This window comes from Winogradskyella arenosi (assembly GCF_003337305.1).
In the GTDB taxonomy this organism is placed as follows: Bacteria; Bacteroidota; Bacteroidia; order Flavobacteriales; family Flavobacteriaceae; genus Winogradskyella; species Winogradskyella arenosi.
In genome coordinates this window covers 115,344-346,029 of the sequence record NZ_QPJO01000002.1, presented here as the reverse complement: position 1 = coordinate 346,029, position 230,686 = coordinate 115,344, and the positions used below count along the sequence as shown (strand labels likewise).

At 35.9% G+C, this 230,686-nt stretch carries 171 protein-coding genes and 1 other RNA gene (2 of these 172 only partly in view); 113 read left to right on the top strand and 59 right to left on the bottom strand.

From position 1 onward, the window contains the following. The 4 genes from mutL to DFQ08_RS06185 form a co-directional block, all read right to left on the bottom strand. A protein-coding gene (gene mutL, locus DFQ08_RS06205) for a DNA mismatch repair endonuclease MutL (protein ID WP_114308948.1) crosses the window boundary here: on the bottom strand, nucleotides 1-1,567 show its 5' portion. It extends 323 nt beyond the left edge of the window; only the first 1,567 of its 1,890 coding nucleotides appear in the window; the start codon lies at nucleotides 1,565-1,567; the stop codon falls past the left edge of the window. Next, nucleotides 1,567-1,875: a hypothetical protein gene (locus DFQ08_RS06200; protein ID WP_114309685.1), complete on the bottom strand. Its 309-nt coding sequence runs from the start codon at nucleotides 1,873-1,875 to the stop codon at nucleotides 1,567-1,569. Before DFQ08_RS06200 ends, mutL begins: the two co-directional genes overlap by 1 nt. A 418-nt stretch (nucleotides 1,876-2,293) precedes the next feature. Then, nucleotides 2,294-2,803, bottom strand: a complete 510-nt coding sequence (gene ribH, locus DFQ08_RS06190; protein ID WP_114308946.1) for a 6,7-dimethyl-8-ribityllumazine synthase — start codon at nucleotides 2,801-2,803, stop codon at nucleotides 2,294-2,296. 3 nt (nucleotides 2,804-2,806) lie between these two features. Further along, a complete protein-coding gene (locus DFQ08_RS06185; protein ID WP_114308945.1) occupies nucleotides 2,807-3,580 on the bottom strand; it encodes a tetratricopeptide repeat protein in 774 nt (257 codons plus the stop codon). 139 nt (nucleotides 3,581-3,719) lie between these two features. Between DFQ08_RS06185 and recF the strand changes: the two genes are divergently transcribed. The 12 genes from recF to DFQ08_RS06130 all read left to right on the top strand — a co-directional run bounded on the left by recF (nucleotide 3,720) and on the right by DFQ08_RS06130 (nucleotide 13,140). Next, the gene (gene recF / locus DFQ08_RS06180; protein ID WP_114308944.1) at nucleotides 3,720-4,799 is read left to right on the top strand and encodes a DNA replication/repair protein RecF; all 1,080 of its coding nucleotides are present in this window, start codon (nucleotides 3,720-3,722) and stop codon (nucleotides 4,797-4,799) included. Continuing rightward, a complete protein-coding gene (locus DFQ08_RS06175) occupies nucleotides 4,796-5,242 on the top strand; it encodes a lipocalin-like domain-containing protein (protein WP_114308943.1) in 447 nt (148 codons plus the stop codon). The genes recF and DFQ08_RS06175 overlap by 4 nt, the downstream gene beginning before the upstream one ends. A 23-nt stretch (nucleotides 5,243-5,265) precedes the next feature. Then, nucleotides 5,266-5,562: a DUF721 domain-containing protein gene (locus tag DFQ08_RS06170; RefSeq protein WP_114308942.1), complete on the top strand. Its 297-nt coding sequence runs from the start codon at nucleotides 5,266-5,268 to the stop codon at nucleotides 5,560-5,562. A gap of 375 nt (nucleotides 5,563-5,937) precedes the next feature. Further along, the gene (locus DFQ08_RS06165) at nucleotides 5,938-8,349 is read left to right on the top strand and encodes a penicillin acylase family protein (RefSeq protein ID WP_114308941.1); all 2,412 of its coding nucleotides are present in this window, start codon (nucleotides 5,938-5,940) and stop codon (nucleotides 8,347-8,349) included. After that, nucleotides 8,349-8,702, top strand: coding sequence for a hypothetical protein (locus tag DFQ08_RS06160; RefSeq protein WP_114308940.1), 354 nt, complete (start codon nucleotides 8,349-8,351; stop codon nucleotides 8,700-8,702). The genes DFQ08_RS06165 and DFQ08_RS06160 overlap by 1 nt, the downstream gene beginning before the upstream one ends. A gap of 424 nt (nucleotides 8,703-9,126) precedes the next feature. Continuing rightward, nucleotides 9,127-9,297: a hypothetical protein gene (locus DFQ08_RS16125; RefSeq protein ID WP_181858368.1), complete on the top strand. Its 171-nt coding sequence runs from the start codon at nucleotides 9,127-9,129 to the stop codon at nucleotides 9,295-9,297. A gap of 20 nt (nucleotides 9,298-9,317) precedes the next feature. Further along, nucleotides 9,318-9,941, top strand: a complete 624-nt coding sequence (locus tag DFQ08_RS06155) for a tetratricopeptide repeat protein (protein ID WP_114308939.1) — start codon at nucleotides 9,318-9,320, stop codon at nucleotides 9,939-9,941. Nucleotides 9,942-9,947: 6 nt separating this feature from the next. Further along, nucleotides 9,948-11,300: a histidine kinase gene (locus tag DFQ08_RS06150; protein WP_114308938.1), complete on the top strand. Its 1,353-nt coding sequence runs from the start codon at nucleotides 9,948-9,950 to the stop codon at nucleotides 11,298-11,300. Between the two features lie 7 nt (nucleotides 11,301-11,307). Then, nucleotides 11,308-11,628: a 2TM domain-containing protein gene (locus tag DFQ08_RS06145; RefSeq protein ID WP_114308937.1), complete on the top strand. Its 321-nt coding sequence runs from the start codon at nucleotides 11,308-11,310 to the stop codon at nucleotides 11,626-11,628. 11 nt (nucleotides 11,629-11,639) lie between these two features. Further along, entirely contained in the window at nucleotides 11,640-11,984 is a 345-nt protein-coding gene (locus tag DFQ08_RS06140) for a 2TM domain-containing protein (protein WP_114308936.1), read from the top strand. A 39-nt stretch (nucleotides 11,985-12,023) separates the two neighbouring features. Next, the gene (locus DFQ08_RS06135) at nucleotides 12,024-12,338 is read left to right on the top strand and encodes a 2TM domain-containing protein (protein WP_114308935.1); all 315 of its coding nucleotides are present in this window, start codon (nucleotides 12,024-12,026) and stop codon (nucleotides 12,336-12,338) included. A gap of 46 nt (nucleotides 12,339-12,384) precedes the next feature. After that, a complete protein-coding gene (locus DFQ08_RS06130; protein WP_114308934.1) occupies nucleotides 12,385-13,140 on the top strand; it encodes a LytR/AlgR family response regulator transcription factor in 756 nt (251 codons plus the stop codon). A gap of 1 nt (nucleotide 13,141) precedes the next feature. On the opposite strand, the gene DFQ08_RS06125 is transcribed toward DFQ08_RS06130, so the two are convergent. Continuing rightward, nucleotides 13,142-14,317, bottom strand: a complete 1,176-nt coding sequence (locus DFQ08_RS06125; protein WP_114308933.1) for an LETM1-related biofilm-associated protein — start codon at nucleotides 14,315-14,317, stop codon at nucleotides 13,142-13,144. A gap of 150 nt (nucleotides 14,318-14,467) precedes the next feature. Between DFQ08_RS06125 and DFQ08_RS06120 the strand changes: the two genes are divergently transcribed. The 4 genes from DFQ08_RS06120 (at nucleotide 14,468) to DFQ08_RS06105 (ending at nucleotide 19,407) form a co-directional block, all read left to right on the top strand. After that, nucleotides 14,468-15,121 carry a DUF4331 family protein gene (locus tag DFQ08_RS06120; RefSeq protein ID WP_114308932.1) on the top strand — a complete coding sequence of 218 codons (654 nt, stop codon included), beginning with the start codon at nucleotides 14,468-14,470 and terminating at the stop codon, nucleotides 15,119-15,121. Nucleotides 15,122-15,214: 93 nt separating this feature from the next. Continuing rightward, nucleotides 15,215-15,790 carry a DUF4331 family protein gene (locus DFQ08_RS06115; RefSeq protein WP_114308931.1) on the top strand — a complete coding sequence of 192 codons (576 nt, stop codon included), beginning with the start codon at nucleotides 15,215-15,217 and terminating at the stop codon, nucleotides 15,788-15,790. 99 nt (nucleotides 15,791-15,889) lie between these two features. Beyond that, on the top strand, nucleotides 15,890-17,167 hold the full coding sequence (locus tag DFQ08_RS06110) for a tetratricopeptide repeat protein (RefSeq protein ID WP_114308930.1): 1,278 nt from the start codon (nucleotides 15,890-15,892) through the stop codon (nucleotides 17,165-17,167). Between the two features lie 20 nt (nucleotides 17,168-17,187). Beyond that, entirely contained in the window at nucleotides 17,188-19,407 is a 2,220-nt protein-coding gene (locus tag DFQ08_RS06105; protein ID WP_114308929.1) for a TonB-dependent receptor, read from the top strand. 256 nt (nucleotides 19,408-19,663) lie between these two features. On the opposite strand, the gene DFQ08_RS06100 is transcribed toward DFQ08_RS06105, so the two are convergent. After that, nucleotides 19,664-20,083: a nucleoside-diphosphate kinase gene (locus DFQ08_RS06100; RefSeq protein ID WP_114308928.1), complete on the bottom strand. Its 420-nt coding sequence runs from the start codon at nucleotides 20,081-20,083 to the stop codon at nucleotides 19,664-19,666. Between the two features lie 297 nt (nucleotides 20,084-20,380). Between DFQ08_RS06100 and DFQ08_RS06095 the strand changes: the two genes are divergently transcribed. Genes DFQ08_RS06095 through DFQ08_RS06085 form a run of 3 tightly spaced genes read left to right on the top strand, consistent with a single transcriptional unit; the run spans nucleotide 20,381 to nucleotide 23,182 of the window. Beyond that, the gene (locus tag DFQ08_RS06095; protein ID WP_114308927.1) at nucleotides 20,381-21,400 is read left to right on the top strand and encodes a DHH family phosphoesterase; all 1,020 of its coding nucleotides are present in this window, start codon (nucleotides 20,381-20,383) and stop codon (nucleotides 21,398-21,400) included. Nucleotides 21,401-21,435: 35 nt separating this feature from the next. Then, nucleotides 21,436-21,969 carry a gliding motility-associated peptidyl-prolyl isomerase GldI gene (gene gldI / locus DFQ08_RS06090; RefSeq protein ID WP_114308926.1) on the top strand — a complete coding sequence of 178 codons (534 nt, stop codon included), beginning with the start codon at nucleotides 21,436-21,438 and terminating at the stop codon, nucleotides 21,967-21,969. Continuing rightward, the gene (locus DFQ08_RS06085; RefSeq protein ID WP_114308925.1) at nucleotides 21,962-23,182 is read left to right on the top strand and encodes a peptidylprolyl isomerase; all 1,221 of its coding nucleotides are present in this window, start codon (nucleotides 21,962-21,964) and stop codon (nucleotides 23,180-23,182) included. The genes gldI and DFQ08_RS06085 overlap by 8 nt, the downstream gene beginning before the upstream one ends. Nucleotides 23,183-23,266: 84 nt before the next feature. On the opposite strand, the gene DFQ08_RS06080 is transcribed toward DFQ08_RS06085, so the two are convergent. Continuing rightward, nucleotides 23,267-24,730 (bottom strand): aminoacyl-histidine dipeptidase, encoded by a 1,464-nt coding sequence (locus DFQ08_RS06080; RefSeq protein ID WP_114308924.1) that lies wholly within the window; start codon nucleotides 24,728-24,730, stop codon nucleotides 23,267-23,269. 117 nt (nucleotides 24,731-24,847) lie between these two features. Here DFQ08_RS06080 and DFQ08_RS06075 point away from each other — a divergent pair, with 117 nt between their 5' ends. The 3 genes from DFQ08_RS06075 (at nucleotide 24,848) to DFQ08_RS06065 (ending at nucleotide 30,387) form a co-directional block, all read left to right on the top strand. Then, nucleotides 24,848-25,918, top strand: coding sequence for a DUF3810 domain-containing protein (locus DFQ08_RS06075; RefSeq protein ID WP_317048377.1), 1,071 nt, complete (start codon nucleotides 24,848-24,850; stop codon nucleotides 25,916-25,918). A gap of 168 nt (nucleotides 25,919-26,086) precedes the next feature. Next, a complete protein-coding gene (locus DFQ08_RS06070; protein ID WP_245935389.1) occupies nucleotides 26,087-29,062 on the top strand; it encodes an amidohydrolase family protein in 2,976 nt (991 codons plus the stop codon). Nucleotides 29,063-29,076: 14 nt separating this feature from the next. Then, on the top strand, nucleotides 29,077-30,387 hold the full coding sequence (locus DFQ08_RS06065) for an amidohydrolase family protein (RefSeq protein ID WP_114308921.1): 1,311 nt from the start codon (nucleotides 29,077-29,079) through the stop codon (nucleotides 30,385-30,387). A gap of 138 nt (nucleotides 30,388-30,525) precedes the next feature. On the opposite strand, the gene DFQ08_RS06060 is transcribed toward DFQ08_RS06065, so the two are convergent. Next, the gene (locus DFQ08_RS06060; protein WP_114308920.1) at nucleotides 30,526-31,332 is read right to left on the bottom strand and encodes a DUF6503 family protein; all 807 of its coding nucleotides are present in this window, start codon (nucleotides 31,330-31,332) and stop codon (nucleotides 30,526-30,528) included. Nucleotides 31,333-31,434: 102 nt separating this feature from the next. Further along, on the bottom strand, nucleotides 31,435-33,870 hold the full coding sequence (locus tag DFQ08_RS06055) for a T9SS type A sorting domain-containing protein (protein WP_114308919.1): 2,436 nt from the start codon (nucleotides 33,868-33,870) through the stop codon (nucleotides 31,435-31,437). A 47-nt stretch (nucleotides 33,871-33,917) separates the two neighbouring features. On the opposite strand from DFQ08_RS06055, the gene DFQ08_RS06050 reads away from it, so the two are divergent. The 18 genes from DFQ08_RS06050 (at nucleotide 33,918) to DFQ08_RS05965 (ending at nucleotide 58,388) form a co-directional block, all read left to right on the top strand. Beyond that, on the top strand, nucleotides 33,918-34,715 hold the full coding sequence (locus DFQ08_RS06050; protein WP_114308918.1) for a TrmH family RNA methyltransferase: 798 nt from the start codon (nucleotides 33,918-33,920) through the stop codon (nucleotides 34,713-34,715). A gap of 142 nt (nucleotides 34,716-34,857) precedes the next feature. Then, nucleotides 34,858-36,090 (top strand): M48 family metallopeptidase, encoded by a 1,233-nt coding sequence (locus DFQ08_RS06045; protein WP_114308917.1) that lies wholly within the window; start codon nucleotides 34,858-34,860, stop codon nucleotides 36,088-36,090. A 70-nt stretch (nucleotides 36,091-36,160) separates the two neighbouring features. Then, nucleotides 36,161-36,880 (top strand): 3-ketoacyl-ACP reductase, encoded by a 720-nt coding sequence (locus DFQ08_RS06040; protein WP_114308916.1) that lies wholly within the window; start codon nucleotides 36,161-36,163, stop codon nucleotides 36,878-36,880. Between the two features lie 441 nt (nucleotides 36,881-37,321). Beyond that, on the top strand, nucleotides 37,322-37,924 hold the full coding sequence (locus tag DFQ08_RS06035) for a TetR/AcrR family transcriptional regulator (RefSeq protein WP_114308915.1): 603 nt from the start codon (nucleotides 37,322-37,324) through the stop codon (nucleotides 37,922-37,924). Nucleotides 37,925-37,930: 6 nt separating this feature from the next. Continuing rightward, nucleotides 37,931-38,977 (top strand): efflux RND transporter periplasmic adaptor subunit, encoded by a 1,047-nt coding sequence (locus DFQ08_RS06030; protein WP_114308914.1) that lies wholly within the window; start codon nucleotides 37,931-37,933, stop codon nucleotides 38,975-38,977. A gap of 3 nt (nucleotides 38,978-38,980) precedes the next feature. Beyond that, nucleotides 38,981-42,085, top strand: coding sequence for an efflux RND transporter permease subunit (locus DFQ08_RS06025; RefSeq protein ID WP_114308913.1), 3,105 nt, complete (start codon nucleotides 38,981-38,983; stop codon nucleotides 42,083-42,085). Between the two features lie 4 nt (nucleotides 42,086-42,089). Then, nucleotides 42,090-43,418, top strand: a complete 1,329-nt coding sequence (locus DFQ08_RS06020) for a TolC family protein (RefSeq protein ID WP_245935388.1) — start codon at nucleotides 42,090-42,092, stop codon at nucleotides 43,416-43,418. A gap of 303 nt (nucleotides 43,419-43,721) precedes the next feature. After that, nucleotides 43,722-45,929 carry a RelA/SpoT family protein gene (locus DFQ08_RS06015; RefSeq protein ID WP_114308912.1) on the top strand — a complete coding sequence of 736 codons (2,208 nt, stop codon included), beginning with the start codon at nucleotides 43,722-43,724 and terminating at the stop codon, nucleotides 45,927-45,929. A gap of 102 nt (nucleotides 45,930-46,031) precedes the next feature. Continuing rightward, nucleotides 46,032-46,484 carry a Fur family transcriptional regulator gene (locus DFQ08_RS06010; RefSeq protein WP_114308911.1) on the top strand — a complete coding sequence of 151 codons (453 nt, stop codon included), beginning with the start codon at nucleotides 46,032-46,034 and terminating at the stop codon, nucleotides 46,482-46,484. An 11-nt stretch (nucleotides 46,485-46,495) separates the two neighbouring features. Beyond that, nucleotides 46,496-47,776: an adenylosuccinate synthase gene (locus tag DFQ08_RS06005; RefSeq protein WP_114308910.1), complete on the top strand. Its 1,281-nt coding sequence runs from the start codon at nucleotides 46,496-46,498 to the stop codon at nucleotides 47,774-47,776. 201 nt (nucleotides 47,777-47,977) lie between these two features. After that, complete coding sequence (locus tag DFQ08_RS06000) at nucleotides 47,978-49,774, top strand: OstA-like protein (protein WP_245935387.1); 1,797 nt, start codon at nucleotides 47,978-47,980, stop codon at nucleotides 49,772-49,774. After that, entirely contained in the window at nucleotides 49,775-50,950 is a 1,176-nt protein-coding gene (locus DFQ08_RS05995) for an aspartate aminotransferase family protein (protein ID WP_114308908.1), read from the top strand. A 160-nt stretch (nucleotides 50,951-51,110) separates the two neighbouring features. Next, entirely contained in the window at nucleotides 51,111-52,517 is a 1,407-nt protein-coding gene (locus DFQ08_RS05990) for a tetratricopeptide repeat protein (protein WP_114308907.1), read from the top strand. A 42-nt stretch (nucleotides 52,518-52,559) separates the two neighbouring features. Continuing rightward, nucleotides 52,560-53,528, top strand: a complete 969-nt coding sequence (locus DFQ08_RS05985) for a DUF368 domain-containing protein (protein WP_114308906.1) — start codon at nucleotides 52,560-52,562, stop codon at nucleotides 53,526-53,528. Continuing rightward, on the top strand, nucleotides 53,528-54,550 hold the full coding sequence (locus DFQ08_RS05980; protein ID WP_114308905.1) for a DUF368 domain-containing protein: 1,023 nt from the start codon (nucleotides 53,528-53,530) through the stop codon (nucleotides 54,548-54,550). The genes DFQ08_RS05985 and DFQ08_RS05980 overlap by 1 nt, the downstream gene beginning before the upstream one ends. Then, a complete protein-coding gene (locus DFQ08_RS05975; RefSeq protein WP_114308904.1) occupies nucleotides 54,516-55,280 on the top strand; it encodes a shikimate dehydrogenase family protein in 765 nt (254 codons plus the stop codon). Before DFQ08_RS05980 ends, DFQ08_RS05975 begins: the two co-directional genes overlap by 35 nt. 81 nt (nucleotides 55,281-55,361) lie before the next feature. Further along, entirely contained in the window at nucleotides 55,362-57,335 is a 1,974-nt protein-coding gene (locus DFQ08_RS05970) for a DUF349 domain-containing protein (protein WP_114308903.1), read from the top strand. 177 nt (nucleotides 57,336-57,512) lie between these two features. After that, nucleotides 57,513-58,388 carry a T9SS type A sorting domain-containing protein gene (locus DFQ08_RS05965; RefSeq protein ID WP_114308902.1) on the top strand — a complete coding sequence of 292 codons (876 nt, stop codon included), beginning with the start codon at nucleotides 57,513-57,515 and terminating at the stop codon, nucleotides 58,386-58,388. Nucleotides 58,389-58,801: 413 nt separating this feature from the next. On the opposite strand, the gene mazG is transcribed toward DFQ08_RS05965, so the two are convergent. The 4 genes from mazG to ruvX all read right to left on the bottom strand — a co-directional run bounded on the left by mazG (nucleotide 58,802) and on the right by ruvX (nucleotide 61,164). Next, nucleotides 58,802-59,575, bottom strand: a complete 774-nt coding sequence (gene mazG / locus DFQ08_RS05960; protein WP_114308901.1) for a nucleoside triphosphate pyrophosphohydrolase — start codon at nucleotides 59,573-59,575, stop codon at nucleotides 58,802-58,804. A 2-nt stretch (nucleotides 59,576-59,577) separates the two neighbouring features. Continuing rightward, the gene (locus tag DFQ08_RS05955) at nucleotides 59,578-60,006 is read right to left on the bottom strand and encodes a DUF5606 family protein (protein WP_114308900.1); all 429 of its coding nucleotides are present in this window, start codon (nucleotides 60,004-60,006) and stop codon (nucleotides 59,578-59,580) included. Nucleotides 60,007-60,016: 10 nt separating this feature from the next. After that, the gene (def, locus tag DFQ08_RS05950) at nucleotides 60,017-60,607 is read right to left on the bottom strand and encodes a peptide deformylase (RefSeq protein ID WP_114308899.1); all 591 of its coding nucleotides are present in this window, start codon (nucleotides 60,605-60,607) and stop codon (nucleotides 60,017-60,019) included. A 146-nt stretch (nucleotides 60,608-60,753) separates the two neighbouring features. After that, complete coding sequence (ruvX, locus tag DFQ08_RS05945) at nucleotides 60,754-61,164, bottom strand: Holliday junction resolvase RuvX (RefSeq protein WP_114308898.1); 411 nt, start codon at nucleotides 61,162-61,164, stop codon at nucleotides 60,754-60,756. A gap of 262 nt (nucleotides 61,165-61,426) precedes the next feature. Here ruvX and DFQ08_RS05940 point away from each other — a divergent pair, with 262 nt between their 5' ends. Continuing rightward, entirely contained in the window at nucleotides 61,427-62,242 is an 816-nt protein-coding gene (locus DFQ08_RS05940) for a 2,3,4,5-tetrahydropyridine-2,6-dicarboxylate N-succinyltransferase (RefSeq protein ID WP_114308897.1), read from the top strand. Between the two features lie 83 nt (nucleotides 62,243-62,325). Beyond that, nucleotides 62,326-63,387, top strand: a complete 1,062-nt coding sequence (locus tag DFQ08_RS05935; RefSeq protein ID WP_114308896.1) for a glycosyltransferase family 9 protein — start codon at nucleotides 62,326-62,328, stop codon at nucleotides 63,385-63,387. Between the two features lie 2 nt (nucleotides 63,388-63,389). On the opposite strand, the gene DFQ08_RS05930 is transcribed toward DFQ08_RS05935, so the two are convergent. Both DFQ08_RS05930 and DFQ08_RS05925 read right to left on the bottom strand, forming a co-directional pair. Continuing rightward, entirely contained in the window at nucleotides 63,390-64,211 is an 822-nt protein-coding gene (locus tag DFQ08_RS05930) for a glycosyltransferase family 2 protein (protein ID WP_114308895.1), read from the bottom strand. Between the two features lie 4 nt (nucleotides 64,212-64,215). Beyond that, complete coding sequence (locus DFQ08_RS05925) at nucleotides 64,216-65,037, bottom strand: glycosyltransferase family 2 protein (protein ID WP_114308894.1); 822 nt, start codon at nucleotides 65,035-65,037, stop codon at nucleotides 64,216-64,218. A 40-nt stretch (nucleotides 65,038-65,077) separates the two neighbouring features. Between DFQ08_RS05925 and DFQ08_RS05920 the strand changes: the two genes are divergently transcribed. Further along, a complete protein-coding gene (locus tag DFQ08_RS05920) occupies nucleotides 65,078-65,836 on the top strand; it encodes a glycosyltransferase family 2 protein (protein WP_114309683.1) in 759 nt (252 codons plus the stop codon). Here the strand turns inward: DFQ08_RS05920 and DFQ08_RS05915 are convergent. Continuing rightward, nucleotides 65,833-66,660 carry a lipopolysaccharide kinase InaA family protein gene (locus DFQ08_RS05915; RefSeq protein ID WP_245935385.1) on the bottom strand — a complete coding sequence of 276 codons (828 nt, stop codon included), beginning with the start codon at nucleotides 66,658-66,660 and terminating at the stop codon, nucleotides 65,833-65,835. The genes DFQ08_RS05920 and DFQ08_RS05915 overlap by 4 nt on opposite strands. A gap of 78 nt (nucleotides 66,661-66,738) precedes the next feature. On the opposite strand from DFQ08_RS05915, the gene DFQ08_RS05910 reads away from it, so the two are divergent. From DFQ08_RS05910 to DFQ08_RS05875, 8 genes are all read left to right on the top strand, one after another. Continuing rightward, nucleotides 66,739-67,590 carry a glycosyltransferase gene (locus tag DFQ08_RS05910; RefSeq protein WP_114308892.1) on the top strand — a complete coding sequence of 284 codons (852 nt, stop codon included), beginning with the start codon at nucleotides 66,739-66,741 and terminating at the stop codon, nucleotides 67,588-67,590. Nucleotides 67,591-67,647: 57 nt separating this feature from the next. Further along, nucleotides 67,648-68,757, top strand: coding sequence for a glycosyltransferase family 4 protein (locus tag DFQ08_RS05905; protein ID WP_114308891.1), 1,110 nt, complete (start codon nucleotides 67,648-67,650; stop codon nucleotides 68,755-68,757). A 2-nt stretch (nucleotides 68,758-68,759) separates the two neighbouring features. Beyond that, nucleotides 68,760-69,734, top strand: a complete 975-nt coding sequence (locus tag DFQ08_RS05900; RefSeq protein WP_114308890.1) for a hypothetical protein — start codon at nucleotides 68,760-68,762, stop codon at nucleotides 69,732-69,734. A gap of 81 nt (nucleotides 69,735-69,815) precedes the next feature. Beyond that, nucleotides 69,816-71,030, top strand: coding sequence for a UDP-N-acetylglucosamine 4,6-dehydratase (locus DFQ08_RS05895; RefSeq protein WP_114308889.1), 1,215 nt, complete (start codon nucleotides 69,816-69,818; stop codon nucleotides 71,028-71,030). After that, on the top strand, nucleotides 71,031-71,738 hold the full coding sequence (locus tag DFQ08_RS05890; protein WP_114308888.1) for a sugar phosphate nucleotidyltransferase: 708 nt from the start codon (nucleotides 71,031-71,033) through the stop codon (nucleotides 71,736-71,738). Nucleotides 71,739-71,909: 171 nt separating this feature from the next. After that, the gene (locus DFQ08_RS05885; protein WP_114308887.1) at nucleotides 71,910-73,325 is read left to right on the top strand and encodes a CCA tRNA nucleotidyltransferase; all 1,416 of its coding nucleotides are present in this window, start codon (nucleotides 71,910-71,912) and stop codon (nucleotides 73,323-73,325) included. 31 nt (nucleotides 73,326-73,356) lie between these two features. Further along, the gene (locus DFQ08_RS05880; RefSeq protein WP_114308886.1) at nucleotides 73,357-74,382 is read left to right on the top strand and encodes a COX15/CtaA family protein; all 1,026 of its coding nucleotides are present in this window, start codon (nucleotides 73,357-73,359) and stop codon (nucleotides 74,380-74,382) included. Nucleotides 74,383-74,537: 155 nt separating this feature from the next. Further along, nucleotides 74,538-75,056, top strand: coding sequence for an IS1096 element passenger TnpR family protein (locus DFQ08_RS05875; protein WP_114308885.1), 519 nt, complete (start codon nucleotides 74,538-74,540; stop codon nucleotides 75,054-75,056). A gap of 108 nt (nucleotides 75,057-75,164) precedes the next feature. Here the strand turns inward: DFQ08_RS05875 and DFQ08_RS05870 are convergent, their stop codons facing one another. Then, complete coding sequence (locus tag DFQ08_RS05870; protein ID WP_114308884.1) at nucleotides 75,165-76,229, bottom strand: hypothetical protein; 1,065 nt, start codon at nucleotides 76,227-76,229, stop codon at nucleotides 75,165-75,167. 179 nt (nucleotides 76,230-76,408) lie between these two features. Here DFQ08_RS05870 and DFQ08_RS05865 point away from each other — a divergent pair, with 179 nt between their 5' ends. The 8 genes from DFQ08_RS05865 (at nucleotide 76,409) to DFQ08_RS05830 (ending at nucleotide 102,207) form a co-directional block, all read left to right on the top strand. Further along, nucleotides 76,409-77,305, top strand: coding sequence for an ABC transporter ATP-binding protein (locus tag DFQ08_RS05865; RefSeq protein WP_114308883.1), 897 nt, complete (start codon nucleotides 76,409-76,411; stop codon nucleotides 77,303-77,305). Nucleotides 77,306-77,366: 61 nt separating this feature from the next. After that, nucleotides 77,367-78,191 (top strand): ABC transporter permease, encoded by an 825-nt coding sequence (locus DFQ08_RS05860; protein WP_114308882.1) that lies wholly within the window; start codon nucleotides 77,367-77,369, stop codon nucleotides 78,189-78,191. 107 nt (nucleotides 78,192-78,298) lie between these two features. Continuing rightward, nucleotides 78,299-81,736 carry a T9SS type B sorting domain-containing protein gene (locus DFQ08_RS05855; RefSeq protein ID WP_114308881.1) on the top strand — a complete coding sequence of 1,146 codons (3,438 nt, stop codon included), beginning with the start codon at nucleotides 78,299-78,301 and terminating at the stop codon, nucleotides 81,734-81,736. After that, nucleotides 81,733-84,195 carry a T9SS type B sorting domain-containing protein gene (locus tag DFQ08_RS05850; RefSeq protein WP_114308880.1) on the top strand — a complete coding sequence of 821 codons (2,463 nt, stop codon included), beginning with the start codon at nucleotides 81,733-81,735 and terminating at the stop codon, nucleotides 84,193-84,195. The genes DFQ08_RS05855 and DFQ08_RS05850 overlap by 4 nt, the downstream gene beginning before the upstream one ends. A 36-nt stretch (nucleotides 84,196-84,231) precedes the next feature. Beyond that, entirely contained in the window at nucleotides 84,232-86,013 is a 1,782-nt protein-coding gene (locus DFQ08_RS05845) for a gliding motility-associated C-terminal domain-containing protein (RefSeq protein ID WP_245935384.1), read from the top strand. A 452-nt stretch (nucleotides 86,014-86,465) separates the two neighbouring features. Further along, nucleotides 86,466-91,310 carry a T9SS type B sorting domain-containing protein gene (locus tag DFQ08_RS05840; RefSeq protein ID WP_114308878.1) on the top strand — a complete coding sequence of 1,615 codons (4,845 nt, stop codon included), beginning with the start codon at nucleotides 86,466-86,468 and terminating at the stop codon, nucleotides 91,308-91,310. A 225-nt stretch (nucleotides 91,311-91,535) separates the two neighbouring features. Next, nucleotides 91,536-96,380 carry a T9SS type B sorting domain-containing protein gene (locus tag DFQ08_RS05835; RefSeq protein WP_114308877.1) on the top strand — a complete coding sequence of 1,615 codons (4,845 nt, stop codon included), beginning with the start codon at nucleotides 91,536-91,538 and terminating at the stop codon, nucleotides 96,378-96,380. A 142-nt stretch (nucleotides 96,381-96,522) separates the two neighbouring features. Further along, nucleotides 96,523-102,207: a T9SS type B sorting domain-containing protein gene (locus DFQ08_RS05830; protein WP_114308876.1), complete on the top strand. Its 5,685-nt coding sequence runs from the start codon at nucleotides 96,523-96,525 to the stop codon at nucleotides 102,205-102,207. A 10-nt stretch (nucleotides 102,208-102,217) separates the two neighbouring features. Here DFQ08_RS05830 and DFQ08_RS05825 read toward each other — a convergent pair whose 3' ends face one another. Then, the gene (locus tag DFQ08_RS05825; protein ID WP_114308875.1) at nucleotides 102,218-104,572 is read right to left on the bottom strand and encodes a T9SS type B sorting domain-containing protein; all 2,355 of its coding nucleotides are present in this window, start codon (nucleotides 104,570-104,572) and stop codon (nucleotides 102,218-102,220) included. A 259-nt stretch (nucleotides 104,573-104,831) separates the two neighbouring features. On the opposite strand from DFQ08_RS05825, the gene DFQ08_RS05820 reads away from it, so the two are divergent. The 3 genes from DFQ08_RS05820 to uvrB all read left to right on the top strand — a co-directional run bounded on the left by DFQ08_RS05820 (nucleotide 104,832) and on the right by uvrB (nucleotide 111,531). Next, nucleotides 104,832-106,916: a T9SS type B sorting domain-containing protein gene (locus DFQ08_RS05820; protein ID WP_114308874.1), complete on the top strand. Its 2,085-nt coding sequence runs from the start codon at nucleotides 104,832-104,834 to the stop codon at nucleotides 106,914-106,916. A 34-nt stretch (nucleotides 106,917-106,950) separates the two neighbouring features. Next, complete coding sequence (locus DFQ08_RS05815) at nucleotides 106,951-109,440, top strand: T9SS type B sorting domain-containing protein (RefSeq protein ID WP_114308873.1); 2,490 nt, start codon at nucleotides 106,951-106,953, stop codon at nucleotides 109,438-109,440. Between the two features lie 90 nt (nucleotides 109,441-109,530). Continuing rightward, on the top strand, nucleotides 109,531-111,531 hold the full coding sequence (gene uvrB / locus DFQ08_RS05810; protein WP_114308872.1) for an excinuclease ABC subunit UvrB: 2,001 nt from the start codon (nucleotides 109,531-109,533) through the stop codon (nucleotides 111,529-111,531). Between the two features lie 68 nt (nucleotides 111,532-111,599). Here uvrB and DFQ08_RS05805 read toward each other — a convergent pair whose 3' ends face one another. After that, on the bottom strand, nucleotides 111,600-112,001 hold the full coding sequence (locus DFQ08_RS05805; protein ID WP_114308871.1) for a TerB family tellurite resistance protein: 402 nt from the start codon (nucleotides 111,999-112,001) through the stop codon (nucleotides 111,600-111,602). Nucleotides 112,002-112,146: 145 nt separating this feature from the next. On the opposite strand from DFQ08_RS05805, the gene DFQ08_RS05800 reads away from it, so the two are divergent. Then, nucleotides 112,147-112,944, top strand: coding sequence for an alpha/beta hydrolase (locus DFQ08_RS05800; protein WP_317048374.1), 798 nt, complete (start codon nucleotides 112,147-112,149; stop codon nucleotides 112,942-112,944). 124 nt (nucleotides 112,945-113,068) lie between these two features. Further along, nucleotides 113,069-113,317, top strand: a complete 249-nt coding sequence (locus tag DFQ08_RS05795; RefSeq protein WP_114309682.1) for a DUF1456 family protein — start codon at nucleotides 113,069-113,071, stop codon at nucleotides 113,315-113,317. A gap of 74 nt (nucleotides 113,318-113,391) precedes the next feature. On the opposite strand, the gene sucC is transcribed toward DFQ08_RS05795, so the two are convergent. Continuing rightward, nucleotides 113,392-114,582 carry an ADP-forming succinate--CoA ligase subunit beta gene (gene sucC / locus DFQ08_RS05790; protein ID WP_114308869.1) on the bottom strand — a complete coding sequence of 397 codons (1,191 nt, stop codon included), beginning with the start codon at nucleotides 114,580-114,582 and terminating at the stop codon, nucleotides 113,392-113,394. A gap of 139 nt (nucleotides 114,583-114,721) precedes the next feature. Then, entirely contained in the window at nucleotides 114,722-115,378 is a 657-nt protein-coding gene (locus DFQ08_RS05785; RefSeq protein ID WP_114308868.1) for a hypothetical protein, read from the bottom strand. 122 nt (nucleotides 115,379-115,500) lie between these two features. Between DFQ08_RS05785 and lysA the strand changes: the two genes are divergently transcribed. Together lysA and DFQ08_RS05775 are read left to right on the top strand one after the other, a co-directional pair. Further along, complete coding sequence (gene lysA, locus DFQ08_RS05780; protein WP_114308867.1) at nucleotides 115,501-116,706, top strand: diaminopimelate decarboxylase; 1,206 nt, start codon at nucleotides 115,501-115,503, stop codon at nucleotides 116,704-116,706. Between the two features lie 91 nt (nucleotides 116,707-116,797). Further along, complete coding sequence (locus tag DFQ08_RS05775) at nucleotides 116,798-117,835, top strand: AI-2E family transporter (RefSeq protein ID WP_114308866.1); 1,038 nt, start codon at nucleotides 116,798-116,800, stop codon at nucleotides 117,833-117,835. 103 nt (nucleotides 117,836-117,938) lie between these two features. On the opposite strand, the gene DFQ08_RS05770 is transcribed toward DFQ08_RS05775, so the two are convergent. From DFQ08_RS05770 to DFQ08_RS05735, 8 genes are all read right to left on the bottom strand, one after another. Then, nucleotides 117,939-118,817 carry a PPK2 family polyphosphate kinase gene (locus DFQ08_RS05770; protein ID WP_114308865.1) on the bottom strand — a complete coding sequence of 293 codons (879 nt, stop codon included), beginning with the start codon at nucleotides 118,815-118,817 and terminating at the stop codon, nucleotides 117,939-117,941. Nucleotides 118,818-119,052: 235 nt separating this feature from the next. Then, a complete protein-coding gene (locus tag DFQ08_RS05765) occupies nucleotides 119,053-120,216 on the bottom strand; it encodes a sigma-54-dependent transcriptional regulator (RefSeq protein WP_114308864.1) in 1,164 nt (387 codons plus the stop codon). A gap of 1 nt (nucleotide 120,217) precedes the next feature. Next, nucleotides 120,218-121,102 carry a DUF6268 family outer membrane beta-barrel protein gene (locus tag DFQ08_RS05760; protein ID WP_245935383.1) on the bottom strand — a complete coding sequence of 295 codons (885 nt, stop codon included), beginning with the start codon at nucleotides 121,100-121,102 and terminating at the stop codon, nucleotides 120,218-120,220. A gap of 14 nt (nucleotides 121,103-121,116) precedes the next feature. Then, nucleotides 121,117-122,004 (bottom strand): mechanosensitive ion channel family protein, encoded by an 888-nt coding sequence (locus DFQ08_RS05755; RefSeq protein ID WP_114308863.1) that lies wholly within the window; start codon nucleotides 122,002-122,004, stop codon nucleotides 121,117-121,119. A 4-nt stretch (nucleotides 122,005-122,008) separates the two neighbouring features. After that, the gene (locus DFQ08_RS05750; RefSeq protein WP_114308862.1) at nucleotides 122,009-123,322 is read right to left on the bottom strand and encodes an ABC transporter permease; all 1,314 of its coding nucleotides are present in this window, start codon (nucleotides 123,320-123,322) and stop codon (nucleotides 122,009-122,011) included. A gap of 2 nt (nucleotides 123,323-123,324) precedes the next feature. After that, entirely contained in the window at nucleotides 123,325-124,251 is a 927-nt protein-coding gene (locus DFQ08_RS05745) for an ABC transporter ATP-binding protein (RefSeq protein WP_114308861.1), read from the bottom strand. A gap of 308 nt (nucleotides 124,252-124,559) precedes the next feature. Beyond that, nucleotides 124,560-125,684 carry a molecular chaperone DnaJ gene (dnaJ, locus tag DFQ08_RS05740; RefSeq protein ID WP_114308860.1) on the bottom strand — a complete coding sequence of 375 codons (1,125 nt, stop codon included), beginning with the start codon at nucleotides 125,682-125,684 and terminating at the stop codon, nucleotides 124,560-124,562. A gap of 55 nt (nucleotides 125,685-125,739) precedes the next feature. Further along, nucleotides 125,740-126,294: a nucleotide exchange factor GrpE gene (locus DFQ08_RS05735; RefSeq protein ID WP_114308859.1), complete on the bottom strand. Its 555-nt coding sequence runs from the start codon at nucleotides 126,292-126,294 to the stop codon at nucleotides 125,740-125,742. Between the two features lie 150 nt (nucleotides 126,295-126,444). Here DFQ08_RS05735 and DFQ08_RS05730 point away from each other — a divergent pair, with 150 nt between their 5' ends. Then, entirely contained in the window at nucleotides 126,445-127,104 is a 660-nt protein-coding gene (locus DFQ08_RS05730; protein ID WP_114308858.1) for a YceI family protein, read from the top strand. A 420-nt stretch (nucleotides 127,105-127,524) separates the two neighbouring features. Here DFQ08_RS05730 and DFQ08_RS05725 read toward each other — a convergent pair whose 3' ends face one another. The 4 genes from DFQ08_RS05725 to DFQ08_RS05710 all read right to left on the bottom strand — a co-directional run bounded on the left by DFQ08_RS05725 (nucleotide 127,525) and on the right by DFQ08_RS05710 (nucleotide 131,488). Continuing rightward, nucleotides 127,525-128,847, bottom strand: coding sequence for a DUF5723 family protein (locus DFQ08_RS05725; RefSeq protein WP_114308857.1), 1,323 nt, complete (start codon nucleotides 128,845-128,847; stop codon nucleotides 127,525-127,527). Between the two features lie 151 nt (nucleotides 128,848-128,998). After that, the gene (locus DFQ08_RS05720) at nucleotides 128,999-129,625 is read right to left on the bottom strand and encodes a response regulator transcription factor (protein WP_114308856.1); all 627 of its coding nucleotides are present in this window, start codon (nucleotides 129,623-129,625) and stop codon (nucleotides 128,999-129,001) included. Further along, the gene (locus tag DFQ08_RS05715; protein ID WP_147269448.1) at nucleotides 129,622-130,047 is read right to left on the bottom strand and encodes a sensor histidine kinase; all 426 of its coding nucleotides are present in this window, start codon (nucleotides 130,045-130,047) and stop codon (nucleotides 129,622-129,624) included. The genes DFQ08_RS05720 and DFQ08_RS05715 overlap by 4 nt, the downstream gene beginning before the upstream one ends. Nucleotides 130,048-130,060: 13 nt before the next feature. Beyond that, nucleotides 130,061-131,488: an ATP-binding protein gene (locus tag DFQ08_RS05710; protein WP_114308854.1), complete on the bottom strand. Its 1,428-nt coding sequence runs from the start codon at nucleotides 131,486-131,488 to the stop codon at nucleotides 130,061-130,063. A 238-nt stretch (nucleotides 131,489-131,726) separates the two neighbouring features. Here DFQ08_RS05710 and DFQ08_RS16405 point away from each other — a divergent pair, with 238 nt between their 5' ends. Then, nucleotides 131,727-131,894 carry a hypothetical protein gene (locus tag DFQ08_RS16405; protein WP_181858367.1) on the top strand — a complete coding sequence of 56 codons (168 nt, stop codon included), beginning with the start codon at nucleotides 131,727-131,729 and terminating at the stop codon, nucleotides 131,892-131,894. Between the two features lie 85 nt (nucleotides 131,895-131,979). Beyond that, nucleotides 131,980-132,366, top strand: a complete 387-nt coding sequence (locus tag DFQ08_RS05700) for a pyrophosphohydrolase domain-containing protein (RefSeq protein WP_114308852.1) — start codon at nucleotides 131,980-131,982, stop codon at nucleotides 132,364-132,366. Between the two features lie 52 nt (nucleotides 132,367-132,418). On the opposite strand, the gene DFQ08_RS05695 is transcribed toward DFQ08_RS05700, so the two are convergent. Then, entirely contained in the window at nucleotides 132,419-133,486 is a 1,068-nt protein-coding gene (locus DFQ08_RS05695) for a branched-chain amino acid aminotransferase (RefSeq protein WP_114308851.1), read from the bottom strand. Between the two features lie 117 nt (nucleotides 133,487-133,603). On the opposite strand from DFQ08_RS05695, the gene DFQ08_RS05690 reads away from it, so the two are divergent. The 4 genes from DFQ08_RS05690 to DFQ08_RS05675 all read left to right on the top strand — a co-directional run bounded on the left by DFQ08_RS05690 (nucleotide 133,604) and on the right by DFQ08_RS05675 (nucleotide 136,302). After that, the gene (locus DFQ08_RS05690) at nucleotides 133,604-134,110 is read left to right on the top strand and encodes a DUF4920 domain-containing protein (protein WP_114308850.1); all 507 of its coding nucleotides are present in this window, start codon (nucleotides 133,604-133,606) and stop codon (nucleotides 134,108-134,110) included. Continuing rightward, on the top strand, nucleotides 134,088-134,546 hold the full coding sequence (locus DFQ08_RS05685) for a hypothetical protein (RefSeq protein WP_114308849.1): 459 nt from the start codon (nucleotides 134,088-134,090) through the stop codon (nucleotides 134,544-134,546). The genes DFQ08_RS05690 and DFQ08_RS05685 overlap by 23 nt, the downstream gene beginning before the upstream one ends. A gap of 3 nt (nucleotides 134,547-134,549) precedes the next feature. Then, a complete protein-coding gene (gene mnmD, locus DFQ08_RS05680) occupies nucleotides 134,550-135,242 on the top strand; it encodes a tRNA (5-methylaminomethyl-2-thiouridine)(34)-methyltransferase MnmD (protein ID WP_114308848.1) in 693 nt (230 codons plus the stop codon). 154 nt (nucleotides 135,243-135,396) lie between these two features. Next, the gene (locus DFQ08_RS05675) at nucleotides 135,397-136,302 is read left to right on the top strand and encodes a TIGR01777 family oxidoreductase (protein ID WP_114308847.1); all 906 of its coding nucleotides are present in this window, start codon (nucleotides 135,397-135,399) and stop codon (nucleotides 136,300-136,302) included. Nucleotides 136,303-136,348: 46 nt separating this feature from the next. On the opposite strand, the gene DFQ08_RS05670 is transcribed toward DFQ08_RS05675, so the two are convergent. Next, entirely contained in the window at nucleotides 136,349-137,233 is an 885-nt protein-coding gene (locus tag DFQ08_RS05670) for a LysR family transcriptional regulator (protein ID WP_114309680.1), read from the bottom strand. 105 nt (nucleotides 137,234-137,338) lie between these two features. Between DFQ08_RS05670 and DFQ08_RS05665 the strand changes: the two genes are divergently transcribed. Beyond that, nucleotides 137,339-137,962 carry a LysE family translocator gene (locus DFQ08_RS05665; protein ID WP_114308846.1) on the top strand — a complete coding sequence of 208 codons (624 nt, stop codon included), beginning with the start codon at nucleotides 137,339-137,341 and terminating at the stop codon, nucleotides 137,960-137,962. Nucleotides 137,963-138,081: 119 nt separating this feature from the next. Here DFQ08_RS05665 and DFQ08_RS05660 read toward each other — a convergent pair whose 3' ends face one another. Next, on the bottom strand, nucleotides 138,082-138,480 hold the full coding sequence (locus DFQ08_RS05660) for a DoxX family protein (protein ID WP_114308845.1): 399 nt from the start codon (nucleotides 138,478-138,480) through the stop codon (nucleotides 138,082-138,084). A gap of 371 nt (nucleotides 138,481-138,851) precedes the next feature. Next, nucleotides 138,852-140,897 (bottom strand): dipeptidyl-peptidase 3 family protein, encoded by a 2,046-nt coding sequence (locus tag DFQ08_RS05655; protein WP_114309679.1) that lies wholly within the window; start codon nucleotides 140,895-140,897, stop codon nucleotides 138,852-138,854. A 93-nt stretch (nucleotides 140,898-140,990) separates the two neighbouring features. Between DFQ08_RS05655 and DFQ08_RS05650 the strand changes: the two genes are divergently transcribed. Both DFQ08_RS05650 and crcB read left to right on the top strand, forming a co-directional pair. After that, entirely contained in the window at nucleotides 140,991-142,010 is a 1,020-nt protein-coding gene (locus DFQ08_RS05650; RefSeq protein ID WP_114308844.1) for an SRPBCC family protein, read from the top strand. A gap of 42 nt (nucleotides 142,011-142,052) precedes the next feature. After that, nucleotides 142,053-142,418, top strand: coding sequence for a fluoride efflux transporter CrcB (gene crcB, locus DFQ08_RS05645; protein WP_114308843.1), 366 nt, complete (start codon nucleotides 142,053-142,055; stop codon nucleotides 142,416-142,418). A 107-nt stretch (nucleotides 142,419-142,525) separates the two neighbouring features. Here the strand turns inward: crcB and DFQ08_RS05640 are convergent, their stop codons facing one another. The 3 genes from DFQ08_RS05640 to DFQ08_RS05630 form a co-directional block, all read right to left on the bottom strand. Next, nucleotides 142,526-142,894, bottom strand: coding sequence for a DUF1801 domain-containing protein (locus DFQ08_RS05640; RefSeq protein ID WP_114309678.1), 369 nt, complete (start codon nucleotides 142,892-142,894; stop codon nucleotides 142,526-142,528). A 128-nt stretch (nucleotides 142,895-143,022) separates the two neighbouring features. Then, nucleotides 143,023-145,572, bottom strand: a complete 2,550-nt coding sequence (locus DFQ08_RS05635; protein WP_114308842.1) for an adenosylcobalamin-dependent ribonucleoside-diphosphate reductase — start codon at nucleotides 145,570-145,572, stop codon at nucleotides 143,023-143,025. A 113-nt stretch (nucleotides 145,573-145,685) separates the two neighbouring features. Then, nucleotides 145,686-146,039 (bottom strand): hypothetical protein, encoded by a 354-nt coding sequence (locus DFQ08_RS05630; protein ID WP_114308841.1) that lies wholly within the window; start codon nucleotides 146,037-146,039, stop codon nucleotides 145,686-145,688. Nucleotides 146,040-146,147: 108 nt separating this feature from the next. Between DFQ08_RS05630 and DFQ08_RS05625 the strand changes: the two genes are divergently transcribed. From DFQ08_RS05625 to DFQ08_RS16400, 5 genes are all read left to right on the top strand, one after another. Next, nucleotides 146,148-146,756 carry a hypothetical protein gene (locus DFQ08_RS05625; RefSeq protein ID WP_114309677.1) on the top strand — a complete coding sequence of 203 codons (609 nt, stop codon included), beginning with the start codon at nucleotides 146,148-146,150 and terminating at the stop codon, nucleotides 146,754-146,756. Nucleotides 146,757-146,910: 154 nt separating this feature from the next. After that, entirely contained in the window at nucleotides 146,911-147,204 is a 294-nt protein-coding gene (locus DFQ08_RS05620) for a winged helix-turn-helix domain-containing protein (protein ID WP_114308840.1), read from the top strand. A gap of 80 nt (nucleotides 147,205-147,284) precedes the next feature. Then, nucleotides 147,285-148,676, top strand: coding sequence for a cell envelope integrity protein CreD (gene creD, locus DFQ08_RS05615; protein ID WP_114308839.1), 1,392 nt, complete (start codon nucleotides 147,285-147,287; stop codon nucleotides 148,674-148,676). A 64-nt stretch (nucleotides 148,677-148,740) separates the two neighbouring features. Beyond that, nucleotides 148,741-149,124 (top strand): ribosomal maturation YjgA family protein, encoded by a 384-nt coding sequence (locus DFQ08_RS05610; RefSeq protein ID WP_114308838.1) that lies wholly within the window; start codon nucleotides 148,741-148,743, stop codon nucleotides 149,122-149,124. A gap of 228 nt (nucleotides 149,125-149,352) precedes the next feature. After that, nucleotides 149,353-149,829: a DUF1361 domain-containing protein gene (locus DFQ08_RS16400; protein WP_394347175.1), complete on the top strand. Its 477-nt coding sequence runs from the start codon at nucleotides 149,353-149,355 to the stop codon at nucleotides 149,827-149,829. Nucleotides 149,830-149,869: 40 nt separating this feature from the next. Here DFQ08_RS16400 and DFQ08_RS05600 read toward each other — a convergent pair whose 3' ends face one another. After that, on the bottom strand, nucleotides 149,870-151,075 hold the full coding sequence (locus DFQ08_RS05600) for an NAD(P)-dependent oxidoreductase (protein ID WP_114308836.1): 1,206 nt from the start codon (nucleotides 151,073-151,075) through the stop codon (nucleotides 149,870-149,872). A 375-nt stretch (nucleotides 151,076-151,450) separates the two neighbouring features. On the opposite strand from DFQ08_RS05600, the gene ssrA reads away from it, so the two are divergent. The 3 genes from ssrA to DFQ08_RS05585 all read left to right on the top strand — a co-directional run bounded on the left by ssrA (nucleotide 151,451) and on the right by DFQ08_RS05585 (nucleotide 156,023). Continuing rightward, nucleotides 151,451-151,847: a transfer-messenger RNA gene (gene ssrA, locus DFQ08_RS05595) on the top strand. Nucleotides 151,848-152,171: 324 nt separating this feature from the next. Then, complete coding sequence (locus tag DFQ08_RS05590) at nucleotides 152,172-154,724, top strand: T9SS type A sorting domain-containing protein (protein ID WP_114308835.1); 2,553 nt, start codon at nucleotides 152,172-152,174, stop codon at nucleotides 154,722-154,724. A gap of 198 nt (nucleotides 154,725-154,922) precedes the next feature. Beyond that, nucleotides 154,923-156,023: a formylglycine-generating enzyme family protein gene (locus DFQ08_RS05585; protein ID WP_245935382.1), complete on the top strand. Its 1,101-nt coding sequence runs from the start codon at nucleotides 154,923-154,925 to the stop codon at nucleotides 156,021-156,023. Between the two features lie 158 nt (nucleotides 156,024-156,181). On the opposite strand, the gene DFQ08_RS05580 is transcribed toward DFQ08_RS05585, so the two are convergent. The 6 genes from DFQ08_RS05580 to DFQ08_RS05555 form a co-directional block, all read right to left on the bottom strand. Continuing rightward, the gene (locus DFQ08_RS05580) at nucleotides 156,182-158,020 is read right to left on the bottom strand and encodes an arylsulfatase (RefSeq protein ID WP_245935381.1); all 1,839 of its coding nucleotides are present in this window, start codon (nucleotides 158,018-158,020) and stop codon (nucleotides 156,182-156,184) included. A 59-nt stretch (nucleotides 158,021-158,079) separates the two neighbouring features. Next, nucleotides 158,080-159,528 carry a sulfatase family protein gene (locus DFQ08_RS05575; RefSeq protein ID WP_114308833.1) on the bottom strand — a complete coding sequence of 483 codons (1,449 nt, stop codon included), beginning with the start codon at nucleotides 159,526-159,528 and terminating at the stop codon, nucleotides 158,080-158,082. Next, on the bottom strand, nucleotides 159,494-161,035 hold the full coding sequence (locus DFQ08_RS05570) for a sulfatase family protein (RefSeq protein ID WP_114308832.1): 1,542 nt from the start codon (nucleotides 161,033-161,035) through the stop codon (nucleotides 159,494-159,496). The genes DFQ08_RS05575 and DFQ08_RS05570 overlap by 35 nt, the downstream gene beginning before the upstream one ends. A gap of 4 nt (nucleotides 161,036-161,039) precedes the next feature. Then, nucleotides 161,040-162,194 carry a putative glycoside hydrolase gene (locus DFQ08_RS05565; protein WP_114308831.1) on the bottom strand — a complete coding sequence of 385 codons (1,155 nt, stop codon included), beginning with the start codon at nucleotides 162,192-162,194 and terminating at the stop codon, nucleotides 161,040-161,042. A 10-nt stretch (nucleotides 162,195-162,204) separates the two neighbouring features. Further along, nucleotides 162,205-164,001, bottom strand: a complete 1,797-nt coding sequence (locus tag DFQ08_RS05560; RefSeq protein ID WP_220235576.1) for an alpha-L-fucosidase — start codon at nucleotides 163,999-164,001, stop codon at nucleotides 162,205-162,207. Between the two features lie 117 nt (nucleotides 164,002-164,118). Then, a complete protein-coding gene (locus tag DFQ08_RS05555; RefSeq protein WP_114308830.1) occupies nucleotides 164,119-167,241 on the bottom strand; it encodes a TonB-dependent receptor in 3,123 nt (1,040 codons plus the stop codon). 215 nt (nucleotides 167,242-167,456) lie between these two features. Here DFQ08_RS05555 and DFQ08_RS05550 point away from each other — a divergent pair, with 215 nt between their 5' ends. The 19 genes from DFQ08_RS05550 (at nucleotide 167,457) to DFQ08_RS05460 (ending at nucleotide 197,823) form a co-directional block, all read left to right on the top strand. Next, nucleotides 167,457-168,980, top strand: coding sequence for an alpha-L-fucosidase (locus tag DFQ08_RS05550; RefSeq protein WP_114308829.1), 1,524 nt, complete (start codon nucleotides 167,457-167,459; stop codon nucleotides 168,978-168,980). Between the two features lie 23 nt (nucleotides 168,981-169,003). Then, a complete protein-coding gene (locus tag DFQ08_RS05545; RefSeq protein WP_114308828.1) occupies nucleotides 169,004-170,191 on the top strand; it encodes a putative glycoside hydrolase in 1,188 nt (395 codons plus the stop codon). Between the two features lie 28 nt (nucleotides 170,192-170,219). Continuing rightward, nucleotides 170,220-172,079, top strand: a complete 1,860-nt coding sequence (locus DFQ08_RS05540; protein ID WP_114308827.1) for a sulfatase — start codon at nucleotides 170,220-170,222, stop codon at nucleotides 172,077-172,079. Nucleotides 172,080-172,109: 30 nt separating this feature from the next. Beyond that, nucleotides 172,110-173,993: a sulfatase gene (locus tag DFQ08_RS05535; RefSeq protein WP_114308826.1), complete on the top strand. Its 1,884-nt coding sequence runs from the start codon at nucleotides 172,110-172,112 to the stop codon at nucleotides 173,991-173,993. A 191-nt stretch (nucleotides 173,994-174,184) separates the two neighbouring features. Then, nucleotides 174,185-175,363, top strand: a complete 1,179-nt coding sequence (locus tag DFQ08_RS05530) for a DUF6786 family protein (RefSeq protein WP_114308825.1) — start codon at nucleotides 174,185-174,187, stop codon at nucleotides 175,361-175,363. Next, complete coding sequence (locus DFQ08_RS05525) at nucleotides 175,360-176,970, top strand: sulfatase family protein (RefSeq protein WP_114308824.1); 1,611 nt, start codon at nucleotides 175,360-175,362, stop codon at nucleotides 176,968-176,970. The genes DFQ08_RS05530 and DFQ08_RS05525 overlap by 4 nt, the downstream gene beginning before the upstream one ends. A 7-nt stretch (nucleotides 176,971-176,977) precedes the next feature. Beyond that, nucleotides 176,978-178,411, top strand: a complete 1,434-nt coding sequence (locus DFQ08_RS05520; RefSeq protein WP_114308823.1) for a sulfatase-like hydrolase/transferase — start codon at nucleotides 176,978-176,980, stop codon at nucleotides 178,409-178,411. 9 nt (nucleotides 178,412-178,420) lie between these two features. Next, a complete protein-coding gene (locus tag DFQ08_RS05515) occupies nucleotides 178,421-179,551 on the top strand; it encodes an alpha/beta hydrolase (RefSeq protein ID WP_114308822.1) in 1,131 nt (376 codons plus the stop codon). Between the two features lie 56 nt (nucleotides 179,552-179,607). Next, nucleotides 179,608-181,110, top strand: coding sequence for a sulfatase family protein (locus DFQ08_RS05510; protein ID WP_114308821.1), 1,503 nt, complete (start codon nucleotides 179,608-179,610; stop codon nucleotides 181,108-181,110). Nucleotides 181,111-181,123: 13 nt separating this feature from the next. Beyond that, on the top strand, nucleotides 181,124-182,320 hold the full coding sequence (locus tag DFQ08_RS05505; RefSeq protein ID WP_114309674.1) for a putative glycoside hydrolase: 1,197 nt from the start codon (nucleotides 181,124-181,126) through the stop codon (nucleotides 182,318-182,320). A 43-nt stretch (nucleotides 182,321-182,363) separates the two neighbouring features. Next, complete coding sequence (locus tag DFQ08_RS05500; RefSeq protein WP_114308820.1) at nucleotides 182,364-182,876, top strand: alpha/beta hydrolase; 513 nt, start codon at nucleotides 182,364-182,366, stop codon at nucleotides 182,874-182,876. Continuing rightward, nucleotides 182,848-183,138, top strand: a complete 291-nt coding sequence (locus DFQ08_RS05495; RefSeq protein ID WP_114308819.1) for a prolyl oligopeptidase family serine peptidase — start codon at nucleotides 182,848-182,850, stop codon at nucleotides 183,136-183,138. The genes DFQ08_RS05500 and DFQ08_RS05495 overlap by 29 nt, the downstream gene beginning before the upstream one ends. A gap of 163 nt (nucleotides 183,139-183,301) precedes the next feature. Beyond that, nucleotides 183,302-185,620: a glycosyl hydrolase family 95 catalytic domain-containing protein gene (locus DFQ08_RS05490; RefSeq protein ID WP_147269447.1), complete on the top strand. Its 2,319-nt coding sequence runs from the start codon at nucleotides 183,302-183,304 to the stop codon at nucleotides 185,618-185,620. 96 nt (nucleotides 185,621-185,716) lie between these two features. Beyond that, a complete protein-coding gene (locus DFQ08_RS05485) occupies nucleotides 185,717-187,237 on the top strand; it encodes a sulfatase-like hydrolase/transferase (protein ID WP_114308817.1) in 1,521 nt (506 codons plus the stop codon). 230 nt (nucleotides 187,238-187,467) lie between these two features. Continuing rightward, the gene (locus DFQ08_RS05480; protein WP_114308816.1) at nucleotides 187,468-189,123 is read left to right on the top strand and encodes a hypothetical protein; all 1,656 of its coding nucleotides are present in this window, start codon (nucleotides 187,468-187,470) and stop codon (nucleotides 189,121-189,123) included. 388 nt (nucleotides 189,124-189,511) lie between these two features. Further along, nucleotides 189,512-191,476 (top strand): T9SS type A sorting domain-containing protein, encoded by a 1,965-nt coding sequence (locus DFQ08_RS05475; protein WP_114308815.1) that lies wholly within the window; start codon nucleotides 189,512-189,514, stop codon nucleotides 191,474-191,476. 48 nt (nucleotides 191,477-191,524) lie between these two features. Next, nucleotides 191,525-193,093, top strand: a complete 1,569-nt coding sequence (locus DFQ08_RS05470) for a sulfatase family protein (RefSeq protein WP_114308814.1) — start codon at nucleotides 191,525-191,527, stop codon at nucleotides 193,091-193,093. A gap of 42 nt (nucleotides 193,094-193,135) precedes the next feature. After that, complete coding sequence (locus tag DFQ08_RS05465) at nucleotides 193,136-194,995, top strand: sulfatase (protein WP_114308813.1); 1,860 nt, start codon at nucleotides 193,136-193,138, stop codon at nucleotides 194,993-194,995. A gap of 251 nt (nucleotides 194,996-195,246) precedes the next feature. Next, the gene (locus tag DFQ08_RS05460; protein ID WP_181858365.1) at nucleotides 195,247-197,823 is read left to right on the top strand and encodes a sulfatase-like hydrolase/transferase; all 2,577 of its coding nucleotides are present in this window, start codon (nucleotides 195,247-195,249) and stop codon (nucleotides 197,821-197,823) included. 266 nt (nucleotides 197,824-198,089) lie between these two features. Here DFQ08_RS05460 and DFQ08_RS05455 read toward each other — a convergent pair whose 3' ends face one another. From DFQ08_RS05455 to DFQ08_RS05440, 4 genes are all read right to left on the bottom strand, one after another. Then, the gene (locus DFQ08_RS05455) at nucleotides 198,090-200,804 is read right to left on the bottom strand and encodes an outer membrane beta-barrel protein (protein ID WP_114308811.1); all 2,715 of its coding nucleotides are present in this window, start codon (nucleotides 200,802-200,804) and stop codon (nucleotides 198,090-198,092) included. 215 nt (nucleotides 200,805-201,019) lie between these two features. Next, a complete protein-coding gene (locus DFQ08_RS05450; RefSeq protein ID WP_114308810.1) occupies nucleotides 201,020-201,799 on the bottom strand; it encodes a T9SS type A sorting domain-containing protein in 780 nt (259 codons plus the stop codon). A 309-nt stretch (nucleotides 201,800-202,108) separates the two neighbouring features. Further along, on the bottom strand, nucleotides 202,109-202,918 hold the full coding sequence (locus DFQ08_RS05445) for a T9SS type A sorting domain-containing protein (protein ID WP_114308809.1): 810 nt from the start codon (nucleotides 202,916-202,918) through the stop codon (nucleotides 202,109-202,111). Between the two features lie 174 nt (nucleotides 202,919-203,092). After that, complete coding sequence (locus DFQ08_RS05440) at nucleotides 203,093-204,931, bottom strand: sulfatase (protein ID WP_220235575.1); 1,839 nt, start codon at nucleotides 204,929-204,931, stop codon at nucleotides 203,093-203,095. Nucleotides 204,932-205,479: 548 nt separating this feature from the next. On the opposite strand from DFQ08_RS05440, the gene DFQ08_RS05435 reads away from it, so the two are divergent. Further along, entirely contained in the window at nucleotides 205,480-207,372 is a 1,893-nt protein-coding gene (locus DFQ08_RS05435) for a hypothetical protein (protein WP_114308807.1), read from the top strand. Nucleotides 207,373-207,483: 111 nt separating this feature from the next. On the opposite strand, the gene DFQ08_RS05430 is transcribed toward DFQ08_RS05435, so the two are convergent. The 6 genes from DFQ08_RS05430 to rhaD all read right to left on the bottom strand — a co-directional run bounded on the left by DFQ08_RS05430 (nucleotide 207,484) and on the right by rhaD (nucleotide 218,062). After that, nucleotides 207,484-208,674: a carboxypeptidase-like regulatory domain-containing protein gene (locus tag DFQ08_RS05430; protein ID WP_114308806.1), complete on the bottom strand. Its 1,191-nt coding sequence runs from the start codon at nucleotides 208,672-208,674 to the stop codon at nucleotides 207,484-207,486. Between the two features lie 516 nt (nucleotides 208,675-209,190). Next, nucleotides 209,191-209,547: a hypothetical protein gene (locus tag DFQ08_RS05425; protein ID WP_114308805.1), complete on the bottom strand. Its 357-nt coding sequence runs from the start codon at nucleotides 209,545-209,547 to the stop codon at nucleotides 209,191-209,193. Nucleotides 209,548-209,652: 105 nt separating this feature from the next. Then, a complete protein-coding gene (locus DFQ08_RS05420; protein ID WP_114308804.1) occupies nucleotides 209,653-213,783 on the bottom strand; it encodes a hybrid sensor histidine kinase/response regulator transcription factor in 4,131 nt (1,376 codons plus the stop codon). A gap of 269 nt (nucleotides 213,784-214,052) precedes the next feature. After that, nucleotides 214,053-215,363, bottom strand: coding sequence for an FGGY family carbohydrate kinase (locus tag DFQ08_RS05415; RefSeq protein WP_114308803.1), 1,311 nt, complete (start codon nucleotides 215,361-215,363; stop codon nucleotides 214,053-214,055). A gap of 69 nt (nucleotides 215,364-215,432) precedes the next feature. After that, on the bottom strand, nucleotides 215,433-217,220 hold the full coding sequence (locus DFQ08_RS05410; RefSeq protein ID WP_114308802.1) for an L-fucose isomerase: 1,788 nt from the start codon (nucleotides 217,218-217,220) through the stop codon (nucleotides 215,433-215,435). A gap of 47 nt (nucleotides 217,221-217,267) precedes the next feature. Next, nucleotides 217,268-218,062 carry a rhamnulose-1-phosphate aldolase gene (rhaD, locus tag DFQ08_RS05405; RefSeq protein WP_114308801.1) on the bottom strand — a complete coding sequence of 265 codons (795 nt, stop codon included), beginning with the start codon at nucleotides 218,060-218,062 and terminating at the stop codon, nucleotides 217,268-217,270. A 192-nt stretch (nucleotides 218,063-218,254) separates the two neighbouring features. Here rhaD and DFQ08_RS05400 point away from each other — a divergent pair, with 192 nt between their 5' ends. The 6 genes from DFQ08_RS05400 to DFQ08_RS05375 all read left to right on the top strand — a co-directional run bounded on the left by DFQ08_RS05400 (nucleotide 218,255) and on the right by DFQ08_RS05375 (nucleotide 225,819). Continuing rightward, nucleotides 218,255-219,154 (top strand): AraC family transcriptional regulator, encoded by a 900-nt coding sequence (locus DFQ08_RS05400; RefSeq protein ID WP_114308800.1) that lies wholly within the window; start codon nucleotides 218,255-218,257, stop codon nucleotides 219,152-219,154. A gap of 394 nt (nucleotides 219,155-219,548) precedes the next feature. Then, entirely contained in the window at nucleotides 219,549-220,988 is a 1,440-nt protein-coding gene (gene aldA, locus DFQ08_RS05395) for an aldehyde dehydrogenase (RefSeq protein ID WP_114308799.1), read from the top strand. Between the two features lie 91 nt (nucleotides 220,989-221,079). Then, the gene (fucP, locus tag DFQ08_RS05390; RefSeq protein WP_114308798.1) at nucleotides 221,080-222,378 is read left to right on the top strand and encodes an L-fucose:H+ symporter permease; all 1,299 of its coding nucleotides are present in this window, start codon (nucleotides 221,080-221,082) and stop codon (nucleotides 222,376-222,378) included. 32 nt (nucleotides 222,379-222,410) lie between these two features. Continuing rightward, a complete protein-coding gene (locus DFQ08_RS05385) occupies nucleotides 222,411-223,562 on the top strand; it encodes an alpha-hydroxy acid oxidase (RefSeq protein ID WP_114308797.1) in 1,152 nt (383 codons plus the stop codon). Nucleotides 223,563-224,083: 521 nt separating this feature from the next. After that, entirely contained in the window at nucleotides 224,084-224,914 is an 831-nt protein-coding gene (locus DFQ08_RS05380) for a universal stress protein (protein ID WP_114308796.1), read from the top strand. Between the two features lie 65 nt (nucleotides 224,915-224,979). After that, the gene (locus DFQ08_RS05375) at nucleotides 224,980-225,819 is read left to right on the top strand and encodes a universal stress protein (RefSeq protein WP_114308795.1); all 840 of its coding nucleotides are present in this window, start codon (nucleotides 224,980-224,982) and stop codon (nucleotides 225,817-225,819) included. 84 nt (nucleotides 225,820-225,903) lie between these two features. Here the strand turns inward: DFQ08_RS05375 and DFQ08_RS05370 are convergent, their stop codons facing one another. Continuing rightward, nucleotides 225,904-226,332: an FKBP-type peptidyl-prolyl cis-trans isomerase gene (locus DFQ08_RS05370; protein ID WP_114309673.1), complete on the bottom strand. Its 429-nt coding sequence runs from the start codon at nucleotides 226,330-226,332 to the stop codon at nucleotides 225,904-225,906. Nucleotides 226,333-226,564: 232 nt separating this feature from the next. On the opposite strand from DFQ08_RS05370, the gene msrB reads away from it, so the two are divergent. Genes msrB through DFQ08_RS05355 form a run of 3 tightly spaced genes read left to right on the top strand, consistent with a single transcriptional unit; the run spans nucleotide 226,565 to nucleotide 228,585 of the window. Continuing rightward, the gene (gene msrB, locus DFQ08_RS05365) at nucleotides 226,565-227,020 is read left to right on the top strand and encodes a peptide-methionine (R)-S-oxide reductase MsrB (RefSeq protein ID WP_114308794.1); all 456 of its coding nucleotides are present in this window, start codon (nucleotides 226,565-226,567) and stop codon (nucleotides 227,018-227,020) included. Beyond that, on the top strand, nucleotides 227,017-227,568 hold the full coding sequence (gene msrA / locus DFQ08_RS05360; protein WP_114308793.1) for a peptide-methionine (S)-S-oxide reductase MsrA: 552 nt from the start codon (nucleotides 227,017-227,019) through the stop codon (nucleotides 227,566-227,568). The genes msrB and msrA overlap by 4 nt, the downstream gene beginning before the upstream one ends. Before the next feature lie 60 nt (nucleotides 227,569-227,628). Further along, nucleotides 227,629-228,585 carry an aldo/keto reductase gene (locus DFQ08_RS05355; protein WP_114308792.1) on the top strand — a complete coding sequence of 319 codons (957 nt, stop codon included), beginning with the start codon at nucleotides 227,629-227,631 and terminating at the stop codon, nucleotides 228,583-228,585. A gap of 3 nt (nucleotides 228,586-228,588) precedes the next feature. On the opposite strand, the gene DFQ08_RS05350 is transcribed toward DFQ08_RS05355, so the two are convergent. Then, nucleotides 228,589-230,686, bottom strand: partial view of a protein-disulfide reductase DsbD family protein gene (locus DFQ08_RS05350; protein ID WP_245935380.1) — the 3' portion only. It continues 302 nt past the right edge of the window; the window shows 2,098 of its 2,400 coding nt (coding positions 303-2,400); its start codon lies off the right edge, out of view; the stop codon is at nucleotides 228,589-228,591.

Here is a 230,686-nt window from a genome sequence, read left to right as displayed (position 1 = left end):
CAAAACCTGTATGTTCTAATTCCGATTGTAAGCCTTCAATAATACCAATTTCATTAGGTGTGAAATGCAATTCTAAAGGAAACAGTAATTGTTGACTTGTTGCTTCCTTTATGGTAATATGCCTTAAAAAGTTTTCATATAAAATACGTTGATGCGCTCTATTCTGATCTATAATAAGCATCCCCGATTTTAAAGTACTCACCACATATTTTTGTTGTAACTGAAAGGTAGACTTTCGGGTTTCTATAGCGGCCTCGTCAAAAATGGAACTATCTTTGGCTTCACTTTCAAAAGTCATTTGGCTAAATTCAGAATCCGAGTTATTACTCTTAGATTCTAAACCAACATATAAACTCTCCCAAGAATTTCCTGACCCTGAGGATTTAAATCCGGTCTGCGAATGCTTTGTCGTCACTACCGATTTCCCAGAAAAAGGTGACACCGGTATCTTTTCTTGTGCAAAAGGATTAAAAGTTCGATCGACTTCAATAGCCGGTGTTTCTACAGGTTTGTCCTTATAATCGTATGGGGTATTAAAGTGATTTGCCTGATCGTCAAAATCTAAAATTGGCGCAATATTAAATTGCCCTAAACTGTGCTTTACCGCCGATCTTAAGATGGCATAAAGCGTATGTTCATCATCAAATTTGATTTCGGTCTTAGTGGGGTGAATATTAATATCAATACTTTTCGGATCTACCGTAAGATTCAGAAAATAAATAGGATGATAACTATCTTTTAACAAACCATCATAGGCCGAGTTAATCGCATGATTTAAATACGGACTTTTAATAAAACGTTGGTTGACAAAAAAGAATTGTTCCGACTTGGTCTTCTTAGAAAATTCGGGTTTCCCAACAAAGCCTGATATTTTTAATACTTCGGTTTCTTCTTCAACAGGAACCAATTTCTCATTGGTTCTGGTGCCAAAAATATGCACCACACGTTGCCTATAATTTTCTTGTGGTACATTAAAAATGTCACTGCCATTATGGTAAAATGAAAATGCAATATTAGGATGTGCCAAAGCAACACGATGAAATTCGTCTGTAATATGACGTAATTCTACAGAATCTGATTTCAAGAAATTACGACGAGCAGGGATATTAAAAAACAAATGCTTTACAGACACCGAAGTTCCTGTTGGTGTTACGGTAACCTCTTGACTTTTTACTACACTGCCTTCAATCTCAATTGCGGTCCCTAAATCGTCTTCCTCTTGTTTGGTTTTCAATTCTACATGAGCAATCGCTGCAATACTTGCTAAAGCCTCGCCTCTGAACCCTTTGGTATTCAGTAAAAATAAATCTTCAGCAGATTTAATTTTAGACGTCGCATGGCGCTCAAAACTTAATCGAGCATCTGTAACACTCATTCCTTTGCCATTATCAATGACCTGAACAAGCGTTTTACCCGCATCTTTAATAATGAGTTTTATTTCGGTAGCATTAGCATCAATAGCATTTTCTAGTAATTCCTTAACTACAGAAGCTGGACGTTGTACCACCTCACCTGCTGCAATTTGATTAGCAACATGGTCTGGTAAAAGCTGAATAATATCTGACATTAGCGATTGGTGAAGAATATGGATAAGTCAAAGTCGATGATAAACAAAAAGATTAAGACAAAAACCGCAATTAAAATTAAGATTGTTCTATTAAACCCAGTAGTGTTATTACGATTCCTTAGCTTAATTCTATTATCATGCCACTGCCCTGAAAAATCGTTTTTATTGTACGTTTCGGCATAGGCATCAAACTTAGAAGCATATTGGGTGCCTTCTACACCATCTTTACCTTCGTAATATCTCGGTGTATAGTTGAACCTTTTATTTCTAGGCAGTCTTTTTATTAAAGTGAATTTTATTGGTCCCATAATATCTTTATTTAATATATCCGTCAAGGACATAAATTAAAACAAGAATTAAAACTAATATAATAATTAAGGCGGGTAACGACGTTAAAACACTTCCACGATGTTTGTTACTACTATTAGCTTCATTCCATAAGGTTTCGAAGTCGTCTTTCGACTTGCTTTTATCGGAATCCTGAAGTTGAGATTTGTATGTAAAACGTTTATTTTTTCTCTGCTTAAACAACTACCTCTTAATTTAACTTGATGAATCTCAAAAGTACTGAAAATACAAGGAAAAATTCCTTAAGGATACCTTAAAATTATCAACAAAAAGGATGCCACGCCTGTGTTGGCAGTTGAGTAAAACCAAATAATCCACATCATATGTCATAGGATATGGATTATTTTAAAGTTTTAAAGCTTATAAATAGCGCTAATTCTATAAGGCTGAATCTTTTCGGAGAACTGCCATTTTTATCGCTGCAATGGCCGCTTCGGTACCTTTGTTTCCGTGAATACCTCCAGAGCGATCTAAAGATTGCTGTTTGTTATTGTCAGTAAGCACACAAAAGATAACAGGAATGTCACCTTGTACATTAAGATCTTTGATACCTTGTGTAACGCCTTCGCATACAAAATCGAAATGTTTGGTTTCGCCTTGAATTACACAACCAATAACAATAATAGCATCTAGCATTCCAGATTCAGCGTAGATACTTTTACTCATACGTGCTGCACCGTAAGTTAGCTCAAAAGCTCCTGGCACATTCCAACGTACTATATTTTCTTTTACCGCACCACAGTCTATTAAGGCATCGAATGCGCCTTGCCATAAACCTTCGGTGATTTCATCGTTCCATTCTGAAACAACAATCCCAAACCGAAAATCTTTCGCGTTTGGGATTGTTGCTTTATCGTATGCCGATAAATTATGATTTGCCGTTGCCATATCTTACAAGCTTGCTTCTACTTTTCCTATTAAAACATCTACATTCTTCGCTTCAGTAGACGTAGAATAATCCGTTTTAATACGCTTTAAATATGTTAAAGCCTTGTCATTTTCACCTAAAGTGATAGCCACTTTAGCAGCTTTCATTAAGTACATAGGTGTCGTAAAATTGTTATCGTTAGCTTTAAATGCATCTTCATAGTACCCTAAAGCATCTGAAGGTTGCTCTAATTGCATAAAAGCGTCTCCAATACCACCTTTAGCAATAGGACTTAACATTTTATCATCGCTAGAAAAATCACTTAAATACGTAATCGCATTTTGGTAATCTTTTAAGTTTAAGTAAGCCATACCAGCGTAGTAGTTTGCTAAGTTCGCCGCAGGACTTCCGCTATACTCACTTGCAATATCTAACATTCCGTATTTACCTTCGCCACCTTCTAAAGCCATTCTGTAAAGTGAATCTGAAGACACACCAGAAACAGCATCGTCAAAATACTTTTTAGCGGTGTACATTTCATTCATAGCTTCACGCTCTTGTGGTTCTGCCACAAGTTTGTTATACCCTAAGTATCCTAAAACGACTACAGCAATAGCCCCTACAATACCTAAAATATATTTTTGGTTTGCTACGGCCCACTCTTCAGTTCTAGAAGCGCCTTCATCTAAAGTATTAAATACTTCAGCAGTTGTAGAGTTACTATCATCGATAATCTCTTCCTGCTCTTTCTCTTTTTTCGTTTTCGGTTTGTAGCCTCTTTTCTTATACGTTGCCATAATGTGTCATTTTGTGCGTGCGCAAAAATAAAATTTTTATTGGGATTTAAAAGCCTATTTATTTGTTATTTTTGAATAATTAATAACTCGCTCAAATGTGCCTTTACAGCAGTAAATACAGGCCTAACGTTACCTTTTCATGAATCTAAACTCACTATCTTTAGTTAATTACAAAAATTTTGAAAGTCAGGTTTTCGATTTCGACGCCAAAATAAATTGCTTCGTTGGTGCCAATGGCATCGGAAAAACAAACGCATTAGATGCTATTTATCATTTAGCCTTCGGAAAAAGTTACTTTAATCCTATTGCGGTTCAAAATATCAACCACAATGCTGAGTTTTTTGTTGTCGATGGAAATTTTACTAAAAATGACCGTCCTGAAAAAATTATAGTCTCTTTAAAACGCGGCCAAAAAAAGGTCATTAAACGAAACGCTAAAGCTTATGACAAATTTAGCGAGCATATTGGTTTTATTCCTTTAGTTATTATATCGCCTGCCGATCGTGACCTTATTATAGAAGGAAGTGACACCCGACGAAAATTTATTGATAGTGTCATCTCTCAAAGTGATAAATATTATTTATTAGAACTTATTAATTATAATAAGGTCTTAAGTCAACGAAATGCTTTATTAAAATATTTCGCCCTTAATAATACCTTTAATGCAGATACCTTGGCCGTGTATAACGAACAACTTCACAGCTATGGTACAGAAATATTTAAAAAACGAGATGCTTTTTTAAAGACCTTCATCCCTATCTTTAAAGCACGCTACGAAGCCATTAGTCAAAGTAAAGAAGCCATTGACCTTAAATATAAAAGTGATTTGTTTGATAGTGAATTAATCGATTTACTACATAAAAACATTAATAAAGATAAAGCCCTTCAATACACTAGCGTGGGGACGCATAAAGACGATATGGTATTTTTAATTGACGATTTTCCTATTAAGAAATTTGGAAGTCAAGGGCAACAAAAATCCTTTTTAATCGCTTTAAAATTAGCGCAATTCGATTTTATAAAACAACAAAGTGGTGTATCGCCCATCTTACTCTTAGATGATATCTTTGATAAACTCGATGAAAACAGAGTCGCACAGATTATTAACCTCGTTGATGATGATCACTTTGGGCAAATTTTTATCAGTGACACCCATGCTGAACGTACCGAAAATGTGATAAAACAAACCCACCAATCGTATAAAATGTTTAAATTATGAAAACCTATTTTTGGCTCCTATGCCTCATTCTATGCAGTTGTTCTAAACACCCCGAAGCTCACATAGCGCATTTACAAGGTTATTGGGAAATTGAAGAGGTCACCTTAGCAGACGGAAGCAAAAAGACTTATCCTTATAATGAAACCATAGATTTTATTAGTGTTAATGACAGTTTAAAAGGCTTTAGAAAAAAACTTAAACCCGGTTTAAATGACACGTATTACACTTCTGCAGACGCAGAACGTATTGAGTTACGTATTGAGAATGATGAATTAAACATCTACTACACCACCCCTTATGCGCAATGGAAAGAAACCATTTTAGAGGCCAGCTCGGAGCAACTAAAAATTATAAATGAAGATGAAAACGTATATTTGTATAAACGTTATACTCCTATTCGTTTAGATTTGAAAGAAGACAACGCTGACGCATTACAAAATTGACCCTAACGCAATAGCAAAATACCATGGCAAAACGCAATAACGACAACCAATCCATACAAGATATTTTAAAGGAATTTGTTGAAACCAATAATTTACAATCGGGATTAGATAAGGTGGATGTCCGAGAAGCTTGGACAAAACTTATGGGAAATGGTGTTAACAATTACACCACAGCCATTGAACTTAAAAATGGAACGCTCTACGTACAACTTAGTTCTAGCGTGCTACGTGAAGAACTTAGCTACGGAAGGGAGAAAATTGTAAAAATGCTTAACGAATCCCTCCGCAAAGACGTGGTTAAAAAATTGGTTTTACGCTAAATTATGGCCTAAACTCGGACCAATATATCCAATTCTAAAACTCTAAGTCCTCATTTCGTACCAATCACCCCTAGTTGTAGGGCTCATTCCTTCTATTAAAATTCTTTTTAGCACTTAGCGTAAGTCTTTAATTTTAAATTAATTCAGACTTTATAACTCTAAAATTTATCGGTTAGTAAATTTTCATTCCCTTTGATACACAGGTTTGTTTTATCTTGTATTTAAGGGAGCTCAGCGTGGATCAATTTGAACTTTTAGCTTGATTTTTGAAGTCCATAAACCCCATTCAAAGTTTTATAAATTTTGAGTCTTCACTTAGAGCCTTATCAAATTGCCTATAAATTCCTTATTTTTAAGTTCTCTATATTATTATTTATGAACGCTATTAAACTAATTGCTTCCTTTCTACTAATGCTTTCTGTAGGCTATGGATTAAACGTTAAATTTGGATCTGTACCTCCAATCGGAAAATTTCTCAATCCTTACACCGGTATTTGGCAAAATGAAACGGATGAAACCACCACAGGCACCCTTAGTATTCCAAATCTCAAAGACAAGGTCACCGTACACTATGATGCTCAACTTATTCCTCATGTTTTTGCTCAAAATGAAAACGATTTATACCGTGCTCAAGGTTATCTTACCGCCAAGCACCGCTTATGGCAGATGGAATTTCAAACTTTTGCCGCTTCTGGGCGTCTATCCGAAATTATAGGAGAAGCTGCTTTAAATTATGACCGACAAGAACGAAGACGCGGTATGGTTTATGGCGCGGAACAAACCCTAAAAAAAATGAGCGAAGACCCAACAACTTTAGCTCAGGTTCAGGCCTATGCCGATGGCGTAAACAGCTATATAGCGCACTTAAAACCTGAAGATTATCCAGTAGAATACAAGTTATTGGATTACCAGCCTGAAGCTTGGACTCCTAAAAAAACAGCCTTACTATTAATGTATATGACTAAAATGTTGGCGGGTGGTGATAATGATATGGAAAACACAAATGCCTTACGTTTGTTTGGCAAGGCCCGTTTTGATTTATTATTTCCTGATTTTTATAACTATACAGAACCTATTATTCCTAAAGATCACGACTGGAGTTTTATTAACGTCCTGCAGACGCCACATCCTAATACCGAACCTGTTTTAGAAGCCGTTGCTGAAACCATTACCAAGCCCGACCCCAATTACGGGAGTAATAACTGGGCGGTATCTAAAGAAAAATCAGCTACAGGACATGCTATCTTAGCCAATGATCCCCATCTCGGTTTAAACTTACCCAATATTTGGTTTGTTATGCAATTAAGCACACCAAATCATAATGTTTTTGGTGCTACGCTTCCCGGAGCTTTAGGCATAATTTCTGGTTTTAACGAACATATTTCTTGGGGAGAAACCAACGCCACACGCGATGTTATTGATTGGTATAAAATTGAATTTAATACCAACCGCACGCATTACAAATACAACAAAGAATGGAAGCCTCTAAAAAAACGTGTAGAACACATTAAAATTAGAGGCCAAGAAGCCTACCGCGATACCGTGTTGTATACGCATCATGGTCCTGTGGTTTACGATAAAAATTTTAAATCGGACAATAATTTATCGGGCTATGCCATGCAGTGGACAGGTTTTATCCCTGGAAATGGACAAAAAACATTTACCGAAATGAATAAAGCCAAAAATTATGACGATTACAAAAAGGCGCTAAAACATTGGGTGGCCCCAGCACAGAATTTTGTTTTTGCCTCTACAGAAGGTGATATTGCCCTATGGGTTCAAGGTCAATTTCCTAACAAATGGGAAGGTCAAGGTAAATTTGTAATGGACGGAAGCCAACCCGAAAACGATTGGCAAAGTTTTATCCCTCAAAAATTCAATGCCCACGTAAAAAATCCGAAGCGAGGATTTGTAAGTTCTGCCAACCAAACCCCAGTAGATGAAGCCTACCCGTTCTACGTTTTTAATGACGGTTATGAAACCTACCGCAATCGGGTGATTAACAATTACTTTAACTCTAAAGCGCAATTTAGCGTTGATGATTTTAAGGATCTACAGAACAATAATTATAACTTAAAAGCATCAGAACTGATGCCTTATATGCTGTCTCTCATGGACACCACTCGTTTTAATTCAGACGAAAAAGAAATTTACCAATTGGCTAAACATTGGGATTATAATAATGCTATGGATGAATTTGGCCCGAGTATTTGGAAAGCTTGGTGGGATGTACTCTACGACATGGTTTGGGATGAATTTGAGGTTGAAAATATGGCCCTAACCACACCATTTACTTACCAAACCATTGCGCTTTTAAAAAACAATGGGGATGATGATTTTATGGACCTTATAAACACGCCTGAAAAAGAAACGGCTAAAGATTTGTTCCGTTTAAGTTTTAGTGAAGCCGTTAAAAACCTCAATACCTGGAAGACAAAACACGGCAGCCTTAAATGGGTAAATTACAAGGGCACTTTTGCTGGACATCTATTACAAGCACTTCCGGCATTTTCCAGATTTAATATTCCTATTGGTGGCGGAAAAAACATTGTCAATGCGACCGCTGAAAACTGGGGACCGTCTTGGCGGATGATTGTAGAAATGACTTCGCCTCCTACCGCCTTAGGCATTTACCCTGGTGGGCAATCGGGTAATCCTGGTAGCCAGTTTTATGATAATTTTATTGACAAATGGGCCGCAGGAGACTATTACCAACTTCATTTTTTACCCAACGATACGGCTACAAAAGCCATTATTGGAACTCAAACTTTAACACCTCTAAAATAATGCGTCATAACCTACTCCATTTTAGTATTACAATTGTATTAGCTTTTTTATTCGCTTTATTTTTGCCTTGGTGGTCTGTAATGCTTGCGGCTATCGGAGCTGCCTTCCTTGTTCCGCTAAAAAAAGCAACTGTATTCTTTATCCCTTTCTTAGGCATCTTTTTATTATGGTTTCTTTGGAGTTATTATTTAAGCGCTTCCAACAACTTTATCATGGCAAAACGCATTGCCGTCTTACTTCCTTTAGAGGGGAATCCATATCTGCTTATGGTGGTTACAGGAATAATAGGCGGGTTAGCAGCGGGAATTGCTGGTATTTTTGGAACACAATTGCGAAGACTGATTAAAGAATAAGCATGAGCCCCTTAGCGATACATTCATCTTTTATATGCTAAGCGAACTCACTTTCAGTATAAATCATTTCAACAAAGGGACAACTTTGAGACTTTTTGAGGTTTGTAAGACTTTATTCTCTATTTGCATTCAAGGAGTTTTGCTTCATACATAATCCGTAGCGATTTAGGGCAGTCTACCATTCCCTATTTATCCTTTATACGGCCCATAAACAGAAGCCTTATTAGGTTAACATCATCAATGGAACTTCAAAAAGCACATCAAATTTAAAGGCAGTTTAGAGATTTTCTTCAGACTAAAACTCGCCTTTTTTTATTCGCTTATAACAAGATTACAATTCATCATTAAAAATTGACACTTCGGTATATCGCTTTATTTAATTCCGACCTATCTCTAGATATTTGCTTTATACAAAATCGCATATATGATGATTACACTTTCAAAACTTATAATTCTTATAGCCATTAGTATTGCAGACCACACCTTAAAACCGGTAAGTACTGTAGCTGAACAGCCTCTCAAGCATTATCAAAATACATCTATAAATAATAATAATAATAATAAACAGACGTATCATTTTGAAAACAATTTATAACCCTTAAAACCCAATACAGCATGAAAAATTTAATCCTTCTCTTAGTCGTCGCCATTAGCACAGTAACTCATGCACAATCTAATTTTGAAACCAGTATGACTAAAGCCTTTGAACTTTGGAAAATTGGAAAAACAGATGAGGCCGAAAATAGATTTGAACGAATTGCACAAGCCGAACCCCAAGAATGGCTACCGCATTATTACATTGCCCAAATAAACAGTCTTAAAAGCTGGACTGAAAAAGACGCTGTGGTATTAAAAGCGCAATTAGATAAAGCTCAAAAGCACTTAGATCTAGCACAGGCCATTAGCGAGAACAACCCAGAACTCCTTATTATGCAAGCTCAGGTTTTAACCAATTGGGTGGTTTATGACGGTATGACTTATGGCATGAAATACAGTGCTCAAATTAACAGCCTATACCATGACGCTTATACTCTAGACCCTACAAACCCAAGAGCGGCCTTTTGCAAAGCCGATTGGGCTATGGGAAGCGCTAAATATTTTGGAAAAGATACCGCTCCATATTGTGAAGACATTGAAACCGCATTAAATCTTTTTGATACCTTTAACCCAAAGAGTGCCATACATCCTAACTGGGGTAAAGAACGCGCACTTAGGGTTGCTAAACAATGTAAATCTTAATACACTATGATAAAGTCTTTAAAAAAAATTATACTCACGTTTCTAATAGGTACAGCCGTTTATCTTATAGGCAATCTATTATCTAATGGGTTTGACTATAAAAAGGTCAGTGATTTTTTTACCGACTTTGGGTTCTACCAATTATATGCCTTTGCTTTAGGCTATACTAACATGGGGTTTTTCGATTATATGGAAAAACAAAAGTGGGAAAATAACGACATATTAAAACGTATTATCTACGGGATTATAGGATCTACCGTCCTAACCTTAATCGTGCTATTTACCCTTCGGTTATTTATTTCCACGGTGATTTACAACATGGCTATAACAACATTTTTTGAAAGAGAATCATGGCAAGGTTACTCATTTGGCTTATGGATTACTTTAACCATCGTTACCATATTTCATGTTATTTATTTTTATAATCGCTACCAGAAAAATAAAATTAAAGAGCAAAAGGTTATTGCCGGAACCGCTAGTGCAAAATTTGACGCTTTAAAAAATCAGTTAGATCCTCATTTTTTGTTTAACAGTTTAAATGTACTTACGAGCTTAATTGAAGAAAATCCTGTAAATGCCCAAAAATTCACCACCTCTTTATCTAAAGTTTATCGCTATGTCTTAGAGCAAAAAAACAAAGAATTGGTTACCGTAGATGAGGAGCTAAATTTTGCAAGAACTTATATGTCACTCTTAAAAATGCGCTTTGAAGATAGTATCATTTTTGAGATCCCAGATAAAGCCACAAATCCAGAAAGTAAGGTGGTACCGCTTGCCTTACAGTTACTTTTAGAAAATGCTGTAAAACATAATATGGTCACATCTACCAAGCCATTACATATAATTATATATGAAGACAATAACCACTTAGTAGTGATGAACAACTTACAACCCAAGCAGATTATTAAAAAAAGTAGCGGGGTTGGCTTAGAAAACATAAAACAACGGTATGCTTTGCTTACCAACAGAAAAATACAAATTAACCAAAGAGAGAACGACTTTTTAGTTGCGCTCCCTATGCTAACAAAACAAATTTCAATGATTAGAACGATAGAAAAATCAGAAGCCCGACTTAATAACGATTACGTAAAAGCCAGAAAGCGTGTAGAAGAACTTAAAGCCTTTTATTACAGCCTAATTTCTTACTGTGTGGTCATTCCTTTTTTAATTTTTATTTGGTACCGTTACTCCTATTTTACCATACAATGGTTTTGGTTTCCCATGCTAGGTTGGGGCTTAGCCCTAAGCTTACAAGCCTATAAAGTCTTTGTCAATCATAAAGCCTTTGGATCGGATTGGGAAGCCCGAAAAATTGAAGAATACATGCGAAAAGAAAAAGACACGAAACGTTATAATTAATAAAACGATGAAACCACATTATTCTAACAACGCGTATCAAAGAGCAAAATCTAAAGTGGAAAAATTAAAAGATTTCTACACCCACCTCTGTGTTTTTGTTGTGATAAACACCGTTATTTCTGCCGTAAAAATCATAAATAACCTGAACAACGGTGAAACTTTTTGGGAAGCTTTAATAGATTTTTCAACACTCATTACTTGGATGGTTTGGGGTGTAGCTCTTGTACTCCATGCCCTATCTGCGTTTGAAATCCTTGTGTTCTTTGGCGCCGAATGGAGAGCTAAAAAAATTGAAGAGTTCATGAAAGATGAATTACAAAACCCTTAAATTCTAGTCTTATGAAAAAATATTCTATAGAACCGTATGACAACCCGAAAACGAATACCGACTTCAAAAAAGAGGAAGCCTATTTAAGGGCGAAGAAAAAAGTAGATGCTATCGTTGGTTTTTACTGGCACGCCGTAAGCTATGTTGTTGTGAACATCTTTTTAATTGTACTGATTGGTATAAACTCGAGTGAAGGGTTTAGCACTTTTGGCACCTACGCCACAGCGTTTTTCTGGGGAATTGGTCTTCTTTTTCATTTCTTGGGGGTTTTTGGTTCCGATTTCTTATTCGGAAAAAATTGGGAAAAAAGTAAAATCGAAAAGTATATGAAGAATGAAGAGCAACATTGGGAATAATCTCGCCAATCAACAGTGAACACCTTAAATTAAAACAGCATGTCAACTCAGGATCAAGATAAACTTGAAAAAGCAAAAGCACAGCTTCGTAAAGTTAAAATATTTTATATTCACCTCATTGGATATTGTATTGTAATAGGACTACTTTTATACAATTTGTACATTGTAGCAGGTCCTTATAAAAATAATATTATCAGCCTTAACCTCAGCGTTATGGTGGCGTGGACCGTTTTTATTATTGTTCACGGCTTAACTGTTTTTAAAAAACGTTCTATTTTTAAAAAAAATTGGGAAGATCGCAAAAGAGAACAGTATTTGGAGCAAGAAAAAGAAGAACACACCTTTTGGGAATAATGCCCCCCTTAATGAAGCACATTGTTTAAAACTACAGCAAAATCTTATGAATGTAATTATTATTGAAGACGAAAAACCATCAGCTAGACGTTTACAGCGTCAATTAAACAGCTTAGAAATTCATGCAGAAACGCTATTGCATTCTGTTGAAGAAGCTATAGATTGGTTTAACAATAACCCGCATCCCGACTTGATATTTTTAGACATACAGCTCAGTGACGGTTTATCTTTTGAAATCTTTGAAGCCGTAGAAATTAAATCGGCAGTAATTTTTACCACGGCTTATGATGAATATGCTCTAAAAGCCTTCAAACTGAATAGTATTGACTATTTACTAAAACCTATAGATGATGATGATTTAGCCCAAGCGGTTGAAAAATACAGCGTAAGATTACCGAAAAAACAAGCCGTAACCCTTGACTTTAACGATATTAAAAACCTATTGGTCAACCCCATTGAACGCGATTATAAAAAACGGTTCTCGGTTAAAGTCGGGCAACATTTAAAACTTATTAATATTGAAGATATAGAATGTATCTACAGCGAAAATAAAGGGACCTACGCCTACACCAATACAGGCAGAAATTACCTCTTAGATACGACTTTAGATCAATTAGAAAACGACTTAGAACCCGATATTTTCTTTAGAACCAGTCGTAAATTCTATATTAATATCAATGCGATAAAAGATATTATAAGCTACACCAACTCTAGACTACAAATTAAATTGCAGCACTATAAAGACCAAGAGATCATTGTAGCCCGAGAACGTGTTAAGGATTTTAAAAATTGGTTAGAATAGATTATGGCTTATCCTCAATGCGATTATCATCAAAGGCCGAAGGCAATAATTTAGGAATAAATTTTATAAATAAAGGCAGCAATAACATCCCTCCGGGCAACATAAAAATGGCCAAACTCGGTATAGACTTAAAGATATCCATAAGTTGGGTTTGTATTTTTTTTTGCTCTTCGTCTGTGAGGTTTCGTTGAGTAGACTGTGTCAGTAAATACAGGGCTTCTTTACTCTCAGACAACTCCTTAATTAAGCGTTTACTATTGCGATGTATTAATTTAGCCACCACCTTAGTACTGTTATCATAAAAACTTTGAGCTAAATTTTTAGAACTTAAAAAGGCTACTTCATGCTTATGTTCATCATAAAACAGATTGATATCTGTAATAGATTTTAAAATAATGCTAGCATCTATATTTAAATCGGCTTTTAGTTGTTTTAAAAAGGCCTGTTCTTCATCATCAATAACTTTATCCGTCCATGAAGCCATACAGACCAAGTCTACAACATATAACTTTTCTAAAGGCGTATAAATACTAGCAATAGCATCCTTGTAATTTAAAACTTCAGCATTTTTATGCCTTATAGAACTTTCAAATAAACGAATAAGGTTATTATCATATTCCGATTTTTCAGACTTATTTTCAATAACCGAAAATACAATCGTTTCTAGAGCAAATTCTAAACGCGTCACATAAGATCTAATCGCATTCGGTTCTTTTAAAAAACGTTGATAACCTAATACATCAACAAACAAAAGGGCATTAATTAAGAAATAATTAAAACTTTTTGAAATAAAATTATCATCAATATGAATGCGCTTATGAATGATTTTTTCAAGCAAACTATCGGGCGATTTGTCACTAAATAAATCTTCAAAAAACGACCGTTTCTGATCACTAATAGTTTTGTAATACCGTATAAGACTTTCGGTAAAACCTTCATCTGTTCGCGCCTTACTGAAAACAAAATAAAAGGTTAATAACAGATTAATTTTACAACGCTCCTCCTCACTGAGATCAAAGGGTTTCACAATATTTAATACAATTTTAATATTGCTTCCGTAAATAAATCCTGCTTGTTTTAAGTCCCCATAGAACACCTTATCCTCGGTCTCAGAATACATGGTTTCAGACACCTCATTAAGTAATTTCTTTATCCAGCCATTTGCTGATGGGTTCATAACATCCAGTTTATAGAATTCAAAGTTAATTCATTATAACGAAATAGCCCATGTTTTTTTCATTAACAAAATTTTAACAAAACCGGCATTTACATTTTTGCGTAGGTAGTGCAGAGACAAAAATAAATAATTAACTAAATCTCAAAAATGATGAAAAAAACAAAAATTTTAATCGCCACAGCGGTATTGAGTATCGCCACATTTGTAGCCATCGCAGCAGATCATATAGATGCTCCTGCCGTTCAAGGTGGAACAAGTGACATTACCGACTTTTATGCCTTTAGAGGTGAAGAAACTTCCAATTTAGTATTAATAGCTAATGTGCAAGGTTTACTAACACCTAACGCGACAAGCAGTGCTACGTTTGATGAAAACGTTTTATTGGAATTTAATATTGATACCGATGATGACAATGTTGAAGATTTAGTGATCCAAGCCACACCAAGAGATGGTAAAATGTATTTCTTTGGACCAACAGCACCAGCGCAAACTGGACTTAATAGTACTATTGTTTCAACCTCATCAAATGCTGCTGTTGTAGATATTACCAGCTACGGAGCGTCAGCAATTGTTGAAGAATTTGGGGGTATGAAGTTTTTCGCAGGCCCTAGAGATGATCCTTTCTTTTTCGATTTTAACACCTACACAGAAATCATCGCTGGAAATGCTTCAGGCTTTAACAATCCTGGAGATGATACTTTTGCCGGAACCAACGTATTGTCTGTTGTGGTAGAAGTTCCAAAATCAATGATTGGCGGTTCAGGTACCATTAAAACTTGGGTAGAATCTAAAAGAAAACAATAAACCCCATTGGCTTTCCACTAAGAAATCACTTTAAAAAGTGAATCTTATCCTTAGACGATAAAGCACTATAAACACATTTAAAAATATACAATTATGAAATTCAATACGATAAAATTATTAAGCCTTGCCATTGCAGTCTCTTTAGTAGCCGTAAACTGTAGCGACGATGACGACAATACAACTGCACCAACAGAAATTAATTTCTCTGGAACTTACATGCAAGAAGATCAAATGGGTAGACCAGCGATTAATACGGTCTTTGTAAACGACGGTATGAAAGATACGTTTAACACGACCGTTCCTTCTGAAATGGGAGCTGCATTTCAAGCTGCATTTCAAGCTAAATTAGAAGCCTTGAGTCCTGCTTACGATCCAGCCTCACCAGAAGATGCCAATGCTTTAGGATTTACAGCCGAACAATTTACAGGCGTTTTAGCTACTGATGTTCTCACGGTATCCTTAGATGCTCCAACCACCTTTTTTGATGGTACTAATATCCTAACTGGTAGAAACCTTACCGACGATGTTATTGACGTGGAGTTAATCTTAATTTTTGGTGGTGAAGATGGTTTAACCAACCCAGAATACCCAGGGTTAACAAGCGATAATGTTGCCGCTAACGACAAAACGTTTTTAACGTCTTTCCCTTACCTCGCTTCGCCTTGGTAAATCTTTAAATACAAAAGCTAAAATGAGATTTTACTTTCTCATTTTAGCTTATTTCTAATTAAAAACCACATCAAAACAGCAACTCAAAAAACAACTATTATGCAACTTAAACATATCCTTCCCCTATTCATAATTGCTTCTTTATGGAGCTGTGATTCAAAAACGGTCGCCAAATCCTCAGATTATAACACCTACCTCAACACGGCTATAACTGCTGAAGACCTTCAAGACGATATTGATTTTTGGACCCTAAAAATTAAAAATAGCAGTAGCCCTTATGCCTATTTTATCAGTAGAGCCCAAGCCAAAACCAAGGTGTTTAATAGCACCGGAAACATTAACTATCTAATTGATGCTGAAAATGACCTGCTCAAAGCTAAGGCTATAGTTAAAGATTCGGACGCCGGACTTTTAAGACAAATCGCCAGTAATTATATTTCGCAACATCGTTTTAAGGAGGCCTTAGTCTTATTAAAACAAGCCGAAAAAAATGGCGAAAAATTAAATAGCACTAAGAAAATGCTTTTTGATGTGCATTTAGAATTAGGAAATTATATCTACGCCGAAGCCTACCTTAACGACATAAAAAACGAGGCAAGCTTTGATTACCTTCTCCGTTTGTCTAAACTAGAAGATCACAAGGGCAACCTTGACACAGCCATAGAACATATGGAAGAAGCAACCGCTATTGCAGAAGCTTCAAATTTAAAAAACCTTAAACTCTGGTCGTATACCAATAGCGCGGACTTTTACGGGCATGCCGGAAATATTAACAAATCGTACACCTATTACTTAAAAGCTTTGGCCTTAGACCCCAATAATGCCTATGCAAAAAAAGGCATTGCTTGGATCGCTTATGCTAATGATAATAACCCTGATGAGGCCCTAAGAATTCTCAACCATATTACCACATACTATAACGCTCCAGATTACGACCTATTTAAAGCTGAAATCGCCGAATATAAGCATAACGATTCACTAAAAACCAAACACTTAAACCACTACCTCGCTGCTATTGACAATAAGTTGTACGGCGAAATGTATAATAAATATAATGTGCTCTTGTTTTCTGAAGATTTAGAGAATCCTGATCGGGCTTTAGAATTAGCCAAACGCGAAATAGAAAACAGAGCCACTCCCCAATCTTACGACTTACTAGCTTGGAGTTATTATAAACAAGGACAGGTCGCTAAAGCGGAAGCTATTATGGATGAATTTGTTGTTGGAAAAACCTTTGAACCTGCCGTATTATATCACATTGCAGAAATCTACAAAGCTTCCGGAAACACAGATAAAATCTTACCTTTGAAGACTGAATTATTAGCAAGTCTCTATGAATTAGGACCGCTGATGAAACAAAAAATCAATCAATTATAGTAACCACCTCAAAATCAAGCATGAAACATTATTTTATTCTTATTGCACTCTGTTGTTTTCTATTTGTCACGCAGGCCCAAAATCAGAAAGGTCTTATCGTCAATGAACTTAACCAACCTTTAGAAGCCGCTTATATTTATAACCAAAGCTCAGAAAGCCATGCGCATTCTTCAGAAAATGGCGTATTTATAATTAAACATACTAAACCAGGTGATTCCTTAAGAATTGGGTTGCTCGGTTACAAAACAAAATTTATAACACTAGAAGCAGTAGCAACACTTAAAATCGTTTTAGAAGAAAAAGCGTTTCAGTTAGATGAGATGCTCATTTCTGAAGAGTTAAATACCGTGAGTACGATTTCCCGATTAGATTTAGACATCACTCCGGTGAATTCTTCACAAGAAGTCTTAAGGAAAGTTCCTGGCTTATTTATAGGTCAGCACGCCGGTGGCGGAAAAGCTGAACAGTTATTTTTACGAGGCTTCGATATAGATCACGGTACCGATGTCTCTATTTCAGTAGATGGGATGCCTGTAAATATGGTGTCTCACGCCCATGGGCAAGGTTACAGTGACCTGCATTTTGTAATCCCAGAAACGGTCAATAAAATTGACTTCGGAAAAGGGGCTTATTATGCTAAAGAAGGTGATTTTAACACCGCAGGTTATGTAAATTTCAGCACTAAAGATTACCTAAAAACTAGTAAAATTTCATTCTCTGTCGGACAGTTTAATAGCTTAAGAACCGTAGGTTTATTCGATTTACTAGAAGACACAAAGAACCAAAACGCTTATGTTGCCTTAGAATACATTAGTACCGATGGACCTTTTGAATCGCCTCAAAATTTTAACCGTCTTAACCTCTTCGGAAAATACGTTCACTTTTCTCCAGAAAATGATAAGTTAACCTTAACTGCTTCGCATTTTACAAGCCGTTGGGACGCTTCAGGGCAAATTCCACAACGTGAAGTCGATAACGGTAATATTTCTAGATTTGGAGCGATTGACGATACCGAAGGCGGTGAAACCCAACGTACCAATCTTAATGCTAGCTTTGATAAGTACATTTCAGATCATACCTCTATAAGTACTAATGCATTCTATTCGCATTACGCTTTTGAACTCTATTCAAACTTCACCTTTTTCTTAGAAGACCCTGTTAATGGTGATCAAATCTTTCAAAAAGAAGATCGAAATATCTTTGGTGTCAATACCGCTATAACCCATAACACCAATCTTGGAGACACGGAATTAATCCTGACCTCTGGCTTAGGCTTAAGACATGACATCTCTGACGATGTAGAACTTTCAAGAACATTAAACAGAAGTACCACCTTAGAGCGTATTCAGTTTGGTGACATTAACCAAACTAATATTAATGCTTTTGTAGATGCGACTTTTGATTTTGGAAAATTTAAAATTGCCCCAGCCTTACGTTTCGATTATTTCAAATTTATGTATAACGATGCTTTACAAACAAATTATGAAACCCTATCGGAAACAAAAACCTTATTAAGTCCTAAATTAAATTTCTACTATACCGTACAAGATAATTTACAGTTATACCTTAAGTCTGGCTTAGGATTTCACTCCAACGACACTAGAGTTGTAGTGGCTAATGGTGGAGAAGATATTTTACCACGCTCTCATGGTGCAGATTTAGGAACCATCTGGAAACCCTTTCCAAAATTAGTGGTTAACTCAGCATTATGGTATCTCTTTTTAGAACAAGAATTTGTGTACGTGGGCGATGCCGGAATTGTAGAGCCTAGCGGAAAAACGCGTCGTTTAGGTGTGGATTTAGGCTTACGTTATCAACTTAACGATTGGTTATTCTTAGATACGGATGCAACCTACACCCATGCGAGAAGCATTGAAGAAGCAGACGGTGAAGATTACATTCCTCTAGCGCCAGATTTCACGTTAGTAGGAGGTCTTGCTGTGGATGATTACAAAGGCTTTTCAGGAGGTTTACGTTTTAGATATTTAGATGATAGAGCGGCTAATGAAGACAATTCTATTGTTGCTGAAGGCTATATGGTGACCGATTTTAACGCGAATTACACCATTAATAATGTCACCTTCGGAATTGCCATAGAAAACCTATTTGATGTGGAGTGGAATGAAACGCAGTTTGCCACCGAATCTCGTTTGCAAAACGAAGCACAATCTGTTGAAGAAATCCATTTTACACCAGGAACTCCGTTATTTCTTAAAGGGACAGTAAGTTACCGTTTTTAAAACCTTTCAACCTTAGTGTGGGGAAGCAGACTAAGTTATGTTGAAAGAAAACTGACAGAGAAGATTAATTTTTGTTTAAGATTAATCAGATCATGAAATCTTCATGATGTTTTTGAGTTTTTTTGTTGGTGAAGCACCTGTTTGAAAAAGCAGGTGTTTTTTTTATATCGTATTTTAACAAGGCCACCCCTTAAAATTGGGACAAAAAAAGACCATCTCTTAAAGACGGTCTTTTTTTTTATGGGATGTATAATGCTTAAAACATATCTCTACCTGCAAAATGGAAAGCGCTTTCAATAGCTGCATTCTCATCGCTATCACTTCCATGAACAGCGTTTTCACCGATAGAAGCGGCATATAACTTACGGATTGTTCCTTCTGCTGCATCTGCAGGGTTAGTTGCTCCGATTAAAGTTCTAAAGTCTTCAACAGCATTTTCTTTTTCTAAAACAGCTGCAACGATAGGGCCACGAGTCATATATTCTACTAATTCACCAAAAAATGGCCTTTCGTTATGAATTGCGTAAAATTCCTCAGCGTCAGCCTTAGTCATTTGCGTTAATTTCATTGCTACGATTCTAAATCCTGAAGCTGAAATTTTTTCTAATATTGCGCCAATGTGTCCTTTTTCAACAGCATCAGGCTTTAGCATTGTAAATGTTCTGTTAGTTGCCATGTATCTTTTTTAAATTTGCTGCAAAAGTAATGTATTTCTCTAACAAATCAAGGCCTGTTTTTATTAAATTATTGTTACTAAAATAGGCTCTAAAGCCTTTCGGTCTAGAATCCTTGCCTTAAATCCATGAATGGCCTTTCCCCTATTTTGCGGCCTTTCTCAGAATAATTCAAACAGACATTACCATTTTATAAAAAAAATGAATAGGTTAGACCTTTCAATTCATTTCAAAACAATGTCTTAATTTCGTTATAAAACCCTCAATCAAAATATCTAAAAAACGTATCTTCGCCTACTATGACAAAAACAGAAATTTCAGATTTAAAAGACCTACTCAGTAGTCCTAAAGCTATTGTAATTGTACCCCATAGAAATCCCGATGGCGATGCTATGGGGTCTACACTAGCACTTTACCATTATTTAAAACAACACCACCATAAGGTTACAGTTATTGCTCCTAATGACTATCCTGATTTTATAAAATGGTTACCCGGAGATGATACCGTTTTAAAACACGAAACACAACCGCAAGTTTGTAACGCGCTGTTACAAGAAGCTGAGCTTATATTTACTTTAGACTTTAATGCCTTTCACCGTACAGGACCATTGATGGCTGAAGCTTTAGAAAAAGCGACCGCTACCATGATAATGATAGATCATCACCAACAACCTGACGACTATGCTACCTATATGTATTCAGATGTAAGCATGTCTTCTACCTGTGAGATGGTTTACAATTTTATAGAAATGCTAGATGATTTGGCATGTATCACCGCAGATATTGCCACCTGTTTATATTTAGGTATTATGACCGATACGGGATCTTTCCGTTTTCCGGCAACAACCAATAGAACGCATGAAGTAATAGGACAACTTATTGCTAAAGGCGCCAACAATTCTCAAATTCATAATAATACCTTCGATACCAACAGCTATAGCCGCTTACAACTCTTAGGGAGAGCTTTACAAAATTTAAAGGTGATTCCAGAATTAAGAACGGCCTATATAACGTTAACCCAAGCGGAACTCGATGCCTTTAATTATAAAAAAGGTGATACTGAAGGTTTTGTAAACTACGCCCTATCGCTTAAAGGTATTATTTTTGCGGCTATCTTTATTGAAAGTCAGCAAGATAAGATTATAAAGATCTCTTTACGTAGTAAGGGTGATTTTTCTGTGAATACCTTTTCACGAACCCATTTTAACGGTGGCGGACATACAAATGCCGCTGGCGGACGTAGCGAAACGGATATGGAAACTACGGTAAATAATTTTATTAGTATATTACCACAGTATAAAGATGAATTGTCCCAATAAACCCATCTTCACACGTGAAAATAAAAACGTATAACATGAAAACCCTGCCTCTTTTAGCCGTAGTGCTGCTTGCATGTTTAAGCTGTAAAGGCCCTGAGCCCCGCTTACCAGAATCCGTTCAATCGGGCTCCTTTTTAAAGGCCTCTGTAGAACGCAGTAAAAAACTGAATGCCTTAGAGCACAAGCAAATTTCAAAACTTATAAAAAATAATCCCGATAAAGACTATATCGCTTCTGAAAGCGGTTTTTGGTACCACTACAATCATAAGATTGAAAGCGATACCATTCAACCTACTTTTGGTGATGTGGTTACCTTTAATTTTGATGTGTCTAATTTAGAAGGTGAAGAAATTTACGCGAACACTTCTAAAACCTATACGATGGACAAGGAAGAATTATTCACCGGATTACGAGAAGGTTTAAAACTTTTAAAACCCTCAGAAACAGCTACCTTTATATTTCCATCGCAAAAAGCGTTTGGATATTATGGAGATGACTATAAAATAGGAACTAATATTCCGTTAATTTGCAAAGTAACTTTAAACACTATAACCCAAAAAAATGATTAAAAAAGCACTTACTGTATTTGTTGTATTATTAGTATTGGTCAATATTTCTTGCCAAGAGCGTTATGCCGACCTAGGAGATGGTATTTATGCCGAGTTTATAACCAATAAAGACACCATGGTGGCAAAATTGTTTTACGATCAAGCCCCAGTAACGGTGGCTAATTTTGTAGCCTTAGCAGAAGGAAATCATCCTTTAGTAAAAGAAGAATTCCAAGGAAAACCGTATTACGACGGATTAACTTTTCACCGTGTAATGAATGATTTTATGATTCAAGGTGGAGATCCAACAGGAACAGGTTCTGGAGATCCAGGATACAAATTTGAAGATGAATTAGTAAAAGATCTTAAGCATAACAAACCAGGAATATTATCTATGGCTAATCCAGGCGTTAATGCTAACGGGAGTCAATTTTTTATTACTGAAAAAGCAACACCTTGGTTAGACGGCTACGATGCTAACGGTAATTTAAAAGACTGTTCTAACCCTAGAGTTTATTGTCATGCGGTCTTCGGAGAATTGGTAAAAGGACTTAATGTTTTAGATACCATCTCTAATGTAAAAGTACAACGTGGAACTAACAAACCTTTAGAAGATGTTGTTATTGAAAAATTGAACATCATTAGAATAGGAACAGCGGCGAAAAAGTTTGATGCTCCTAAAGTTTTCACAGAAGAATTACCAAAAATTAAGGAACGTGCTGAAGCAGCAAAATTAGAAGCTGAAAAGAAAGCCGAAGAAGCTAAAATAGCTGCTAAAGCTAAAGCTGATGCAGCCAAAGTTGAATTCTTAAAAAAGAATGAAGAATTAGACGGTAGAAAAATAGAATCGCCAACAGGAATGGCTATGATCTTTTTAGATGAAGGTAATGGCGTAAAACCAAACTCAACACAGCGTGTTAATATTGATTGTGCTGGTTATTTAGAAAACGGTGAATTATTCTGGACCACTTGGAAAGAAGTCGCTGAGAAAAACGGTAAATATGACGAAAGACAAGATAAAGCCGGTCGTTACAAACCTTTTGATATGCCTTATAACGAAACCGCTACCTTAATTGCAGGTTTTAGAGAAGCTATGTTAAATATGAAAATCGGTGATAAAGCCAGAGTTTTTATTCCTTATTATTTAGGTTACGGAGAGCGTGGAAATCCTCCTGTAATTCCTGCAAGTGCCAACTTAATTTTTGATATTGAATTGGTAAGTATTAAGAAGTAATCTTAAGACTTCAACTCATAAAAAAAGCAGCTGTTTAATTACAGCTGCTTTTTTATTTTATCATCGCTTCGTCTTTTAGACGTCCTAAGCTTTAGGAATATGTTGTAAAATTTCTAAAACAAAATTCCAATACTTCTGTGCTGAAGAAATTTGAGCACGTTCATCTGGTGAGTGTGCCCCTTTAATATTAGGACCAAAACTAATCATATCCATCTCTGGGTAATTGGTACCTAAAATCCCACATTCTAATCCGGCGTGGCAAGCAGCAACATGAGGTTTTTCACCATTATTTAAACGCTCATAGATAGGTACCATGACCTTTAAAATGGCAGAATCCATATTAGGCGCCCAACCTGGGTAGTCACCAGAAAATTCAACTTCACATCCGGTTAATTCAAAGGTAGCACGTAACATATTGGCTAAATCCTCTTTTGTACTGTCTACAGAACTACGCGTTAAACAACCAATTTTAACAGCACCATCTTTTATAATAACACGAGCAATATTATTAGAAGTTTCAACTAAACCTTCAATATCTGGACTCATTCTATAAACACCGTTATGCGCAGCATACAACGCTCTCGTTAAGCCTTCTTGCACACCTAAATCCATTATTTTTTCAGGAGTTTCGGTTTTAGAAACAAGCACTTCTAAATCTGGCTCCATGGTTTTAAACTCAAACTTTAAAGCCTCTGCTTTAGCCGCCATTTCAGTTTCAAATAACGCTTCATGTATAGCATCAATTGCAACAATAGCATTACTTTCTCTAGGAATCGCGTTTCTTAAGCTTCCACCGTCAATTTCAGAAATACGCAAACCGTAATTTTCAAAACCATCAAATAATAAACGGTTCATGAGTTTATTTGCATTTCCTAATCCTTCATGAATTTGCATCCCAGAGTGTCCACCTTGTAAACCTTTAACGGTAATGGTATACCCTATCTTAAATTCTGGAGTTCCTTCTTCTTCATAAGTACGTGTAGCCGTAACATCAACACCACCAGCACAGCCTACACCAATCTCATCATCTTCTTCTGTGTCTAAATTTAAAAGAATTTCACCTTGAAGTAATCCTCCTTTTAAACCTTGAGCACCGGTCATTCCAGTTTCTTCATCAATAGTAAACAAAGCTTCTAATGCCGGATGCGCAATGCTATCACTTTCTAAAATAGCCATAATTGTTGCTACACCTAGACCATTATCTGCACCAAGGGTTGTCCCTTTAGCTTTAACCCAGTCCCCTTCTACAAACATTTCAATTCCTTGCTCATCAAAATTGAAAACGGTATCGTTATTTTTTTGATGCACCATATCTAAGTGCGATTGCATTACAATGGCTTTACGATCTTCCATTCCTTTGGTGGCTGGCTTACGGATAATCACATTACCAACCTCATCTTCAATCGTTTCTAAACCTAAACCTTCTCCAAAGTCCTTCATAAATTTAATAACGCGCTCTTCCTTTTTTGAAGGTCTCGGTACCGCATTTAAATCCGCAAACTTATTCCACAATGCTTTTGGCTCTAAGGCTCTTATTTCTGAACTCATAAATCTTATTTTTAGATGCACAAAGGTACAAAATACGTTTGGCTCTTCTAAGGCGAATTCCAACTTGTTTCTATACCTAAAAACAAGAAGAAAATACAATGTTTTTTCTATTTTTGAATGATGCAAAAACACCTAAAACTCATTCTCGTTCTATTTTTTGGACTTCAGTTGCTTTTTTTATCGCAGTTGAAACATTTTCCCGAATTTGTAGAACAATTTTACAGTAACGGTATCTATGTGTATTGTGCCAAAGCCATGCGCTATGCTTTTGGTTGGGCTCCTTTTTCTATTGGAGATCTCTTTTACACCCTGGCAAGTATCGCCATTATAAGATGGCTCATTAAAAACCGTAAAAAACCTTTTACAGCCACAAAAACATGGCTTTTAGATATTGGTGCCACGCTCTCACTGGTGTATTTTGCTTTTCATTGTTTTTGGGGGTTTAACTATTACCGTCAACCATTATACAAATCTTTAGAACTTAACCCCGAATATAGTACGGAACAATTACTGGCGTTTACGGAACGCTTAATCCAGAAATCAAATGGTATTCATACCCAATTAGTTAACAATGATACTTTAAAAATTGAGATGCCTTATTCCAAACCTAAAATTTTAAATAAGGTTAAAGATGGGTATCAAAATTTAGCTCAAGACTATCCACAACTTAACTATGAGCCCGTTAGCATTAAAAAATCAATTTACAGTTTACCTTTAACCTACATGGGGTTTTCGGGCTACTTAAATCCTCTTACTAATGAAGCTCAAGTAAACGGTTTAATTCCGACTTACAAATACCCTACTACTTCATGCCATGAAGCCGCACATCAATTAGGTTTTGCCGCTGAGAATGAAGCCAACTTTATTGGCAGTTTAGCCGCCATACATAACGACGACCTCTATTTTAAATATTCCGGCTATACCTTCGCGCTTAGGTATTGTTTAGCTGAAATTTTTAAAAGGAATCCGGATCGTTACAATAGCCTACTCCCTACTTTACATCCAGGAATACTTAAAAACTATCAAGAAACCCAAACATTCTGGAGGTCTTACGAAAACCCTATTGAACCCATTTTTGAATCGACTTTTGATAATTTTTTAAAGGCCAATAACCAATCTGATGGTATGAAAAGCTATAGTTACGTTGTAGCCTTATTGGTTAACTATTACGAGAATAGAACTTTATAAGTTTTTATCTGTCACGTTTTATTACAGAATTCTCTAAGAGCCTAAAGTTTAAACCACAGGCTTCTCATGACGTTCTAGACCATGCTAAAAACGTTAAAAAATTCAAATTTAAAGCCCTAAAGCGGTTTAATTCCTATATTTAAAATTCTAACTAAACCAATTCAGTATATGATTAAAGTACATTTACGGCTGCTCATTTTTATGTGCAGTTTTTCATTATTTGCACAAGATTACTTTCCGAGTAATACAGGCGTTATTGCACATAACACCAATTACACGGCTTTTACAAATGCCACAATTCACGTCTCACCAACTGAAGTTTTAGACCAGGCCACGCTTTTAATAAAAGATGGAAAAGTGGTAAAAGTTGGAACCTCAGTAAAACTTCCCAACAACACCACTAAGGTTGATCTTTCTGGCAAAACAATCTATCCTTCTTTTATAGATCTGTACACGACATTTGGTATTGAAAAGCCTAAACGCGGTGGTGATGGTCCACAATATGGCCCGAGTAGAAGTGGCTTTTATTGGAATGACCATATTATGCCAGAGCAAGATGTTATGAGTCAATTTAAATACGATGAAAAATCGGCTTCAGAACTGCACCAATTAGGATTTGGCGTCGTTAATACGCATATCCCCGATGGTGTAGTCCGCGGGACAGGTGCTTTAATTGCCTTAAATAATAATGCCGATAATGCCATGCGTATTGTAGATGGAAAAATCTCCCAGCACTTATCCTTTTCAAAAAGTGTAAAATCGAGACAACGATACCCGTCTTCCATCATGGGAAGTATGGCCTTACTGCGCCAGATGTACCTTGACGCTAAATGGTATGCTGATGGCCATATAGAAACTAAAGATCTATCCTTAGAGGCTTTAAATAAAAACAAAAACTTACTACAAATTTTTGACGCCGGCAGTAGAGCGAATCTTATGCGTGCCGATAAAGTAGGCGATGCTTTTAACGTTCAATATACCATTCTTGGTGGTGGTGATGAATATGAACGTATTAACGAGGTAAAACAAACCAATGCGACTATCATTTTACCCATAGATTTTCAATTGGCCTATGATGTTGAAGATCCTTTTTACGCCAACACCTTATCTTTAAGCGCTATGCGTTCTTGGAATCAAGAGCCACACAATCCAAGGTTATTAGCCGAAAACGGCATAAACTTTGCCTTAACGACCCACGGTTTAAAATCAAAGAAAACCTTTACGTCTAACCTACAAAAAGCTATTGAAAACGGACTTTCTAAACAAAAAGCGCTAGAAGCTTTAACCACTATTCCTGCAGCCCTTATGGGAAAATCTGACGTATTAGGAAGCTTAAAAACCGGAAGCTACGCCAACTTTCTAATTACAAATGGTGATATTTTTGATAAGAAGACCGTGCTATACGAAAACTGGGTACAAGGCACTCCACACATTATTAATAACAAACATATTACCAATATTGATGGGCAGTACACCTTTAATCTCGCTGGAGAAACCTATCAACTAACGCTTTCGGAAAGCACTAAAAAGCCCAAAGCTAAAGTGGAACTTAAGGATAAAAGCCTAGGCGCTAAAATAAGTTATAAAGCCGATTGGATTAACCTTACCTTTAAAACGACCGACACTACAGCTAATACCTTTATTAGAGTGGTGGCTAATACCGCCAACTCTAAAACCTTAAATGGTAAAGCCATCTTAGCGAATGGTATTGCCCTACCTTTTGTTGCAGAACAAACTCCAAAAGAAGAAACCGCTAATACCGAAGCAGAAAAAGACGAGGAACGTGCTGCAAAGGCACCGTTTATGAGCCCTATCACCTATCCTAATTTGGCCTATGGTTTTACTAAAAAACCAAAATCCGAAACTCTATTATTTAAAAATGCTACAGTTTGGACCAATGAAAAAGATGGTATTTTAGAACATACAGACGTTTTAATTAAAGACGGAAAAATTTCTAAAATCGGGAAAAATTTAAGTCATAATAAGGCGCGTGTTATCGATGCTACAGGCAAACACCTTACCGCCGGTATTATTGATGAGCATTCGCATATTGCAGCCGCTTCTATAAATGAAGGAGGCCAAAATTCTTCTGCTGAAGTGACTATTGAAGATGTTATTGATGATGAAGCCATAGACATTTATAGAAATTTAGCCGGTGGTGTGACTTCTATTCAAATTTTACATGGTTCGGCTAACCCAATTGGGGGACGCTCTGCAATTATTAAATTAAAATGGGGGGAAGCTGCCGAAGATCTTATTTATGACGATGCTCCTAAATTCATCAAATTTGCTTTAGGTGAAAATGTAAAACAATCTCGAAGCCGAACAAATACGCGCTTTCCACAATCTCGAATGGGTGTAGAACAAGTTTTTGTCGATTATTTTACGAGAGCTAAAGCTTACGATGCTTTAAAGAAAAGTGGTCAACCTTACCGAAAAGATATTGAAATGGAAACGCTTGCCGAAATTTTAAACGGGGAACGTTTTATCTCTTGTCATTCTTATGTACAGAGTGAAATTAACATGTTAATGAAAGTCGCTGAGCAATTCGACTTTACAATTAATACGTTTACCCATATTCTTGAAGGTTATAAAGTTGCTGATAAAATGAAAGCACACGGTGTTGGTGGTTCTACATTTAGCGATTGGTGGGCTTACAAATATGAAGTGAATGACGCCATTCCGTATAATGCCGCTATTATGCACAATGCTGGTGTTACTGTAGCTATAAATAGTGATGATGCAGAAATGTCTCGTCGTTTAAATCAAGAGGCTGCTAAATCGGTAAAGTATGGTGGAATTAGTGAAGAAGAGGCTTGGAAATTTGTAACCTCAAATCCTGCCAAACTGTTACATTTAGATGATAAAGTAGGAAGCCTTAAAGTGGGGAAAGATGCCGATGTAGTTTTATGGACCGATCACCCTCTTTCTATTTACGCTAAAGCCGAAAAAACGATTATTGAAGGGGTTACTTATTTTGATTTAGCCCGCGATAAACAATTACAAGAGGCTATAAAAACAGAAAAGAGTGAACTTATTAATTTAATGCTTCAAGATAAAAACAAAGGCTTAAAAACACAGCCGGTAAAAAGGAAAGAAGATAAATTAATGCATTGTGACACTATGGATGCTCACGTTCACTAAAAAAACGAAATAACATGAAAAATAAATATAACATCAACCTGCTTCTGTTTTTGCTGTGTATCACTTTAGGTTTTGCACAACAAACACCCGCACCGAAGCAAACCAAAGATTTTGCTATTGTAGGCGCTACAGCTCATATAGGAAATGGAAACATCATAGAAAACAGTGTCATCGTTGTGAGCAATGGCAAGATTACCACAATCGGACCCGAAGCCTCAACACCACTTACCAAACAAGCTATAGACATCATAGAGGCCAAAGGCAAACATGTATATCCTGGTTTTATTGTAGCCAATGGTACATTAGGCTTGGTAGAAGTTGATGCCGTAAAGGCCTCTGACGACCTGTCTGAATTAGGGACTTACAACCCTCATATTAGAAGTATTATTGCTTATAATACAGAATCTAAAGTCATTGAATCTATGCGCCCTAATGGAGTGCTCCTTGGACAAGTCGTTCCACGTGGAGGACGTATTTCAGGAACCTCATCGGTGGTACAATACGACGCTTGGAATTGGGAGGATGCCGTGATAAAAATGGATGATGGTATTCATGTAAACTGGCCAAGTAGTTTTAGACGTGGCCGCTGGTGGTTGGGTGAAGACCCGGGTTTAAAACCGAATAAAGAGTACAACAAACAAGTGAAAGAACTCTCGAATTATTTTAACGAATCTAAAAGTTACAACAACGGAGATTCCAAAGAACTACACTTACCTTTTGAAGCCTTAGCAGGATTATTTGACGGATCTAAACACCTTTATATTAATGCCGATAATGAAAAAGGAATTACTGATGCTGTAAATTTCGCCAAAGCACAAGAGGTTGAAAAACTCACGATTGTAGGCGGTTATGAAGCTGGAAAAGTGGCAAACTTTTTAAAACAGAATGATGTTTCTGTATTCTTAAGACGCATCCACTCAAGACCCGAACTAGAAGATGATGATTACGACCAATCATATAAATTGGCGAAACAACTTGTAGACGCCGGTGTTTTAGTAGCCTTAGAACCAAGTGGACAAATGGAACGTATGAATTCTCGTAACCTTCCATTTTATGCGGGTACAACAGTTGCTCATGGCTTAACGAAAGCGCAAGCCTTACAGCTTATAACATTAAATCCGGCTAAAATATTAGGTATTGACAAGGCTTACGGAAGTCTTGAAGTTGGCAAAAGTGCAACCCTTTTTATTAGTGAAGGAGATGCCTTAGATATGCGAACTAATATCTTAACACATGCCTTTATTGACGGAAGACGCTTAAGTTTAGAAACTCATCAAACAGAACTTTGGAGACGTTACTCTAAGAAACTTAACCAAGCCGATTAATTACACCCCTAGAGTCCCCTCGAGGGGACCATCTATAGAGATTGATATGAAACCTAAATAAAAAAAGCGAGCCAAATGGCTCGCTTTTTTTATGTCATTCAGAATGAAGTAAAGAACCTCATCTGTAATTTATATCGATTACTCTATCACTCTTGCACCTTCAGGCTGTGTAAATAATGTAGACTCTAGAGCTTTTTCAGAAATAACAACATCTGTAAAAGCAACGGTATTTCGTTTTTCGGTTGGCGTATTATCTTCATATTTATACCAATCAATACTTTGAGGCACCAACAAACCATTCACCGTTTGCCAATTGTTATATCTTATAAAGTGAAAATCTGGACTACCTTCTTCTTTTCCAAACGTAACGGTGTACGCCAACCATTGCATCTGTCCTGTTTCTGCATCATAGAAAATCTTATATTGATCGTTTGACGAATCACCAATTCCTGCTTCGTAAGAAATTAAGATCCCTGGATAGGTTTTTCCTTCAAACTCTAAAGCCTCAGTTTCGCTGTAATGAATACCATTATCACCTAAAACAAATGGCATGGCGTAGAAATAAAACATCAAACCTTTATAAAATTTTGGCTTCCCTTTAAATTCTTTACCATCTTTTTCATTAACCCATAATGTTTCACCATCAAAACCTTGAGTATAACTTGGCGTCTCTATACGCTCTGCTCTTGTGATAAGATTTTCTGTGATCACTTCTTTTCCTGTAGGTTTTTCAATAGAAAAAGAAAGGGTTTGCATTTTATTCCAAGCGTCAATACTTCCGTGCGCATTAAACACTTTAGTAATCGATTCTGGATAAATACTTGTGATCACTGTTTCAGTAGCGAAGTCTTCAACTTCTACAACAGTTGTTGTTTCAGGTTTTGTTTCATTTTTACAAGCTACACTAACGACAGCTAAAAGGAATACGTAAATTATTTTTTTCATAATATGGTTTTAAGTTAGCGTCTTGGACGAAGGCTACATAAAGACATTACAAAAAAGCTTTAGAAATAATCTGAAGCTTTTCTTTTAAAATTTGAAATACATTTAATTTACTATCAACTTTTCAATTGTTGCCGCATTATTAATAGTCAGCTTTACAAAATACAAGCCGCTTTCTAGGCTTGAAATGTCTAATGTTGAAGATTGCCCTAGGAGTGTTATGTCTTTCAAAATTGTCTTTCCTTGAATATCGATGATATTTATTTTTCCGGTTTCTAAATTAGAAGTTGTGAGCTGAATGCTGACTGTATTCTTTGCTGGATTAGGGAAAAGTTTAAAATTTACAACACTATAATCATCAACGCCTAAAGCGACATCATTTTCAAGATAATCTGGAATACCATTCGTATTGGTATCATCATCGGTTGGATCTCCGTTATTATTATAATCTTCATCTACAGTAAGAATACCATCGCCATCATCGTCGTCGTCTAAATAGTTTTCAATGTCGTCACCATCGGTATCCACAAATGGATGTATTGCATTTCGACCTAATTCAATACTAATTTCAATAATAGTATCTACACCGTCTCCATCATCATCGTCATCTAAATAGTTGGGAATGTCATCCCCATCCGTATCATCATCTTCTAGATTACCGTTTTCATTAATATCTTCATCGGCATCAATAACACCGTCACTGTCTGTGTCTGTACAAACCATTTCCTCTACGTTAATCATAGTAGAAACTGTTCCACACCCAGAAAAAGCAACAACCGTTATATAATAAAAACCAGGTTCTGATACCGTTAGAGACGATTGCGTTTCACCTGGTATAGGACCATTATCAGTTGCCCATTGAAAACTATAATCTGAAGCATTTAAACCCGTATCTATAGTTACAGACTCGCCAATACAAAAACTATAACTATCATCTATATTTAAAAATGGTAAAGGATTAACCTGTAAAGTAACATCTGTTGTCGCATAGCATAAGGAAGAATCAATTCCTGATCCATTTTCAGTGTTATTATCTACTCTTACATAAATAACTTGTGGGTTAACAACATTACTATATAAGATAGGTAAAGGATTAATACCAAAATTAGCGTCTATTTCAGTGGCATAATAAGTTACTATATAATCCGTAGGATTTTGCCCATCTAATACCTGAGCATCTTGTGTCGTTAAGTCAAATTGAATACTATCATTAGTTGGGTCACCATCGGTTTCCATATTATCATCACATTGCTCGTAGATAATGGTTTCAAAATCTGAATTTGCCTGAGCTGCTTCGTTTACCTCAATATTAAAACTTTGCGTACTTATTGAACAACCTGTACTAGTATTAGTAATCGTTACAAATATTTGTTGTGGGTTAGTAAGATTAGTGTATGGACTTAGCAATGCATTTGTACCTGATTCTGCATCTGCAATGGTCATATAATAATTTACATCAAACTGTGAAGAATCTTGGCCATTTAATACTTCTACATCTTTTAGTGCTAGATTAAAATTAGCAAATCCATCGGTATATAATTCACATAGAATAAAGTCATTTATTGCAACGACTTCCGGTAATGAATATACAGTAATATCAAAATCCACAACAGCAAAACAGCCAGTGGTATTCCTTTCCATTCTTGCATAAATAGTTTGAGTAGAAACTGTATTGGTAAATTGCGTTGGATCCGAAATACTATTTGAGCCAGATAAAGCATTGTTCTCACTTGTATAATAGGTCACAGTATGACCTACATCACCATTTATAATCCATATTTCGTTCTCCGTGAGGTCAAATGTTTCTATCCCATCTCCAGGATTGGTTTCGTCGCACATTACTAAATCTGGCAATAACTCACTTGGAGTTGGTGATGGATTTGGGAAAACACGTATGGTTAATGTGGTAAAATTTATGCACCCCGTATTAGTATCAGTCACTACAACAAATAATGTTTGTGGATTAGCTGGCGATCCATTTACTGAGTTATTAGTATATACCGTTGGGTTAGCAATAGCATTCGTTTGTGCTTGTGCATCTGCATTAGTTTCATAATAATCTACTGACCAGTCCGCATTACCACCTGTAATTTCAGCATCTTTTACAGTTAAGTCAAATACAGTGATTCCATCACCTGGTACTTCTCCTATATCATCACATAAATTTAATGAAGTTGGTTGTATGGCTTGCGGAAAAGGATTTATAATTAGATTAACCAGCGTTGTATCAAAATTCCCCGTCACGCTATCTTCTAATCTTATATAAATAGTTTGTAACCATGGCGTAATATTGCCATATGGAATAGGAAGTGCATTAATGCCATTATTAGCATCACTTAAGGTTACATGATAAGAAAGAACAAAACCTGTTGGGTCTTGACTATCTAAAACTTGAGCATCTAAAATTGTTAAATCGAACTGAGAAAACCCATCATTATCATCATCGCAAACCACTAAGTCGCTCGGTTGATTCGCCACCTGAGCAAATGAAATTGTGTTGATTGTTAAGAATAGGAAAAGGTAAAGTAGTTTTTGCTTCATAATAGGTTAAATTTGTATATCTCAAATATAGATTAAATAATATAATAATGGCTAAATCCATATCTAGCGTTCAAAATCCATTGATAAAACAACTTGTTCTGCTCAAAGAAAAATCGCGGCAACGAAAAAAATCTGGGCAGTTTTTAATAGAAGGCAAACGTGAATTATCGCTAGCAATTAAAGGCGGTTACAGCATTGAAAGTTTATTGTTTTTTCCAGATTTGTTTTCTGAAAGCGAAGCCAAAGCTATGAGTAGTTATGATGTTGAGATTATTGAAATTTCAAAAGAGGTATTTCAAAAATTAGCCCATAGAGATACTACCGAAGGTGTAATTGCCGTTGTAAACACCAAAAAGCATACGCTTGACCATTTAAAACTCACCTCTAAAAACCCATTAATTTTAGTAGCTGAAGCTCCTGAAAAACCTGGAAATATTGGTGCTTTATTACGTACGGCTGATGCTGCAAATGTAGATGCTGTGATTATTGCTAATCCTAAGTCTGACTTATACAATCCAAATATTATTCGCTCTAGTGTTGGTTGTGTGTTTACGACTGAAATTGCCATGGCCAGTTCTGAGGAGGCAATTGCTTTTCTTAAAAGATACAATTTCAATATCTATTCTGCCATTTTACAAGAATCAAAACCTTACCATACGCAAGATTACACCTTACCAACCGCTGTTGTTGTAGGGACAGAAGCGACAGGCCTAACCCAAGAATGGCGAGACGCAGCTACACAAAACATTAGCATCCCAATGCAAGGCGTTATTGACTCCATGAATGTTTCTGTAGCAGCGGGGATTCTTATTTTTGAAGCTAAACGACAACGCGATTTTAAATAACTAAATGTCGTCAGTTCGAGTGATTTTCGAGGAACGAAAAAAATGGTATCGAGAATACGCGTTACAACGAAACTTCTCGATACAAAATTTCCAAAAAAAGAAATTTCACTCGAAGTGACAAAAACAAACATAAAACATCATAATGACAGCAAATACGCTCTTCTATATCATCCTGACTATTATCGTTATCAATTTTATCATTGACAAAGTCCTCGATGCTATAAATGCGAAGCATTACAACGATCCTATTCCTGAAGTCTTAAGCGATGTATATGATGAAGCCGCATATAAAAAATCGCAAGCGTATAAAACTGTCAATTATAAATTCGGGATTGGGACCTCGCTCTTTTCATTCGTACTCACTTTAGGCTTTTTATTTTTAGATGGCTTTGAGTATGTCGATAACATAGCCCGAAGCTTTTCTGACCAACCTATTGTTATCGCCTTAATTTTCTTCGGAATTATTATGATAGCGAGCGATATTATAACCACTCCTTTTAGTTATTACAAAACCTTTGTTATTGAAGAAAAATTTGGATTTAATAAGACTTCTAGAAAAACCTTTGTCCTGGATAAGCTAAAAGGATTACTAATGATGGCGCTTCTTGGTGGTGGAATTATAGCCCTTATCGTTTGGTTTTACCAAATTACAGGACATCAATTTTGGCTCTATGCCTGGGGACTTGTTACAATCTTTACCGTATTTATGAATATGTTTTACTCCAAACTTATTGTCCCATTATTCAATAAGCAAACGCCCTTGGAGGATGGCGATTTGCGGACTAAGATTTCAGCCTATGCCAACTCTGTAGGTTTTAATCTCGATAAAATTTTTATTATCGATGGCTCTAAACGCAGTACCAAGGCCAATGCTTATTTTTCGGGATTTGGCAGTGAAAAACGTGTCACACTTTACGATACTTTAGTTAACGATTTAGACGAAGAAGAAATCGTGGCGGTTTTAGCACACGAAGTGGGCCACTACAAAAAGAAACATATCATTTTCAACTTAACAACCTCTATCCTACTTACAGGATTAACACTCTTTATCCTTTCCGTATTTGTTTCAAATCCACTATTATCCCATGCTATTGGTGTAGAAACACCAAGTTTTCATGTTGGGCTCATCGCTTTTGGATTGTTATACGCTCCTATTTCAGAACTTACCGGACTTATTATGAATTATACCTCTAGAGTTTTTGAATACCAAGCAGATGATTATGCTAAAAACACTTATAAAGCAGCTCCTTTAATTAGCGCCTTAAAAAAAATGTCTAAAAATAGTCTTAGTAATTTAACACCGCATAAAGCCTATGTATTTATGCATTATTCACATCCTACACTCTTAGAACGTGTTAATAATTTAAGGTCGTAAATTCACAAAACTATAACAACATTCCGTAACATTTTTTCCTAATTTTGAATAACCAAAAAGAATTACAACTATGACCGATTTAAAAAATAGAAAAGCATTAATTACAGGAGGCGGAAGAGGTCTTGGAAAAGCAACCGCAATTGCCTTTGCGAAAGAAGGTATTGATATTGCTATTACCGGTAGAAATGAAGCCGTTTTAAAAACTACTGTTGAAGAACTTAAAGCATTTGGTGTAAACGCCACTTATGCTGTATTTGATGTAAGCAACTACGAGGAAGTTAAAACAAGCATTAAAACTGTTGTGGAAACTTTAGGAACCATTGATATCTTAGTTAACAATGCTGGGATTGCAGCCTTCGGAACCTTAAACGATATGGAGGTTGAACAATGGAACCAAATTATACAAACCAATGTTATGGGGATGTATTATGTAACCAAAGAAGTTTTACCACATTTAATTGCTAAAAATGAAGGCGATATCATTAACGTTTCTTCTACGGCAGGATTAAACGGTAATGCAACCACTTCTGCTTATTCTGCGTCTAAGTTTGCCGTTATTGGGATGTCTCAATCCTTAATGAAGGAAGTTAGAAAAAACAATATTAGAGTTTGTACTTTAACGCCTAGTACTATCGCTTCAGATATGTCTATAGAATTAGGTATTGCAAATAAAGATTCTGAAGATCGTGTATTACAGCCTGAAGATTTTGCTGAATTAATTATATCAGGATTAAAATTACCACGTCGTGCTATGATGGCCAATGCCTCTTTATGGTCTACGAATCCTTAAGACTTTTTTTACATAACAACTTCAGAAAACCTGCATGTATTGCGGGTTTTGTTGTATTTATAGGTGTAATACCCCCTCGTAACTCCTTAAAAAAGGAAGCGTCTTTAGGGTTTCATTTATAAATCTGAATTCGCCATTAAAACTGGTCTTGCTTGAAAACATAAGCGATCACTCCCCCTTATGTTTACACCAAATTCTATTCAATTTATAAAAAGGATGCCTTCACCAAAACTTCTAGCATAGATACCCGCACATTACTAGTATTGACATTTAGAGTCCTTAGATTTAAATCCGTCATAAAGCTAACGCGAAGCTCAACAAGCTTTTAACCCCACTGATATTAGTTGACCTATGGTTTAAGTTTATGTTAAAAAAAATTTTCCTGCTTTAATTTTAGACATTTTTTATAATTTTGTCGAAAAACAAACAAATAGCAAAGAAATGTCGAATTCTAGCAAAGACGAATTTGTGAAAAACCAAATCATTGAAGCGGCTAAAACTGTCTTTAAGACCTACGGTTATAATAAAGCGAATATGGGACTTATAGCAGAAGCTAGCGGAAAAGGGAGAAGCACCCTTTATTATTATTACAAAAACAAAGAGGATGTTTTTAAAGCTTTTATGTTTGACTTTCACAAACCACTTATCACTAATTGCGAATTAAAGCTCTCAGACCAAAACACAATAGATAAAAATCTGTCTATTTACGCCAAGGAGAATATAATTCACTTAGAAAACGCATTAGAAACCTATAAAATCATCCTCAATGATTTAAAACAAGGTGAAGATTTTATTTCTTCCATAGTGGTTAAACTACGTGAGCAAGACATAGACATAATAAAAGACTGTCTTACATGGGCTATTCAAAACAAAGAAATAGAAACCCTCGATAAGGAACATATCAATTTCTTAGCCACCATTATTGTCAATACTATTGATAACACTAAAAAGGAATTTTTCATTTATGAAACCTTTAAAGGCGACATACTTACTAAAATAAACTGGATTAATAATCTTCTCATCAAATCCTTAAAAACCAAATAAACAAAAATGATGAATAAACATTTTTTATACAGCATTCTCTTAGGGCTGATTATAGTTTCTTGTGGAGAAAAGAAAACAGAGAAATCAATTACCCCTATTGCCGTCAAGGTTTTAAATATCACACAAAATAATGGTGTTGATGGTCGGTCAGAAAAATTCCCAGGGATTATTAAACCTATTAAAACTACAAATATTAGTTTTCAAGTGGCCGGAGATATTACAGAATTACCGGTTAGTTTGGGCGATTATGTAAAAAAAGGACAGCTTATCGCGGCTATAGATCCTTCTCTATACCAAGCACAGTTTAACGCTAACAAAGCACAGGTCAATCTTGCTAAAGAAAATTTTGAAAGAATAAATAATGTGTTTCAAAAAGGGAGTATTGCGGAAATAAGAATGCTTGAAGCAAAATCGAATTACGAACAAGCCCAATCGGCCTTAAATGCGGCGAGCAAAAATTTAAACCATACCAACTTAACGGCACCTTTTAACGGGTACATTAGCCATAAATTTATGGAATCTGGCCATGTGGCTTCTCCAGGAATGCCGGTTGTAGAATTGATAGATTTAAGTAACGTACAGGCCATCATTTCATTATCAGACCAAGAAGTCAATCACTATAAAACAGGTAGCGAAGCTAGTATTTACGTTCCCACTTTAAACCAAACATTTTCTGGAACCTTAACCGAAATCGCCGTACAATCTGAAAGTCGAACTCCTGTTTATACCGCTAAAATAACTGTAAATAATCCTGACTTCCTTTTAAAACCAGGAATGACCTGTACTAATGTTATAGAAAACACTGCAAACAAAGCCACAACACAGAATTTTAAACTTCCTGTAGATGTGGTTTCCTTAACCAACGAAGGGCAAAACTTTGTATATGTTGTAAATACCAAAAATAATAAGGCACAACGCAAAATAGTAGAAATTGGTAAACTTTATAACGATGGTATTGAAATAAAAAGCGGCCTTACTAAGGGCGATAAAGTCATTATTTCTGGTTATCACAAATTAACCAACAATACACCCGTTAAAATTTTAATGCAATAAAACATGAAACAGAAAGGTTCACTTATTGAATGGGGAATGAAAAACACCGCCTTCCCTGTAGCGCTCGCTGTGGTGTTTTTTTGTATTGGTATTCTAGGCCTCGTTAACATGTCTAGGAACGAGTTTCCAGATTTCACCATACGTACGGGTCTTGTGGTAGGTGTTTATCCTGGCGCAAGTGCAGAAGAAGTTGAAGCGCAACTTACCTCAAAATTAGAAGAATATTTATTTAGCTTTAATGAAATAGACAAAGCAAAAACGTACTCGTATTCGCAAGAAGGGATGAGTTATGTTTATGTTGAAATTGCAAGTCGAATTGATAAAGATGAAACACAACAATTCTGGAACAGATTAAAAAACGATTTATTTGTTTTTCAGCAAACATCCTTGCCACCAGAAGTTAGAGGTGTTATAGTAAATAGCGATTTTGGAAACACTGCTGCCATGATTTTAACGGTAGAGTCTAAAGACAGACCGTATAAAGATTTACAACTGCATGCCGAAGAAATTATAGACGATTTACGTGGCATAGAAGAAATGGCTAAAATCAGCTATTCCGGAAGTATAAATGAAGAAATCGCAGTCTACGTAGACCAAAACAAACTCGCTGAATATGCCATAAGTCCAGGCATGTTAATGCAAAGTTTAAATGCCCAAGGTGCTATTAATGCTGCAGGCGATTTAGAATCGGAAACCATAGATTATCCTATTCATATTAATCCTTCATTTAATAATATTGCAGATATTTCCCAACATATTATTAGGTCAGATGGCAACGGAAACGTGATTCGTGTTAGCGATATTGCTGAAGTAAAGCGCGAGTATAACGACCCAGATTCTTACATTCGAAGTAATGGCACTAGAAGTATTATCATTACTTTAGAAATGGCCAAAGGCAACAATATTGTTCAGTTCGGCGACGAAATTGAAGAACATATAGCACAATTAAAAGAAAACTTACCACAAGACATTAACATCAATGTTATTGCGGACCAACCGGAAGCTGTAAATCATTCGATAGCGCATTTTATGAAAGAGTTTGGCTATGCTCTTATGGGCGTTATATTGGTATGTATGTTGTTACTACCGTTCCGTGTAGCGTCACTAGCTGCAGCAACTATTCCTATTACCATTGCCTCTACGTTGGCCGTGATGTATTTATTAAACATGGAGTTAAACACGGTAACGCTAGCTGCTTTAATTGTGGTTTTAGGTATTGTGGTAGACGACCCTATTGTGGTGATTGACAATTATATTGAAAAACTAGACGAAGGTAAATCCCGCTGGAAAGCCGCTTTAGAAAGTGCCACGGAATTATTTCCGTCTGTATTCACCGCTACCCTAGCGATTTCGGCCACCTTTTTCCCACTGATGTTTTTTATGAGTGGTACAGCAAAAGACTTTTTAAGTACGTTTCCATGGACTATATCTATAGCCTTATTCTTATCGTTAACCATTTCTGTTTTGTTGGTACCGCATCTAAACACGGTTTTTATTAAAAAAGGACTTCAATCAGGTAAAAAAGAAGGGGAAGAACACAAAAAATCGATGCTAGACCGCATTCAAAACTTCTTTAACAACAGCGTAAACAGCGCTATGAAACATTACCGTATTACAGTTATAGCCGGTGTGACTTCTATTGTTTTAGGTTTATTTTTATTTTCAAATGTTAGTCAGGAGTTATTCCCAATAGTAGAAAGAAATCAATTTGCAGTAGAAGTTAATCTAAACAAATCGAGCAATTTAGAAGAAACCGCTAAGGTTGTCAACGAATTTGAAAAGATCTTAGCAAATGATGACCGCGTGGTCAACTACACCAGTTTTATCGGCGAAAGTTCCCCAAGATTCCACATGGTTTACGCGCCTAATTTACCGACAAAAAACTATGCACAAATTCTAGTAACAACCACTTCTGATGATGCCACCGAAGACGTATTAAGAGATTACGACCAAAAATACGCCAACCTGTTTCCGAATGCGTATTTACGAATGAAGCAATTAAACATGGTGGGGAAACCTGCACCTATAGAAATTAAATTATATGGTGATAATATTGCTGAAATTAAAGCCTATGGCGATTCTATTATAAACTTAGCCCGACAAACTCCACAAACCATTTGGTCTAGAACAGATTTTGGCGAGGTTTATAACAAAGTTGGTATTAAACTAAAAGAACAACAACTGGCCCAAGCGGGTTTAACTAAGCAAGATGTTGCCAACACCATTGCAATGCATACTGAGGGCTTATTGGCCACACAAATTTATGATGCCAATTATGCCATAAACGTAAAAGTAAAGTCTAATACGGATAAAACCGAAACCATATCGGCACTCAACCAACTTTCCATAATTGTACCGTCTACAGGCAAAAACATTCCTTTAAATCAAGTAGCAGAAATTAAAGCCAATTGGGGACAAGAGCGTATTGTTAGGCAAAACGGTATGCGTTGTTTAACCGTAAGAGTCGATATTGAAAAAGGAGCAGTTGCCAATGTTGTTTTAGAAAAAATTAAACCAAAATTAGAAGAGCTCCATATACCCGAACACATTAAGGTAGATTATGGTGGTGAGTTTGAAATGGCTCAGGAAAACCTTTTACCTATGGGAATTTCTTTATTAGTCAGTGTTGTTTTAATTGTGTTGATTCTTATTTGGCATTTTAAATCGTTTAAGCATGCGGTTTTAAGCTTTATAACTATGCCCTTAAGTATTTTAGGTGCGGCACTTGGACTTCTTTTAATGCAATATCCATTTGGATTTACATCGTTCTTAGGCATTTTAGCCCTATGTGGAATTGTAGTAAGAAATGGTATTATTTTAATAGACTATGCCGATGAGCTTCATCGCCACCATGGTAAAACATTTAGAGAAGCTGCCATTTTATCGGCAGAGCGTAGAATGCGTCCTATATTTTTAACTTCGGCTGCAGCAGCTGTAGGGGTCACACCAATGATTATTAGTCGCTCTAGTCTTTGGGGACCTTTGGGTACCGTAATTGCATTTGGATTACTAGTTTCAATGGTATTAACCCTTTATGTCTTACCGATTTTGTATTGGTTATTTTTTAGAGCAGACGAAGACAAAACAGAACAAGATCAAAACATTTAAAATCATGATGAACACCTATAAATCAGCATATTTCACAGCGAGCTTTTTTCTTATTTTCTTGTTGAGCATCACCACTACAAATGCACAAGAAAAAGAATTAAAATTAGAGGATTTAAAAAAGAAAGCGCTTCAATATAGCAGAAGTATTAAAAATGATTCGCTTTTAATAAAAAGAGCCGAATTTGTAAAACAAGAAGCGTTTCACAACTATTTTCCAGAAGTATCCGCAAGCGCCTTTGCCGTTCAGGCATTTGATTATTTGGTTCCCGAAATTCCAACTTATTTACCAAATGGCATAGAAAATTTATATGCCGTAAGTGCTACAGCAACACAAGCGGTTTATGCTGGTGGAAAAGTTAGAATTGGTAACGCGCTTGCCGAATTACAACTGGAAGCCAGAAAAATTGGTCATGAAACAGCCGTTGATTCCGTTATGCTTACTACCGAATTAAAATTTTGGCAACTAATACAAATACAAGAGCAACAAAAAGTACTCACTGCCGGAAAAACCTATGTCAATGAACTTTTAAAACAGCAACAAGATTTATTAGACGCAGGACTCATTTCCAAAAGTCAACTGTTACAAGTAAAGGTTGAAAAAAGTAATATTCTGGCGAACGAACTAGAACTTTCTAATTTAAGAAAAATTGCACTTTTAGATTTAGCACTGTATGTTGGCATGCCATTCGATACCACAATGGTGGCTACGAGTACGATAACGAAAGACAATTTTTCGGCTTCAATTTTAAGCGACAATTTAAATATAGATTTAGCAGGCAACAACCTCTATCAGTTATCAGAAAAGCAAGTGAATGCTGCACAATTAGAAGTAAAAAACGAAAAATCTAATTTATTACCGCAAGTTGCAGTAGGTATTAATGCTGCAAAAGTGGGCACCTTTAACAATGCTTTTAACATGGATTTTCAACCTATTGCTTTTGGAACGGTATCCATTCCTATTTCGGCATTTTGGGGCAAAGAAAAAAAACGAATTCACCAAAAAGAAGTGGATTTAAAAATTGCTAAAAATAATTTATTAGATGTAGAAGACCAATTAACCAAATACATAACTAAAAATTGGTACGATTTGCAAACCGCCAATAAACGTATCCTGGTTGCTACAGATAAGCTCGATTTTGCTACCGAAAATTTAGAAGCCCAACGCGATAACTACAACAACGGTTTAAATAATTTATCGGATTTATTAGACGCCAGACAAGCTAAAGAAGAAGCTGAAGCCGGTTTAGTAAATGCCATTGCCAACTTTAAACAAAAAGAAGCCACCTATTTATACAGTATTAATCAAATAGAGATTCCGGCTTTAGACAAATAACAAAGCTAAAAACAAGACAAAGGCTATAACACCGTATTACTTTCACGGTTTTATAGCCTTTTTTATTTTTTAAAATCTTCATAAAAAACTGTCATAGTTCTAATCAACCCGTAAAACCTATATAAATGCTAAAACGGCACATCAACACATTAGACAATTAGATCATTATGAATAAATTAGGTTATGCCTTTAAATATTGAATTTATAAAATATAAATCCTAAAACCTTCATCTTAAAAAAACTTCACTAATTCTCTAAAAAAACACATTGTTTATATCATAGACTTTGTTTATTTTAGTTCTTATGACAGATGAAGCTATAGAAAAAGAGAATAAAGCGATCGCCAAAGCGTACAAAGATTTACTCAAAGTCAGTTATCAGACCTTAACCGATGACGACAAAAAGTTAATACGTCACGCGTTTGATGTGGCCGTCGATGCCCATAAAGACCAACGTCGTAAATCTGGGGAAGCTTATATTTTCCACCCTATTGCCGTAGCACGTATTGTAGCTAAGGAAATTGGGATGGACGCCACTTCTATTGCCGCTGCCTTACTTCACGATGTTGTAGAAGACAACCCAGAATACACCATCGACGATATGGAGCAACTCTTTGGAGAAACAGTTGCTAGGATTGTTGATGGACTTACCAAAATATCATCGTTAAGAAAAGACATGGATGTGTCTTTACAAGCGGAAAATTTCAGGAAGATGTTGTTAACACTGAATGATGACGTTAGGGTTATTATTATAAAAATCGCAGACCGTTTGCACAACATGCAAACCATGGATTCTATGCGGTCGGATAAACAAGTTAAAATTGCTTCTGAAACACTTTATATCTATGCCCCATTGGCGCATAGAATTGGGCTTTACAATATTAAAACAGAACTTGAAGATTTAGGTTTAAAATATACTGAGCCTGAAGTTTACAACGACATCCTCGGAAAAATTGAAGATAGTAAGGAAGACCAAGACGCCTATATCAAAGCCTTTTCTAAGGTTATTGAAGACTCCTTAAATACTGAAGGTCTTCATTACGAGATTAAAGGACGCCCTAAATCGATTTTCAGCATAAGACGTAAAATGCTTAAACAAGGCGTGTCTTTTGATGAAGTCTATGATAAGTTTGCCGTTCGAATTATCTATAAATCGGATCTGGCCAATGAAAAGTTCTTGGCATGGAAAATCTATTCTATCGTTACCGATCACTTTACCCCCAACCCTATTCGATTACGAGATTGGATTTCCTCTCCTAAATCTACAGGATATGAAGCCTTACACATTACCGTTGTAGGTCCTAAAAGTCGTTGGGTAGAAGTACAAATCCGTAGCGAGCGGATGAATGAAATTGCAGAAAAAGGTTATGCTGCTCATTATAAATATAAAAATGCTGATGCTAAGGAGGACAACTTAGACATTTGGATTAATAGATTGCAAGAAGCTTTAGAGAACAATGAAGGCGATGCTGTAGATTTTGTAGAACAATTTAAGCTCAACCTTTATTCTAAAGAAATATTTGTTTTCTCCCCTAAGGGCGATTTAAAATCCTTACCTAAAGGCGCAACACCACTCGATTTTGCTTTTGGTATTCATACCGAAGTCGGACTAAGAACACGTGGTGCTAAGGTTAACGGTAAATTAGTGCCCTTAAGTCATGAATTGCAAAGTGGCGATCGGGTAGAAATAATGACCTCTGATAATGCTAAACCTAATGTAAACTGGTTAGATTACGCCACAACGGCCCGTGCAAGAACCAAAATTAAATCCGCATTAAAAGAAGATACCAAGCTCATTGCAGAAGAAGGAAAAGAAATTTTAAGACGAAAATTAAAACAACTTAAAATTAATCTTAATGAAAACTCGGTTAATGAATTAGTAAGCTACTTTAAGCTCAACACTTCTTTAGATTTATTTTATCGTGTAGGTATTGGCACCATAGACAACCCTAAACTAAAGGCTTTTGCTGCCTCTAGAAGCAGTTCTTTTGTTAGTTATTTTAAAAATAAAATATACAAACCTAACGTACCTAAGGATATTCATAAGGAAGAAATTACCTCTAAATACGATATGCTCGTATTTGGTAAAGAGGAGGAGAAATTGAATTATACCTTAGCCAATTGTTGTAATCCAATTCCAGGAGATAAAGTGTTTGGGTTCCTTACCATTAATGATGGTTTAAAGGTTCATAAAACCAATTGTCCTAACGCCCTAAGTTTACAATCTAATTACGCCTACAGAATTATGCAGGCCAAATGGATTGATTCTTCTCAGCAAGTGTACACCTCACAAATCATTTTATCGGGTATTGATAATATGGGATTGGTGAATGAAATTACAAGGCTCATTTCAGAAAATATGCATGTTAATATGAAGAGTATAAGCTTTTCTAGTGATGACGGAATCTTTACAGGAAAGATCACGGTACAGGTTAAAAATCAGACCATGCTTAAAAAATTAATTCATAATCTTAAAAAAATAAACGGAATTGACAAAGTCACCCGCGTTTAAATTATTATCAATTTTTAATTTAAACTTGTTCATTTCTTTCATTTTTATCCTGGAATTTATAATTCATTTCCTATAAAATTTGTGTAAATTTGCCCCTTAATTATGAATGCAACCACAGAAGAAAACAACCAGGAAATTGTAAAACGTGTATTTACACAATTCCTTGAAGATAAAGGTCATAGAAAAACACCTGAGCGTTATGCTATACTTCAGGAAATTTATGATAACAAAGAACATTTTGATATTGAATCTTTATATATCAAAATGAAGAACAAAAACTATCGTGTCAGTAGGGCAACCCTCTACAATACTATAGAATTACTTTTAGAATGTGCCTTAGTCAGAAAACACCAATTCGGAAAAAGTCAGGCACATTATGAAAAATCGTATTTTGATAAAAATCACGATCACGTAATTCTTACCGATACTGGCGAAGTCATAGAATTCTGTGACCCTCGCATTCAATCCATTAAGAAAACCATCGAAGAGGTTTTTGATATTCAGATAACAAATCATTCATTATATTTTTACGGAAATCGTAAAAAAGAAGACTAACTCAATTTAAAATGGCAGTAGATTTACTACTTGGATTACAGTGGGGAGATGAAGGCAAAGGAAAGATTGTCGATGTATTTACCTCTAATTACGACATAATTGCACGCTTTCAAGGTGGGCCAAACGCAGGACACACTTTAGTGTTTAATGGCAAAAAACATGTTTTACATACTATTCCATCTGGTATTTTTCATGAAGATAAAGTCAACCTCGTTGGTAATGGTGTTGTTATAGACCCCGTAATTTTCAAGAAAGAACTAGATAAACTTAACGAACAAAACGTAGATTATAAAAAATCACTTTGTATTTCTCGTAAAGCGCATATCATTTTACCAACACACCGTTTATTAGATGCGGCAAGCGAAGCCTCTAAAGGAAAAGCTAAAATTGGATCAACATTGAAAGGTATTGGCCCAACATACATGGATAAAACCGGAAGAAACGGAATTCGTGTTGGTGATATTGAATTAGCAGATTGGAAAGACAAATACAGAGCCCTAGCAGATAAGCACGAGGCGATGATTGCGTTTTACAATGCCGATATAGAATACGATCTTAAAGAATTAGAAGCTGATTTCTTTGAAGCTATAGAGACTTTAAAATCTTTAACCTTTATTGATTCTGAAGAATACATCCACCAAGCACAACAATCTAATAAAACGATTTTAGCTGAAGGTGCTCAGGGATCTTTATTAGATATTGACTTCGGAACCTATCCGTTTGTAACCTCCTCTAATACTACCGCTGCCGGAGCTTGTACAGGTTTAGGTGTGGCTCCAAATCAAATTGGTGAAGTTTTTGGAATCTTTAAAGCGTATACAACACGTGTAGGATCAGGACCTTTCCCAACAGAATTATTTGATGAAGTTGGAGAAACAATGGGCCGTGTTGGTGCAGAATTTGGTGCAACTACCGGACGTTCTAGACGTTGTGGATGGTTAGATCTTGTAGCATTACGTTACGCTTGTCAGATTAATGGCGTTACCCAACTTATTATGATGAAAGGTGATGTACTTTCTGGTTTTGAAACTTTAAAAGTATGTACCGCATACAATTATAAAGGTGAAACCATCACGCATTTACCATACAATATAGAAGCAGAAAATGTATCTCCTGTCTATACTGAATTAAAAGGATGGGAAGCTGATTTAACAGGAATGACTGAAGCTTCAGAATTACCTGAAAACTTAAATAAGTATATTGAATTTCTAGAAGAAGAACTTCAACTTCCTATTACAATTGTTTCTGTAGGACCAGACCGTAAGCAAACTATTATACGCAAAACGGTTTAATACAGTAATTTTTTAAGTATTGGTTTTTTTGTAAAATAGCCACTAAGCCCTACAACGTTTAGTAGAAACTATTTTATAGGAAAACCAATATTTTTATCTAGCTAACAAGCTGCTAGACACTCACCTCTGTTTATAAAAAAACGTTAACACGTACAGAAGCCATTCTAATAAGTGTTATTTTGTCGAAAAAAAAATAGGCCTTTGAAACGTTTTAAAAATTTATTAGTTCTCATTTGTTTTGCCATTACCTTCTTGGGGTTTGCTCAAGAAAAAAATCATATCACCATTAAATATGCCGGTCAATTATTTACCGACCCCGATATAGAAGCTGGTGCTAAGGTCTTTTTAAGAGACAAGTCGAAACAGGTACACTTTATCCACGAAGGCATTAATATGTGGTGTGATAAAGCCATATACTATGAAGATCAAGATTTTATCGAAGCCTATAGTAATGTGGTAATGAAACAAGGCGACACCATAAATATGGTGGCCAAATATGTGGAGTATAGCGGCATATCACAATTGGCCTTTGCCAGTGGTGACGTGGTACTGACGGAGCCACAGTCAACCTTAAAAACAGATACGCTTCATTTTGATAGAATAAAACAACAAGCCTATTACAATACCGGAGGTACGGTAGTCAGAGATACTTCAGGAACTATTACCAGTCAAATTGGGCGTTATTATATGAACGCCAGCAAGTATCAATTTGTAAAAGATGTGGTCCTTGTAAACCCAGAATACACTTTAAATACGGAACGTCTAGATTTCTTTACAGAAAATGGACACGCTTACCTCTTTGGCCCTTCAACCATTGTAGGCGAAACAAGCACCGTGTACTGCGAACGTGGGTTTTACGACACCAATAATGATGTCGGCCATTTTCAACGTCGTGCTAAAATAGACTACGACCAAAGAACTGTAGAAGGCGATAGTCTCTATTTTGATCGGAAGAAAAATTTTGCCTCTGCAAGTAATAATATTACCGTTACAGACACCATTAATAATAGTATTGTAAAAGGGCATTATGCGGAGGTCTGGCGCGCTCAAGATTCCATGTATATTACAAAACGTGCTTTGGCTATTACGGTACAAGAAAAGGATTCCATCTATATGCATGCCGATACTTTAATGGTCACCGGGAAGCCTGAACACCGCATTACACGCGCTTATAATAATGCTCGAATTTATAAGAGTGATTTAGCCGGAAAATCCGATTCTATTCATGTTGATCATAAATTAGGATTAACCCAAATGATTAACCTCAGTCGTTTTAACTCTGATGATACTTTTGCCATGCAACGTAAACCTGTGCTTTGGAACATTGGAAACCAAATGACAGGAGACACTATTCACCTTATTTCCAATCCTAAAACCGAGCAATTAGACTCTCTTAAGGTATTTGAAAACGCCTTTTTAATTAATAAAGACACCATTAGCCCTGATGCTTTTAACCAAATAAAAGGGCAACGCTTAATTGGCTTATTTAAAAATAACGAGCTCTATAATGTAGATGTTATTAAAAATGCGGAAACTATTCGGTATTTAAGAAATGACGATACCGAACTGATAGGCATTCAAAAATCAAAATCAGGAAGCATCAATGTTAAAATCATGGATCAAGCCATAGAAGAGGTCCGATTTTTAAATCAGATTGATGGTAATATTTTTCCAGATTCTGAATTTCCCAAAAGTGGAAGAAAATTTAGAGGTTTTGACTGGCGTGGTGAAGAACAACCCCTATCGGTTGAAGATCTATTTAAAGACGATCCCCCTTTAGAACTTCCTATTATTAAAGGACTTGAAGACTATGTGCCACCTGAAGAATTTATAGATGACGCGGTGACTGAACGTATTGAAGAGGCCGGGAAAGAAACCCCACAAAAAGCCAATAAAGCTGCACGAAATTTACCAAAGTCAACAAACGTAACCCCTTTAAAATCGCCGTCTAAAACTCCAACACCACTAAAAAGTACAACGATAAAATCGGAGAAGTAATTGAAAGAAGCATTTTTTAAATATCAAGCACAAACCACACCCCATCCCCTAGCGATGGAGATTAGTCATGCCCAAGGGTCATATATCTATGACACCAACGATAAGGCTTATCTCGATTTTGTTGCGGGTGTATCGGCCTGCAGTTTAGGACATTCGCACCCTAAAGTAGTTGCCGCTATAAAAAATCAAGTGGACCAATATTTACATGTTATGGTGTACGGGGAATACATCCAAACGCCTGCTGTAGCTTTATCGCAATATCTAGCAGCGCACTTACCTGCTCCGTTAGAGGTTACTTATTTGGTTAATTCTGGAACGGAAGCTATAGAAGGGAGCATTAAGTTAGCACGCCGTTTTACCGGACGTTCAGAAATTATTTCGGCTCACCAGGCCTATCATGGGAATACTATGGGGTCGCTAAGTCTTATGGATTATGAAGAACGCAAAACACCCTTTTTGCCCTTAATTCCAGATATTAAACATATTCATTACAACCTTGAGGACGATTTAAACAAAATTACTACAGCAACAGCCGCAGTTATTTTAGAAACCATACAAGGTGGCGCAGGTTTTATAGAACCCACTGACAATTACCTCGCTAAAGTTCAACAGCGCTGTAATGCTGTTGGCGCCCTTTTAATTCTCGATGAAATTCAACCCGGAATTGGACGAACAGGTAAACTCTTCGGTTTTGAACATTACAATTGCCAACCCGATATTGTGGTTACCGGTAAAGGTTTAGGTGGAGGCTTGCCCATAGGTGCTTTTACCGCTTCTAAAACCATGATGGACAGCTTAAGCGACAATCCAAAACTTGGTCATATTACCACCTTTGGAGGCAACCCTGTAATTGCCGCTGCCGCATTAGCGACCTTAAAAGAAATTACCGAATCTAATTTAATGGCAGAAGCCTTAGAAAAAGAAAAACTTATAAGACAACACCTTCAACATAAACATATTAAAGAGATCCGAGGACGTGGATTAATGTTAGCTGCAATCACCGAAAATGCAGACATTACCAATACGGTTATTCTTCAAGCGCAGGAGCAAGGATTAATACTATTTTGGTTACTTTTTGAACCAAGAGCTATAAGAATTACCCCTCCATTAACCATTTCTAATGCCGAAATCATTAAAGGATGCCTATTAATAACCTCAATTTTAGATCAAATTTAAAGCTTAAAAACAGGCCTTAACCCACTAATTACAAAGCCTTAAAGCACAATACACGCCACACTATTAGAATGTTAATTAATTTGTTAAGAACATTCATCAGAAAATGAAGCCGGCGTAAACTATAGCTGTATTTTTATTTCAGTGATTTATTAAACCATATATGCAATATAGTCAAGAAGACGAAAATTTCCCTCTTACTCGATTTGAATCGATGTTAAAGACAAATCATATTTTGTTCTTTGACTCTAACGAGTTCGAGAATATCATCCACCATTACTTAGAAAATGGTAAGATTTCACTAGCTAAACGCGCCATTAAATTAGGTTTAGAGCAGCACCCTAGCTCGGTAAACCTAAAATTATTTCAAGTAGAACTTTTCATTTTAGAAAATAAATTTGACGAGGCTGATGAGCTCTTAGATCATCTTCATAATTTAGAACCTACAAACGAAGAAATCTTTATACAAAAAGCTAATGTGCTCTCTAAACAAGATCAACATCAAAAAGCCATTAACACCTTACTTATTGCCATAGATCTGTCTAAAACACCTGAGGACGATGCCGATTTGTACGCTCTCGTTGGAATGGAATATCTGTTTTTAGACCAGTTTGAAAATGCCATTATCTTTTTTAAAAAATGTTTAGAAAACGATTCTACAGACTATTCTGCCTTACATAATATTGTGTATTGCTACGATTTTTTAGATCAGCATGTAGAAGCTATAGAATACCTTAACGAATATCTTAATACCAACCCGTATTGCGAAGTAGCTTGGCATCAACTTGGCCGACAGTATTACACCATAAAAGACTATGTAAAAGCTGGGGCTGCATTTGATTTTGCTATTATTTCTGATGATACTTTTGTTGGCGCCTATATTGAAAAAGGTAAGGTTTTAGAGAAACTTAAGGAGTACGAAGAGGCCATTGAAAATTACCGAATAACACTTGCTTTAGAGGACCCAACGTCTTTTGCACTGCTGCGAATAGGCGAATGTTACGCCAAATTAAATGAAGATGATTTAGCCATCCAATTTTTCAAACAAACCATTAATGAAGATCCTTTATTAGACAAAGGTTGGATTGCAATTTCTAAATTCTATATGAAACGGCTTAACTACCAAAAAGCATTACATTACATTGATAAAGCCATTGTTATAGATGGTAATAATGTAGCCTTTTGGAAATTATACGCTACAGTAAACAAACGTTTAAATCATCTTGAAGAAGCTGAACGCGGCTACAAAAAAGCTTTAGATTTAGGCAATTTTGAATTGAATACTTGGCTTAATAGAGCCGATGTTCTCACCACTTTAGGCGACTATAAAGCGGCCATATTAAATCTTCTTCAGGGTTCAGAGTTTTATCCAGAAAATGCTGAAGTCGAATACCGATTGGCGGGATTATATTTTACGGTACATCAATTTGAAGAAGGGCGTTTTCATTTAAAAAACGCTACAGAACTCAATATTGATTATCATTTTATTATCTCAGAATTATTTCCAAAACTTATAGAGCGCCCAATGATACAATCTATAATTTCAGACGCTAAAAAGACTTCTAACTAAAAGAAAATAATCATACCTTAGCAGTTCATATTTAATAGTGGAATGCAGAGAAGATTTTTAGATTATTTAGTCATTACTTTTAAAGGTATTGCTATGGGAGCGGCAGATGTCGTTCCTGGCGTATCCGGAGGAACCATAGCGTTTATATCAGGTATTTATGAAGAACTCATAGAAAGTATTGACAAAGTAAATCTCGGACTCTTTAAAACTTGGAAACAAGAAGGCTTTAAGGCCGCTTGGAATTCCTTTAATGGTTCGTTTTTAATGGCGCTTTTCTCAGGAATTGCCATTAGTATTTTATCCTTAGCCAAAATCATCAAATGGCTATTACACAACGAACCTGTTTTACTTTGGTCCTTCTTTTTTGGTCTTGTACTTGCCAGTATTCTTTATATCGCAAAACAAATAAAAGGTTGGTCTGTAAAATTAGTGCTCGCCATAATCATCACCTCTGTTTTATCTTATTACATCACTTTAGCAGAACCTTTTGCTTCACCAGATAGTCCTTTTTACCTTTTATTTTGTGGTTTTATTGCCATCATAGCCATGATACTACCTGGCGTTTCAGGAGCGTTTATTCTTCTTATTTTAGGTGCTTATCAAACGGCTATAGACACCATTAATAATCTAAGAGACGGACTTCTTACAGGAAATATGGAACTCTTTAAAGATGCCTTTATCAACTTTATCCTCTTAGCTGTTGGCGCTGTCGTTGGACTTAAAGTATTTTCAAAAGCATTAAATTGGATGTTTAAACATCATAAAAATCTTACCCTAGCCATCTTAACAGGCTTTATGATTGGGTCTTTAAATAAACTTTGGCCTTGGAAACAAGTCTTAAAAACACGTGTTAATTCGGAAGGCGAGATCGTAACACTATTAGATAAAAGTATTCTTCCTAACGCCTATGAAGGCGATAGTCAACTCTTAATGGCCACCCTATTTATTATCTTTGGTTTTGCCCTCATCCTTATTTTAGAAGGTTTAGGTAAACAAAAAAATAAGGTGTAATGCAAAGTACCAGAACCCTTACAGATCGCATTTTTTTGGTCATTAAAGGTTTGGCCATGGGTGCGGCAAATAAAGTCCCTGGTGTTTCTGGTGGCGTCGTTGCTTTTGTCGCCGGATTTTATGAAGAGTTTATTTATTCCCTACAACGGGTTAATAAAAAGGCTTTTAAACTCCTTATTAACTTTAGATTTAAAAGCTTCTATCAATACATCAATGGTAAATTCTTAAGCTTACTGTTCTTAGGAATGATTGTAAGTTACTTCAGTGTTTCTAAACTATTAGATTACCTTATTGTCCATCATGAACTTTATGTGTGGAGTACGTTCTTCGGAATGATTTTAGGTTCCATTTATTACCTTAGTAAGGATTTTAAAAAATGGAACAAAACCACCATAACTGCCCTTATCCTTGGGGTCATCGCCGGGGTTAGCATCAGTTTTTTAGACCCTGCACGAGAGAACGACAACCTTTGGTTTGTTTTTTTCTGCGGTATTATCAGTGTCTCAGGGATGACCTTACCTGGCTTTTCAGGTTCATTTATACTTATTCTTTTGGGCAATTATGTCTTACTATTGGTAGATTCCGTTAATGCCCTATACGATACCATCATAGAAATGGTTCAAGGTAATTTTGAGTTTATAAACAATCCGCTTCGCATTAAAATGTTACAAGTTTTAAGTGTTTTTACTTTAGGATCCGTTACCGGCTTAGTGACCTTTTCGCACATTCTTAACTACATTTTAAAACATTATAAGTTTATAACTTTAGCCACCATAATGGGATTTATTATTGGATCTCTAGGTGTTGTTTGGCCATGGAAAGCTACGATTTACAAAACGGCAGCTGACGGCTCGGTACGTTTAGATTCCGCTGGAAGACAAATTATTAGTAATTACCGTCGTTATTTCCCGGAACTGAACAGTGAAACTTATATTGCAATTGCTTATATTGCTCTAGGAATCCTTATAGTTTTAGGATTAGAATGGTATGGAAAACACACAAGACAACATCACAGCGCTTAAATTTGGACTTTTAGGTAGAGATATCTCCTACTCCTTTTCGAGAGGGTATTTTGCTGAAAAATTTAAAACCGAAAATTTACCCCACAGCTATGTCAATTTTGATTTACCCAATATTGACGCCTTTAAGAGCGTTATAGCCAATACTCCAAATATCAAAGGCATAAATGTTACGATACCTTATAAGGAAGAAGTGATGCCCTTATTGGACGACTTAAACCAAACTGCAAAAAAAATAGGCGCTGTTAATACCATTAAAATTACAAAAGCACATAAACTTGTGGGGTATAACACCGATTATTATGGCTTTAAAAATTCATTAGAACCGCATTTAAAACCACACCACACCCAAGCGATCATCTTAGGGACTGGAGGGGCTTCCAAAGCCATCGCCTATGCTTTAGAGCAATTAAACATCGCCTATAGTTATGTATCCAGGACTCAAAAAGAAGGGGTTCGTTACACCTATGACAATCTTACGGAAGCCATACTTGATCAACATAAAATTATAATTAACTGTACGCCTATTGGTACATTTCCTAACGTAGAGCAATGTCCTAAGCTACCTTATGAGGGACTTACAGAAGAGCATATCTTATACGATTTAATTTACAATCCTGTGCAAACCAAATTCTTAACCTTCGGAAAACAGAAAGGGGCCACCACAATTAATGGATCTGAAATGCTAAGGTTACAAGCCGAGAAATCATGGGAAATCTGGAATATGGAATAATACATAACCTACACAGCATTTCCTTTGTAATTAGGCTGTGAGTTAGTATCTTTAACATCTTATTTATAAATAAATTGACACATGTCTGAGAATGATAACCTGCAAGAAGCAGATGGAAAAAACGAAGTAGAATCAATTGAAACTGCTCCAACAACACCAACGGAAACTAAAACAGAAGCACCAGCTCCAGTTGAAAATACCGCTACGGTAACTGAGACTGAAACTTCTAATACCACGTCTGAAGCTGCGGCTCCTAAAGACGATCTAGTGGACGAAATAGAAGCTTCTAATGCAGAAGACGCCGAAGACGAATCTAATGCAGAGCGTCATGAGGTCGAAGAAAAAGACTATCACGCCATGTCAATGGACGAGTTGGTTGCTGAAACAAGTCGACTTTTAGAAAATCATAAAGTTCAGACGATATCCAAACATATCAATGAAATAAAAGCTGAATTTAATGCAAAATTTAGCGAACTTCTTGAAGAGAAAAAAGAAGAATTCATTGAAGATGGTGGTAATGAAATTGACTTTTATTACACCAACGATACCAAAAAGAAATTTAGCGAACTTTATAAAACTTATAAGCAGAACATCAATGCTTATTATAAAGAACGCGAGCAAAATCTTCAGCATAACCTTGAAAACCGCTTGCAAATCATTGAAGACATCAAAGGTTTACTTAGTGTTGAAGAGAATATGGGAAGCACCTATAAGACCTTTAAAGATCTTCAAGAGAAATGGAGAAATGCAGGTCCAATTCCAAGAGATAAATACAACAATGCTTGGAACAGCTACCACCACCATGTAGAGCGTTTTTACGATTTCTTACATCTCAACAATGATTTAAGAGACATGGACTTTAAGCATAACTATGATCAGAAATTAAAGATTATTGAGCGTGCTGAAGAATTAGCTGAAGACGACAATACCAACCGCTCTTTTAGAGAATTACAGGTGTTACATAAGCTATGGAAAGAAGAATTGGGTCCTGTAGGCAAAGAACACCGTGAAGAAATTTGGGAACGTTTTAGTCAGGCGACCAAAGCTATTCATGACAAGCGCCAGGCTTACTTTGCAGATATGGATAAAGCTCATGAAAAAAACCTTGAGCGTAAAGAAGAAATCATTGCACAGATTGTTGCCATTTCAGAAAAGAAAAGTACCTCTCATAGTGCTTGGCAAAATAACATAAAGGAAATCGAAACCTTACGTGATGCCTTCTTTAAAGCCGGTAAAGTACCTTTAAAAGTAAACGAAAGTACTTGGGCTAAATTTAAAAGTGCCGTTAGAACTTTTAACAGAGGAAAAAACAGCTTTTATAAAGCCTTAAAGAAAGATCAGTACGATAATCTTCAGAAGAAAAAAGATTTAATTGAAATTGCAGAAACCCATAAAGACAGTGACGATTTTGCAAAGGTGACGCCATTAATGAAGAAAATTCAGAATGAATGGAAAACCATTGGTCATGTGCCAAGACGTGATAGCGATAAAGTATGGAAACAGTTTAAAAAAGCGTGTAACCATTATTTTGATAGAATGCACGCCGAACGCAAAGCAAAAGACCAACACCTATTTGAGGCTTTTGATAAAAAGGTAAAACTTTTAGAAGCGCTAAAAACCTTAGAACTGACTGAAGATCCCAAGGCCGATATAAAAACCTTACAAGACAAAATTGCCGAATGGAAAACCATTGGATATGTGCCACAAAACAAACGTTATATTGATGGTAAATTTTATAAAGCCATTGATGATGCCTTTGATAAAGTGAAGATGGATAAATCTAAAGTTGAAATGATTAAGTTTGAAAGTAAACTTGAAAATTTAGCTGATCCTGAGGATACAAGATTATTAGATAACGAACAAAATTTTATCAGAAAAAGAATTGATGAAATTAAATCTGAAATCAATCAATTAGAAAACAACTTACAGTTTTTCTCTAATGTAAAATCAGATAATCCACTTGTAAAAGAAGTGCATAAAAATATCGCTAAGCATAAAGCAGATTTAGAGACTTGGAAAACAAAATTAACCAAGGTTCGAGAAATGTATAGCTAAATAATTTATATAACTCATCAACTATGGGCTTATGACCAATGTTTAATTGACTCGTAAGCCCATTTTTTTTTGTAATAACAGCATAAGCCCAATTTCAATCTAAGCCCTAATAGAAAAATTAGTCTTTTACGACACCTATCAATATTAATCCACAATCACTTTAAACACTCTATTATTATGAGAAAACTTTTACCTTTTTTACTTTTATGTTTACCTACTATTCTTGTATCGCAAGTTGTATTAAATCAAGTTGATGACTTTGAAGATTATACAATGCGCAATTGGACCAAATCTAACACCATCCCAAATGAAAATATTTATGATGGTGGCCCTTTAGGTGATGGCGATAATTTTTTACGTGTCACTTCTACCGGTTCTGGATCAGGTCTTGAATTAATGACAAAAAACAATGCACAATGGAGAGGGAATTACTATCAAGGGAATCTATCTAGCCGTGTAAAATATGTCTCTATGGATGTTAGAAATTCAGGGAGCAATGTTATTTTTCTAAGGCTATCTTTCCAAACCGACTACGGACTTATTTACCAATGTAGCACCACCAATGCCATTGCTGTATTACCAAACGAAGGTTGGAAACGCATTTCCTTTTCTATACTCGATGAAAACATTACAGCGCTTTCAGATCCCTTTAATTATGCGGTTACTTTTGGTAGTGGAAGTCAAGGTGTAGAAGAAATGCGAATTTTACATAGTAGTGTTCCGTCTTGGGAATCTGAGCCTATAGAAGCCATCTTGGATATCGATAACATTATGGCTGAAAGTCAAACCTTAAGTACAGAAACTATTGCTATAACACCGGAATTAAAAGTATTTCCTAATCCAAGCAGCAAAACCATTACCGTTATTAGTAATGAAAATATTACGGAAGCTATTAGCTATAACATTATAGATACCTTAGGACGAATTGTAAAGGAAGGTAAGTCTAAATTAAATCAGGAGATCAATATTCAAGATCTTACAGCGGGTAATTATATTGTTGAAATTAAAGATGCGGATGGAGGAATCTTAAGAAAAAAAATAATTAAAAATTAAGTCCTACCATTAACATTTTATTCCTAGGTCTACTCAAATAGACTCTAGCCTAAACATATCAAAACCCATCTGTCTCCACAGATGGGTTTTGCCCTAACTAAACTAAATTAACCTTAATTATAACCGCTTAAAATAATAATTAAGATCTCCTACTAAGAGTATAAAAACGTATTAGGTTTTTATATAAAGTATTTACGTACAATATTTAGTTTTGGATGTTTCGTGTTGAAAAAAAATTATTTTTTTTTAATCCTGCCGATCTACAAAGGGCGTAGAACATAAAACAAGAAGGAAAGACACAACCATATAACCCATAAAAAAAGATTTAGGAAGTCCCATTTGATAAGAAAATTAAGATTTTGGATTGTTAATTATAGACGCGACAAGCCTAAAGCAAAAATTAGGTCTATACTTTAGAGCGATTTTGCCTCTTCCCAAAAGACGTCCATCTCTGATAGCGTCATATCTTTTAGTGATTTATTTAAAGATTTCGCTTTGCTTTCTAGATACTGAAAGCGTTTAATAAACTTTTTGTTGGTACGCTCTAAGGCATTTTCAGGACTAATATTAAGAAAACGTGCGTAATTAATCATAGAAAACATGACGTCACCAAATTCGCTTTCAATAGCATCTTGGTCACCTTTTTCAATTTCAACGCGCAATTCTTCTAGCTCCTCCTCTACTTTCTCATAAACTTGTTCCGGAGTTTCCCAATCAAAACCGACACCCGCTACTTTTTCTTGTATACGGCTCGCTTTTACCATGGCTGGCAAACTTCTTGGTACGCCTTCTAAAACACTCGTTTTCCCCTCTTTTAACTTGAGTTGTTCCCAATTCCGCTTCACTTCAGCTTCATCTTTAACAACAACATCACCGTAGATATGAGGATGGCGATCTATAAGTTTATCGCAGATGCTATGACACACATCTGCGATATTAAAGGTTTTTGTTTCACTCGCAATTTTAGAGTAAAATACGATATGAAGTAACACATCCCCCAATTCCTTTTTAACCTCTTCAAGATCTTGATCTAGAATGGCATCGCCTAACTCATAAACTTCTTCAATCGTTAAATGACGTAAGGTCTCCATGGTCTGTTTTTTATCCCAAGGACATTGCTCACGCAACTCGTCCATGATAATTAACAAACGCTCAAAGGCTTTTAATTGGGCTGCTTTATTAGACATCTTTATTCTTCTTCAGAAACGTCTTCAGTTTCTTTTACCGCTTCTAAATCTCCTAAAAGATCATTTTTTTGAAGTAAATTATACCACTGTATCACTTTTTTAATATCTGAAGGATATACACGGTCTTCATCATAATCTGGTAACACTTCAAAGAAAAATTCTTCTAAAGCATCTTTACCGTCTTTATGACTAATTTTTGTTGGTTCACCGTTTTCTTTCTCTTTAATTTTTCTAAGCACCTCTCTTAAAGGCACTTCTTCTGCTAAAGTATAAATAGCGATTTCACTAAGAATACTAATATTACTGTGTGCTCCCACAGTAATACGCTTGTTATCTACTAAAGATTCTACAACAGCACCAGTTCTTGTCTGTGCTACAATTTGGTATAAACCAGGTTTCCCTGATATGGATAAAATTTTGTCTAAACTCATATATATGTTATTAGCGTTTTTTGCTCATCGCAGGAAAACGCATTCTATAATCTATTTTTATCTTTCCTTTTGAAATGTTAGTCAGCTTTCCTTTAATCAATCGTTTTTTAAACGACGATAATTTATCTGTAAATAAAATTCCATCAATATGATCGTATTCATGCTGAATAACTCTAGCAATTAAGCCATCATATTCTTCCACATGGGTATCAAAATTTTCATCTTGATATTGAATTTTAATCTTTGGCTTTCTAAAAACGTCTTCTCTTACGTCTGGAATACTTAAACAACCTTCATTAAACGCCCATTCATCACCTTCTTCCTCTAAAATTTGAGCATTGATAAAGGTTTTCTTAAACGTCTTCATTTGTTCGCTTTCTGCTTCAGAAAGATCTTCATCATCTGCAAAAGGGCTTGTATCTACAAGAAATAAACGAATAGGCAAACCTATTTGAGGTGCCGCTAAACCAACACCGTACGCTCCATACATGGTTTCGTACATATTGTCTATAAGCTCATTTAATTTCGGATAATCTTTGTCAATTTCCTTAGCCTTCTTCTTTAAAACAGCATCGCCGTAGGCTACGATAGGTAAAATCATAATTCATTTATTTTCGGGTGCAAAAGTACCAAATTCTATGCTAATATTTCAAAATTCAAAACACTAAATTCTAAGGCCCTTCTTGTGTTCCTCTAAAGCTTAGCGCTATACCCTTTAATTTGTTCAGGTAGGCTTTCCTCCTATTCTTACAAACTAGAGAGGTAACTTTGAAGAATTAGTGTCGCACTTATTTCATCAACTAAAGCCTTGTTTTTGCGTTGCTTTTTCTTTAAACCACTATCTATCATGGTCTGAAAAGCCATTTTTGAAGTAAAACGTTCATCGACTCTAACGATAGGCATTTCCGGAGCAAGTTTCACCAATTCCTTTAAAAATTTCTGAATATACACTTCACTTTCAGAGGCTGTATTATCCATTTGCTTAGGAAGACCTACTACAATGGTCTCAACATTTTCTGACGCTAGATAGGTTTTAATATACGCTAAAAGGGCTTTTGTCTCTACTGTTGTAAGTCCAGATGCTATAATTTTCATTTCATCTGTAACGGCTAATCCCGTTCGTTTTGTACCGTAATCGATGGCTAAAATTCGTCCCATAAGGCAAAGATAAGGCAAACACACAGCTTAACATTAATTTGATTTCAATAAAAAACGCTTTCTGGTGAGAAAGCGTTTTTAAACAATCAATATAACTAATTCGGTAATGTAGTAATCCCCTCAAAAAACTCATTACTGTACTAACTACTCTTAAGACCCCACTTAATTTGAAGGGTCACATATTATTTCATATTTTTTTCAAAAAGTATTTTAGCTTCAACCGAGATAGAATTATCTTTGAGCCCTTAAAGACATTAATACGATGAAAGAACTACAAACAGTAATAGAAAATGCTTGGAATGATCGTTCTCTTTTAACAGAAGACGCTACCATAGATGCGATAAGAAATGTAATAGACCTTATTGACGCCGGAACCTTACGTGTTGCAGAACCAACTGCAGATGGATGGCAAGTTAATGAATGGGTAAAAAAAGCCGTGGTTTTATACTTCCCAATTCAGAAAATGGAAACTTTTGAAGTGGGTGTATTTGAATATCACGATAAAATTCCACTAAAACGTGGTTATGCTGAAAAAGGAATTAGAGTTGTACCTCATGCAGTTGCAAGACACGGTGCTTATATTTCTTCAGGAACCATATTAATGCCAAGTTATGTAAATATTGGTGCTTATGTAGACGAAGGAACTATGGTAGATACTTGGGCCACTGTTGGAAGCTGTGCACAGATTGGAAAAAATGTTCACTTGTCTGGTGGTGTTGGAATTGGTGGGGTTTTAGAACCTTTACAAGCGGCTCCTGTAATTATTGAAGACGGTGCCTTTATCGGTTCTAGATGTATTGTTGTTGAAGGCGTACGTGTAGAAAAAGAAGCTGTTTTAGGGGCTAATGTTGTATTAACAATGAGTACTAAAATTATTGATGTTACTGGTGATGAGCCTGTTGAAACTAAAGGTGTTGTTCCTGCACGTTCTGTAGTTATTCCTGGTAGTTATACTAAGAAATTTGCGGCTGGTGAATACCAAGTTCCATGTGCTTTAATTATAGGAAAACGTAAAGAGAGTACGAATAAGAAGACCTCTTTAAATGATGCATTACGTGAGTATGACGTAGCGGTATAACCCCTTCCTATTAAAAACGAATTCCAATCCAACTGCAACTTCATCTTATGAGATTTGCAGTTGGTTTTTTTTTAACTTAGCGTATGAAAATATTAATTGTTCAGCAAAAAATGATTGGTGATGTGTTGGCTACAAGCATTTTATTTGAAGCCTTAAAACAACGCTACCCAGAATCGGAGTTACACTATATTATTAATACCCATACGTTTCCGGTAGTTGAAAACAATCCTTTTATTGATCATTTTCATTTTTTTACGCCAGAGCACGAACAAAGTAAAATTCAGCTTTTAAAATTTGTTAAAGCTTTAAGGACTGAACAATTTGACGTGGTTATCGATGTTTATATTAAACTATCGAGTAAACTGATCACCATATTCTCTCAGGCTAAAACTAAAATCTCTATTGATAAAGGAAAAAAATCTTTTATCTACACCCATACTTTTAAGAATAAAGACCAGGCCGCTACAAATGCCGGATTAGCCATTGAAAACCGTTTACAGCTTTTAAAACCATTAGACATTGATCCGCTTAAAATTGTAAAACCTAAAATCTACCTTACCGAGGAAGAGAAACTTAAGGCGAAACAATTTTTAGAAACGCATCAGATTTCTTTAGATAAGCCTTTATATATGATTGGTGTTTTAGGCAGCGGACCAACTAAAACCTACCCTTTTGAGTATATGGCAAAAGTGATTGACCGTCTTGTTGTAGAACAGCCAGAGAGTCAAATTTTGTTTAACTACATCCCCAAACAAGAGACAGAGGCCAAAGCTATTTTAGACTTATGCTCCGCAGAAACTAAAAAACGCATTTATTTTAAGATCTTTGGAAAAAGCTTAAGAGATTTCCTCGCTATTACGGCTCATTGTGATGCCTTAATTGGCAATGAAGGAGGTGCTATTAATATGGCAAAAGCTTTAAATATCCCCACCTTCACCATCTTTTCTCCATGGATAAAAAAAGAAGCTTGGAATATGTTTGACGACGGAAAAAACCATGTTTCCGTACACCTTAAAGACTATAAGGCCGCACCGTATTCAGAAATTAAACACCCTAAAGTCTTAAAATCTAAAGCGGCTGCGTTGTATTTAGAATTTCAACCTACTTATTTTGAAGCGGCGTTAAAAACATTTTTAAAACGCTAAGATTAGGCTTTTTTAATCCCGTAGTCCGTCCATTTTAGGTTTTCACTTTTTGTCGTGGCTCTTATGGCTAAATTTTTATCGATAGAATCTTGTGTTTTATAACCTCTAGGATGATCTAGATGTAAGCAAACCGCACTATACCTAATTTGTTTAGATTTAACGCCATAATTAAACAAACGTTCTCCTAGTTCGCGGTCTTGTCCGCCATATTGCATACGTTCATCAAAACCATTAATCGCTAAGATATCAGCTTTCCAACCTGAGGCATTATGCCCATTCCAACTGGCATTTGTAGGTGTTACTGCATTTAAAATTTGTTCCTTTAAACCAGAAGCCGTGAGTTTATTATTTTTAAAAGAGGACTTTAATCCCTTGGATTTTAACCAAGCCAATTGAAAACAATCTTGACTTAAAATATCAGCTTTAGTGATGCTTTCTGAAATAGCCATAGGCAGCATAAAATAACCTCCTGATAAGAAATAGCCCTTTTCTCGTTTGGCCATATGCACAGCAACATAATCTGCCCTGGCCATACAATCGCCATCACTCATTAAGATATAATCAGCGTTACAAGCTAATATTGCTTTATTCAGAATTTGAGATTTCTGAAAACCATTATCCTCATGCCATACATGATGAATAGGGTAACTCACTAAACTTTTCATTTTTTCAATTAAATCGAAAGTAGGCTGTTTAGAGCCATCATCTGCAATCACCATTTCAAAATTCTTGAAGGTTTGCGCTTCATAACTCCACATCACTTTTTCTAGCCATGCTTCTGAATTATAGGTACTTATGATAATTGAAATTTCTGGATTTTGCATGCTTTTATTGTTTAATCCCGTAAGGCGACCATGTCTTTTTTTTACGTTTTGTCTCTGTCCTTATAGCTTCATTTAAAGCTCTTGCTTTATCCGTTTTATAAGGTCTTTCGTGATGCAAATGTACGCAAATAGTACTGTAACGAACTTGCATAAATTTAATACCGTTATTCATCATGCGCTCGCCCACTTCCCGATCTAAGCCGCCATATTGCATCCGTTCATCAAAACCATTAACGTCTACGATGGCCTTTTTATAGCACGAGACATTCATACCATCAAACGTGGCTTTAGTCGGCGTAATCCAATTTAAAATTTGGGATTTCGTTTTAGACCTCGTTAATTTATTCAACTTAAAACTTGAAGGTTGCCCCTTTGCGATGAGCCAATCTTTTTCAAAACATTTCTGTTCGGAAATCACAGTGGTATTAATATGACTTGTAATAGAATCTGCCATTTTAAAATAACCGCCAGAAAGAGCACCATTCTTTTGCCTTAAGCCCAAATGGGTTTCCACAAAATCTTTTCGCGCTAAACAATCTCCATCTGTAAAAATGAGATATTCTGAATTTGAAGCCACGATCGCTTTATTCAGAATTCTTGTTTTCTGAAAGCCTTGATCTTCTTGCCAAACGTGACTAATTTTAAGGTTTGAGGTTGAAGCAAACTGCTCTATAACGGCTTTGGTACGTGCATCAGATCCATCATCGGCAATAATAATCTCAAAATTTTGCTCGGTTTGAAGGGTGTAACTGTGCAGTACCCAACCCAACCATGAGGGTTTGTTGTAGGTACTAATGATTACCGAGGCTTTTGGATTAGATTGCATAGCACAAAAATACTATTTTTACAGTTGTAAAATCATTACTATGCTTAAACTATCGGGGGTAATAATAACTTTTAATGAGGAAAAGAACATTGAAAAATGTTTAAGCTCCTTGAGCAAAGTTGTGGATGAAATTGTGGTTGTAGATTCATTTTCAACCGATAACACCAAAACCATTTGTCAGAAATTCAACGTGCATTTTATAGAGCAAGAATTCCTTGGTTATATTGAGCAGAAAAATTTTGCATTGGCTCAAGCTAAATATGATCATATAGTGGCTTTAGATGGTGATGAAGCTTTATCTGAACCTCTTCAAAAATCAATTTTAGCACTGAAATCTAACTGGGTTTATGAAGGCTATTACGCCAATCGGTTAAACAAATTAGGCGAACAATGGATAAAACACACCACCTGGTATCCCGATAAAAAATTACGCATATTTGACAGAAGAAAGGCAAAATGGACCGGGACGAATCCGCACGATAGAATTCGTTTACTCGATGGAACAATGAAAACCGGATTTTTAAAAGGAGATATTCTGCACACCAATTACCAAACGTATTCTGAGCATAACCAGCAAATTGAAAAATTTACCACTATTGCTGCTGAGGCTTATTTTAAAAAAGGTAAAAAGGCTTCATTATTCAAAATTATCATCAATCCTACTTGGGCCTTTTTTCAATCTTATATTATAAAATTAGGCTTCTTAGACGGTTTTAATGGCTTTTATATTTCTGTACAAACCGCCAATATCCGTTTTTTAAAGTATGCTAAACTGAGAGAGCTGCAAAAAAAGGCTTAGCGTTTTTTCTTTCTCCAGAAAAAATATTTTTTCTTAAAAGCTTCTTTTTTCTTAAAACTCGATGAAAACTTTTGTGAAAAGAAATACATTCTTTCTTTCACTTCCTCATGTGGTTTTCCAATAAGCTTCGCATATTCATCACTGATAATGTCTAGCATATAGTCTTTAGGAGACAAACGTGCAAAATTAGCCAAACGCTCATCATAACTCAAGGTTTTAAAATCCATACGGTTAAGATCCACCAAATAGAATTTGTAGTCCTCCCCTGACTTTGTAATCAAGGTGTTTCCTGGGGAATGATCTAAAAAGTGAATCCCACTCTCATGCAAATGGTAGGTAAACTGTGTAAACTGCCTTAAAATATTATCATAATCCTCGCATTCCGGCTCGTCAATTAATTTCCTAATGGTGAAATCGTAATCCAATTGTTTACTAATATAGTAGCTACTTCCAAAGGTAAATGCCGATTTAAACTCTACAAAGGCTTCTGGTGTTGGCGTTAAAACTCCGGAGTTCAGCAAACGTTGTGCATATAAAAATGACCGCTCTGCTTTACTTTTTCTAAAAAAACGGTACACTATTTTATTCACCAAATTTGGCACCTTAAACTCCTTAATGTTATAGCGTTCCCCATTAATCGTTACTATTTTTATAACATTACGGTAGCCATTACCAATCATTTCACCTTGCTGATCAAAGTTATTAATGGTGTGCATTAACTGTTCTTTAGTTAATGATGAATTGTTATGGATTTCCACGGTTACAGACATATCTACAAATAGTAATATTAGACTGCAAAAGTAGGTATTTAATTCTTTGGACAAAAGGTTAAAACGACGGACAATAATTGACAAAAGACTTCCATTTATTTCTGTAAATTTGTCAACAACTAATACCTATCAATGTTTAAACATTACCTCATAACGCGTTTTAATCTCAAGAATAAAAATTGGGACGTCACTAAGAACAACGAATCTTTACTAACTAGAGACTGGATGACGCACAGAATACAGCTTTTTAGCAATTTCTGCTTGCCTTCTGTCGCTAGTCAAACAAACACAAATTTTCAGTGGTTGTTGTATTTTGATGCTACTACAGATGCTGATTTTAAAACCGAATTAGAAGCCCTTTTAAAGCCCTATCCGCATTTTAAGGCTTTCTATATTGACGGTATGGAGGCTTTTCATCCTGCTATAAAATCTTATATTTCTGAAGATAGTAAAGGGAGTTCGCATATTATAACATCGCGTATAGATAATGACGACTGTATTCATAAAGACTATATCGCCACCATACAAAAGCAGTTTCAGTCGCAAGATTTTATGGCCATTGATATTCTTAAAGGCTATTCTTTACAAGTGTCACCAGAAATTATGTTAGGAAAAAAGGAACATATCTTTAATCCTTTTATCAGTCTTATTGAAAAAAATGAGGCGCCTAAAACGGTTTGGTTTAGCGACCACAATATGTGGAAAAAAGAATCGCGACGCATTGAAATTGCCAATCAACGCTTATGGATGTCTATCATTCATGAAAAAAATAAAGTTAATGAGTTTGACGGCTATGATCAGGTGTCTTGGGATGCTATAAAAACAGACTTTGTAGTTTCTGACACTATCGATAAGAAGGTGACTAAACAGATTATTCCGCATAAAGCTTGGCGATCATTAAGTTTAAAAAACAAACTTTATGTAAACTACGTTTTAATGAGTAAGAAATTAAAAAAAGCTATTGGTCTCTATAAAATTAAATAAGGTTTTAAGCCTTACATTTACATCAATCTAAACAATCACAATCAAATTACCTTTTACATGCGACTAATACAATTCACAGCCTCAAATGGTTGGCGCGGACACGAGCAAAAAATCATTTATTTATACGAAGCTTTTAAAGCGGAGGGTTATGTTGAAGACCAGTGGATTGTATGTCCTATAGATTCTGAATTATACCGTATTGCCACGGATAAAGGCATGCAAGTTATTCCGTTTGAATACAAATCGGAATACAGTTTATCTTACGCCAAAGCCTTTAAAAAACTAGCCAAAGAAAAGAAAGCCAGTGTTGTTTTTATTCATAGTAGTAAAGCCCACACTTTAGCGGTTTTATCGCATTTTATTTATGGTATGAAAGTACCGTTAGTGCTTTGCAGAACACTTATAAAACGTGTAGACACTAACTTTTTTAGAAAGTGGAAATACAACTACAAAGGCATTAAAAAAATTATATGTGTATCGCAACCTGTTGTAGAATCTTTAAAATTTGCCGTAAAAGACCACAGTAGATTTACCGTTATAGGCAGTGTTACGGATATTAATAAGTTTCAGAAACAAGAAGCCACAGGTCTGCTACACAAAGAATTTAATATTCCTGAAGACTATAAATTAATAGGAAATATTGCTGAATTTACAGGCTTTAAAGACCATTATACTTGGGTAGATACGGTTGCTATTTTAGTAAAAGAAAATAAGTTTAAAGCCAAATATATTCTTGTTGGCAAAGGCAGTATGGAACAAGACATTCGCAATTATGTGGAAGAAAAAGGCCTTACAGAACACATTATCTTTACCGGTTTTAGACGTGATGTTCCTGAACTCTTACCAGAATTAGATTTATTTCTTTTCACCTCCAATAACGAACCAACAGGTGGTGTCCTCTTAGAATCTTACGCTTGTAAGGTTCCTATTGTGGCTGCTGATGCTGGTGGTATTTCTGAAGTTGTGGTTAATGGAGAAACTGGCCTCTTGGCAGAAGTTGGTAATGCTACAGATTTTGCTAAAAAGGTAAACTTGTTAATAAGCGATGAAGAGCTTCAAGAAAAATTTACACGCAATGGCTACCAATACCTTTTAGATCATTTCACAAAATCGGTTATAGCTAAAAAAATGTTTGATGAACTCGCTAAGCATGAACTTAAACATTAATTATGACTAAAAAAAAATCTAAAAAAATTCTGTTCATAACTTTTGACTTAAGTGGTTATTACGATTGTATTTTAGACGAATTAAAAATGCAATATACCGACGTTGATTTTTATAATTTAGCAGATTACAAAAACGTCCCCTATGTTAATTTGAATCAAAGATTAAAATCTTTTTATTACAAAAAAGTCAAAAAATTAAAACTTAAAAACTTTTACAAATACAACCCTATAATTCAGGAAATTGCTAATAAAAAATATGATCTTACGCTAATTGTTAGACCTGATTTATTTTTTGATAGTCAATTAAAAGTTCTAAGAAAAAATAGCACTACTCTATTAGCATATTACCACGATTCTATTAATAATATCTCTCGAAAAAAAGATGTTATTCATTTTTTTGACAAAGTGTATTCTTATGAAAAAATAGACGTTAAAAATTACAACTTAAATTTCATTCCTAACTTCATTTATATAAAGAAAAACGATAAAAAAAAGAACTTTACAAAGCCTTCTTTTTTCACTATTATATCAAAAGATTATAGATTTAACAGCTTACTAAAAGTAGCTTCCTATTTAAAAAACAAAAATTACGATTATAAATTTTTAGTACATTCTAATAAAAAGCAACCCGTTAATGACATTATCGATTTTATTCAGGAACGGAAAAATAATGATCAAGTATTAGAATATATTAATCAACATAGTATCATTGTAGATATTCATAAATTTAACATTCAAGACGGACTTACTTTTAGGGTATTTGAAAGTATTTTTCTTGAAAAAAAATTGATCACTTCCAATTCTGATATTAAAAATTACAATTTCTATAATCCTAATAATATATTTATTATTGAAGATTTTGACGCAATAGATATTCCGGAAACCTTTATTTCTTCACCTTATGAAAAAATACCAAATAAAATTTATCATAAATATCATTATTCCTATTGGCTTAAAACCATTCTAGGAACATTTTAAAACAATACAGACATATCTTATCTTTACACTGCTATAAATACCATTGTTCTATTTTAACAAAACCGAGGCTTCAACAACTTTATGAATTATAATCAAGCCAACAAAAGCAACATATTAAACCTCATCGGAAGAGATAAGGCGTTGTTTAAATCGGACCTGGCTACTTACCAAGAAGAATTACACCGTATAATTTCTAAGTCTAGATTCCTTGTCCTTGGCGGTGCAGGAACCATAGGGCAGGCGGTGGTTAAAGCCCTTTTTGAAGGACAAGCTCAAAAACTTCACGTTGTAGATCTTAGTGAAAATAACTTGGTAGAATTAGTTAGAGACCTAAGAAGTTCTTTTGGTTATATAGATGGTGATTTTAAAACCTATGCTTTAGATATTGGCTCTATAGCTTATGATGCTTTTATGGCTTCAGATGGTAATTACGACTATGTTCTTAACCTAGCAGCCTTAAAACATGTACGTAGTGAGGAAGACCCGTTTACCTTAATGCGAATGCTCGAGGTGAATATTGAAAACACTGTAAAAACCATTGATCAATCCATTGCACATGGCGTAAAAAAATATTTTTCGGTTTCCACGGATAAGGCTACAGCGCCTATTAATATGATGGGAGCCTCAAAATGTATTATGGAACTGTTTTTAGTTGAAAAAAGTAAAGCCATTAACATTTCTACCGCACGTTTTGCTAATGTTGCCTTTTCTGATGGCTCTTTACTCCACGGTTTTGAACAACGCATAAAGAAACAGCAACCTCTAGTGGCACCGAACGACGTACAACGCTATTTTATTAGCCCGGAAGAATCAGGGCAACTCTGCTTATTGTCTTGCCTTCTCGGCGACCAGAATGAGTTGTTCTTTCCGCAATTACATCAGAATTTAAAGCTTACACGCTTTTCCGATATTGCCGTTAACTACATAAAGCATTTAGGATACACACCTTATTTATGTCATAACGAAAACGAAGCGAGAACCTTAGCCAAAACCTTACCGGCATCGGGCCAATGGCCGTATTTACTAACGAAAAGCAATACCACAGGCGAAAAAGCCGAAGAAGCCTTTTTTACAGCTCAAGAAACCGTAGACTTAGAACGCTTTACCTCCATTGGCGTCATCAAACAAAAATCGGAAGACAGCTTGTCAAATCAGCTACAAGATTTCACAGAAAGCCTACAACAACTTAAAGCTGCTAAATCGTGGACAAAGCCCGATTTAATCGCTTTAGTCCATAAAATTTTACCGAACTTTAACCACGAGGAAAAAGGAAACTATTTAGATCATAAAATGTAAATGACAAATCCTAAAGTGAATGCGGTAATCATGGCTGGTGGAAAAGGAGAACGCTTGTTACCCCTTACAAAACAGACGCCCAAACCCTTATTACAAGTCGGTAACAAAGCTATCATTGAATACAATATAGAACTGCTTTCCGCCTTGGGCATTAAGCAAATTCATATCTCCATCAATTATTTAGGCGAAAAAATTATGGAGCATCTTAAAGCTTATCCCAAAAAGGACCTCGATTTTAAATATATTAAGGAATCTAAGGCTTTAGGCACCATTGGAGCCTTACAGTTAAAAAATAGCTTTCAACACGACTATATCGTAGTCATGAATGCCGATCTTCTTACCAACGTAGACCTCAACACTATTATTAAGGAGTTTAGTCAAAGTAATGACGACGCACTTATTGTTACAATTCCTTACGAAGTAAAAGTATCTCATGGCGTGGTTGAAACTAAGGGCAAGTATGTGGCCACTCTAAAAGAAAAACCCTCCTACACCCACTATTCCAACGCCGGCATCTATATCTTTAAAAAGGAGTGTTTAAATTATATTCCAGAAAATCAATTTTTCAATGCTACGGACCTTATCAATACGCTATTAGATAAGGGCAAAAAAATTATCAATTATCCGGTGTCCTCATTTTGGTTAGATATTGGTACACCTCAAGATTATCAAAAGGCTCAAGAGGCAATTATAGAGCTTAATCTCTAAAAGTTTCAAATTTGAAATCTTAGAGGTTCCACTTCAAAATAGATTTAATAAAGAAACATTAAAAAGGGACTCATTCATTTTAAAAGAATGCCTTGGTGTCGTATCTTTGCACAGCTAAAATTACAGTAACTTTTCATTATATTTTAAAGGGGCTGGATGTTCAATTACCTTATGAATCATAAACAAGCATTAAAACACCCTATATTTCAATATATCACTCAATCTTCTAAAGAATTACAGATAGACAGCTACGTTATTGGTGGCTTTGTACGTGACTATCTTTTAGAGCGTGGTGATGCTAAAGACATTGATGTTGTTGCTGTTGGAAGTGGCATTGAACTTGCAAAACAAGTGGCCAAAAACCTACCAACACAACCTAAAGTTCAGGTTTTTAAAACCTACGGAACAGCGATGTTACGTTACGACGATATTGAAATTGAATTTGTTGGTGCCCGTAAAGAAAGTTACACAGAAGACAGTAGAAATCCTATTGTTGAAAATGGGACCCTTGAAGACGATCAAAATCGACGCGACTTCACCATAAACGCCTTAGCCCTAAGCTTGAATGACGATAGCTTTGGCGAACTTTTAGATCCGTTTAATGGATTAGACGATTTAGATCAGGGAATTATTAAAACACCTTTAAATCCTGATATCACGTATAGCGACGATCCGTTGCGTATGATGCGGGCTATCCGTTTTGCTACGCAACTCAACTTTAAAATTGAAGCGACTTCTCTTAAAGCCATTGCGGAAAACAAAGACCGTATAAAAATCATTACTAAAGAACGTATTGTTGTAGAACTTCATAAAATTCTAGAAAGCAAAACGCCATCTATTGGTTTTATACATTTAGAACAAACCGGACTTTTACAATACATCTTGCCTGAGTTAACAGCGCTAAAAGGTATTGACGAAATTGAAGGTCAACGTCATAAAGATAATTTTTACCACACCTTAGAGGTCGTAGATAATATTGCCAGAACCACGGATAACCTTTGGTTACGTTGGGCCGCTTTATTGCACGATATAGGAAAAGCCCCAACGAAAAAATTTCATAAAAAAATAGGCTGGACTTTTCACGCTCATGAATTTGTAGGGTCTAAAATGGTGTATAAACTTTTTAAGCGTTTAAAAATGCCACTGAATGATAAGATGAAATTTGTTCAGAAAATGGTCTTTATGAGTTCTAGACCTATTGTATTGGCCTCTGAAGTTACGGACTCTGCCGTACGACGTTTAGTTTTTGATGCCGGTGACCACGTGGAAGATTTAATGACGCTTTGTGAAGCAGACATTACCACCAAGAACCCAAAGAAATTTAAAAAGTATCATAATAATTTTCAAAAAGTACGCGATAAAATTGTTGAAGTTGAAGAACGTGATCACGTTAGAAATTTCCAACCTCCTGTATCTGGCGAAGAAATTATGGCCACCTTCAACCTAAAACCTTCTCGAGAAATTGGTATGATTAAAGAAGCCATAAAAGAAGCGATTTTAGAAGGTGAAATTCCTAATGAATATGAGGCTGCCTTTAGCTTAATGCTAAAAAAAGGAAAAGATCTAGGCCTTGTAGCAATAAAGTAGTTCGTAGTAAAAAAAATTAAGTTTTGTAGTTATGGTACATCAAACAAAAGAAAATAAGGCCGTTATTTATTGGTTACTTACCGGTTGTGCTCTCATTTTTATTATGGTTATTGTTGGGGGGATTACCAGACTCACCCATTCGGGCTTATCCATTTCTAATTATAAATTAATTTCTGGGACCATTCCACCAATGAACGAAACGGAATGGCATGAAGCTTTTGAACTTTATAAACAATATCCCGAATATCAAAAACTGCACAATCACTTTGGTTTAGAGGAATTTAAAGACATCTATTTTTGGGAGTGGATCCATAGAGTTATTGGGCGTTTTATCGGCTTGGTGTTTATTGTCCCGTTCATTTATTTCCTTGTTAGAAAGAGGCTTTCAGAGGCAACGATAAAAAAATCAGTCGTTCTGCTTTTACTCGGTGGATTTCAAGGTTTTTTAGGATGGTATATGGTAAAATCGGGATTAGTCGATGAACCTAATGTCAGTCATTTTAGATTAGCCGCGCATTTAACCACAGCCTTTCTAACCTTTGCCTATACGTTTTGGGTGGCTTTAGATCTTATATTTCCAAAGAAAAAACATGTAAATAAGCCATTAAGAAATTTTATTAGAATAGGCCTTATTGTCCTTATTGTTCAAATTATATATGGCGCCTTTGTCGCAGGTTTAGACGCCGGATGGATCCATAATCATTGGCCGATGATGAGTGACGGAAAATGGATACATGAAACCGTTTTTATAGAACAAAATCCCGTATATCTTAATTTTTTAGAAGGCAAAAGTGGTGTGCAATTTGTTCACCGAACCCTCGCTTATGTGGTAGTCATTTTTATCCTAGCGATTTATTATAAAGCTAAAAAAACAGATCCTACACCTTATCAAAATAAAGGCATCAACCTTCTTTTAACCATGGTCGTTGTGCAATTTGTATTAGGGGTAGCCACCTTACTTTTAGCCGTGCCTGTTTGGTTAGGCGTATTACACCAAGTAGGCGCTTTCATCTTATTAAGTGCAATGACGTTTACACTGCACCGTTTCAGCAAATAAGGTCTTTTTTATAACGCTCTAGAAACTTATACAAGCGACTTAAAACCCAGCATTTATTCTGCAAAAAAAAGGCGCATTAAGCTTTTAGATATTTGAAATTAAGTTCTTGGAAATTGGACTTTAGAAACCTTACCTTTGCAGCATAATTTATCAATATGATTTACAGATTTAGAATTATACTAGACAACGATACCGAAGATGATGTTTTCCGTGACATAGAAATCCGCGAAAACAATACAATGGAAGACTTACACAATGTCATCACACAATCTTTTGGGTTTGACGGTATGGAAATGGCCTCTTTTTACGTTAGCGATGAGCAATGGAATCAAGGTGAAGAAATCGCTATGATGGACATGAGCGAAGGCGGAAATACGGTGAGAATGATGAATGAGACTGTTATAAACACAGTAGTACATGAAGCCTCTACCCGATTAATTTACGTTTACGATTTTATGAATATGTGGACCTTCTACGTAGAATTAGGTGAAATTGTAGAGGAAGCAGAAGGTACAGATTACCCTAACCTAATGTTTGTACATGGCCAGATCCCTGATGAAGCACCAGAGAAAACCTTTGAAGCAGAACAAGAGGAAGATCTTTTTAACGAGTTTGAAGACGATTTAGATATCGATGATTATAGTGACTTAGATTTCGACGAAAATTGGAATTAAGCCTTGCACGTTAAGAATCAGAGGTCTTTCTCAAGAAAAGATAAAAAAAAGAAGCATCTATCCGATGCTTCTTTTTTTTATTCAAAATATATTAGGCTTCTACACCACCTATTGGAATCGTTTTAAACTGACATCTTCATAATTACGCTTCACAAAATCGAGAGCATTCTTAAGAATTTCGCCCATGTTTTTACTCTTTCTAAAGTTTAAATCCATGGTATAATTGTAAATATCTTCCTTTAAGCGTTCAATATGAGACGGAGTAGAAATAGCATCTGCCTCCATGCAGTCTAACAACTTATTTAAGCGTGAGTGGTAACTAATCATTCGTTTAGCCACAATAGAACGTTCTTCAATTTTATACTGGTCTATAGATTCATTCTGTATTTTCTCGCGTACAAGCGCCACCATTTTATTATTCTCCTTAAAAAATTGAGGTCTATAAATTTTTAGATTGCCTTCAAAAGATTGCTGATCAAAATCAATAGCTCTAATCTTAAAATTAACGTGATCAAAATCGTGCGTAGGCACAAACACATAATTATAAGAACGCATATCGCCAAGCAATCGGATTAAGCACCTTTCATTAAATTTTACAAACTCTTTGGCGATTTGTGATTTTTCAGCTGAACTACACTCAGGCAGCATGGTTTTTATAAATTCATCACCCGGAATTCCCGTAATATGCTCTTCAATTAACGTGTCCTTACAAACCAAAAAGTTAATCTGATAAGGCGATAACATTTGTTCCAATTCCAAACCATATACCCTTGACGCATCGGCCGATTTTACATAAAAATGGGTGAAGTTATCATTAAGAATATTTCTAACTTTTATTCTGAAAGGCTTTGAGTTACCAAACGTACAGAAATCAATAGCATCAACACTGAGGTATTTTAAAATACTAGTTCCACCATCAGAAATTAAGCTAGAATACACCTGTTTTAAACTCCGGTCAATTTCTTCACGTTCAAAATCATTATAGTAAACACGCACCCAAAGCGTATCCTCATCATTTTTATCATACACCACCACAGAGCCCTGAAAGCGCAACAAATCAGAATAAAAAATGGGTAAATCTATATTACGGTTATAATTAGACAAATACGCATCCAATTTTTCAGAAATACTGTATGTGGGTTTCTTTTTAGAGATTTTTAAATCCTGACTCATTCGTTACATTTAAAATTTTTAATCACTGAGATCTTCATTGTATAAAGCCCCCTCTTCGCGCTGTGTTGCATTAGAATTTAGGGTCTCAGTTGCTTTTAAATCATTTCTTCTAAAATAATTTAATTGTAACAAAAATAAGAATCAATCGTCTTATTTTTAACTAATCAATCCTTATACTTTTGGAAGCAATCCTTACCATCAATAATCTTACTAAAAAATTTGGCTATCTCACCGCCGTAAAAAACCTCAGTTTTACCATTAACAAAGGCAACGTCTATGGCATATTAGGCCCTAACGGAAGTGGAAAATCAACAACCTTAGGTATTGTTTTAAACGTTGTTAACAAAACACAAGGTGATTTTCATTGGTTTGACGGAACCATTTCTACCCACGATGCCCTTAAAAAAGTAGGCGCTATTATAGAGCGTCCTAATTTTTACGCGTACATGACGGCGGAACAAAATTTAAAACTGGTTTGCCGTATTAAAGGTGTAGATTATGCCAAGATAGATGAGAAATTAGAGATTGTAGGGTTATTAGATCGTAAAACCCATAAATTTAGAACGTATTCTCTAGGAATGAAACAGCGCTTAGCCATTGCTTCTGCTCTATTAAATGATCCTGAAATTTTAATTTTAGATGAACCTACCAACGGATTAGACCCGCAAGGGATTCATCAAATACGTCAAATTATAAAAAATATTGCCGCTAACGGAACCACAATCTTATTGGCCTCGCACCTCTTAGATGAAGTTGAAAAAGTCTGTACCCATGTGGTGGTTTTACGCAAGGGCGAAAAACTATATTCAGGCCGCGTTGATGAAATGATTAACAGTCATGGGTTCTTTGAATTAAAAGCCGATAAACATGAAGAACTTCTACGTGTTTTAGAAGCACATAACACCATTGATAAGGTAAAAGTTGAAGACGAATTAATTACGGCGTTCTTAAATGCTCCGATGTCAGCTTCAGAATTTAACCAATTTATGTTCAACCAAAACATTTTACTTTCACACCTTGTAAAACGTAAAGAAAGTTTAGAAGAACAGTTCCTTCAATTGACCGATCAACAATAAATTCATCACAAAAAAACGAATCGCTTTCCTCTTCCCGAGGGACATGTAAAACGCCTCCTTTATGTTACGACTTATTCAACTTGAATTACAGAAACTTTGGCTCAATAAAGCCAGTAGAGTTTTAATCATTATATCTTTTATACTTCCGTTTACCGTTTTAATTTTATCCTCTATAAAAATCAACTTTTTTGGATTCTTTACCTTAGAACTTGGCGAACTCGGTATTTTTAATTTCCCTATCATTTGGCATATAACCACATTTTTTGCCGCACAATTTAAATTTTTCTTTGCCATAGTAGTGGTTAGTATGATTGGAAATGAATACAGCAACAAGACCTTAAAACAAAATCTTATTGATGGCTTAAGTAAAAAAGAGTTTATTCTCTCTAAATTTTACACCATCGTTTTCTTTTCATTATGTGCCACTATATTAATTGGATTGGCCACATTTTTTATAGGAATGTATTATTCAAGCTATACCGAGGCCGCCATCATTTTTAGAGAAGTTGATTTCCTTTTAGCCTATTTCGTAAAACTTGTAGGGTTCTTTAGTTTGTGTCTTTTCCTTGGTATGTTAGTAAAACGTTCAGCCTTTGCCTTAGGGTTTCTTTTTATATTATTTATTTCAGAATCTATTATTTACGGTTTAATGAAGTGGAGAATTGACGGAGAGATCGCAGATAAAATTCATAATTTCTTTCCGCTGCAGTCCATGTGGAATCTTATAAACCAGCCCATACAACGTATAGTAATGACAAAATTCCCTGACAAAGTGGATATGGCTTATGACTATGCCCTGCACGGTTATGAAGTGGCTATTGTTTTAGGTTGGACGGCAATTTTTGTCTTATTATCTTATCAATTATTGAAAAAGAGAGATTTATAAGCGTAGTAAAACCACGGTGTTTTATGCATTATTTAAAATTTTAAGACTTTTTTTAAATTCTAGTTTTTATATTGTGGCTTACTGTGTATTTTACACATAGCGCTCTAATGAAAAAGATCTATTTAGTATTACTATTACTCGTTTGTAACACGCCTTTCTATGCCCAAAATGAAGCTTCGTTTTGGTATTTTGGAAACAAGGCAGGACTACGTTTTGATGCCCAATCGGGAAATGTAAATACTATTACCAATGGGCAAATTAATACCTTAGAAGGATGTACGTCTATTTCTGACGCTAACGGAAACTTACTTTTTTATTCTGATGGGCGTACCGTTTGGAATAGAAATCACCAAATAATGCCTAATGCCAATTACTTTGGAGGCACCGGCTTGTTAGGAGATCCTTCTAGTACCTCATCGGGACTGATTGTACCTAAACCTGAGGATCCTGATAAATATTATATTTTCACAGTAGATGAACCGCATCAAAATAATGCTAGCGCCTACCCAAATCAGTTCACAGGAACTTATGTGGAAGGCGGCAGTATTCCGCAAGATGATGACGGCTATAATAATGGTTTAAACTATACCTTAATAGACATGAGTCTCAATGGAGGATTGGGAGGAGTCGATGTTTCAGAAAAAAACAGACCTTTAGTGACCTACGATCCTGACGTTCCGTTAGAAATACAGTTTAAATGTTCTGAGAAAATTACCGCGGTTCGTGCAGAAGACTGTTCTTCCTTTTGGGTGCTTACCCATTTTGGAGCCAAGTTTTACGCCTTTAAAATTGATGTAAATGGCGTACAAACCACACCAGTAATCTCTGAAGTAGGCCCTTATATTCCTATTGAAGGTTACCGTCGTAACTCGTTAGGCTATATTAAAACATCTCCCGATGCCTCAAAACTTGTAGCTGCAAATTTTGGTATGGCTACGCTTACAGGAGGCAATGCCAGTGGTAATGTGTTCTTGTATGATTTTAATAACGAAACCGGAACCGTTTCTAACCCCTTAGAACTCTATAGCGCCACTAACGGGAACAGTCCTTACGGTGTGGAATTTTCTGCTGAAACTCAAAAAGTCTATGCCACCATCAGTGAAGGTATTTCAGGATCTGGCACCAGCCATGTGATACAATGGGACTTAGAAAGTTTAGATATTCCAGGCTCGCAACAAATTATTCATTCTTCAAACGATGTTTCGGCAGGCGCTTTACAACTTGGTATTGATCGCCGTATTTATAGAGCACAATTAAGTTATAACGGCAACCCTATAATTTCAAAATACTTAGGAGTTATAGAAAATCCTGAAGCTAATGGTTTAGCCGCTACTTATAATGAACAAGGTATCTTTTTAGATCTTAATGGTAGCAACCAAAATACAAGTCGTATTGGATTGCCACCGTTTATTCAATCTTTATTTAATTCTCAAACGGACATCATAAGAAATGGATTGAGTACGACCGAATTAAAATTATGCACTAACGACAGCTATACCTTACAAGCCGATGAGATTGTAGGTGCCGATTATGTTTGGTCTTTAGACGGCGTGGCTCTAGCAGAAACCTCGTCGCAATTAGTTGCAGACACTCCTGGTTTTTATGAGGTTTATATAGAACCTAATAATGGTGAGTGCCCTATTGAAGGGAGTGCCGTTGTGGGGGTTTTTGACATTCCTGTCGCACATCCGCTTTCTGATGTGGTGATTTGCCAAACGGATGAAACATCCACTTATAGTAGTTTCAATTTTAGCGATAAAAATTCAGAAGTCTTATTAACCCAAGCGCCAGAAAACCATAACGTCAATTATTTTGAAACTTTAGAGGATGCCAATGCTAATAACAACCCGATTAGTTTTCCTTATACCAACTTAAGTAGTCCACAAACTATTTATGTACGGGTAGATAATATCGAAAACCCTAATTGCTTCGCCATCAACACCTTTAACATCGAAGTATTTAAAACACCACAAATTATTAGCTTAAATGATATTGCTTTTTGTGATGACGAAGGGGATGTTAGAGATGGTATTGCTACTGTAAATCTAGAGACTCTTATTCCTGAAATTATAGGAACGCAAACAGAAAGCGAAGTGGCAGTCAGCTTTCATCTCACCCAAAATGAGGCCGACCAAAATACCAATAGTTTACCGTTAAATTATACCAATAGCACCGCTTTTAATGAAACGCTCTTTGTAAGAATTGAAAACAGCAACCATACAGCATGTTATACAACGGACAGTTTTAATCTTGAGATAGCACCAATTCCCGTAGCCAATGCTATTACCATTTTACAATGCGATGAAGATGGTATTCCTGAAGGCTTCACCTTATTCAACTTAACCAATTATTATGATGCTATTAGCGATAACCCCTTAGAGCACGAAATCACCTTTTACACGTCACAGAATGATGCCGAACTTGATATTAATGCTATTGAAGGAAGTGTATTTGAAAATTACGCCAACCCACAAACACTTTACACAAGAGTAAATCATCTCGATTCGGGCTGTTATAATTTGAGTACCCTAACTTTAGAAGTGAGTACAACAGATTCCAATAATGCTAGTTTGATGTTATGTGATACGGATGGTTTAGAAGATGGAATGACCACGTTTTATTTAACAGAAGCTAATCCTAGTATTTTGGCGAATTCACCGTCTGATTTAGAAGTCACTTATTACGAAACCTATACAGACGCTTTACTTAAAACCTCCCCTTTACCCTCAGACTATACCAATACCATCCCCTATACGCAAACTATTTTTGGCCGTGTAGAAAATGCAAATGCTTGTTTTGGTATTAGTGAAATAGCCCTTACCGTTGTCGCCTTACCCCAACTTGAAACGGAAGCTGAAGCTTATTACTGTACAAATAACAACGCTGACGTATTAACCATTAATGGTGGGATCACCGAAGAGGATTCAAGCAATTATTACTACGAATGGTCTACTGGGGCAACCACTTCAGAAATTGAGATTGATAGTCCAGGGACTTACACCGTTCGCGTGAGCAACATACAAGGTTGTTTTAAAGACCGAACCATTACCGTTTTACCTTCAAATCCGGCTACGGTAACCCATTTTGAAGTCACAGACGCAACAGAAAATAATGCCATTACCGTTTTTGTTACTGGCATGGGCAATTATCAATATGCCTTAGGCACTAGCAGTGGCCCTTATCAAGACGACGCAACGTTTCAAGACCTACTGCCAGGCTTATACACGGTATTTATCCGCGATAACAATAATTGTGGTATTACTGAAGCGGAGGTTTCGGTTATTGGATTTCCAAAGTTTTTTACCCCCAATAATGACGATGTCAATGATTATTGGCAAGTTTCTGGAATCAGCCCTAATACTCAAGCGAATTCATCTGTATTTATTTTTGATAAGTATGGAAAACTTATAACAGAACTCGACCCATTAAGCCCAGGCTGGGATGGTACTTTTAACGGAAAAAATATGCCCACTAGCGACTACTGGTTTAAAGTCACTTTAGAAGACGGCCGAACTTACACCAATCATTTCACATTAAAACGATGACAAACACCACTGCGATTAACAAAAAAATCACCCTTTTTCTTTTTTATCTTATAGGTCTTACTACCATATTTGCTCAAGAACCTAACGATTGCCAAAATGCAGTTACCGTATGTGGAAACTCTAGTTTTAGTCTTAATGTTAATGGCGTTGGCGTACAAGAACTCAACGGATCTAACACCTGCTCTAGCCAAGAAAACAACAGTATTTGGTTAGAAGTAAATATTGCCGAAGCAGGAACACTAGCATTTACTTTAACCCCGAGCAGCTCTAGCATTAATGAAGATTATGATTTTTTTATTTTCGGCCCTAATGTCAGTTGTGGTAATATTGGTCAGGCCATTAGATGTTCTACCACAAACCCATCCGCCGCTAACCAAGGCAATAATCTTACAGGCTTAAACAATACATCTAACGAAACTTTTGAAGGGCCCGGTGCTTCAGGCGATAGTTTTGTAAGCGCTATTGATGCTGCTGCTGGAGATAGTTATTTTATTGTTATTGATAGACCTATTGGAAATAGCCCGTTTTCTCTACAATGGACGGGGACAGCAACCTTTCCTGAAGAACCGTCAAACCCCTTAACCACAAGTGAAATCTCTTCAAGTCTTCCGGTAATGGATGTTTGTGACGATTTAGCGCCTTATGATGATAACATAAGAACTTTTGATTTTACAACACTGACTCAAGATATCATTAACGGAGAATCTGATGTTGTCGTTTCTTATCACGCTTCAGAAAGTGATGCCAATATTAACATTAATCCTTTAGGTGAAATTTATAACAACAGCACCAGTATTGAAACTGTTTATATTAGAGTTGAAAATACAACAACCAACTGTTTTATCATTAACGATTTAGTTATTCGTGTTACTGCACTAACCGATTTTAATCAGCCTTCTGATTATGAACTGTGTGATGACGATTCCGATGGCGATAACCAAAATGGCCAAGTAACCTTTGACTTCAACACAAAAACTCAAGAAATTACCCAAGATTATACAGATAGCAACTATGAAGTTAGTTATTATCTCAGTCAAACCGATGCGGAAACCACCACAAATCCTTTACCTTTAAGCTATACCAATACAGCCCCAACACCAACCGAAATCTTTGTCCGTATTGAAGATCAAGACCAAGGATGTATTGGCTTTACGTCTTTCAATATTAATGTGGCTCCTTTACCGCTTGCTAATAATGTTACGCTTATTCAATGTGATGAGGATGGAATTCCTGAAGGTTTCACGCGCTTTAATCTTACAGAAGCGGAGGACGACATTACAGGAACAGATCCTGATACCGAAATCAGCTATTACCTCTCAAGGGAAGATTCTGAAAACCAAGACAATGCTATTGACGGAAATGACTTTCAGAATTTTTTAAATCCACAAATTATCTATACCAGAATCACTAACAACCTTACCACTTGCGTTAATTATAGTGAAGTACGCCTAGAAGTCAGTACCACCTCTGCCAATGATGCGCTTATGCAACAATGCGATACCGACGGTACTGAAGATGGCTTTATGGCTTTTGATCTTACCGAAGTAGAAGACACTATTTTAGTGGGTCCTGCAACAGGCCTTAGTCTCAATTATTACGAAACGTACGAAGACGCCTTGTTAGAAGTGAATCCCTTAGCCACTACGTTTACCAACACGGTTCCCTACCTTCAAACCATTTATGGGCGTGTTGAAAATGCCAATGCCTGCTACGGAATAAGTGAAATTACGCTTGAAGTTTTTCAACTTCCTCAGCTTGAAACAGAATATGAAACACAATATTGTTTAAATCTTTTTCCTGAAACGATGACCTTAGATGGCGGCATCATTAATGATCTTCCTAATAATTATTATTATTTATGGTCTACAGGAGAAACCACCTCTACCATAGAAATAGATGCAGCAGGGACCTATACCGTAAGAGTTACCAATACCAATGGATGTTATAAAGATCGTATTATAACTGTGGTACCCTCTAACATTGCAACGGTTACAAATATTGAAGTTGTAGATGCAACACAAAACAACAGCATTTCAATTTTAGTCAGTGGTGAAGGCGATTACGAGTACGCCCTTGATGATGAAAATGGTCCTTATCAAGATTCTAATACTTTTGTTGATGTAGCACCAGGGCTTTACACGGTTTATATCAGAGATAAAAATGAATGTGGTATTACTGAAGAATTGGTCTCTGTAATCGGGTTCCCTAAGTTTTTTACACCAAATAGTGATGATCAAAATGATTTTTGGCAAGTTGATGGCATCTCGGCCTTGTTTCAAGCGGAATCGTCTATTTTAATTTTTGATCGCTATGGAAAATTATTGAAAGAACTCGATCCTTTGAGTGTGGGTTGGGACGGGACGTTCCATGGTAAAGCACTTCCTAATAGCGATTATTGGTTTAAAGTAAAATTACAAGATGGTCGAACTTATACTGGACATTTTGGATTAAAACGCTAACTTAACAATCGATAAACATAATAATTAACAGCCCTTTTGAAACCAACATTATACATATTTACCGTACTCTTATGGGGAATGTCTTTAGCAATTTCAGCTCAGACCGTTACCTTATACGAGCAGTTTAATGGTCGCTACGATTATACAGCCATAGGAAATACGATGAATACGGTTGAAAATGGCGTCAATGGAATCTGTACGATGTTAAATGCATCCTCTGCAAACTTAAGTCTTGATAACAATCAGAATATCGTTGCCGCCTATTTATATTGGGCGGGTTCTGATACAGGTGATTTTGAGGTTAGCCTTAACGGAATTCCTGTTAGTGCAGACCGCAGTTTTAGTGATGCCTTAGATACCAGTCGGGTCTTTTTTGCGGCGTTTGCTGATGTAACGGCTATCGTTTTAGCACAAGGAAATACGGACTATACCCTTTCAGATTTTGATCTTAATAGCGTTATTGCTCCCTACTGCCCTACCGGAACCAATTTTGGAGGCTGGGCGCTCACTGTGATTTATGAAGATAACAATCTTCCGCTTAACCAAGTTAATGTTTATGATGGCTTGCAAAGTGTGCCCGATAATTTAACCATTACCTTAGATAACTTAAATGTTTTAGATAACGAAAATGCAAAAATTGGCTTTATTGCTTGGGAAGGTGACAGCTCTATTGCTGTTAACGAACAGCTCACCATTAACGGTAGTGTTATTAGCAATCCGCCATTGAATCCTGCAAACAACGCCTTTAACGGGACCAATTCTTTTACAGGTGCTTCAAACCTTTACAATATGGATATCGATGTTTATAGCATCCAAAACCACATAAATATTGGAGATAATTCTGCCACCATTGCCTTAACGTCCGGTCAAGATTTTGTGATGATCAACAATATTATCACGGTTTTAAACAGTCAGTTACCCGATGCGACTATAACCTTAGACAGCAATATCGTATTTTGTGGAGACCAAACTATAGAAGTGTTTTTTACCGTTCATAATACCAACAGTACGGGCATTTTACCGGCACTTACGCCTATTACCTTTTATGCTAATGATGTGCCATTGGCTACAACAAGCACCCTCAATGCTATTGCTATAGATGGAAGTGAAAGTCAATCGATTCTTATTGAAATACCTGAAGACATTGGCGCTGTGGTAAATTTAGTTGCGTTTGTTGATGACGATGGTACCCAGCAAGGCAGCGTTACAGAATCTAATGAAGAGAATAACAGTGCCACGGCCGCGATTGAGCTTTTATCAATTTCAGACCTTATCCCGCTGCCCAATCTCAAGGCCTGCAATGAAGGCTTTGAAACAGCGACCTATAATTTGTATGAAGCTTTAACCACGATAGACTATACGATTGAAGACCTTCAGTTTTACGGCTCTTTAGAAGATTTGGAATCTGAAACTTACCCGATAAGCATGCCGTCTTCATACGTAAATATTGACCCTAATGAAACCATTTACGTAAGGATGGAAACAAGCTTGTGTTACGACATTTATGAATTCAAGCTCACTACAGAAAACTGTCCACCTTATGTTCCTGAAGGGTTTTCGCCGAATAACGATACTAAAAACGACTGGTTTAACATCCAAGGCTTATACGATATTTTTACGGCCCATAAATTGCAAATTTATAACCGTTATGGCGAACTTATTTTTGTAGGCGATAACGATACGCCCTGGCAAGGTAGAACCAATAGAGGACTAAACCATAACGGAAATAAAGTTCCGGTTGGGACCTATTACTACATTTTATATCTGAACGATTCGGATTATAAACCGATGGTGGGTTGGGTCTATGTCAATTATTAAGAATGTTAAAATTTTAGCCCATTCATCTTATTTTTTTGGAAGTCCATTTCACATCCCATAACTTTAAAATCCGTAACAGTATTTCTTGTTATTTCCCTCACTAAAATTTTAAAAAATCCCTCACTAATTTTTACGGTTTTAAGGCCAAATTAAGACTGCAATACGCCCTGTAATTTGCATTTTACTCTGGTAAAAATCGCTATTAAGACTAGGCTTTTTCCTACAAATCAAAGGATTAAGGCCACATCTTCGGTAGCCAAAATTGACTCTTTTTTCAGGTATTTATCGACTAAATGTTCTTTTTACACGTTTAAACGTTAACTTTTTATGCGTTTCATCGTATTTTTTTGTATTTCATCTTAATATCATCTACTTTTCAGCTCTGTTACAGAACGTGTTTGAGTTGACTCCAAATCTCCCCTTCACTAAACTAAATTACTTAACCGCTATTAATGACTTATTTCAAACACTCCCTCAGCTTATTTATTGGCTTGATTTGCAGCATCACATTTGCTCAGCAAATCACCGTAGATAATTCAGTTTCCCCTCAAGATTTGATTCAAAACACCCTTATTCAAGGATGTGTTGAGGTCACCAATATTTCTTCGCCTTTAAATGGGGCTTCTATCGGTATCGGTAGTTTTGGTTATTTTGAAAGTGGGACTTCAGATTTCCCTTTTGAACATGGAATTGTACTTACAACCGGTAATGCCAACTCAGCAGGAAACGGTCAGAACAATGACATCTTAAATGAAGGTTCTGAAACTTGGTTAACCGATAGCGACTTAGAATCGGCCTTAGATATTTCGGGTACGGTAAATGCGACCGCTATTGAATTTGATTTTATTTCAATTTCTAACCAAATTCAGTTCAACTATATTTTGGCCTCTGAAGAATATTATGGTAATTACCCTTGTGAGAATTCAGATGGATTTGCCTTTTTAATTCGTGAAGCAGGAAGTAACGCCCCTTATAGCAATATTGCTTTAATTCCTGGCACCGATATTCCTGTGAATACCAGTACCATTCACGATGAGATCGCAGGCTTTTGTCCCGCTTCAAACGGAAACTATTTTGAAGGTTACAATTTAGGCGACACCAATTATAATGGGAGAACAACCGTATTAACGGCTACTGCAACCATTCAACCTAACGTACAATATCAAATTAAGTTGGTCATTGCAGATCAAAACGATCAAAACTATGATTCAGCAGTATTTATTGAAGGTAATAGCTTTGATGCTTCTGTAGATTTAGGAGAAGATTATGCTACTTGTGCGAATAGTGCAGATTTAAACGCTAGTATTGATAATCCTAATGCCACCTATAGATGGTATTTTAACGATAGCTTAATGCCAAGCGCAACCCAAGCAAACCTTACAGCTTTTGAATCTGGAAACTACCATGTTGAAATTTCCCTGCCTTTAGCGGACAACTCTTGTCTTATTGAAGATGATATAAACATTACCTTAAATACCACCCAAACCTCTGACCCTATTTCAGATTATTTATTGTGCGATGATATCAGTAACGATGGTACCGAAACCTTTGATTTGTCGCTTAAAGACGATGAGGTTTTAGCTTCTGTCCCAAACTCGACTTACAGTATTTCTTACCATTATAGTGCTGCCGATGCTGTTGACAACAACAATCCGATTACGACAGCCATTCAGAACACAGAAAATAACCAAACCATACATGTTCGTATTGAAGACACTGTTAATGGTTGTTTAGCCTATTCTACATTTAACCTTGTGGTAAATGCGTTACCAGTCATCACAAATCCTACGGCCCTAAACCTTTGTGATGCTGATAATTTAGCGGATAACCTTACCGCGATGGACTTAAATTTCTTAAAAGATGAAGAGATCACCTTATCTCAACCCGATCTTGTGGTGAGCTATCACAGTTCTCTGGAAGATGCTACTGCCGGAATCAATGCTTTTACGATGCCTTATACCAACACATCGCCTTCAGAGCAGCTTTTTGTGAGTGTGAAAAATATAGAGACGGGTTGTATTTCTACCACAACGCTAGATCTTTCAGTTTCTGAAACCCCAGTAATTAATAGAGAATCTCATTATATAGACGCGTGTGACACGGACCATGATGGTTATGCAGAATTTGATTTAACGTCTATGACTCCGGTTGTTTTAGAAGGTTTAACAGGTGTAACTGTAACATTCCATGTTTCTGCTGAAGATGCTGATTTGGGCTTAAACCCTATTGAAGATCCTTCAAATTACACCAATGTAAACTTTGAAGAGCAAGTGGTTTATATTCGAGTAGAAAACGATGCTACAGGTTGTGCGTCTACTACACCGATAGAGATTCACACTAACTTACTATTAACCGCAACCAATATTAGAGATATCTATGCCTGTGATATTGATGATGACAACACCGAAGATTTTGATTTTGAAACCATTGCTTTAGGTATTATCAATGATTTAATTGATATTGAAATCACGTTTTATGAAACCGAAACTGACCAAATTAACGGTACCAACCCTATAGATGCTACCACGGCTTACACGTCTCTTTCTAATCCCCAAACCATTTATATTACCTTAGAGAGTCTAACGTGTATGGAATTTGCAAACTTCGATTTAATATTAAATCCGATAACGCAATTTGAATCGGTAGTAAGCTTAACGGTTTGTGATGAAGATCAAGATGGTTTTACCACCACGGATCTCTCGCTGTTAAATGGCGCTGTAACCAACGGAGAAACGGGATATTCTGTAACCTATTTTTTAACGGAGCAAGACGCCATTGACAATACCAATCCGTTACCAAACAATTACACCAATACAAGCAATCCGTTTACACTTTTTCCTAGAATCACATTTTCTCAGACCGGATGTTACGATTATAATTCTTTTGAAGTTACCGTATTACTAGCGCCTGAAAATGAAAAACCTACAGACATCATTATTTGTGATGCTGATAGAGATGGCTATTCTATAATCAACTTAAACCAAAGCATTCCTAACGCTATTCTTGCGACACCTAACAGGTCGGTTAGCTTTCATAACAGTTTAGAGCAAGCCCATTCTGGTGCCAATGAAATTACGAATACCACGAGTTATAATGCTCAAACAGAAACGGTTTATATGCGTGTGACCAATAGTAATACAGGATGTCATTCAGTAGAAGAGCTCGATGTGATCGTGAATACGCTTCCTTATGTGGGCGATTTAACAAACTATGTGGGGGAGTTTACTTATTGTGAAGATGAATCGGATGGTATCGGAGAATTTATTTTCGAAAATAAAGATGCTGAAGCCTTAGACGGACAAACAGGAAAAGTGGTCTCTTATTACCTGACCCCTACCGATGCAGAAAATGGCACCAATGCTTTAGATAAAACTAGCATTTACGAAAACATCAGTAATCCGCAAGAGATCTACATCCGTGTTGAAAATATTACCGATGCATCTTGTTATACCACCTCATCATTCAGCATTGAAGTAGGTACCAACCCAAGTTATAATCAACCGTCAAGTTGGTTTGTTTGTGATGATGTTTCTAATGATGGTGCTGAAGCATTTGATTTTACAAGTGTTATTGAAGAAGTGTCAGCAGGGATTCCAGATATCCAATCTGTAAAATTATTCACCTCAGCTGAAGACGCTAGAAACGGCACTAACGAAATTCCGCTTCAGTTTACCAACACAGTAAATCCACAAGAAATTTATGTTCAGATTGATAATGGGTCGTTTTGTAAATCCGTAACCTCTTTTGTTGTTAACGTTATTGCGGTACCAGAGGTCGCTGCAATAGCTCCTTTAGTGGAATGTGACGATGATAATGATGGCCACTTGGTTTTCGATTTAACCGTTGCAGAGGCTAATATTTTAGACGTAAGACAAAGTGATATCTCTATTAGCTATTATGCCAATTTTGAAGACTCAGAAAGCAATACCAACCCAATAACTAATCCAGAGGCGTATACCAACTTAACAAACCCACAAACGGTATATATGAAAGTGACTAACAGTGTCTCTAATTGTTATGCAGCGCTTCCTATAGAATTAATTGTAAATCAAGCGCCTACCATTAATGACTTTGTAAGTTATACCACGTGTGCAAACGCAACAAATACGATAGATCTTACAGCAATTAACCTTGTAGCTTCAGATGTGCACTACAATGTATTGTTCAGTTATTTCTCAAACGAGGCAGACGCCATAGCAAATACTAACGCTTTAGATATCAATTACGCGTACCAATCGCTTAATGAAACGCTATTTGTGAGAACAGAATACAGCACCACACATTGTTCTAGTTATTATGAGTTTAATTTAATTGTAAATCCTTTACCAGTTGCTCATCAACCGGAGGACTTAATGGCTTGTGATGATGATTATGATGGACTTTTAGATTTTGATTTAACCCAACAAAACGCAAATATTTTAGGTAATCAGAATCCTAATTTATATACTGTAAGCTACCATAATACGGAAATACAAGCGCAGGAAAATAATTCGGCATTAGAAACCTATTATATGGCTTATGATGGTGAAGTAATTTTTGCACGAGTAGAAAATAAGGCCACGGGTTGTTACAGCATCACCTCATTTTCAGCCATTATTAACCCTATTCCATTTATAGACTTAGGGGATCAGGTGATCTGTATCAACAACCTTCCTTTATTAGTCTCAGCAAACACTAATTATAGTAACGACACTTATTTATGGTCTACAGGAGAAACAACTCCAGAAATTGATATTACTGAAGTGGGTAATTATTGGGTTACTGTAACTTCTGAAGCAGGTTGTGAAACCACTAAATATTTTGGCGTTACAGAATCTGAAACGGCAACAATAGAAACTACGGAAATTATCGATTTTTCAGACCCTAATAATATTACGGTGACCATTAGTGGTATTGGTGATTACTTATACCAACTAGATGATTTTGAACCTCAAGAATCTAATCATTTTGAAAATGTAGCTATGGGTTACCATACCGTAACCATTATAGATTTAAACGGTTGTGCTAATGTCACCAAAGAGGTTTTAGTGGTGGATATTCCTAAATTCTTTACGCCTAATGGCGATGGAGATTTTGATACCTGGCATATTGTAGGTATTGAAACCTTACCAGGTACAGTGATTAATGTTTTTGATCGCTACGGAAAACACATCACCCAATTAACTGATACGTCTGCAGGTTGGGACGGAATTTATAACGGTAAAGGCATGCCAACTAGCGAGTTTTGGTTTGTTGCAGATATCCAACGTGGAGGAATTGCTTTTCAAGTTAAAGGCCACTTTACTTTAAAGCGCTAAAACTCTTTCTAACTTCTATATTAAAACCTCTTACACCCCGTAAGAGGTTTTCTTTTTTATACCAAATTAGCACTAGAAAACAGCTGCCCTACCTTAAAAAGACAAGGGCTTTAACACTTTGATTGACAAGGGCATTTTGAAGGTTTTTCCTATAAATCATTTTTTTTTCATAGATTTAGAAAAAAAAAGAAGCTTTTCGTTTAAACGCACTATGTACCCCATTCCATGAAAAAGAAAAGTACCCTCTTATTTTTTGCTCTATTTCTTTATCTATTTAGCTATGCCCAGCAAATAACAACCGACAACACACAACAACCTAATACACTCATTCAAAACCTTGTAGGAAGCGACTGTATTACCGTAGACAATATCGCGTCCCCCATTAATGGGCAAAGCAATGCCATAGTAAGTTATGGTACATTTTATAAGGACAATTCAAATTTTCCGTTGCAAAGCGGATTAATATTATCTACAGGACGTGTTAACTCAGCTGGTAACACTGTAATTTCTGAAGATTTAAACGAAGGCCAAATCGATTGGGGCACGGATCCAGATCTGCTAGACGTCGTGGGAATAGATCAAACCCTAAATGCCACGACAATTGAATTTGATTTTTCATCACCAAATAACTTTATCGCCTTTAACTACCTCTTTGCTTCAGATGAATATCAGCAAGAATACCCTTGTAATTTTAAAGATGTCTTTGCTATTTTAATAAAAGAAGTTGGCTCCTCTGATTCTTATGTAAATATCGCGGTAGTTCCTGAAACGACAACGGAAGTAAGTACCAATTCCATTCACCCCAATATCACCGGATTTTGCGAAGCGGAAAATGAGACTTATTTTGAAGGGTATAATGTTGGGGACACTAATTTTAATGGACGCACAGCAGTTTTAACAGCAAGAGCAGATATCATTGCTAATACCAACTACCATATAAAATTTATTATTGCAGATCATATAGATCAACGTTTTGATTCCGCTGTATTTATTGAAGCTGAAGGCTTTGGAAACTCTATCGATTTAGGACCAGACCAAAGTATTTGTGGTAGCGACCTAACTTTGGAGGCAGATATTAACAATCCGGCAGCAACCTATACATGGTTTTTAAACGAAAATCCTATTGTTGGTGAAACTAATAGTAGCTTAGACGTTAATGTTTCTGGAACTTATGATTTAGAAATTTCCTTACCAACATCTAGCGGAACCTGTACCTTAAGCGATTCCGTAGAAATAGAAATTATTCCGTTTCAAGATGCAGCACCTATAGACACTTGGCTGGTTTGTAACCCCTTTGAAAGTGATGGGACCTTTACTTTTGATTTTACTGAAAAGAACGATGAAATCTATGCCAATCTGCCTTCCACAAATTACAACATCAGTTATCACCTTAATTTAGAAGATGCTGAAAACAATAGCAATGCCATTGTTGGTCCTTATGTCAACACTGAACGCTTAGAAACTATTTATGTTAGAATTGAAAGTTTAAGTGGCGACTGTCTTCAAATTGGTTTGTTTGATCTTATTGTTAGCGACTCGCCTGATTCTTTAGAATACACTATAGATGTTTGTAACGGCGAACTGGTAGAGCAAGTATTTGCTAGTTTAAATTACCTGAGTAATGTGGTTTCAAATTTTGACCTTAACACTACGGTTTATTTTTACCTTACCGAAGCCGATGCTTTAAATTCTGAAAATGAGCTTTCAGAATTTCCTAATTTAGAAAGTGAACCGGACCTCTTTTATGCTAAAATAGAAAGTGAGGCCTACATCTGCCCTTCTATAGTTCCTATTCATTTAGATTATATCCCGCAGACTGATCTTGGTATAGACCGCTATATTTTTGACTTATGTATAGATCCTAATTATAGCGAAGAAGAAAATGGTCAGACCTATGATTATGACAGTCTCGTAATAGACCATAATTTAGATTTTGTTTTAGAAACCTTTGAAAACGATTATCCTGGGGCTTATGCTATAATTGAACAACTGATCGGTTCTGGTAATCCTAGAATGCATGCTACAAGTAGTAATCAATTTTCAATTGCTGTTGCTATAAGGTATATTGATGAAAATTGTCCTACACGAATTCCGATGGAAATTCATAAAAATCTACTTTTTAATATTTTCGGGCGCGGTGTTATCATTCAAGAATGTGACGATCCTTCAAATGATGGTCTTATAGATGTTTTACTTTCAGAATTGATTGAAGAGCTTAAAAGCGGTTACAATCAAATTGATCTTGTTTTATATGAAACTGAAAGTGATCGCGATAACCAAATCAATCCTTTAAACCCAAATACCGTCCTTACTTTAGCTCACGAAGCTGTATTGTACGCTCAGAGCTCTAATAATGGGTGTACTTATAATTTTACGGTAACTCATTTTATTAATTCTGTCATTAACATTCCTCCAACAACGCTAGATTTTTGCGGTAACCTAGACCCTGTTACCAACCTGACCAGTATTGCCACTCCGGCTTTAAAAACAACATATCTGAATAATGCGAATATCGTTGGTTCAGTTAATTTCTATTTAAGTTATGAGGATGCTTTAAATGAAACCAATGAAATAACAGATACTTTTGAAACGAATGGGAACCAGCAGACCTTTTATTTACGTGTAGTGAATCAGTTTGCTGAAAACAATTGCCCTAGCATCACCACCTTAGAGCTCAATATAACAAGTGCCACAGAAGCAAGCGATCCACAGCCGCTTATTATTTGCGACGATGATCAAGACGGATTCAGCACAATAAACTTAGAGGCCGTTATTCCTGAATTAGCGAATAGTGCTACTGATCTTGATTTTTCATTTTACGAAACCTACGATGATGCTGTAGCCAATACCAACCCTATTAGTAATCCTAATCAATACAACACAGCGAGTATTGCTATTTTCATTAGAGCACAAGTTCAAGGTACCGATTGCTTCAGTATTTTTAACTACAACATTCAGGTGTATGCCAATCCGCAACTTCTACCTATAGCCGATTATATTTACTGTACGCCAGATGTAAATGCCGATCCTGAAATACTTTTAGAAACACAAGATTTCAGCATTATAAATGGGCAAACGGATATGCAAGTGCTCTATTTTGAAACCGAAAATGACGCTATAGACCGCATAAATGCTATTGATAAAGATGTTGCTTATCTCCCTGTAACCAATCCACAAACAATTTTTGTTAGGCTAGAAAATGCCTTAGGAAATAGTTGTTACAAAATAGCACCAATGCAAATCGAAGTGCGTCAGGCCCCTATTTATACCGTCCCGACAGATGTTTTTGAATGTGATGTAAATAGTACCGGTTTTGTGACGACTGATTTAAGCGAAAAAATATTAGAAATTCACCAAGGAAGTCCGACGGAACTCAACACCACCTTTCATCTTACACCATTAAATGCTGAAATGGGTTCTAATGCTCTTCCACTCAATTATACCTCGATAGCTAATCCGCAATTGATTTACGCTCGGATTTTAAATATCAACTCAGGTTGTTACGCTATTGAAACCTTTAGTATAAATACCTTAGCGCTTCCGGACGTCCAATATGGAAAATCATTAACCGCCTGTGCGAACAACAATGATTTTGCTTTAGAATGGAATTTAACGCAGATAGAGCTCGAAGTTTTAGAAGGACGCCAGTACAATATTGGCTTCACCTATTTTGAATCTGAAAACGATCTTCTGAGCAACAGCAACCCGATTTCAAATCCAGAAGCTTATACCAATATCACAGCTCCGCAAACCGTATACGTTAGAATTAATAATGCCACTACAGGATGTTTTGATTATGTGCCTTTTGAATTGATCATCAACAGTCCACCTGAAATCAATCCAATTTCAACCTATGCCCTCTGTGCTAATCCTGAAAACAGTGTAGACCTCAACGAGATTACATCGTTATTAGTAGATAATACTTATAACTTAGCGCTTCAGTATTTTTCAAATGAAAATGACGCACAGTCCAATACCAATCCTCTAAGTCTTAATCACATTTATACTAACACTGCTGAAATACTCTATGTTAGGTTAGAATACACCACCACACATTGTTACGCGATTCACCCAATTCAGCTTGAAATTTATCCGCTTCCTATAACGTATACACCAAATGCTTTAGAGACTTGTGATGACGATACGGACGGTTATGCTTTATTTCAACTGGACCAACAGAATTCTGATATTTTAGGCAATCAGAATCCAGACGATTATACGCTGAATTATTACACCACAGCAGAAGACGCCATTGCACATACCAATGCTATAAACACTTCGTATAATGCTTATAATGGGCAAATTATATATGTAAGATTGGAACACAACAGTACAGGTTGTTTTGCGACAACGCAATTCGCTGTGACGGTCAACCCTATACCCTTCGCTGCCATCACAGATCAGGTCCTCTGTATAAATGACGGGCCTTTGGTTGTCTCTGCTGATACCAATATTGCAACGGATACGTATTTATGGTCTACAGGGGCTAGCGCTTCTGAAATTGAAATCACTGAGGTAGGCACTTATACGGTGACAATCACCAATGCTTTAGGTTGCCAAAATAGTTCTACATTTAATGTTACAGTTTCGGAAACTGCTGAAATTGATGTGGTAGAAACCGTAGATTTTTCAGACCCAAACAACATCACCCTTAGTGTTCATGGTATAGGCAACTACCTTTATCAGCTTAACGATGACCCTTTCCAAAGTGCTTCCGTTTTTTACAATGTTCCTATAGGTCTCAATACTTTAACCGTTAGAGATCTCAATGGATGTGGAAACCTTAGTTATGAAGTTGTTGTCATTGACACCCCAAAACACATGACCCCTAATAATGATGGGGACTTTGATACCTGGCACATTACAGGTGTTGAAACGCTTCCGGGGACGGTAATTTCTATTTATGATAGAACTGGAAAACTGTTAACACAACTTCGTCACGATTCTCCAGGTTGGGATGGGCGCTACAATAACAGCAATATGCCAGCCGGAGATTATTGGTTTGTGGCCAATGTTATTCAAAACGGAGAACAATTTCAAGTTAAAGGCCACTTTGCATTACGACGATAAGCATTAAAACCTTGTTGTTCAACCTTTAAAAAGACAATTCATCATATAATATCCCCACTATTGGGGATTTTTTTATACTTTTTTACCACTTAAATTGCCTTGACTATTAAGCAACTCACTTCTTTAAAGGCACTTATTTTGTATGGTAAAAATAAATTACATATTCAGTTTAATCATTTGTTTTAGTGTTTGTCTTTACACCTATGGCCAACAAATTACAACTGATGATTTACTTCCTCTAGAGCAACTTATTCAAGACAACTTAGGTCAAAATTGTGTAGAGATTTCAAATATTGCTTCCACGGTAAACGGATCTATTAACGGCTTTAATAGCTATGGTTTTTTTGAACGGGGCAACTCTGACTTCCCTTTTCTTAACGGTATTGTACTTACCACTGGTAATGTAAATTCTGCTGGAAACACCTTAAATACAAGTCCGCTAAACGAAGGTGATGACGCTTGGCTTACGGATACCGATTTAGAAAATGCGTTGGGCATTTCTAATACCTTAAATGCAACCTCCATACAGTTTAATTTTATTTCTGTTGCCAATCAAATTCAATTTAATTATTTGTTAGCTTCAGAGGAATACCAACAAGAATACCCCTGTTTTTATTCTGATGGTTTCGCCTTTTTAATACGCGAAGCAGGGACCTCAGACTCGTTTAATAATATTGCATTAATTCCTGGAACGTCTACACCTGTAAATACCAATACTGTTCATGACGAAATTGAAACTTGGTGTTCTGCCGCCAACGAAGCCTATTTTGAAGGCTATAATGTAGGAGATACCAATTATAATGGAAGAACGGTGGTGCTTACCGCTACTGCTGCGATTATGCCCAATGTAGAATATGAAATAAAATTGGTAATTGCAGATCAGAGCGACCAAAACTTTGATTCTGCGGTATTTATTGAAGGGAATAGTTTTAATGCGAATGTAGACCTAGGCCCCGACATTTCCACCTGTGGGGATTCGGTGATGCTTAATGGTGATATTCAAAACCCTCAAGCCTCCTACCAATGGTATAAAGACAATACCTTAATAGATGGCGCAAACGCTAGCAATTTCGAAGCAACAGCTTCGGGTTCCTATAAGGTTGAGGTAACCATACAACTTGGCAGCACGTCTTGTGTTATTGAAGATGTGGTGGACATTATCTTAAATTCAGAACAAGCCTCCACACAAATTTCAGATTTTATTTATTGTGATGACCCTTCTAATGATGGCGTTGAAACTTTTGATCTTACCGCTAAAAACAATGAGGTCCTAGCCTCTGTTCCACCTTCAAATTACCTCATCAGTTATCACTACTCTAATGAAGATGCCCTAGATAATAACAATCCTATAACCACACCGATTGAAAATACGAGCTCACCACAACCCATATTTGTAAGAATTGAAGATGCCATTAACGGCTGTTTGGCTTATTCTACGTTTAATTTAGTGGTTAATCAGAAACCAGATTTTGTAGATCCCGATCCCATCATTGCCTGTGAAGACCCAACTTTAGACGGTTATACGCTTGTGGATTTAAACCTTGTAAATGATCAGATCATCAACGGCAACAATAACCTCTATATCACGTATCATTACTCGCTTCCGGAGGCCGATTTAGGAAGTAATCCTATTTTTTCGCCTTACGCCAATTTCAATACTTCCGAAACGCTATATGTAAGGATATACGATAGTACAACAGGCTGTTATTCCACAACTACAATCGACGTTCAATTTCAAGATACGCCACCGATTAACCTCAACGATCAATGGGTTGGAGCCTGTGCGCCTGAAAGTGAAAATGGCTTAGAGACTTTCGATTTGACAAGTATTATTGACAGCGTTTTACAAGGCGCCACAGGTTTAGACGTTAGTTTTCATATCACCTTGTATGAGGCACATAATAATATCAATCCCATTTCGGATCCTGAAAATTATCAAAATACATCGCCCTATTATCAGCTCCTTTATATCCGTGTACAAGATCCTGAAACAGGCTGTTATGCAGTGGTTAATTTGGAATTGTTTAGCAGTATTATTCAATCCGGATTTTCCCAAGATGCCGTTATTGTTTGCGATGATGTTTCGGACGATGGTATTGCCGATTTTAATCTTGTTGAGGTTCAATGGGATATTTCTAACGGGTATCCAGGATTTGAATTCTCTTTCTACTTGACGCCTGAGGATCGTGATAACTTAACCAATCCTATAGACAAAACCATTCCTTTTACGGTTTCTAATTACGGCACTACAATTTATGCCATTGCGAGTTCAGGGATTTGTGAAGACTATATTGATATTGCTTTAGAAATTTCTCCCGCTATTGTGTTAAGTCCGCAAACGTATGATTATTGTGATGAAGATGATGATGGCTTCACTACCTTAATTATGGATACGTTTAATAGTACAGCGAGTCAAGGTGTGCAAGCGGCCAACGTAAAATATTACCTTACGGAAGAAGACGCTATTAATAATGAAAATATTTTACCCGATTATGTTTACAACAGTAGCAATCCGCAATTGTTTTATATCCGAGTAACCAACTCCCAAACGGAATGTTACGATATTTCCACACTCCAAGTTAATATTGTAGGGGCTCCAACCATCTTTTACCCTGAGGCCATAATTGTTTGTGATGATGATAATGACGGAAGCTCCACCGTAGATTTTACCTCTAAAATTCCAGAAATGGTTAGTGCCACTAACGGGTTAAACTTTTCCTTTTATGAGGATTATAACTTAGCTTTAGAAGGTACACCCGAAAACGCCATTAGCAATCCGGATAACTTTACCACTGAAACGACGTATATCTATGCACGCGTAGAAAATGAGTCTAGTGGCTGTGCTAATCTTTCTGGCTTTTACGTTTATATAAATACCGTTCCTGAATTTATTCCGATTTCAAATTTTCAAAATTGTGAAGCTGATATTAGTGGTGTAGCCGACTTTTATTTCTATTTGAAGGATGAAGAAATTCTCAATGGACAAACAGGAAAACAGGTCTTGTATTTCGAAACCGAAGCGGATGCTATTGCGGGTACTAACTATATTGACAAATACACGGCTTATAACAACACTTCAAGTCCACAAACTATTTATGTCCGTGTAGAAAACCTCACCGACTCCAACTGTTTTGGGACCTCTTCCTTTGAATTAGAAGTTGGTTCCCTACCTATTTTCACACCTCCAACGGCATTTTTAGTCTGTGATGATATCAGTAATGACGGTGTTGCTACCGTAGATTTAAATGTGAAAATTGATGAAATTGTTACGGGAAGTCCAGAAATTTTAGATGTCAGTTTTCATCTGTCTCAGTTTGATGCCGAATCTAATAACAATCCTGTACCTCTTGAATTTACCAACACCACTAATCCTCAAGAGCTATATGCACGGATTTCTAACGGCACCTACTGTCAAGGAATTTCCGCTTTTGAAATCACCGTAATTTCAGCACCTGTTGTAAATCCTTCAATACCTTTAGAACAATGCGACACCGATTATGATGGTATAGTCACTTGGGATTTAACCATTTCTGAAATTGATATTTTAGATGTGAGACAAGACAATATTGAGGTTTCCTATTTTGAAACTGTTGACGATTTAGAGGCGGATACAAACCCTATTAACACTCCACACAATTATCAAAATAGCACCACACCACAAACGGTATATATTAAAGTTAATAATACCGTTAGCGATTGTTTTGTAATTGTTCCTTTAGATTTAATCGTAAACCTACCGCCATTGCTTAATGGTTTTGAAACGGTAGAAATTTGTGATCATCCTGCCGCCGAATTTAATTTTTCTAGCGTAGACAGCTACCTTACAGATCTTACAACGGATCTCATTTTTACTTATCATAATAATCAAGGTGATGCGGAAACCAATAGCAACCCCTTACCGCCTATCTATAACTATACGGAAACATCGCATTCTTTTGTGGCCCGAGTTACAAACGCGCTTACCGGATGTTATAGCACTTATCCGTTTGATCTTATAATTAACCCTTTGCCGGTTGCAAATTTACCAGACCCATTAGAAGCCTGTGACGATGTGACCAACGACGGCTCAGCCTATTTTAATTTAGAATCTCAGACTTCAACAGTTTTAGGGACACAAAACGCCAATGATTTTGATGTAAGTTACTTTGAAACACTCAACCATGCTGAAATCAATGAAAATCCTATTATTGAAACTAATACCTATTTAGGAACAAACACACAAGTTATTTGGGTTAGAATTGAAAATAATACGACCGGTTGCTACAACCTTACGGAATTTATATTAAGAGTAAATCCACACCCTAACACCCCACAACCGTTAGTGTATTGTGATACGGATTATGATGGCGAGACTCCTTTTAATTTAACTACAGCGCAAAGTGAACTCTTTGAAACGAGCAACCCTAACCATATTATAAGTTATTTTGAAACTGTAACCGATTTAGAAAACGATCTTAATGCCATTTCAAATCCTGAAAACTATAGCAACACAAGCAATCCTCAAACGGTTTATATCAAAGTTTTAGATACGGTTGCAAACTGCTATACTAGTGTCACGCTAGAGTTATACGTCAACCTTCCACCACCTATAAATACCTTTCAAAGTATTGAACTCTGTGATAACGACACGCAAACCTTCGATTTAAACACAATAAATACTAGAATTGTGGATAGCAATTTCAACGTGCTTATTAGTTATTACCCCTCAGAAACAGATGCCATAAATCAAACCAACGCATTAGAATCGCCTTACACTTACACGGATTCTAGCACCCAATTATTTGCACGTGTCGCCTATAGCACCACCCATTGTTATGTAATTTATCCGTTTGAACTCCGAATCAATCCAGTTCCCTTGGCCCTTGCTCCTGAAGACCTTGAGGTTTGTGATGACGATTACGACGAAGCGTTCAATTTTACATTACATGCGCAAACTGCAAGTATTTTAGGATTTCAAAATCCCTTAAATTACAGTGTAACGTATTTTAATTCAATTTTAGACGCCCATGAAAACAGCAATTCCTTAAATGCGAATTCTTATATAGGCTATAACAACGAAATAATAACCGCACGTGTAGAAAACAATCTTACCCATTGCTATAGTCTGGTCAATTTTTCATTGGTGGTACATCGAAAACCTTATGTGTTTATACCAACACAAGTGGTTTGTATTGATAACCTCCCTTTAATCGTTTCAGCAGAAACCTTTTTCGATACAGATCAATATTTATGGTCTAACAATAGCAGCAATTCTAGTCTAGAAATTACAGAAATCGGTACATATGCTGTTACTGTTACTTCGGAATTTGGATGTGCCACCACAAGTACTTTTGAGGTTATAGAATCGGCATCGGCCACAATAGAACTAACAGAAACTGTAGATTTTTCAGACCCTAACAACATCACTATTACCATTAGTGGTATTGGCAATTACCAATATATATTGGATGATGGAGAACCACAAGACTCCAATACTTTTGAAAATGTAACCTTAGGCTACCACACCATTACGGTAATAGATTTGAATGGCTGTGCTGAGGTTACCAAAGAAGTGGTTGTGGTGGATGCACCACCTTTTTTCACACCAAATGGCGATACCCATCACGATACATGGCATATTGTAGGAATTGAAACCTTACCAGGAAGTAAAGTCTATATTTTTGACCGTTACGGCAAGCTCATCTACCAATTAAGTTCAGAATCTTCCGGCTGGGATGGCACCTATAACAACCGTAATATGCCGGCTAATGATTATTGGTTCTTAGCTGAAATAAGACAAGGCAACACCTCTTTTGAAGTGCGTGGTAATTTTGCCTTACGACGGTAAGGAGCTCATTTTAACGTTTTAACCCTAAATGTCCGGTATATTTTTTGCCATTCTCCAACAAGGCGACATACCAATAATCATCACTTGGAAGTGCTTTACCATTAAACGTACCATCCCAAGTTTGCTGATTCGCATCTAAAACACTAACCAATTTTCCGTAGCGGTTAAATATATGTACCGATTCTAAAGAACGCCTAACAAACGAATCACCTACAACGCCCCAATAATCTGAATCGCCATCAGCATTAGGGGTAAAGAATTTAGGAAATCCTAATACGGATAGTTCTTGTAATATGGTTGCACAACCGTTTAAATCTCTCACATAAAGGGTATAAAATCCTTCAGCAAGATTAGTAAAAACAGGATCTTCTTGGTAAGGTCCAAATTCTGAATCTAAAGAAAACTCATAATCACCATCGCCTGAAACATTAATGGTAACGCTGTTATTTGGCGCTACACCTGTAATTGATACACTTTCAATAATCGCCGTATTTGAGGTCGTAACCGTAATAGTTCTACTTGAAGAGCATCCATTTGGATCTGTAACCACAACGGTATAAACGCCCGGTTCATTAATAGCATTAAAGGTTGTATTCACTTCCGTGAGCGCACCGTTAAACCACCATTGGTAATAATAATTATTAGGTAAGTCATTGCTCACCCCACCGTAAAGTGTAAGCGTTTCAGGATATAAATTAGTACAATACACAAGGGTTTCATCAGGAATTAACTGTGGTGTATAAACCACCTGCAATGCGACTTCAGAAATGCTATAACACTGACTCCCATTATTAACCTTTACGTAAATCGTTTGATTATAAGCCGTAGTATTTTCGTAACTTATAGGTAAGGCATTCGTTTCACTAAACGCATCGGCTTCTGTTTCGTAATATGACAGACTTGCTCCCGCAGGAATTTGATTTTCAACCGACGCTGCAATAGCACTAAGATCAAAAATAGCAAAACCATCAACCTCATCACCATCACAGCCATTTAAATCGGGAATATTCAAAGTGTTCTGAGAGGTCTGTAATTCTAATTCCACAACACTATAACAATTCGCATTGTTTACAATATAACCGTATACAACCTGAGAAGGTACTGTATTTTGAAAATCTTGAGCATCCTGAATCGGATTTGTATAACTGTGCGCATCTGCTTCAGACATGAAAAAATCAATAAGATTTACGCCATTATCAAAATTAGTGAGTTCATTAGAAGCTTCAAATAAGTTATAGGTAGATAAGCCATCGTCATTACTATCGCAAGCGACTAAAACGGCATCCGTCCCAACAGGCAAAGCACTGTATTCTACATCAATCTCACCATAAGAAATACAGCCATTGGCCAAACCAACTTCAACTGTATAAGTCCCCGCTTCTGTAACGGTATAAGACCCACAGTTTACACAATTGCTAGCTTCTGAAGCGACAAGAACTCCATCCTTATACCAATCGTAAGAAGGTGACCCGACTTCATTCACGGTAAGCTCTAAAGTTTCGCCTTCACAAAGCGCATTTTGCGTCGCTAATAAACGATTAGGTCCTAAATCCGTAGACAATTGAAAACTTCCCGCTTCTAAAAACACCACCGAATCGTAGCGGTAGTTTTGTTCATCGGCAATAACGAGTTTTACATGATAGGTTTCATTAGGAATAACATTTGCTGTTGCCGTTAACACCGCCGTCTGACCATTAAAATTGATCACGGCATTTCCGTCGTTATAATTTCCGAAGTAGGTTTCATTTTGAGGCGGACAAGCGCCATTAACACCCGGAGTTACAGTCGTTACTTTTACAGGCGTATTCGTATCAGGCACTAAAGCTATATTTTCATATTGTTGCTGAACCGAAGTGGGACGGATTAAAAACCCAAATAAATCGGAATAAGCACAACTATTGGCATTGCCTTCTTGATATTCTTCCGAAGCAAAAATATATCTAAAACTTATTTCTGAGGCTACCGAAGTAAAATCGAACTCTAAAATAGTGGCATTAGTCGTATTAGTTTCATTAAGCGCAAACTCTAGATCTAAGTCTCCTTCCCAATTGGAGGCATCATCATCACTAAGACTGAGGTTAGGTCCTGGCACATTTTGAAGTCTTCCTGTACTTAAGACCACGCCACTTTGAAAAGGAAAGTTTGTTCCGGTAGCATCAAAATAGCCATAACTTTCATCAGAACCATTAAAATTTCCACCTGAAACGTTAGTCACAGTAACATTGGAAATACAATTACTATCAATAAGGACATCTTCTATAAGTTGTTGTGCAGTGTAAGTAGCGCTATCAACTGAAATACTTTGGGCATAAGTACACAAGGTAAAGAAGAGTGCAAGTATAAGGGCTTGATTCTTAAGTGTCATTTTAATTTTTAAGGGATGGCAAAGATACATATCTCCTAGTGACCATAAATACCAAAAGATGTTAAAAAATAGCCTATCCTATGTAGTTATGGATTCTTCCCGACTTTTAACACCATATACCTGTTTACAAAACACATAATTAACTGACAATTAACCACATAAAAACCAAACTAAAACCCCTGAAGATTAACGTAACCGTTTGTTAACAAATAAACGAATTTTATTACATATTTTTGCCGACTATTTTTACCCATATAAAATGAAAAAATCAATCGTATTACTCGTTCAACTTGTCTTATTGTCTCATAGTGCTTTATTTAGCCATGCGTTTAATGTATCGCTTGAAGGCGTTGAAAACCTTAACTGTCCGGCACCAATCATTTCAAGCTTTAGTCCAGAAACAGGTCCTGTAAACACAAAGATCACTTTAAACGGAAGTTTACTTAATACGCTTTCAACAGTAGATTTCAACGGTATCACTGCTAGTTTTACCATTATAAGCGATTCAGAAATAAACATTACCATCCCCGAAGGTATTTCAGACTTTTCTACCATTACATTAACTACTAATGGAGGTTGTTCAACCACGACAACTAATAATTTCACCTTAATAAATGACACCTGTGGTACAACGGGTGATATTTATATCTCTGAAGTTTATGACTCTAATGGCGGAAGTTATGGCGTTATAGAATTGTATAATCCAACGAGTACTGCTGTGGATGTAGACGGCGTTTATGAAGTACAACGTTTTGGTGATATCGGAAATGCGACTCCGAGTGCCACAATCCCGTTAACAGGAAGCATCCCAGCTTTGAGTACTTATAGTATTGAAATGGGAAGTACAGGTAATGTTTGTAGTGGTATTTCTGCAGATGTTACTGTTAGTGCAGGGATTAATGAGGATGACGAAATTAGACTTGTAAAAACCGGAAGCGTTATCGATGTGATGTATACCGCAGAAAATATTGGTTATACGTTTATTAGAAATGCTGATGCTGCTGCTCCAAGTACTAGCTTTAACATCAATGAGTGGTTATATTTAGATAACGAAAGTTGTTCCGATTTAGGAACGCATACTGCTAATAACAATGCAACCTCTCCAACACTAAGCCAACCCGACTCAGTAAGCCTCTGCGAAAATGAAAACGCAACCTTCACAGTTTCTGTTGACAGCGGAAGTTATACCTACCAATGGAAAGTTTTAAATAGTGCTGGAGATTGGACAAACCTTAGTAACGATAGTAATTATTCTGGCGTGACCACCAATACATTAAGCATCGCTAATACGCCTTTTAGTTTTAATGGTTTGCAATATTATTGCGAAATCACCACTACTAGTTGTAGCCTCGTTTCTCATGCCGCATTATTAGAAGTTTTAAATCCGGAGGTGGATAACCTAGCCGACCAAACGGCTTGTTTAACTTATTCTTTACCATCTTTAACTCACGGTAATTATTACACAGGCATCAACGGTACGGGGACCCCACTTTTTGCCGGTGACATCATTTCAAGTTCTCAAACTATTTATATTTATACTGAAGTAGGAACGGCACCTAACTTCTGTTCTAACCAATCGAATTTTACCGTTACTATAAATGAAGCACCTGCAGTGAGTACGCTTGAAGACCAAGTTGTATGTGGACAATTTGAGCTTCCTAGTATTACCGATGGTAACTATTATACAGGGCCTAATGGTACAGGTACAGCATTAACTGCTGGAGACCTCCTTTTCACCTCTCAGGTCGTATATATTTTTAATATAGACAGTACGTCATCAAACAATTGTTCATCGGAAAGTGATTTTGAAGTAACGGTATATCCAGCAACCGATTTCACCTTAGATACCTCAAACATTTCTATTAACGGTGACACGCTAACCGTGACCATGACAGACAGTTCAATATCGTATTTATATGCGATTGATAATGCTGATTTTCAAACCGAGGCTGTAATGTCTTCAATCGCGGATGGGTTACATACCTTATATGTTCAAGATGCTAATGGCTGTGTTATAAAATCTATTGATTTTGAAATTTCAACACTCACGGAGACCCTCTTTATTCCTCAAGGGTTCTCTCCTAATAACGATGGTAAAAATGACTGGTTCAACATTCAAGGTTTATATGATGTGTTCCCTAATCATAACCTAAAAATTTATAACCGTTATGGCAGTTTAATTTTTGAAGGTAATAATAACAATAAGTGGTATGGAAGTGCTAATAGAGGTCTGTTGAAAACCAATAAAACTCTTCCTGTAGGTACTTATTTTTATGTACTACAATTAAATGAAACTGGAGCAAACTCAAGATCTTTCACAGGTTGGGTTTATCTCAATAAATAATATAGCATTCTATTTTTCACCTTAACTTAAAGTAATGAAACGTATTAATTTATTAACGCTGTGTCTTTTTATATTGTGTTTATGCGGCACAAATATTATTTCAGCAGTAACAGACATAGATCACAACACGAAACTTGACCTCTGTCCTGCTCCTATAATTAATAACTTCATGCCCCTAAGTGGTCCTGAGAATACCCTAATCACCATTACCGGAAACAATTTTAATAGTGCTGCTACAGTATCTATAGATGGCATCGATATGGCGTTCACCGTGCTTAACGATGCGGAAATAACAGCATTTATCCCTTCAGGACTTACGAGCAATGCTAATATTTTAATAGAAAGTAACGGCGGTTGTGTAGGGACATCATCCAACACTTTTACATTGGTTCAATCGGATTGTAGCACAGCTGATATTTATATTTCTGAAATTTATGATGCTTATTCCGGAGATTACGCGGTAATAGAACTCTACAATCCAAGCGCATCACCAGTGGTCATTGATAACAATTATGTCATTGTGAGATATGGAGATGTGGGGAATGCGACGCCAAACAACACGTTTGATCAAATTACAGGAACAATTCCGCCTATGGACACCTTTGTGATACAAATGGGAAGTGGGAATAACTGTAGCCCATTAGATGTCGATTTCAATATTTCTACCGGAATTAATGATAATGATGAATTTAAACTTTACAACAACGGTGTTCTTATTGATGTTGTAAATTCTCCTGACGAAAGAGGTTATACGGTCATTAGAAATGCCAATGCCCCGATCCCTCAAACCACTTACGATATAAGTGATTGGTTTATTGATTCTAATGAAAACTGTGCCAATTTAGGTTCTCATACAGCCGATCCTATTCCTGATAATACACCAAACCTAACACAGCCAACCTCAGTAAGTATTTGCGAAAACGGGACGGCAACCTTCACCGCTAACGAAGATTCAGGGAGTGCGACCTACCAATGGAACTACCTCAATGCTTCTGGCAATTGGGTTAACCTTACGGATAACGCTACCTATCAAGGAAGTCAGACGAGTACGCTTACAGTTTCAAATGCGACACTAGCTTTACATGCTACACAGTATTATTGCGAAATGACCACATCGAGTTGTACTTTAGTATCCAATGCCGCACAACTCTTTGTAGAAAATCCAAACGTTGATACCTTAGCAGACCAAACCGTTTGTACGTCTTACACTTTACCAAACTTAACGGATGGAAATTATTACACCGGTACTAACGGTACAGGAACAGCACTTTTTGCTGGCGATGTCATTACAACTTCTCAAACGCTTTATATTTATAATGAAGTAGGAACAGCGCCAAACAATTGCTCTAATCAATCTAGTTTTGAAGTTATTGTCAACGGTACTCCAAACGTTGATACCTTAGCGGACCAAAACGTTTGTACGTCTTACACTCTACCAAACTTAACAGACGGAAATTATTACACGGGTACTAACGGTTCAGGAACAGCTCTTTTTGCTGGGGATATTATTACAAGTTCTCAAACCCTTTATATTTATAATGAAGTAGGAACGGCACCAAACAATTGTACGAACGAATCAAGTTTTGAAGTTATTATTAATGGTACTCCAAACGTCGATACCTTAGCAGACCAAACCGTTTGTTCGACTTACACCTTACCTAGTTTAACGGATGGAAATTATTACACCGGTACCAACGGTTCAGGAACAGCTCTTTTTGCTGGGGATAGTATTACAAGTTCTCAAACCCTTTATATTTATAATGAAGTAGGAACGGCACCGGACAATTGTACCAACGAATCTAGTTTTGAAGTTATTGTAAATGGTACTGTAAACGTCGATACCTTAGCAGACCAAACCGTTTGTACGTCTTACACCTTACCGAGCTTAACGGACGGAAATTATTACACCGGTACCAACGGTACTGGAACAACCCTTTTTGCTGGGGATAGTATTACAAGCTCTCAAACGCTTTATATTTACAATGAAGTAGGAACGGCGCCAGACAATTGTACGAACGAATCTAGCTTTTCAATTGAGATTCTTCCTTCTACTGATTTTACCTTAGAAGCATCAAACATTACACTAAGCAATAACACGCTTACAGTAAACATGACGGATCTAACGCTAGACTATAGTTATGCCGTAGATAATTCAAGTTTTCAGACTTCAAACGTATTTACCAACTTAGCCGAAGGCGCTCATACCCTTTATGTTACTGATACCAATGGTTGTATCACTAAATCCTTAGCCTTTAATATCACCTTTGACCTTATCATTCCTCCATTTTTTACACCAAATGGCGATACGGTAAATGATTATTGGAGAGTTATTGATCGTAATCAAGTGGTAAAAGAAATCTTAATTTTTAACCGTTACGGTAAACTCATCACTCAACTTATTCCTACAACATCATCGTGGGACGGTTTTTATAAAGGGCATTTATTAGAAGCCAATGATTTTTGGTACCTCATTACCTTAAAAACTGGAGAACAATTAAGAGGGCATTTTGCATTGAAACATTAAAAAAAGACAGCCTTAGGCCTATTCTACTTTTAACAGCATTGTAACGTCTTTCTACTTAATATTATAAGCGCATTATTGTAACTTTGCATTATGCGATTTAAAATTGAGTCTGAATTCAAACCTACAGGAGATCAACCCCAAGCCATAAAAAAATTGGCTAAGGGAATTATAGACAATGAAAAATACCAAACCCTTTTGGGGGTTACGGGTTCCGGAAAAACGTTTACGGTAGCCAATGTTATTGAAGAAGTGCAACGACCAACTTTGGTTTTAGCCCATAACAAAACATTAGCGGCACAACTATATTCCGAATTTAAACAGTTTTTCCCAGATAATGCAGTAGAATATTTCGTGTCTTACTACGATTATTACCAGCCTGAAGCCTACATTCCGGTATCTGGAGTTTATATTGAAAAAGATTTATCTATTAATGAGGAAATAGAGAAGATGCGTTTAAGTACCACTTCCTCTCTACTTTCAGGCCGTCGCGACGTTATAGTTATCGCTTCTGTATCTTGTCTTTATGGTATTGGAAATCCGGTGGAATTTCAAAAAAATGTCATTTCTATTGAACGCGATCAGGTTATTTCTAGAACCAAACTCTTACACCAACTGGTTCAAAGTTTATACTCGAGAACAGAATCTGATTTTAAAAACGGAAATTTCAGAATTAAGGGAGATACCGTAGATGTGTTTCCTGGCTATGCCGACCATGCCTTCCGCATTCACTTTTTTGGTGATGAGATTGAAGAAATCGAAGCTTTTGATGCGCGAACCAATGAAATTATAGAACGCTACGACCGTTTAAATATCTACCCTGCCAACATGTTTGTAACATCACCGGACGTCCTAAATGGGGCGATAAAAGATATACAAGACGATTTAGTAAAGCAGTACGATTATTTTAAAGATATAGGAAAACACCTCGAAGCAAAACGTTTAAAGGAGCGTACGGAATTTGATCTAGAAATGATTAGAGAATTGGGGTATTGCTCCGGAATTGAAAATTATTCGCGGTATTTGGATGGTCGTCGTCCTGGGACACGCCCCTTCTGTTTATTAGATTATTTCCCCGATGATTTTTTAATGGTGGTTGATGAAAGTCACGTAACCATTTCTCAAGTCCATGCCATGTATGGTGGTGACCGAAGTCGGAAAGTCAACCTTGTTGATTACGGATTCCGTCTGCCTGCTGCTATGGATAACCGACCTTTAAAATTTGAAGAGTTTGAAGCTTTACAAAATCAGGTGATCTATGTATCTGCCACGCCTGCGGATTACGAGATGCAAAAAACAGATGGCGTTTATGTGGAGCAAGTTATCCGTCCTACGGGTTTGCTCGATCCTATCATTGAAGTCCGACCAAGCTTAAACCAAATTGACGATTTAATTGAAGAAATCCAAATACGTGTCGAAAAAGATGAGCGGACCTTAGTCACCACCTTAACCAAACGTATGGCTGAGGAGTTAACCAAATATCTCACGCGAATTTCAGTGAGAACACGCTATATTCATAGTGATGTAGACACCTTAGAACGTGTAGAAATCATGCAAGATTTAAGAAAAGGGGTCTTTGATGTTTTGGTTGGAGTTAACTTACTCCGTGAAGGCTTAGATTTACCGGAAGTCTCTTTAGTTGCTATACTTGATGCCGATAAAGAAGGCTTCTTACGTTCAGCAAGATCCTTAACCCAAACCGTGGGTAGAGCAGCAAGAAACTTGGAAGGAAAAGCGATAATGTACGCGGATAAAATCACGAAAAGTATGGAAAAAACCATCAGTGAAACCAACTACCGTCGTGAAAAACAAATTGCCTATAACACCAAACACAAGCTTGTTCCTAAAGCATTAAATAAAAGTTTAAACAGTACGTTGAGTCAAAATTCGGTGAGTACCTATAAAACCGAACTGGACGCTAAAATTGCAGCAGAACCTGAAAGTGAATACTTAACAAAAGGGGAACTCGAAAAGAAAATTAGAGAAACAAGAAAGCTTATGGAGCAGGCCGCGAAAGCCTTAGACTTTTTAGAAGCGGCACGTTTTAGAGATGAAATTACAGCCTACCAAAGTAAATTAGAGAAAGTAAAATAAGATTTCTATAAGTAAAACAGTGTTGTTTATACTGATTTAAAACCTATTACTCAAGGGCTTAAATTGGATTAATTGTAGTGCACTTTAAAAATATCGATCAGAAAATCTGCGGGAACCATGTTATTAGGAAAACTTTCCATAAGGTCTAAGACCCGGTTTATAGACTCATGACTTAAACCCATACGAAGTCCGAAATTGTGAATTTTAACCCACTGCTTAGAACTGATATGCTCGCCAAAATCCATCAAAAGCACTAATCTGTGAAACTGGACAATGCGCTCACTATGGGATTTTAAATGTACATTGGTTACAGGATGATCTAACAAGTATTGAAAATCAGCTTTAGAAATATCTAACTGTTTAGCAATACTATATAAGAAATGATATTCAAAAGTCTCAATACGATCTTCAGTTTGAGCAAAGGCTATCATTTCAGAAAGTAAGTTTAGTTTTTCAATACGATTTGTCATGATTCAAAGCTTTTATTTTATTGTAAAGTTAAATAGATGGTAGATTTTATTGTCGTTGATATAATGTATCTTGTCGAAAAATTGAACGTACTTAATCGGTGATATTAAACGTTTATCAAAATAAATTGATGCTTAAAGCATGATAATGAAGCCTTTACTCAAATTTATATTTATTTTATTTTCGCTACAACTAACGAGTCAAACTGCTGATATTGAGAATGTTACAACTTTTACTATTGAAGTTCCTCAATTAGAAACCACGAAAAAAATTTGGTTGTATTTACCTACAAATTATTCAAAATCGGAAAAAGCGTATCCTGTGATTTATATGCACGATGCTCAAAATTTATTTGATGCAGAATCTTCTTATGCGGGTGAATGGAAAATTGACGAATATCTAAACGGTTTAAATGAACGTGAGAGTATTATTGTTGGCATAGAACACGGCAACGAAAAACGCATTGAAGAATTAACCCCCTACAAGAATGCTACCTATGGTGGTGGCCAAGGTAAAGCCTATATAGAATTTATAAAAAACAACTTAAAACCTAAGATTGATTCGACCTACAACACGCTTCCCGATGCTTCAAATACAACCATTTTCGGTTCGTCGTTAGGTGGTTTAGTTTCCTTCTATGCAGCTATGAAATACCCTGAGACCTTTGGTAAAGCCGGTGTATTTTCGCCTGCGTTTTGGATAAATCCTGAAATTTTTACCTTTGTAAGGTCTATTGAACTCCCAGGAACCACAAAATTATACTTTTTAGCGGGTACAGATGAAGGAGAAAACATGCTTCCTAAAATGGAGGCTATGATTCACTTACTAAAATCTAAAGGTTTAAAGGACGAACAGCTAGAACAGCGGATTATTGAAGGCGGACAACATAATGAGCAGTTATGGGCTTCAAATTTTGGAACTGCTTACCAATGGCTTTACGATTAAAACGTACCTTTGCCCTACCTTTGTATAATGAGGGATTTTGAAATCTTAACATAACCAACCGCGAGAAACCGTATAACTATCTAATAAACGTTTCTGTATGGCTACAGAACGAAATTTACAGCTTATGACTAACAACGACATTTTTAAAAAATTAAGAGTAGCCCACAAGCTACGTGACGACGATATCGTAAAAATTTTAGAACTCGTAGATTTTAGAATTTCTAAGAGTGAATTAAATGCACTCTTTAGAAATGAAGATCACCCGAAGTATATGGAGTGTGGCGATCAAATTTTAAGAAATTTCCTCAACGGATTAATTATTCATTTAAGAGGTCCACTACCAAAGAAAAAGCCTGCAAAACCTTCTAAATAAAAAAAGAGCAACATTACTGTTGCTCTTTTTAATGATATAACCTTTTAAGTTTTTCAACTTATCAGTCTATTAGCTTATGCTAATACTTCTTGAACTTTATCTGCCGCTTCTTGGAATTCAGTTGCACTCATAACATCTAAACCAGAATTATCAATTAATTCTTTAGCGATGTCTGCATTTGTTCCTTGTAAACGTACAATGATAGGAACATTAATATTCCCCATGTTTTTATAAGCATCGATAACTCCTTGTGCCACACGGTCACAACGTACAATACCACCAAAGATGTTAATTAAGATCGCTTTTACAGCTGGGTCTTTTAAAATAATTTTAAAAGCCGCCTCTACTCTAGCCGCATCAGCAGTACCTCCTACATCTAAGAAGTTTGCAGGTTCACCACCAGCTTGCTTAATTAAATCCATAGTTGCCATAGCTAAACCAGCACCATTTACCATACACCCAACGTTTCCGTCTAAGTCTACATAGTTTAAACCTAAAGCACCTGCTTCAACTTCAATTTGGTTTTCTTCACGTAAGTCACGTAATTCAGCTAAATCTTTATGTCTATATAAGGCATTAGCATCTAAAGTTACTTTAGCATCAACAGCCATTATTTTGCTATCACTTGTTTTTAAAACAGGATTAATTTCAAATAAAGACGCATCAGACTTGTCGTAAGCTGTATATAAAGCTGTAACAAATTTTGTCATTTCTTTAAAAGCAACACCAGATAAACCTAAATTAAAGGCTACGCGACGTGCTTGAAATGGTAAAATACCTGTTGCAGGATCGATTTCTTCAGTAAAAATTAAATGTGGTGTTTCTTCAGCAACAGTTTCAATATCCATTCCACCTTCTGTAGAATACATAATCATGTTTCTTCCGTTACCACGGTTTAATAATACAGACATATAATATTCTTCTGGCTCAGAATCACCAGGATAATAAACATCTTCAGCAACTAAAACTTGGTGCACACGTTTACCTTCCGCAGAAGTTTGAGGTGTTACCAAATCCATTCCTATGATTTGTCCTGCAATGTCTTCAACTTCCTGAAGGTTTTTGGCCAATTTTACTCCACCACCTTTTCCACGACCACCTGCATGAACTTGTGCTTTAATCACATGCCATCCTGTAGCTGTTTCAGCTGTTAATTGCTTAGCTGCTTCTACAGCTTCTTTAGCACTTTGGGCTACAATACCACGTTGAATACGTACGCCAAAACTGCTTAATAATTCTTTTCCTTGATATTCGTGTAAATTCATTTTTTATCAGAAATTTATTGGTCGGACAAAAATAAGCATACTAATAGTTTTTAGCAATAAATTTTCTTAGAGATTTAAACTCTAGTGGTTTTGCTAAAAAACAAGACTTCTCCTTAATATTAATAGCGTTATTTAAATCTTAAATTTTTAAATCTTTAATCACTGAAAAAGCCTTGTCAACTAAGTAATCTTCAACCACTACAGTAAATTCGTTTGTTGTAGAAACCACTTCATACAAAGTTATATTTTCCCAAGCTAAACGTTTAAATATTTGATAATATAAGCCGACCACTTTAGAGTTTCCATTGGGTAAATAGATACTAATGGCCGATAATTTATCTTGAGACCCTATTTGCGTTTCTTTTTTAAACGTTTTTAGAATATGCTCTTTTTCTGAAGTCGAAATAATAATATTACTCTCAAACATCCCACGCGTAAAGGCATAAAAAATCTGATGATTGGCACTAATACGTTCTAAAATTTTAGAATGACTGTTGATTAACGTTTTAGAATTCTGAAACGTAAAATCACTTAAATTAGAACGCACAGTAATATCTCCTAATTGATGGAATGCCCGTTTTAATCGGTCTTTATTTTCAAGGTTTATCGGTTGCTGAAAGCGCCTTAAAGCCATCATAATAGCCCCATCTTTAACGGGTTTACGCAACATTTTTGAAATGGGCTCGTTTAAGTCTTTCGCTAGAGCCGAAAAATTAATGATCTGACGCGATAAGCCTTCTTCTAAAAAAGGACTTGAGACTATAATCTCTTGAACACAGGATGCAATTGTTTTCATATTGTTATATATATAACATTTTGTGTAAAAATAACAATTTTTTCACATTTCTATGTTTTACCTAAGGATTAGAATTATTTTTGCCTAAAAAAAGTCCAAGAACCCTAATATAACATTTAAAGATGGAACAAAACACCTTATTACAAATTGCGAAGGATTTCGGGAGTCCTGTATATGTCTATGACGCCGAAAAAATCGAATTTCAGTACAAACGATTAACCAAAGCATTTAGTAAGGTAAAGTCTTTAAAACTGAATTATGCCGTTAAAGCGCTCTCTAATATTTCGATATTAAAATTATTTAATTCTTTTGGTTCTGGTATTGACACCGTGTCTATCCAAGAAGTTCACTTAGGATTAAAAGCCGGATTTAAACCTGAAAACATCATTTTTACGCCCAACGGGGTCTCTTTAGAAGAGATTGAAACCGTCGCTAAATTAGGGGTTCAAATTAATATTGACAACCTATCTATATTGGAGCAATTTGGAACTAAGCATCCTAAAATTCCAGTATGTATTCGTATTAATCCTCATGTTATGGCTGGAGGAAACACTAACATTTCTGTTGGACATATAGACAGTAAATTTGGAATCTCTATTCATCAAATACCACTTTTACTTCGTATTGTAGAAAATACTAAGATGAATATCAACGGGATTCATATGCATACCGGGAGTGACATCCTTGATATTGATGTCTTCTTATATGCGAGTGAAATTTTATTTGAAACGGCTAAAAATTTCAAAACCTTAGAGTTTATAGATTTCGGTTCAGGTTTTAAAGTACCTTATAAAACAGGAGACATTGAAACCAATATTGAAGAATTAGGCGAAAAATTATCAAAACGTTTTAACCAATTCTGTAAAGAATATGGGAGACCATTAACCTTAGCCTTTGAACCCGGTAAATTCTTAGTCAGTGAAGCGGGTGTATTTTTAGCAAAAGTGAATGTGGTGAAACAAACCACATCAACGGTTTTTGCACAGATAGACTCTGGTTTTAATCACCTTATCCGCCCAATGTTATATGGGTCTCAACATGATATTGAAAACATTAGCAACCCTAAGGGGCGAGAACGTTTTTACTCGGTTGTAGGTTACATCTGTGAGACAGATACTTTTGCCAATAACAGACGTATTTCTGAAATTAATGAAGGTGATATGCTCTGCTTTAAAAATGCCGGAGCCTACTGTTATTCTATGGCTAGCAACTATAATTCCCGTTACAGACCTGCTGAAGTTTTACTTTATAAAGGGAATGCGCATCTCATTAGAAAACGTGAAACCTTTGATGACATCTTAAATAACCAGGTTGAAATTGCCTTATAATCGCTTTGAATTGCGTTAAAGTTTTGTGTAATTAGAGCACAGCGTATTAAGGTTTTAAAACTATCTTTGAGTGGTTTTAAACCTTAACTCTATGAATCAAATTGCGCCTAAAATCATCCGTCAAGTATTTGTTTTACTTTTAATCATCCTTTGTGGAAGTTTAATTTTCAGTAAAATGCTACCGTATTTGAGTGGTGTTTTAGGCGCAATAACATTTTATATCCTTTTACGAAAAATCATGAAGCGCTTGGTGACCAAATACAAATGGAAATCGCCATTAGCCGCTTTAAGTTTAATGTTGGGCTCCTTTATATTAGTTATGATTCCCTTATCGGGTTTTGGGATTATGTTGGTGAATAAGATTTCTGATCTAGCCAGTAATAGTGAGCGCGTTATAGAAGCTTTTAAAACTCAAATTGGACGTATTAAGTTTAAAACCGGTATAGATATTAATTCTCAAATTGATACCGAAGCCGTAACGTCATGGCTTTCTAACAATGTACAAACCATGGTTGGAGACACCTTTAATCTCTTTATCGCCATAGGTTTAATGTACTTTATGTTATACTTTATGCTCACCAACCGTACAAAACTACGAGAGTCCTTACGTTCTTATATCCCCATGAACACAGAGAACCTTAGTGAAATAGGTCTTGAGATACAGGCTATGGTAAAATCTAATGCTATAGGTATTCCATTAGTCGCTATAGCACAAGGAATTATTGCTTTAATTGGGTTTTTCATTTTTGGAATTGAAGAACCCTTCTTTTGGTTTGTCATTGTCACAATCGGCTCTATGATTCCTTTTATAGGAACTTTTGTAGGTATCATTCCTGTATTTATTCTAAGTTTATCGTCTGGTGATAGCTTTCAAGCTTGGGGTATTTTAATCTACGGTATTGTAGTGGTAGGAAGTACCGATAATATTATTCGTTTGTATGTGCTTCAAAAACTCGATGATGTACATCCTTTAATTACCCTTATTGGTGTAATTGTTGGGGTTCCTTTATTCGGATTTATTGGTTTAATTTTTGGTCCTCTTTTAGTGAGTATTTTTATGGCATTAGTGCGCATTTATACGAAGGAGTACGGAAAATCTCTGCCCTCAGAGACTGAAGAACGTTTATAACACCGACTCCATAACGCTTCATAAAAAACAACCGATAACTTGCATTACCGGTTGGATTAACTTCTTTGTATTCATATTTTTTTAATTTATTATCAATACGACTTTACTCATTTTTAAGCTGCGCCTTATAGTCATCAATTTTTGCTTTTTGGCTATCTGGCAACTCTGGTTCTTTGATATCCGTATATGCTTTAAGCGTATCATATAAAATTTTAGCCACGATATAGCGTGCCGTAGGCTTATCATCGGCAGGAAGATTATACCAAGGTGCATGGGGTTTAGAGGTTTTATTTATTGCCGCTTCATAACAGGCTTGATATTCATCCCAACATTCGCGTTCATCTAAATCGTCTGGGGAGAACTTCCAATTTTTACTCGGTTTATTCAAACGTCGTAATAATCTATTTTTTTGTTCGTCTTTAGAGATATTTAAAAAGAATTTAAAAATGATCGTTCCGTTATCTGCAATATGCTTTTCAAAATTATTAATTTGCTCAAAGCGTTTCTCCCAGAAATTTTCATCAGCATCATCTACGGAGTTTATATCCGGAAGATTTTCGTACATCAGATATTCTGGATGCACTCTTGTAACAAGTACATTTTCATAATGTGTTCTATTAAAAATACCGAACTTTCCTCTTGCCGGTAAGGCTTTGATATGCCTCCAAAGATAATCGTGCTTAAGCTCTAAATCGGTCGGCTTTTTGAAGCTATGCGCCACAATCCCTCTGACGTTAAACTCCTTGAACACTTCACGAATTAAGCTGTCTTTTCCTGCGGTATCCATCCCTTGAATACAAAATAACACTGCATATTTACCGTGAGCATACATTTTATTCTGAATCTCCGCGAGATCTTCACTGACCTTTCGGAGTTTCTTTTCGATCTTCTTTTCACTTTCATCCAAATCAAAAGAAGTTGGCAATTCATTTATTTTTATGGGAGATGAAATTTTAAAATCATCTATTTTAATCGCTTTCATAGTGTTACTTAAGATTTATTTAAATATAAAAAGATTTTACAACTTTAAGAAGCTAGATGGGTTTAGATTCTTCTTTAGACTTAAAGGCTTCTCTAAACTAAAAAAAGCTGACACGAGGTCAGCCTTTTAACTATAGTTATAATATTTATCGGTCGTTATAGGCTTTAGAATTCAACCTAAACATTTTAAGGTCTAAAATAGAATACTTACAAAAAACTTAGTCATTTTAAAACTCCTATTTAGAAGCAAAGGCCTTAACATCAGCTTCACTAACCTCAGTTCCTCCTAAAATAATAAGACGCTCGATAACGTTTCTTAACTCTCGAATATTCCCCGTCCAATCGTAATTTTGTAATAGTTTTATAGCCTTATCAGCGAATGTTTTTTTCACCGTCCCATGTTCTTTAGATATTTTTTCAGCAAAATAATTAATCAGTAACGGAATATCCTCACGTCTTTCATTTAAGGCTGGTACTTCAATCAAAATCACGGCTAAACGGTGGTATAAATCTTCTCTAAAATTCCCGGCTTCAATTTCTTTTTTAAGGTTTTTGTTGGTAGCAGCCACCACGCGGACGTTGACTTTAATATCCTTATCACTTCCTACGCGTTGAATACGGTTTTCTTGTAAGGCTCTTAACACCTTAGCCTGTGCCGGAAGACTCATGTCTCCAATTTCATCTAAGAAAATAGTACCTCCGTTAGCGGCTTCAAATTTCCCTGCTCTATCTTTTGCTGCAGAGGTAAAAGCGCCTTTAACATGCCCAAACAATTCACTTTCTATTAGCTCGCTAGGGATTGCCGCACAATTTACTTCGATCATAGCCCCTTTAGAACGCTCACTTTTTTGATGCAACCAATGCGCTACAAGTTCTTTTCCTGTACCATTAGGTCCGGTAATTAACACCCTTGCATCTGTTGGTGCCACCTTATCAATCATATTTTTAATACGATCAATACTGTCACTCTCCCCTATCATCTCATAGTTTTTGCTGACTTTCTTTTTCAGCATTTTATTTTCAACTACAAGTTCTTTTCGGTCTAAAGCAATGCGTACCGTATTTAATAACCTATTAAGATCGGGTGGTTTTGATATATAATCGAAAGCGCCAAGACGCATGGTATTCACAGCTGTATCTAAATCGCCATGACCAGAAATCATAACCATTGGGATTTCGGGTTTTATCTTTTTAGCGGCTTCTAAGACTTCAACCCCATCCATTTTTGGCATTTTAATATCGCAAAGCACCAAATCGTAATCGTTATTCTTAATTTTTTCAATTCCGACTAATCCATTTTCAGCTTCTTCAACTTGATAGGTGTCATTCTCTTCAGAAAGAATTTTCACCAATACTCTACGGATTGCAGCTTCGTCTTCTATGATTAATATTTTTGGCATCTTATATTTTAAATTTTAATCCAGTTCTTAAATAATAGGAATTTAAATTGTCTAATTCATAGACTTCATCCCTATCCTCATTACGTAACACATTTTTAAAGCGGACGGTATAACCACTATATACATACAACACAATATGATCTGTAACACGGTGCTCATAGCCCAAACCTCCAACGGCTACAGACATGGTGATATTATCAACTTCCTTTCCGTTGACATCTAAAGGACGCTGTAAATTGGCCATATATCCATCTAAGCCTATAAAAAATTGTGCCATGTTTTTATCGTTGAAATAATATTTCACATTAGACTTTGGCACTCCGGCATTAAAAGACCATTGTTCATTAACACGTCTATAGTAACTAATAAATGGTAAGGGGTAAGGAACTCCAGCGGTAGAGTTATAAGTAATTCCTAAAATTAAACGATAAGGTTTCTCTGCAGATTCATCATCCGTTCTGTCATTAATAGTATACACCCCTCCGTTCAGAAAAATATCATCTTTGGTAATTTGCTCCGTTAAGGTAGACGCTATACGCGGATTAAACTTTATACCATACCTCCAAAATTCGCTCGCTTTAAAGGTATAAGCGATGTTTAAATCTATGATATTTAAACTTTCAAATAACTCACGATTAAAAGGATAATTATCTTCTAAATTTAAGAGGACACGATTATACTCTGCGCCGATGACTAAATAATTGTCTTTTTTAAATTCAATAGGATAGTTAACCAAAGCCCTAAGCCTTGTATACTGGTCTCCAGATTTGGTTTTAGGAATAAAGGAATACTCTAACCGTGCCAAATCTGTTAACTGCCCTGATGCCCATTGCGAAAAACAAAAGGTAACTAGAATTATTAAAATCTTCGGTAGCTTCATAGACATGTGGTGTATATTAATTATTTTGAATTGTTATCATTTATAATATGAATATCACGTTGTGGAAATGGAATGGCAATATTATTAGCTCTAAAAAGCCGATCGATTTCAAAACGAATATCACTCTTAGGGTGCTGTGATGTAAAACTATCGCCTAAGGTAAAAACCACTTTAAAATCTAAAGCACTATCTCCAAAGTTTGTAAACAGCACCTTAGGCTCTGGATGTGGTAAAACTTGACTATTCGATTTGGCTGCCTGTAAAAGCAAACTTTTTACCAATTGCACATCACTTCCGTAGGCCACGCCGACTTCCACACTTTCTCGTGTGGTAACGCCGTTTTGTGTCCAATTATAAAGGGAATTGGTTAAATACAAGTGGTTGGGAATGATTAAAACTTTATTATCAATAGTTACCGCTCTTGTGGTTCTTAACTTAATTTCTACCACACGGCCAACCTTACCTTCTAGCTCAATGATATCATCTACGTGTACGGATTGATCAATTAAAATAAATACGCCAGAGATAATATCCTGAAACAAGGTTTGAAGCGCTAAACCAACTCCTATTAAAAGTGCAGCAGAAGCAGCAAATACGGCGGTTACATTTACCCCTACACTATGCAGGGTAATAAATAAAATTACCACATAAATGAGCCAACGGAAATACCCATAAACCACATTAAATTTCCCCTTATTTTCATCAGGAAGATTTCTGGTAATCAGTTTTAGAACGACACGTAAAATAATTGTGGTGAGAAAAATAACCGTAACCACCACAATAACATCGAGTATAGAAATACTAATGTTGTCGCCAAATACGATATTTTGTTGTAGAAATGCTTTAGTCGCCTCCCAAACGCCACTGCTACTAATGCTTTCTTCAATATGTTCTAGGTCTTGTGCCATTACCTTAATATTTCAGCCATTTAAAAATTTCTTTATAGCTCGGCTTCTTTCCATACATTAATATTCCAACCCTATAAATTTTAGCCGCAAACCAAACTGCTAAAACAAAGGTTCCGATTAATAATACTAAGGACAATATTTGTTGCCAAACTGGCACTCCAAAAGGAATACGCATAAGCATCACTACCGGAGACGTTAAAGGAATAAATGAAAATACGGTAGAAACCGTTCCGTGGGGATCTTCAATCACCGTGAAGACACCAACATATACAGCTAATATTAGCGGCATTAAAATTGGTAACATAAATTGCTGTGTATCGGTTTCATTGTCTACCGCGGCTCCAATAGCGGCATACAACGAACTGTATAACAAATAACCTCCAATAAAGAAAAACAAAAAGGCCACAATTAAATTAGCGAGTGGTAAATTACTAATTGCGGTAATTAAATTTTCTGCCATAACCTGAGGACCTTCCGCTTGCATGGCTTGGTTTACCATCTCTTGTTGAGGCGATTGTACTTGACCGAGGTCGATACCAAATATGGCCGACACCACAAAGAGTAATACACCTCCTAAAATAACCCAAATAATAAATTGAGTGATCCCTGCTAATGAGGTTCCGATAATTTTCCCCATCATTAACTGAATAGGTTTTACAGACGAAATAATAACCTCAATAATTCGACTTGTTTTTTCTTCAATAACGCTGCGCATGATCATGTTTCCATAAATGATGATAAACATGAAAAGCAGATAACCCGCTGCCCCACCAAAGGCCAATTTAACAATGTTATCGATTTTAGAACTTTTCTGACCATCAAAGCTCTCTTGTGCTATTTCAATATCAGTTTGAGAGGCTTCAATTTGAGCCATAGTGACCCCATCTAATTCTAATTTCTTTTCTTTAAGACGTTTTTCAATTTGGCGTTCTAAACCCGAAATGATACTCAAGGAAGGTGAATCTTCCGAATAAAATTTAACATGGCCTTCAACATCATCTAGCGAATTAGCTTTAGCTATATATAACAAACCATAATCGTCCTTCTCTTTAACTAAAGTGGTGGCATCTTCTAAACTGAGACCATTGAGATAGGTATAATTGGTATGCTCTGTATCTTCAAACACTTCACTGAGATAACCGGTTTCATCTAAAATTGAGATACTTCGCTGTTTTTCGTTATTTAATTGCGATAAATAAGCAACAACAGCAATAAGCGCTATCATAATTAGCGGACTTAAAAAAGTCATAATTATAAATGACTTATTTCTTACCTTGGTAATATATTCCCGTTTTACTATTAATGGTAAATGGTTCATTATTAGTTATTTTTTATAGTTTGAATAAAAATATCACTAGCCGATGGAATTACTTCCATAAAATGATGGACCTCAGCTTTGCTGGTTAAAAATGATAGCAAATCATTCGGTGAAGTTTGTTGATCTATCTTTATATTCAACTTAATATCGTCATTCAAATTTTTAAATGTTGCCGGAAGCACTTCAAATTTCTCTCTTATTTCTGCACAAACTTTATCGGGTTGCAATGAGGCCATACCGACTTCAAAAGTATTGGTTTTATATTGGCGTTTAATATCGTTTAAGCGTCCGTCTAAGATTTTATTAGACTTATGAATTAGAGCAATATGGTCGCATAATTCCTCTACAGACTCCATACGGTGTGTTGAGAAAATTACCGTAGCGCCTTCATCTCTTAATTGTAAAATTTCGTCTTTAATTAAATTGGCATTAATAGGATCGAAACCTGAGAACGGCTCATCAAAAATTAATAGTTTAGGTTGGTGTAGCACCGTCACAATAAATTGAATTTTTTGCGCTTGACCTTTACTAAGTTCTTGTATTTTTTTATTCCACCAATCGCCAATATCTAATTTATCAAACCAATATTTTAAACGGTTTTTAGCTTCTGTTTTGGTCAACCCTTTTAACTGCGCCAAATACAAGCATTGCTCCCCTACTTTCATAGATTTATACAAGCCACGCTCTTCGGGCAGGTAGCCAATATCGCGTATATGTTCTGTTTTTAAAGGTTGTCCGTCCAATAAAACAGACCCCGTGTCTGGCATTGTAATTTGATTGATAATACGTATTAATGTGGTTTTACCAGCACCATTTGGTCCAAGTAAACCAAAAATACTACCTTTTGGCACTGCAATAGATACTTCATTTAGAGCTTTAAAATTTCCGAAATTTTTAGAGACGGAATTAGCAACTAATAAGTCATTCATAGAGATCTAAATTTTTAGGTATGGTTAGTCTGTAAAGATATTAAATGTTAGAGATTCTTTTATAGCCAAACCCCACAATTTATGTTCTTTATCCACTTTTCTTTAACTCTTTTGGTTATTAAAGTGAAGTCCGATAGGGATGTAAAGCACCTAAAAGAGGCATTTAGGGGATCTCACAGGGTCTAAAAAACAAAACCCACCCTCATGGTTAGATAAGGATGGGAAAAAATTGCTATGAAAAAGAAAAATTACCGCTAATAAGATTAGCGATAATTCAAATATACTAATTTTTATTCAATAGAGACCTTTTATGAAAACATATCTTTTACCTTTTCAAAAAAAGATTTATCCGAGCTTTCTGGTTTAGGTTCAAAATGCTCATCGTCTTTCATACTTTCAAAAAAGGCTTTTTGTTTTTTATTCAAAGTCTTTGGGGTCCAAACGTTTACATGCACTAGTAAATCGCCGCCGCCATAACCATTGATACTTGGAATTCCTTTACCACGAAGTCTTAAAATTTTACCAGATTGTACACCTGGCTCAATCTTAATACGCACTTTTCCGGTTACCGTATCAATCTCTTTAGAGTTCCCTAAAACCGCGTCTGGCAAGCTCACATACATATCATAATGCAAGTTATCACCTTCACGTTTTAATGTTGGGTGTTCTTCTTCTTGAATGGCTACTAATAAGTCACCTGCAATACCGTTACCTGGGGCATCATTACCTTTACCAGTTACTTTAAGCTGCATTCCATCAACAACTCCTGCAGGAATTTTAACGGTTACCGTTTCATCAGAAACTTTTAGACCGTGAGCATCTGCATCGGCAGGCTTTTTATCTATAGTTTGCCCTGAACCTCCACAAGTCTGACAAGGTGAGGCCGTTTGCATTCTACCTAAGATGGTATTTGTAACACGGGTTACTTGACCAGAACCACCACAAGTTCCACATGTTTTGTACGTGGTTCCTGGCGCTTTAATTTTTCGCTTAACTTTTATTTTCTTTTCAACACCTTTAGCGATGTCTTCTAAAGAAAGTGTAACACGAATTCTAAGGTTAGATCCTTTAACGACACGTTGTCTACCGCCGCCGCCAAAGCCGCTAAAACCACCGCCGCCGAAGCCACCGCCACCAAAGATATCACCAAATTGACTGAAGATGTCATCCATATTCATGCCACCGCCGCCAAAGCCACCTCCGGCACCACCTTCAAAGGCTTGGTGACCAAATTGGTCGTAACGTGCTTTTTTGTCTGCATCACTTAAAACCTCATAAGCTTCTGCTGCTTTTTTAAACTTTTCTTCGGCTTCAGTATTATCAGGATTTTTATCCGGATGATATTTCAATGCCATTTTACGATAAGCTTTTTTTATTTCAGCATCAGAGGCTCCTTTACTGATTCCTAATATGTCGTAATAATCTTCTTTCATCAACTAATTTATTCTTGGTATTTTTCTAGAAACGCGTCTTCTTTTGGGCTATCATTTATTGACCAATGACTACTTTAGGGAAACGAATTATTTTTTCTCCCAATTTATAACCATGCTCAACCACATCTATAATTTTCCCTTTTAAATCATCACTAGGGGCTGGAATTTGTGTTATCGCTTCGTGGATATCGGCATCAAAGGCATCGCCTTGGTTTACCTCAATTTTAGATAAGCCTTTTTGACCTAAGGTATTAACTAATTTATTGTAAATTAATAAAACCCCTTTTCTTAATTCTTCTGCTTCTTTATCCTCTTCAATATGTGATAAGGCACGCTCAAAATCATCTAAAACCGGTAGCATTGCAACAACGACATCTTGACTAGCTGTTTTAAACAACTCTATACGCTCCTTAGTTGTTCGCTTTTTATAATTTTCAAATTCAGCAAACAAACGCATAAATTTATCTTTTTCAGCGACTAACTGATCTTGCAACTGCTCTTCTGGAGACTTTACATTTTTTTCTTCTGCTACGTCTGCCTCAGCATTACTCGTAGTTTGATCCTCAATATTAGGATCTTCAACATTTATATTTTTATCTTCTTTACTCATTTTGAGTTCTTTTTTTAACTTTCATTAGTATTGGCAAAATTACTGCCATTATCATAATAATGTCAAAATGTCACAAACATTTTTTTCAACCTAACAAAGTCCTATTTTTTATCTTTGTATTTTTAAATTTTAAAATCAAAAAACAAAACTATGAAAACTATCTTTTTAAATTTCCTTACGCTAATAACTTTTGTGACGCTTACGAGCTGTGGTGACAAAGCTAAAGAAGCAGACACCAATCAAGCTGAAGCTGCTGCCGTAGCAAAATCTGACGCTGTTACTTACGAAGTAAATCCTACATTATCTACAATTCAATGGAAAGGGTTTAAACCTACGGGAGAACACCATGGAACTATTGCTTTAGCTGCAGGAAAACTGAATATGAATTCTGGTGCTATAGAGGCAGGGAAATTTGTGATTAATATGGATGGTATCGAAGTTTTAGATCTCCCTAAGGAAGACGACAATCATGCAAAATTAACAACGCACTTAAAAAGTGATGATTTTTTTGATGTACAAGCGTATCCAAATGCAAAATTTATTGTGACTGGTACAACGACAACTGATGGTCAAACGCAGCTTTCTGGAAACTTAACTCTAAAAGAAACTACAAACAACATTAGCTTTCCTGTAAAATTGACGTTTAATGACAAGGAAAACATAATGACTTTAACAAGTGAAACGTTTACGATTGACCGTTCTAAGTGGAATGTCAAATACGGGTCTAAATCGTTTTTTGATAATTTAGGCGACAAATTTATAAACGACGATATTGAAATTACTATTTCTTTAGTCGCTGAAAAACTTTAAAGCACATAATACAAACTTAAAAAGCAGTCTACTTAGGCTGCTTTTTTTATGAATATTAACCATTAAAAAAGCACCTTTAAAAGGTGGTTTTTCTACTTACTGATATCTCTAAATACCCCTACAATTAATAGCAACTCAGTAAGACTAACATCTCTAGTTTAGTATCTTAAAGTATCTCTTTTTAACTTTTAAATTTTATATCCCACCACCGCTATCCTTCAATTTAATGGTCTGTTTAATCCATATTATTTAAGATTGTAGTGAGTTTTAATTCATCGCGTAACATGCCCCAACCCTGTAACAAATCGCTGGCTTATGGCTTTCTTACCCGATAAAAATACAACAGGCTATAAAACAAAAAAATACCCATTAATGGGTATTTTTTTTGTTTTATAGAATTATCTCCTTCTTAATTTGAGACTACCGGTAAATAGGAATTTTCAGTCCCACATACACATCTGTTGTTTTAGAACTCTCTGACAAAAGGTTCGTAAATACAGAGCCTGAACCTACCGTTAAAGGTCCTAATCTAAAACCACCACCAAAAGAGACATCTCCATATTGTCTAAAACTTAATGGTGCATAAAAGCTAAACCATTTAGTTTCTAATCGTGGTGCTACGGTTGCCGTATTGATAACAGAACTGCTCAACTCTGAATCCTTTTTTGTCATGGACAAATCGGCTTGTGCACTTACAAACCATTTTTTAGACAATCTATAATCTACCAAAAGATGTAAGGCCGTTGGCAATTGTAAAGTGGCTGTTTCATTAATATCAATATTATCGTAATTATCTTCTAAAAACGATTCAACATCTTCTTCATAATTTGCAGTACTTACGGAGGCATTAAGATCGTAACGGCTAATTTTAGCATCATCGTAACTAATAGAACCAATATCGGTCACAGAAACCCCAACTTTAAGTTTATAAGGTTGCTTATACTTTGGTAAACTGTCTACACTAGCATTGTCATACCATTGGTAGGTAAATCCAAGATCCAATCCTACACCAGAGGTAATATTGGAAAAGTTAACATCATCGTTGTCAAAACCTTCACTTGTTCCGTAGTTTAATTGCCCTTGTGTGACTAAAGTTTCTGAACTGGCGGTATATTCCCCTTGTAATCCTGGACTACTTAAAAAAAGGCTTCCGGCCCCCATAAGGTATTTTAGAGTTACACCACCCTTTAAGAAATGTTGGGGTTTATCGACTAGAATTCTTCCGTAGGCAACACCAATTTCTCCCCAAGCATGTATTGTTCCGTTAAGGTGTTCTGAATTAAAGCTAAAGTCCTCGTCAACATCAAAATCATCAACAACAGCTTCATACAGTTCTCCATTGATATCATTAATATTAAGATTTCCTCGTAATCGGCTAATCACTCCAATACTACTTTTCTTTGTTAAGTTGAGCATAAACGAAGGCCCCACAACATCGATATTAAAGAAAAAATTATTTGTATTGGTTGGGAATTTTTCTGCGTCTTCTTCAAAATCAAATCCCCCATCAGAACTTATAATATCACTGAGGTTGATGCCAAAATAATCACTCCCACCAAAGACGCTGGCTGACGTTAAATTAATATCAGTTCGCAACGGCATTCCCACCACATTAGCAGGGTTATAGATCACGCCGTGAATTCCGGAGTAGTTATCTACAGCATAGCCAACATAACTTTGACCAAAGGATAAATTGATTGCGACCATCCCCATTAGAACAAGGCATTGTTTCATTAATTTCATAATACATAAAGATTGATTAATAACGAATTTAAGATAATATTTTTATTATATGAACTTTTAAAAATTTGACTAAACACCAAATTATCAAACCAATAACCCAAACATAAATCTTTTAATACACATTGATTTAAAAAAAATTAAGATATCGTTTTTAAGGTAAAAATTTATATTTAGCTTCTATAGCAAAGCGCATTAACTCCCCTTTACCATGGAGTCCTAAAATCTTAATCATATTTTTACGGTGTGTGTCCACCGTATGAATTCCTATAAACAATTCATTAGCGATTTCTCGAGAGGTTTTTCCTTGCGCCACTAATCTCAAAATTTCAACTTGCCGCTTGGTAAGCACCCCCTTAGATTTTGTATTGCTATTATCTTCAGCTTCTATATTAATATTAGCGTCGTAATACCGATGTCCGTTATACACGGCTCGCACCGCTTTCACCACCTCATCTAAAGGAGAGTTTTTCAGTAAATATCCAGACACGCCGGCTTCTAACATCTGTTTCACTGCGGCTTTCTGGTCGTACATGGTAAACGCTAAAACCTGGGTATGAGGCAAGATCGCTTTAATACATTTTGTTGCTTCAATGCCGTCTAACTTTGGCATTCTAATATCTGTAATCACCACATTAGGCTGCTTCAGTTTTACTAATTTAAGGAGGGCCTCTCCGTCATTAGCCGTTCCTACAACCTCAATATCGTGCTCTTGTTCTAAAAATAATTTTATACCATCAATCAACGACTGATGATCTTCTGCTATAGCGACCCTAATCATACCGGTATATCAATTATTATGGTAGTTCCATTTCCTAATTCAGATTCAATAGTTAAGTTTCCTTCCCAATGTTCTACACGTCGATCAATACTCATAAGCCCCATCCCTTTGGTAGTTTTGGGTAACTGTTTGGGATCAAAGCCAACACCATTATCTTCTATCATTATATTAAGTTTATTATCGTGATTGGTAAGGTGCACAATAGCGTGGGTTGCTTTGGCGTGTTTTATTATATTGGTCACCAACTCTTGAATAATTCTAAAAATCGCAATTTCTAAAGCATTTTCTAAACGCTGATCTAAACCAAAACTCTGCACTTCCACCTTTAAATTATTAATCCCGGAGGCATTTTTAGATAAGCGTTCTACCGCAGGCAATAATCCATCTTTAGCCATAACCCCTGCATTTTTTACATGAGACAAAGCACGGGTTTCATTATAGGCGGTATCTAATAGTGTACTGATTTTTTTTTGTTAAATATTCTGAATCATGAGACATCACTTGCTGTTTCACAAAATATTCGAACTGTAATTTTGCGGCAGCTAAGGTAGCTCCAACACTATCGTGCAAATCCGAAGCCAAGCGTTGCCGTTCCATTTCCTGACCTTTAATCATGGCATTGATGGTAGACAACTCTAATTCTTTAAGCAACTTTTCTTTTTCCGCAATTTGCTGTTCGCGTTCTTGCTGTGATTTACGCTGTTTGTGTTTAGAATTCCGGAACACCACAAATGTTAAAATAGAAAGTGCAGATAAACTGCCTCCCCAAGCTAATACCAAATTAGTTTTTTCATTTTCGTGCTTAAGGCCTAATTTTAGAGTCTTATTAATATTCACCAAACTATCTTTTGTACGGTGATTGTCTATTTTTATTTTCTCTAAAGCTTGTACCGCATGAATATCATCTATAGTCGTTCTTCGATCTAATCTTAAGTCTTGATATTTTATAGTGAGATCAAAATCGCGCTTCGCCTTATACGCTTGAAACAAGAAAAAATAGGCGCCATCAATCATTTCATGATTTGATATCTTTTCAGCATAAAAAAGACACTGATTAGCCGCCTCAATCAATTCGTCATAACGTTTTTGTTTGTAATACATCATGGCAAGCACGCTATAAGCATGGGTTAAGGTATTGTAGTTCCCCTCAGACTCGCCAATTGAAACAGCTTCATTAATGTAACGATTGGCCAACGGAAACTCCTTTTTTTGGATGTAAGCATTACTAATATTAATCAAGCCTAAGGCTATTTTCTGTTTGTGATTTATAGCACGAGACAGTTTTAAACTTTTTTCATAATAACTAATCGCATCATCAGATTTATAGCGCCACCCATAGATATTTCCGATATTGGCTAGAACCTGAGCCATTAAAACCGTATCCCTAACGGTCTCTGCAAGCGCTATAGAACGTTCGTAATACTTTTTTGCTTCATCTAAATTGTACACCTTTCGGTATGACACTCCTAAATTATTTATAGCGTTGGCTTGACCTCTAACATTTTTTAAATCTTCGTAAATTTTTAAACTTGTTCCGAAGTGATTTGAAGCTTTGCTATTTTCACCAAATACATGTTCTATACGTCCTAAAAGGAGCAACACATCGGCTTTTTGCTCCCTAAGCGCTTTGGCATTTATAAAATCTAACAACTCTAAAGTCATAGCATAGGCGCTATCGGTTTTATTTTCAAAATAATATTTAGAAATATAGTTATGATAGGCCGTTGCTCTTGCTGTATCGAGCAACTTGTTATTGTGCCAAACCCCTAATAAGGACGCTTTTGATTGGCTTTGACTGAAACTTAATAAAGGGAGCAATAAAAAGTAAATAATACGACTATAGTAAGTATTAAAACTGGGCATGACATCTTTAGGGTTTTTATAAAAGCACTTCAATCTCAATGAGGATTTATATTAAACAGTATGTGGTTTATTATGATAAACCATATACTGAGTTATCAGTAATAATACTAAGCGTATTCAAAATAAAAAACTTTATACACAAAAGTGCACTTTAAAGCCCCATTATACCATACCCGATACACGGTATTTTCACCAACTAAAGTTATAAAAAAAAGATTGACACTAAAAAACTAAAGCTATGACTTTAAATCCATTACATAAAAATGAATTTTATCGCAGCAATCATACCTATAAAGCCAATAAAAGCAAGAAGAACCCAGAATGTTCCTTTATAGAATATTTTGTGAAGTTGAAGATCTTTTCGGTACTGAAAAGCGATCACAATGACGAAAGCAATAAAAAATAATATTCCAAAAATCCATTGACCAGTACTAAACATCTTCTTATTTTTATGCAAAAATACGGATTAGTACACAAATAAACCAAGAACTATGCAAGACAAAATTGATGCGGTAAAAGCTTTTCATACGGCCTTTAAAATAGGACATCGCGAAACTCCTAAAGCCGACTTAGGCATGGAAAAAAATATGCTTCGTTATAAATTAATGCGCGAAGAAAATGAGGAGTATTTAGAAGCCGCAAATGCGAATGACCTCGTGGAGGTTGCTGATGCTTTGGGCGATATGCTTTATATTTTATGTGGTACTATTATAGAACACGGCATGCAGCATAAAATTGAAGAAGTCTTTGCTGAAATACAACGTAGTAACATGAGTAAACTTGGCGCTGATGGCGAACCTATTTATCGTGAAGACGGTAAGGTTTTAAAGGGGCCAAATTATTTTAAACCTCATATTAAAGCCATATTAGAATCCTAAATAAAAAAGCAGCCTAGATAGGCTGCTTTTTTTATGGACTTAAAGTCTAAATTTATTTTATTTCGTATCTCCAGTTGTGCTTGTCTTCAGAGATATTGTGTTGTATTTCTAACAAGGTTTTCTTGAAAAGTTTTGCGTAAGAGTCTTCAATTTCTGGAATCTCAAATAATTCGCCTTTATGCTCAAAAGCAGAAATAACACTAATTACGGCTGCCGTTCCTGTACCGAAGATTTCTTTTAACTCTCCTTCTTTAGCGGCTGTTTTAATCTCTTCAACAGTAACACGTCTTACTTCGCAAGTAATTCCTAAGTCTTCTGCCAATTGCAACATACTTTTACGAGTCACCCCATCTAAAATACGGTCGCTAGTTGGGGCGGTAATTAACTTATCTCCCACTCTAAAAAACACATTCATTGTCCCTGCCTCTTCAAGAAAGCTATGGGTGCTAGCATCGGTCCATATGATTTGCTGAAATCCTTTTTCTTGCGCTAAACTTGTTGGGTAAAACTGTGCCGCGTAATTTCCGGCTGCTTTAGCAAAACCAACACCACCATCGGCAGAACGACTATATTCTTCAGCAATCAAAACACGAACCGGGGCGTTGTAATACGATTTTGCTGGCGAACAAATAATCATAAATCGGTAATTATTAGCTGGTGAAGCCGAAATTGCAGGTTCTGTTGCAATAATAAACGGACGTAAGTATAAAGAGTTTCCCACTCCTGGTTGAATCCAGTCGCTATCTAATTTAAGTAAAGCTTCTAAACCTTCAAAGAAATAATTCTCCGGAAAAGCTGGCATTGCTAATCGTTCTGATGATTTATTAATACGGTCAAAGTTAGCCTTAGGTCTAAACAAAAAGACTTTTCCTTCATCGTCTTTATAAGCTTTCATCCCTTCAAAAACGGCCTGACCATAATGAAATACACGTGCAGAAGGTTCAAATGTCATAGCCTGATAAGGCATAACTTTAGGGGTTTGCCATTTTCCATCTTCATAATCACAGACAAACATGTGGTCTGTAAACAAACGACCAAAGTCTAAATTGTCAAAATCTACGGTATCGATTTTAGAAGTTTTAGAAGTTTCAATGCTGATTTTATCGGTGTAATGCGTCATGATTATGTATGATTTTCCAACAAAAGTACATAATCAGCAGCTTTAATAAAAGGTTATATTCCCTTAAATTGTCTAAATTTGTGAAACAATAACAAATCAATTCAAAAAATTTTCCAAATGAAAAAAACAATTTTACTTTTCGCAATTACTGCTAGTCTGTTTTCTTGTAAAAACGAAACTAAAACAGCCGAAACAGCTCCTATTGAAACGACTACACCTGAAATTGCTTATGCTTCCTTTGGAAAAGACATAAATGATACCGATGCGCTTTCTGCAGAACGTATGATGGTGCATTATAAAAACTTAAAAGTTGGAGATACGGTAAATGCTAAGATGAAAGGTAAAATTCTTGAAGTGTGTTCTAGCAAAGGGTGTTGGATGACTTTAGATCTTGAAGGTGATGCCCCTGTTATGGTAAAGTTTAAAGATTACGGTTTCTTTATGCCGTTAAATGCTGAAGGAGATGTTGTAGTTAACGGAAAAGCCTTTGTCACCGAAACTCCTGTAGACGAATTAAAACATTATGCTGAAGACGCTGGAAAATCTGAAGAAGAAATTGCAGCGATCACTGAACCTAAATTTGAATACCGTTTTGAAGCTGATGGCGTTTTACTTAAAGAATAAAACCATAACCCTTTCTGGACTTTTATTGTTTACGCTTTTTAGCTGTACCAATAAGGAAGAAAGCAAGGAGGCCGCAGTGCCCAAAAAAGTGCACTACGAGATGTACCAAGCTTCGGAAATGGCTAATTTTATGAATGCCATGTACGCCTACAATATGCAATTGAAAAATGAAATTGTAGCCGGAGAAACCCCAAGTTTATTACCCTTAGATTTGCTGACTTTACACTCAGCAGAAATGACTAAAGGCAAACAACGCCATGAAAATTGGGAGCATTTTGCAACGACTTTTATCACCTCTCAAGAAGCGGTGATAGACACCGTTTTACAAACCAATTTAAAACAGCGTTACAATACAGCCATTACAAACTGTATTAGTTGCCATAAAACGGTATGTACCGGACCTATTCCGAAGATTAAAAAATTACTGATTCCATAGAGTTTGAAAAGAAATATTATTACAACGTCAGATGGTTCTAAAACCATACAAATTGAAGAATGGAACGAGCAATACCACTCCATTCATGGCGCCATACAAGAGGCAAATCATGTTTTTATGAAACATGGTTTGCATTTCTTTTCGGAATCTAGACTTCAACATAAAACTTCAAAAGATTTAAGTATTTTAGAGATTGGTTTTGGTACCGGTCTTAATGCTTTTTTAACTGTTATTGAAGCTGAAAATTTAGAATTAAATATCGATTATGTAGGCGTTGAAGCCTACCCTGTAGAACTTGAAGAAGTCAACCAGCTTAATTATAGCGACTTAATTTCTAAAGCGCATACGGCGATTTTTAACCAACTACATCAAACCCCATGGGAAACACCTTGCGAGATTACTCTAGGGTTTCAGTTAGAGAAACAACAGAAATTCTTTAAAGATATTAGGGCAAAATCGCAGTTTGACCTCATTTATTTTGATGCTTTTGGAGCTCGAGTTCAGCCGGATTTATGGACGGAAACCATATTTTCTATTATGTTTTCGGCCTTAAAAGCTAATGGTGTTTTGGTTACTTACTCGGCTAAAGGTAGCGTAAGACGTGCCATGCAAGCTGTTGGCTTTATTGTAGAGCGTCTCCCTGGACCTCCAGGCAAACGTGAAATGCTAAGAGCCACAAAATCATCTGAAGCCTAAACCTCTAAAGCGCATAAAATACGAACACATAAGTTCTCTTTTTTGCTTAAAATTAGAGAAAACAAACGCATTCCTTTCACTATCAAAACGTTAAATAGAAGGTAAACTTTATCGCACTCCAAACATCATTTTGTACCTTTACCTAAAAAGGAACATGACCGTTTTAATTACAGGAGCTACAGGGTTAATTGGACAAGAAATTGTAAAACAATGTCATGATAAAGGCATCAAGGTTCATTACTTAACCACTTCAAAATCTAAACTAAGCACAGAGGAGCATTATAAAGGTTTTTATTGGAATCCTAGAGCCAATGAAATTGATCATTTTTGCTTTGAAGGCGTGGATGCTATCATTAATTTAGTTGGGGCCTCAATTTCTAAACGCTGGACGGAAGATTATAAAAAAGTTATTCTTAACAGTCGTACTGAAACGGCAGCCTTATTATTAAAAACTGCAAAATTATATAATTACAACATTAAGCAAATTGTTTCTGCGAGTGCCATTGGTATTTACCCAAGTAGCTTAGTTCATTATTACGAAGAAACGAACACGGAAGTTTCAGAAAGCTTTTTAGGAAAAGTTGTATACCAATGGGAAGCTGCTGTAGATAAATTTAAATCTATAGACTGTAAAGTTGCTAAAATTAGAATCGGATTAGTTTTAGCCAAAGACGGAGGCGCCTTACCCCAAATGGTAAAACCTATTTCTTATGGTGTAGGAGCTGCATTTGGTAGTGGAAAACAGTGGCAAAGTTGGATTCATCTTAAAGATTTAGCGGCCTTATTTATTTTTGCTGTGGAAGAACAGTTTGAAGGCGTCTATAATGGTGTTGCTCCCAATCCCGTTAGTAACGAAGAACTCACTAAGATTGCTGCAGGGATTTTAAATCGTCCGTTATTACTCCCTAACATTCCTGAATTCGCTATGAAAATCATCTTAGGAGAGATGCATATTTTACTTTTTGAAAGTCAACGTGTCAGTTCTCAAAAAATAGAAGCTGAAGGCTACGTGTTTAAATATGCCAATATACAACCCGCTTTAGAAGCTCTACTTCATTAACTCGATCTATTTGAGGTACAAAAATTCTTAATCCAATTGGTTTCAATTAGGATATGTATTCCTTACCGAGGGCTTCAGAACAACTCACAATACGTTTTATGATGCTATTAGGATCGTGACGTCGCCAATTGATATACAAATCAACAGTGTGAGGTAATTCTATAAACCGTATCGCTTTATTATTAGCCGACTTAAAGGCATAAGGCAAAATGGAAACCCCTAAAGATTGGGCGACCAAATTGAGAATCACACTTCCAAAATCGGACTCAATTGTGGTTTTAGGCTCCACATTATGTTGCTTAAAAACCTCACGTAAAAGACTTGAAAAATAGGTGGTATTATGTAAGGCTGAAATTATAAAGTTTTCATTTTCAACCATTTTTAAATCCGTAAAATTAGTTGCATTTACCCAGTGACCTTTTGGTACAACCAAGCAAATAGGTTCAGCATACAACTTTTTGGACTGTATGGTAGGATTTAAAATCTCATCACGGCTAATGGCGATATCAATATGATAATCTAGAATTAATTTTTCATGATTTAAATCGGTAGGTTCGGTCAATTCAATTTTTAACTCTGGCATTTCTTGTGTTAGCACACGCATGAGTTGAGGTAAAAAACCAGAAGAAATAGATCCTGGATAGGCTAAAGAAATAACTCCAGACGTCCCTACATCAATTTTTTTAGCTTGAAGATGCAGCCGATCTAACTCATTAAGGGTTGTGGTCCAATGCTCCTTTAAAAATTGCCCCGCCGCCGTTAGTTTTACATTGCGCTTATCGCGCTCTAAAAGTTTTAAGTCGAACTCCTCTTCTAAGGCTTGTATTTGTCGACTTAATGTGGATTGAGAAATGGACAGCTTCTCTGCTGTATTCCAGAAATGTAGAACGTTCGCTAATTCTAAAAAATACCTGATTTGTTGTGTTGTCATAATTAATGCATTTTTAGCATTAGTCAATCAAAAATATGTATTTTTTAAACGCTAACAAAGCATTTCCTTTGTCCGGAATAATCACATCATTTAAATGGATTCGTTATGGGTATCGAGAATTTTATCACCTTTTTAGTTACGGCATTTATATTTACCATTACTCCAGGTATAGACACCTTATTTGTTTTAAACAAATCTATCAGTCAGGGAAAGAAATCTGGAATACATGCCACCTTAGGCATCAACTCAGGAATCCTAGTCCATACTTTATTTGCCGCTTTAGGGTTTACGGTTTTAATGGCAAAATCGGTATACGCCTTTATGATTATTAAATATTTAGGCGCACTTTACCTTTTATATATGGGTATTATTAGTCTAAAAACACAGCAATCTCTCCTCGCTGTAGAGTCGGAACTTAAACCCGTAAAAAAGCAGAAAAATGATTTTTGGTCCGGATTTATTACCAACCTCCTAAATCCGAAAGTTGCATTATTCTTTTTAGCGCTATTTCCGCAATTTATCAATCCTAATGCCTTAGAAAACCCGATTCCTTTTATGCTATTAGGGCTTAGTTTCGCCGCTATCGGTGTGGTTTGGTATCTGTCTTTAACCTTCTTTGCAGGCCAATTTTCCGAACAATTTAAAAGGCACCCTAAAGCAGGGGTGCGTCTAAATCAAATTTCAGGTTTTATATTTATCCTTATGGCTTTACTAATTGCATTCAACTAAAACCTCAACGTAAGTTTTAAGGGATTTTTTTTCAACAAAAAACAAGACAGCCACAAGTCATGACTACGACCAAAGGCTTTGTCTAGTTTTTGAAGCTTTAAAAGTGAGGCCGGTTTCGTCTAGTTCTTATAGATGAAGCGGTCTAAAGCATAAGAATTGTCTTTTATATGATGACTTAAGTAAGCTACAAAAGCCACATGAACTAATTGCGCTGTAATGGCGCCCCAGTTTTCAACCAAAGTAGACCCAAAAATTAAAGCGAGTAAAATAGCCGCAATACCAAGAACGGCAACTCTTGTAAAGAGTCCGATAACAAGCAAGGCTCCAAAAATAAGTTCCCCAAAGGGTAAGATGTAACTGAATGGTAAGGTAAGAACCTCGGGCATCATGGAGTTTTCAAAAGATTTTACAAGACCTTGACTAAAGGCTTCTAACTTGGGTAACCGAACTAATCCATGTCCGAACATGCTCAATCCTAGAGCTAATCTTACTATTAAATACGATGTTTTGCTGTGCATTATTTTTACAGTTTTATGAGATAAATGTATTCTTAAACTAATGTTGAAGCCTTTGGCAAAAGCTGTACTACGCGTTTAAAAGGCAATACCCTATTAACTTTAGTACTTGTCTCTATTTGGTCTCCTTCTTTCGCATTTAATTTCACTTCACTTAAAAAAAATTAAATGCTTAACATTTTTTTTTCTTGTCTAGTAACCAAGGCTAACCTCAAGTTTAAAGTTTTAAAGATACCCAATATTTTAAGAAATATATGACATCCACTTATGAACACCTAAAATGCAAAACTTTACAAAACAGCATCATTTTAGTGCATAAAAAAAGCACTTACAATCCTGTAAGTGCTTTTTAAAATTTTAGAGCTAGACTCGTTTTAGTTCTCTACAGGAAGAAAACTATAGTCCTTACTGTAATTTAACATCTGTCCCGCAAAAGTTTCAGGTTGTGTAACTTTTATCGCTGTAATTTCACCTTCACTATTCGTTTCAGGAACTAACACCGGATTTACAAATCCGCTATATGGTGGCGAAGGAAATTGTTTATTACGCTCTAGAACTTCAGCGTGAATCTCCTGATCAACCTTAACCCCATAACCTTCAACTAAAGCTTGTACAGCTTCGTAATCACCTTCAGATTTAATACGTTGCGTTTCTCTTAACAAGTCACCAAAAAGCTCATGTAACTTTTCGTAATCATTGATATTAAAATAGGTTTTTCCGTCTTTAGTTACTTTTTCAATAACATTCTCGTCTTTACCTTTTTCAAAGGCCCAAGCTGAAACCCATTGTCTGTTTCTCATATGTGCTTCTTCCACATCATCACCTAAATCTAAACGAATTAATTGTGTCATCAAGCCATTTCTAATGTAACCGTCATAAGCCGCTTTACCAACTTTTTTCCAGTCTTCAACCAAACCTAATTCTTGTAATTTAGGATTGTAAAGAAAATACAAACCAACTAAATCAGCACGTCCTTCTTCTAAGGTTGAAGCATAGGTTTTAAGAGTTTCTTTAGTTTCACCAACACCAGGATTTAATTGTCCAGATGCATGACCAATAACTTCGTGCAATGCCGTGTGTAATTTATCCGCTAATTGCCCGTATTCTTCTTCTAACTGAACTTCTTCTTCATCATGAGCAAATTCTTTTAAACGTCCTGTACCCCCTGCATTATTATACGCATTAATGATATTTCCTAAAGACACCGATTTACTTCCAACCGCAGCTCTAATCCAATTGGCATTTGGTAAATTAACACCAATAGGCGTACTTGGAGAGGCATCACCAGCTTCACCAGCCACATTAACCACCTTATACGTTACCCCAACAACACTATCTTTTTTGTGGGCTTCCATTAATGGCGAATGGTCCTCAAACCATTGTGCATTTTTAGAAAGTACCGCCATTTTTTCAGACATATCAAAATCATTGATTTGAATAATGCTTTCATAAGACCCTCTGTATCCTAAAGGATCGTTATACACCTCAATAAAACTATTAATGTAGTCTATATTTCCTTCTGTTGCCGCAGTCCAAGCCACGTTATAATCATCCCAAGTTTGTAAATCACCTGTTTTATAGTAGTCAATTAATAAGCCTAAAGCCTCAGCTTGTGGCTCATTTTCAGCAACACCCTGAGCTTTTTCTAACCATTTTATTATTTCATCAATTGCAGAACCATATAAACCTCCTGATTTATAAACACGTTCTTTTACTACACCATTTTCTTTTACCAACTTAGAATTTAAGCCGTAAGACAATGGCTTTTCTGGATTTGGAGAAACCTTAGTTTTATAAAAATCCGCAACATCCTTATTGGTAATATCTGGAGCGTAAAAGTTCACCGCAGATTCTAAGACATTATCCACACCTTTAGCTTGGTTCACCTTTTTGCTATCTTCAGCATTAAACAACACATCAAAAGCTTCACCTTCTAAAGTGGTATCGGTTGCCGCTAGTAATTCTTTTAAATAGGCTGCCGTAAAATCGGGCTTCATTTTAGCATTAGAATAATGATGGTGAATACCATTACTAAACCAAACACGTTTTAAATAGGTTTCAAAATTAGCCCAATCGTCTGTAGACTTATCCCCGTCATAGCTACTGTAAACATTTTCTAAAGCGGTTCTAATTTTTAAATTATGACGGTAATTTTGATCCCACATAATATCGCGCCCCGCTAAACCTGCTTGCGTTAAATAATAAACGAGCTTTTGTTCCTTTAAGCTTAAGTTGTCCCAACCTGGGATTTGATATCTTAATATTTTGATATCCGAAAATTCCTCAACCGTATAATCAAAGTCTACTTTTTCAACTTCAACAACCTGAGTGATTTCTTCTTTTGAATCTTTGACTTCATTTTTACATGCGACTATAAATAAAGCCAAAAGACAAATTTTCAATAATGATTTTAAATTCATTTGATACATTTTTGGTTATTCACAAATGTAATACTAATATCACATATCATAAAATGACTATATTTGATAAACTAGTTAAAACCATCCCTAGAAATGAAAGCATTGAAATACATCTTATTGTTAGTGTTAATCTTAGTTATTGGCCTCTCTATCTATGTTGCTGTACAGCCCAATTCTTTTGAAGTAAGTAGGACGAGAACAATAAATGCCCCGCATGAGGTGGTGTATGATAATGTTATTGATTTTAAAAACTGGTCCGCGTGGAGTGCTTGGATTGAAGAAAATCCGGATATTAATATTGTTTTAGGTGAACAAACTCAAGGTGTTGGTGGTTCTTATAAATGGAATGCCGATGGCGAGCAAGGACGGATGGAAACTACAGCCGCTAACCCAAAGCAGTCGATAACCCAAGAACTACAATTTGGAACCTATCCAACGTCTAATGTGCATTGGGAATTTAAGCCTAATGATGATGGAACTACAGACGTCACATGGCGGATTTCTGGAAAGGATTTACCTTTTGGATTTAAGATGTATATGGCCTTCTCTGGCGGAATGGACAAACAAATTGGTCCGGATTATGAAAGAGGACTTGAAAAGTTAGATAGTGTTGTGCAAGCGGAGATGAAAGTTTACAGTATTAAAGTTGAAGGCCTCACCCAACATAGTGGCGGGTATTACCTTTATAATACCACCTCTTGTAAATTAAGTGATTTTGAAGCAAACATGAAAACCACCTTAGGGCAGGTTGGGTCTTATGCTTTAACCCATAACATTAGCAGAGCAGGACAACCTTTTATATATTACCACAAATGGGACGAAGACAATAACGCTGTCATTTTCTCGGCTTGTATTCCTACAAACTCACGTGTTATTTCTGAAGCGCCACGTATTTTAACGGGCCAATTGGAATCTTTCAAAACCGTAAAAACTGTTTTAACTGGTGATTATAGTCATTTGAAAGCCGCTTGGGAGGCGACCATGACCTATATAAAAGAACAAAATTTAGAACTTGATGAAAGTGGACCAATGCTTGAAACGTATCTTACAAGTCCAGACACCCACCCTAACCCTGCTCATTGGAAAACAGAAATTTACGTTGCTGTAAAATAAGTCTCCTATCATTAGGTTTGAAACTCCATAATTCATAAAATATTGAAACAATTTATCCTTGTATTTCTAGGTGGTGGTTTAGGCAGTGTCTTGCGCTTTATCATCGGAAAATGGCTTAATAGTCCTGAAACCGGAATTCCCTATGGCACTTTTGCGGCTAATATTTTAGGAAGTTTACTTATTGGTATCTTCTTAGGTTTGGCGGCTAAAAATGAAACTTTATCTCAAAGTCAAACCCTACTCTTAGCAACCGGATTTTGCGGTGGGTTTACCACCTTTTCTACCTTTGCTTATGAGAACCACATATTCTTAAAAACTGGTGATTTCATGACCTTTGCCCTCTACACTATTGCTAGTTTTGTAGTTGGCTTTTTAGCGGTGTTTTTAGGGGTGTTTTTGGTGAAATAACTTTACGCAGCGCCACTCAAAGATTGCGCAATGATCCGCAGAGGATTTAACGAAAATTTTTAAAACCTTATTTTAATTTTACTGTGAATTATGGATTATGAAGACAACTAATTTTTCTTATAAAATCCCTTCACCTTCACTTTTTCTAGTGCTTTTAATATTGAAATGAAAACCACATCATCAATAGCCACGAGTGTTTTATAACGCAAGGACTTTACAACTTTACGTTTTTCGCTAATTAAATAAGGATCCCACTGTTTAGGTAAGTGTGCAGCATGCCAAAAACCAACATCCACAAAATCTTTACTTTTATGGAGATAACAAATGGGCTTTTTTTCAATATAATAACAAGGCATACCCCATTTGTACAGCAACTTGGCTTCAGGCAGTGTGTGTTCTATTAAGATCTGCAATTGCAGCATAATAGATTTATACGGCTCTTCTTGTTTTAAGATATGGGCTTCTGCTAGATTCAAATCCTTGTCATTTAGAGATCGGTCTTTCAAATTTAAGACGAATTCTTAGCATAAAAAAACCTCATCTCGTATTAAAAGATGAGGCCTTTTTTAGTTTTCATCATAAGCTTGATTTCAACTTTAATCGCTTAGCCACATTTAGAGTAGCCGCAGCTTTTACATTTTAAACAACCTTCTTCATAAATTAAGCCTTCAGGGTCTTCGCAACTCGGACACTTTTTATCCACAGCCTCTGCCCCTTCGGGCACAAATCGTTTTAAAGCTCTTGCTACACCATTTTTCCAAGTGTTAATATGACTGTCGTATAAATTTAAATTATGAATTAAATCCACCACATACGGTATTGGCATACCATGACGCAGGACGCCTGAAATGAGTTTGGCGTAATTCCAAAACTCTTTATTAAACGATCGAGACAAGCCTTCAATAGTAATTTTATACCCTTCTTGATCGATATATTGAAAATCGTATCGCGATGACCCGTCCTCATTACGTTGTTTTATCACCCAACCATGCTCTACCCATTGTGGCAAATTAAAAGCGTCTTTCATTTGACCTGTAAAAATTTCATACGGTCGGCCATCAACTAAACCAATAACCGCTAACCATTGTTCGGTCTCGTTATTAAACCGAACTATTTCAGCTTCAATTTTAGTTGGTCGTTTGGCAATTAAAGTTGCTGTAGACTCCGATGATTTTTTTTCAGCCTTATCATCAGTCGTTGCAACTAAAATACCACTACGAGAGCCATCTCTATAAACGGTAATTCCTTTTAAACCTTTTCGCCAAGATTCTATATAAATCGCTCCCACCAAATCTACACTCACATCTGCCGCCAAATTAATGGTTGAACTTATAGAGTGTGTGGTATATTTCTGTACCAAAGCCTGTAATTCAACGCGTTTTTTCCAGTCAATTTCTGTGGCCGTAGCACCCGCATAAGGGCTTTCAGAAACCGCTGTTTTGCCAGTAGTCTGCATCCAAGTTTCAAACTTTTTATGATAGACGGTAAACTCTTCAAAAGCATCACCTAAATCGTCCACAAAATCCACTTTAGCCTTTTCATTTTGGGTATTTACTTTGCGTCGTCTTACATAAGACAGTAAAAATACAGGTTCAATACCAGAAGACACTTGAGCCAACATACTTAAAGACCCTGTAGGGGCCACGGTACTTAAGGAAATGTTTCGGCGACCGTGCTCCATCATTCTTGTATAGATTTCAGGAAAGTCGCTAGCCAACATTTGCACAAACTCTGAAGTATCCTCAATATTTCTATTAAACGCGTCAAACGCGCCTCTGGTAATGGCCATATCAATACTACTCTCAAACTCCGCCGTCATTTTAGTTTTCATAATTTCTTCAACAACATCTAAGGCAGTATCAGTGTCAAATTTAAGACCTAAAGCAGCAATAGCATCTGCTAAAGCAGTAAACCCTAATCCTGTTCTTCGGCCTTTCTTTCCGGTTTCAGCAAGAAGATTCCACAGGTCTTTCTCATTTCGTTTTATGGCATCTGGCTCCGGATCGGCATTAATTTTATCTAAAATTCGTTTTACGGCCTTCAGCTCTAAATCCACCAAATCATCCATAAGGCGTTGTGATTCATAAGTAATTTCGTAGAATTTCTTAAAATTGAATTTCGCCTTTTCAGTAAATGGATCCTCAACAAAACTGAATAAATTAAGGGCAATTAGACGGCAACTATCACCACCTTGCATGGCAATTTCTGAACAAGGATTGGTGGAGCTATTTTTAAATTCAGGATATACGGAAGACGTAGAATAATGGTGTTGGCGGTCCCAAAAAATCAATCCCGGTTCTGCGGTATTATGGGCACAAGTAATAATCTTTTGCCATAAGGTTTTGGCCTCAATCACTTTGGTGTATTCTGGCGTTTTACTGGCAATAGGCCATTGCAGTGTAAAGCTTGTGTTGGCTATAACGGCTTGCATAAACTCATCGGACAGCCGGATGGAGATGTTAGCGCCTGTAATTTTTGATAAATCTTGCTTTACGGTAATAAAATCTTCAATATCGGGATGTTTTACATCCATAGTAAGCATTAAAGCTCCTCGCCTACCGTTTTGAGCCACCTCTCTTGTGGTGTTAGAAAAGCGTTCCATAAACGACACTGCTCCGGTGGTGGTCCCGGCGGCATTAGAAACCAAAGCGTCTTTGGGTCTTAACTCGGACAAATCGACACCAACACCACAACGGCGTTTAAACAATTGCGCCAACTGCTCATCAGTATGACATACGCCACCATAGGAATCTAAAACAGAAGGCACCACAATACAATTGGATAGGGAAGCAATCACCTCCTGATTCCCCAAACCAAACATAACGCTGCCTTGTGGTATAACGTATTTAAAATCTTTAAAAAGCTCGTAAATTTTAGACTCATCCAAAGACCCTCTACGTTTTCCGTAGGCCGATAAATTTTCTAAACTAGTTTCTTTCTGCCTGTAGTGCATTTCAATTTTACCAAATTCTTTAGCCATACGCTTATGCATATTGTCTGGCGATTTTTCCAAATAATGGCCCTGCCTATCCTTTAAGCAATACTTGTTAATCCAAGTCGTTGCAGCAAGTTCATCTTGATTAAAATACGCTAAAGTAGAATTTAAAACATCTTGATAAGAAATTGATTTTGAGATTAAAGCAGCATCATGCATAACCGAATATATTTTGAGTTTTTAAATAGGATACTTACAAAGCTAGGGATCCTAAAACCTCAAAACATGACAAAAATCATACTTGTTAATAAGTCAAATAGAATGTTGAAGACTTAAAAAATCTGTAGTATTCCGATGATTAAAAGGGCTATTCCGATGATGGCCTTAAAAGGCATAAGTTTATCTGAAATTTTATAAAGTGCCGCTTCTAACGCAGGCACTTTACCAAAAACATGGGTAAGTAATAAGATTCCGCCTAAGATACTCACCACATTAAAAATTAAGCCATCCCAAAACTCTAAGAAGGCTAAAATGATCAGCCCTAGTCCGATAACGGTATCAAAAGGCGCTAAAAATCCGGCAATTTTATTAAAAAAATCACTGGCACCATCCCATTTATCTAAAGTGGTTAATCCTAATAATAGTCCTCCTGTGATATTGGCTATGGCTAAAAGTAATTCAATCATAATACGCGTTTTTGTGATTTCTTCAGGTATAAATTTAAGGAAATCTAAAAAATATATTTGTTGAATTGGATTTATTTAATTTACTTTGCTTTTCAAAGTACTTTAAAAATGAGTCAACAAGATTACTTAAACGATATTAGCGAGATTAAAAATTTGATGCATAAATCTTCCCGGTTTATTTCATTAAGTGGCTTATCTGGCATCATGGCCGGCATCTATGCGCTCATTGGCGCTGCCCTGACGTACTACCTTGTAGACACCTATAGCTACGGCACCTTATTATTAGATGGATGGATTTTTAGAAGTGTAATGCTCGTGTTATTCTTTGTGGCCAGCTTTAGTATTGTAACGGGAATCATTTTAACCACAAGAAAAGCTAAAAAGAACGGTGAGAAAATATGGAACCAATCGTCGCGACGCTTAATTTTTAATTTCCTTATCCCACTAGTCGCAGGTGGCTTATATATTTTAATCATACTTTCTCAAGGGCGCTACGGTCAAACCGGAGGACTCATGCTTATTTTTTATGGTTTGGCCTTAGTAAATGCGTCTAAATATAGCCTTGGCGATATAAAATATTTAGGATTTATTGAGATGACTTTAGGCCTTATTGCCACGGCCTTCCCTGGATATGGATTTTGGCTTTGGGTTATGGGTTTCGGATTTATGCATATTATTTATGGCATCTGGATGCATTTTAAATACGATACCAACTAAAGCAGAAACGCTAGCCGTATAACCATGCGCAGTCTTGTTCTTATGATTATCTTTGTCCCGGTATTCGTTTTAAGACCTCCCATTGAACAAAATCAATCTATTGCCACTACTATAAACCGTAAACAAAAACTACATCACTATTAATTTTTGAAATTTGAGCATCATAAACAACATAAATAAGCTTTTTGACCATAGAATTAGACTCGGAATCATGTCTATTTTAATGGTTAACGAGTATGCCGATTTTAAAATGCTTAAAGAATTATTAGGGGCTACCGATGGCAACCTTGCTAGCCATACCAAAGCTTTAGAAAAAGCGGAATATATTCTTGTTGAAAAACAATTTATAGGCCGAAAACCCAATACTCGCTACAGCGTTACCCCGCTTGGTAAATCAGCATTTAAAACACATATTGAAGCCTTAGAAAAACTTATTCATAAAACCTAGGCTCCACGAGAACTATCTCTTTTTTTTGCCTTTACACTTTGAAAAACAAAGTACTTTAAATAACTAAAAACAAAATTATCATGAATCACACAGACGACCAAAACAACGTTCCAAAAGCACCACATCCGCAACCTAACAAATTTTCACAATGGTTAAAAACCTCCATTACAGCACGCATGATTATGGTGGGCTGCTTAGTCCTTATCCTTCTTATACCTTTAAGCTATGTGAACAGTTTAATTAGTGAGCGTTCGTACCGGCAGGACGACGTCGTTAATACGATTAATAAAAAATGGGGCGAAGACGTTTTACTTTACGGTCCAATACTTAAACTTCCGTATAAAACTTATACGGAAACCTCTACCTTTAATGAAAACACAAAGACCTATCTGAAAGAAACAAAAACGGAAATTAATTACGCTTATATTTTTCCTGAAAAGCTACACGTCAATGCCGACGTTAAATCTAAAACCATGTATTTGGGCAATTTTGAATCTGCTGTATTTACTTCAGATATGACTCTTTCCGGAAATTACAAGCCTACAGACCTTAAATCTAAAGGCATTAAAAATGAAGATATTATATGGAATAAATCTAGTATAATCCTTAAAACGAGTAATCTAAAAGGGATTAAAAATGAAATGGCTATTGAGATTAACGGAACTGCTTATCCGTTTGAAACCAACTTTAATAACAACCGTTCTCAAGGCCATTTAGATGAACTCGAAACGCCTTTTTTAAACGCCACATTTCTTGAAGCATCTTTTAAATTTAATATGAAGGTTAGCTATGATGGCAGTGAACAAATACAAGTGATCCCTGTAGGAAAAACAACCACTATGGCCATGGCTTCTAATTGGGCCGACCCGGGATTTATAGGAAACTATGCTCCCGACGACGAAACTAGAAGCCTAAGCGCCTCTGGATTTAAAGTGAACTGGAAAGTTTTATCTATAAACAGAGCGTTTTCGCAACAATACCTCAACAACATTCCTAATTTAAATGCTTTTGCTTTCGGAACCAAATTTGTGGTGTTAGTAGATGAATATCAAAAAAGTGAGCGTGCGGCTAAATACGGCTTCCTAGTTATAGGGCTTACGTTTTTAATCTTCTTTTTAATACAAACCATGAGCAATATACCGATTCATGCGTTTCAGTATTTAATGATTGGCTTAGGCTTGGTGATGTTTTATACCTTGTTGGTGTCTATTTCAGAGCATAGTAATTTCTTAAAAGCATATGTCATTGCCGGTATATCTGTAATAGTACTGATCAGTTTATACTCTAGATCCATACTAAAAAACTCAAAATTCTCGGCTTTAATAGGCATCTCGCTCACCGCGTTATACACGTTTATCTACGTCATTATTCAGCTCGAAAACTATGCCTTGTTAGTAGGCAGTGTAGGTCTATTTATCATCCTAGCCGCCGTAATGTTTGTCTCTCGAAAAATTGATTGGCACAACAACTAATAATCATCTTTTAAGCTTGCTATGCTATTAATATTCATAGCGGGCTTTACTTTAATTCTTTATCATGAAATTACAATTGAACAGCACTTACCTTCTTATGGCCTTCATTTTATTTTTAGTAGAATTGACTATCGCTGTTATTGGAGGTTCCGGATTTATCCGTCATACCCTTGGCGATTATCTGGTGGTCATCTTGCTCTATGCCCTACTCCGAGGCTGCACAACTCTTGGGGTTTGGTCTTCAAGCCTAATCGTGTTATTGTTTACCTATACTGTAGAGCTCCTTCAACTCACTCCCTTTTTAAGATACTTAAATTTAGAACAACATACGCTTGCGAAGCTGATTTTTGGAAGCACTTTTGGAGTCCTCGATATAGTTGCCTATACCCTTGGCGTTCTTAGCATCTTAATTCTAGAAACCAAGGTATTTAACCCAATAACATCTTAAAAAAACAATATTATGGACGCTGTAAAACACCTGCTCCTCACCCGATTTAAAACCTTAACTCTAATCCTTGTGGCTATCAGTTTTAGCCTTGTTTTACTGATGCTCCGCATGAAACTTCATCAATCCTTTTTCTTTCTTTTCTTAATTTGGAATTTATTTCTAGCCTTTATTCCCTACCTAATTACCTAATACCTTAGCACTAAACACCATTTAAGCCTATGGACTTTTATATTTGGGTTTATGGTATGGCTTCTATTTTTACCCAACGCCCCTTATATTATTACGGATCTTATTCATCTTAGAAAGACTAATGTCGCTTATTTGTGGCTAGATATTTTGGTTGTCCTCTCTTTTGCCTTAAGTGCTTTATTTTTATTTTATCTCACGTTAATAGACATGCAACACCTTATAAAAGCTAACTTTAAGATAAAGCTTCCTATAGCGACTCTGACCAACGGATTCCTATTTTTGTGTAGTTTCGGGGTTTATTTAGGGCGATTTCTGCGCTATAATTCTTGGGATATTATCAGTGCGCCACAGTCCCTTTTCACAACCATTTTTAACATGCTAAAGGCCCCTTACAAGCACCAAGCCATATGGTTATTTACCCTAGGTTTCGGTTGCTTTTTAAGCCTTGGGTTTTGGATGTTTAAACATATAAGGTCACCCCAACAAGAGCAGACAAATAAGAGCGCTAATGTTTAAGGTGACCTTATAAATTATAGGTAAAACAAGGTACTGAACCTTAAGCCTTACCGGCAACAAAATCTTGTAAATACTGAAAACCTGGCGTTAAACCTCCGTTTTCAGTCATTTTGGCCCGTTTTAAAATACCATTTTCATCACCATTAAAAAATGCAGGAATCACATGGTTTAAAAAAGCCTCTCCAAACCCTTCACTGGCATCTTTAGGCAATTCGCAAGGTAAATTATCTACCGCCATAACGGTGATTGCACCTTCCGCATCAAAGGCGACTTCTTGTTCGGTTTCTCGGTGATAGCCATAAAATGGATCTGCTATAGTTGAAGGTCTTAGGGTACTTGCCACAGGACCATCGATATCGCAAGATATATCTGCTATAAGGTTAATTCTAAAATCAGGATGTTTGGCATCTTCTCTTGTAAAAAAGAAAGGCGCATTATTACCATAAAAATGGCCTGCAATAAAAAAGTCCGTCGCTTTAGCATAAGGCATAAAATTGCTTTCGTAACCCGATGGATCTTTATAAAATTTAAAGCGATCTCCTACCTTACCGTCTTTTCGTTTGGCGTATTCCATAACATCTGCCATAACATAAACCGGTTCCGTAAATTCTGAAGTGAGATACAAGGCATCGCTAATTTCTTTTATACCTAAGTGGTCTAAGATTTCCTTTGCGCCATAAGCCACTTTTCCTGTTCCTGTGAGTAAGATTTTTAGATTAGGAATGCTAATTTTATCCAATTCGGCTTTAACCTCATTTAAATCGGCTAAGGTTTCTACTTTAGGGAGATTGAACAATCCTTCTCTGAGACCAAGGGCTCTAAATCCGTTGTATGCGCCAACTAAGCCTGCATAACGCCCAAAACCAATAAGTCTGGCACCGTTTTCTTTAACTATAGTTTCATGGTCGTACATTTCTATGTTCTTCTCTAACATGGCCACTAATAACTTTCTGTTATAGGTTTGTTTTTTAATAGTATGTGAGAAATAGAAATATTTTTTATTCGGAATTAAATCTTCAACAGGAACTTCTTTCACCCCAATCATCACATCGGCATGAGACACATCTTCTAACACGTCAAACCCTAATTTTGCATATGCCTCATCGGGGAAAATGCGAATATCTGAGGATTCTACTATAAATGTAGCCTCCGGAAATTGTGCTCTAGCTTCAGCTAAATGTTCTGGTGAAAATACCACACGTCTATCGGGTGGATTTTTACGTTCTTTTATAATGGCGAATGTCATAGCATGATTGTTTAGGTTTGGTAGTGACCAATAATGTCATTTTTACGAAAATAACGTGATTAATATTGATGAGCAAATTAATATAAGAAACTGACAATTTACCATCGTACTGTTATAAATAAAGTAATGGTATAACTTTTGCATTAGTATTTTTTGTAAATTTGCAGCCCTAGAAACTTTACAATAGGTTTCTTGGTTTGTTGCGTTAGGGATAGAAGCGGCATCCTTTTGCTTTTTTTAGCAAAAGATATAGCGGATAGCCCGACCTGATAAGGGAACGCCCAAATAAAAATAGCATTTATGGATTGATGAGTTCCCGAAGCAAGTTCAGGATTAATTCAATGACGTAAATTAAAAATTTACTATTTTATTAATGGGGTCGACTGGTTTTGACAGCGAGATTAAGTGAATGGTAAGCACGTCGTGTAATGGCATTGAAACACGTAAAAGGCTAGACCAAATTTTAAACGGCGAGAATAACTACGCTTTAGCTGCATAATCTGAATCACAGTAAGATTTCGTGCTCATTCCTACAAGGTAGGAAGGCTAAATGTCTCCGAAAAGCCCTAGTCAGTGGCGTTTCTGCATGAGGCATCGTAAAAATTGACTAAGATTGGGTAGTGCTTTGATGCCCTTTCGAGATTAAAAAGCTAAGCGTAAAGTGGGTTGTCTTTAACCAGCTTTACGTCTAAAACCTAAGAAAAGACTAAACGTGTAGAAAGCCCTTTGGTTACTTGTTTGGACGAGAGTTCGATTCTCTCCGACTCCACAATTTTAAAACACAACATCTTAATAATTAAGATGTTGTGTTTTTTTTTACATCACCTTGTACAAATTATGTACGATAAGAAATTTACGCTTTGCTCATCCATCAGTTTTAGACTTTAGTGTAAGTATTTCACTACGAAAATTGCCCCCTTTGAGCTCTAAAATCGTAGTAAAAACAGCCTTAACAATGCTATTTTAGAGCTGTTTTTTTGTTTTAGACCAACATTTATAGGCTTTTACACGATATGAGACTGTTTTTGATTGAATAAAGCAAAGTAAATTTGCACGAATGTTTTAAATTTGAAGATCACCTAAAGCCCTAAAAATCATGATGAAAAAATTACCACTACTTTTTTTAATACCTTTTTTAAGTTTAAATTGTTTGCTCTTACAAGCGCAGGATGGAACATTTACTAACAATAATGGCACAGGAGATGGCAATTGGTCTACAGCAACCAACTGGACTGGAGGCATAATAGCAGGTGATACTGGTATAGCTACGCTAGAGGCTAGTGTAGACTTAGAGACCAGCTCTATTACTGTAAAAGAGATAGTAATTGGTGGTTCAGATATTACAGTTTCTAATGGTACTTTAACCATTGCTAACACCACCAATAATAATAGCATTGGTAATAATGTTGCTAATACTACAACGACTTTTAATTGTAATTTAATTTTTGATACCACAAAGCGAATAAGAAATGTTGCTACAAGTACTCTTGTTTTTGCTAGTGAAAAAACCGTTACCTTTGGATCTAACAATATAAATTTAAATAACTTATCAGATACAAATCCTATAGAGTTCCATGGAAGTGTATCTGGTACTGGTACTTTGGGATTACGAGGCAGAATTCTATTAGGAAGCGATTCTAATTTCACAGGCTTTATAGGAACTTTTAATTTTGCTGGTAATAATGCTGCCAAACTAATTGTAAACAGTACAAACAATATTAATAGCTCAATTACTTGTGAGGCCAATGCATCATCTGAAGTCTTATTTAATACGAATCAAAATAGTATCGGTAACCTTTCCGTTACTACAGCATTAGCTTTAAATTTTGATTCTACTGTAACAGCAGTGCAGTTTTCTGGAACTGGTACGATGACTGGTGTGGTGGATTTAAAAAACTATACCTCAGGCGTGCTTAAAATAGGAACTTCCATTCCTCATACCGTATTAGATACTTGGCTTGTTGACGGTGTAGCTTCTAATGGCACAATTGTACAAGATATCGATGGCTCTATTATAATACCAACATATGCTTCAAAAACAGGCACAGTTACAAATCTAGATTGGGACTCTACAACTACTTGGGTAGGTGGCAATGTCCCTCCTTCTGACACGGATGAAAAAATCTATATAAAAGGTAATTTAAATATAGATTCTGATGTTTCAGTAAAGAATATCACTATTTTAAATGATGGTGCTGTAACGGTTAATCCTGGAAAGTCTCTTACGGTGTCTGGTGAAGCTATTACAAGTGATAATCTTTTCGCTGAGTCTAGCGCAACTAGTTTTAGTAGTTTAATTTTTAATGGCACGGTAACTGGTGAAGTGGGCTATAATAGATGGGTCCATACAACTCCATCTAACGACCTAATTTCGGCTCCGGTCCCTGAAACTTTTGGAGATATTGAAGCTAGCCTTCTTGCAAATCCTGCTACTTTAACGCAAAGAGCGTTTGGCCCATTTGATAATGTTTCTGGTTCGTATGTAAACTGGGATACCTCTACAAATGGTAGTGATCCTTTAGTGCAAGGAAAAGGGTATAGAGCAGCGAGAGCAAGTGAAGATGGTACTATCTTATTTCAAGGAGCACCGGTTTCACCTGCAGTGGATGTAGTAGCTACGCTTAGCGATGGTGGTAACACCACTTATGGTTTATGGAACTTAATAGGTAACCCTTATCCTTCTTATTTAGATTTTGATGAATTTTGGACTGAAAACTCAGGTCAATTAAACGGAGGCAGCGGAGCATACCAAGCCGTTTATGGTTATTCGGGTTACGCAAATTCTTCTGATAATTGGACAGTATGGAATAATATAGAGACTAATAATGGTTATAAAATAACCCCAGGCCAAGGATTCTTTGTAAAAACTACAGCTAGTGGAGGCACTGTAACGTTTACACCAGCAATGCGAACTACGGGAAGTTCGGATGATTTTATAGTAGGAAGAACAGCTACACCAAATCATGTTCTATCAGAATTATTTTTATCGAGAGAATCATCGCAGCATTCCACAAAAATATACTTTGTAGACAACCAAACTAGAGGCTTAGATCCGGGGTATGATGCTGCGGCTTTTACGGGTTCTTCAAGCCCTATCTATACGCATCTTGTTGAAAATAATGAAAACATTAAATTTGCTATTCAGGCTTTACCTTATAACGATTTTAATGAGGTCGTTGTACCTCTTGGGGTTAATGCTGAGGCGGGTACACAATTAACTATTGGTATGAATCCTGAAAAGGTTTCAATTCCTGAAACGGTAACCGTATATCTTGAAGATAATCTAACTAACACTTGGACACTTTTAAATAATAGTGATTACGTCTTTACGCCATCTGATGCCTTAAATGGTACCGGGCGTTTCTATGTACATTTCTCTGCAACCACTTTATCTACTGACGATGCCTTAATTAATGGTTTACACATCTATTCTAATCAAGCTTCAAAAACAGTAGTGATTAAAGGGCAATTACTTGCAGATACTACAGCCGTATTATACGATATGCAAGGTCGATCAGTGTTTCAACAGGTCTTAACGAGTTCAAACACAACGCAAACCCTTAATGTTAGTTCGTTAAAAGCGGGTGTTTATATCGTAGCGTTAAAAACCCCTACACAAAACAAAACTCAAAAAATTATCATTAAATAAAACTAGAATCAATTTCTAATTTTAACGATTTAATCGCTTATAAAAAACCGTAATATCTCAGTCATATTACGGTTTTTTTATTGGTGGTATTTAATAAGCCTATGACGGATAATGCTATTTATAATACCTGCTTTATTCTGATAAAAATACGATGCAAAAACATTATATTTAACCAAAATAAAAATGTATCTAAAACCCATGAATAAACCATTTACACCTATTCTGGCCTTGCTCTTAATGCTTACAACGGTTTCGAGTTGTAAAGATGAAGCCAAACCAACCGCTACTGAAACTAAAACGGTTAATCCTGTAGCTCCCCCTATAATCCCTGAAGCTCCTGAAGGTATGGTTTGGGTAGCAAAAAAAACATTTCTACAAGGCGCCAAAGACACCGACCAATATGCGATGCCTAGAGAAAAACCTGCGCATATGGTAACTGTAGATGGCTTTTTTATAGATGCTACAGAGGTTACCAACAAGCAATTTAAAGCCTTTGTAGAGGCAACCGACTATGTTACTATTGCTGAACGCGAGATTGATTGGGAAGAAATGAAAAAAGAATTACCTCCTAACACCCCAAAACCTCATGATTCTATACTGCAACCGGGGAGTCTTATTTTTAATAAAGATGTAAATGCTGTTGCAAATATGGAAAACTACGGACAATGGTGGACATGGAAAACGGGAGCAAACTGGAGACATCCAGAGGGTCCGGAATCTACTATTGAAGGCAAAGACAACTTTCCTGTAGTGCATGTCGCTTACCAAGATGCTATAGCGTTTTGCGAATGGGCTAACCGACGTTTACCAACGGAAGCCGAATGGGAGTCTGCTGCACAAGGCACAAATGAAAACAGCATTTTTACTTGGGGAGATAATCCTGCGGTTTTAGATGCTAACGCCAATACGTGGCAAGGTGTTTTTCCGACTAAAAACGACTCTAAAGATGGTTTTGAATTTATTTCGCCTGTAAAGTCTTATCCAGCAAATAGTATTGGGTTATATGATATGGCTGGAAATGTATGGGAAATTACGAATGACTTTTTTAATATAAACTATTATAAGGAATTAGATAGTTCTCAACCTATTGTAAATCCTAAAGGAGCTGAAAAGCATTTTAACCCGAACAATCCTTATCAAGTAGAACACGTGATGAAAGGAGGTTCTTTTTTATGTCATGCGTCGTACTGTGCTAGCTTTAGAATTTCGGCTAAAATGGGGGTTTCTATGGATTCTGGATCAGATCATATGGGCTTTAGAACCGTTGCTACGCCAGAGATGCTGAAGTCTGAAGAATAAAAAACTTGAATATTTATTACAAGGCCTTTAACTACGAATCCGTATTAAAGCTTATGTATTTAACGTTTAACACTAAAAAAAGGGAAAGTAAACTTTCCCTTTTTTTTATTTTATAAAGTGATGTGTAACACCACCTATGTTTGTTATATAATCCGGGACTAATCTATTAAAGAAAAGTCTTTAGAGACTCTAGTGACTCTCATATAAAAAGCTCCCCAATCTTCATCTTCATCGGTTGTAAACCATGCACTCATATCGGTTTCTCCTTTGGTAAAGTTCCCCGTAAAACTAATCACTTTAGCGTCTTTAGTTATAGCTTTTGTTTGCTCCCAAGCGCCGATTTTTACACCACCAGATTTAAAATTCATGGTTCTTCCTGCTGCAATAGCTTCGGTAGAAATGGTACCTTCCTTACCTTCAACAGCGGCATTAATAGCTAAACCAGCTTCAAAAGGCCATCTGCTTAATTCAATGGTGTAGGTTCCCGATTGCTCAAAGGCTACGGTAAACTCACCTCCTATTGGGTTCTTTTGTGCTTCTCTGATATAATTTTGATTCCATGGAATTTTAGAATCGTGCACATGCGTATCATGACAGGTTAATTCAATAGGATTCTGCTGATCTGACCCTAAAACGATAATTGGAAACTGGTTAAATTCTGTTGAAACAGAGCTCCACCATTCGTTATAATATCCACGCATTTGCTCCACTTTCTCTGGGAATTGTGCAGCTAAGTCATGCTCTTGCCCTGGATCTTTAGACACATCATATAATTCTTTCCCATTAACCAATCGCATTTTATCTGACATCACGGCACTTTTTCTCCATTTTATAGGACTCTGCACACGTTGCGAATCTGTAATAAGATAATCTCTACCAATACTATCTTTTTCTCCTAAAAGAAGTGCTGAAATATCTGAACCATCAATTTCCTTTTGACGCTCTGGCAATTCTAAATCACATAAAGTGGCTAAGGTTGGTAAAATATCTAAATGTGCCGTAAGCGCCTTAACATCTCTTCCGCCTTCAATATTTTTCTCGGGATACTTAATAAAGAATGGTACTCGGTGTCCACCTTCATATTCACTATTTTTTGTGCCTTTCATTCCTGCATTATAACCGTAAAGCTGCCCTTTAACTTTCTTATACCCTGAAGCCGTTCCGTTATCGGTCATAAAAATAACAATGGTATTATCTGCTATTTTTAAGTCTTCTAATTTCTTTTGAAGTTTCGCAAAATTATCGTCTACGTTAGTAATCATTCCGTAGAAGATTTTTTGAAACTCCGGAATATCTAAATCTTTGTATTGCTTATAATAGTCTTCAGGAACATTATAAGGTAAGTGTGGTGCATTTGTAGAGATGTAGGTAAAAAACGGTTGGTCTTTATGTGTTTCAATATAATCTATAGCCTCATCAAACCAGACATCAGTACAGTAACCTTTGTACTTTGTAGGCACGCCATTTTTAAAATAAGTATCATCAAAATAATCATTATCCCAATAATCTGGTGTTTGGCCAACACCACCTCCACCATGTGTAACGGTGTATTCAAAGCCTTTATCTTGTGGTCTAGAAGGATAAGTATCTCCCAAATGCCATTTACCAAACATTGCTGTTTCATAGCCATTTTCTTGAAATACCTCAGCCATGGTCACCTCATCTTCTCTTAATAGAGATACACCACCTATAGTATGCCAAACGCCAACTCTATTGGCATATCTTCCGGTCATTAAACCTGATCTTGAAGGTGCACAAGTAGGACCAACATGAAAATCGGTTAACCTAACGGATTCGTCATGAAACTCATCTAATGCTGGTGTTTTTACCAAGGTATTACCATGAGCACCAAGATCTCCATAACCTTGATCATCGGTTATAATTACAATGACGTTAGGCTGTTTCGATTTTTTCTTAGTCACTGTTTTTGTTGATTGAGAGGTACATGAAAATGCAAATCCCATAAGCGCCATTAATACTATTATTTTTTTGTTCATTTCAATACTATTTTTTGAAAGTCTATGGTGTTATTAAATTATTTTTAAGCGTTATTTAGTTATTCCGGAAGTTCTTTTTTCCAATCGTACCAAAGTTGTTTAAGTGTATCAACACGTTGTGGATTCGCTTTAGTAACATTATTGTTTTCCTTTGGGTCTTCAGAAATATGATAGAGTTCTTCTCTTTTTATTTGGTCATTAAACAATAGTTTCCAATCGCCTTTTCTAACGGCACCTTGTGCCCAATGATTGGTGTTTTCTCTAGGAAAACGCCATTCCCAAAATAAGGGTTTTGTTCTTGTAAAACTATTGTTTTCTAAAATTGAACTTATATTTTCTCCATCAATTGGATAATCGTTTGGTAATTCACTTTGCGCTAAACTGGCAAAGGTTGGTAATAAATCTACAGTGGAAAGCACACTAGTAGAATCTACCTTATTTTCTTCAACATGATTTTTCCATTTTACAATAAAAGGCACCACCACCCCCCCTTGAAAGATATCTACTTTCCGTCCTTTTAAACCTGCTGTAGAACCCGCTTTTTTAGAAGGTCCCCATCCTGCAGGACCATTATCACTAGAAAACACAATTAAGGTGTTGTCATCTAATCCCATTTCTGAGATGGAATCTAATAAACGTCCTATATGATAATCGGCATCTTTTAAAACCGCATAATAGGTTTCTTTGCTTGGCGACAAGCCTTTAAACGGTTCGCGCTGTGCCTCGGAAGGCCATAAAGGTGTATGTGGATCTTTTAACCAAAGGTTTACAAACATTGGTTGTTTGCCTTTATTTCTTTTGATAAAGTCGATAGTTTCGTCTACAGCAATTTTACTAGAACTCTGCACCCATAGCGTATCGGTATCCATAAATCTTGTGGTTGGCCATTTTTGATCGCCTTTCCAAGTTGGACCATTTCCGTTCCAAACCCTAGCCTCATCATAGCCATACACTTTCGGTTCTGGTGCTGAAGGATCGCCATGAGGTTTACCGCCACCACCTAAATGCCATTTCCCAAAATGTGCCGTTGTATAACCTGCTTTTTGCATGATTTTAGGCAAATAAACAGGCAAGGAATCGGTTAAATAATTGGGCATATTACGTTTGGCATTGACTTCATTTCCCGCAAAATGTCCGTGCACACGGTGTCTTGCTGGAAAATGACCAGTTAAAACCGAAGCTCTGCTTGGCGAACATACACCACTAGTCACATGAAACTGTGTATATCGCGTGCCTTCTGAAGCCATTTTATCTAGATTAGGGGTCACCACTTCTGAATTTCCATACACGCCTAAATCTCCATAACCCCAATCATCTGCAAAAATGAAAATAATGTTTGGCCTTAAATCTTCTGTTTTAGCTACAGCTCCATTATCAGCTACAGTTTTCGTCTTAGTCTCATTATAAGAATAAATTGCAATAGCAACCCATAAAAGTGTAATATGTTTTAAATAACGCATTCTCATTTCGGTATTAATTTTCAAAGGTTTCTTTTTTCTGTTCGTCATGCAATGCTGCTGATAATTCCCTCACTTTTTCTGGAAACTGGTTTGCTAGATTGGTATTTTGCCCAATATCGTCTTTAAGATTGAAGAGCTGAACAGTATCCGTAGCGGTATTAAAACGCTGCCCTTCTTCAAACCATTTTGGTATTCTGGTGTGATATCCATCTTTATTATTAATATACAACCAATCGCCCTTTCGTATTGCATATTTAGACGTCCAGGTATTGTGAACAATAGTTTCTCTTACGGGTTCATCTGTATTAGTTAACCATACGTTAGAAAAATTAAAACTATCATGCTGAAATCCTTTTGGTAAATCGCTATTGGTAATAGACGCTAACGTATGTAAAAGGTCTATTTGACTGAACAATTGATTGCTCTTTGTTCCTGGTTTAATTTGGTTTGGCCATTTTACGATAAAAGGCACGTGATGTCCGCCTTCATAAACATCTCTTTTAACACCTCTAAATGGATGAGAACTATCGTGATTATAATTTTTAAAACGGTCATAAGCATAACGTTCTGTCCCATTATCTGAAGTAAAAATAACAATGGTATTGTCATCGGCATTAATTGCTTTTAAAGCCTCTAAAATTTGCCCAACAGCATCGTCGGTTTGGTACACAAAATCGCCATAAGGTCCTGCATTGCTTTTTCCTCTAAACTCTTTATTGGGGATTATTGGGGCATGAGGCGAAGGAAATGCCATATACAAGAAGAAAGGTTCTTTCGCTTTTTCTTGATTTTTTATAAAAGTTACTGCTTTACGAGTTACGGTAGGCAACACTTTATAAAAATCCCAATTTTCAATAGCCGGTCCTGGTCGTAATTCCCAGTTCCCTTCTAATGCAAAATCTTCTTTAGGATGTTGTAACGTTATGGTTGGTATTTCTTTTACTTTGTCATTTTCTATCCAAGTATAAGGTGGAAAGTTAATGGTACCATCACCAAAATAAGAATCAAATCCAATAGATAAAGGACCATTAGGTATTGTTTTTTTCCAATCATAAGCTAATGCTGGCCAAATTTCAATTTCTTTTTTGCCGTGTTTCGCTTTTACTTTTTGAGTAACCTCCTTTTTTCTAATTGCTTCCCAGTTCCACCCTAAATGCCATTTCCCAATAGCTGCTGTATGGTAACCGTTATTATTAAGAATACGAGGTAAGGTTACCTGATTTTCTTTAAATACAGATTCGCCCATAGCATGTACGATATCATTAAAATCTCTCCAATGATAGCGACCAGATAGCAAGGCATAACGACTCGGCGTGCAAACTCCTGAAGAACTATGCGCATCCGTCATTAAAAGGCCTTCTTTGGCTAATTGATTTAAATGAGGTGTGGGTATTTTAGATTGTGGATTTTGAATTTCTAAATCACCAAAACCCATATCATCTGCATAAAATAGGATGATGTTGGGTTTATTGACTTGGGGTGTTGGTTTTGTTTGTTCTTGACAAGCGGTTAAGCACACCAACATTATCAAATAAAAGTAGGCGCTTATTTTCATGATTTTAGTTTTGTGTTTTCCAATCTATCGTTGCTTTTTTGTTTTCTAAATCGACCCAAATATTAGCATGTTCATAGTTTCGGGTTAAAATCCAACCGTCTACTTGCATCTCGTTTAATGGTTTACCTAAGGGTTTATCAAATTCCGGATACCATAAGAGTGAGCCCATACCTAAACGATACCCCCAATTGTAACTAATATATGAATGTTTTTGTGCTCCGGCTAAAAAAGAAGCTAAGGCAAAGTTTAAGTGCTCTTTGGCTATTTCGGCTTTTTCTTTTTCAGATTTAGCCATAAAAGCTTTGTTTACCCAAGCATTCTCTGGCCAAGTCTTAAACACTACAATTTTACCACTTTTACCAGCTTTTTCCATTTCTTGGATATCTTTGAGCATACTTTCTTTTGTTTTACTATTAAAATATCCGAAATGTTCAATCATTATGGCATCTGTAAACTCTGGAAAGTCATTTTCGCTATTTCTTATTGGTGTGGAACGAATGCCGTTATAAACGATTAATTTGTCATCACCAATTTTAGCTCTAGTTTCTTTAATTAGGTCTTTTAAACCTTGTTGTATGGCATCAAACTTTTCAGCTCCCCATAATTGTTTATTTCTTGGATTGGTAACTTGGACCAAGGCATCAAAGAAAACACCATCTATGTTTTCATTATTTAAATTGTCTTTAGCGACATTAGACCACCAATCTCTGAGTTCTGGATTAGATAAATCATAGCGCTTTAATTTACCATCTTTTAAATCTAATTCTCCTGTTTTTGTTTTTAGCCACCAGTCTGATTTTGTTTGGTAATCTTCATGTGCTTTATACATATTGTAATCTAAAAACGCATTCCAATAGAATACCACTTTCATATCTGGGTTTAAATCCTTTAAGACTTTAGCATCTAAAGCAATTGCTTCTTCCGAGTACTTGTATTTGGGATAACCATGAGCCTTTTCTAAAACAGTAAAATTTGAACGAGCTGCTATAAATTCGGCTTCAGACTTGGTAAGCAAATCTCCTTTTTTCCCAAAGTGAAACGCAACAGGAACCTTGTCCCAATTAAATTTTGGATAATGCTTATCATTTTGTGAAAAGGCAGTATATACCGTAAAAAGAGCTATTAAAAATGAACTTTTATGTAGAGCAGCTAACTTCATGATAATCTGGCTATTTTATAGGTGAAATTTTAATAGATTTTAAGCTCGATGTTTGCGCATCTCCTTCAACTAAAGACGTTTTTATAGTATGATTACCCGCAGTTTTAAATTCTAAAATTCCCATTCTGCGGTACGCGTACTTATCTGTTGCAGCTTGTTGGTTTTGTACTTTAACGCCTTGATCTGTTGTGGTTTTCCAGACTAAACGTCCTTCACCTTTATATTCTAAATCTAAATAATAGTAACCTGGTTCTTGAACGTTTACTTCCCAGCAAACTGTACCATCTTCTTCCCAATTACTAACTTGGTTGGCATGTTTCCATTCCCCAAATTTCTCCATCCATCGTACATTTTTTTGTTCTGCACCTTCAACCTCACCAAATTCCGTTAGTAATCTTGTAGGCACATTCGGGTAGATTCCGAAATGCGATTCTACTACAGCTTCTGCATCTTCAAGTTCTACTTCAATTACAGAAATCAATTCTTCAGGTGCTTTATAAGGCACGTCGATAACTAACCAATCCTTATCTTTAGAATATTTAAGTGAACTCTTTTTGTCACCATTTAAAACGGATATTTTTTTGACTTTAGATTTTAATCCAGGTAAGTATAATTTACCATTAGTTGGCCATTCGCTTACAGATAAATAAAGGGATTTATCATTAGTAGTAACATCTCCCCAAGGTAATGCATAGCCCCAAGGTGAATTACCTGCAGCGTAAACAACTTGTGGGTATTTTTGAATCCAACGACCAGACTCTTGTAAAAATTCTATACCAATACTCGGTATTGCGCCATTACTATCTGGACCTACATTAAATAAATACGTACCACCTCTTGCTACAGTTTCAATAACACGACCTAAAATCTTTTTAGGACTTTTAAAGTTATTATCATACCATGCATATGACCAAGAATCGTTGTTGGTATCACAAGTTTCCCATAGCCCTTCTACATTTCGGGTAGGCACTTCCATATCTCCAATGCTCGCATAATCACCCATACCATATCCTACGCGACTACACATCATAGCATTGGGTTGTAACTCTCTTACCATATCGGCTAATTCTACCACGTATTCTTTTGGCATATCGCCAGGTGTGTCAAACCATACGAAATCGATGTCACCATAATTAGTACATATTTCTTTTACTTGAGGTTTACATTTATTGTAGAAATAATCTTTAAAGTCCATCTTATTTCCATTCTTGTCATATTCAGGACCTCTAGTACCTCCTGGCGCCGTCCAGTCTTGATTATGAGAATAATAAAATCCGAATCCAAGTCCTAATTCTTTACACGCTGCAGATAACTCGTGCATGGGATCTCTACCAAATGGTGTAGCATCTACGATATTAAAATCACTAGCTTCAGAATCGAACATCGCAAACCCTTCGTGATGCTTACTGGTAATAATAATATATTTCATACCAGCGTCTTTTGCCAATTGTGCAATCTGCTTAGCATCAAATTCTATTGGATTAAATGTTTTTGCAGTTTCCATATATTTCTCAGGAGCAATATTAGCAACACGTTTGCTCATTAACCATTCCCCAATACCGTAATACGTCTTATCTTCCCAAACTCCACCTAAATTTGAAAATAAACCCCAATGGATAAACATGCCGTAGTTGCCTTCGTCAAACAACTTCGCCTTTCCACTTTTTAAAGCATCACCAGAAACCGTTGTTTCTCCCCACATTTCTTCCATTCCTTTTTTGTCTTTCTCTTTTTCTTGAGAATGGATATAGGTAACGCTAATAAGCATTAAAAAAACGGTAACTATTAAATATCTATTATTAAACATATGCGTATTATTTTTTTTGATTTGTAGCTAGCAATTATTTTTCACAATGTAAAGTGTTAGAGAAACTACCTACATTTTTATAAATTTTCAATTAACATGAAATACAATTCTATAGAATTATAATCTATATCTTAAACCAATTTTCCAGGTTGGAGTTCTACGGTAATACGAAGTAAGGTTTTGAGGATCATCATCTATATACCTGCGAGTATCTTCACCTGTAAGGTTACTTACTCCTGCACTAACTTGTAATCCCTTTAATATATTATACTTTAAATTAACACCTAATAAAGTGGTTCCTTCGGTGTAATGTGTTTCGTCAGCACGTGTAGATCCGATACCTCCAAGATTACTTAGGTAATTACTCCGGTAAGCAGCAGTAAATCTAAAAGAGAAACCGTATTTTTCATAGTACATTACCGTATTTAGGTTATGTTTGGAAGTTCCTGGAAAGCCATTAGTAGCATCTCCGACAGCACCATCAAAATTACTTTCTACAAAAGAGTAATTCGCACGTAAACCAAATCCACTTGCAAAACCAGGTAAAAATGTAAAGTGTTGATTAAATCCTATTTCAAAACCAAAGAGTTTCGCATTTGTAATATTAATAGGTTTTGAAATATCAAACAGCAAATCTTCTTGACCTTCTGGCAGTGCAACCCCTAACTCTTCTATTCCTGGGTAAGCTTGATCATTTAATGTTTGCCCTCCTATATAATTCTTGATATCTTTAAAAAAAACACTACCAACAATAGCCCCTCCATTATTACTATACCATTCAAATGTGGTATCATACATCCATGCACTGTAGGGTTTTAATTCTGGATTTCCAGAAGTTATAGTTCCTCTGAGTAAACTTTCTCCTAAATTTGGCTCGTAATCTGGTGAATTAGGATTAAATATTTCAGACTCTGGATTTAAATATACCACTTCATTACTTGGTATAATATCTATAAATCTTGGTCTTGATACCCCTTTAGCAGCACTTATACGCCAATTAAAATTTCTTCTTATTTTAAAATTGGCATTAAAGCTAGGTAATACATCCCATCTAGAGTTTTCTACCTCATGGTACAAAGCATCATTTACTACTTCTACAGTTTGAGCTATAGGATCAAATTGTTGGACTCCAGTAAATCCTCTAGATTCATTTATTGTATTTATAGCTCTGACCCCAAAATTTAATATAACTGGAATATCAAATACCTCTGTTATAGCATCAGCTTGTGCATAGGTAGAATAACTTCTTTCGATAGCTCCATAAGAATTAGGTGAATTAAATTGTAAATCTCCTTCTTCTGAATTTAATTCATCTATAGGTTTATCAAAATCAAAAATACTTCCACCATCCAGATCATTAAATCCTGGTGTTAAATCTAGTACTGCATTCCCAGGAATATTTATCCATTGATTTAAACCTGTCTCTCCATATAAAAAATCTCCATCGGTAAGATTATTATCTCCAGATATTAAATTTGTAAATTGAAGTTGTTGTTCATCTGTATAATCACCGTATATTTCATCTGTATTTAATTGAGCCTCTCTAGCCTCAAAATCCGTTATTGCTGCTCTTGCTCCTAAAGATAATTTAACATTTTGATTTAACTCATACTCTGCATCTAATCTAGAGGCATAATTATAGCCCTTTGTTCTAATATGTCTCTTCGCTGCACTTATCAAATTTATTAGTGAAGTATCAAAAATTTCATCAGGAACTCCATACAATGGAACATTACCTCTTAAATCTATACTAAAGATACTATTATCATAATCTCTGCCGTCTAATCTTGCTGTTATTTGCGTTAGGTCTTGAAAATAATCCAAATCTGAATATGACAAATCGAAACTTAATTTTAATTTTTCAGATTGCTTATATGCAGTATTCAATCCAATAATATTATTTGTGGTATTATTTGTATAAAACTGATTTTTATTTTGAATATTTACTCGAGACAAATTCGCTCCTGCCGCATTTATAAATGCTAAATTATTTCCATTAAAACCAATGCTCTCTGGCGTAAAAAAATTATTAACACCAAGCAATCCATTATTACCTCCAGAAGCCATTGTGAATTGAAATTGTTGTCTATCGGAAAAATTTTTTAAACTAGTAAAAGTATAATCTAATAAAAACTCTAATTTCTCATCGGGCTTGTACTGAATTGCTGCAGATAAAGCTAGTTGCTCTCTATCGTCTTTTCTAATAGCATTGTTTATTGTAGCTGGAACAAGGATACCTTGGTATACAATCTCTCCATCTTCAAAAGCACCATTACTATTTGTATCCTCATAAAAATCTACATTTCTGTACCCTCTCATACCAGCTTCTTCCCGTAACCTAAAATCGTCTGTGTAAACTGTAGAAACCGCAACTCCTAATTTTTCATTTACTTTACCTCCAAAAACACCAGATAACCTAGTATCAAAATCAATATCTTCAAATTCAGCTTCACTATCACCTCTAACATTCACACTAGCAAAATAATTTTTTCCTCTTTTATATTTTGTATCTAATGGCCTTAAAGTTTGAAAATCCACAGTTCCACCAATCGCTGTGGATAGCTCTTTAGCTTGAGTTGATTTTTGAATTCTAGCTCCATTAATAATTTCAGTGGGTATAACATTTAAATTAAATTTCCGAAAATCAGATTTCCCTTCATTTCCTGCAGAAATTGGAGTACGGCCATTCATAGTAATCTTTACAAACTGAGGGCCAATACCTCTTATAGATACTCTATCTCCAGAAACACCATCATCATTTCGCTCTATTTGCACACCAGCAACTCTTTGTAAGGCATCCGTAACATTACTATCTGAAAAACTACCAATATCTTCAGGAGTAATAGCTTCAATAACCGTAGCTGCCTCTCGTTTTTCCCTTACAGCATTCAATTGCGAACTTCGAATACCTACAGTAAGAACAACTTCATCTAAAGCCTCAGAATCTTCTTTCATTATCACGTTAATTACTTCTTTTCCTTTAGTGGAAAATTCTACGGTCTTAAATCCCAAATAATGAAATACAAGTATCGCATCAGGATTCTTTAATTGTATGGAATATTCTCCATCCATATCATTCATTATTCCATTGGTAGTACCTTTTTCTATAATACTAACACCCAGAAGCGGTACATTATTAATGTCTGTAACTATTCCTGTTACCGTCTGATTTTGTGCAAAACCTAAAAAGCACTGAATTAACAATAGAAATAGTAAAACCTTTGAATTATTTTTTTTCATGACGTATTGAGTTAGTTCGTATGACCACAAATATGTATCAAATAAGACTATTTAGCTTGCTCTGTTCGTTTTTAAATTTTCTCTAATCAACCAACCCCTTATGCACTAAGCGTTCGAAGGTCATTTGAATTTTTACAGCAACAAAATGACAGAATAGAGAAGCCTTGCTAAATTACTAAACGGTTACTTTGTATATACCCGATAAATGGATTCATATGTCTATTAAAAAACTTACAACCCTCTTTTTTTTAACATTAAGCACTTCTTTTGTTTTTAGTCAAACGCAATCGACTAAAAATACAATTGACGCTAATTGGGAATCTATGGCTGAGCATTATGAGGTACCTGAATGGTTTAAAGATGGTAAAATAGGGGTTTGGATGCATTGGGGAATTCCTTCTGCAATAGACGAAAACAGAATAGAGGATGGTTCGCACTACGGGAGACGCATGTATGGTTCAGACGCCTATGATGCAAGAAACGAAGCAGACCGTATAAGAACTGAAAAATTAACAGAATGGCACACGAAACGGTATGGACATCCATCAGAATTTGGTTACGAAAAATTTATAGCCAATTTTAAAGCTGAAAATTTTGATGCTAATGCCATAGTAAAGTTTGTTAAAGATTGTGGTGCACGTTTTATTATGCCAGTCGCCACACATCATGATAATTTTGATATGTATGATTCCTTTTTTCCTTGGAATGCTGTAAAAATGGGGCCAAAAAAAGATATACTTAAGGAATGGAAGAATGCAGCCTACCAACACCATTTAAAATTTGGAGTATCCACACATTTATATTGGTCACCACGTTTTTTTAGAACCGCCCGAAAATTTCAAAAAGAAGGCACTCCAGAATGGGAATTCTTCAATATGGATTACGATACTGCCGCATTTGCGAGTCAAGACAGTTGGAATCAACATTGGTACAAACGCTCTTGGGATTTAATTGAAAAATACGATCCAGACCTATTTAATAACGACTCACCATATCCTACTATAAAAACGGGTAAAGGATTGGGTGTAAAACTATTTTCCGACTATTTAAATAGAGATTTAAAAGAAAACAATGGCAAACAAACCACGGTTTTATCCTTTAAAAATGCCAAAGAAAATAAAGCGGCATTTACCTATAATTTAGAACGTGGTATGTTTGGCGAACAGCAAAAATACCCGTGGATTTGGGCAACCGATTTATCTGGAAGCTGGTTTTATAGAAAAAACTCATTTACTAAAATGTCCTTAGATGTGTTAATTGGTAACGCCATTGATGCCATAAGTAAAAACGGAATAGTAATGATTAATATAGCTTTAAAAGGCGATGGTACAATCCCTGACAATCAAAGGCAAATGCTCAGTGATTTTGGCACTTTTGTAAACATTAATAAAGAAGGTATTTACAACACTAGACCATGGAAAACTTTCGGCGAAGGACCATTAGAAATCGTAACCAAACGCGCAGGTGAGAATTTAAAACCGTTTTCTGAGAAAGACATTAGATTTACCAAAAAAGGAGATAATCTCTATGCGTTTGTTTTAGCACCACCAACAAAAGACATCCTAATAAAAGTATTGAAGACAAAAGGCCTTTTACAAAAAAGCATAAAAGACATACAGCTATTAGGTAGTGATAAAAAAATTAACTGGAAACAAAATAGCGATGGTTTAGCCATTAAGAATAATTTTAAAGCGATAACTAATCAATCTGCTATTTGTTTTAAAATAATAACAGAATAATAATTAAGTAAACAGACATATAGATGCATTTCAAAACGACATTACTAGTGCTTTTAATAGCCGTTTCCTTTAGTGCCTGTTCGGCTCAGAAGTTAGAAACAACCGCTAATGAGACACAAATACAGCCTGAGTTCTCATGGGATAAAATACCATTGTACATGCACTTACGTAAAGCAGACGCGTTTACAAAAAAAGAGGTGAACTACCTTTCAAAATTCCCATTAATAACCTTCGAAAAAACCACAGGAAGTAAAACGTTTGGTTCTACTGAAAAAGGTACCATCAACGCTGCTAAAGCTGTAAAAACCATCAATCCGAATGCTAAGATATTATACTATAAAAATGTGGTTATCAATTGGGGAAGTTACCAAGAAGACAAACAATTTTTAAACGAACATCCTGAAGCTTTATTAGTTAACGCAAAAGGCAAAAAAGCCTTAATGCCTAATGGTAAAACAGGTTTTTTTGACATTTCTCAAGATTTCGTTAGAACCTATTGGATTAACCATATCCAAAAGGTTATAGAAAGCCCATTTATTGATGGTGTATTTTTAGATGCTAATATAAAAGTACTCGCACCTGTATTTTTTAATAGTCGTGTTGGAAAAGAAAAACAGCAGGCTATTAAATCAGGTTATTTGTCTATGATGGCTGATTTAGATGCCGAAATAGGAAAAGACAATTTACTTATTGCAAATATTATTCGTGTGCGTCCGGAATTTGAAGACTCTGGGAGAGAATACTTAAAATTCTTTGACGGATCTTACATAGAAGGTTTTGAACATCAAAGTTTTGGCATGACTTATGAAGATTACCTTGCACAAGGCATAGAAGCCGTACAAAAATCTGCTAGAGAAGGAAAAATCATTGCAATGTCTTTAGGGATAGGCAAAGCTCTAAAAAATGCAGAAGCAGGTATTGATGATGTAAGAAAAAAAATTGATTTCAATGAAGATTTTACAGAACGTTTAGACTATCTATTAGCTATATTTTTAGTCTGCGCAGAAAAATACAGTTATGTCTACCCTCACGATGGTTACAATACAAAAACATCTACGGTTTGGCTAAAAACGTTTCCGCAATACGAAAAAAAACTCGGTGCACCAAAAGGCTATGCAAAACGTGAAGGTTACATTTATACACGATCATTTGAACATCTCGATGTTTGGCTCGATATCAAAAACAAAAAAGCCCAACTGAATTGGAAATAAATAAAAACTTAAATTTTACACCACTAAAATGAAATCACTATTAGCAATACTTACAATTTTATTATGTGTTTCTAACCCTACTTTTAGTCAGAATAAGAAAGACCTAATAAAACCCAATATTATTATATTTTATGCAGATGATTTAGGTTGGCAAGACATACAACTCAATGATTTAGACGAACCTTGTGCATGGGACACACCAAACATTACAGCGTTTGCTAAAGATGCTATAAATTTTACAAATGGTTATTCACCAGCACCTACTTGTGCGCCCTCTAGGTCTGCACTCTTAAGTGGATTACATCCGGCTAAAACAGGGATTACCAATGTTAATGGTGGAGGCATTCCTAAAGCTAATAAAGCCGATAAATATATTAACCCATACTATCCTTCGGGCTTAATGCCTGATAATTTTACTATCGCAGAAGCTTTAAAAATGAATGGCTACACCACAGGACATGTTGGTAAATGGCATGCAGGCTCTCTAGAAATCCAATCGTCTAAGAATCAAGGTTTCGATTTTGTACACGAGTCTAGAGGAGCACATCAAGGCCCTAAAGGACAGCATAATCGTACAAATAATTTTGCTACAAATTCAAAAAATGATCCTTACCGTTTAAGTGAAGAAAAATATTTCCCGTATACGGACGCTTCACCTAATGGCATTTCCTATCCAACAGATGCAGTAACAGAACATGCTTTAGAGTTTATTAAAAACAGTAAAGAAGAACCTTTTTTCTTGTATTTAGCACATTGGATGGTACACTACCCTATTCACACCAAAAACCGTGAATTATTACAATATTACTGTGATAAATTAGGAATGGAATTTCCAAAAGAAGACATTCCTATGACCGCAAAGGGACAAAACAATCCTTATTTTGGAGCTATGGTAACCACTTTAGATTGGAGTTTTGGTCGCGTTATAGATTTATTAAAGACCACCGACGACCCTAGAAATCCTGGTAAAAAATTATACGAAACAACCTATATCTTTTTTTCATCAGATAATGGAGGAGCAGAAAAACGAAAAACAGAAATAATGTCTGATAATGCACCATTAGATAAAGGAAAAAAATATACAGAAGAAGGTGGTATTAGAGTTCCGCTGCTTGTTTCTGGGCCTAATGTTTTAAAAAACACAACAAAAGATGTTTTAATTAATCAATTAGATTTTTACCCAACAATTTTAAATCTAACAAATAGTACAATTCCTTCTCAATTTGATTCAGAGTTAGATGGATTAGACATTTCAAATGTATTACTAACCGATAAAAAAGAGGTTAAAGATGAAAATGGACATGTGAGAACAGATTTGTGGTGGCATTACCCTTATGGCGACGACACTAAAAACCAGTCTGCAATAAGGTCTGGAGACTATAAATTATACAAAAACTTTAATTCAGGTAAATATGTTTTACACCGTTTGTATAAAAATGGTAAACGTAATGATTTAGAAGAAAAATACGATTTAGCCGAACAAGAACCTCAAATTGTAAACGATTTGGCCACTAAATTAGAAAAATATCTTAAAGATTACGACGCCAAACTACCCTATAAGAATCCTTTAAAATTTAAAAATGCAAATTCTATTCCTACTATAATAAGCGATTCTTTTGATGAAAAATCTCGTACTGTTTCAATAGCATTAGAAGCCGGAAAATCAAAAGTAATTGAAAGTTTTGCGCTTATAAAAATCTCAGATCAACCTAATGGAAAAGGAAAACGAAAAAAAATTAAATCTACCTATATCAAAGTCCCAGTAAAAGTAAGTAGTAATGCCTTAGAGTATTCCTTTACCATTCCACAAGAGGCCAAAGAGTATGGTTTTATCTTAATTGATGAAAATAGATTTATGGTAAAAAGTAAATTTCATACAATAAACTAATTAAATATATAGAATTAAACTCATCTAAAAATGAAAAATAACATAGCATTCTTCAACGCAATATTGCTTACTCTTTTTTGTGCGTTGTCCATTAACGGTCAAGAAAAAAACGAAATAATAAAACCAAACGTTATCATTTTTCATGTTGATGATTTAGGTTGGCAGGATACAGAAATAAACAATTTAGACGAACCTACACCGTGGGAAACCCCTAACATTGTTGCCCTTGCAAAAGACGGAATTAACTTTACAAATGGGTATTCTCCCGCTCCTACCTGTGCACCTTCTCGATGTGCATTGCTAACGGGCCAGCACCCAACTAAAACGGGAGTTACACATGTTGCTGGAGGTAAGCTTCCTACTGCATCAGGACGTTCAATTTACCTTCACCCATTTTTTCCTGAAGGATTAAGTCCAGAGCATTTTACTATAGCTGAAGCTTTAAAAATGAATGGTTATAAAACAGGACATGTAGGAAAATGGCATGCTGGCAGCCTTAAAGCACAAGCATCTACAAATCAAGGATTTGATTTCGCTCACGAATCTAGAGGCGCACATCAAGGCCCTAAACACCCAAACAATCGTTTAACCAATTTTGCGACACATAATAAAAACGATGCGTACCGTTTAAGCGAAGAAAAATACCCGCCTTTTACAAAAGATGCACCAAATGGCATTTCATATCCATATGATGATGTAACTGAAAATGCACTTAAGTTTATTAAAGACAGTAAAGAGGAACCTTTCTTTTTGTATTTAGCACACTGGTTGGTACATGCACCAATACACACTAAAAACAGAGAATTGCTACAATACTATTGCGATAAATTAGGCATACCATTTCCTGAAAAAAATATACCTATCACTACAGGTGGCCAAACCAATCCTTTTTACGGGTCTATGGTAACCACTTTAGACTGGAGTCTTGGTCGTGTAGTAGATCTATTGAAAACTACGGATGACCCTAGAAATCCTGGTAAAAAATTATACGAAACAACGTATATTTTCTTTTCCTCAGATAATGGAGCGGTAGAAAAGGCAAATGGAGATATTGTTACCGATAATTTTCCACTAGATGAAGGTAAAAAGTATGCTCAAGAAGGAGGTATTAGAGTGCCATTATTAATCTCAGGACCAAATATCCCAAAGGGTAAAACATTTGATGGTTTGGTTAATCAGCTAGACTTTTTCCCAACAATTTTAGACCTTACCAATAGTAAAATACCGAATCAATATAGCTCAGATTTAGATGGATTAAATATTGAAAATGTCTTACATCATAATGCAACGGTTATTAAAAACACCAAAGGCGAAGTAAGAGAAGATTTATGGTGGCATTTCCCACATAATAAAGATAACCAAATGCAATCTGCAATAAGACGTGGCGATTATAAATTGTATAAAAACCATGTGAAAGGAAATTATGAATTGTATCGTTTGTATAAAGATGGAGAGCGCGCTGACTTAGAAGAAAAATACGATATCGCAAAAAGCGCACCCGAAGTTGTTAAAGATTTATCTACAAGACTAGAAGCGTATTTAAAAGCTTATGATGCTAAGTTACCGTATAAGGAGCCTTCAAAATTTAAAAGCGATAAGAATGTTGCTGCTATTCCTGTGATTACTTCGAATACATTTAACGCAGCATCGCGTAAAGCAACAGTACAATTAGAACAAGGAAAATCTAAGGTGATTGAAAGCTATGCGCTTGTAAAAATTTCAGATCCTATTAAGAGAACAAACAAAGGCAAGAAGAAAAAAGTAAGGTCTACCTACTTAAAAGTCCCTGTAAACATTAGCAATAATGGTTTAGAATATAACTATGCCGTTCCGGAAGAGGCCGTAGAATACGGACTCATTTTAATTGATGAAAACCGTTTTATGGTAAAAAGTCAATTTCAAAAAGTTAAATAAAATAAGGATTGAAGAGGACAACGGGAATCATGAAAAATAGTGTTAAGCTGTGGCTTGTGCTTCCTGTTTTCTTTTATAATCAATATCCATAACAAGAGACAAACATCTAATTTATAAAGTATCAACGCAAAGCAGCCCAATAATTGAACGTTTTTCAATCTTACCAACTCATTCCAGCGACTACTAACACTATGAATAAAGCAAACCATTTTTCTAAAGATCTTAACTTTCTAAAAGCGCATACCAACATCATTGTGTTGCAAGAAGGCGAAAGTGCATTAGCCATTGCACCACAATTTCAAGGGCGTGTAATGACCAGTACAACCAGCGTATCAGAAGGTCCTAGTTTTGGTTGGATTAACAAAAAAGTTGTTGAAGCAGGTTTTTTATCCGAAGAAGAACGCAAAGGCCGTTTAGAAAATCAGATTTATGTGTTTGGTGGCGAAGAACGCTTTTGGTTAGGTCCTGAAGGCGGACAGTTTTCACTCTTTTTTAAGCCGGAAGACGATTTTGAATTCTCAAACTGGAAAACACCTGCTGTTATAGACACCGAAGCATTTACCTTAGTGTCGAAAACGAATAATACGGCAACATTTGAACACCAGTGCGAATTAGTAAACAAAAGCGGAGCCGTTTTTAAAATGAGAATTGGACGTTCCATTTCTATTTTGAATAAAGCGTCAATACAACAAATTATTAATAAAACATTTTCAGACAACATTGCATTTGTTGGCTATCAAACCAACAATAAAATTACAAATATTGGTAAAAAACCTTGGCTTCCAGACACAGGATTACCTTCTATTTGGCTATTAGGTATGTATAAACCTTCCCCAGAAACCACAATAGTAATTCCTTTTAAAGCTGGTGAAGATGATGATTTAGGACCAAAGGTAAACGACACTTATTTTGGTAAAGTTCCTGAAGCTTATTTAGAAGTCAATGAAGACGTGTTATACTTTAAAGGTGATGGTACCAAACGCAGTAAAATTGGGATCAACTCAAAACGTTCAAAAGGGATTGCCGGGAGTTATGATGCCGTAGGGAAAGTTTTAACCTTAGTGACGTATAATGCGCAAGATGCCTCTAACGGTTATGTTAATTCGGCTTGGGAATACCAAGATGAACCCTATGCAGGCGATGTTATAAATGCCTATAACGATGGCGCTCCAGAACCAGGCGTTGCACCTATGGGACCATTTTATGAATTGGAAACCTCATCCCCTGCCGCAGCCTTAAAACCGAATGAAACGATGGTTCATATTCAAACTACCATTCATTTACAAGGTGATGAAGACGAACTCAGCGCCATTACTGAAGCCACATTAGGTGTGCGTGTAGATGCTATTTTAAAATCGCTAGAAGGATGAAAAACAACAAACTATTTAAAGTTTTTTCGGTGAGTCTATCGCTTTTAGGTTTGCTCGTTCTGTTTTCTGGTTTTATCCCAAAGGACACTATAGAAAAACCCAAGATTAAACAACCAAACATCATCTACATTCTCGCTGATGATTTAGGCATTGGAGATTTAAGCATCTATAATGAAAACAGTAAAATACAAACACCGAATTTAGATCAAATGGCTAAAGAAGGCATGCGATTTACCGATGCGCATACCTCTTCTGCGGTATGTACACCAACACGCTACGGCATTTTAACCGGACGTTACAATTGGCGCACACCTTTAAAAGAATTTGTGACTTGGGGAAACTCACCTAGTTTAATTCAGAAAGGCAGATTAACAGTTGCACAAATGCTAAAAGATAAGGGTTATAAAACAGCAAATATTGGTAAATGGCATTTGGGTTTAAACTGGACCATGAAAAACAACAGCCCAGAGTTTGATCATTTTTCAGACAAATCCAATCGTTTAAATTTCAAGGAAATTGATTATAGCCAACCCTTAAAATTTGGTCCTTTAGATATGGGATTCGATTATTCGTTTATGATTGCAGCATCTTTAAATATGCCTCCTTATGTGTATTTAGAAAATGATAAGGCCACGATGCTACCAACGGATAAAACCGAAAGAAATAGAAAAATACATCCGTTTAGCAGTTGGATAAAAGGAGACATTGCAGACGATTTTAAACATGAAGACGTCCTACCAAACATTGTAAATAAATCGATTTCTTTCATAAAGGAGAATGCCAATAAAGACCAACCGTTTTTTATGTACATCCCCTTGCCTTCTCCTCACAATCCAGTATTACCAATTGCACCATGGAAAGGGCAAAGTGAAATCAAAAGTCCTTATGCCGATTTTGTAATCATGATTGATGATTTAATGGGCACTATTTTTGAAACGCTAAAAGCACAAGGCATCGATGAAAATACCATGGTGATGTTTGCAAGTGATAATGGTTTTGCAACTACCAACGATTTAAAAACCTTAAGACAAAAAAAACACAGTCCAAGTTACGTGTATAGCGGCTACAAAGGAAGTTATTTAGAAGGTGGTCATCGCGTTCCATTTTTAGTGAAATGGCCAGAGAAAATTAAACCAAATTCCATTTCTGATGCCACAATATGTACAACAGACTTTATCGCAACTTGTGCAGATATTATAGGTTATGATTTTAAGGATAATGAAGCTGAAGATAGTTTCAGCATAATGCCTTTATTAACCAATGAAGGCACCTATTTAAGAGATGCTACTATTCATCATGACAAGTATGGTGTTTTTGCTATTAGAAAAGGAGACTGGAAATTAATTGTATCTCCAAACTCAGGTATTATGGCGTCTGGAGAAACAAAAAAACACAAAGGTGTTTCAGCTGAAGAAATTCTATACAATTTAAAAAAGGACGTCAAAGAGAAGAATAACGTTGCCGATCAATTCCCGGAAAAGGTTAAAGAATTAAAAGAGATTCTAATTCAACAAATAAAGGACGGCAGAAGTACTCCTGGAAAAGTTCAAGAAAACGATGCTATATCTGGCGAATGGCCTCAAGCTAATTTTGCGTTTAAAGACTAATTTAAAGATGAAAAATAGCTTAACATTTTTTGTATTACTCTTTGGTCTCAATATCTATGCTCAGACTGAAAAGCCGAATATTTTATTCATTTTTTCAGACGATCAAACTTTTGAAACCATAGGCGCAAACGGACAAACTATTGTAGAAACGCCTAACTTAGATAAGTTAACCAAAAGCGGGACAACGTTTACACATGCCTACAATCAAGGATCTTGGGCAGGAGCTGTATGTATTGCGAGTAGATCTATGATCATTAGTGGTGCTAGTGTTTGGAATGCGCAAAACACCATTAAAGATATTAAAGCTAAAAAGAAACGTTCTTGGCCAGAATTGATGCAAGAAGCCGGTTATACCACCTATATGAGCGGAAAATGGCATGTGCCCATTCCTGTAAACTCGGTGTTTAATGTCGTTAAAAATGTTAGAGCTGGAATGCCTAAAAGCGTTAAAAAAGCGTACAACAGACCTGTTCAAGGAGAAAATCAAGATACAGCTTGGTTACCATGGGATACAAAAAATGGTGGTTTTTGGCAAGGTGGAGCACATTGGAGTGAAGTCTTAGCCGATGATGGTGTTGAATTTATAAAAAATGCTGCTTCAGAGGATAAACCATTTTTTATGTATTTGGCATTTAACGCACCTCACGATCCAAGGCAAGCACCAAAAGAATATATAGATAAGTATGCTTTAGATAGCATCAAACTTCCTGAAAATTATCAAGATTTATATCCAGATATGGGAGACAATGCCATACCTAAAATTAGAGATGAACGATTAGCACCATTCCCTAGAACACCTTATGCTATAAAAGTACACCGACAAGAATATTATGCCAGCATTACGTATATGGATGCACAAATCGGTCGCATTTTAGAGGCGCTTGAAGCCTCAGGAAAAGCTGATAATACCATTATTATTTTTACATCAGATCATGGTTTGGCTGTTGGACATCATGGCTTAGTTGGTAAACAAAATATGTATGAGCATTCTGTTCGTGCGCCGTTTATTATTTCCGGACCAGGTATAAAAGCAGATCATAAAATAGAGACGCCTATTTATCTTCAAGATGCGATGGCAACGTCTTTAGAACTAGCGAAAATTTCAAAACCCGAGTATGTCACCTTTCAAAGTGTACTTCCATTACTGCAAAATGAAAAAAACAATCCTTATGAAAGTATTTATAGTGCTTATTTGGGAACACAACGCATGCTCATTAAAGACCATTGGAAATTAATTGTTTACCCAAAAATTAAAAAGAAAAAACTGTTCAACCTTTTAAAGGATAAATTTGAAATGAATGATTTGGCAAACAGTGCTGAATATAATGATAAAGTAATTGAAATGACGCATTTACTTGAAGCTAAAATGGATAAAAACAATGATCCTATGACCTCTTTAGAAGCTGCAGATTATTCGGTATCTAAAAAAACAAAACACTAACAAAAAACGATGAAAGTAAAATTGAAGATTGTATTAGCAGTATCATTTGTGATTTTATTTTATATAATTGGAAATTCCCAAACCGATGATCAATCAAACGGAACATATCGTGAGATCTACATCAAAAAAAATTGGGATAAATTAGATACAAACAAGGATGGTCAATTTTCAGAACGTGAAAACAAACGTAGATGGAAACCATTAAAACGATTGGATAAGAATGCCGACAATCAGGTGAGCTATGAAGAATTCTCTTCACTTCAAATCCCCTATTTAAACACAGGAGGTGAAAGAAAATTGAACGTTTTATATAAAGAAACAAAAAAAGGAAATTTATATCTTGATATTTACTATCCAAAAGACAGAAAAGTAGATCAAAAGTTACCTGTAGTCATTTACACACATGGTGGCGGTTGGACTGCGGGAAGCAGACATGGCGCGGCCAATGCGTCTTTTAATACGGTGCATACAGCGCTTTTAGAAAAAGGCTTTTGTGTGGTATCTGTAAGTTATAGACTATGGGAAAACGGAGGAGAAACATCTATGAGAGATTGCGTAATAGATAGTAAAGATGCCATGCGTTATCTATCTAAACATAATGAGACATTAGGAATAGATCCCAATAGGTTTTTCTCTTTTGGAGATTCTGCTGGAGGGCAAATAGCTCAAATGCTACTATTAAGTGCGACAGAAACGCTAATTGGCGATCCTAGTTTAGCGTCATACACCTATAAAATGGTCGCTGGAGTATCGTGGTACGGTCCTTGCGATTTCGAAGATATAAGTTTGTTTAATCATGATGATAGTTCGGTTTCAAAAGATAGATTTGGTCCTAGAATAACAAAACCAAATACCAAACCAAAGGAAAAATTAGCGCTTTATAGAGAAATGAGTCCTATTAATTATTTACATAAAAACAGCGCTCCGCTATTAATGATTCAAGGCGACAAAGACACCACAATACCTGTAATGCATGCCTATTATATGAAAGAAAAAGCTACTCAAATTGGCGCACCTGTAACAACAGTCATCGTTAAAAATGCAGGTCATAATTGGCGAAAAGTAGGTGCAGATATTAACCCAACACGAGAAGACATAATTAATACAACTGTAGATTATTTCATCTCTCATTTAAAATAAACGGAATACTATTTAGATCATAATTCAATTAAAAACGACACTAATACATTAATAAAATGAACAAATTAAAAATAAACACGACCTGCCTAGTCTTAATATGTCTTGGCCTGTTTACATGGTCGTCTAGCGCTCAAAAAAAATCTAAAAAACCTAATATTGTTTTTATTGTATGTGATGATTTAGGCTATGGTGATGTGCAAAGTTTAGCACCAGAAACGAGTAAAATAAAAACACCTCACATCGATCAACTGACTAAAGAAGGCATGACATTTACAGATGCCCATTCTGGCTCTGCAGTATGTACACCAACGCGTTATGGTATTATGACAGGACGTTATAGTTGGCGTTCAAAACTACAAAGTGGAGTTGTTCAAGGCTTTGCCCCTAACCTAATTGCAAAAGACCGTCCAACAATTGCGAATTTCCTTAAAGACCAAGGCTATCATACGGCTATTATAGGAAAATGGCATCTTAACTTTCAGTATGTAGATTCGATTTCAAATACACCTATCGCTAAAAAATCTAAAAAACACTTACCTCCTATTGGATCTACCATACCTGATGGTCCTATACATCGTGGTTTTGATTATTATCATGGATTCCACCATGCTAAAGACATGAAAGCGGTGATTGTAAATGATAAAGTTGTGCTTTATGATGATGAAATTAACATGCTACCACGATTAACAAATCAATCTGTAAAATACATAACTGATCAGGCAAAGAATAAAGACGGAAAACCATTTTTCTTATATGTGCCTTTAGGGTCTCCACATACACCTATAGTACCTTCAAAAGAATGGCAAGGTAAAAGTGGACTTGGAGATTATGCCGATTTTGTAATGCAAACAGATGCCACTGTGGGTGCTATAACTGAAGCGCTAAAAGCAAATGGATTATCTGAAAACACATTGGTTATATTCACCAGCGATAACGGTACGTCTAAAGCGGCAAATATAGAAGGACTTGCTGAAAAAGGTCATATCGTAAGCGCAGGCTATCGTGGTTCAAAGTCCGATTTATGGGACGGAGGTCATCGTGTGCCTTTTATTGTAAAATGGCCGAATGAGGTTAAACCTAACTCTACAAGTGATGAGTTAATTTGTTTGACGGATATTTATGCTACATTTTCTGAAATTACTAATATGGCTGTTCCTAGTAAAAGTGGAGAAGACAGTGTCAGTATCTTACCTGCTTTACATGGCGAAGACATCAATAGCACGCGAGCTGGAGTCATACACCATTCCATTAGTGGTCATTTTGCTTATCGCTTAGGAAAATGGAAATTGTTACTCGCTAAAGGATCTGGAGGTTGGTCGTCGCCAAGAGAAAGAGAAGCTTCAGACATGCCTATTGCACAACTCTATGATATGGAAAATGATCCTGCGGAAACTGAAAATTTATATGAAAAACGGCCTGAAATTGCAGAACAACTTTTAAAGCAATTAGAATTAGATATCAAAACAGGAAGAAGTACCAAGGGCGAATTTGCTGAAAATGATGTAGATAAAATTGTGCTTTGGAAAACAAAACCGAAACGTAAAAAATCTAAGAATTAACCATCCTACTTTCATGAAATTTAGTCTTTCTAGTATTAGTATCTTCTCAATTGTTTTATTGTTTTGTTCATGTAAAACCGCTCAAATCCCCTATAAAATAAGTGACGGTAGTACTTTTGAAACAAAATCATTTTATCCGAAATTTAGTTGGGAAACTACACCAATGTATTATATGTTTGGGGATCCAAAACGCGTTTTACATCCAGAAGAAGTCGAATTTATTGCAGAACGAACAGACTTTATTTGTATTGAAAAATCACATGGACAAGAGGAATTAGGAGCTGCAGAGTTAGGCGCAAAACATGAAGTTGCAGCCTTTAAAAAGGTAAAGCCAGATATGAAAGTGCTTTTTTATTTTAATTCAGCTTATGCCTGGCCTTTCACTTCTTACAACAAGAATTTCACGAAAGAAAACATTAACAACTACCCAAAACTAAAGGCCTTCTTGATAGAAAACCCTGAAACCAAAGCCTTAGAAGAACGAAAAAACGTTTTTTATTTTGATGTTTTAAATCCGGATTTTCGGGAATGGTGGGTAAATATTGTAGCTGAAGGTGTTCAATTTTCTGGTGCTGATGGTGCTTTTATAGATCAAATGCATGGTTTTTCATGGTTACGCCAAGATAAAGCTCAAGACGTTCAAAAAGCTATGGGAGCTATGATGAACGCTCTAAAAGAAAAACTAGGCCCTGATAAAATAGTACTCGGTAACAATGCAAATGCTAAATTGGCACAATATGTATTTCCATCTATAGATGCCAATATGTTTGAACATTATGGTGATAAGATGTTAACCAAAGAAAAACTGCTTGCAGATTGGGAGGACATGCTTAAAATTTCTAAAGCTGGAAAAATGTCAATATTTAGAATTGGTGTGGAGTATAACAGTGTAGCGATCGCCAATCCTTCATATTATAAAGGCAAAAAGAGAAATGAACGTTTTGCAAAACTCTCTAAAGAGAAATTAGAATATTATCACGCTTGTTATTTAATAGGTGCGCAGCCCTATTCTTATTTTCAATATGGTTGGGGTTGGCAATTGGCGCATGGCTCTTTAATGGAATATCCTCAATTGCAAAAACCATTAGGTGCTCCTAAAGGTGCATATCATAGAACCTCAACGACAGGTTGGGAGTTTACGCGCGAATACGAACATGCTTCCGTTTGGGTGAATACCGAAACTAAAGAAGCTAAGATCACATGGCATTAAAAATGCCCTTGAATGAAACTTTCAAGCCTTTACTTTACTTTTTATGACGTCTGTTAAAATACTTCTTACGACATTCTTAATCGCTTTTTCTTTTACAGTAAAAGGTCAAGTTAATTTTGTCCCAGACAGTACTTCAATCTATAAAACCACAGCGCAAGGCAACTTAAACATGCATCTTTTTAAACCTTCAAATTACAAAGCTTCAGACCAACGGCCTGTAATAGTTTTCTTTTTTGGAGGCGGTTGGGTTGGCGGTCACCCAAAGCAATTTTACCAACAAGCAAGATATTTTTTAGATCATGGCTTTCTAGCTATCTCTGAGGCATACAGGGTTCGTGGCAAACACAATACCACACCTTTTGAATCGGTTACAGATGCAAAATCTGCTATTCGCTTTTTAAGATTACACGCTGATAAACTCGGAATTGATCCCAATAAAATCATAGCCTCAGGTGCCTCTGCAGGCGGGCATGTAGCAGCGTGCACAGGTGTCATTAAAGGTTTTGATAAAACAGGTGAAAATTTAAATATTAGTTCTGTGCCTATCTCCAAATGATCATATTGAAGAAGGCATTCCACACACATTCATATTCCGTGGCAGCGCAGACCAAACTGTTCCTTTTGAAAATGTTGAACGCTTTACTAAATTAATGACTGAAGCTGGAAATACATGCGAATTAATTCCTTTTGAAGGGAAAGGTCATGGCTTTTTTAATGGCTCTTTTTTTCGCAAACAAAAAACGGATACTATTTTTAATAAAACGATGGATTTATCTATGGAATTTCTTGAAAAACTCAGTATCAAAGGCATAGAATAAACAATGCTTATATTCAGCAAGCTTTTGAACGAATAGAGAAAACAGCTTAAAAGATTCTATTCTATCTTTATATTTAATCTTATATACCTTAATAATGAATCTATATAGACTATTTAAATCCACCTTATCGTATCTGTTGTTTATGTTTTGCTTTACGCAAATTATGCAAGGACAAAATGTCGATTTTAAAGTCGATTACCAGTCCTTTTTAGCTAAACACGATATGCTTTGGGATATTATGCCAGACAAATGGCAAACCGCACCTTATTCTGGAAATGGAAATGTTGGTTTTTTATTGTATCAAAGTCCAGAAGAAAAAGACAACGTGATTTCGTTGCATATTGGTCGACATGATTATTACGACCATAGAGAAGCAGAAACTAAAGCTGATGAAATGCTTTGGATTAAACGAAGCCGATTACCATTGGGGCATTTTAAATTAGCCTCTAAAGGAAAAATTACAGGTGTAGATATGCGCCTAGATTTATGGAATGCCAAACTTACAGGAACGATAACAACCACAGAAGGGTCTTATAACATTAAAGGACTTACACATAGTACTAACGATATTATTTATTTTGAAACGGACGCTAAAAACGAAACGGTAGCAATCACATGGCATGCTGAAGCCCCTATTCCACCAGTTTACGAAGTTCTACAAAAAGGAGGCGGTCCAAAAGGAGGTACTTGGGATAAAATGAGAGCCGTGACTTTAGAAATGGCACCAAAGGCAGAATTGAGTAAAAAAGATGGTTATAATTTCTGCTATCAAGCCTTATTTGATAATAGAGGAGAAACCACTACGGGTTATAAGATAACAGGTAATGCTTCTAAAAAACAACAATTAATAGCGAGTGTACATCATACCTTCCCAGAACATAATTCATTAGATATTGTTACTAAAAACCTAGAAACTGCTGATGCGATTATTAAAGATGGCAACTTTATAGCAACGCACCAAGAGTGGTGGCACGCGTATTATCCGTTGAGTTTTATAACCATCAACGATGCCGAAAAGGAATCGTTTTATTGGATTCAAATGTACAAATTAGGCTCAGCCTCTCGTGGTAACGGACCGATTTTAGATTTAATGGGGCCTTGGTACAACAGAACGTTTTGGCCAATGGTTTGGGGCGATTTAAACGTGCAACTCATCTATTGGACGCATTTAACGGCCAATAGAATGGCTATAGGCGAATCTTTACCCAACAACATTGATAAATACACCGAAAACCTAGAAAACAATGTACCTAAACATTGGAAAAACAGTGCGGCCGTTGCGGCATTAATGCCACAAGATTTAATTGCTTATAATGGCGGAAAGGTTCCAGATATGTTGGCATGGATTCTAAATGATTATTGGTTGCATTGTCAATTTGCAGGTGATGATGAGCGAATGCGCGATAAGTTGTTTCCGATTTTGAAAAAGACCGTAAATAGTTATTTAAACTATATTAAAGATAATCCTGTAGAGGACGAAGACGGTAAAATTCATATTAAATACAGTTGGTCGCCAGAATACAAACCAGGACGTGGTCAGGATATCAACTTTACCTTGGCTCTAATTCGTTGGAGTTGTCAAACCCTTATTGACATTGACAATGAACATCACATAAACGACCCGCTTAAAAAAGAATGGCAACATTTATTAGATAATTTGGTAGAGTTTCAAATTGATGAGAATGGCCTTATGGTTGGAAAAGATAGACCTTTTGCTAATCCTCATCGTCATTATTCGCATTTACTAGCTTTTTATCCTTTAATGGTCATTACACCAGAAAAAGAGGAAGACAAACAATTATTACGTACCTCTTTAGACCATTGGTTAGATGTTACATTTAATAGTGGTAAAAAGATTAAAGCAATGCCAGTAACCGGTTACACGGCAACAGGAGCCTCTTCTATGTATGCCAATTTGGGTGATGCTGAAAAAGCATATTATTACCTTGATTTCTTAATTAAGCACAAGAATATCTCATCTACCACGATGTATTCTGAAGGCAAAATAAATCCGGTAATTGAAAGTCCACTGTCCTTTGCTACAAGTTTACACGATATGATGTTACAAAGTTGGGGAGGAAAAATTCGTGTATTTCCGGCCAGTCCTAAAAAATGGAAAGATGTAGCCTTTCACGATTTTAGAACACAAGGTGCCTTTTTAGTAAGTGCGAAAAAAGTAGAAGGCGAAACGGAATTTGTGTCTGTTAAAAGTTTAAAAGGCAACGTATGTACTGTTCAAGTTGATTTCGAGAATCCGAAATTTTATAAAAATGCAAAATCAATTTCAGTGGAAGAATCTTCAGACGGCTTTTATACGATCGATTTAAAAATCGATGAAACCGTTGTTATTACTTCAAAATCATTAAACAAAACCGATTTAAACATTGAAGAATTACCAAAATCGGAAGATGAGCAAAACCTTTTCGGCTATGGAAAGAAAACAAAACGTTTACCAGGTCATAACTATTACAGTTCTTATTAATTTATTATGAAACGAGCATGCTAAAAATATCATCACCCAACAGAATGATTAATAGCGAACAGCATGTGACCACTAAAAAACAATAAAGACAAACACATGAAAACCTTTTTATACAGTCTCTTTATACTTACGTCATTCTTCTCATGCACAGCACAGGAACAACCGAAGAAGCCAAATATTATTTTTGTGTTTTCAGACGATCAACGCTTCAATTCGTTAAGCATGACAGGCGATCCGGTAACGGAAACTCCACATATAGATCAGCTAGCAAAAGAAGGCGTCTTTTTTAATAACGCTTATATTACAAGTCCTATTTGCGGACCAAGTAGAGCCAATATATTTACAGGCCAATGGGAACGAAGAAATAAAATCGGCTTTAATTATATCTCTAAAAATATCATCACGGAAGAAACCTATAAAAAAAGCTGGCAAGTGCTTTTAAGGGAAGCAGGCTATTCTACAGCATTTATTGGTAAAAGTCACACAAAAATTGGTGATAAACACAATACACCTTTAAACGAAAACACAGACTTTGCTTACTATGGCAATGGGCATTTAGGATTTTATCCTGCAAAACGTCATAAGCAATTTTCAAACCTTAAAAACAAAACGCAAATTGAAGGGATGTTAGAAGCTACAAAGGCGTTTTTAACTCAAGATGATAGCTATGATTATTTTTATGAAAATGCGCAGCCTTCTATCAAAAAACAACTCAACAAAAGAGATCCGAACAAACCTTTTTCGGCTTGGATAAATTTAAATCTACCGCATGCGTCTAGTATTGGAGGAATGGGCACGCAGCCAGACGATCCGGAATATTACAAAACAAAATACGAGGACGTTAAATATCAGATTGAATTACCTGAAGGGTATCCACAAGACATTAGTTTACCAGACAATGTTTATGCCACAAAGGATTTAATGAAATACTATGTGACCTCTAATAAAGGGAAGTTGCTCAACGAAAAACTAAAAATGGATCGTGCTGTTTATGCCATTGACCTAATGCTTGGGGAACTACGCGCATTTTTAAAGGAAATCGGCGAAGCTGAGAATACTATCATTGTCTTTTGTTCAGACAATGGTTTATTTTTAGGTGAACATGGCCTAGGCGGAAAAACCATTTTATATGATGAATCTGTACACGTTCCTATGATTGTGTATTCGCCATTTTTTAAGGATAAAACCAAAGGAAAAGTTATTGATGATTTGGTAGTTGGGCAAGATATTCCTGCTACTATTTTAGAACTATGTGGTATGGAAACACCAGAATCCTATCAAGGCCAAAGTGTACTACCTTTAATACACGATAAACAAATTGATTGGAGAGAAGATGTCTTTTTAGAAAATCTATTTACAGACCAAGGCTACCCAAGACAAGAAGGGGTTAGAAGTAAACAGTTTAAATACATTCGTTCGTTTAGTAAGGACAATGACCGCTCTAAATATGTTCCTAATCAGACTGTAGAAACGGATGAACAACCCATTTACGAGGAACTATACGATATTATTAACGATCCTAAAGAGCAAAATAACTTAGTGGGAAACAAAGATTATCTTGAGGTTTTAAATCAATATAGAGAACGATGTAAAACATTGGTATCGGAACTCAACTAATTTAAATTCGCTTGTAAAGAACAGTTCAAAATTCATTTTTCTTCTAAAAGGAGTCTTAATTTCATGGCTCTAATTTAAAATTCACTAAACGTCAAAACGCCATCTCAGTGCGTTAATTAACGGCTAAACGGACTTATGCATAAAAAGAGCAAGCATTTGATAGAATAAAGAATCGTTTTTTCAGATAAGTATGAGATATTTGAAAACATATTAATACTAATTTAAACTTTATGAAAACTCTCAAGTATATTTCAGCTATTCTCTTATTGTTTAGCATAGCCTGTTCAAATGATCCGGACTACGACCCCGTAATCGTACCAGAACCAAGTTCATTTGGTGTAAACGAATATGGCACCGTAGATTTCAAAACGGTAGAAGGCATAGAAATAGGCGTAGATACTTCAGTAGAGTTAGAAGCCTTACACGGTACGCCTGAAGAAATAACTCAAGCCGTAGATGGAATAGTAAGATGGCAGTATTTATCTGAAGGAATAGGGTTTGGTGTAAACACTACAACAAATATTATTGATAAAATATATTTATACTCTGACTTATACGAAGGTTATACCACTAATTATCCGCGTCCGCTTGAGGAAGAATTGCAATATGCATTTGGAACCTTAAAAGCCAAACATCCTACGATTAGAATTGATGATGCCGATGGTAATAACTGGCCATATGTTACGGAAACGCTAATAGAAGCCACTAATGGCGAAGCAAACGGTGTGTATTCTTTCAATTTTGAAAACCTTGGTAGATTTATCTTTATTTCTGATAGTATTGATAATACAGAAGGGTTTGTAGTACAAATCATCTTAGAATCAGATGTTGATTACGGTGATGGTGAAGGCGGTGGTGACGAACCTACTAACCCAGAAATTTTATTTGATGAAGCCGGAGCGAATAGTCAAACATTCAATGTAGGACAAGAAGAGGACGATGATCTTAACCAAGATATTATTACCGTAGGTGGAACAGGAACACTTGTTGAAAACAATGGTTTTATCGGGGTTTCTACTAACGATCCTAGTGATGATGGCGCTACCGCTGTTTTCACTTTTGACATTACAACCAATGCAACGACTGCATTTGATGCTACATTAAACTTAGAGCTAGCAAAAAGAGCAAAAGGTAGCGTTAGCGGAACCGTTTCTGTGACCGGTTATCCAGATACCCCTTTTTCTTATGAGGCTACATCAACGGTAAATGGTGGAAGTGCTCCAGCAATCGATTTTGAATTTGCATCAATGATTTCACTAGTTTCAGGCACACCGCTTACGGTGACTATTACACTAGATGAGATGTTAACTGAAGGCAATACCACAAATCCTATTTTTAGATTATCTAAAGTAACTTTAGACCGTGACATTAGTAATCCAATCAACCCTAATAATATTTCATTCGATATTGCGGGAGATAATACGCAAACCTTTAATGTAGGAAAGGAAGATGACGATGATCTTAATCAGAGTATAATTACCGTGGGCGGCACAGGTGTACTTGTAGAAAATAATAATTTTATAGGTGTTTCTACCGAAGACGCTAATGATAATGGTGCCACTGCAGTTTTTACTTTTGACGTAACGACCAATGCAACGACTGCATTTGATGCGACATTAAATTTAGAGTTAGCAAAAAGAGCAAAAGGTAGCGTTAGTGGAACCGTTTCTGTCACAGGTTATCCAGATACACCTTTTTCTTACGAAGCTACTTCAACGGAGAATGGTGGTAGTGCTCCAGCTATCGATTTTGAATTTGCATCAACGATTTCATTGGTTTCAGGAACACCACTTACGGTAACGATTACTTTGGATGAGATGTTAACTGAAGGGAATACAACTACCCCTATTTTTAGGTTAGCAAAAGTAATTATAGATAAAAATTAATGTTAGGGAGTTAATGGTCCTCTTCAAACTTTAATTAGTTTTAAAACCATAAAAATTAGAAAAAACACCTTGTAAAAAAAGTCCTTTGTTAATTTTTAACTCAGGACTTTTTTTATATTTCAAAATGAATAACTGTACAGTTTATAATGACAAATACTATAGACGTATTACTAAAAGACAAGCTTTAAAATGAAATGATTTCAGGGATCAACCAAAAGCATTTTTAAGAAAACTTAGCTCCCCCTAGCTTCTATTTAACAGAAACATGAGTTTTTGTTTTCGATTATTATAAATGATGTTTTAGAGCAAGTATTTGACTATTTTAAGAAACGAGATTTCCTATTCAGCATATATCTTTGGTTAACTAATGTAAGCTAACTCTTTAAAAATGAACAAATCTCTACACGTTTTCTTTATTTTACTTTTTTTCGTTCAATTCTCTAATGCACAATTTGTATGGTACGAAAATGAAACATCGACCTTTAGAATTGAACAAGAAAGTACCAGTTCAGGAACATTTATTAGAGAGGTTTCTAATCCAGACGTTACCGGAATCAATACCAATGCAACCGTTTCTAATTTTAATAGAGCTCAAGGTCAAGACGCATTTTTACAATTCGATTTATATAATCCGGTTAACGATTTCTCAGGATATGCTGTAACCTTTAAGGCTTATATTGATATTCCTACAGTGTCATTAAACGCCAATAATTCAAAAATAAGTGTGCATTTATCGCATACTTCAATAGATTCTGAAAGCGCCCTAGAACTCAACTTTACCGTTGGGCAACAATGGGAAACCTTTACCTTTAATTTTAACGGGACTGCAATCCCTAACGCTATTATCGATGCTGGTGGTTATCAGCAAATTGCTATAGGTTTTGCCAATGGCACAAGCTCAGTACCGGCCACCACTTATTATATAGACGCTATTAGTGGCGCTACAGACCAAGTTGTAGATGTTGCTTCTCACCCAGCCTCATGGTTATCCGGTTCATGGGGAATTACCTTTCCTGTTTATGGCGGCGAACGTTTAGATTCTGAAGTCGCAGGCGGTTATGATCTTCCTGCTGGTGCTCAAGAAGTGGTCGATGAATTACCTGCTGTAGGGCACGTTATTACCAACTTATCGTACTTTGCCCATTCTCATTATTTCTCGCTTAGACAAAATAGCAACGTCGATGTAGCAAATGAAATCCATGAAGCCTTAGTGCCTAGTGTAGCCAATCAAAACATCCTTTTTGAAGTCATGCAAAAATTCAAAAGCAACGGCAAAAAGGTCATTTTATACATCTCTACCAATTATTTAGATAGAGCCATTGATGACGGTGCAGATATTGAAGCCGCTTGGATCAATTACTACACTAACAATTTTGCAGGTGACGAATATGCTGCTTACAAGGATTTAATTGAAGGTTTTGTACTAGAAGTTAAAGATTATGCCGATGGGTATTGGTTAGATACCACTTCAGAACTTCTTAATGATGGGCATTTAGAAGATTTTGCGCTAATGATAAAAAATACCGATCCAACTGCCATTATAGGAGCACAACCTACAGGCCTTTATTTTACAGATGAAAACGGCAATAATCTTTTAGTGGATTCTGATGGTATTGATGATGAAGATGATAGCGACTATAGAATTATAAAATTTGAAGCCAATAGCACCTATCAAGATTTTACCAAAGGACATGTAACACCACTTGGGCAAGGCGCACCACCAAACTCTTGGGCTTATGAAGAGTATACCATACCTAATATGGTAGAAAACCCATGGTCTATGTACCAAGGAAATACCGTATTAAAACACGCGTGGTTTCCTATTAGAGAAAAATGGCATGTATCTTCTCATCCCATAGTCTTTGGTATTGAAGATGCCTATAGGTTTACAAAGCGCTTGGTACAAGCCAATGCTGCCGTAACCTTTGCAACAACTATTGATGATACGGGAAGTGACAAAGGGTATATGATGGATGATGAGATGCTAATTATGAAAACTATTAACGACAGGCTTTTAGCAACTCCTATTGCCGAATGTGAACCTTACATAAGACCTGAAGGTGCACATTTAGTAGGTGAAGAACCTTTGTCTGTAACAAGTTTTAATTCCTCAGAGATTAAATTCTACCCCAACCCTGTCACAGATGTATTAACTATTAATCGTCTTACCACAGAGGTCAATTACATCTCTATTTTTAGTACTATAGGAGCCAAAGTAATGGAAACCGTATGGAACAATGGTACGACCACAACACAAATAGACATGAGATCTTTAAATAAAGGCATTTATTTTGTAAGACTTACAGATGGTAATAACCTCAGCATCACCAAAAAAATAATCGTATCTAAATAACACTTATATTTTCAACATTAATAAATAATAAAAAGCAACAAAAGGTATATGAAGCATATCATTTTATCATGCATTTTCAGCATTATTACGGCAAGCAGTTTTGCTCAAGACAGACCAAACATCATCTTCTTGTTATCGGATGATCAAACCAGTATTGCAACAGGTTGTTATGGTAACGACCAAGTGGTAACCCCAAATATGGATGCCTTAGCGGAAGAAGGGGTATTATTTGAAAACCATTATAATACCACAGCCATTTGTATGGCAAGTAGAGCGGTTATTCTTACCGGAATGTATGAATATAAAGCGGGTTGTAATTTTGAACATGGTCCACTTAGAAAAGATAAATTTGCAAAATCTTATCCTGTGCTTTTAAGAGAGCAAGGGTATTATACCGGATTTGCAGGTAAATTTGGTTTAGCCGTTTCTGATGATGGCAATAGCACAAGTCATAACAAATGGGAAGACCTTCCTATTGATGATTTTGACAATTGGGCAGGTGGCTTAGGGCAAACCAGTTACCGAACAGCCAAAAATAAATACATGGCTAAATATGCCGAAAAATATCCGCATAGTACTAGAGCATATGCGGCTTGGGCAGAAGATTTTATTATAGAAGCTAAAGCTACGGGTAAACCGTTTTCTATGTCCATTAGCTTTAAGGCACCACACATGCCTTTTTCACCAGATCAATATTTCGACTATGTTTACGAAGGAAAAACATACAAGAAACCTGATAATTACGGAGCAGAGAACGCAGAACATTTAGCGCCTCAACCAAAAACCGGACGACAGTACAACAGCTACGACTTTTGGCGAGATTCTGAAGAAAGCTACCAAAAAACGATTAAGAAATACAACCAATTAATCCATGGTGTCGATTATGCCTTGGGTATGATTAGAAAGACTTTAGAAGAACAAGGCATTGCCGATAATACCATTATTATTTTCACGAGTGACAATGGTTATAGCTGTGGGGCACATAGTTTTGGAGGGAAAGTTTTACCTTATGAAGAAGCGTCTAAATCTCCACTTATTATTTACGATCCTAGAGTACCAAGTAAAAAAAGAGGGGTACGTCGTGAAGCCATTACTGCAAATATTGATTTGGCACCAACCATTTTAAAATACGCAGGTTTAGAAGCACCTGAAAACATGGATGGTGAAGATTTAAACCTATTAATTGAAAAACCAAAGAAATTTAAACGTGAAACTGTTGCTCTCACCAATATGTGGGGCAATGATGAAATACAAGCTATGGGCGTGGTTTCTCAAGATTGGAAATACATTTTTTGGCAGTATGAAGATGATCGCATGAATCCTACTGAAGAACTTTTTCATATTGGAGAAGACACATTAGAAATGACCAATAAAGCCAGCGATCCTTCTGCAAAAAAACAGCTTGAAAAAATGCGTGCGATCTATGATGAACAGCTCGAAAAGTTGCGAAAAGAAGCGACTGCAGATAATCATTATCAAAAATATGGTGTGCTATTTGATAGAAATGCCACAGCTGAAGAGAAAAAACCTTATTTAATTGGTACCTATGAGGAAATTTTAAAAAGAGCAAGCAACAAGAAGAAAAAGAAAAGAAAGACAAAGAAGAAGAAAAACTAATCCTATAAATCAATAGATCTCATAAATTATTACTTTAATACAATGTATAAAATATTCCTACTTTCATTTTTTGTACTGTCTAGCATCCCAACAACATGCAGCAGTCAAAATCATGCAGACAACGAAAGACCAAGCAAACCTAATGTATTACTAATAGTAACCGATGATTTAGGTTGGCAAGACGTAAAATGTTATGATGTTGATGAACCATCTCCATTTGAAACTCCAAACATTGATCAACTCGCTAAAGAAGGTGTCATGTTTTGGCAAGCCTATTCGCCAGCACCAACCTGTTCGCCGTCAAGAGGGGCCATATTATCGGGTAAACATCCTGTACGTTTAGAGCGTACCAATGTTAGAGGTGGTCATCCGCCTTTACCTTTCAATCATGGTTCTACTTTAATTAGCCCTTGGATGCGTGGCGCTTTAGATGCTTCTGAAGTTACTATTGCAGAATCGCTTCAGACTAACGGTTATAAAACAGGACATTCAGGAAAATGGCACGTCGGTGCTGCACGCTCGGATGAACCTTTACCTAAGCAACAAGGGTTTGATTTTTCTAAGCATGGCTTCGGATCACATCAAAAAATGAAGGATAGAACAACAGGATTTGCCACTACAGATCCTTCAGATCCTTTTTATTTAGACGAAGAAGGTTTCCCTTTTGATGATATTACGCAAGATGGTATTGACTTTATGGATGCCTCTAAAGCCGATCCCTTTTTTCTATACTATTGTTCGCGTTTAGTGCATACACCTATTCATACAAGAAGTGAGGCTTTATTAAAGAAATACTATCAAAAATTAGGTATAGACTACCCAAGAGAAAGTGATGTTTGGGACGAAGCAGGTCAAAGAAATGCGTACTATGCAGCCATGGTTGAAACCATCGATCATTATACAGGTTTACTACTTAAATACCTAAAAGAAACAGAAGATCCAAGGTGGCCAGGACATATGTTAATTGAAAACACTTATGTTATTTTCACCTCCGATAATGGCGGTATGGAACGCCATACAAAAGAAGTTATAACGGACAACTATCCTTTAGATAAAGGTAAAATAAATGCCAAAGAAGGTGGTGTTAGAGTTCCACTTATTATAACCGGACCTAATATTGATTCTAATATTGAATCTAACGTCATCGTAAATGGTATTGACTTCTACCCTACCATATTAAGCTGGACAGGTACTAAAAAGCAAGAGAATCAAATTCTTGATGGTGCTGATTTATCTACGTTATTAGATAAAGACCCAACGGACTCTAAATTGGTCATTGACCCTTGGACAGGAGCATCTAGAAACTCTATGATGTGGCACTTCCCTAACAGTTCTATGCAATCGACTTTACGAATTGGAGATTATAAATTGGTACGTAACTATACCGACACTAAAGAAAGAACGACGCTAGATTTATACCAACTGTATGAAAACGGATCGAAACGTGTAGATATTGAGGAATCAAAAAACTTAGCCTTAGAAATGCCTGAGAAAGCGAAAGCCATGAATGCATTGTTACAAGAACGCTTAGATCAACTTAACGCGAGATATCCTTACTTCAACCCAACGAGTAAAAAAGCTTTACCTAACCAATCCAAAGTACCGACTATTGCAGATCATGGATCTGATGGTAATACCGTTTGGGTTAGCTTTAAAAATAATGGTGCTAAAGTGACTAAAGCCGAACTTATTTACACTACAAATGGTGGTATAAAAGGAGAGATTTGGTTTCCTGTACCTATGACATTGAAAGGTAATAAAGCTTATGTGACTTTACCTGAAGGCACAACACACTATGTCTTTAATCTAGTTGATGAAAACAATTACTTAATCAGCTATCCAGATACTGGATATCAAAAACTAACTAAAGTATTTGCAACCAAAGCTATTTCTGTGGATTAGTAAAATAGACTTCCATCCAAGAAAAAGCACTAAACCATCTTATGATTTAGTGCTTTTTTTATGGATAGATCTCAAGGAAAACAATCTTCCTCAAAATCATACCCTTTATACCTTCAGAATACGGTCTACAGAATAAGACTACTCGTTTTTAAAGAAATAGCATCAAAACGATGGAAATGAGAAAGGACTTGATGGAAATTAGAAACATAAACCTTGCTATTACTAGTAATTTTACATCAAATCAATTCCATATGAAAAATACAATATTACTCTTTTTACTCAGTTTACTTTTAATTCCTCAGTTATATGGTCAAGCTATAGACCGACCTAATATACTAATTTTCTATGTTGATGATTTGGGTTGGCAAGACACGAATCTAAATAATGTAGGCCCCCCAGTGCCGTGGGAAACCCCTAATATGGAAGCATTAGCTGCAGATGGCGCTAAATTTTCACAAGCCTACTCTCCTGCGCCAACCTGTGCCCCTTCTAGAGCAGCAATGCTAAGTGGAAGGCACCCTATAAAAACTAAACTTACGCAAGTATCTGGTGGTAAACTACCTAAATTAAATAACGCGCAAGCGGCTAATAAATTAATAGGTCCTTATTATCCAAAGCGTTTAGATGTTGATGAATACACCATAGCAGAAGCCTTAAGTGCTAATGGATACCACACAGGCCATGTTGGTAAATGGCATATTGATGGCGCCAATGGCTTTCCTGTAGCTGTAGATCAAGGTTTTGATACTGAATTTACAAGTAGAGGTGTTCAACAAGGTATGAGTGACCGATATGATATTTCAAATTTTGGTGGGAATGACCCCAATTATCCTTTAGATGCTGATGGCATACCCTATGATTCTGTTACAGATGAAGCTGTAGCCTATTTAGAAGATAGAGTAGCTGCTAATGGCGGATCGGGAGAACCTTTTTTCTTATATATGGCGACTTGGTTAGTACATACACCAATACAAACTAGAGATCTACCAATGTTACAAGACATAACGCAAACCTTAGTCGATGCCGGTGAAATAGATCCAGCTGATGTTGGTCCAAATGGTATACCAACGGAAACAACACCGTTAACTGCGGCAGGAGAACATAATCCATTTTATGGGGCTATGGTTCAAACTTTAGATTGGAGTTTAGGGAAGCTCGTTGATTATTTAAAAGCAACAGATGATCCAAGGCATCCTGGAATGAAATTATTTGATACAACTTATATTATTTTTTCTTCAGACAATGGCGCTTCAGAACAAAATAATGCGGATAACGGTTATGAAGTTGTAGCGGATAACTTTCCTTTAGACGAAGGAAAAACAAGCTCTAGAGAAGGTGGTATTCGTGTTCCTTTAGTGATTACAGGACCAGGTATTGGCGTTAACGAATTTGACAATGTGGTTAATGGATTAGATTTCTTTCCAACAATTTTGTCTTTAACTGATACCACTCTAGATAGCGAACTTAATGCTGATTTAGATGGTGCAGATTTAAGCGACTTACTAAAAGGGAATTCTACCATAGTAGAACAAACTATAGGAGGTGTAGCCACTGAAAGAACCGATCTTTTTTGGCATTATCCTAGTGTTGGTAGTGATATTAAAGCAAAATCATCGATAAGACGAGGAAACTACAAATTATATAAAAAATATATTGACAATACTTACGAAGCGTACCAATTGTATGATGGTGGAGATACTTTTGTTGACATCAATGAACAAATAGATGTCATAAACACTATGGATCAGACGTTGAAACAAGACATGATTAATACTTTAGAAGCTTATTTAGCCAGTAATGATGCAAGATATCCATCATGGAATCCTGATTATTCAGAACCAGATGGACCTTTACCTAATCAACTTCTAGTCCCTGCAATTAACTTAGTAACTTATGATGAAAACTCAGGAGTAGCAACGGCTATTATTGCAAATGATTCTGGTGAAGCGGGAATTAGTTATGGGCATTTGTTGTATAGAAAAAATGAACCAAATGTAGAGTGGTATGAAGCTGGAGCGGTGACCATTAATGATAATGTTATAACAGCAGACGTCCCTGATGATGCTACTGGAATTGTTTTTAATTTAAGAGATGAAAATAATTTCTTAGTCTTATCTGAAGAACTTGAGATTATTAATATCACTAAAATCACATTAAACACGGTTGATGAAATACAGTTATTTGAGCCTGAAAGTTCTGATGTATATGCAGAATTAGTGGGAAATACTACAGCAAACTCGGCATTTGTTCAAATGCGAACTGTTGGTGGTGGTGATGGTTTTAACATCAATGTAAAAGCTGAAGCTCCTGTATTATGTGAAAAGATTGTTTTTAGAGTAAGATCTCGTGAAGGAGACACCGCTAATTTTGATGTCACTATTGGAGAAACCACACATAGTTTTGAATATACCAGTACTAGAGATGCCGATGATTTGTATTACGAATTTGACACGCCAATTACCTTTACGGAATCTGCCAAGGCCATGGAAGTCATGGTCACAGATTTAGTGAATGCCGATGCCGATGTAGTCCCTAGATTTAGAGTTTACGATATTTCATTTCATTTAGATTTAGAAAGTTTAGGCGTTGAAGAAGTAAAAGATACGTTTCAAAACCTTTTAGTATTTCCTAATCCAGCAAAAGGCGTTTTCAGCTTAAATAAACCTATACAATCAGGGGTTTTATATAACATCCATGGTGCAAAAACATTAGAGTTTAAAAATCAGCATAAAAATATAGACATCTCCCATATAAAATCTGGAGTGTACTTTTTACAAGCTATTGAGGCTAACGGAAATAAAACAACCCTAAAACTCATCAAGAAATAAATTTATAAGATTCAATCCTATAGGATTAGCTTCAATTCAAGAATAATTTGTCATTCCAAACAACGCACAAACAAAAGAATCTTTATTAAAAGACGAATTTGTTATACAGCGTTTAGCTTAAGCGCGATTTGCGCGGCATAAAACAGGAATGGCAAATTATTTTTTTATACCCTTTAGAGACTTCGTTTCGCAAATAACAAGCCGAAACTACAGAGTTCCTGTTCAATCTAAAACTACAGAAAAGACTTCTGTAAACCACTAGCCTATTAGTTATTTCTCTTATTCCTTTGCCCTAATCTGTAAGTATAACTTAAAATAATATAGCGTCCTAAACTCTCTGAGGTCGTTTCCTCAAAATAATTAGTGGTACTTCTTCGTTCAAAATCTACATTTTTATCGAGAAGATCAATTAAAACTAATTTTACAATATTAGAACTGTTTTTAACGGTATAGGAAATCGCCATATTCCATAAAGGAAGATGCAGATTGGTAGCAAATTGATTGTCTGAAAACACAAAATAATCAAACTGGGTATTAAAGTTCAGTTGTTTGGTAAAATCATAATCTACAGACGAAAAATAATGTTGCTTGGTATAGGTTCTGTCAAGGTCTTGTTCTATAGAAAACGAGGTGTTATTCACACTGTATTGCGTTCCTAACTTTAAGTCCATAGCGTTTTTATTGCTGTTTTCTAAAGTCAGTCCCATTAAATGCTCTTTAGCAACAACATCATTGAGTTGTAAATTAACCAATGCGGTATAGGCATCATAAAAACTATTCGTCTTAAGGGCATACTGCACCCCTAACCCCTTAATTTTTTTACTAAAATTAAAAGCTGTCGTTAGTCGCTTTCTATTGCCACTATTAATGTAACTTCTTGTTTTAACAAATTCATCATCAATAGCAATATTGGAAATAATAGCATCTTGAGAATATTGGTATTTCACCGAACCCGTAAAATTGAGCGACGATTTATAATTATAAATGTTAGCTAATAGCGAAAAATCGTCATTTTTTTCGGTTTTTAAATCCGGATTACCACGCCTAATAAAAAAAGGATTAAGGTCATTAATAACCGTCGAGCTTTCATTAGTTCTAGGACTGCGTATAATTCTTTTATAGACAAATCGGTATTTTACGCCTTGTGTGGGTTTGTATTGTACGGTTGAAAATGGGTTGACATAAAACTGACTACTCGTGAAGTTATCTTGGTTTACCACACCAAAAGAGCGATCGAGTTCTTGAAGTTCAACACCAGTAAACACATTCAATTTTTTCGCACTATAACTGTAAGCCATTCGGTTTTGATAACACCCTTCTCTGTTATTGTATTTATACACCAGAAGCTCTTCAGCATTAGCATCCGTTACTGTAGTTTTAAGTTGATAGATGTCTTCCTTTTGATTTAACACCTTTAAAAACGATTGAAATTTAAAATAATGATACCCACCTAGTGGCTCTGTATATTTAAAATTGAATTTATATTGGCCGTTATTAAAAACTTCGTCCCTAAGGGCAAGAATTTCACTATTGGAGAGATTACCGCTACTAATGTTTCTTGTGATAAAGGTGTGTTGCGTATTATCTTTTTCTTTTTGACTTATATTGGTATTAAAACCAACACTAAAGCTACGTCCTGCTTTTTTTAGTTTCTGATAGTAGTTTACATTAAAAAGTAATGCTTTTTTAGTGTTCTTATTTCGGTACTCTTGAACGTTTGTTGTTTGTAAAGCCTCCTCTTCATCATAATAAAAACCCGATTTAGAGGTATTTTGAAGAACATCATCGGCATTTAAACGTCCTCTAATAATAAGGCTATTGGTTTTGTTGGATCTGTTTTTATAATTGAAATTAAAATTGTGATTTTTAGAAACTTTGTTAAACGTATTTTCGGCTTCGTAATCAAAGTTATTGGTGTTAGAAAACGATATTCGTTTGGAAAAAGACATCCCTCTGTTATCGGAAAGATTGTAGAAATAATCAGCATTGAACACTTCTTTTTTGTTAAACTCATGACCAAAATTCACACCACCAACCCCTGTTTTTAAATAACCACTTAAGCTTTTTGAGGCTTTTATATGACTATCGTCATCATCAGATTCGTCTGCAATACCATCGGCATTTTCTAGAAAGCCTTGAATGTTAGAGCCCGTAATATTGATATTATTGAGTTTACCAATCACGGAAAACTGCGTTTTAGGCGAAAACTTATTGTAATTAAAATTACTAAAATAGCGACGATCTAAACCAATACCTACGGAAGCCTTACCGAAACCTTGATTTTTTTTTGATGCTTTAAGCGTAAAATTAATCACCACTTGCTTATTCCCATCGGCTACACCTGTAAGTTCTGCTTCATCGCTTTTTTTATCAATAACTTCAATTTTTGCTATAGCATCTGCCGATAAATTTTTTAATACAATGGCCGGATCCCCACCAAAAAACGCTTTCCCATCCACATATATTTTGGTGACTTCATTGCCTTGCGCTACAACTTTACCCTTAGAATCGATCTCTAAACCGGGTAACTTTTTTAATAGCATTTCTAAATTATCACTCGAGTTAACTCTAAAAGAATTGGCATTAAAAGCAACCGTATCTTCTTTTATTTGAATTGGAAGTTCTGCAGATATCGTCACCGCTTCTAATTGATACGTGTCTTCTTTAAGGCGGATTTCACCAAGTTCTATAGGTGTATTGGTGTAAGCAACAGACTCAAAATAGGATTCATAACCTAAATAAGAAAATTGAAGCAACAAGGAATCTTTAGGAGCTTCTTGAAAGGCAAATGCTCCGGTTCCATCGGTAAGTGTATAATTGATATATGTAGAATCCTTCTGCTTTAAAAGGGCTACAGAAACTTGTTCTAAAGGCGTCTTGTTCTCATTAACAATACGACCTTTAATTGGTGGTGCAGTCTGACTAAATACAAGCTTAGACAGGAGCAGCATTCCTATTATCACATATGTATTACTATTCATAACCTCATGAAGCTTTGATGGCTTAACCTAATATTTAAGCTTCGGTAAATATGATTTCCCTTATCCTCGTCTCTATAACTATATCACCTTAAAAAGGGAATTTACGAGAAGACATTAAGTATTAAACAAAAAAAGGTAGCAATTTTACTTACTACCTTAACTAAACAAACAATAATCTAAGCAACTATGGTTACTACAGAAATGAAGGTGTAGGATTATTTTTTTATAATTCTAAGTGTTTTAGAACCTAATGCCGTTTTAATATTTACAAGGTAAATCCCTGAAGATAAATCGTTAATATTATAATTTACTTCTTCTCCATAAGTTCTAATTAATTGACCTGTAATATTATATAAAGCCACTTGTTCTATACTATTGTTAGAATCTATTTGGAAACTATTTTGAACCGTATTAGGATAAACTTTAACGGTTAATTCTGTACGGTTAAAATCTTGTGTAGATAGCGTCCCGTTTACGGTAACATCATAAATTCTTAACCGTACATTATTAACCCCATTCTGAGCTAATTCATCTACTGTAAATGTAATGTTTGTTGCTACCGGCGATAAATTAAGTACATATGGATACTCTAAAGTACGCTCTACTAAAGCATTGTTAGATCCATCTTCTGCAGAAGTATCTTCTAAATTATAGATTACGTCAGCTTGTCCAGGTGCTGAAATTCTTAAAACTCCAGTCATAGCTGCTCTTTTTCTATACGTAAACGTAAGCGTTCTTTCTGTACTACCACTATCGGTATCAATACCAAAACTTTCGCTTACAGAACTTCCGCTTTCAACTTCAGAATTATAACCGATAAAACTTGCACCTTGACTGAAGTCTGATCCTGAAAGCGCATAAATACCAGCGGTAGAACCAAACGAAAATGTGGTGCTTTCAGAACTTGAACCTGTAAAGGTAAAGGTGTTAGATTGTGCCGAAGCTACAAAGATAGAAGCGACGAATGCTAATGTAAAAAGTAATTGTTTTTTCATAATATAGGTTATTTAATAATTAGTACTTCAAAACTAGTTAAGGAATACGAAAAGCGGTTGCTTAATTCACCCAAAAGCAGTCTCTTATCTTGCAAAAACACCTATAGACCAATACACAAGCCCTATTTTAATTTTTTTAAGGTTTTTATGTGAGACTTAAACATTTTGTAGAACATCCTGTTGAGCCTTAATTATCATCATACTTAATTCTGAAATAATTGCTGTTTACAGCTCTAAAAACGAAAAAGAGTTTCTTAGTTACATGAACTAAGAAACTCTTTTGTAATAAATTTTATAAAATCGTGGTCTTTACTCTTTGATCACTTTTAAAGTTTTAGTTCCTAAAGGCATTTTTACCTGAGCAAGGTAAATTCCTGATGGTAAATCACTGATATTATAATTAGCTTCACCTTCAAATGTTTTTACCAAACGTCCCGTAATGTTATATAATTCTACGCGCTCAACGTTTTCATTGGCTTGAATTTGAAAACTATTTTTTGCTGGATTAGGAAAAACATTCGCTATGATCACTTGCGTTGAAACATCTTCAAGACCTAAAACGCCATCTCTTTCAAGAACTACATTTTCTAATCTAAAAATAGAAGTCGCTACATTATCCACGTTTAACATCTCATCTAAAGAAATGGTCACGGTAAGCGGCGAACCATTAACAAGAGATAAAATTGATTCAAATTGAATCGGTGTATCCATTACCGCTGAAACATCAGTTCCGTCCGTAGCAAAAGCGTACGACATGTTTGTATAACCTGAAACAGAAACCGTTCCACTAACACTACACCCTGGACGTTTTGCCATATCTAAAAATAAGGTTGTATTTATTGGTGTAGTAGACGCTGTAGAGATTGTAAAAGTCCATGTCCCTGTGGCACCATCATCAGTAGGGGTATCTGATCTTATCCCCATAAAACTATTGTTAGGCACTGCTACTCCTGTTCCGGAGACAGCAAGAATACCTTCATCAAGATCATCTCCATTTTGTTGTCCTACCGTAAAAGATTGGATATCTGTTCCTGCTTCATCAAATAAAATCTCAGTTTGTCCTGAAGCGAAAGTAAGCGCTCCAAAAAAGGCTAAAGTAAAAAGTAATTGTTTTTTCATAGTTTATCGTTTAAAATTTAGTTCACCCAAAGTTAAAGCTATCCTATTAAAATCCTTTGCTCAAATCCATCAAAAACATACTAATTTCTTGTAAAACATATCGCCCCCCTATTAAACAGAGTTTAACTATTTAATTTAGATCCTATTAAAAATTCAATTTCGATAAAGCATCAGCTATTTCAGTCCACTCAAAGCATAGTTAGAATATTTCTTTTTTGCAGATTTAATGGATCTTGTCGGTGGTATTTCTGGGTAACTCACTAAGAAATTATGCTCGTCAATGAGATTGAGAATATAGTGTGTTGTTCCGTTTGGCAATAGCGCTGTTACGGTACCATTTGCATTTAATTGCGCATCGGTTTTAAACCACTCTTCGTAACGGTGTCCTCCGTTGGTGGTATAAATTAAATTGGCCTTAATTACCTTAGCGCCATTTTCTTTATAAGTAAATGTTACCTGTTGATCTGCTTTGGTAACCCCTAATACGGTGGGTACATTTTCCTTAAATTCCATCTTTCCTTTATAAAAAGGATTATAAAACGGGTAGCTGGCATTCATTTCTGTTAAAATGTTGGTCAATTGCGTGTTCATCTCTTGAACCTTATGAAGTTCTGACTGGGCAAGATTATGAGCTTCCTCTATATCGATACGTTTAGCAGTACCGTTCTGAGTATCGTATAATTGATACAATTCAAATTCTGGGGTTGTGGCGTTGTTCTTAAAATCGTAATTTCTAATCAGTTTAAAATCACCAACGCGTAGCGTACTTTGCGACGCGGCATGTGGAAAATGCCACATCATGCTTGTGCGCTCCTCCCCTTTTTCATTTAAGACTAATTTAGAATCGGTAGGATCATTTAATAACAATGTAGACAAATCAGCACCATCTAAATGCTTCTCCTCAGGCCTATCGATACCTAATAACGATAGAATTGTTGGGTAAAAATCCAAACCATTAACAACCACATCAGATGTAATGCCTTTTTTAATTCCTGGTCCTGAAATAAATAACGGTACGCGCACACCACCTTCTTTGGCGTTTATTTTTCCTTTATCTAAAGGATAATTATCGGTCACAATATCACCATGGGCTTTTTCCATGCCTCCATTATCTGAAGTGAAAATAATATAGGTGTTTTCAACTAACTTATGCCCTGGCCAACGGGGATCGTCTGTGGTTTCTAAATAGTCAAAAACCTCACCAACATAATGGTCTAACATTTCTACCATAGCAGCGTAATACGGGTTGTTTTGTCCTTTTACGTCCCAATGCTCCGGATCTGTAGGATAAGGAAGTCCTAACTTTTCGCAGTATTTTTCTAACAGTGCTTTACTTCGTGTATGAATTGGTGCATGCACTAAAAATGTGGCATAATACAAAAAGAAAGGCTCCGCTTTATGTGTTTTTAAGAAGTTTAAAGCGTCTTCGTTATTTTGATGAAACGGAAAGCCTTCCTCATCTAATTGATAAGGATCATTGGCATCTGCAGTGGCAAAATCGGTAAGACGGTGAGGAACTTGCGGACTTGTTGCCCCACGGTTGGCTGTGGTAACATCAAAACCTTGATCTTCTGGTTGCGGATATGCGAAGTGATTGATAGCCATATGCCATTTTCCGGCATGTCCGGTGGTATAACCATTTTGTTGTAATACGCGAGCCAAAGTCATTTCATTGGCAGGCATACGTCCACTATACCAAGGATCCATTATGCGCTGTGAATTTTTGTTTGAATGTACTGTAGGAGGTGCACCACCAACAACATGAGTTTTCTGCGCTCTTGCAGGATGTGTACCACTCATAATAGCACAACGGCTAGGTGCACAAGTTGGTGCTGGAGAATAGGCTTGCCAAAACTGAACACCCTTTTTTGCTAAAGCATCAATATTTGGCGTTTCGTAAGGCGAAGGCGCATCAATATCATAAGCTTTTACATCTTGCCATCCCAAATCATCCGTAAGTAACAACAATACATTAGGTGTTGGACGCTCTGTTGCTGTTGCTAAATTTGACACTTTCGAATGCTGTGTATGACAACTCAGACACAACATTCCGATGAGAAAATAAACTATAGAATTAGAATACGTCATTGCTAGGATATTAATTTATTTTAAGTTGTATTAAAACCTGATTAAGTTCTTAGCGAAATAACAAAACTATAGCCTTATCCTCTGTCTCAAATGGCTTCAAATTTTGCTTTAATCTATCAATTCTATTTAAACCTGCCTTTTAAACCTATTTTAATCCATAACGACTGCTACGAAACGTCTTGCTTTCAAAAAAAAACATAAAAATCTGAATACCATAAGCTTTACAACCATATAAATTGACAGATTACAGTAAAAACCTGATGGATTAGAGAATGAATTAGTACCTTAAATAATCTACCTTTATAACCCCATCTCCCTGAACCATAAAACACAAGCGGTTCTAACCTACAACAACAAACCTGAAGATTTAGCTTTGCAGCACCCCCTTAAAATGATGGTTTATAACTAGAAAATCTGATTGGCCCTAAATAGGGTAAATGCGTAATATTTTAAAATTAAAATCCCTCTAAAGTATGAAAACCGATGTCCATCTAGAAAGCTCAATAAATCTTAAAACGGTTATTTTATTCCTTTCTCTATTTGTAAGTTCATTCACATTTGCACAGGTTGCCATAGGCAATACCAATCCTAAAGCGTCCTTAGATATTAGTGCTTCTAACCAAGCCTCTCCATCTTTTGATGACGGACTTTTAATCCCAAGAATAGATACTTTTCCGACTACTAACCCGACCTCAGATCAAAATGGAATGCTAGTTTACCTTACCACCACGATAGGAACCTCCACTAGAGGATTTTATTATTGGAATAACGGAATTACGGAATGGGTTAGGTTTTCTAATATTGAAAAATTAAATGATCTTTCTGATGCTAAATCAGATGACGATGGTTCTGAAAATGGGTCTTCTATCTTTATTGGCGAAAACGCAGGTGCTAATGATGATGCCACTGATAATAACAATATTGGTATTGGCTATAATGCCTTACAATTAAATACTGATGGGAATCATAATACCGCTTTAGGCTATGCCACCTTAAAATTTAGTACGGGAAGTAACAACTCTGCTTTTGGTTATGTGGCATTAGAAAAGAACACAACAGGAGCAGGAAATTCGGCATTTGGAAAACGGGCCTTAGAAGCGAATACGAGCTCTAATCATAATACCGCCATGGGTTCTGATGCTTTACGTAACAATACCGGAGCTACAAATACAGCCCTTGGAAATGGTGCCTTGTTTACCAATACTACTGGTGACGGTAGTGTTGCTATTGGGCACTTGGCCTTACGCTTAAATACTACTGGAGCTTATAGTACAGCGATTGGTACAGAAGCTTTAACAAACAATACCGTTGGCGAAAATACCGCTGTTGGGTATCGTGCTTCATTTCTTAATAACGATGGTGAACAAAATACAAGTGTTGGCTATGAAGCCCTATATTCTAATGTTTCTGGAAACAATAATACGGCTTTTGGTTATGGAGCCCTTAGATCTAACACGGCAAATAATAATGTGGCGTTTGGAAACAACACCTTATTTAGCAGCACATCTGGAACTTCTAATGTAGCTATAGGGACAAACGCAGGAAGCGGTAATACTACAGGAGCAGACAATGTCCTTATTGGTTTTAATTCTGGTTCTTCTTTAACAGGAGGCTCAAAAAATGTGTTTATCGGTAAAAACACTGGGCGTTATGCTACAGGAAGTAATAACGTCTTTATTGGTGATAATGCAGGTTTGCATACCAATTTCTATACGGTTAATCATTCCCTAGTCATTTCAAATAACAACGGACCTATACCTCTAATTTATGGAGAGTTTGATAACGATATACTAAGAGTTAATGGTGAATTACAAGTAGCGGATCCTAGTGGAACGGGATTTGCATTTCCAACAGTAGATGGCACCGCAGATCAAATATTAGTGACTGATGGTGCAGGACAATTAACTTTTGAAGATCAAACCCCAGATATTTCTACCTTTCCAATTATAAGAGCCACAATGAGTGCGAATCAAACTCTCGGAACGGCTGGTTGGGAAAAAATTAATTTTAATACGGTAATGCTTAACGCTACTAATTCTTTGGAATTTGATACGGCAAACAACCAATTTGTTGCAGCAAATACTGGTGTTTATAGAATTAATGCTAGTTTTCATACTACGGCATCACAAGCAAACACGCAATATTATGGTATTGCGGTGTATATCAATGGTACAATTTATCAAGAATACACGCAGAATCATTATTATAATGGAACAAACGCTAGTCCTGTGGCACGACAAATTTCTTGCATCGCTAAAGTTAATGTCGGAGAAACCATAGCGGTTTTTGTTCAGAACTACCAAACTGGAGTAGTTCTAGATGCTTATGGAGGTAAAACACATTTTACTATTGAGCGAATTAGATAGACTTAATTATAAACCTTCCAGAATAATTAAACATAAAAAAATCTCAGATTACATTTAAATCTGAGATTTTTTTTGTCTCCATAGTTTAAGCGTTACGGCTATAACAACGGATCAATTATCTTTGTTAGCATACTCAAACTGCGTTTGGATATCAATACCATAACTAACTTCTAATTCTTTAATGCTTTTTTTATAATATTCAGTTGGCGGTGGCAGATTAAAGTTTTCCCAGAACTCGGCATTATATTTTACCTTAATTTCTTCCATCTTCATTCTATACACATCGGTAAAGCCCACATCTATCTTTTTCTTATCTGTTTCTATACCTAACACTACAACCTCATTCCGTTTAGACAATTTAATTTGTTGCTTTGTCGTTTTAAGAATTTTTTGATGTTCTTCGGTTAGATCCATAAAGCGTCTGGTATAATGATTATGATAACTTAAATACAGTTTTCCATCGTCATTTTTTTTATAAATATACACCACTGTATTAGACGCATTAGTGGTTTTATATACCTTATAACTATCAATGCCAATAAATAAAATAGGATCTAAATAAGGTTGTCTTTTTCTGTTGTTTATTTTACCACGAATAATTACAATAGCTTCTCCATCATATGAGGTATCGCCTATTTTAGACCAGTCATAATCATTTATGTTTATCCCTCTTCGAAGCGGATCTATTTTAGTCATAAAATTTATGGGATAAATTCTGCCAATATTGGCATTTTTATAACTTCTAAAATCTACGGATTGCCGACCTTCTTCAACACCTAATTTCCGGACTTCTTTGCCACCTCTAGGACCTACGTCTTTAACTTTTACATAATGTTCTACATAAAACTTAGCGATGTCATCTTCTACAGCAAAAAACCGATTCAGAATCTTTAACTCATGTACGGTACTTACGGTATTATCCTTTAAATTTTTAAAAGCGAGATTAACATATTGCTTAGGATTCATGATATTAACTTCATCAAGAGACACCACATCCTCATTTAGTATAATCACTTTTTCCTTTAAAGCCATAAAATCTTTGACTACTATTTTATACGTCACAAAACCGATACTAGAAACTTCTAGCGTATCTAAGCGGTTGTTCTTAGATAATTCTAGGTAAAAATGACCATCTTCATTAGTTGAGGTTCCAAGGTATTTGGACGTAATACTCACAGCAGCATACGGTATACTTAAATTGTTATCATCTAAAACAAGGCCTTCAATATTTAATGATTTTTCTTGCGCTTGCAGAGCGAAACTTAAAACAATTAGAATTAAATAGGGTTTAAATGTATACATGTCATGCTATTGAGGTGATTAAATTTTTATGCTCAGTAATCATTTATATTGATGCTTAACGAGATACAAATTATAAAAAAATCATGTCCTCTGTGTGTATTTATTAAATACTTTTAGAGGATATAATACTAATGAGATATTTAGCTTAAGCGAACTTAACATTAAAATAAGACAAATTTGTCGCAGTGTTAAACGATCATTTATTTCTTAAAAAATATAGAATTTAATTTTTCTTCTTCTTTTTCTTCTTTGATGCTTTATCCGTACTTAAGAAGCCCTACTGCAGTTATAGAAAGGACACATTCTATTTAATTCTTATTAAAACAAGATTTAAGAGCATAAAGTAACCTGCACTAAAAGGCTTAAATTAATACAAAGATAAAGTCCATTAAAAGTATCGTAAAACACCTTTAATGGACTTCATAGTTTAAAGACCTTAACCTAAAACAAACTTTTATAAGACGTCCTAAAAGAATAGACGTATAGCGGTCTGTTGTTTAGATTAAGAAAAAACGCTTAGTTTTTCTTTTTCTTCTTTTTACCTTTTTTATTCTTTTTAGCGGCCATTTTTATTTCCTTAGCACGCTCTTTTCCAAAGGCTTCTTTTAACGCTTTTCCATAGCGCTTATTGTTCTCTTTTCGCTTTGCTTTAAGCTCTTCAGAACCTTTTTCATACGTATCATTAATTTCTAAGCCTGCTTTAGCATGCTCCGTATTTAAAGATATTAACGTTGCTTTTTCTTCACTCGTAAGTGTTATTTTACTTTCTACTCTTGTAATATAAGCTTCTACTTTTTTATCTACATCTTGTTGCGCAAATAAAGAACTTGAAAGTGCAATGCTAAATACGAGTAATAATATTGTTTTTTTCATCTTGATAAATTGGTTTAATATTAATTAATAATTTGTTCAGAACAAACTTAAATAACTTGGTGATATTCGCTGTTCTATAATTCACCATTTCCTTGCTAAAACCTATCATTTTTGGCGTTTAGAGTACTCTGAAGGCGAGACACCATGTAATTTCTTAAATGAGGTAGAAAAGTAAGAGTTAGATTCAATACCGATTTGATACATCACTTCTGCCACATTAAATCCACTGTTACTATCTAATAATTCTGCCGCCCTTTGCAATCTAAAGTTACGCAAGTAAGCATTTGGAACCTGGCCGGTAAGTTGTTTTAATTTTCTGTAGAAATGAGACGAACTTAAGCCCGCTTCTTTAGAAAGTTCTTCAACCCCAAAATTAGAATTTGATAAGTTTTGTTCTATAATTTCCGTTATATTTTCTAAAAACTCAATATCACGTTTAGAGAACCCTAATTCCTTCTTATTCTTTGGTGGTAAACTATTTTTAGAAAAATGCGCTTTAATTTTAACATTGTTTTCAATGAGTTTCTGTAATCGCAGCTCTAAATGTTTTAATGAAAACGGTTTACTGATATATTCATCGGCCCCAAACTCTAAACCTCTAATAAGATCTACATTATCACCTAATGCTGTTAGCAGCAAGACTGGAAGCTGACAGGTTTCAGGATTAGCCTTGATACGTTTACACAATTCAAAACCATCCATTTCTGGCATCATAACATCACTAATAACAGTACTAAATTCTTTATTTTTTATCGCTTCTAAAGCTTCCAATCCATTATTAGCGATAGTAACATTATACGTATCAGACAAAGCGCTATTAAGAAAATCTTGAATATCCAATTCATTTTCAACCACTAAAATATTATGCTGTTTTTTCTCGGTTGTACTTTTATTTATTTCTATAACGTTATTAGACTGTAAAGGCACCCAATTCTTTATAAAAGATTTTTTGGTTTCTTGGTCTTCCATATGAATGTCTTCTATCGTAGAAGATGGTATAACTACTGTAAATCGGGTCTCCTTATTTGGTTTACTTTTCACTGAAATACGTCCATTAAACAGTTCTACTAAAGATTTACAGAACGATAATCCAATACCACCACCACTGACATTACCATCTTGATTTCCTAATTGGTAGAAACGTTCAAAAATAGTATTTAGACTTTCTTTAGGGATACCTTTCCCCGTATCTATAACATCTATCTTAATGTTTTTCACCCCTTCTTCAAACACGATAGACGCATCTATACTTATGGTTCCCTGCACTGGTGTATTTTTAAAGGCGTTAGACAGTAGATTAAAAATTATACGTTCTAACTTTTCTACATCAATGACGATCTCTTCATTAGGCGAACTGATCTTGTAATAGAAGTTGATGTTTTTTTCTAAAGCATAATTTTCAAAAGCCTCTGTAGTAGGATATAAAAAATCACCTAAGGTAGATTTAGTATAGTTAAGATTAAGATAGCCTTGTTCGGCTTGTCTAAACGTTATTAACTGATCTATTAAACTTAAAAGTCGGTGGGTATTACGCTTAATAATGGCTAAATAGCGTTCACTTTCTGGAGAAACATTATTTTGAATAACTCGATCTAAGGGTCCAGAAATTAAGGTTAGAGGAGTTCTAAACTCATGAGATAAATTAGTGAAATATTTAAATTTACCCTGGTTAATAACTTCTACCCGATCTTTATCTAATTGTTCATAAATTAATTTTTGTTTTAATTTTTCATGCTGAACAAAATAAAATACAATACCCACACCAATTCCTAAAAAGATAATAACTAACAAGGTATAACTCCACCATGTTTGGTACCAAAGCGGTAATACCACTAAGGTTAGTGTCTTAGATGAATCACTCCAAATGCCATCTCCGTTAGCCGATTTAACTTTTAGAGTATATATCCCATCTGCAAGATTCGTATAGGTGACTGTAGATTTTCCTTCATCAGTTTCTACCCAATCCTTATTAAAACCTTCTAGCTTATAGGCTATTTTATTTTTCGCTGGTGCTGAAGTATGTTCAGCAACCAAATTAAACGAAATAATACGTTGACTTTTTGAAATAGTGATAGTATCCGTCTCAGAAATGGCTTTTTCAAGTACCGTAATATCATTGAATTTCTCACCGATTTCTACGGGTTTATTATTGATTAACAAAGAGGTAATTAATACCCTTGGCAACTGCTTATTTAGAGCAATTTTATCAGGATTAAAAATCGTTAAACCATTTAATCCTCCAAAATACATATAGTTAGAATTGCCTAAATTATATGCCGATTGCCTAAAGTTATTTTGAAGTAAACCATCACTAACATCAAAAACATTTACCTTATTAGTATCCGTATTAAAGCGCACTAAGCCCATATCGGTACTGATCCACAAATTATCGCTGTCTTTTTGAGGCAAAATCCCATAAATAACATCATCTGGTAAGAGGTCGTTTTTCCTGAAATAAACCATCTTTAAGGGGTTATTGTTATCATCTAAGGTTAATTTGTTTAAGCCACCCCCAAACGTTCCTATCCATATATTGTGTTTTTGATCTTCATAAAGCGAAAACACACTGTTATTACTTAACTGGCTACTGCCCGTTTTACCACTGTGGTAAGTGTGCAAAATTTTAAGCTCGCCATCAGTATATGTACATTGTAATAAGCCATTATCGCTTCCAAACCACAATTGTCCCTCATCATCTCGAAGAAAACTTTGAATTCTATTGGCTTCAATTTTTAACTTAATTTTATACCTAATTTTCGGTTCGACAGCGTTATCTATTGTCTCCCAAGGGTTTTCGATCACAAGAATTCTATTTCCCGCTAAAACAAAATCCGTATCATTTATTTGGGCTATTTCTCTAAAAAGAAATACGGAAGACTTTCCGCCGGAAGATACTAACTGTAAGGTTTTAAATGCTTTTTTTTGAGGGTTATAAACTATAACCTTTTTATCTGTACCAAACCAAATGTAATTTCTTTGGTCTTGATAAATACAACGGATAAAATCGTTTGCATCAATCGGTAATTCTGCCTCTAAAGATTCAAACTTAATTTTATCAACACTGTTTTCATTGATAACTTCGGTACTTCTAAACAGCTTCTTATTATAACCAGAAACCCAAACCTCACCTGTATTATCTTCTAATATTGAAGTGATTAAGTTATCGCCTATAGAAAACGGATCATAAGGATTATTAGAATAGGAATGGAATGGCTTTTGGTACAAATCTAATTTGTTAATCCCCCCTTGAGCGGTACCGACCCAAAGGACATTAAAACTATCTTGGTAAACGGCATTCACCTGATGACTACTAATACTATTTTTGTTTTTAGCGTTGTGATTATAATGTTTAAAGGAATTTAGAATAGGATTAAATTTGAACAGCCCTTGCGTTGTGGTGCCTATCCAAATAACGTTATTATGATCTTTAAACAGACTGTTTACAAAAATGGTAGAACCATTATGAGGCACCTTTATTTTCTTAATTAAATAATCTGTATTGGCATCTAGATTAGAACTGAATAAGCCTTCTGTGGTACCGACCCAAAAGATATTATCCGTCTTTATAATTTCAGTAATTTCTTTGGTTTTGAAAAATTCAAACTCATCAAAAGTCTGAATTAACAACTTTACGGATGGCCCTTCAGCTTGATATTTTACTTTTTTTAAACCTTGATTGGTCCCTAAAATAATAGCGGCATTAGAACCAAAAGCAAAGGTGTTTATTGAGGTGGACTGGCCTTTTAAATCCAAAATGTTTTCAACCACTTCAAAGGTGCCGTTATTCACATCTTTTAATTGACAACGGATTAATCTATTTGGTGAAGTTACCCAGACATAGCCATCGCCTCTAGAGGCAATTTTATTAACATCAATATTAGCCTTTAAAGGCACAGTAAAAAAACGTTCTAACCACGGCACATAAACGTGCAGTCCAATTTTAGTCCCAATCCAAAGTACCCCATTTTTATCATTAAATAAATAGGTGATATAATTACTGGCAAGCGCATATTCATCTTCAGGATTTGCACTAAAAGTTTTGAACTCATAGCCGTCGTAACGAATTAATCCGTTAGGCGTTGCATACCATAAAAACCCATATTTATCTTGTTCTATGGCATTAACGGTATTTTGATTAAACCCTTCTTTGTTAGAGATTCTTTCGAAGTTTTGAGAATAAGCTTGTTGAATGCAAAGTGTTACAAGAACACCAAGAAAGCATATAATTCTACGCATGTTTATTTAGTTTGGCACAAGAATATAAGTATTTTAATTTATTGTCTAATAAATTCTCGTAATTTTTTCACCTTAGTCCAACTTTCCTCGTTACAAGATTAGTCGTATTCGGGGTTTAAAATGATAATAAATCTTAAATTCCGGAAGTATCCCTGACTATAAAATACAGTAGATTGCACTAAAGTTACGCACAACTATGGGCTCAATTTCCAGTGTGATGTTTACCTTAATAATTCTTATTCAAAGGCTTTAAAACCTCTTCAATAGCTTCAAAAATAAGACTTCATCATTAATGCGGCACCTAAAGCACTTTCGTTTTTACAATCGGAAATATGGATTTCAATATCTGTTTTCAATAATTTTAAAAAGCTTATAAAAATCAGATTTTTATTAAAACCACCCGAAATATAAATGTCTTTAATCGCTGAATTTTCATCTAAAATTAAATCTATCCCTTGAATTACTTTTTTACTTATTTCAAAAACCAATTGGTAATAAGCAGCTTCATAAGTCTTGTAATTGGTTAAGAGATAAGGATGGGCTTCAAAATCACTATCAATCCCTTCAGATAAAAACACACGAGCGTTAGTATTAACTAATTCTTGACATAATGTTTCATTTAACTCTAAGTCTAAATGGGTATCAATATCCACTTTAAAATACGTACTTAAAGCTTTTAAATACACTTCGTGGATTTTCCCTAAAAACTGCATCGAAGATTTGATTTGCTGTTTTTGAGGGGTCATAAAACACAAGCAGTTATTTTTTAACTGGTGGTGTGTTAAGGTCTCTTTACTAAAGGGATTCATGGCAATAATCCAGGTCCCCGTTGATAAGAGAATAAATTCTTTTTCTTTTTCGGTTTCTAATATAGGAAGAATAGAAGACGAACTATCGTGTAACCCTGTCCCAACTACTATATCTTGACCGTTAAAATGAGTAACTATAGCGTCTTTACCGTTTTGTGGTGTAGGTAAATTTAACTTATAATCTGAAACCCATTTATGGTACTGCATGGTATCAAAATCCCAAGTCGCTGTATGAGCTCCAACAGAGGTAAAATCTGCTGTAACCTTTTTGGTAAACAGGTAACTTAGGTATTGAGGGTAATGTAGAATTGTATGGACTTGATTCCAAAATTCTGGTTTTTCTTTTTGTAATTTTAAAATTTGAAGTCCGGTGTTTAGCATTCCATAAGCTGGAGAAGCTGTTTTCCTCGCAAATTCTTCTTGACCTCCATAACCATCATAAAACTCATGATAGTCATCTAAATCTAAAGGCTTTAAGTAATTGTATAAAGGTGTAATTCTGTCGCCGTTTTTATCAAGATAAACTAGGCTAGCACCATGTGTAGAAAAGTTAATAGCCTTTATCCTATACGTGCCTTCTGCTTGAATTCGTTTTATTTCATTTTGAATCCAGTTTTCAATAGACGCGATGTCATCACAAGGATCGCCATCTTCATCTTCAACCTCATCAAAACGTGTTGCATTTCTATAGACCACTTCAAACGCTTCATTAAACAAGAGTATTTTCTTATTTGTTTTTCCTATATCAATTACAGCAATTACATTCACCATCACAGTTCAAAAATTAAAAAAAGGGGTGAATTGCCTTAAAAGCCAATCACCCTTTTATAGTTATTCTAATTAGTTTTTAAATCCGTATAACGGACCATAATTTTCACAAGCTCTATAATCTGCACCTTCTAAACTTTCGCCAAAAGCAGACCATGCACTTGGTCTAAATACATCATCTTCGCTAACGTTATGCATATTCACAGGAATACGTAACATCGCTGCTAAAGAAATTAAATCGGCACCAATATGTCCGTGAGAAATGGCGCCATGATTTGCACCCCATTTAGCCATCACCGTGTACACATCTTTAAAACAACCTGTTCCTGTAACTCTAGGTACAAACCAAGTTGTTGGCCATGTTGGGTTAGTTCTTTCGTCTAAGACTTCATGTACATCTTCAGGTAACTCTACACTCCATCCTTCAACAATTTGAAGTACAGGTCCGATACCTTTCACCAAGTTTAATCTACACATGGTCATTGGTAATTCTCCTCTCGTCTTAAACTGTGAAGAGAATCCACCACCTCTAAAGTATTCAGCAATTGCAGCTGGCCATTTGGTGTTATCTAAACATCTCTGAACTTCTTCTTCTGTAATATCCCAGAATGGTTTCATGGTTGGGTTACCTTCAGCATCGGTTTGTTGCGCTGTAGCATCTAAAGTTGTAGAACCAGAATTGATAAGGTGAATAATTCCGTCTTTAGCAATTCCTGTTAATTTCTTACCTGTTACGCGCTCTACAGATTCTGGACTCCAGTACGTACGTACATCTGAGAATAATTGTGCTTTATTGGTTAATAAATGTCCAAACAACATAGAAATAGCGTTTAAACAATCGTTTTCTGTTGCAAACGTGTAAGCTTGACGGATTCCATTCCAATCAAAAGACGAGTTTAAAATAGACTCTGTAAAATCGGCATTTGGTTGGTAATCGGTCCACTGACGTTGCCCTTGGAAACCTCCCATAATGGCATTTCTACCTTTAGATTCTTCACCGAAGCCCATGGCTTTTAACTTAGGGTTTCCGTTCATTAAATCTTTACAGATTAAAGTCATTTTCACGACTTTTTCCCATTCAGCATCTTTTACTTCTGCTGATTTTTGAGCTTCAGGACTGTTATAATCTTTTCCTTCTTTACAGTTTTCTTTGGTCCAAGCTAATGCTTTTTCATATTCGTCATGATCGTAAATACCTTCATCCATACGTCTTAAAAGCTCTACAGACTCTACAAACTCCGCTCTTACACCTAAGTAATCTTGTAAAAAGTTGACATCTACCATAGAACCTGCAATACCCATAGAACTGTATCCTATAGATAAATACGATTTACCTTTCATTTGAGCCACTGCTAAAGCGCCTTTTGTAAAACGTAATATTTTTTCTGAAACATCTTGAGGAATGGTTTGATCACCTTCATCTTGTACTTCTTTACCATAAATTCCAAAAGCTGGTAATCCTTTTTGAGAATAACCTGCCAATGCTGCTGCTAAATACACAGCTCCTGGGCGTTCTGTTCCGTTAAAACCCCATACCGCTTTAGGCGTTAAAGGATTGGTATCCATAACTTCAGTTCCATAACACCAACATGGCGTTACTGTCAATGATACTTCTACACCTTCTCTTTGAAATTTATCGGCACATGCTGCTGCATCTGCAACTCCACCAATAGTAGTATCTGCAATGACAACCTCCACCGTTTCACCACTAGGGAAACGTAAATTATCTTGTATTAATTTTGCGGCTGCTTTAGCCATGTCCATCGTTTGAACTTCTAATGACTCTCTTACCCCTAATTCACGTCCATCAATCACCGGGCGAATGCCTACTTTTGGTAATCTACCTATTAATCTACTCATGATTTATTCTATTTATTCTATTTATTCTATTTTTTCTATTTTTTCTATTATGTAAATTGCTCTAATTCTGTTAACTGATCATTTGAAAGTCCTGCTGGTTTAAACCCTGCAGCCCAACACATCATTAACATTTTAGCACCTTTATTAGCAACATCTAAAAAGTCCCACGCCTGCATTACATCTGGAGCTGTGGCGGTTGCCCCATGCTTTTCCCACAAGGAAACATTTCTTGTTTTAAAAGCTTCCATCGTAACTTCTGCTAAAGCAGCCGTACTCGATAAAGCGTATGGCGTACAGTGAATTCCTTTAGGAACAAATACTTTAACCTCAGGACACATCATCCAGATTTGTCTGTTTAATTCCTCTTCATTATCAAACAACTCGTGATGACTCATACAGATTAATTCAAGTGGATGTGTATGTACAACCGCTAAATTTTCTGGATGATGAATAGAGTTAAATAAATGGATACTTGCATGAGAAATTAACTCACAGGTTGGTCCGAAGTTTTCACGCTTACCTCCCCAAATAATAGAATAAGCTGTAGCATCTTCATTGATGTATAAAATACATGAAGCTTCTTCAAGCTTATCAACTAAATCTCTTAAATAACAACCTGTTCCTGTAATGTAGATTACAAACCCAGCAGCACCTTTTGGAAATTCAAATGGCACCTCTGTTCCAATACCTTGAACTTCTTCTTTTTTAAAGTAAGAGGTTAAGTTCATTGAAATATTACCTGCATTACGTTCTGCCCATTCACGTTGCCATAAATAACCAGCCACCTCAGATACTTTATTTAATTCTGCTTCTACCTGTACGGGGAGTTTTATCGTTTTCATTTGTTTGTGTTTATTATTTATTAGTACTCAAATGGGGCACCTCTATGGATCTTAACTTTTTTATTATGTTTATAGTTAGAGATGCTTCCTATTGCTTTAAATAAAATTGTTGAAACAAAATTAACGACAGAACCTAGCTTATTAGATATTCAAAATCTGTATTTTTGTATCTAATTCAAACATTAGTAGTTTATGAAGTTTGTAAAACAAATAGAATTAGGAGACCCTTCTGCCAATCATCAGAATTTTATTGACCTAAAACTAAAGATGTTATGTTGCCGATATTGGTTACTCGATTTGTGGGATTGCCATGAAATGGTTTTTCCGTTTTGGAGGTTGTATTGGAATAAAAACACCGGCGGACAATTAATACATCAAGATTCGGTGATAGACATGGATCCTGATTACATCTATATTATCCCCCCTTTTACATCGTTTTCTTCTCGTTACACAAAAAACCACATTTATAATGAAGGCATTCGTGTTTCTGGAAAACAAGTTAATACCCAACATAACGAAGCCGATTTAGAGAATATGTTTCTCATTCATTTCTTTGCGCATTTTAATTTAGGGGTCCCTTTTGATAGTGTTTTTCCCGGAATCTTAAAAATAGAATTAACCGATTACCTAAAGGATCGTTTACATTATTTAACCAACCGCTTAAAGGTAGAAAACAAAGATTTCAAACTTACTTTCAATTTAAAACTACAGGCTTTTATTAAAGAAGCCCTTACTAATATAGGTCCTGAATTATGGAAGACTATAAATATAGACGAACGCGTTTTAAAGGTGATTCGTTATATTGAAGTTAATCTCGATAAAAAATTAAGTAATTCTAAAATGTCCTCGCTTGTAAATATGGCGCCAAATTCATTTGCACGATTATTTAAAGAGGAAATGAATGTCACCTTACATCAGTTTGTTCAAAATAGAAAAATTGCAAAGTCTTGCGAGTTATTTGAACACACCAATAAGTCCATAGAAAATGTTGCTTTTAATTTAGGCTTCTCTGACCGCTATCACTTTTCTCGTGTTTTTAAATCGGTGACTGGTTTAACACCTGCCTCCTACAAATCGGGGAAATATACCTAAGCCTTTTTTTCTTCTTTACCTGCCCTGAGACACTCTATACACCGTATTTTGGATCTTATGCAGATTTTGAGCAAGCAATTGACGGATTTGAGAAACGTACTCTATCCTAATATATGATTCTTTGTAGTGACCAAGATTTCTTGGTTGTGCGTCAAAAAATATTTACAACAATGTACCGTTTTTTCTGAGCTAAAAACAGCTTAAAACTTAAACACAGAATTCTTCTATGTTTAAATTATACATATTATTGATTAATATGGATAAATACAAAATCCACATTGACGTATATGTTTGTTGACCATATTTATAAATAAAAATTCAACACTTTGTTTAATTACAACAAAAACCTTGAATTTATTAGATATATCACAATATAAACTAAACGTAAACACTCATGAAAGAATTTAATCAATTTATAAACGGAAAGTTTGTAAAGTCTACTTCTTCCGAAGTAACAAAAGTACTTAACCCATGTACAGAAGAAGTATTATCTGAGATCCCACAAGGTTCAATTGAAGATGCTAATAATGCATTAGATGCCGCAAAAGAATCACAACATGCTTGGAAATCTCTAACAGCTATTGAACGTGCTAATTATTTACACAAAATGGCGACTGTTATTCGTGAAAACCGTGTGTTTTTAGCCGAAACGTTAGCGTCAGAACAAGCTAAAGTCATTGGACTTGCACAAGTAGAAATTGATGTTACGGCCGATTATTTTGATTACTATGCCGGTTTTGCAAGACGTATAGAAGGTGAAATTATACAAAGTGACCGTAAAAAAGAACACATCTTTTTACACAAAGCACCAATTGGTGTTGCTGTAGGGATCTTACCTTGGAACTTCCCATTTTTTGTAATGGCTAGAAAAGTTGCTGGTTCTTTAATTACAGGAAATACTTGTGTTATTAAACCAAGTTGTATTGCACCGAACACTATTATGGAGTGGGTAGATTTAATTCAGAAAATAGAATTACCTGCCGGAGTTTTAAACGTTGTTTGTGGTACTGGACCCGTTGTTGGAAACGCTTTATCTAAAAGCCCAATTACAGGTATTATCAGTTTAACAGGTAGTGTTTTTGCTGGTCAGAAAGTTATGGAAGCCGCTTCAGAAAACATCACTAAAGTATCTTTAGAATTAGGTGGTAAAGCCCCAGCTATTGTATGTGCTGATGCTAACTTAGAATTAGCGGTAAATGCCGTAGTAGGTTCTAGAATTATTTATAGCGGTCAAGTTTGTAACTGTGCAGAACGTGTGTACGTTGAAGAGTCTATTCATGATCAATTCTTAGACATGGTAACGGCTAAAATGAAGGCTTTAAAAGTAGAAGATGCTTTTTCTGATAACAATCCAGATATGAGTGCATTGGTTTCTAAACCTCAATTAGATAAAGTAGCTGAAATGGTTGAATTTGCTAAAAAAGAAGGTGCAGAAGTTTTAGTTGGAGGAAATAAATCTTCTCAGTTTGACAAAGGCTATTTTTACCAACCTACATTATTAACCAATGTAAGACAAGACATGCAAATTATTCAAGAAGAAGTTTTTGGTCCTGTTTTACCAGTAATGAAATTTAGCACCTTAGACGAAGCTATTGCCTTAGCAAATGATTCAGAATATGGTTTAACCTCTTCAATTTTCTCAGAGAACTTTAATAAAGTTATGCATGCTGCTGAAGAATTACAATACGGAGAAACCTACATCAACAGAGAACATTTTGAAGCTATTCAAGGATTCCACGCCGGATGGAAAAAATCCGGAATTGGTGGTGCCGATGGAAAACATGGTATGGAAGAATACCTACAAACTAAAGTGATCTATGCGCAATACCGCTAGATATTGACCTTAAATAACTAAAGCACTATTCCATTTTAGCTATTAATTTGGATGGTGCTTTTTTTCTTCGCAACTAAAAAAATAAGACTAAATGAATAATTCAACTAAAGTACCCGTAGTCTCTAAAGAGGTCTTACTACCTTTTATACTCATTACCTCGTTATTCGCACTTTGGGGCTTTGCTAATGATATTACCAATCCTATGGTCGCTGCCTTTGCAACGGTTATGGAGATTTCAACTGCAAAAGCAGCTTTGGTACAATTAGCCTTTTATGGAGGTTATGCCACTATGGCAATACCTGCAGCGCTTTTTGTTAGAAAGTATAGTTATAAAAAAGGAATTCTTTTAGGGCTAACCCTTTATGCCATTGGGGCCCTATTATTTTATCCGGCTGCAAAATTTGAAGTCTTCGGATTCTTTTTAGGCTCACTTTATATTTTAACCTTCGGATTGGCATTTTTAGAAACTACTGCAAATCCTTTTATCCTCTCTATGGGTGACGAGCGCACCGCAACACGTCGCTTAAACCTTGCACAAGCCTTTAATCCTATTGGCTCTTTATTTGGCATGTTTGTGGCTTCAAAATTTATACTTGTTGCTCTTGATTCTGATATCCGAAACGCCGCTGGCGAGCTTGTTTTTAACACCTTAAATGAAGCGCAAAAAGCAGTTATCAGAACTCACGATTTAGAAATTATTAGAAACCCCTACGTTATTCTTGGCTTTGTGGTCATTGCCATGTTAGTTATCATAGCGGTTACTAAAATGCCTAAAAGAACACAGAGTCAAAACCCAACGAGTGCCGCTTCTTCTTTTAAACGATTATTTAAAAATGGAAAATATAAAGAAGGGGTTTTAGCCCAACTTTTTTATGTGGCAGCTCAGATTATGTGTTGGACATTCATTATTCAATATGCAGGTAATTTAGGGATTTCAAAAGCAGAGGCTCAAAACTATAATATTATAGCAATGGCGATCTTTTTATGCAGTAGATTTATTAGTACGTTCTTGATGAAGTATGTCAACTCTAGAAAACTACTTATGATTTTTGCACTCTGTGCTATGGGAACCATGTCTGGAGTCATCTTAATTGAAGGTATTGTTGGACTCTATTTACTCGTAGCAACTTCAGCATTTATGTCTTTAATGTTCCCTACCATTTACGGAATTGCCTTAGATGGCTTAAGAGAAGATGATACGGCTATTGGAGCCGCAGGTTTGGTTATGGCCATCGTTGGTGGGGCTTTAATGCCAATATTACAAGGCCTAATGATAGATACTGAGCAAATTGGCCCCTTTTCTGGAGTTAATTTCTCTTTTATTTTGCCTTTTATTTGTTTTTGCTTTATCGCAATTTATGGATATCGAACTTTAAAGATTTATAAATAAGAAAGCGTAATTAAAACTTTAGAAATTTTAATATGGAAATAAAAATAAATCCCAAATATCCTTCAGTAACAGATTTAAGAAAAAGAGCAATGGTTAAAATGCCAAAATTCGCTTTTGAATACTTAGATGGTGGCTGTAATGAAGATATCAATTTAGATAAAAATCGAACTGATCTACAGAAAATTGAATTGATGCCACAATATTTATCAAAATTTGATAAATCTAATTTAAAGACAGAATTGTTTGGGCATACTTACGATGCGCCTTTTGGAATTGCGCCAGTTGGTTTACAGGGGTTAATGTGGCCAAATTCACCAGAGATTTTGGCGAAATCAGCTTTTAATCACAACATTCCTTTTATATTAAGTACTGTAACCACTTCTAGTATTGAACGTGTTGCAGAATTAACCGAAGGAAAATCTTGGTTTCAACTCTATCATCCTGCTGAAGAAAAAGTAAAAAGAGATTTATTAGATAGAGCGGCGCATGCAGGCACTGATGTTTTAGTCATTCTAGCAGATGTACCAACATTTGGTTACAGACCTAGAGATGTTAGAAATGGCTTAGCAATGCCACCATCTATGAGTCTAAAAAATATTATTGAAGTTTTTAGAAAGCCAGATTGGGCTATTCAAACTTTAATACATGGACAACCTGCTTTTAAAACCATGGAAAAATATATGCCTAAAGGACTAAATTTAAAAAAATTAGGCGAATTTATGGATACTACGTTTTCTGGTCGATTAAATGAAGACAGAATAGCTTCTATAAGAGATCAATGGAAAGGGAAATTAGTTATAAAAGGCGTTGTAAATGAAATAGATGCTCAAAAAGCGATTAATTTAGGTGTCGATGGATTAATTGTGTCTAATCATGGTGGGAGACAGTTAGATGCTGGTCAATCTTCAATTGTACCCATGACGCATTTGGCAAAAAAGTATAAGGATGAGATAAAAATCATGGTAGATTCTGGTTTACGTGGTGGTCCAGATATTGCAAGAGCAATGGCAAATGGAGCAGAATTTACATTCATGGGACGTAGTTTTATGTATGGTGTTGGAGCATTAGGAAAAGAAGGCGGAAACCATACCATTTCTTTAATGAAACGTGAATTTCAACAAGTTATGGAACAATTATGTTGTGAAAATGTAGTAGATCTACCAAAGCATTTAATTGTAGAATAAAAATTTAACCCTACTGAATCTCCTCATTAAAACTAGTCCTTGTTAGTATAAGGTTGATTCTTAAAATCAGAAAGCCGCTGTTATCAGCGGCTTTTTGTATTTGTATTAAATCACTTCTATTAAAATTCGCCCCAAGACACTTATTTCAAAAATAAAACTGGGCGATTCTCTTTGGCAAACACGCATAAACTGCACCAAATATCAGGGTCTTGTTTAAAACCTAAACTGTAAAATCTACTTTTCAAAAAGATTTTTTTTAACTCTATATAGAGACTTGTTATTGGGTATAAGCTTCACCTAAAACCGGCCTTTAAAAGCCCTCTAAAAGCCTTATGATTTTTTACTGACATATATCATGAATTAAAATATATAGGATTTGTAATTTTACAATTGCAACAAAATCGCTTTTAGTATAGCGTAATTAAAGAATTCAACATATATTAAGCGAAATATGCAGTTATTTTTTGCAATTAAATAAACATTTTAACCTTTTATCACGTTTTAAATAGTACTAAACAATCATGTCTAAAAACATACTTTTACCAACTGATTTTTCTGATAACGCCTGGAGTGCTGCCGTCTACGCTATGAAGCTTTACAAGAATGAAGTCTGTACCTTCCATTTTCTGTATTCCTCAAAAATGAAAGTATCGTCTATGACGAGTATATCAAATAAGTTGGTTGAGGCGATTGCTGAAAATGCCAAAGCTGATTTGGCCGAATTAAAGGCTAAAGTTGAAAAAGAATACCCTAATCCCAATCATAAATTTGAAGTTATCTTAAGCACAAATATCTTGCAAAATGCCATTGATGTGCTTGTTGAAAAGGAGGCCATAGATTTAATTGTGATGGGGACACAAGGTGCCACATTAGCCAAAGAACTTATGTTTGGTAGCAATACTGTAAATGCCATAAAACATAGTAAAGCTTGTCCCCTTTTAGTGATCCCAAATGAATTTAGCTATGTAGCGCCTAAAGAAATTGCTTTTCCAACGGATTACAACCGTAACTACGGAGAAGAGTTAGACGCCTTAAAAGACTTAGCCGATTTATACAATTCTGTAATTAGGATTGTTCATATAGATACAGAAGATCATCTTAACGCTACCCAGAAGCAGCATTTGGCGCTGTTAAAATTAAGCTTAGAGGCTTATGAATGTAGCTTCCACTGGCAACCCCAAGAAGGTAAAAAAGCCAAAGCCATTCAAGAGTTTACAAAAGCCCTTGAAATTAATATGCTAGTAATGATTCGTTACCAACACAGTTTTATAGAAAACCTTATTAAAGAACCTATTATTAATTCCATAGGATTTCACCCTAACATCCCATTTTTAGTAATTCCTCAAAACTGATATTAATCATTTCAAAATTGAACATCACCTTATAATTTTGTTGTTATAAGGCATTATTAAAAATTATGAGACACCACATATTATTACCAACGGATTTTTCAGACAATTCATGGAGCGCGATAAGCTATGCATTAAAATTGTATGCTGATGAAGCTTGTACGTTTTACTTTTTACATGCTTGGACCTTTTCTAATCCTAGCTCTAGAACCTACATTACGTCTACTTTTATAAACATACAACAGGAAGAGACTAAAGAAAAGCTTTCGGCCTTAAAGGACAAAGCTCAAGGAAAAAGTTCTAATACTGAGCATGAGTTTGAAACGATATTCAGTACGCAGCCTTTAATTAGATCGATAGAAAAAGCCTTAAATGACTTTCCTATTAGTCTTGCCATAATGGGAACAAAAGGGGCCACTGGTGCTAAAGAATTTATTTTTGGTAGCAATACCGTCAATGTTATCAATAAAATAAGAGTTTGCCCTGTTTTAGTGGTTCCTGATGCTTACACCTATGCAAAACCAAAGCAAATTGCATTTCCAACGGATTTCAATCACTTTTATGGCGACGAATTATTGCCTTTAATGCATCTTACCAAATTGCACGATGCTAAGATAAGAGTGGTTCATATTACTGAAAAAGATCATTTAACAGAAAAACAAAACTATAATTTATCCATGCTTAAAGCCAATTTAGAAGACTATCCATCGTCTTTAGAATGGCGACCAAACTTTGGAACAAAAGAGCTTATTATTAAAGAGTTCATCCAAGAATTTGATATTAATATTGTAGCAATGGTAAACTATAAGCACAGCCTTATAGAAAGTATTTTAAACGAACCTGTTATACAGAAAATAGGCTATCATCCTGTAATTCCGTTTTTAGTGATGCCTGAGTTGAACGCCTAAAATGCGAGTCTTAATCCATTTTTTAAAATAAAAAGCCCTGTGAAATGAACTTCACAGGGCTTTTTGGTTTCTAAATCGCTAGACTTATTTGATCTCAACTAATTCTAAATCAAATACTAATTCTTGTCCTGCTAATGGATGGTTTCCATCAACAATAACGTGATCTTCATTCACCTCAACGATTCTAAATTGGTGCTCATTACCTTGTTCATCTCTAGACGCTAAACCTAAACCAACTTCAGGAGTAATCTCTGCTGGTAACTGAGCTTTATCAACTCTATGGAATAATTCTTTTCTCACATCACCGTAAGCTTCTGCTACAGGAATATCAACAGTTTTTTTATCATTCACTTTCATATCGATAACAGCGTTTTCAAAACCAGGAATAAGCATCCCTTGTCCTAAAGTAAACTCTAAAGGCTCACGCTCTAAAGAACTATCAAAGACTTGTCCGCTTTTTAATTTCCCTGTATAATGTACTTTTACCGTATCATTTTCTTTTACTTGACTCATAAATTTCTTGTTTTCATTATAATGAGCCGCAAAATTATCGTTTAATAGACACAATAAAGAATGAATTGCCATGTTTTCCTGTCGATTTAAGAAAAACTTAACGTCGGGTTGTGGTTACAATTCGTATTTTATCCCTCTTAAATTGTAAAATCTCTCTCATAAAACCAAATTGTAAGCGATTGATAAACTTTTCGACTACCTTTATGAATCATAAAAAAGAAAGCCCCTTACCATGTTAACTTGGAAAGACATCATTAATTTTACTGTTAATGGAAACCCTAGCCCGGACCGTCGCGTAGAGAAATCTGAAGCGGAATGGAAGGCGCTATTAACAGACGAACAGTACAGAATTACAAGACTTAAAGGCACGGAACGCGCCCATACTGGCGAACATTGCACCACGTATGAAGAAGGCAAATACAATTGTATTTGTTGCCAAAATCCTTTATTCGATTCTACCATAAAATTTAGTTCGGGAACGGGTTGGCCAAGCTTTACACAACCCATAACATCAAACGCAATTAAATACGAAAAAGATACCGCTTACGGGATGGTCCGTGTAGAAGTAATGTGCAACACTTGCGATGCGCATTTAGGTCATGTATTTCCTGATGGTCCTGAACCTAGCAGACTACGGTATTGTGTGAATTCTGAATCTATGATTTTAGATCCTAAAAGTACCTCATGAAAACAAACAATATACAAACGGCCACTGTAGGCGGCGGTTGTTTTTGGTGTACCGAAGCTGTTTTTGAAGCCGTAAAAGGCGTACAAAATGTACGTTCTGGTTATGCCGGAGGCACCGTTCCTGGACATCCTACTTATAGAGAAATATGTTCAGGCCTTACCGGTCATGCTGAAGTGGTCCAAATTACCTTTGATGCAAATCTTATCAGCTTTAAAGATCTCCTCATTATTTTTATGACCACTCATGACCCGACGACGCTGAATAGACAAGGTGCAGATCGGGGAACGCAATACCGTTCAGTGATTTATTACCATGATGAGACGCAAAAAGAAATTTCAGAACTCGTGCTTAAGGAACTAGAGCACTATTATGATGCGCCAATTGTAACCGAACTCTCGCCGTTACCACCATTTTATGAAGCGGAACGCGAGCATCAAGATTTTTATAAAAACAATCCTGATTATGGCTACTGCGGATTTGTTATCGATCCGAAATTAGCGAAACTCAGAGCCTTACATTCCGATAAGCTAAAAAGCCCTAGTTTTTAAAACTATTCTTAATCTGCGACCACCAAAAAGTCTTAAATTTACAGCAGAATTAAGACAAAAATGAGCAGCACTAAAATAGGATTAGGGTTAGCCGCTTTAGGCAGACCCGATTATATCAACATCAGACCAAAGCAACCTATAGATAAATCTGTAGAAACGTTTAGAGATACCGCCTTAACCGTTTTAGACCAAGCCTATCAACTTGGTATTCGCGATTTTGACGTGGCACCTTCTTATGGTTTAGGAGAATCCTTTTTAGACTTTTGGAACAGCTCTAGAGCGCATAACGACGTTACCTTATCAACCAAATTTGGCTATACCTATGTGGCCAATTGGGAACTAGGCTTCTCAGGAAAACACGAGATTAAAGAACACTCTTTAGAGAAATTAAATGCCCAATGGGAAGTGTCTAAAACCTTACTTCCTAATTTAAAAATTTATCAAATTCATTCCGCAACGCTAGACAGTGGTGTTCTTACCAATATCGCCGTTTTATCACGATTATTTGAACTAAAACAAAAGCATCAATTGCAAATTGGGCTTTCTTCTAGTGGTACCGAACAAGTTAAAATTATTGAAGAAGCCATAAAGATTAAATTTGAAGGACAAGCCTTATTTGATAGTTACCAAGTCACGTTTAATATCTTTGAACAATCTACTTTTGATATCTTAAAAACATTAATTTCAGAAGGCAAAACCATTATAATAAAAGAAGGTTTAGCAAACGGACGCGTATTTCAAAACGAAAAGTTTGAAGCCTATATGGAAGCTTACCATTATATAGCGGAACTTTCCAATAAATATAAGGTTAGAAATGATGCCATTGCCCTACGTTTTATAATGGATGCTCTAGAACCTAAAGTTGTTTTAAGTGGCGCTTCTAACCCACTCCAACTCACCGAAAATTTAAAAGCCTTAGATTTTGAATTAACAGCAGCTGAAATAACCCGTTTAAAATCGTTTGCCGTCTCTAAAACCCATTATTGGGAGGAACGCAGTGGATTAGCTTGGAACTAAAACTTACTTTTCAAAATTAGAAATCCCCGCTTTTAACCAAGCGTTATAAGTATCGATATCTGGCGTATAAGCCACCGGCTCAATAAGATTTTCTTCGTTATGATCCATTAAGACGTAATAAGGTTGTGTATTGGTTTTATACCTAATAGTTTGAAACTCGCTCCACAGTTGTCCTTTATTCCTAAGCTTTTTCCCTGGTCTTAGTTTAGACTCTGGTGCCTTTCCTTTTGGGAATTTAATCTGCTCGTCCACGTAAAGTGAAATAAGGACCACATCATTTTTTAATTTAGACAACACCTTTGGTGCCACCCACACATTCTGTTCCATCTTACGGCAGTTTACACAAGCCCAACCTGTAAAATCTAACATCACGGGCTTCCCCACTTTTTTAGCATAGGCCAATCCGGTCTCGTAGTCGTTAAACGCTAAAATATCATGTGGCGCTAATAAATGAGCACCTTCTGGAATATCGTTTACTGTCTTTGCTCCACCACCTCGAGAGTTTCCTACACCATAAGGAGACTCGCTATAATCTAAAGGCGGAGGAAAAGCACTTATAATTTTTAAAGGAGCTCCCCATAGGCCAGGAATCATATAAATAGTGAAGGTGAGGGTTAAAAGTCCTAATAATAATCTTCCTACTGAGATATGTGGTAAAGGCGAATCGTGTGGCAACTGAATTTTACCAAAAAGATATAAAGCCAAGGTTCCAAAAATGGCAATCCAGATGGCTAAAAATACTTCACGCTCTAAGAAGTGAAGTTGCAAGACCAAATCGGCTTGCGATAAAAATTTGAATGCCAATGCTAATTCTAAGAACCCAAGCACCACTTTAACGGTATTTAACCAACCTCCTGATTTAGGTAACGAATTTAACCAGCCTGGGAAGGCTGCAAATAATGCAAAGGGTAAGGCTATCGCAGAAGAAAACCCTAACATCCCAATGACCGGAGCAATACCTCCCTTAGAAGCAGCTTCCACCAAAATAGTACCTACAATAGGTCCTGTACAAGAAAAGGATACAATTGCTAAGGCTAATGCCATAAAAAAGATGCCTACAAGTCCTCCTCTATCGGCTTGTCTATCGGCTTTATTTGCCCAAGAATTTGGCAATACAATTTCAAAAGCGCCTAAAAAAGAGATCGCAAAAACAACTAAGAGGATAAAGAATATAAGGTTAAACCATACGTTTGTTGCTAAAGCATTGAGCGCATCTGCACCAAAAATCGCCGTAATGATGGTTCCTAAAAGCACGTATATAATAATAATTGATAAGCCGTAAATAATAGCGTTGCGGATTCCTCGTGCTTTAGACTGACTTTGCTTTATAAAAAAGCTTACCGTCATAGGAATCATTGGAAACACACATGGGGTCAATAAGGCTACAAAACCTGAAAAGAAGGCGATAATAAAAATAGACCATAAGCCTTTGTTTTCCGCTTCATTATTAGGCTCAGAATGTTCAGAAACATCAGAAGTTGCTTTTACAGACTTGGATAAATCAAATTCTAAATCTACATAAGTTGGTGCTGTACATTGCGTATCATTACAAGTCATAAAACTAACTTCAGCTTGTACTGTAGCAACGGATGGGTCTGTAACTTTAATCTTCTGTCTAAATTGGGCCTTATTTTTAAAGTATTTAATCTTCATATCGAAGACTTTGTCTAGACTTTCTTTCCCTTTTTCTTCATGCGTCTTACCAATGAGCTCAATCCCCTTATCAACTATATAATTGAAACTTGTTGGAATTGGTCCTCCGTCTTCAACATTTTGCGCATATAACTTCCAGCCTTTATCAATAGCGGCAGAAGACACTAAAATATAATCTGTAGCATTTAATTTTTCAACTGAAGTTTCCCATTTTACAGTTTCCACAAGGTTTGGTGTCGTGGCTGTAGGATTAAAACTAACCCCTTGCCCTTGTGGTGCTTTAAGTTTTTTTTCAGCTTGATTCAGATTAAATTCAAGATCAACATACGTAGGCGGTAAACAGCGTTCATCATCACAAACCATAAACTCGACTTCACCTTTAACCAAATCTAATTCTTGATTTAAGACTTTAATACGTTGTGTAAATCGAGCCTTATCTCCAAAGAAC

Coding starts and splice junctions, on each gene's coding strand:
- DFQ08_RS05570 (WP_114308832.1), bottom strand. CDS start 161,035: ATGAAAATAAGCGCCTACTTTTATTTGATAATGTTGGTGTGCTTAACC.
- DFQ08_RS05475 (WP_114308815.1), top strand. CDS start 189,512: ATGAACAAATCTCTACACGTTTTCTTTATTTTACTTTTTTTCGTTCAA.
- recF (WP_114308944.1), top strand. CDS start 3,720: ATGAATCTAAACTCACTATCTTTAGTTAATTACAAAAATTTTGAAAGT.
- DFQ08_RS05895 (WP_114308889.1), top strand. CDS start 69,816: ATGAATTATAATCAAGCCAACAAAAGCAACATATTAAACCTCATCGGA.
- DFQ08_RS05675 (WP_114308847.1), top strand. CDS start 135,397: ATGACCGTTTTAATTACAGGAGCTACAGGGTTAATTGGACAAGAAATT.
- DFQ08_RS05655 (WP_114309679.1), bottom strand. CDS start 140,897: ATGAATTTAAAATCATTATTGAAAATTTGTCTTTTGGCTTTATTTATA.
- dnaJ (WP_114308860.1), bottom strand. CDS start 125,684: ATGAAAGAAGATTATTACGACATATTAGGAATCAGTAAAGGAGCCTCT.
- DFQ08_RS05685 (WP_114308849.1), top strand. CDS start 134,088: ATGGCGTTTTACTTAAAGAATAAAACCATAACCCTTTCTGGACTTTTA.
- DFQ08_RS06070 (WP_245935389.1), top strand. CDS start 26,087: ATGATTAAAGTACATTTACGGCTGCTCATTTTTATGTGCAGTTTTTCA.
- DFQ08_RS06170 (WP_114308942.1), top strand. CDS start 5,266: ATGGCAAAACGCAATAACGACAACCAATCCATACAAGATATTTTAAAG.
- DFQ08_RS06015 (WP_114308912.1), top strand. CDS start 43,722: ATGACAGATGAAGCTATAGAAAAAGAGAATAAAGCGATCGCCAAAGCG.
- DFQ08_RS05600 (WP_114308836.1), bottom strand. CDS start 151,075: ATGACATTCGCCATTATAAAAGAACGTAAAAATCCACCCGATAGACGT.
- gldI (WP_114308926.1), top strand. CDS start 21,436: ATGAAAACCCTGCCTCTTTTAGCCGTAGTGCTGCTTGCATGTTTAAGC.
- mazG (WP_114308901.1), bottom strand. CDS start 59,575: ATGTCTAATAAAGCAGCCCAATTAAAAGCCTTTGAGCGTTTGTTAATT.
- DFQ08_RS05980 (WP_114308905.1), top strand. CDS start 53,528: ATGCAAAGTACCAGAACCCTTACAGATCGCATTTTTTTGGTCATTAAA.
- DFQ08_RS05435 (WP_114308807.1), top strand. CDS start 205,480: ATGAAAACCGATGTCCATCTAGAAAGCTCAATAAATCTTAAAACGGTT.
- DFQ08_RS06145 (WP_114308937.1), top strand. CDS start 11,308: ATGAAACCACATTATTCTAACAACGCGTATCAAAGAGCAAAATCTAAA.
- DFQ08_RS06185 (WP_114308945.1), bottom strand. CDS start 3,580: ATGGCAACGTATAAGAAAAGAGGCTACAAACCGAAAACGAAAAAAGAG.
- DFQ08_RS06025 (WP_114308913.1), top strand. CDS start 38,981: ATGAAACAGAAAGGTTCACTTATTGAATGGGGAATGAAAAACACCGCC.
- DFQ08_RS05770 (WP_114308865.1), bottom strand. CDS start 118,817: ATGAAAGCGATTAAAATAGATGATTTTAAAATTTCATCTCCCATAAAA.
- DFQ08_RS06175 (WP_114308943.1), top strand. CDS start 4,796: ATGAAAACCTATTTTTGGCTCCTATGCCTCATTCTATGCAGTTGTTCT.
- DFQ08_RS05815 (WP_114308873.1), top strand. CDS start 106,951: ATGAAACGTATTAATTTATTAACGCTGTGTCTTTTTATATTGTGTTTA.
- DFQ08_RS06085 (WP_114308925.1), top strand. CDS start 21,962: ATGATTAAAAAAGCACTTACTGTATTTGTTGTATTATTAGTATTGGTC.
- DFQ08_RS05355 (WP_114308792.1), top strand. CDS start 227,629: ATGAGCAGCACTAAAATAGGATTAGGGTTAGCCGCTTTAGGCAGACCC.
- DFQ08_RS05800 (WP_317048374.1), top strand. CDS start 112,147: ATGAAGCCTTTACTCAAATTTATATTTATTTTATTTTCGCTACAACTA.
- DFQ08_RS05500 (WP_114308820.1), top strand. CDS start 182,364: ATGACGTCTGTTAAAATACTTCTTACGACATTCTTAATCGCTTTTTCT.
- DFQ08_RS05425 (WP_114308805.1), bottom strand. CDS start 209,547: ATGAAAAAAACAATATTATTACTCGTATTTAGCATTGCACTTTCAAGT.
- DFQ08_RS05540 (WP_114308827.1), top strand. CDS start 170,220: ATGAAATCACTATTAGCAATACTTACAATTTTATTATGTGTTTCTAAC.
- DFQ08_RS05695 (WP_114308851.1), bottom strand. CDS start 133,486: ATGACGCATTACACCGATAAAATCAGCATTGAAACTTCTAAAACTTCT.
- DFQ08_RS06060 (WP_114308920.1), bottom strand. CDS start 31,332: ATGAAAAAAATAATTTACGTATTCCTTTTAGCTGTCGTTAGTGTAGCT.
- DFQ08_RS05775 (WP_114308866.1), top strand. CDS start 116,798: ATGAATCAAATTGCGCCTAAAATCATCCGTCAAGTATTTGTTTTACTT.
- DFQ08_RS05380 (WP_114308796.1), top strand. CDS start 224,084: ATGTCTAAAAACATACTTTTACCAACTGATTTTTCTGATAACGCCTGG.
- DFQ08_RS06115 (WP_114308931.1), top strand. CDS start 15,215: ATGAAATTCAATACGATAAAATTATTAAGCCTTGCCATTGCAGTCTCT.
- DFQ08_RS05700 (WP_114308852.1), top strand. CDS start 131,980: ATGCAAGACAAAATTGATGCGGTAAAAGCTTTTCATACGGCCTTTAAA.
- DFQ08_RS05785 (WP_114308868.1), bottom strand. CDS start 115,378: ATGAAAACAATTGCATCCTGTGTTCAAGAGATTATAGTCTCAAGTCCT.
- DFQ08_RS05735 (WP_114308859.1), bottom strand. CDS start 126,294: ATGAGTAAAGAAGATAAAAATATAAATGTTGAAGATCCTAATATTGAG.
- DFQ08_RS05530 (WP_114308825.1), top strand. CDS start 174,185: ATGAATAAAGCAAACCATTTTTCTAAAGATCTTAACTTTCTAAAAGCG.
- DFQ08_RS05400 (WP_114308800.1), top strand. CDS start 218,255: ATGAAGTTTGTAAAACAAATAGAATTAGGAGACCCTTCTGCCAATCAT.
- DFQ08_RS05985 (WP_114308906.1), top strand. CDS start 52,560: ATGCAGAGAAGATTTTTAGATTATTTAGTCATTACTTTTAAAGGTATT.
- DFQ08_RS05585 (WP_245935382.1), top strand. CDS start 154,923: ATGAATAAACCATTTACACCTATTCTGGCCTTGCTCTTAATGCTTACA.
- DFQ08_RS05430 (WP_114308806.1), bottom strand. CDS start 208,674: ATGTATACATTTAAACCCTATTTAATTCTAATTGTTTTAAGTTTCGCT.
- DFQ08_RS05965 (WP_114308902.1), top strand. CDS start 57,513: ATGAGAAAACTTTTACCTTTTTTACTTTTATGTTTACCTACTATTCTT.
- DFQ08_RS05630 (WP_114308841.1), bottom strand. CDS start 146,039: ATGATTGAATTACTTTTAGCCATAGCCAATATCACAGGAGGACTATTA.
- DFQ08_RS05580 (WP_245935381.1), bottom strand. CDS start 158,020: ATGAACAAAAAAATAATAGTATTAATGGCGCTTATGGGATTTGCATTT.
- DFQ08_RS05905 (WP_114308891.1), top strand. CDS start 67,648: ATGCGACTAATACAATTCACAGCCTCAAATGGTTGGCGCGGACACGAG.
- DFQ08_RS06045 (WP_114308917.1), top strand. CDS start 34,858: ATGACAGCAAATACGCTCTTCTATATCATCCTGACTATTATCGTTATC.
- DFQ08_RS16125 (WP_181858368.1), top strand. CDS start 9,127: ATGATGATTACACTTTCAAAACTTATAATTCTTATAGCCATTAGTATT.
- ruvX (WP_114308898.1), bottom strand. CDS start 61,164: ATGGGACGAATTTTAGCCATCGATTACGGTACAAAACGAACGGGATTA.
- DFQ08_RS06140 (WP_114308936.1), top strand. CDS start 11,640: ATGAAAAAATATTCTATAGAACCGTATGACAACCCGAAAACGAATACC.
- DFQ08_RS05520 (WP_114308823.1), top strand. CDS start 176,978: ATGAAAAATAGCTTAACATTTTTTGTATTACTCTTTGGTCTCAATATC.
- DFQ08_RS16405 (WP_181858367.1), top strand. CDS start 131,727: ATGACTTTAAATCCATTACATAAAAATGAATTTTATCGCAGCAATCAT.
- DFQ08_RS06075 (WP_317048377.1), top strand. CDS start 24,848: ATGATGCAAAAACACCTAAAACTCATTCTCGTTCTATTTTTTGGACTT.
- DFQ08_RS05830 (WP_114308876.1), top strand. CDS start 96,523: ATGGTAAAAATAAATTACATATTCAGTTTAATCATTTGTTTTAGTGTT.
- DFQ08_RS06130 (WP_114308934.1), top strand. CDS start 12,385: ATGAATGTAATTATTATTGAAGACGAAAAACCATCAGCTAGACGTTTA.
- DFQ08_RS05505 (WP_114309674.1), top strand. CDS start 181,124: ATGAAATTTAGTCTTTCTAGTATTAGTATCTTCTCAATTGTTTTATTG.
- DFQ08_RS05745 (WP_114308861.1), bottom strand. CDS start 124,251: ATGAATGACTTATTAGTTGCTAATTCCGTCTCTAAAAATTTCGGAAAT.
- DFQ08_RS06030 (WP_114308914.1), top strand. CDS start 37,931: ATGATGAATAAACATTTTTTATACAGCATTCTCTTAGGGCTGATTATA.
- DFQ08_RS05420 (WP_114308804.1), bottom strand. CDS start 213,783: ATGCGTAGAATTATATGCTTTCTTGGTGTTCTTGTAACACTTTGCATT.
- DFQ08_RS05375 (WP_114308795.1), top strand. CDS start 224,980: ATGAGACACCACATATTATTACCAACGGATTTTTCAGACAATTCATGG.
- sucC (WP_114308869.1), bottom strand. CDS start 114,582: ATGAATTTACACGAATATCAAGGAAAAGAATTATTAAGCAGTTTTGGC.
- DFQ08_RS06035 (WP_114308915.1), top strand. CDS start 37,322: ATGTCGAATTCTAGCAAAGACGAATTTGTGAAAAACCAAATCATTGAA.
- DFQ08_RS06055 (WP_114308919.1), bottom strand. CDS start 33,870: ATGAAGCAAAAACTACTTTACCTTTTCCTATTCTTAACAATCAACACA.
- DFQ08_RS05940 (WP_114308897.1), top strand. CDS start 61,427: ATGAAAGAACTACAAACAGTAATAGAAAATGCTTGGAATGATCGTTCT.
- DFQ08_RS05670 (WP_114309680.1), bottom strand. CDS start 137,233: ATGACAACACAACAAATCAGGTATTTTTTAGAATTAGCGAACGTTCTA.
- DFQ08_RS06005 (WP_114308910.1), top strand. CDS start 46,496: ATGGCAGTAGATTTACTACTTGGATTACAGTGGGGAGATGAAGGCAAA.
- DFQ08_RS05825 (WP_114308875.1), bottom strand. CDS start 104,572: ATGACACTTAAGAATCAAGCCCTTATACTTGCACTCTTCTTTACCTTG.
- DFQ08_RS05455 (WP_114308811.1), bottom strand. CDS start 200,804: ATGAATAGTAATACATATGTGATAATAGGAATGCTGCTCCTGTCTAAG.
- DFQ08_RS05875 (WP_114308885.1), top strand. CDS start 74,538: ATGATTTACAGATTTAGAATTATACTAGACAACGATACCGAAGATGAT.
- DFQ08_RS05485 (WP_114308817.1), top strand. CDS start 185,717: ATGAAAACCTTTTTATACAGTCTCTTTATACTTACGTCATTCTTCTCA.
- ribH (WP_114308946.1), bottom strand. CDS start 2,803: ATGGCAACGGCAAATCATAATTTATCGGCATACGATAAAGCAACAATC.
- DFQ08_RS05590 (WP_114308835.1), top strand. CDS start 152,172: ATGATGAAAAAATTACCACTACTTTTTTTAATACCTTTTTTAAGTTTA.
- DFQ08_RS05550 (WP_114308829.1), top strand. CDS start 167,457: ATGTCTATTAAAAAACTTACAACCCTCTTTTTTTTAACATTAAGCACT.
- DFQ08_RS05490 (WP_147269447.1), top strand. CDS start 183,302: ATGCAAGGACAAAATGTCGATTTTAAAGTCGATTACCAGTCCTTTTTA.
- DFQ08_RS05515 (WP_114308822.1), top strand. CDS start 178,421: ATGAAAGTAAAATTGAAGATTGTATTAGCAGTATCATTTGTGATTTTA.
- DFQ08_RS06100 (WP_114308928.1), bottom strand. CDS start 20,083: ATGGCAACTAACAGAACATTTACAATGCTAAAGCCTGATGCTGTTGAA.
- DFQ08_RS05575 (WP_114308833.1), bottom strand. CDS start 159,528: ATGACGAACAGAAAAAAGAAACCTTTGAAAATTAATACCGAAATGAGA.
- DFQ08_RS05480 (WP_114308816.1), top strand. CDS start 187,468: ATGAAAACTCTCAAGTATATTTCAGCTATTCTCTTATTGTTTAGCATA.
- DFQ08_RS05880 (WP_114308886.1), top strand. CDS start 73,357: ATGGTACATCAAACAAAAGAAAATAAGGCCGTTATTTATTGGTTACTT.
- DFQ08_RS06200 (WP_114309685.1), bottom strand. CDS start 1,875: ATGGGACCAATAAAATTCACTTTAATAAAAAGACTGCCTAGAAATAAA.
- DFQ08_RS05465 (WP_114308813.1), top strand. CDS start 193,136: ATGTATAAAATATTCCTACTTTCATTTTTTGTACTGTCTAGCATCCCA.
- DFQ08_RS05910 (WP_114308892.1), top strand. CDS start 66,739: ATGTTTAAACATTACCTCATAACGCGTTTTAATCTCAAGAATAAAAAT.
- msrA (WP_114308793.1), top strand. CDS start 227,017: ATGAAAACAAACAATATACAAACGGCCACTGTAGGCGGCGGTTGTTTT.
- DFQ08_RS06010 (WP_114308911.1), top strand. CDS start 46,032: ATGAATGCAACCACAGAAGAAAACAACCAGGAAATTGTAAAACGTGTA.
- DFQ08_RS05660 (WP_114308845.1), bottom strand. CDS start 138,480: ATGCACAGCAAAACATCGTATTTAATAGTAAGATTAGCTCTAGGATTG.
- DFQ08_RS05990 (WP_114308907.1), top strand. CDS start 51,111: ATGCAATATAGTCAAGAAGACGAAAATTTCCCTCTTACTCGATTTGAA.
- DFQ08_RS05860 (WP_114308882.1), top strand. CDS start 77,367: ATGTTACGACTTATTCAACTTGAATTACAGAAACTTTGGCTCAATAAA.
- DFQ08_RS05635 (WP_114308842.1), bottom strand. CDS start 145,572: ATGCATGATGCTGCTTTAATCTCAAAATCAATTTCTTATCAAGATGTT.
- DFQ08_RS05720 (WP_114308856.1), bottom strand. CDS start 129,625: ATGATTAGGGTCGCTATAGCAGAAGATCATCAGTCGTTGATTGATGGT.
- DFQ08_RS05415 (WP_114308803.1), bottom strand. CDS start 215,363: ATGGTGAATGTAATTGCTGTAATTGATATAGGAAAAACAAATAAGAAA.
- DFQ08_RS05925 (WP_114308894.1), bottom strand. CDS start 65,037: ATGCAATCTAATCCAAAAGCCTCGGTAATCATTAGTACCTACAACAAA.
- DFQ08_RS06110 (WP_114308930.1), top strand. CDS start 15,890: ATGCAACTTAAACATATCCTTCCCCTATTCATAATTGCTTCTTTATGG.
- DFQ08_RS05565 (WP_114308831.1), bottom strand. CDS start 162,194: ATGAAGTTAGCTGCTCTACATAAAAGTTCATTTTTAATAGCTCTTTTT.
- DFQ08_RS06020 (WP_245935388.1), top strand. CDS start 42,090: ATGATGAACACCTATAAATCAGCATATTTCACAGCGAGCTTTTTTCTT.
- DFQ08_RS05560 (WP_220235576.1), bottom strand. CDS start 164,001: ATGTTTAATAATAGATATTTAATAGTTACCGTTTTTTTAATGCTTATT.
- DFQ08_RS05535 (WP_114308826.1), top strand. CDS start 172,110: ATGAAAAATAACATAGCATTCTTCAACGCAATATTGCTTACTCTTTTT.
- DFQ08_RS06065 (WP_114308921.1), top strand. CDS start 29,077: ATGAAAAATAAATATAACATCAACCTGCTTCTGTTTTTGCTGTGTATC.
- DFQ08_RS06125 (WP_114308933.1), bottom strand. CDS start 14,317: ATGAACCCATCAGCAAATGGCTGGATAAAGAAATTACTTAATGAGGTG.
- DFQ08_RS06155 (WP_114308939.1), top strand. CDS start 9,318: ATGAAAAATTTAATCCTTCTCTTAGTCGTCGCCATTAGCACAGTAACT.
- DFQ08_RS05370 (WP_114309673.1), bottom strand. CDS start 226,332: ATGAGTCAAGTAAAAGAAAATGATACGGTAAAAGTACATTATACAGGG.
- DFQ08_RS05710 (WP_114308854.1), bottom strand. CDS start 131,488: ATGCCCAGTTTTAATACTTACTATAGTCGTATTATTTACTTTTTATTG.
- def (WP_114308899.1), bottom strand. CDS start 60,607: ATGATTTTACCTATCGTAGCCTACGGCGATGCTGTTTTAAAGAAGAAG.
- DFQ08_RS05545 (WP_114308828.1), top strand. CDS start 169,004: ATGCATTTCAAAACGACATTACTAGTGCTTTTAATAGCCGTTTCCTTT.
- DFQ08_RS05690 (WP_114308850.1), top strand. CDS start 133,604: ATGAAAAAAACAATTTTACTTTTCGCAATTACTGCTAGTCTGTTTTCT.
- DFQ08_RS05525 (WP_114308824.1), top strand. CDS start 175,360: ATGAAAAACAACAAACTATTTAAAGTTTTTTCGGTGAGTCTATCGCTT.
- DFQ08_RS06080 (WP_114308924.1), bottom strand. CDS start 24,730: ATGAGTTCAGAAATAAGAGCCTTAGAGCCAAAAGCATTGTGGAATAAG.
- DFQ08_RS05760 (WP_245935383.1), bottom strand. CDS start 121,102: ATGTCTATGAAGCTACCGAAGATTTTAATAATTCTAGTTACCTTTTGT.
- DFQ08_RS05805 (WP_114308871.1), bottom strand. CDS start 112,001: ATGACAAATCGTATTGAAAAACTAAACTTACTTTCTGAAATGATAGCC.
- DFQ08_RS06120 (WP_114308932.1), top strand. CDS start 14,468: ATGAAAAAAACAAAAATTTTAATCGCCACAGCGGTATTGAGTATCGCC.
- DFQ08_RS06135 (WP_114308935.1), top strand. CDS start 12,024: ATGTCAACTCAGGATCAAGATAAACTTGAAAAAGCAAAAGCACAGCTT.
- msrB (WP_114308794.1), top strand. CDS start 226,565: ATGTTAACTTGGAAAGACATCATTAATTTTACTGTTAATGGAAACCCT.
- DFQ08_RS05450 (WP_114308810.1), bottom strand. CDS start 201,799: ATGAAAAAACAATTACTTTTTACATTAGCATTCGTCGCTTCTATCTTT.
- DFQ08_RS05890 (WP_114308888.1), top strand. CDS start 71,031: ATGACAAATCCTAAAGTGAATGCGGTAATCATGGCTGGTGGAAAAGGA.
- DFQ08_RS06105 (WP_114308929.1), top strand. CDS start 17,188: ATGAAACATTATTTTATTCTTATTGCACTCTGTTGTTTTCTATTTGTC.
- DFQ08_RS05840 (WP_114308878.1), top strand. CDS start 86,466: ATGACTTATTTCAAACACTCCCTCAGCTTATTTATTGGCTTGATTTGC.
- DFQ08_RS05625 (WP_114309677.1), top strand. CDS start 146,148: ATGAGTCAACAAGATTACTTAAACGATATTAGCGAGATTAAAAATTTG.
- DFQ08_RS05935 (WP_114308896.1), top strand. CDS start 62,326: ATGAAAATATTAATTGTTCAGCAAAAAATGATTGGTGATGTGTTGGCT.
- fucP (WP_114308798.1), top strand. CDS start 221,080: ATGAATAATTCAACTAAAGTACCCGTAGTCTCTAAAGAGGTCTTACTA.
- DFQ08_RS05755 (WP_114308863.1), bottom strand. CDS start 122,004: ATGGCACAAGACCTAGAACATATTGAAGAAAGCATTAGTAGCAGTGGC.
- creD (WP_114308839.1), top strand. CDS start 147,285: ATGAATCACACAGACGACCAAAACAACGTTCCAAAAGCACCACATCCG.
- DFQ08_RS05920 (WP_114309683.1), top strand. CDS start 65,078: ATGCTTAAACTATCGGGGGTAATAATAACTTTTAATGAGGAAAAGAAC.
- DFQ08_RS05765 (WP_114308864.1), bottom strand. CDS start 120,216: ATGCCAAAAATATTAATCATAGAAGACGAAGCTGCAATCCGTAGAGTA.
- DFQ08_RS05850 (WP_114308880.1), top strand. CDS start 81,733: ATGACAAACACCACTGCGATTAACAAAAAAATCACCCTTTTTCTTTTT.
- DFQ08_RS05725 (WP_114308857.1), bottom strand. CDS start 128,847: ATGAAATTAATGAAACAATGCCTTGTTCTAATGGGGATGGTCGCAATC.
- DFQ08_RS06165 (WP_114308941.1), top strand. CDS start 5,938: ATGAACGCTATTAAACTAATTGCTTCCTTTCTACTAATGCTTTCTGTA.
- DFQ08_RS05470 (WP_114308814.1), top strand. CDS start 191,525: ATGAAGCATATCATTTTATCATGCATTTTCAGCATTATTACGGCAAGC.
- lysA (WP_114308867.1), top strand. CDS start 115,501: ATGGAACAAAACACCTTATTACAAATTGCGAAGGATTTCGGGAGTCCT.
- DFQ08_RS05650 (WP_114308844.1), top strand. CDS start 140,991: ATGAAAGCATTGAAATACATCTTATTGTTAGTGTTAATCTTAGTTATT.
- DFQ08_RS05665 (WP_114308846.1), top strand. CDS start 137,339: ATGGGTATCGAGAATTTTATCACCTTTTTAGTTACGGCATTTATATTT.
- DFQ08_RS05820 (WP_114308874.1), top strand. CDS start 104,832: ATGAAAAAATCAATCGTATTACTCGTTCAACTTGTCTTATTGTCTCAT.
- uvrB (WP_114308872.1), top strand. CDS start 109,531: ATGCGATTTAAAATTGAGTCTGAATTCAAACCTACAGGAGATCAACCC.
- DFQ08_RS05855 (WP_114308881.1), top strand. CDS start 78,299: ATGAAAAAGATCTATTTAGTATTACTATTACTCGTTTGTAACACGCCT.
- DFQ08_RS05955 (WP_114308900.1), bottom strand. CDS start 60,006: ATGAGTTTAGACAAAATTTTATCCATATCAGGGAAACCTGGTTTATAC.
- DFQ08_RS05930 (WP_114308895.1), bottom strand. CDS start 64,211: ATGCAAAATCCAGAAATTTCAATTATCATAAGTACCTATAATTCAGAA.
- DFQ08_RS05460 (WP_181858365.1), top strand. CDS start 195,247: ATGAAAAATACAATATTACTCTTTTTACTCAGTTTACTTTTAATTCCT.
- DFQ08_RS05385 (WP_114308797.1), top strand. CDS start 222,411: ATGGAAATAAAAATAAATCCCAAATATCCTTCAGTAACAGATTTAAGA.
- DFQ08_RS05970 (WP_114308903.1), top strand. CDS start 55,362: ATGTCTGAGAATGATAACCTGCAAGAAGCAGATGGAAAAAACGAAGTA.
- DFQ08_RS06095 (WP_114308927.1), top strand. CDS start 20,381: ATGACAAAAACAGAAATTTCAGATTTAAAAGACCTACTCAGTAGTCCT.
- DFQ08_RS05870 (WP_114308884.1), bottom strand. CDS start 76,229: ATGAGTCAGGATTTAAAAATCTCTAAAAAGAAACCCACATACAGTATT.
- DFQ08_RS05835 (WP_114308877.1), top strand. CDS start 91,536: ATGAAAAAGAAAAGTACCCTCTTATTTTTTGCTCTATTTCTTTATCTA.
- DFQ08_RS05510 (WP_114308821.1), top strand. CDS start 179,608: ATGAACAAATTAAAAATAAACACGACCTGCCTAGTCTTAATATGTCTT.
- DFQ08_RS05900 (WP_114308890.1), top strand. CDS start 68,760: ATGACTAAAAAAAAATCTAAAAAAATTCTGTTCATAACTTTTGACTTA.
- DFQ08_RS05555 (WP_114308830.1), bottom strand. CDS start 167,241: ATGAAAAAAAATAATTCAAAGGTTTTACTATTTCTATTGTTAATTCAG.
- aldA (WP_114308799.1), top strand. CDS start 219,549: ATGAAAGAATTTAATCAATTTATAAACGGAAAGTTTGTAAAGTCTACT.
- DFQ08_RS05410 (WP_114308802.1), bottom strand. CDS start 217,220: ATGAGTAGATTAATAGGTAGATTACCAAAAGTAGGCATTCGCCCGGTG.
- rhaD (WP_114308801.1), bottom strand. CDS start 218,062: ATGAAAACGATAAAACTCCCCGTACAGGTAGAAGCAGAATTAAATAAA.
- DFQ08_RS05750 (WP_114308862.1), bottom strand. CDS start 123,322: ATGAACCATTTACCATTAATAGTAAAACGGGAATATATTACCAAGGTA.
- DFQ08_RS06050 (WP_114308918.1), top strand. CDS start 33,918: ATGGCTAAATCCATATCTAGCGTTCAAAATCCATTGATAAAACAACTT.
- DFQ08_RS05885 (WP_114308887.1), top strand. CDS start 71,910: ATGAATCATAAACAAGCATTAAAACACCCTATATTTCAATATATCACT.
- DFQ08_RS05610 (WP_114308838.1), top strand. CDS start 148,741: ATGAAATTACAATTGAACAGCACTTACCTTCTTATGGCCTTCATTTTA.
- DFQ08_RS06160 (WP_114308940.1), top strand. CDS start 8,349: ATGCGTCATAACCTACTCCATTTTAGTATTACAATTGTATTAGCTTTT.
- DFQ08_RS06150 (WP_114308938.1), top strand. CDS start 9,948: ATGATAAAGTCTTTAAAAAAAATTATACTCACGTTTCTAATAGGTACA.
- DFQ08_RS05445 (WP_114308809.1), bottom strand. CDS start 202,918: ATGAAAAAACAATTACTTTTTACTTTAGCCTTTTTTGGAGCGCTTACT.
- DFQ08_RS05975 (WP_114308904.1), top strand. CDS start 54,516: ATGGAAAACACACAAGACAACATCACAGCGCTTAAATTTGGACTTTTA.
- DFQ08_RS06040 (WP_114308916.1), top strand. CDS start 36,161: ATGACCGATTTAAAAAATAGAAAAGCATTAATTACAGGAGGCGGAAGA.
- DFQ08_RS05795 (WP_114309682.1), top strand. CDS start 113,069: ATGACTAACAACGACATTTTTAAAAAATTAAGAGTAGCCCACAAGCTA.
- DFQ08_RS05730 (WP_114308858.1), top strand. CDS start 126,445: ATGAAAACTATCTTTTTAAATTTCCTTACGCTAATAACTTTTGTGACG.